194 protein-coding genes, 5 tRNA genes, 3 pseudogenes and 1 riboswitch (1 of these 203 cut by a window edge) are annotated in these 230686 nt (G+C 71.4%); of the genes and pseudogenes, 119 read left to right on the top strand and 83 right to left on the bottom strand.

Features of this window, described 5'->3' with window-relative positions:
• The 3 genes from ACFZDI_RS25490 to ACFZDI_RS25480 form a co-directional block, all read left to right on the top strand.
• Positions 1-1082: the 3' end of an AAA family ATPase gene (locus tag ACFZDI_RS25490; RefSeq protein ID WP_391253476.1), read on the top strand. The gene continues 1384 nt to the left of window position 1, outside the view; the window shows 1082 of its 2466 coding nt (coding positions 1385-2466); its start codon lies beyond the left edge, outside the window; its stop codon occupies positions 1080-1082.
• A complete protein-coding gene (locus tag ACFZDI_RS25485) occupies positions 1082-1450 on the top strand; it encodes a hypothetical protein (protein WP_391253474.1) in 369 nt (122 codons plus the stop codon). Before ACFZDI_RS25490 ends, ACFZDI_RS25485 begins: the two co-directional genes overlap by 1 nt.
• A 100-nt stretch (positions 1451-1550) precedes the next feature.
• Positions 1551-4922 (top strand): AAA family ATPase, encoded by a 3372-nt coding sequence (locus tag ACFZDI_RS25480; RefSeq protein ID WP_391253472.1) that lies wholly within the window; start codon positions 1551-1553, stop codon positions 4920-4922.
• 247 nt (positions 4923-5169) lie between these two features.
• Here the strand turns inward: ACFZDI_RS25480 and ACFZDI_RS25475 are convergent.
• Positions 5170-5244 (bottom strand) — tRNA-Arg (locus tag ACFZDI_RS25475).
• 310 nt (positions 5245-5554) lie between these two features.
• On the bottom strand, positions 5555-7399 hold the full coding sequence (locus ACFZDI_RS25470; RefSeq protein ID WP_391253470.1) for a tetratricopeptide repeat protein: 1845 nt from the start codon (positions 7397-7399) through the stop codon (positions 5555-5557).
• A gap of 79 nt (positions 7400-7478) precedes the next feature.
• Between ACFZDI_RS25470 and ACFZDI_RS25465 the strand changes: the two genes are divergently transcribed.
• The 4 genes from ACFZDI_RS25465 to ACFZDI_RS25450 all read left to right on the top strand — a co-directional run bounded on the left by ACFZDI_RS25465 (position 7479) and on the right by ACFZDI_RS25450 (position 10381).
• On the top strand, positions 7479-7742 hold the full coding sequence (locus ACFZDI_RS25465) for a hypothetical protein (RefSeq protein ID WP_391253468.1): 264 nt from the start codon (positions 7479-7481) through the stop codon (positions 7740-7742).
• Positions 7743-8382: 640 nt separating this feature from the next.
• The gene (locus ACFZDI_RS25460) at positions 8383-8577 is read left to right on the top strand and encodes a hypothetical protein (RefSeq protein ID WP_391253466.1); all 195 of its coding nucleotides are present in this window, start codon (positions 8383-8385) and stop codon (positions 8575-8577) included.
• 434 nt (positions 8578-9011) lie between these two features.
• The gene (locus tag ACFZDI_RS25455) at positions 9012-9719 is read left to right on the top strand and encodes a tyrosine-type recombinase/integrase (protein WP_391253465.1); all 708 of its coding nucleotides are present in this window, start codon (positions 9012-9014) and stop codon (positions 9717-9719) included.
• A 92-nt stretch (positions 9720-9811) separates the two neighbouring features.
• On the top strand, positions 9812-10381 hold the full coding sequence (locus tag ACFZDI_RS25450; protein ID WP_391253463.1) for a hypothetical protein: 570 nt from the start codon (positions 9812-9814) through the stop codon (positions 10379-10381).
• A gap of 107 nt (positions 10382-10488) precedes the next feature.
• Here ACFZDI_RS25450 and ACFZDI_RS25445 read toward each other — a convergent pair.
• The 3 genes from ACFZDI_RS25445 to ACFZDI_RS25435 all read right to left on the bottom strand — a co-directional run bounded on the left by ACFZDI_RS25445 (position 10489) and on the right by ACFZDI_RS25435 (position 14043).
• A tRNA-Arg gene (locus ACFZDI_RS25445) sits at positions 10489-10561 on the bottom strand.
• A gap of 183 nt (positions 10562-10744) precedes the next feature.
• Positions 10745-12646 (bottom strand): IclR family transcriptional regulator C-terminal domain-containing protein, encoded by a 1902-nt coding sequence (locus ACFZDI_RS25440; protein WP_391253462.1) that lies wholly within the window; start codon positions 12644-12646, stop codon positions 10745-10747.
• Positions 12647-12771: 125 nt separating this feature from the next.
• Positions 12772-14043 (bottom strand): M6 family metalloprotease domain-containing protein, encoded by a 1272-nt coding sequence (locus tag ACFZDI_RS25435; RefSeq protein ID WP_391253888.1) that lies wholly within the window; start codon positions 14041-14043, stop codon positions 12772-12774.
• 382 nt (positions 14044-14425) lie between these two features.
• On the opposite strand from ACFZDI_RS25435, the gene ACFZDI_RS25430 reads away from it, so the two are divergent.
• Both ACFZDI_RS25430 and ACFZDI_RS25425 read left to right on the top strand, forming a co-directional pair.
• Positions 14426-15070, top strand: a complete 645-nt coding sequence (locus ACFZDI_RS25430) for a TetR/AcrR family transcriptional regulator (protein ID WP_234850295.1) — start codon at positions 14426-14428, stop codon at positions 15068-15070.
• 208 nt (positions 15071-15278) lie between these two features.
• Positions 15279-16820, top strand: a complete 1542-nt coding sequence (locus ACFZDI_RS25425; RefSeq protein ID WP_234850296.1) for an MFS transporter — start codon at positions 15279-15281, stop codon at positions 16818-16820.
• Positions 16821-16906: 86 nt separating this feature from the next.
• Here ACFZDI_RS25425 and ACFZDI_RS25420 read toward each other — a convergent pair whose 3' ends face one another.
• The gene (locus ACFZDI_RS25420; RefSeq protein WP_234850297.1) at positions 16907-17440 is read right to left on the bottom strand and encodes a MarR family winged helix-turn-helix transcriptional regulator; all 534 of its coding nucleotides are present in this window, start codon (positions 17438-17440) and stop codon (positions 16907-16909) included.
• A 90-nt stretch (positions 17441-17530) separates the two neighbouring features.
• Here ACFZDI_RS25420 and ACFZDI_RS25415 point away from each other — a divergent pair, with 90 nt between their 5' ends.
• Complete coding sequence (locus tag ACFZDI_RS25415; protein WP_391253459.1) at positions 17531-18316, top strand: dioxygenase; 786 nt, start codon at positions 17531-17533, stop codon at positions 18314-18316.
• 25 nt (positions 18317-18341) lie between these two features.
• Here the strand turns inward: ACFZDI_RS25415 and ACFZDI_RS25410 are convergent, their stop codons facing one another.
• Complete coding sequence (locus tag ACFZDI_RS25410; protein ID WP_391253457.1) at positions 18342-18860, bottom strand: GNAT family N-acetyltransferase; 519 nt, start codon at positions 18858-18860, stop codon at positions 18342-18344.
• Positions 18861-19054: 194 nt separating this feature from the next.
• Here ACFZDI_RS25410 and ACFZDI_RS25405 point away from each other — a divergent pair, with 194 nt between their 5' ends.
• Both ACFZDI_RS25405 and ACFZDI_RS25400 read left to right on the top strand, forming a co-directional pair.
• Positions 19055-20053: an RNA polymerase sigma factor RpoD/SigA gene (locus ACFZDI_RS25405; RefSeq protein ID WP_234850300.1), complete on the top strand. Its 999-nt coding sequence runs from the start codon at positions 19055-19057 to the stop codon at positions 20051-20053.
• A gap of 428 nt (positions 20054-20481) precedes the next feature.
• Positions 20482-21234 carry a TetR family transcriptional regulator gene (locus tag ACFZDI_RS25400; protein ID WP_391253455.1) on the top strand — a complete coding sequence of 251 codons (753 nt, stop codon included), beginning with the start codon at positions 20482-20484 and terminating at the stop codon, positions 21232-21234.
• Positions 21235-21338: 104 nt separating this feature from the next.
• Here the strand turns inward: ACFZDI_RS25400 and ACFZDI_RS25395 are convergent, their stop codons facing one another.
• Positions 21339-22322 carry a YafY family protein gene (locus ACFZDI_RS25395; protein ID WP_234850302.1) on the bottom strand — a complete coding sequence of 328 codons (984 nt, stop codon included), beginning with the start codon at positions 22320-22322 and terminating at the stop codon, positions 21339-21341.
• 62 nt (positions 22323-22384) lie between these two features.
• Here ACFZDI_RS25395 and ACFZDI_RS25390 point away from each other — a divergent pair, with 62 nt between their 5' ends.
• The 5 genes from ACFZDI_RS25390 (at position 22385) to ACFZDI_RS25370 (ending at position 28304) form a co-directional block, all read left to right on the top strand.
• Entirely contained in the window at positions 22385-23890 is a 1506-nt protein-coding gene (locus tag ACFZDI_RS25390) for an MFS transporter (RefSeq protein ID WP_234850303.1), read from the top strand.
• 220 nt (positions 23891-24110) lie between these two features.
• Entirely contained in the window at positions 24111-24872 is a 762-nt protein-coding gene (locus ACFZDI_RS25385) for a DeoR/GlpR family DNA-binding transcription regulator (protein ID WP_234850304.1), read from the top strand.
• Positions 24869-25816 (top strand): 1-phosphofructokinase, encoded by a 948-nt coding sequence (gene pfkB / locus ACFZDI_RS25380; RefSeq protein ID WP_391253452.1) that lies wholly within the window; start codon positions 24869-24871, stop codon positions 25814-25816. Before ACFZDI_RS25385 ends, pfkB begins: the two co-directional genes overlap by 4 nt.
• Before the next feature lie 151 nt (positions 25817-25967).
• The gene (locus ACFZDI_RS25375; RefSeq protein ID WP_234850536.1) at positions 25968-28028 is read left to right on the top strand and encodes a fructose-specific PTS transporter subunit EIIC; all 2061 of its coding nucleotides are present in this window, start codon (positions 25968-25970) and stop codon (positions 28026-28028) included.
• A 117-nt stretch (positions 28029-28145) separates the two neighbouring features.
• The gene (locus tag ACFZDI_RS25370; protein ID WP_391253450.1) at positions 28146-28304 is read left to right on the top strand and encodes a hypothetical protein; all 159 of its coding nucleotides are present in this window, start codon (positions 28146-28148) and stop codon (positions 28302-28304) included.
• Between the two features lie 34 nt (positions 28305-28338).
• Here ACFZDI_RS25370 and ACFZDI_RS25365 read toward each other — a convergent pair whose 3' ends face one another.
• From ACFZDI_RS25365 to ACFZDI_RS25350, 4 genes are all read right to left on the bottom strand, one after another.
• Positions 28339-29085, bottom strand: a complete 747-nt coding sequence (locus ACFZDI_RS25365) for a DUF6227 family protein (protein WP_391253448.1) — start codon at positions 29083-29085, stop codon at positions 28339-28341.
• Between the two features lie 191 nt (positions 29086-29276).
• The gene (locus tag ACFZDI_RS25360; RefSeq protein WP_391253446.1) at positions 29277-30494 is read right to left on the bottom strand and encodes an Ig-like domain-containing protein; all 1218 of its coding nucleotides are present in this window, start codon (positions 30492-30494) and stop codon (positions 29277-29279) included.
• 166 nt (positions 30495-30660) lie between these two features.
• Positions 30661-31689 (bottom strand): P1 family peptidase, encoded by a 1029-nt coding sequence (locus ACFZDI_RS25355; protein ID WP_391253444.1) that lies wholly within the window; start codon positions 31687-31689, stop codon positions 30661-30663.
• Positions 31690-31764: 75 nt separating this feature from the next.
• Positions 31765-32997, bottom strand: a complete 1233-nt coding sequence (locus ACFZDI_RS25350; protein WP_234850532.1) for a low temperature requirement protein A — start codon at positions 32995-32997, stop codon at positions 31765-31767.
• A 56-nt stretch (positions 32998-33053) separates the two neighbouring features.
• Between ACFZDI_RS25350 and ACFZDI_RS25345 the strand changes: the two genes are divergently transcribed.
• On the top strand, positions 33054-33233 hold the full coding sequence (locus ACFZDI_RS25345; protein WP_234850531.1) for a hypothetical protein: 180 nt from the start codon (positions 33054-33056) through the stop codon (positions 33231-33233).
• A gap of 127 nt (positions 33234-33360) precedes the next feature.
• On the opposite strand, the gene mscL is transcribed toward ACFZDI_RS25345, so the two are convergent.
• The 6 genes from mscL to ACFZDI_RS25315 all read right to left on the bottom strand — a co-directional run bounded on the left by mscL (position 33361) and on the right by ACFZDI_RS25315 (position 39340).
• On the bottom strand, positions 33361-33819 hold the full coding sequence (mscL, locus tag ACFZDI_RS25340) for a large conductance mechanosensitive channel protein MscL (protein ID WP_234850530.1): 459 nt from the start codon (positions 33817-33819) through the stop codon (positions 33361-33363).
• A gap of 96 nt (positions 33820-33915) precedes the next feature.
• Complete coding sequence (locus ACFZDI_RS25335; protein ID WP_391253442.1) at positions 33916-34413, bottom strand: hypothetical protein; 498 nt, start codon at positions 34411-34413, stop codon at positions 33916-33918.
• Between the two features lie 347 nt (positions 34414-34760).
• Complete coding sequence (locus ACFZDI_RS25330; protein ID WP_391253440.1) at positions 34761-35621, bottom strand: S-methyl-5'-thioadenosine phosphorylase; 861 nt, start codon at positions 35619-35621, stop codon at positions 34761-34763.
• A gap of 76 nt (positions 35622-35697) precedes the next feature.
• The gene (locus ACFZDI_RS25325) at positions 35698-36015 is read right to left on the bottom strand and encodes an FmdB family zinc ribbon protein (protein ID WP_391253438.1); all 318 of its coding nucleotides are present in this window, start codon (positions 36013-36015) and stop codon (positions 35698-35700) included.
• Positions 36016-36082: 67 nt separating this feature from the next.
• Positions 36083-37375, bottom strand: coding sequence for an MFS transporter (locus tag ACFZDI_RS25320; protein WP_234850526.1), 1293 nt, complete (start codon positions 37373-37375; stop codon positions 36083-36085).
• Between the two features lie 435 nt (positions 37376-37810).
• A complete protein-coding gene (locus ACFZDI_RS25315) occupies positions 37811-39340 on the bottom strand; it encodes a potassium/proton antiporter (protein ID WP_344367913.1) in 1530 nt (509 codons plus the stop codon).
• A 238-nt stretch (positions 39341-39578) separates the two neighbouring features.
• Between ACFZDI_RS25315 and ACFZDI_RS25310 the strand changes: the two genes are divergently transcribed.
• Positions 39579-42416 carry a penicillin acylase family protein gene (locus ACFZDI_RS25310; protein WP_234850489.1) on the top strand — a complete coding sequence of 946 codons (2838 nt, stop codon included), beginning with the start codon at positions 39579-39581 and terminating at the stop codon, positions 42414-42416.
• Between the two features lie 96 nt (positions 42417-42512).
• On the opposite strand, the gene ACFZDI_RS25305 is transcribed toward ACFZDI_RS25310, so the two are convergent.
• Positions 42513-43061, bottom strand: a complete 549-nt coding sequence (locus ACFZDI_RS25305; protein ID WP_391253435.1) for a 5-formyltetrahydrofolate cyclo-ligase — start codon at positions 43059-43061, stop codon at positions 42513-42515.
• Positions 43062-43229: 168 nt separating this feature from the next.
• On the opposite strand from ACFZDI_RS25305, the gene galU reads away from it, so the two are divergent.
• The 7 genes from galU to ACFZDI_RS25270 all read left to right on the top strand — a co-directional run bounded on the left by galU (position 43230) and on the right by ACFZDI_RS25270 (position 48757).
• Positions 43230-44129 carry a UTP--glucose-1-phosphate uridylyltransferase GalU gene (gene galU, locus ACFZDI_RS25300; protein WP_391253433.1) on the top strand — a complete coding sequence of 300 codons (900 nt, stop codon included), beginning with the start codon at positions 43230-43232 and terminating at the stop codon, positions 44127-44129.
• A gap of 4 nt (positions 44130-44133) precedes the next feature.
• On the top strand, positions 44134-45474 hold the full coding sequence (gene glp / locus ACFZDI_RS25295; protein WP_391253431.1) for a gephyrin-like molybdotransferase Glp: 1341 nt from the start codon (positions 44134-44136) through the stop codon (positions 45472-45474).
• An 82-nt stretch (positions 45475-45556) separates the two neighbouring features.
• Positions 45557-46066: a cyclic pyranopterin monophosphate synthase MoaC gene (gene moaC, locus ACFZDI_RS25290; RefSeq protein ID WP_234850485.1), complete on the top strand. Its 510-nt coding sequence runs from the start codon at positions 45557-45559 to the stop codon at positions 46064-46066.
• Positions 46063-46563, top strand: a complete 501-nt coding sequence (locus ACFZDI_RS25285) for a molybdenum cofactor biosynthesis protein B (protein WP_234850484.1) — start codon at positions 46063-46065, stop codon at positions 46561-46563. Before moaC ends, ACFZDI_RS25285 begins: the two co-directional genes overlap by 4 nt.
• A 23-nt stretch (positions 46564-46586) precedes the next feature.
• Positions 46587-47207, top strand: coding sequence for a GNAT family N-acetyltransferase (locus tag ACFZDI_RS25280; RefSeq protein ID WP_234850491.1), 621 nt, complete (start codon positions 46587-46589; stop codon positions 47205-47207).
• Between the two features lie 172 nt (positions 47208-47379).
• Positions 47380-48600, top strand: coding sequence for a gephyrin-like molybdotransferase receptor GlpR (gene glpR, locus ACFZDI_RS25275; protein ID WP_391253428.1), 1221 nt, complete (start codon positions 47380-47382; stop codon positions 48598-48600).
• 83 nt (positions 48601-48683) lie between these two features.
• Positions 48684-48757: transfer RNA gene (locus ACFZDI_RS25270), tRNA-Ala, on the top strand.
• 130 nt (positions 48758-48887) lie between these two features.
• On the opposite strand, the gene ACFZDI_RS25265 is transcribed toward ACFZDI_RS25270, so the two are convergent.
• Positions 48888-49376 carry a GNAT family N-acetyltransferase gene (locus ACFZDI_RS25265; protein WP_234850482.1) on the bottom strand — a complete coding sequence of 163 codons (489 nt, stop codon included), beginning with the start codon at positions 49374-49376 and terminating at the stop codon, positions 48888-48890.
• A 60-nt stretch (positions 49377-49436) separates the two neighbouring features.
• Between ACFZDI_RS25265 and ACFZDI_RS25260 the strand changes: the two genes are divergently transcribed.
• The gene (locus ACFZDI_RS25260; protein ID WP_391253426.1) at positions 49437-50240 is read left to right on the top strand and encodes an exodeoxyribonuclease III; all 804 of its coding nucleotides are present in this window, start codon (positions 49437-49439) and stop codon (positions 50238-50240) included.
• Positions 50241-50250: 10 nt separating this feature from the next.
• Here ACFZDI_RS25260 and ACFZDI_RS25255 read toward each other — a convergent pair whose 3' ends face one another.
• Positions 50251-50892, bottom strand: a complete 642-nt coding sequence (locus ACFZDI_RS25255; protein ID WP_344367919.1) for a MerR family transcriptional regulator — start codon at positions 50890-50892, stop codon at positions 50251-50253.
• Between the two features lie 130 nt (positions 50893-51022).
• Here ACFZDI_RS25255 and ACFZDI_RS25250 point away from each other — a divergent pair, with 130 nt between their 5' ends.
• From ACFZDI_RS25250 to ACFZDI_RS25235, 4 genes are all read left to right on the top strand, one after another.
• A complete protein-coding gene (locus ACFZDI_RS25250; RefSeq protein WP_234847904.1) occupies positions 51023-52543 on the top strand; it encodes an NAD(P)/FAD-dependent oxidoreductase in 1521 nt (506 codons plus the stop codon).
• Positions 52540-53463, top strand: a complete 924-nt coding sequence (locus ACFZDI_RS25245; RefSeq protein WP_234847903.1) for an alpha/beta fold hydrolase — start codon at positions 52540-52542, stop codon at positions 53461-53463. The genes ACFZDI_RS25250 and ACFZDI_RS25245 overlap by 4 nt, the downstream gene beginning before the upstream one ends.
• Entirely contained in the window at positions 53460-54344 is an 885-nt protein-coding gene (locus tag ACFZDI_RS25240) for an SDR family oxidoreductase (protein WP_234847902.1), read from the top strand. Before ACFZDI_RS25245 ends, ACFZDI_RS25240 begins: the two co-directional genes overlap by 4 nt.
• 76 nt (positions 54345-54420) lie before the next feature.
• Positions 54421-54636 carry a hypothetical protein gene (locus tag ACFZDI_RS25235; protein WP_234847901.1) on the top strand — a complete coding sequence of 72 codons (216 nt, stop codon included), beginning with the start codon at positions 54421-54423 and terminating at the stop codon, positions 54634-54636.
• A 68-nt stretch (positions 54637-54704) separates the two neighbouring features.
• On the opposite strand, the gene ACFZDI_RS25230 is transcribed toward ACFZDI_RS25235, so the two are convergent.
• Positions 54705-57947, bottom strand: coding sequence for a S41 family peptidase (locus ACFZDI_RS25230; RefSeq protein ID WP_391253421.1), 3243 nt, complete (start codon positions 57945-57947; stop codon positions 54705-54707).
• Between the two features lie 155 nt (positions 57948-58102).
• On the opposite strand from ACFZDI_RS25230, the gene ACFZDI_RS25225 reads away from it, so the two are divergent.
• The 5 genes from ACFZDI_RS25225 (at position 58103) to ACFZDI_RS25205 (ending at position 62843) form a co-directional block, all read left to right on the top strand.
• Positions 58103-58705 (top strand): TetR/AcrR family transcriptional regulator C-terminal ligand-binding domain-containing protein, encoded by a 603-nt coding sequence (locus ACFZDI_RS25225; RefSeq protein WP_391253419.1) that lies wholly within the window; start codon positions 58103-58105, stop codon positions 58703-58705.
• A 95-nt stretch (positions 58706-58800) separates the two neighbouring features.
• On the top strand, positions 58801-61011 hold the full coding sequence (locus ACFZDI_RS25220) for an MMPL family transporter (protein WP_391253417.1): 2211 nt from the start codon (positions 58801-58803) through the stop codon (positions 61009-61011).
• 126 nt (positions 61012-61137) lie between these two features.
• The gene (locus tag ACFZDI_RS25215; protein WP_391253416.1) at positions 61138-61653 is read left to right on the top strand and encodes a YbaK/EbsC family protein; all 516 of its coding nucleotides are present in this window, start codon (positions 61138-61140) and stop codon (positions 61651-61653) included.
• Positions 61650-62495: a DMT family transporter gene (locus ACFZDI_RS25210; RefSeq protein WP_234847896.1), complete on the top strand. Its 846-nt coding sequence runs from the start codon at positions 61650-61652 to the stop codon at positions 62493-62495. The genes ACFZDI_RS25215 and ACFZDI_RS25210 overlap by 4 nt, the downstream gene beginning before the upstream one ends.
• A gap of 72 nt (positions 62496-62567) precedes the next feature.
• Positions 62568-62843 (top strand): dsRBD fold-containing protein, encoded by a 276-nt coding sequence (locus tag ACFZDI_RS25205; protein ID WP_391253414.1) that lies wholly within the window; start codon positions 62568-62570, stop codon positions 62841-62843.
• On the opposite strand, the gene ACFZDI_RS25200 is transcribed toward ACFZDI_RS25205, so the two are convergent.
• The 6 genes from ACFZDI_RS25200 to ACFZDI_RS25175 all read right to left on the bottom strand — a co-directional run bounded on the left by ACFZDI_RS25200 (position 62840) and on the right by ACFZDI_RS25175 (position 67677).
• On the bottom strand, positions 62840-64030 hold the full coding sequence (locus ACFZDI_RS25200; protein WP_391253412.1) for a serine hydrolase: 1191 nt from the start codon (positions 64028-64030) through the stop codon (positions 62840-62842). The genes ACFZDI_RS25205 and ACFZDI_RS25200 overlap by 4 nt on opposite strands.
• A 43-nt stretch (positions 64031-64073) precedes the next feature.
• Positions 64074-64520 carry an organic hydroperoxide resistance protein gene (locus tag ACFZDI_RS25195; protein WP_234847893.1) on the bottom strand — a complete coding sequence of 149 codons (447 nt, stop codon included), beginning with the start codon at positions 64518-64520 and terminating at the stop codon, positions 64074-64076.
• A 102-nt stretch (positions 64521-64622) separates the two neighbouring features.
• Positions 64623-65084: a MarR family winged helix-turn-helix transcriptional regulator gene (locus tag ACFZDI_RS25190; RefSeq protein ID WP_234847892.1), complete on the bottom strand. Its 462-nt coding sequence runs from the start codon at positions 65082-65084 to the stop codon at positions 64623-64625.
• Between the two features lie 10 nt (positions 65085-65094).
• A complete protein-coding gene (locus ACFZDI_RS25185; RefSeq protein WP_391253409.1) occupies positions 65095-65862 on the bottom strand; it encodes an ATP-binding cassette domain-containing protein in 768 nt (255 codons plus the stop codon).
• Positions 65850-66611: a cobalt ECF transporter T component CbiQ gene (gene cbiQ, locus ACFZDI_RS25180; RefSeq protein ID WP_234847890.1), complete on the bottom strand. Its 762-nt coding sequence runs from the start codon at positions 66609-66611 to the stop codon at positions 65850-65852. The genes ACFZDI_RS25185 and cbiQ overlap by 13 nt, the downstream gene beginning before the upstream one ends.
• Position 66612: 1 nt before the next feature.
• Entirely contained in the window at positions 66613-67677 is a 1065-nt protein-coding gene (locus tag ACFZDI_RS25175) for an energy-coupling factor ABC transporter permease (protein ID WP_234847889.1), read from the bottom strand.
• Positions 67678-67844: 167 nt separating this feature from the next.
• Here ACFZDI_RS25175 and ACFZDI_RS25170 point away from each other — a divergent pair, with 167 nt between their 5' ends.
• Complete coding sequence (locus ACFZDI_RS25170) at positions 67845-68210, top strand: SsgA family sporulation/cell division regulator (RefSeq protein WP_234847888.1); 366 nt, start codon at positions 67845-67847, stop codon at positions 68208-68210.
• Between the two features lie 40 nt (positions 68211-68250).
• Here ACFZDI_RS25170 and ACFZDI_RS25165 read toward each other — a convergent pair whose 3' ends face one another.
• From ACFZDI_RS25165 to ACFZDI_RS25155, 3 genes are all read right to left on the bottom strand, one after another.
• Positions 68251-69918: a penicillin-binding transpeptidase domain-containing protein gene (locus ACFZDI_RS25165; RefSeq protein ID WP_234847887.1), complete on the bottom strand. Its 1668-nt coding sequence runs from the start codon at positions 69916-69918 to the stop codon at positions 68251-68253.
• A gap of 96 nt (positions 69919-70014) precedes the next feature.
• On the bottom strand, positions 70015-71649 hold the full coding sequence (locus ACFZDI_RS25160; RefSeq protein WP_391253406.1) for a penicillin-binding transpeptidase domain-containing protein: 1635 nt from the start codon (positions 71647-71649) through the stop codon (positions 70015-70017).
• A 124-nt stretch (positions 71650-71773) separates the two neighbouring features.
• Complete coding sequence (locus ACFZDI_RS25155; RefSeq protein WP_391253404.1) at positions 71774-73522, bottom strand: phospholipid carrier-dependent glycosyltransferase; 1749 nt, start codon at positions 73520-73522, stop codon at positions 71774-71776.
• 110 nt (positions 73523-73632) lie between these two features.
• Between ACFZDI_RS25155 and rsmI the strand changes: the two genes are divergently transcribed.
• The 11 genes from rsmI to ACFZDI_RS25100 all read left to right on the top strand — a co-directional run bounded on the left by rsmI (position 73633) and on the right by ACFZDI_RS25100 (position 88081).
• Positions 73633-74481, top strand: coding sequence for a 16S rRNA (cytidine(1402)-2'-O)-methyltransferase (gene rsmI / locus ACFZDI_RS25150; protein WP_361117661.1), 849 nt, complete (start codon positions 73633-73635; stop codon positions 74479-74481).
• Positions 74482-74853: 372 nt separating this feature from the next.
• A complete protein-coding gene (locus ACFZDI_RS25145; protein WP_391253402.1) occupies positions 74854-75282 on the top strand; it encodes a hypothetical protein in 429 nt (142 codons plus the stop codon).
• A 79-nt stretch (positions 75283-75361) separates the two neighbouring features.
• The gene (locus tag ACFZDI_RS25140) at positions 75362-76252 is read left to right on the top strand and encodes a TatD family hydrolase (protein WP_391253400.1); all 891 of its coding nucleotides are present in this window, start codon (positions 75362-75364) and stop codon (positions 76250-76252) included.
• Between the two features lie 142 nt (positions 76253-76394).
• Positions 76395-77849 carry a ubiquitin-like domain-containing protein gene (locus ACFZDI_RS25135; protein ID WP_391253398.1) on the top strand — a complete coding sequence of 485 codons (1455 nt, stop codon included), beginning with the start codon at positions 76395-76397 and terminating at the stop codon, positions 77847-77849.
• Positions 77850-77887: 38 nt separating this feature from the next.
• The gene (rsmA, locus tag ACFZDI_RS25130; RefSeq protein WP_234850626.1) at positions 77888-78778 is read left to right on the top strand and encodes a 16S rRNA (adenine(1518)-N(6)/adenine(1519)-N(6))-dimethyltransferase RsmA; all 891 of its coding nucleotides are present in this window, start codon (positions 77888-77890) and stop codon (positions 78776-78778) included.
• Positions 78775-79695, top strand: coding sequence for a 4-(cytidine 5'-diphospho)-2-C-methyl-D-erythritol kinase (locus ACFZDI_RS25125; protein WP_234850625.1), 921 nt, complete (start codon positions 78775-78777; stop codon positions 79693-79695). The genes rsmA and ACFZDI_RS25125 overlap by 4 nt, the downstream gene beginning before the upstream one ends.
• A 422-nt stretch (positions 79696-80117) precedes the next feature.
• Positions 80118-81332 (top strand): HEAT repeat domain-containing protein, encoded by a 1215-nt coding sequence (locus ACFZDI_RS25120; RefSeq protein ID WP_391253394.1) that lies wholly within the window; start codon positions 80118-80120, stop codon positions 81330-81332.
• Positions 81333-81403: 71 nt separating this feature from the next.
• On the top strand, positions 81404-83215 hold the full coding sequence (locus ACFZDI_RS25115; protein ID WP_391253392.1) for an ATP-binding cassette domain-containing protein: 1812 nt from the start codon (positions 81404-81406) through the stop codon (positions 83213-83215).
• 192 nt (positions 83216-83407) lie between these two features.
• Positions 83408-85168: a PQQ-binding-like beta-propeller repeat protein gene (locus tag ACFZDI_RS25110; RefSeq protein WP_391253390.1), complete on the top strand. Its 1761-nt coding sequence runs from the start codon at positions 83408-83410 to the stop codon at positions 85166-85168.
• A gap of 64 nt (positions 85169-85232) precedes the next feature.
• Positions 85233-87131, top strand: a complete 1899-nt coding sequence (locus ACFZDI_RS25105) for a PQQ-binding-like beta-propeller repeat protein (protein WP_391253388.1) — start codon at positions 85233-85235, stop codon at positions 87129-87131.
• A gap of 269 nt (positions 87132-87400) precedes the next feature.
• Positions 87401-88081, top strand: coding sequence for a LuxR C-terminal-related transcriptional regulator (locus ACFZDI_RS25100; RefSeq protein ID WP_234850744.1), 681 nt, complete (start codon positions 87401-87403; stop codon positions 88079-88081).
• Between the two features lie 334 nt (positions 88082-88415).
• Here the strand turns inward: ACFZDI_RS25100 and ACFZDI_RS25095 are convergent, their stop codons facing one another.
• Both ACFZDI_RS25095 and ACFZDI_RS25090 read right to left on the bottom strand, forming a co-directional pair.
• Positions 88416-88733: a hypothetical protein gene (locus tag ACFZDI_RS25095; protein ID WP_234850745.1), complete on the bottom strand. Its 318-nt coding sequence runs from the start codon at positions 88731-88733 to the stop codon at positions 88416-88418.
• A gap of 30 nt (positions 88734-88763) precedes the next feature.
• Positions 88764-90403 (bottom strand): annotated as a pseudogene (locus ACFZDI_RS25090) (sodium:solute symporter family protein).
• A gap of 164 nt (positions 90404-90567) precedes the next feature.
• On the opposite strand from ACFZDI_RS25090, the gene galT reads away from it, so the two are divergent.
• Genes galT through galK form a run of 3 tightly spaced genes read left to right on the top strand, consistent with a single transcriptional unit; the run spans position 90568 to position 93748 of the window.
• Positions 90568-91629: a galactose-1-phosphate uridylyltransferase gene (gene galT, locus ACFZDI_RS25085; RefSeq protein ID WP_391253385.1), complete on the top strand. Its 1062-nt coding sequence runs from the start codon at positions 90568-90570 to the stop codon at positions 91627-91629.
• Positions 91626-92594, top strand: a complete 969-nt coding sequence (gene galE / locus ACFZDI_RS25080) for a UDP-glucose 4-epimerase GalE (protein WP_391253384.1) — start codon at positions 91626-91628, stop codon at positions 92592-92594. Before galT ends, galE begins: the two co-directional genes overlap by 4 nt.
• Positions 92594-93748 (top strand): galactokinase, encoded by a 1155-nt coding sequence (gene galK / locus ACFZDI_RS25075; protein WP_391253382.1) that lies wholly within the window; start codon positions 92594-92596, stop codon positions 93746-93748. Before galE ends, galK begins: the two co-directional genes overlap by 1 nt.
• A gap of 60 nt (positions 93749-93808) precedes the next feature.
• Here the strand turns inward: galK and ACFZDI_RS25070 are convergent, their stop codons facing one another.
• The 3 genes from ACFZDI_RS25070 to ACFZDI_RS25060 all read right to left on the bottom strand — a co-directional run bounded on the left by ACFZDI_RS25070 (position 93809) and on the right by ACFZDI_RS25060 (position 96060).
• Complete coding sequence (locus tag ACFZDI_RS25070; RefSeq protein WP_391253380.1) at positions 93809-94834, bottom strand: hypothetical protein; 1026 nt, start codon at positions 94832-94834, stop codon at positions 93809-93811.
• Complete coding sequence (locus ACFZDI_RS25065) at positions 94822-95481, bottom strand: hypothetical protein (protein ID WP_391253378.1); 660 nt, start codon at positions 95479-95481, stop codon at positions 94822-94824. Before ACFZDI_RS25065 ends, ACFZDI_RS25070 begins: the two co-directional genes overlap by 13 nt.
• A 120-nt stretch (positions 95482-95601) precedes the next feature.
• Positions 95602-96060 carry a GNAT family N-acetyltransferase gene (locus ACFZDI_RS25060; protein ID WP_391253376.1) on the bottom strand — a complete coding sequence of 153 codons (459 nt, stop codon included), beginning with the start codon at positions 96058-96060 and terminating at the stop codon, positions 95602-95604.
• Positions 96061-96368: 308 nt separating this feature from the next.
• On the opposite strand from ACFZDI_RS25060, the gene ACFZDI_RS25055 reads away from it, so the two are divergent.
• Positions 96369-97136, top strand: coding sequence for a response regulator transcription factor (locus tag ACFZDI_RS25055; RefSeq protein WP_234850246.1), 768 nt, complete (start codon positions 96369-96371; stop codon positions 97134-97136).
• On the opposite strand, the gene tamR is transcribed toward ACFZDI_RS25055, so the two are convergent.
• Entirely contained in the window at positions 97095-97592 is a 498-nt protein-coding gene (tamR, locus tag ACFZDI_RS25050) for a MarR family transcriptional regulator TamR (RefSeq protein WP_234850245.1), read from the bottom strand. The genes ACFZDI_RS25055 and tamR overlap by 42 nt on opposite strands.
• 137 nt (positions 97593-97729) lie before the next feature.
• Here tamR and ACFZDI_RS25045 point away from each other — a divergent pair, with 137 nt between their 5' ends.
• A complete protein-coding gene (locus ACFZDI_RS25045; protein ID WP_234850244.1) occupies positions 97730-98563 on the top strand; it encodes a trans-aconitate 2-methyltransferase in 834 nt (277 codons plus the stop codon).
• Between the two features lie 63 nt (positions 98564-98626).
• Here the strand turns inward: ACFZDI_RS25045 and ACFZDI_RS25040 are convergent, their stop codons facing one another.
• Both ACFZDI_RS25040 and ACFZDI_RS25035 read right to left on the bottom strand, forming a co-directional pair.
• Positions 98627-99304 (bottom strand): TetR/AcrR family transcriptional regulator, encoded by a 678-nt coding sequence (locus tag ACFZDI_RS25040; protein ID WP_234850243.1) that lies wholly within the window; start codon positions 99302-99304, stop codon positions 98627-98629.
• Positions 99301-100314, bottom strand: coding sequence for a fatty acid desaturase (locus tag ACFZDI_RS25035; RefSeq protein ID WP_234850242.1), 1014 nt, complete (start codon positions 100312-100314; stop codon positions 99301-99303). Before ACFZDI_RS25035 ends, ACFZDI_RS25040 begins: the two co-directional genes overlap by 4 nt.
• A 294-nt stretch (positions 100315-100608) precedes the next feature.
• Here ACFZDI_RS25035 and ppc point away from each other — a divergent pair, with 294 nt between their 5' ends.
• Positions 100609-103341: a phosphoenolpyruvate carboxylase gene (ppc, locus tag ACFZDI_RS25030; RefSeq protein WP_234850241.1), complete on the top strand. Its 2733-nt coding sequence runs from the start codon at positions 100609-100611 to the stop codon at positions 103339-103341.
• Between the two features lie 64 nt (positions 103342-103405).
• On the opposite strand, the gene ACFZDI_RS25025 is transcribed toward ppc, so the two are convergent.
• From ACFZDI_RS25025 to ACFZDI_RS24990, 8 genes are all read right to left on the bottom strand, one after another.
• Entirely contained in the window at positions 103406-104095 is a 690-nt protein-coding gene (locus ACFZDI_RS25025; protein WP_234850240.1) for an LPXTG cell wall anchor domain-containing protein, read from the bottom strand.
• Between the two features lie 138 nt (positions 104096-104233).
• A complete protein-coding gene (locus ACFZDI_RS25020; protein WP_391253373.1) occupies positions 104234-104737 on the bottom strand; it encodes a hypothetical protein in 504 nt (167 codons plus the stop codon).
• 42 nt (positions 104738-104779) lie between these two features.
• Positions 104780-105382, bottom strand: coding sequence for an aminoacyl-tRNA hydrolase (pth, locus tag ACFZDI_RS25015; RefSeq protein WP_234850238.1), 603 nt, complete (start codon positions 105380-105382; stop codon positions 104780-104782).
• Between the two features lie 69 nt (positions 105383-105451).
• Positions 105452-106048 (bottom strand): 50S ribosomal protein L25/general stress protein Ctc, encoded by a 597-nt coding sequence (locus ACFZDI_RS25010; RefSeq protein ID WP_234850237.1) that lies wholly within the window; start codon positions 106046-106048, stop codon positions 105452-105454.
• A gap of 169 nt (positions 106049-106217) precedes the next feature.
• Entirely contained in the window at positions 106218-107198 is a 981-nt protein-coding gene (locus ACFZDI_RS25005) for a ribose-phosphate diphosphokinase (protein WP_234850236.1), read from the bottom strand.
• A gap of 135 nt (positions 107199-107333) precedes the next feature.
• Complete coding sequence (glmU, locus tag ACFZDI_RS25000; protein ID WP_391253370.1) at positions 107334-108782, bottom strand: bifunctional UDP-N-acetylglucosamine diphosphorylase/glucosamine-1-phosphate N-acetyltransferase GlmU; 1449 nt, start codon at positions 108780-108782, stop codon at positions 107334-107336.
• A gap of 122 nt (positions 108783-108904) precedes the next feature.
• A tRNA-Gln gene (locus ACFZDI_RS24995) sits at positions 108905-108976 on the bottom strand.
• 12 nt (positions 108977-108988) lie between these two features.
• Positions 108989-109864, bottom strand: coding sequence for a hypothetical protein (locus ACFZDI_RS24990; protein WP_391253368.1), 876 nt, complete (start codon positions 109862-109864; stop codon positions 108989-108991).
• Positions 109865-110032: 168 nt separating this feature from the next.
• Here ACFZDI_RS24990 and ACFZDI_RS24985 point away from each other — a divergent pair, with 168 nt between their 5' ends.
• Positions 110033-111364, top strand: a complete 1332-nt coding sequence (locus ACFZDI_RS24985) for a histidine kinase (RefSeq protein WP_391253366.1) — start codon at positions 110033-110035, stop codon at positions 111362-111364.
• A 79-nt stretch (positions 111365-111443) separates the two neighbouring features.
• On the opposite strand, the gene ACFZDI_RS24980 is transcribed toward ACFZDI_RS24985, so the two are convergent.
• Complete coding sequence (locus ACFZDI_RS24980) at positions 111444-111938, bottom strand: SUKH-3 domain-containing protein (RefSeq protein WP_234851000.1); 495 nt, start codon at positions 111936-111938, stop codon at positions 111444-111446.
• 93 nt (positions 111939-112031) lie between these two features.
• Positions 112032-112664, bottom strand: a complete 633-nt coding sequence (locus ACFZDI_RS24975; RefSeq protein ID WP_344367954.1) for a YwqJ-related putative deaminase — start codon at positions 112662-112664, stop codon at positions 112032-112034.
• Positions 112665-113038: 374 nt separating this feature from the next.
• Here ACFZDI_RS24975 and ACFZDI_RS24970 point away from each other — a divergent pair, with 374 nt between their 5' ends.
• The 4 genes and pseudogenes from ACFZDI_RS24970 to ACFZDI_RS24955 all read left to right on the top strand — a co-directional run bounded on the left by ACFZDI_RS24970 (position 113039) and on the right by ACFZDI_RS24955 (position 118318).
• Positions 113039-114043, top strand: a complete 1005-nt coding sequence (locus ACFZDI_RS24970) for an SMI1/KNR4 family protein (protein ID WP_234850943.1) — start codon at positions 113039-113041, stop codon at positions 114041-114043.
• An 8-nt stretch (positions 114044-114051) separates the two neighbouring features.
• A complete protein-coding gene (locus tag ACFZDI_RS24965) occupies positions 114052-116970 on the top strand; it encodes an SUKH-4 family immunity protein (protein ID WP_391253364.1) in 2919 nt (972 codons plus the stop codon).
• A 191-nt stretch (positions 116971-117161) separates the two neighbouring features.
• Positions 117162-117308: pseudogene (locus ACFZDI_RS24960) on the top strand (carboxymuconolactone decarboxylase family protein); the annotation flags it as partial.
• Between the two features lie 122 nt (positions 117309-117430).
• Positions 117431-118318 (top strand): cellulose-binding protein, encoded by an 888-nt coding sequence (locus ACFZDI_RS24955; RefSeq protein ID WP_391253362.1) that lies wholly within the window; start codon positions 117431-117433, stop codon positions 118316-118318.
• Between the two features lie 390 nt (positions 118319-118708).
• Here ACFZDI_RS24955 and ACFZDI_RS24950 read toward each other — a convergent pair whose 3' ends face one another.
• From ACFZDI_RS24950 to ACFZDI_RS24935, 4 genes are all read right to left on the bottom strand, one after another.
• Entirely contained in the window at positions 118709-120322 is a 1614-nt protein-coding gene (locus ACFZDI_RS24950; RefSeq protein ID WP_234850122.1) for a cation acetate symporter, read from the bottom strand.
• A complete protein-coding gene (locus ACFZDI_RS24945) occupies positions 120319-120768 on the bottom strand; it encodes a DUF485 domain-containing protein (RefSeq protein ID WP_234850121.1) in 450 nt (149 codons plus the stop codon). Before ACFZDI_RS24945 ends, ACFZDI_RS24950 begins: the two co-directional genes overlap by 4 nt.
• A 319-nt stretch (positions 120769-121087) precedes the next feature.
• Positions 121088-121597 carry a GNAT family N-acetyltransferase gene (locus tag ACFZDI_RS24940; RefSeq protein WP_391253360.1) on the bottom strand — a complete coding sequence of 170 codons (510 nt, stop codon included), beginning with the start codon at positions 121595-121597 and terminating at the stop codon, positions 121088-121090.
• 20 nt (positions 121598-121617) lie between these two features.
• Positions 121618-123111, bottom strand: coding sequence for an MFS transporter (locus ACFZDI_RS24935; RefSeq protein WP_234850119.1), 1494 nt, complete (start codon positions 123109-123111; stop codon positions 121618-121620).
• 471 nt (positions 123112-123582) lie between these two features.
• Between ACFZDI_RS24935 and ACFZDI_RS24930 the strand changes: the two genes are divergently transcribed.
• The 3 genes from ACFZDI_RS24930 to mfd all read left to right on the top strand — a co-directional run bounded on the left by ACFZDI_RS24930 (position 123583) and on the right by mfd (position 130754).
• On the top strand, positions 123583-124371 hold the full coding sequence (locus ACFZDI_RS24930) for an ABC transporter ATP-binding protein (RefSeq protein WP_234850118.1): 789 nt from the start codon (positions 123583-123585) through the stop codon (positions 124369-124371).
• Entirely contained in the window at positions 124368-126947 is a 2580-nt protein-coding gene (locus ACFZDI_RS24925) for an FtsX-like permease family protein (protein ID WP_391253357.1), read from the top strand. The genes ACFZDI_RS24930 and ACFZDI_RS24925 overlap by 4 nt, the downstream gene beginning before the upstream one ends.
• A 249-nt stretch (positions 126948-127196) precedes the next feature.
• The gene (mfd, locus tag ACFZDI_RS24920) at positions 127197-130754 is read left to right on the top strand and encodes a transcription-repair coupling factor (RefSeq protein ID WP_391253355.1); all 3558 of its coding nucleotides are present in this window, start codon (positions 127197-127199) and stop codon (positions 130752-130754) included.
• A 96-nt stretch (positions 130755-130850) separates the two neighbouring features.
• Here mfd and ACFZDI_RS24915 read toward each other — a convergent pair whose 3' ends face one another.
• Complete coding sequence (locus tag ACFZDI_RS24915) at positions 130851-131285, bottom strand: MerR family transcriptional regulator (RefSeq protein WP_391253887.1); 435 nt, start codon at positions 131283-131285, stop codon at positions 130851-130853.
• A gap of 270 nt (positions 131286-131555) precedes the next feature.
• Between ACFZDI_RS24915 and ACFZDI_RS24910 the strand changes: the two genes are divergently transcribed.
• The 15 genes from ACFZDI_RS24910 to ACFZDI_RS24840 all read left to right on the top strand — a co-directional run bounded on the left by ACFZDI_RS24910 (position 131556) and on the right by ACFZDI_RS24840 (position 148389).
• On the top strand, positions 131556-132293 hold the full coding sequence (locus ACFZDI_RS24910) for a DUF1524 domain-containing protein (RefSeq protein ID WP_391253886.1): 738 nt from the start codon (positions 131556-131558) through the stop codon (positions 132291-132293).
• A gap of 131 nt (positions 132294-132424) precedes the next feature.
• The gene (locus ACFZDI_RS24905) at positions 132425-133171 is read left to right on the top strand and encodes an N-acetyltransferase (protein WP_391253353.1); all 747 of its coding nucleotides are present in this window, start codon (positions 132425-132427) and stop codon (positions 133169-133171) included.
• 185 nt (positions 133172-133356) lie between these two features.
• Positions 133357-134049, top strand: a complete 693-nt coding sequence (locus tag ACFZDI_RS24900; protein ID WP_391253351.1) for a hypothetical protein — start codon at positions 133357-133359, stop codon at positions 134047-134049.
• Positions 134050-134087: 38 nt separating this feature from the next.
• Positions 134088-135584, top strand: coding sequence for a protein kinase (locus ACFZDI_RS24895; protein WP_344367635.1), 1497 nt, complete (start codon positions 134088-134090; stop codon positions 135582-135584).
• A 142-nt stretch (positions 135585-135726) separates the two neighbouring features.
• Positions 135727-136374 (top strand): SurA N-terminal domain-containing protein, encoded by a 648-nt coding sequence (locus tag ACFZDI_RS24890; protein WP_391253349.1) that lies wholly within the window; start codon positions 135727-135729, stop codon positions 136372-136374.
• A gap of 170 nt (positions 136375-136544) precedes the next feature.
• Positions 136545-137564, top strand: a complete 1020-nt coding sequence (locus tag ACFZDI_RS24885) for a nucleoside triphosphate pyrophosphohydrolase (protein WP_391253347.1) — start codon at positions 136545-136547, stop codon at positions 137562-137564.
• 212 nt (positions 137565-137776) lie between these two features.
• A complete protein-coding gene (locus tag ACFZDI_RS24880) occupies positions 137777-139066 on the top strand; it encodes a cytochrome P450 (protein WP_234846882.1) in 1290 nt (429 codons plus the stop codon).
• Positions 139067-139206: 140 nt separating this feature from the next.
• A complete protein-coding gene (locus tag ACFZDI_RS24875; protein WP_234846883.1) occupies positions 139207-140178 on the top strand; it encodes a transglycosylase family protein in 972 nt (323 codons plus the stop codon).
• Positions 140179-140406: 228 nt separating this feature from the next.
• Positions 140407-140573: riboswitch (cyclic di-AMP (ydaO/yuaA leader) on the top strand.
• A 4-nt stretch (positions 140574-140577) separates the two neighbouring features.
• Positions 140578-141270, top strand: a complete 693-nt coding sequence (locus tag ACFZDI_RS24870) for a transglycosylase family protein (RefSeq protein ID WP_391253344.1) — start codon at positions 140578-140580, stop codon at positions 141268-141270.
• Positions 141271-141558: 288 nt separating this feature from the next.
• On the top strand, positions 141559-142848 hold the full coding sequence (gene eno, locus ACFZDI_RS24865) for a phosphopyruvate hydratase (RefSeq protein WP_234846885.1): 1290 nt from the start codon (positions 141559-141561) through the stop codon (positions 142846-142848).
• 125 nt (positions 142849-142973) lie between these two features.
• Positions 142974-143450, top strand: coding sequence for a septum formation initiator family protein (locus ACFZDI_RS24860; RefSeq protein ID WP_234846886.1), 477 nt, complete (start codon positions 142974-142976; stop codon positions 143448-143450).
• A gap of 53 nt (positions 143451-143503) precedes the next feature.
• Positions 143504-144034, top strand: coding sequence for a DUF501 domain-containing protein (locus tag ACFZDI_RS24855; RefSeq protein WP_234846887.1), 531 nt, complete (start codon positions 143504-143506; stop codon positions 144032-144034).
• Positions 144031-144972 carry a Ppx/GppA phosphatase family protein gene (locus ACFZDI_RS24850; RefSeq protein ID WP_234846888.1) on the top strand — a complete coding sequence of 314 codons (942 nt, stop codon included), beginning with the start codon at positions 144031-144033 and terminating at the stop codon, positions 144970-144972. The genes ACFZDI_RS24855 and ACFZDI_RS24850 overlap by 4 nt, the downstream gene beginning before the upstream one ends.
• Before the next feature lie 420 nt (positions 144973-145392).
• Complete coding sequence (locus tag ACFZDI_RS24845; protein WP_234846889.1) at positions 145393-146781, top strand: NAD(P)/FAD-dependent oxidoreductase; 1389 nt, start codon at positions 145393-145395, stop codon at positions 146779-146781.
• Positions 146782-147081: 300 nt separating this feature from the next.
• A complete protein-coding gene (locus ACFZDI_RS24840; RefSeq protein WP_391253341.1) occupies positions 147082-148389 on the top strand; it encodes a class I SAM-dependent methyltransferase in 1308 nt (435 codons plus the stop codon).
• 75 nt (positions 148390-148464) lie between these two features.
• On the opposite strand, the gene ACFZDI_RS24835 is transcribed toward ACFZDI_RS24840, so the two are convergent.
• Positions 148465-150999: an FtsX-like permease family protein gene (locus tag ACFZDI_RS24835; RefSeq protein WP_391253339.1), complete on the bottom strand. Its 2535-nt coding sequence runs from the start codon at positions 150997-150999 to the stop codon at positions 148465-148467.
• Positions 151000-151037: 38 nt separating this feature from the next.
• Positions 151038-151808, bottom strand: coding sequence for an ATP-binding cassette domain-containing protein (locus ACFZDI_RS24830; protein ID WP_391253337.1), 771 nt, complete (start codon positions 151806-151808; stop codon positions 151038-151040).
• Positions 151809-152223: 415 nt separating this feature from the next.
• Between ACFZDI_RS24830 and ACFZDI_RS24825 the strand changes: the two genes are divergently transcribed.
• From ACFZDI_RS24825 to ACFZDI_RS24815, 3 genes are all read left to right on the top strand, one after another.
• Positions 152224-152310 (top strand) — tRNA-Leu (locus tag ACFZDI_RS24825).
• Between the two features lie 176 nt (positions 152311-152486).
• A complete protein-coding gene (locus tag ACFZDI_RS24820) occupies positions 152487-153713 on the top strand; it encodes a 4-hydroxybenzoate 3-monooxygenase (protein ID WP_391253335.1) in 1227 nt (408 codons plus the stop codon).
• 157 nt (positions 153714-153870) lie between these two features.
• Positions 153871-154782 (top strand): Bax inhibitor-1/YccA family protein, encoded by a 912-nt coding sequence (locus ACFZDI_RS24815; RefSeq protein ID WP_361117796.1) that lies wholly within the window; start codon positions 153871-153873, stop codon positions 154780-154782.
• Between the two features lie 71 nt (positions 154783-154853).
• On the opposite strand, the gene ACFZDI_RS24810 is transcribed toward ACFZDI_RS24815, so the two are convergent.
• A complete protein-coding gene (locus ACFZDI_RS24810; protein ID WP_234846895.1) occupies positions 154854-155084 on the bottom strand; it encodes a DUF4287 domain-containing protein in 231 nt (76 codons plus the stop codon).
• Positions 155085-155185: 101 nt separating this feature from the next.
• Here ACFZDI_RS24810 and ACFZDI_RS24805 point away from each other — a divergent pair, with 101 nt between their 5' ends.
• Positions 155186-155497: a hypothetical protein gene (locus ACFZDI_RS24805; protein WP_234846896.1), complete on the top strand. Its 312-nt coding sequence runs from the start codon at positions 155186-155188 to the stop codon at positions 155495-155497.
• A 95-nt stretch (positions 155498-155592) separates the two neighbouring features.
• Here ACFZDI_RS24805 and ACFZDI_RS24800 read toward each other — a convergent pair whose 3' ends face one another.
• From ACFZDI_RS24800 to ACFZDI_RS24790, 3 genes are all read right to left on the bottom strand, one after another.
• Positions 155593-156375: a hypothetical protein gene (locus tag ACFZDI_RS24800; protein WP_391253332.1), complete on the bottom strand. Its 783-nt coding sequence runs from the start codon at positions 156373-156375 to the stop codon at positions 155593-155595.
• A gap of 273 nt (positions 156376-156648) precedes the next feature.
• Positions 156649-157869 (bottom strand): acetyl-CoA C-acetyltransferase, encoded by a 1221-nt coding sequence (locus ACFZDI_RS24795; protein ID WP_234846898.1) that lies wholly within the window; start codon positions 157867-157869, stop codon positions 156649-156651.
• 173 nt (positions 157870-158042) lie between these two features.
• Entirely contained in the window at positions 158043-159068 is a 1026-nt protein-coding gene (locus ACFZDI_RS24790) for a GDSL-type esterase/lipase family protein (protein WP_391253329.1), read from the bottom strand.
• 158 nt (positions 159069-159226) lie between these two features.
• Here ACFZDI_RS24790 and ACFZDI_RS24785 point away from each other — a divergent pair, with 158 nt between their 5' ends.
• Positions 159227-160615 (top strand): cystathionine beta-synthase, encoded by a 1389-nt coding sequence (locus ACFZDI_RS24785; RefSeq protein ID WP_234846900.1) that lies wholly within the window; start codon positions 159227-159229, stop codon positions 160613-160615.
• Between the two features lie 340 nt (positions 160616-160955).
• Here ACFZDI_RS24785 and ACFZDI_RS24780 read toward each other — a convergent pair whose 3' ends face one another.
• Positions 160956-161807 (bottom strand): helix-turn-helix domain-containing protein, encoded by an 852-nt coding sequence (locus ACFZDI_RS24780; protein ID WP_391253327.1) that lies wholly within the window; start codon positions 161805-161807, stop codon positions 160956-160958.
• Positions 161808-161953: 146 nt separating this feature from the next.
• On the opposite strand from ACFZDI_RS24780, the gene ACFZDI_RS24775 reads away from it, so the two are divergent.
• Positions 161954-162715: an SDR family NAD(P)-dependent oxidoreductase gene (locus tag ACFZDI_RS24775; protein ID WP_391253325.1), complete on the top strand. Its 762-nt coding sequence runs from the start codon at positions 161954-161956 to the stop codon at positions 162713-162715.
• Between the two features lie 19 nt (positions 162716-162734).
• Here the strand turns inward: ACFZDI_RS24775 and ACFZDI_RS24770 are convergent, their stop codons facing one another.
• Positions 162735-163160 (bottom strand): hypothetical protein, encoded by a 426-nt coding sequence (locus ACFZDI_RS24770; RefSeq protein ID WP_234846930.1) that lies wholly within the window; start codon positions 163158-163160, stop codon positions 162735-162737.
• Between the two features lie 174 nt (positions 163161-163334).
• Between ACFZDI_RS24770 and ACFZDI_RS24765 the strand changes: the two genes are divergently transcribed.
• Together ACFZDI_RS24765 and ACFZDI_RS24760 are read left to right on the top strand one after the other, a co-directional pair.
• Positions 163335-164177, top strand: coding sequence for a MurR/RpiR family transcriptional regulator (locus ACFZDI_RS24765; RefSeq protein ID WP_234846903.1), 843 nt, complete (start codon positions 163335-163337; stop codon positions 164175-164177).
• 90 nt (positions 164178-164267) lie between these two features.
• The gene (locus tag ACFZDI_RS24760; protein WP_391253323.1) at positions 164268-164852 is read left to right on the top strand and encodes a hypothetical protein; all 585 of its coding nucleotides are present in this window, start codon (positions 164268-164270) and stop codon (positions 164850-164852) included.
• Between the two features lie 174 nt (positions 164853-165026).
• On the opposite strand, the gene ACFZDI_RS24755 is transcribed toward ACFZDI_RS24760, so the two are convergent.
• Complete coding sequence (locus ACFZDI_RS24755; RefSeq protein WP_391253321.1) at positions 165027-166400, bottom strand: diaminopimelate decarboxylase; 1374 nt, start codon at positions 166398-166400, stop codon at positions 165027-165029.
• Between the two features lie 128 nt (positions 166401-166528).
• Here ACFZDI_RS24755 and hutU point away from each other — a divergent pair, with 128 nt between their 5' ends.
• Genes hutU through hutI form a run of 4 tightly spaced genes read left to right on the top strand, consistent with a single transcriptional unit; the run spans position 166529 to position 172060 of the window.
• Positions 166529-168193: a urocanate hydratase gene (gene hutU / locus ACFZDI_RS24750; protein WP_234846906.1), complete on the top strand. Its 1665-nt coding sequence runs from the start codon at positions 166529-166531 to the stop codon at positions 168191-168193.
• A gap of 29 nt (positions 168194-168222) precedes the next feature.
• A complete protein-coding gene (locus ACFZDI_RS24745; RefSeq protein ID WP_391253885.1) occupies positions 168223-169425 on the top strand; it encodes an allantoate amidohydrolase in 1203 nt (400 codons plus the stop codon).
• Complete coding sequence (locus tag ACFZDI_RS24740; protein ID WP_391253319.1) at positions 169416-170768, top strand: formimidoylglutamate deiminase; 1353 nt, start codon at positions 169416-169418, stop codon at positions 170766-170768. Before ACFZDI_RS24745 ends, ACFZDI_RS24740 begins: the two co-directional genes overlap by 10 nt.
• Positions 170765-172060, top strand: a complete 1296-nt coding sequence (gene hutI, locus ACFZDI_RS24735) for an imidazolonepropionase (RefSeq protein WP_391253317.1) — start codon at positions 170765-170767, stop codon at positions 172058-172060. The genes ACFZDI_RS24740 and hutI overlap by 4 nt, the downstream gene beginning before the upstream one ends.
• A 293-nt stretch (positions 172061-172353) precedes the next feature.
• Here hutI and ACFZDI_RS24730 read toward each other — a convergent pair whose 3' ends face one another.
• Positions 172354-173268 (bottom strand): RNA polymerase sigma factor SigF, encoded by a 915-nt coding sequence (locus ACFZDI_RS24730; protein ID WP_234846909.1) that lies wholly within the window; start codon positions 173266-173268, stop codon positions 172354-172356.
• A gap of 250 nt (positions 173269-173518) precedes the next feature.
• Here ACFZDI_RS24730 and ACFZDI_RS24725 point away from each other — a divergent pair, with 250 nt between their 5' ends.
• From ACFZDI_RS24725 to ACFZDI_RS24710, 4 genes are all read left to right on the top strand, one after another.
• A complete protein-coding gene (locus ACFZDI_RS24725; protein WP_234846910.1) occupies positions 173519-173896 on the top strand; it encodes an STAS domain-containing protein in 378 nt (125 codons plus the stop codon).
• A gap of 243 nt (positions 173897-174139) precedes the next feature.
• Positions 174140-174694 carry an ATP-binding protein gene (locus ACFZDI_RS24720; protein WP_234846911.1) on the top strand — a complete coding sequence of 185 codons (555 nt, stop codon included), beginning with the start codon at positions 174140-174142 and terminating at the stop codon, positions 174692-174694.
• 426 nt (positions 174695-175120) lie between these two features.
• The gene (locus tag ACFZDI_RS24715) at positions 175121-175831 is read left to right on the top strand and encodes an LPXTG cell wall anchor domain-containing protein (RefSeq protein WP_391253314.1); all 711 of its coding nucleotides are present in this window, start codon (positions 175121-175123) and stop codon (positions 175829-175831) included.
• A gap of 116 nt (positions 175832-175947) precedes the next feature.
• Positions 175948-176958 (top strand): hypothetical protein, encoded by a 1011-nt coding sequence (locus ACFZDI_RS24710; protein WP_391253312.1) that lies wholly within the window; start codon positions 175948-175950, stop codon positions 176956-176958.
• Between the two features lie 57 nt (positions 176959-177015).
• Here the strand turns inward: ACFZDI_RS24710 and ACFZDI_RS24705 are convergent, their stop codons facing one another.
• Complete coding sequence (locus ACFZDI_RS24705; protein WP_234846914.1) at positions 177016-178521, bottom strand: peptide MFS transporter; 1506 nt, start codon at positions 178519-178521, stop codon at positions 177016-177018.
• Positions 178522-179036: 515 nt separating this feature from the next.
• Between ACFZDI_RS24705 and ACFZDI_RS24700 the strand changes: the two genes are divergently transcribed.
• Together ACFZDI_RS24700 and ACFZDI_RS24695 are read left to right on the top strand one after the other, a co-directional pair.
• Complete coding sequence (locus tag ACFZDI_RS24700; RefSeq protein ID WP_030844734.1) at positions 179037-179714, top strand: response regulator transcription factor; 678 nt, start codon at positions 179037-179039, stop codon at positions 179712-179714.
• A 28-nt stretch (positions 179715-179742) separates the two neighbouring features.
• Positions 179743-181020, top strand: coding sequence for an ATP-binding protein (locus tag ACFZDI_RS24695; protein WP_234846915.1), 1278 nt, complete (start codon positions 179743-179745; stop codon positions 181018-181020).
• Positions 181021-181059: 39 nt separating this feature from the next.
• Here ACFZDI_RS24695 and ACFZDI_RS24690 read toward each other — a convergent pair whose 3' ends face one another.
• Positions 181060-181560, bottom strand: coding sequence for a GtrA family protein (locus ACFZDI_RS24690; RefSeq protein WP_361117847.1), 501 nt, complete (start codon positions 181558-181560; stop codon positions 181060-181062).
• A gap of 163 nt (positions 181561-181723) precedes the next feature.
• On the opposite strand from ACFZDI_RS24690, the gene ACFZDI_RS24685 reads away from it, so the two are divergent.
• The 4 genes from ACFZDI_RS24685 (at position 181724) to ACFZDI_RS24670 (ending at position 185859) form a co-directional block, all read left to right on the top strand.
• Positions 181724-182863, top strand: coding sequence for a 5-(carboxyamino)imidazole ribonucleotide synthase (locus ACFZDI_RS24685; RefSeq protein ID WP_234846917.1), 1140 nt, complete (start codon positions 181724-181726; stop codon positions 182861-182863).
• Positions 182860-183387, top strand: a complete 528-nt coding sequence (purE, locus tag ACFZDI_RS24680) for a 5-(carboxyamino)imidazole ribonucleotide mutase (RefSeq protein ID WP_234846918.1) — start codon at positions 182860-182862, stop codon at positions 183385-183387. The genes ACFZDI_RS24685 and purE overlap by 4 nt, the downstream gene beginning before the upstream one ends.
• Before the next feature lie 5 nt (positions 183388-183392).
• Positions 183393-184580, top strand: coding sequence for a membrane dipeptidase (locus tag ACFZDI_RS24675; protein ID WP_391253307.1), 1188 nt, complete (start codon positions 183393-183395; stop codon positions 184578-184580).
• 142 nt (positions 184581-184722) lie between these two features.
• The gene (locus tag ACFZDI_RS24670; RefSeq protein WP_391253305.1) at positions 184723-185859 is read left to right on the top strand and encodes a membrane dipeptidase; all 1137 of its coding nucleotides are present in this window, start codon (positions 184723-184725) and stop codon (positions 185857-185859) included.
• Positions 185860-185899: 40 nt separating this feature from the next.
• On the opposite strand, the gene ACFZDI_RS24665 is transcribed toward ACFZDI_RS24670, so the two are convergent.
• Together ACFZDI_RS24665 and ACFZDI_RS24660 are read right to left on the bottom strand one after the other, a co-directional pair.
• On the bottom strand, positions 185900-186292 hold the full coding sequence (locus ACFZDI_RS24665; RefSeq protein ID WP_391253302.1) for a VOC family protein: 393 nt from the start codon (positions 186290-186292) through the stop codon (positions 185900-185902).
• A gap of 14 nt (positions 186293-186306) precedes the next feature.
• On the bottom strand, positions 186307-186678 hold the full coding sequence (locus tag ACFZDI_RS24660) for a VOC family protein (RefSeq protein ID WP_391253300.1): 372 nt from the start codon (positions 186676-186678) through the stop codon (positions 186307-186309).
• Positions 186679-186794: 116 nt separating this feature from the next.
• Between ACFZDI_RS24660 and ACFZDI_RS24655 the strand changes: the two genes are divergently transcribed.
• Positions 186795-187301, top strand: coding sequence for a CGNR zinc finger domain-containing protein (locus ACFZDI_RS24655; RefSeq protein ID WP_234846923.1), 507 nt, complete (start codon positions 186795-186797; stop codon positions 187299-187301).
• 174 nt (positions 187302-187475) lie between these two features.
• Here the strand turns inward: ACFZDI_RS24655 and ACFZDI_RS24650 are convergent, their stop codons facing one another.
• Positions 187476-188819 carry a nucleotide sugar dehydrogenase gene (locus ACFZDI_RS24650; RefSeq protein WP_391253298.1) on the bottom strand — a complete coding sequence of 448 codons (1344 nt, stop codon included), beginning with the start codon at positions 188817-188819 and terminating at the stop codon, positions 187476-187478.
• Positions 188820-189008: 189 nt separating this feature from the next.
• On the opposite strand from ACFZDI_RS24650, the gene ACFZDI_RS24645 reads away from it, so the two are divergent.
• Positions 189009-190166, top strand: coding sequence for an acyl-CoA dehydrogenase (locus tag ACFZDI_RS24645; protein ID WP_234846925.1), 1158 nt, complete (start codon positions 189009-189011; stop codon positions 190164-190166).
• A gap of 42 nt (positions 190167-190208) precedes the next feature.
• Here ACFZDI_RS24645 and ACFZDI_RS24640 read toward each other — a convergent pair whose 3' ends face one another.
• On the bottom strand, positions 190209-191432 hold the full coding sequence (locus tag ACFZDI_RS24640; protein WP_234846926.1) for a phosphatidylserine/phosphatidylglycerophosphate/cardiolipin synthase family protein: 1224 nt from the start codon (positions 191430-191432) through the stop codon (positions 190209-190211).
• A gap of 242 nt (positions 191433-191674) precedes the next feature.
• Between ACFZDI_RS24640 and ACFZDI_RS24635 the strand changes: the two genes are divergently transcribed.
• On the top strand, positions 191675-192040 hold the full coding sequence (locus tag ACFZDI_RS24635) for a four-helix bundle copper-binding protein (protein WP_234846927.1): 366 nt from the start codon (positions 191675-191677) through the stop codon (positions 192038-192040).
• Positions 192041-192100: 60 nt separating this feature from the next.
• Here ACFZDI_RS24635 and ACFZDI_RS24630 read toward each other — a convergent pair whose 3' ends face one another.
• Positions 192101-193402: an LCP family protein gene (locus ACFZDI_RS24630; protein WP_391253294.1), complete on the bottom strand. Its 1302-nt coding sequence runs from the start codon at positions 193400-193402 to the stop codon at positions 192101-192103.
• A 119-nt stretch (positions 193403-193521) separates the two neighbouring features.
• On the opposite strand from ACFZDI_RS24630, the gene ACFZDI_RS24625 reads away from it, so the two are divergent.
• Entirely contained in the window at positions 193522-194079 is a 558-nt protein-coding gene (locus ACFZDI_RS24625; protein WP_391253292.1) for a hotdog domain-containing protein, read from the top strand.
• Positions 194080-194447: 368 nt separating this feature from the next.
• On the opposite strand, the gene ACFZDI_RS24620 is transcribed toward ACFZDI_RS24625, so the two are convergent.
• Positions 194448-195809: an LCP family protein gene (locus ACFZDI_RS24620; RefSeq protein ID WP_234850990.1), complete on the bottom strand. Its 1362-nt coding sequence runs from the start codon at positions 195807-195809 to the stop codon at positions 194448-194450.
• Between the two features lie 259 nt (positions 195810-196068).
• Between ACFZDI_RS24620 and ACFZDI_RS24615 the strand changes: the two genes are divergently transcribed.
• Positions 196069-197106 (top strand): glycosyltransferase family 2 protein, encoded by a 1038-nt coding sequence (locus ACFZDI_RS24615; protein ID WP_234850896.1) that lies wholly within the window; start codon positions 196069-196071, stop codon positions 197104-197106.
• An 85-nt stretch (positions 197107-197191) separates the two neighbouring features.
• On the opposite strand, the gene ACFZDI_RS24610 is transcribed toward ACFZDI_RS24615, so the two are convergent.
• From ACFZDI_RS24610 to ACFZDI_RS24590, 5 genes are all read right to left on the bottom strand, one after another.
• Positions 197192-198859, bottom strand: coding sequence for an LCP family protein (locus tag ACFZDI_RS24610; RefSeq protein WP_391253290.1), 1668 nt, complete (start codon positions 198857-198859; stop codon positions 197192-197194).
• Positions 198860-199085: 226 nt separating this feature from the next.
• A complete protein-coding gene (locus tag ACFZDI_RS24605) occupies positions 199086-200855 on the bottom strand; it encodes an LCP family protein (RefSeq protein ID WP_391253288.1) in 1770 nt (589 codons plus the stop codon).
• Positions 200856-201087: 232 nt separating this feature from the next.
• On the bottom strand, positions 201088-202851 hold the full coding sequence (locus ACFZDI_RS24600; protein WP_391253286.1) for an LCP family protein: 1764 nt from the start codon (positions 202849-202851) through the stop codon (positions 201088-201090).
• A 241-nt stretch (positions 202852-203092) separates the two neighbouring features.
• Positions 203093-204307, bottom strand: a complete 1215-nt coding sequence (locus ACFZDI_RS24595) for an LCP family protein (protein ID WP_391253284.1) — start codon at positions 204305-204307, stop codon at positions 203093-203095.
• A 117-nt stretch (positions 204308-204424) separates the two neighbouring features.
• On the bottom strand, positions 204425-205195 hold the full coding sequence (locus tag ACFZDI_RS24590) for a TIGR03089 family protein (protein WP_234850996.1): 771 nt from the start codon (positions 205193-205195) through the stop codon (positions 204425-204427).
• A gap of 150 nt (positions 205196-205345) precedes the next feature.
• On the opposite strand from ACFZDI_RS24590, the gene ACFZDI_RS24585 reads away from it, so the two are divergent.
• Together ACFZDI_RS24585 and ACFZDI_RS24580 are read left to right on the top strand one after the other, a co-directional pair.
• Complete coding sequence (locus tag ACFZDI_RS24585; protein WP_391253282.1) at positions 205346-206812, top strand: N-acetylmuramoyl-L-alanine amidase; 1467 nt, start codon at positions 205346-205348, stop codon at positions 206810-206812.
• A gap of 134 nt (positions 206813-206946) precedes the next feature.
• On the top strand, positions 206947-208029 hold the full coding sequence (locus ACFZDI_RS24580; RefSeq protein WP_234849962.1) for an NDP-sugar synthase: 1083 nt from the start codon (positions 206947-206949) through the stop codon (positions 208027-208029).
• Positions 208030-208231: 202 nt separating this feature from the next.
• Here the strand turns inward: ACFZDI_RS24580 and ACFZDI_RS24575 are convergent, their stop codons facing one another.
• The 4 genes from ACFZDI_RS24575 to ACFZDI_RS24560 all read right to left on the bottom strand — a co-directional run bounded on the left by ACFZDI_RS24575 (position 208232) and on the right by ACFZDI_RS24560 (position 212181).
• Entirely contained in the window at positions 208232-209233 is a 1002-nt protein-coding gene (locus ACFZDI_RS24575; protein WP_234849963.1) for a DNA-3-methyladenine glycosylase, read from the bottom strand.
• Between the two features lie 62 nt (positions 209234-209295).
• Positions 209296-210627: a coenzyme F420-0:L-glutamate ligase gene (locus ACFZDI_RS24570; RefSeq protein ID WP_391253279.1), complete on the bottom strand. Its 1332-nt coding sequence runs from the start codon at positions 210625-210627 to the stop codon at positions 209296-209298.
• Positions 210624-211583: a 2-phospho-L-lactate transferase gene (cofD, locus tag ACFZDI_RS24565; protein WP_234849965.1), complete on the bottom strand. Its 960-nt coding sequence runs from the start codon at positions 211581-211583 to the stop codon at positions 210624-210626. Before cofD ends, ACFZDI_RS24570 begins: the two co-directional genes overlap by 4 nt.
• A 91-nt stretch (positions 211584-211674) precedes the next feature.
• Positions 211675-212181, bottom strand: coding sequence for a cupin domain-containing protein (locus ACFZDI_RS24560; protein ID WP_391253277.1), 507 nt, complete (start codon positions 212179-212181; stop codon positions 211675-211677).
• Positions 212182-212841: 660 nt separating this feature from the next.
• Between ACFZDI_RS24560 and ACFZDI_RS24555 the strand changes: the two genes are divergently transcribed.
• From ACFZDI_RS24555 to ACFZDI_RS24545, 3 genes are all read left to right on the top strand, one after another.
• Positions 212842-213105: a WhiB family transcriptional regulator gene (locus ACFZDI_RS24555; RefSeq protein WP_010034659.1), complete on the top strand. Its 264-nt coding sequence runs from the start codon at positions 212842-212844 to the stop codon at positions 213103-213105.
• Between the two features lie 163 nt (positions 213106-213268).
• Entirely contained in the window at positions 213269-216934 is a 3666-nt protein-coding gene (locus ACFZDI_RS24550) for a glycosyltransferase (RefSeq protein ID WP_391253275.1), read from the top strand.
• The gene (locus ACFZDI_RS24545; protein ID WP_391253273.1) at positions 216931-218472 is read left to right on the top strand and encodes a DUF5719 family protein; all 1542 of its coding nucleotides are present in this window, start codon (positions 216931-216933) and stop codon (positions 218470-218472) included. Before ACFZDI_RS24550 ends, ACFZDI_RS24545 begins: the two co-directional genes overlap by 4 nt.
• A 75-nt stretch (positions 218473-218547) precedes the next feature.
• Here ACFZDI_RS24545 and ACFZDI_RS24540 read toward each other — a convergent pair whose 3' ends face one another.
• Complete coding sequence (locus tag ACFZDI_RS24540; RefSeq protein WP_391253271.1) at positions 218548-219003, bottom strand: metallopeptidase family protein; 456 nt, start codon at positions 219001-219003, stop codon at positions 218548-218550.
• Between the two features lie 295 nt (positions 219004-219298).
• On the opposite strand from ACFZDI_RS24540, the gene ACFZDI_RS24535 reads away from it, so the two are divergent.
• The 9 genes and pseudogenes from ACFZDI_RS24535 (at position 219299) to ACFZDI_RS24495 (ending at position 228189) form a co-directional block, all read left to right on the top strand.
• Entirely contained in the window at positions 219299-219721 is a 423-nt protein-coding gene (locus tag ACFZDI_RS24535) for a DUF3499 family protein (protein WP_391253269.1), read from the top strand.
• 119 nt (positions 219722-219840) lie between these two features.
• Positions 219841-220231, top strand: a pseudogene (locus tag ACFZDI_RS24530) (L-lactate permease); the annotation flags it as partial.
• Between the two features lie 97 nt (positions 220232-220328).
• The gene (locus ACFZDI_RS24525; RefSeq protein ID WP_234849971.1) at positions 220329-221696 is read left to right on the top strand and encodes a phosphomannomutase/phosphoglucomutase; all 1368 of its coding nucleotides are present in this window, start codon (positions 220329-220331) and stop codon (positions 221694-221696) included.
• 69 nt (positions 221697-221765) lie between these two features.
• Complete coding sequence (locus tag ACFZDI_RS24520) at positions 221766-221936, top strand: Trm112 family protein (protein ID WP_361117914.1); 171 nt, start codon at positions 221766-221768, stop codon at positions 221934-221936.
• A 172-nt stretch (positions 221937-222108) separates the two neighbouring features.
• A complete protein-coding gene (locus ACFZDI_RS24515; protein ID WP_361117917.1) occupies positions 222109-223236 on the top strand; it encodes an SIS domain-containing protein in 1128 nt (375 codons plus the stop codon).
• 53 nt (positions 223237-223289) lie between these two features.
• A complete protein-coding gene (gene manA / locus ACFZDI_RS24510) occupies positions 223290-224441 on the top strand; it encodes a mannose-6-phosphate isomerase, class I (RefSeq protein WP_391253267.1) in 1152 nt (383 codons plus the stop codon).
• Positions 224442-224591: 150 nt separating this feature from the next.
• Positions 224592-225575, top strand: coding sequence for a cation diffusion facilitator family transporter (locus tag ACFZDI_RS24505; RefSeq protein WP_344369434.1), 984 nt, complete (start codon positions 224592-224594; stop codon positions 225573-225575).
• Between the two features lie 348 nt (positions 225576-225923).
• Positions 225924-227381 carry an adenosylhomocysteinase gene (gene ahcY / locus ACFZDI_RS24500; protein WP_391253264.1) on the top strand — a complete coding sequence of 486 codons (1458 nt, stop codon included), beginning with the start codon at positions 225924-225926 and terminating at the stop codon, positions 227379-227381.
• A gap of 193 nt (positions 227382-227574) precedes the next feature.
• Positions 227575-228189, top strand: a complete 615-nt coding sequence (locus tag ACFZDI_RS24495) for a hypothetical protein (RefSeq protein WP_391253262.1) — start codon at positions 227575-227577, stop codon at positions 228187-228189.
• Positions 228190-228212: 23 nt separating this feature from the next.
• Here the strand turns inward: ACFZDI_RS24495 and ACFZDI_RS24490 are convergent, their stop codons facing one another.
• Entirely contained in the window at positions 228213-229127 is a 915-nt protein-coding gene (locus ACFZDI_RS24490) for an RDD family protein (protein WP_391253261.1), read from the bottom strand.
• A 128-nt stretch (positions 229128-229255) separates the two neighbouring features.
• Between ACFZDI_RS24490 and ACFZDI_RS24485 the strand changes: the two genes are divergently transcribed.
• Entirely contained in the window at positions 229256-230263 is a 1008-nt protein-coding gene (locus ACFZDI_RS24485; RefSeq protein WP_391253259.1) for a stage II sporulation protein M, read from the top strand.
• The last annotated feature ends 423 nt before the right edge of the window (positions 230264-230686 follow it).

Genomic DNA, 230686 nt, shown 5'->3' with positions numbered 1-230686 from the left:
TGGCCGATGCCTGCGCCGCGGTCAAGGAGAACGCCGTCAGGGAGCTGGAGAAGCGGGACGAACGCTGGCGCGGGCTCGTCACCCGCCTGGCGGGCTGGGCGGAGACGGCCCGTGCCGTGGAGGCGAACAAGCCCCGGCTGAGGGACATCAGGAAGGCGAGCACCTGGATCAAGGCGCTGGCCGCCGAGTTGAGGGAACAGCGGATGGAAGGCTTCGCCGACCAGTCGCAGCGCATCTGGGAGCGGCTCCGCCAGGAGAGCAACATCGACCTCAAGGCCGTGAGCCTGAAGGGCAGCGAGAAGGCGAACGTCCGCAAGCTCGTCATGGATGTCACCGTCGACGGCCATGAGGCCTCGGCTCTCAGCGTCATGAGCCAGGGCGAGCAGCACTCCCTCGCGCTGTCCCTGTTCCTGCCCCGGGCCGCCACCGCCGACAGCCCGTTCGGCTTCATCGTCATCGACGACCCCGTGCAGTCCATGGACCCCGCCAAGGTCAACGGACTCGCCCAGGTCCTGCACGAGCTCGGCGAGCACCGGCAGGTCGTAGTGTTCACCCACGACACCCGGCTCCAGCGGGCGTTCACCAGTCAGGGTCTGCCCGTGACGGTGTTCGAGGTCGAGCGGGCCAAGTCGTCCAAGGTGAAGGTGAAGCCGGTGACCGACCCGGTACTGCAGGCACTCCACGACGCGCGGGCCCTCGCCAGTACCAGTGACCTGCCGTCGGCGGCACGGACCCACGTGCTGCCCAGCCTGTGCCGTATCGCCCTGGAGAATGCCTTCCTCGAAGCCGCCTGGATCCGGCATCACCGCTCCGGCGCGCCCGAGGACGAGCTGCAGGCCGCCGTCGGCAGCGCCGACAAGCTCATGAAGGTCGCGGCACTGGCCCTGTTCGGCGACGCCGGCCGGACCGGTGACGTCTACCGTGAACTGCGCGCTCTTTGCGGACCCCGTGCGGTAGAACTCCTCAAGGAGTGCCAGAACGGCGCCCACGCCACAGGAGCGCAGATCACCGACCCCCACCGCTTCGTGGACGACATCGAGATCATGGCGCAGAAGGTGCGCAAGCCGGGGGTGACTGCGTGATGAGCACTCCCACCACCTCGGTCGATGAGCTCCTGCTGACGGCGGATCAGCTGCTTGCCGCACGCACGGCCGCCACGGCCGCCGGCCGGCACCGTGGAGCCTCCCTCGCTCTGCGGACCGCCCTGGAGCTCTCCATCGACCGTGTACTCGACGCCGCGGTGCCAGGGCTCGCCGACACCACGATGCGGGCCAAGATGCTGTGCCTCCACTACTACACCGCGGCGGAGACCGCTCGCCGCGCCAACGCTGTCTGGTCGCACCTCTGCCTGGGATGCCACTACCACCAGTACGAGATCGGCCCCACGCACGACCAGGTTCGCGCCTGGCGGACGGAGGTCGGCGAACTGGTCGGGACGTTGACCATCTGACTGTTTGTTACCACCAGGTTTCTGATAGTTATTTCGGCGGGGCCGGGCGTATGCCCGTCGCAGCGTCCTCCGGGGTGCTGCAAGGGGAGGGGATATGTACATGGGCACCACCACCCGCAACGAGATCATCGCCATCGAGCAGAAGGCGGTGGACCGCGCCTACGACTGCTATGCCGCGCGGCTGGCCGAAATGACCGGGAGCTCGGTCGCCATGGCCTCCGCCAGCGGCAAGGACAGCGTCGCCAACCGGATCGTGGCCGAGGAGCGGGCCGCGGCATACGACGGGCTCGGCAACGAGTCGCTGGTCATCGGCCGCGTCGACGCACCGGACGAGGACGAGCCGGGCAGGGGGCCCAAGACCTGGTACGTCGGCCGGCGTGCCGTTTCCGACGTCCGTACCCGCGACACCGTCGTCGTACTGTGGACCAGTCGGCTGGCCAAGAAGTGGTATGAGGCGCTGCCCGATGCCCCGGGCGAGGTGCTCCTGCGGCGGCGACTGCGCTGTGTACAGCGTGTCGTCGAGGACTACTTCGACGAGATCACTGCCGCCGCTCCCGTCCCGCAGCCACGGCAGCGGGAGGCCCAGCCCGCGGAGCCGGCCACCGTCACGCAGAAGGAGGGAGCACCCAGCCCGCCCGTCCCAACGCCCGCCGACATCACCCGCCTCCAGCGCCAGAAGCCGCTGCAGCCCGACGACTTCCTCCTCCGCGAGCTTCAGCGCTCTCGCCGCGGCAGCATGCGGGACATCGTCGAGACCATCCGCCGCGACCAGATGGCCCTGGTCACCGGCTCGCCCTCCGACATCCTCGTAATCCAGGGCGGCCCGGGTACCGGCAAGTCGGCGGTCGGCCTGCACCGCGTGACCTGGCTCGTCAACAACGGCCACTTCAAAGCCCAGGACGTCCTCGTCGTCGGCCCCCATCAGCGGTTCCTGGACTACGTGAGCCAGGTGCTGCCCACGCTCGGCACCCGGAACGTCAACGCCGTGCAGGTGACCCGTCTGTGGGACGGCGAGGTCCTCGGCACCGACACCCCCATGGCGCGGATGGTGAAGTCCGATGAACGCATGGCGGCCGTCCTGCGGCGGCGCGTCGAGATCGAGTGCCGTCCCGAGGCCGTCGACGAGTTCACCACCACTGCCTCTTACGAGGGGGCCAAGCCTGAGCTCACCGTCACCGTCGGCAGCACGACCCTGCGCGTCCCGCGCTCCGAAATGCTTTCCCTCCTCGAAGACGTGCGCCAGGGCGACGGCTCCTACCGTGAGCGCCGCGACCGCTTCCGCGGGCTGCTCGTCGACCGCCTGCTGCGGGAACTCGTCGCCGTCGCCCCTCGCCGCAGCCGCGACGACACGATCCGCCGCGACCTGGAACGCAACCGTCAGGTGGAGCGCCTCATCGAACGTGTCTGGCCTTCGCCCGGCGCCAGGGAAGCCCTCCGCACCCTCTACGAGTCCGAAGACCTCCTGCGCACCTGCGCCGAGGGCATTCTCGACGCCTCGGAGCAGGCCGCTCTGCGCCGTCCTCGAGCCGACACGGCCGACGCCGATCCCTGGACGCTCGACGACCGGGTCTGCCTCGAAGAACTGCGGTATCTCATCACCGGGGAGACCCCGCAGCGGTACGGGCACATCGTGGTCGACGAGGCACAGGACCTGACACCCATGCAGGCCCGCTCCCTGCGCCGGCGGTCCGCCGCGCAGGGCTCCATGACCATCCTCGGCGATCTCGCCCAGGCCACCGGCCCTCACACCCACACCGACTGGGACCGCCTCGGCACCCTCCTGTCCGACCATGGCGACTGGCGCGTGGCCGAGCTGAACACCAGCTACCGCGTGCCCGCCGAAATCATGGAGTTCGTCGCCCCCCTGGCCCGTACCGTCGCCCCCACACTGCCGTACCCGCAGGCCGTGCGTGCGGCGGGTGAGGACGCCGTACGGACGGTCGCGACCGAGCCGTGGAAACTCCTCGGCGACACCGTGGCCCAAGCCACCCGCCTCATCGGCACCAGCGACGGACACACCCTGCGCTCCGTGGCGGTCATCGTCCCCGACGACTCCGGCTGGCTCGACGAGATCAGCCGCCAGCTGGACCTGGCCGAGGGCATCACCCAGCAGGGACGCGAGGCGGTGTCCGTGCTGGCCGCCGCCCAGGCCAAGGGCATGGAGTACGACCACGTCCTCGTCGTCGAACCCGCCACCATCGCCGACCGGGGCCCGGCCGGCCTGCGCCAGCTGTACGTCGCGCTCACCCGCAGCACCCAGAGCCTGACCGTCCTGCACACGTCCCCGCTTCCGGAGGCCCTCACGAACACCGACGGCAGCAGTACCGAAGCAGCACCCACCGAAGGCGAACCAGGCATGGCAGACGCTGACGCCCCCGACATCGGTACGGACGTCCGAGTCCGCGTGACCGGCCGGGCACCCGGTGGCCGGTACAGGGTCAAGGCCCTGTCGCCCGCGATCGACGTCCCTCTGGTCCTGACCGTCCGCCATGGCTCGGTGCCCCCGCGTCCCGGCGCGGTACTGGACTGCTGGGTGTTCGCTCACGAGACGAACCACTGCCTGCTCACCGCGGACCAGCGTGGCCGCCAGCCCATCTCGCCGAGAATGGCGGAACGCTACCTGGCGGCGCTCAGCGTTCTCGACGAACTGACCAGCGGTGACGGAACCGTTCCGGAGAACGCCCGTGATCGTCTGTCCGAGCTCAAGGGCATGGCCAACCGCGTCCTCCGCCGCGACCAGGCGGACTGGGTGGACGTCCGTCGCGTGCTCGGATCCCCTGACAAGCACCGCCTCAGCCTCCTGCGTGACCTCGCGGCGCACACCAACCGCATGCTCAAGGACGGCGACCTGGACCTGAACCGCCTCCAGACGGACCTGGCACGCGCCGGCTGGGCCCAGGCCCTGCACGAAGCCCGGGAGGCCCTCCAGCGCCGGGTCGCCACGGGCGAACCCGAAACCGACGACGCACCCTCCACCGCTGAACAGCAGTCCGAGCAGAAGGAAACCGAGCCCGTGACCCCCGCCGAAGATCTGCCCGCCACGCCCGCGCCAGCGCAGGGGCTTCTGCACTCGCTGGAGAGCGCGGCGACCGCCGACCGCACGTGCAGAAAGCACGAGGCGGTACGGCATGCTCTCAAGGCCGCCCTGCTCTGGGAGGACCTGCAGCCGACCGACTCCCCGGTCGTCGACGTCAGCCGGATCGCGGACGACGGCCACTTCCTCTACGAGGTCCTCGGTGCCGGCCGCTCCACCTACGCCGACCTCCGCGCGGGAGCCACCCGCCTCCTGGAGATCAACCACACCCTGCCCACTCCTGCCGACCGCCTCTACCTGGTGCTCTCCGAACCGCCCGCCGAGGACTGGTCGGCCGACACCGTGTTCGGTGTCTTCGGGGTTCAGGTCCTGTGGCGCACCCCCGACAGTTGGGGCGGCCACGACGCGGAAACCGCCCTGGGCTCCGGAGAGGCGTAACCACTTTCGGCAGAAACGCGATTCTTCCCTGCTCGCTCGTGCGCTCCTTGGGTGCCTGAAGCGGAGCCAGAGCCCGATGGCCCGGAGAAGACCGGGCCGGAGTCCGTGCCGGATGATGCTTATCCGCTGGAGAGATTTCGGGGATCAACTCTCCGTCCGCTCACGCAAACGGCCCCGGACGAGGAGTCCGAGGCCGAGTAGGAGCCTTTCTAGGGGAGAAGTCTCAGGTCGGAGCGGTAATGCGTTGTGCCCCCGGCAGGATTCGAACCTGCGACACCCGCTTTAGGAGAGAGGCTGGGGGGTTGTGCCGGTGACCTGGGGCTTCGATGACTGGTGAGATACCCAGCAACTCGACCGCCAAACGCCTTCGTTGACCGTAGCTGACCGCTGCATCTGGCACGACAGTGGCACGGAGCTCAGCCGACGACAGCCAGCCACGGTGGCGGGTGCGCCGGCCGACCAGACGCGCGTGTGCCTCGCTGCACCCCCACCAGCCTCAGCCACGCTGCCGCTGCCGTCGACCAGAGCAAGCCGCGACGGCCGTCCCGTCACGACAGTGCCTGAGCCCTCAGTTTGGGAGGTTGAGATGGTGCGGGGTTACGGACATGGGCTGCGGTTCTTGCCGACCGTTTCTATTTCTCTTGCAGAAGCGCAGCGAGATGACGCCGAGCCTTTAGGAGATTAGATCGCAGTGATGCGACACTTACTCCCAACTCAGCCGAGATCTCATCAGGTGTATACCCGTCAAGAGTCCACGCTAGGATCTGGCGTTGTCGTGGAGGAAGCTGAGACAACAGTTCAAGCACCTTGTAACCTTCTTCCCATTCGGGGGTATTTGATCTGCCCGGTAGGGGATTCATGTTTGGGGCGCGTCCTGCTGGAATCTCCTCAATGCTTGCAATGTGCCGAACAAGTGCACGAGATGCCGTACGCCTCACCCAAGTTCGTGGGTGTTCAATAGTTGCCCAACTCCGATATAGGCTAGCCATGGTATCTTGAGAAATGTCAGCCGCCACCTCCAGTGATGCCCCTTGCCACATAAGAAAGCCAACCAAGCCTTGAATGGATTGCCTATAGAAGTCACTGAACTCTTGATCGATTGTCATTCGGTTGCGTGACTCTGGCGCTACGAATTTAATAGAATTTCTAGCATCGCCTACTCGTTCAGCCGATTCCCCTCTTTTATCGTTCGTCGCGTCGATCGCGGGGCCGTACGTATCAGTAAGACGCCTCCTGATAGCCGCACCTGTCAGGCTGCTTCGAATTGAAAGTGTGCGTGGATGGCGTTCCCCCAGTACGCGCATACTGGCTGCCAGTGTTTTCTCGTATAGAGGGATTGCGCGATCTGAATCTCCTGCGGACTCGTAAGCTTCTGCCAAGTTTCCGCGAATGGAGAAGGTATGCGGATGATCCTCTCCTAGAACTTGCATGCTGTAGTCTAGAGCCTGCCTGTACAGGTCGATCGCCTTTTCGGTATCACCCAGTGCCATAAAGGCTCCGGCATGGTTGGACAATGAGGCGACAAAATCTGACTCGTGGCCAGCCAGATTTCGCGTTTCCAATCGACGGTAAACGCTCAGGGCCTCCTGGATCACACTCAATGCTTCATTGTGGCGACCCGCAGCCAGAAGCCGATTCCCGAGGTTATTGAGTGACATTGCCAGGTCTGCCTCGTAGGCATCAGGGTTTGTCGCGGCCAAGCGTTGCCGGATGGCTACGGCCTGGCTTGCTGCTTCGAGTGCTTCTTCTCGGCGCCCGACATCCGCAAGCATTGTGCCGAGGTTATTGAGTGACATTGCCAGGTCTGCCTCGTAGGCATCAGGGTTTGTCGCGGCCAAGCGTTGCCGGATGGCTACGGCCTGGCTTGCTGCTTCGAGTGCTTCTTCTCGGCGCCCGACATCCGCAAGCATTGTGCCGAGGTTATTGAGTGACATTGCCAGGTCTGCCTCGTAGGCATCAGGGTTTGTCGCGGCCAAGCGTTGCCGGATGGCTACGGCCTGGCTTGCTGCTTCGAGTGCTTCTTCTCGGCGCCCGACATCCGCAAGCATTGTGCCGAGGTTATTGAGTGACATTGCCAGGTCTGCCTCGTAGGCATCAGGGTTTGTTGCGGCCAAGCGTTGCCGGATGGCTACGGCCTGGCTTGCTGCTTCGAGTGCTTCTTCTCGGCGCCCGACATCCGCAAGCATTGTGCCGAGGTTATTGAGTGACATTGCCAGGTCTGCCTCGTAGGCATCAGGGTTTGTTGCGGCCAAGCGTTGCCGGATGGCTACGGCCTGGCTTGCTGCTTCGAGTGCTTCTTCTCGGCGCCCGACATCCGCAAGCATCGTCCCCAAGTTGTTCAACAGTGCAGGGCGCCGAGGGTCGTCTGCACTACTTGAATCAAGCGCTTCCTGCATGATTTCGATGGCTTCTTCAAGGTCCGTGACAGTGCCGGAGATCCCGAAGCGTTCTCGAAGCATGCTTCCGAGATTATTCAAGAGTGCGACGCGACTTCGGCTTGCAGAAGACGTAAAGTCCAGAGCTTCTCGTGTGGCGGCAATCGCCTCGCTCAGAGCTGTGGGCGAGCCGGTCGCCCTGTATTTATTCCAGGCCGAGAGGGCCTCAGCAGAGCTATTCATCGACCCCTCCCACCTCTTTGAAAATCTCGACAGCTACTTGCCTATCGAATACGTCCAAGGTTCTTCGGCGAGGATTCCATCGCATGACAGGCGCAAGGGCTGGCGGGTCGGCGGCTTCTTTCTCTTCGCCTTCCTCGTTGATTACCGAGTCTTCGTCGACTGCGCTGAGGCTAAAGCCTGGGGTGGACTCGGGAGCCTGTGAATGGTTATTTGCGGAGGTATACCCGCCATCCGCCAGGCGCCAGAGCGTGTGGATCTTGACGACAACCGTTGTGACGCTTTGCTGGCCTACGCGTTGGTGCTCAACTAGAACGCGGACCAAGGACTCGAGATTCCTCCACCGTGGCACCGCGACGCCGCGCAGCACTGCGCTGACGCCTTCGTGACTCAGCGTTCCTGGAAGGTCATCACGCTCACGTATGTGTGTGCTAATCGTACGAGCCGCAGGCTTGCCAGCCATTTCATAGATGTCATGCAGGGCGATGACGAGATTCCGGTGCGGGCCCGGCGGTAGCCGCTGCTCGTCCGGTAACCGGATGCCCGCCACGAAGCTCCCCGTCAGTTCTTGTCAGGTTGGGTCAGGGGACCAGTCTGCCAGTCAGGGGTCAACGATGTCTCGGCGTCCTGGGAACAAGTCGGCCCGGCATAGGAACAGGGGCTGCTCGTGTGCTCCCCCTGGGGCTTCACGCTGGTGTGAGGCCGGCCCACAACCTCTGCTGGGTGAAAGGAGACTCGGTGATCACCGATCAGAATCAAACAGGGAACGGAAAGTCGCACGCGTATCCCGCGACACCGTTCAACAGCATCGAGTGTGCACAGGCGCTGGCGGGTGGGCGATGACTGTGTCCTTCACGATCCGATGCCTGCTCGTTGGAGTCGCCTTCCTGCTGTCAGTGTTGATTGGCGTCGGCGGTGCGCTTCTGCATCGCCACGACGGGGCGTCAATCCCTGCTGCGATCTTCCAGGGAGGAAAGACCTTCACCGGTTCGATGACCGTGTCTGTGAGCGTCTTGATTGCCCTCGGCCTGCTCCTCTAGGCGGTGAGGGGTTTGCAAGTGAGCGCGCTGTAGCCCATAGTTCGCGCTCCTGGCCGGGGAACCGTGCGGCTGATCGCTGTGTGCGCGGCACGGGTGCCGGCCGGGCTGGAGCGGGACGGAGGCAGGAGCGCAGGCCCGGCCGGGGGCCGGGCCGCGTGCGGGGAGCGGAGCGAGCCGCCTTGAACCAGTAGAGAAAGTTGTAACTCACTTGGCGCGCAGGGTCTGTCCGGTCCCGGTAGATGCTTGACACTTCGGTCCCAGCTGACGGTTGACAGTGGCCGTGTTCACCTGGGATTAGACGGACGGCTGAGGCTTGAAGTTCTGTGCACAGGGCGGTAGTTCGATGCTGGCGCGGCAAGCTCCTCGCGGCTGGCCTCGGTGAACCGACGGTGGTCAATGCGTACCAGCTGCTGCGTGCCCTGATGAACACAGCTGTGGACGACGAGCTGATTCGGCGCAACCCGTGCCGGATCAAGGGCGCGGACCGCTACGACGTGCCCGAGCAGCCTGTCCTCACGGTGGCCGAGGTCTTCGCCGTGGCCGACTCGATGGCGCCGCGCTATCGGCTGCTCGTGCTCCTGGCGGCCTTCACCACACTGCGGTTCGGGGAGCTGGCGGCCCTGCGGCGCCGGGACATCGACTTGGAGGCACTGACTGTCACCGTGCGCCGTGCTCAGGCCGAGTTGCAGGACGGTCGGCTCTTCGACAAGGCACCGAAGTCCGCGGCCGGGGTGCGCTCCGTTTCCTTCCCGGCCGAACTCCTGGATGCGGTCACGCACCACCTGGAGCACTTCGCCGCTCCCGGTCGTGAGGGGCACGTTTTTGTCGGACCTCAGGGCGGGCAGTTGCGTCGCAGCAACTTCCGCGACGACTGGGTCACGGCCCGGAAGGCAGCTGGCGTCACGGCCGAGCTGCACTTTCACGACCTGCGGCACACGGGCAACACGCTGGCCTCCACGGCCGGAGCCAGCACGTGGGAGCTGATGACGCGGATGGGGCACAGTAGCTCGCGCGCCGCGCTGATCTATCAGCACATGACCAGCGACCGTGACCGGGCCATCGCCGATCGGCTCGGTGCCATGATCCGAAACGGTAGGGAACCGGGCCCGGACTCAGTTGGAGAGGGTACCGACTGGATGTAGCGGTACTCGTGCGCACGAGGGCCCGAACGACGTGACGACTTGATGGGCAGAAACCGGTCCCTGCAACGACGTGCTCGCCATATGGTCAGCGGATGGTTCTGGGATCGATTAATTGGGGCGATGCTCCTACCTGGTTCGGAAGCGTCGCCGGTGCGGCAGCGCTCGGCTTCACAGCTTTCACTGTGCGTCAACAGACCAAGCAGTTGAGGGCCCAACAGGAGCTCAACGAGGAACAGCTTAAGAACTTGCGGCTGGAGCAGAAGGCCCTTGCTGCTGAAGTCCGAGACCGGCACACCGCCCAGGCGCGGAGGGTGAAGTTCAGCGTTCAGATAACACCAGGTCAGGACTTTCCTGATGGGCCGGAGAGCTGCTGGTATTCCGCCGAAGTCACGAACCAGTCGGACGAAGCCGTAACCGATGTAACCGTTGATTACGACGGCTGGGAGGAGCCACAGGCGGCACGACTGCGCCCTGATCACATCCTGATGGATCAGCCATGTGTCGTGGGTCCGGGGCATGTGGTCGCCTTCGCTTCCCAGTCGACTCACATCGACCGCCTGGAGGAGATCTATCCGACGTGCAAGTTCAAGGACGCCGCCGGCGTCAGGTGGATCTTGGACACGGACGGTCGGCTGACTGAAGAAGCGAGCACCGCGCCCTAATCCTGCTCAGGGGCCGAGCGGATGTAGTGGCACGCCTGTGGCACGACCCCCGGAACGACGAAGGGCCAGCCTGGAAGGAAACCCCTCCTGAGCTGGCCCTTTTCCTGTGCCCCCGGCAGGATTCGAACCTGCGACACCCGCTTTAGGAGAGCGGTGCTCTATCCCCTGAGCTACGAAGGCAGTGGCAGTGACGCAAGCAGCGACGTGCCCGTGGTCTGGGAGGACCACAGGCGTCAGCGTACCGGATGTGGGTCGGGCGGGTGTGGGGGTCAGGTCAGGGACGCGGGGTGGGTGCGTGTGTGCTGCGGGCGGGGGTGCGGTGCGTCCCGGTGGGTGTCGGAGGACCGGACGGGGTCGGGTGGGTCAGGTCGGGGGGACTCGGGTGTAGCGGGACGCTGTGTGGAGGTCCGTTTGGATGCGGGTGGCCGTCCCCGTCAGTTCCGGGAGGAGGTCCGTCACGCACTCCCTCGGCGTGCGGCGGCTCGCGTGCATCGCCGTGTTCAGGGCCGCCACCACCCGGCCCGACCGGTCGCGGATCGGGACCGCCAGGCTGCGGAGGCCCTCCTCCAACTCCTCGTCCACCAGGGCGTAGCCCTGCGAGCGGACCACGGCCAGGGTCTGCTCCAGTGTCTGCTTGTCCTTGATCGTGTGGGGGGTGAGAGCAGGCAGGTTCGCAGGCCCCGGCAGGGGCCCGGGCGCGTCCGCCAGCAGGACCCTGCCCAGTGCCGTCGCGTACGCCGGCAGGCGCGTGCCCACCGTGATGTTCACGCTCATCACCCGGGCCGTCGCCACCCGGGCCGTGTACTGGATCTCCTCGCCCGACTCCGACAGCACCGCCAGTGACGTCGACTCGTGGATGCGGGACGTCAGGTCGGCCAGGTGGGGCTGGGCAATCTCCGGGAGGGACGTACGGGACAGCGGCGGGAAGCCGAGGGACAGGATCCGGGGGGTCAGGGTGAACGTGCGGCCCGTCCACGCCACCAGGCCCAGGTGCTCGTAGGTGATCAGCGCGCGCCTGGCCGTCGCCCTGGCCAGGCCCGTCGCCCGGGCCACCTCCGTGAGGGTCAGCTCCGGCCTGTCCTCGCCGAACGCCGTGACGACCGTCAGGCCACGCGCCAGCGACTCCACGAACTCGCGGCCCAGTTGCTGCTTGGACGTGCCCGTCCAGCGCGCCAGGTCCGACGGGGGCGGGCCGGGCTCGGGGGGCGGGGTGGCCCGGAGTTCACGTTCCATCGCCCGCACCGCCGACCGCAGCCTCGGGAGCAGCGCCGTGCGCAGGCGCTGCGCGCTGTGGCGGCTCGTGTGGCTGACCACGCTCGCCACACATGCGATCTTGCTGTTTGTTCCAGGTGCCGCGACCCTGCCGTCCCTGGCGGGTGTTCCGTCCGTGCCAGGTGCTCGGACCGGGACCGAGATCGCCACCAGGCCCGGCTCGATCAGCTGGTCGTCCAGGGACCAGCCGTTCGCCGACGCCTCCTGTGTGCGGCGGACGAAGGTCTCGGCATCCCGCTCGTCCGCCCCGTACGTGCGCGGCGGTACGGCCGTGAAGGACAGGTCTCTCGGGTCCGCCGCCCTGCGCTGCCGCCAGCGCTGCCAGTCCGTGTCCGTCCACTCCGTCGCGAACAGCGGTCCGGGCGCGGTGCGTTCGGCGGGAAGCAGGTCGCCGATCCGGAAGCTGAGGGACATCGCGCGGCGGCGCGTCGCCTGGTGGATGAAGCGGATGCCGTCGAGGTCGGCGACCGCGAGCGAGACCGACTCGTCCAGTTCGTCGGCGAGCGCGTCCGCGTGCGGGGCGAGCAGCGCGGGCAGACGCAGGGCGGACAGGTAGGCGTTGCCCAGTTCCATCAGGCGGGGGGACAGGTGGACGTCCCGGCCGTCGAAGCGGACGTAGCCCATGCGGGCGAGCGTGGCGGTGATGCGGTCGACGGTGGAGCGGGCGAGGCCGGTGGCCCGTTCCAGGCCGCTCAGGCTCAGCGTGCCGTTCGCCTCCGTCAGTTCCCGCAGCACCGCGATACCGCGGATGAGCGGGGTGACCGCCTCCGCGGGGACGTCCTTCGGGGCGTGCCTCGGGGTGTCCTTCGGGGCGTGCCTCGGCGTGCCCTCCCGGGCGGGCCCTGGGGAGTCCTCCCGGGCGTGCCTCGGGCTGTCCTCCGGGACGCGCCTCGGGGCGTCCTCCGGGACGTGCCCCGGGGCGTCCCTCCGCCCCGCCTCGTCGGCCGGCGAGGCGGCGCCCTCCTGGGGCTCGGACGTGGGCTTCGCTGGCATCGGCTCTCCGGTACGGCGCTCGCGACGGTCGCGGCAGGCCCACCGTAATCCGAGTCGTCCCATCCGACATCGGTGCCAGGTGGATGAGGGACCGCTGCATACGCCTCACCCCTACGCCGCGCCCCCTACCGCCTCGTGACCCGCACCCGATACTCCCCGCCCCCCTCCACCCCCGCCCCCGCCACTCCGACCCCCGCCCCCACCACCTCGATCGTGATCCCCCGGCCCGCGTCCCGGAACGTCTCCCCGGGGATGTACGGCGCGTCGGACAGATCCGCGTGGACGTTCGGGGCGCGGGTGCAGCCGTCGCTGTCCCGGCGGGAGTCAGTGACGGTGACCGGGCCCATGCCCGTGTCCACCTCCGCGTCGACCCTGTAGATCAGGACGCCCGGGCGGCACACCGCCTCGTCGTTGCCGGCGCGGGTGCGCAGTTCGACGGCGTAGCCGGTCCTGCCGTCCAGGGGGACGAAGACGAGTTTGGAACCACCGGCCTTCGCCAGGGGCGTCAGGGTGTACTCCGTGGTGCCGGGGGACGACGCGCAGTGGACCTGGGCGGCGTCGAGCCAGCCCAGTTTCCACTTGTGCCAGCCGAGGAAGTCGTTGTTGGCGCCCCAGTCCTCGCTCATGATGTCCCAGTGGCCGACCGCGCCCCCGCCCTCCGCGGTGTACAGGTCGGGCAGGCCGAAGACGTGGCCGTTCTCGTGGGGGAGGACGCGGTAGCCGGTGCGGTCGTAGGAGCCGGAGCCGTCGTCCTGGCGGGAGTAGACGAACGAGGCGTTGGCCACGGGGACGCCGTCGGCGACCGGGGCGTCCGGGTTGCCGGCGAAGGTGACGGACAGGACCGTGTCCAGGGCGGACGGGCCGGCGTTGGGGCTCACCAGGACGTTCAGCAGGTCGTACGCGCGGAAGTCCACCTCCGGGTCGGCCTCGGCGATGAGGTCCTGGACGAGGGTGCGGTAGCCGGGTTCGAACGGAGCCCCGCGCTCTATGCCGTACTCCCGGAAGGACTTCGGCATCCGCAGCCAGCCGGGAATGGGGGTTTCGGGGCGGTAGTCGAGGCGGCCGTAGGAGCTGGTGCGGAACCACTCGCGGGTCTGCGGGAAGAACTCGCGGAAGCGGTCCTGGGCGTCGCCCTCGCCGGGGGCGTCCGAGAAGTCGATCATCAGGGTGAGGGCGCGGACGGTGCCGGTGGAGCGGGCGTAGCCGGTGGAGGTCGGGATGCCCTCGGACATCTGGATCTCGCGGGCGCCGCGGATCATGCAGGGGCCGTGCGCGGGGGTGTGGGACAGGACGATCGGGCCCGCTCCCGCGGTACTGGTGCCCGGGGTGAGCCCGCCCGTTCCGGCCGAGGTGCTGACCGTGAAGGTCAGGGCGGTCACGCAGACCAGCGCGGCCAGGCGCCGCCCGGGTATTCGGTGACGGGGCGGCCCCGTGCCGTCCGGGCGGGGGTGCCGGGGCTGCGGCCGTATGCAAGGGACCTGCAAGGGACCTCCCGCGCCACGGCAGCCTCCCGTCTCCGGCTGCACCCTTCCGATCACCCTGCGTCGCCGGGTGGGGCCACGCGCGCTGGAGGAGACCGATCGTGGGTTTCTCGTCAGTAGCCGTCAGCGGCGGGCCGGGGTTCGGGGCGCGAGCGGCTTGTGGGACAGGTCACAAAGAATTTTCGCGGGAGCGGGAAATACCGGGGACCTACTCCCCGTTTAGCCATGTGTCCGACCGAAACGGGGACCCGCTCCCCGGATCGAAGCACCAGCCGCTTTCCACCACCAGGAGTACGCCGTGCAGACCGCCAGCCCCGAAGCGCGCAAGGTGCCCCGGCCTCGCGCCGACGCCCTGCGCAACCGGGAGCGGATCGTCACCGCCGCCCGGGAGATGTTCGTCGAGCACGGCCCCGAGGTGCCGCTCGACGAGATCGCCCGCCGGGCCGGCGTCGGCAACGCCACGGTGTACCGCAACTTCCCGGACCGCGACGCACTCGTCCGCGAGGTCGTCTGCTCGGTCATGGACCGCACGGCCGCGGCCGCCGAGGCCGCCCTCACGGAGACCGGCGACGCGTTCGAGGCGCTGGAGCGCTTCGTGCACGCCGCCGCCGACGAGCGGATCAGCGCGCTGTGCCCGATGGTCTCCAGCACGTTCGACCAGCACCACCCGGATCTGGAGGCCGCTCGCGAACGGGTCGAGCGGCTGATCGCGGAGGTCATGGACCGCGCCAGGTCGGCCGGACAGCTCCGGTCCGACGTGGACGTGGGGGACGTCATGATCGCCGTGGCCCAGCTCAGCCGGCCCCCGGCCGGCACGGATTGCTTCCGGGCCGACCGTTTCGTCCACCGCCATCTTCAGCTGTTCCTGGACGGACTGCGGGCTCCCGCCCGCTCCGTCCTGCCGGGTGCGGCCGTGACTCTGGAGGATCTGCGTCGGCCCTGACGACCCGCCCCGACCCACCTGCCCTGACCGACCCGCCCGGACCTCTCGAAGACGTCCGGTCGCCTCAGCCCGATGAGTTCAGGCCGCCCCACCCGTCTGAACCCTGAACGGCGGTTCCTGCACCACAGTCCCTGCGGCCGTCCGGCGTGGACGGGCCGTCACCTTTCGACAGCTTCTTCCGTCACGAAGTCCCGAAGTGGGTATCCCCATGTCTGAAACAGCCTCGAAGACCCTCGGCACACCGGTCAGAGAACCGGACGCCAACCGCTGGAAAGCGCTCGTCTTCATCGCCCTGGCCCAGCTGATGGTCGTCCTGGACGCCACCATCGTGAACATCGCCCTGCCCTCCGCGCAGCAGGACCTCGGCATCTCCGACGGCAACCGGCAGTGGGTCGTCACCGCCTATGCCCTCGCCTTCGGCGGTCTGCTCCTGTTCGGCGGCCGGATAGCCGACCTGTGGGGCCGCAAGCGGGCGTTCGTCCTCGGGCTCGGCGGTTTCGCCGCGGCCTCCGCGCTCGGCGGGGCGGCCACCAACGAGGCGATGATGTTCGGCGCCCGTGCGCTCCAGGGCGCCTTCGGAGCGCTGCTCGCGCCCGCCGCGCTCTCCCTGCTCGCGGTGATGTTCACCGACGCCAAGGAGCGCGCCAAGGCGTTCGGCATCTACGGCGCGATCGCCGGCGGTGGCGGCGCGGTCGGTCTGATCCTGGGCGGCTTCCTCACCGAGTACCTGGACTGGCGCTGGACGTTCTTCGTGAACATCCCGTTCGCCATCGTCGCCGCGGCCGGCGCGTACTTCGTCATCCGTGAGCCGGAGGGCGGCCGCAACCGCTCCCCGCTCGACATCCCCGGCGTGATCCTGTCCACCCTCGGCCTGGTCGCCCTCGTCTACGGCTTCACGCGCGCCGAGTCGAACGGCTGGGACGACTCCGTCACCATCGGCATGTTCGTCGCCTCGGCCGTGCTGCTGGCGTCCTTCGTGCTCGTCGAGTCGAAGGTCAAGGCCCCGCTGCTGCCGCTGCGCGTGGTCACCGAGCGCAACCGCGGCGGGATCTACCTCTCCCTCGGTCTCGCGATCATCGCGATGTTCGGCCTGTTCCTCTTCCTGACCTACTACCTGCAGATCGTGAAGGGCTACTCGCCGGTCAAGACCGGGTTCGCCTTCCTGCCGATGATCGCGGGCATGATCACGGGCTCCACGCAGATCGGCACCCGCCTGATGACCCGGGTCGCGCCGCGCCTGCTGATGGGCCCCGGCTTCCTGGTCGCCGCGCTCGGCATGCTGCTGCTGACCCAGCTGGAGATCGGCTCCTCGTACGCCGCCCTGCTGCTGCCCGCGATGCTGCTGCTGGGGCTCGGCATGGGTACGGCGTTCATGCCGGCCATGTCGATGGCCACCCAGGGCGTCGAGGCGCGGGACGCCGGTGTCGCCTCCGCGATGGTCAACACCTCGCAGCAGGTGGGCGGCGCGATCGGCACGGCCCTGCTGAACACCATCGCCGCCTCCGCGACCACGGCGTACGTCGCCGATCACATCGCCGGGGCGACCAGCCGGTCCCAGCAGCAGCTGGTCCAGCTGGAGGCCATGGTGCAGGGCTACACCAGCGCCATCTGGTTCGCCGTCGGCATCCTCGTGGTGGCCGCCGCGATCGCCCTGACGTTCGTCAACGCCGGGCGCCCGGGCGGTACGACGGTGGCGTCCTCCGGCGAGGACGCGGCGGACGAGGTGCAGATCCCGGTCGTCGCTCACTGACGCCCGCGCACCGCACCCCTTCGGGCCACCCGTAGGCACGAGGAAGGGGACGCCTCGGGCCTACGGAATCCAGGACCTGCCCCGGCTCAGCGGAGCCAGGGCAGGTCCGCACCCGCTTCGGCCGGCTGAAGTCCCTCGGCGATGATCCGCATGATCTCGCCGAGGGACTTCTGCTGTTCCGCCGACAGGCGGTCGAAGACGGCCTGCCGTACCGCCTCCACGTGCCCGGGCGCCGTCTGCCGCAGCACGTGCAGGCCCTCGTCCGTGAGGACGGCGAACTGGCCCCGCTTGTCGTCGGGGCAGTCCTCCCGGCGCACCCAGCCGCTCTTCTCCAGGCGCGCGATCGCGTGCGAGAGCCGGGAGCGGGTGATCTTCGCCAGCATCGCCAGCTCGGTCATGCGCAGCCTGCGCCGCGGCGCCTCGGCGAGCTTGACCAGAAGGCCGTAATAGACGTGCGGCATGCCCGCGTCACGCTGCAGCTGACGGTCGAGATGGTCGTCGAGGAGGGTGGCGCCCTCCATGAACCAGCGCCAGACGCGCTGCTCCTCGTCGGTGAGCCAGCGCGGCTCCTGGGGGCTGGCGGGCGAGCCGGTCGTCGGTGCGGATGCGGGTGCCTTCATGTGTTCCACTCTACGCGGGCTCTCCTTGAACTTTAAACAAATGGCCCGTACAGTTTTGTCAGGGAACCACGTTTCGGAAGGAGCCGCAGCATGTCCGCCGCCACCCAGGAGCGCATGCCCGCTCTGTACCTCAGTCACGGAGCGCCGCCCCTGGCCGACGACCCGGTCTGGCCCGGTGAACTGGCCGCTTGGTCCGCCGGTCTGCCGCGCCCCAAGGCCGTCCTGATCGTCTCCGCCCACTGGGAGGAGGCCCCGCTCGCCCTCGGCGCGACCGAGACCGTCCCGCTCGTCTACGACTTCTGGGGCTTCCCCGAGCACTACTACCGGGTGAAGTACGACGCCCCCGGCGCACCGGAGCTCGCGGAGTCCGTGCGTAAACTGCTGCGCGCTCCCGGCATCCCCGTCCAGGACGTCCCCGACCGCGGCCTCGACCACGGCGCTTACGTCCCGCTGGTCGAGATGTACCCGGAAGCCGACCTCCCGGTCCTCCAGGTGTCCATGCCGACGCTCGACCCGGTCCGGCTCATGGAGATCGGCCGCAAGCTCGCCCCCCTGCGGGACGAGGGCGTGCTCATCGTCGGCTCCGGCTTCTTCACCCACAACCTGGCCGCGCTCCGGCAGGGCGGCATCCCCGCCTGGTCGGCCGAGTTCGACGACTGGGGCCGGCGGGCGCTGGAGGCCCGTGACGTGGACGCGCTGCTGGACTTCATCCGCAAGTCGCCCGCGGGGCAGCTCGCCCACCCGCGCACCGAGCACTTCGCCCCGCTCTTCGTGACCATGGGCGCGGCCGACGCCACCGGTGAGCTGGACGCGCAGAAGTCCGTGATCGACGGGTTCTGGATGGGGCTGGCGAAGCGGTCGGTCCAGTTCGGCTGAGGCGGGCGGGCCCGTGGACGGGCGCCTACAGCGGCTTCTCGTACCAGGCCACGTCCCAGTACCGGCCGAACTTGCGGCCGACCTCCCGGAACGTGCCGGCGTGCCGGAATCCGAAGCGCTCGTGCAGCCGCGCCGACGCCTCGTTCGGCAGTGCGATGCCCGCGTAGGCGCGGTGCAGATCCTCGCCGGCCAGGGCCTCGAAGAGGGCCGTGTAGAGGAGCGAGCCGACGCCGCGTCCGCCGGCGCCCGGGGCGACGTACACGGTCGTTTCCACGGAGGTCGCATAAGCGGGCTTCATGCGGAAAGGGCTGGAAGTGGAGTAGCCCAGGAGGTGCTGTGTCTCCGGCTCCGTGGCAACCATCAGGCGGTGCGGCCCGTCTTCAGGGTGGGAGAGCAGCCAAGGGCGGCGCTCCTCCGGAGTGAAGATCGCGGTATCGAATGTGATCGCCGTCTCACGTACATAGTGGTTGTAGAGGGCCGTGAGGGCCTCGAGGTCATCCTCGGCTCCCGGCCTGACCTGCACCTCTGTGGACTGCGACGGCATCGGGCCTCCTCATGTGGCCGGGCAGGATACTGCATGATCAGAAAAATCGGGGGCCCGGTTGGGAATTCTGTCCTGATTCCAGTCGTTGTTTCCATCGGATGCAGGGCACCCGAGGAGAGTCCGGAGAGTCCCGGAAGACGGAGTCCAGCGTCCGAAGGACCACCCGCTGACCTCACCATCGCAAGGGAGCTCGCATGGCAACCCGTGCCGTCGCCCGTCGTCAGTCCGCCACCGGCGAGACGGCCGACGCGGCAAGCAGTGTTCGCGCCCATGGCGGCGAGATCGCCGACCGCGACCTGGTCGGCATGTACCTCGACGAGATCGCGCGTACGCCGCTGCTCGACGCCGCCAAGGAGGTCGAGCTGTCGCAAATCATCGAAGCGGGTGTGTTCGCCCAGCAGATCCTCGACGGCCTGGAGGAGAACAAGGCCGGGGCCTCGCCCGAGGAACTGCAGGCCCTGGTCGACGAGAGCGAGCGCGCGAAGGACATCTTCATCCGCTCCAATCTGCGTCTGGTCGTCGCCGTCGCCCGCCGCTACCCCCGCAGCGGCCTGCCGCTGCTGGACCTGATCCAGGAGGGCAACGCCGGCCTGGTGCGCGCGGTCGAGAAGTTCGACTACCGCAAGGGTTTCAAGTTCTCCACGTACGCCACGTGGTGGATCCGGCAGGCCATCACCCGGTCCATAGCCGACCAGTCCCGCACGATCCGCCTGCCCGTCCACCTCGTGGAGGAGCTCGGCCGGATCCGCCGGGTGCAGCGCGAGTTCAACCGCGAGCACGGCCGGGAACCGGAGCCCGCGGAGATCGCCGCCGAGCTCGGCTCGACGCCCGAGCGCGTGACCGACGTGCTCGACTGGGCGCGTGACCCGGTCTCGCTGAACATGTCGGTGGATGACGAGGGCGAGACCCAGTTCGGAGACCTCCTGGAGGACACGTCGGCGGTGTCGCCCGAGCAGTCGGTGCTCACGCTGCTGCGCAGCGAGGAGCTGGACGACCTGATCGGCCGGCTCGACCAGCGCACGGCGTCGATCATCAAGATGCGCTACGGCATCGAGGACGGCCGGGAGCGCACGCTGACCGAGGTCGGCAAGGAGCACGGCCTGACCCGCGAGCGCATCCGGCAGATCGAGAAGCACGCGCTGCTGGAGCTGAAGAAGCTGGCCCGCAGCACCGGCTTCGACGCGGCGGCGTAACCCTTCGGGTCCCCTGGGCCCGGCGGCGGACACCGGTGCCATCCGGTGAGCGTCCGGGCGTACGACGCGTCCCACACCCAGTGGGTGACGGACCGTGTGCGCCCGGGGGGCACCGCGTACGCCGGGTGGCGAAAGACCGCGCAAACATGGCGATGTAACGCCGCTTCAATCCGCGGACTCAGGGAACAAGACTTCTGGGTCCACCAGTTCGGACCCGGGGCCACACCCCCTGGGCCCCCCGACAAGCCACGTCCCGTCGCACTCCCCCCGGCGGCCGGGACTTTCCCCGAGGCCGGGCTTCGGCGTCCTTCCCCCCGGACGCCGGGGCCCGGCTCTCGTTCCGTCTGGAAAGCGGGCCACCCCGTACCTGAACCACGGGGTGGCCCGCCAGATGGCAGATTGTGTCACATGGGCATAGCCTGCCGGGCGTGAGCAGCACCACCCCGCCCCCGCCTCCGACCTCGCTGACCGAGCGGCGGAAGGCAGAAACACGTAGGGAGATCGCCCGGGCGGCAGCCGGTCTCTTCGTACGGCACGGTCTGCGCGCCACCCGCGCGGAGGACATCGCCCAGGCCGCCGGTATCGCCCCGCGCACCTTCTACCGGTACTTCGCCACCAAGGAGGAGGCCGTCGCCCCGCTCTACGCGACCGGCGCCGAGCGCTGGGTGGAGGCGGTGCGGGCCGCTCCCTCCGACGCCGGTGTGCTGCGGGCACTGGAGGAAGGGGTGCGGCACACCCTCACCCCGGGATTCTCCGTCTCGGCGTCCTCCTGGGAGTGGGTGCGCACGCTCCTGCGCCTGGCCGAGGCGACCCCGTCCCTGTGCCGGGTGTGGGCGGAGGTGTGCCGGGCGTCCGAGCGGCGTCTGGGGGAGGTGCTGGCGGAACGGGTGACACGTGCGGGAGCGCCGGCGGTGACCACGGCGGTGTTCGAGGCAGACGGTGGGGCAGTAGGCGGGGCAGTGGTCGTGGCTCCGGGCAGTGACGACAACGTTGCCGTGGCCGGGGAGCCGCCCGCGCTCACCCCCGAGCTGCGCTTCGCCGCCGCCGTGGCCAGCGCCGCCGTACGGGCCGCCCTGGAGGCCTGGGCCGCGGGGGACGGGCCCGTCGACGGGCCGGACGGCCCGGCGGAACTCGCCCTGCGCAATCTCGCGGCCCTGCGGGACTTCCCCTGGGGGCGGTGACGCGAGGGCCCTGGGGGGACGATGGTGCGACGGTCCCTGGGGCGATGGCGTGACGGCCGCGGCGGACGGTGCGCGGCGGCCCCGAGGGAAGGTGACGCGACGGCTCACACCCCGTCCGCATCCGGTGCCCCGGCCGCCCTGCTCAACCGGGCCCCCAATTCCCGGACCGCCGTCACGAGTTCTTCCGGCCGGTGCACCACGAAGTCGCACTCCAGCATCGCGAGCCGGAACGCCACCCACTGCACGGCGTCCCCGGCGGACCCCCGCAGCCGGCAACGGCCCTCGTCCAACGGCTCGGGTGTGCCCAGCCAGCCGGGCACCCGGGCGGCGATGAAGTCGGCCGGTGCGGCGAACGTGACCTCGAACTCGTAGGACTGGTGCTGACGTTGCATCGAACGCCGCAGGAACTCCGCCGCGTTCCCCGTCGGCAGTTCGCGCGGTACGAACCTCGCCCCGGTCGCGAACGGCTCGCTGACCCGGTCGACGCGGAACGTGCGCCAGTCGTCCCGGTCGATGTCGTACGCCACCAGGTACCAGCGGCGGCCCGTGGACACCAGCCGGTAGGGCTCCGTCAGACGCCGTGACCCGGTGCCGTCGGCGGCCCGGTAGGCGAACCGCAGCCGCTCGTGACCGGCCACCGTCGAGGCCATGACGGTCAGGGTCTCGGGCGCGATGCTCGGACCGTCACCACTGGTCAGCGGCGTGGTCGCGGCCTGGAGGGTGGTCACGCGGTGGCGCAGCCGGCCCGGCAGGACCTGCTCCAGCTTGGCCAGCGCCCGCACCGAGGCCTCGTCCAGGCCCTCCACCGCGTGCCCCGCCCCGGCGCGCAGCCCCACCGCGATGGCAACGGCCTCCTCGTCGTCGAGCACCAGCGGCGGCATGGCCTTGCCCGCGACCAGCCGGTAGCCGCCGTCGGCGCCCTTGGTCGCCTGCACGGGGTAGCCGAGCTCGCGCAGCCGGTCGATGTCCCGCCGCACCGTGCGACGGGACACCCCGAGCCGCTCGGAGAGCTCGCCGCCGGGCCATTCGCGGGGCGTCTGGAGGAGGGAGAGGAGCGTCAGCAGCCGGGCCGGAGTATCCGTCGTCATACCGACGAGGATGCCGCACCACTAGGACACGATCTGACCTAGTGGGGGTCTAACTTCGACGCATGAACTCCACCGACACCACCCTCGGCACGGCGGGCGGCGGGACCGACCGCCGGCGCTGGTTCGCCCTCGCGATCGTGATGACCGCGGCCTTCATGGACCTCGTCGACGTGACCATCGTCAACATCGCCATCCCGTCGATCCAGCGCGAGGCGGGCGCGTCCTTCAGCCAGATCCAGTGGATCACCGCCGGATACGCCCTCGCCTTCGCCGCCGGTCTCATCACCGGCGGGCGGCTCGGCGACATCCACGGGCGCAAGCGGATCTTCCTCGTCGGCATCGGCGGGTTCACGGTCGCCTCCGCGCTGTGCGGGCTCGCGGTGAACCCGGAGATGCTGGTCGCCTCGCGGTTCCTCCAGGGCGGCATGGCGGCGCTGATGGTGCCGCAGGTGCTGTCGATCGTGCACGCGACCTTCCCGGCGCACGAGCGGGGCAAGGTGTTCGGGCTGTTCGGCGCGGTCGTCGGCCTCGGGGCCGTGTCCGGTCCGCTGCTCGGCGCGCTGCTGACCGAGTGGAACCTGTTCGGCTGGGAGTGGCGGTCGATCTTCCTGATCAACCTGCCCGTCGGTGTCGCCGGTCTGATCCTCGGCAGCCGCTTCATCACCGAGTCCAAGGCGCCGCGCGCCCTGAAGCTGGACCTGGTGGGCGTCGCGCTGGTGACGCTGGGTCTGCTGATGCTGATCTATCCGCTGACCCGCGGCCGTGAGCTGGGCTGGCCGGTGTGGGGCTACGTCTCGATGGCCGGCTCGCTCGTCGTCCTCGCGGCGCTGGTGGCCTACGAGAGGCGCAAGACCGCGCGGGACGGCTCCCCGCTCGTCGAGCTGTCCCTGTTCAGGGTCAAGAGCTTCGCGGCCGGGATCGCCGTGCAGACCGTCTTCGGTGTCGCACTCGGTGTGTTCTTCCTGGTGTGGACGCTGTACATGCAGATCGGGCTGGGCTGGAGCCCGCTGAAGGCGGGGCTGACCGGGGTGCCGTTCTCGATCGCCGTGTCGGTGGCGGCCGGGATGTCGGTGCAGAAGCTGGTCCCGCGCTTCGGACGCAAGGTGCTCCAGGCGGGTGCGCTGGTGATGGCGGCCGGGGTGCTGCTCTACATCTGGGAGTCCGGGCACTACGGCCTGGACATAGCTCCCTGGCAGATGGCGCTCCCGCTCGTCGTCATGGGCGTGGGCATGGGTCTGATCGTCGCGCCGCTGACCGACGCGATCCTCTCGGAGGTGCCGCGTGAGCACGCCGGTTCGGCGTCGGGCCTGATCAACACGGTGCAGCAGATGGGCAACGCGCTGGGCCTCGGGCTGGTGTCGGTGGTGTTCTTCGGTTCGATCTCCGACCACCTGCGGCCCGAGCAGATCGGTCCGGCCTTCGCGGACGCCTTCCAGAACGCGCTCGGCTGGGTCGCCGCGGTGATGGGCACCATCTTCCTGCTGATGTTCGCGCTGCCGAAGCGGCCCGCGCAGCATGTGGAAGGCGGACAGGAGCCGGTGGGGGAGAAGGAACCGGCGCTGGTCTGAGCGCACAGGACGGGCCCGGCACCTCGGTGCCGGGCTCGTTCGCGTTTCCGCGCTCAGGGCGTTGCGCGTGTTCCGCGCTCAGGGCGTCCCGCTCCCCACACCCTCCGCTTGCGCTTTCCGCTCATGCCCGATTGGGTCCGAACCTGTTTACTTTGCGGAAATCTCGGCGTAGCCTCCCGCTGAAACCACACGTTCGGGCATGAGGCGGAGGCGAACGGACATGTACGCACCGGAGCGGCAGCAGGAGATCCTCCGGCTCGCCCGTGATGGCGGCCGAGTGGATGTCGTGTCGCTGGCCGAGGAGTTCCAGGTGACGGCGGAGACGATCCGCCGGGATCTGAAGGCCCTCGACCGCGCAGGTCTGGTCCGCCGGGTGCACGGCGGGGCCATCCCGGCGGGGCGCCTCGACTTCGAGCCGGACCTCGCCGAGCGCGAGACGACCGCCGCCGACGAGAAGGACGGCATCGCCAAGGCGGCCCTCGCGGAACTGCCGACCGAGGGCACGGTGATCCTCGACGCCGGGACGACGGTCGCCCGGATGGCCGCCGCCCTCCCCCTGGAGGCCTCCCTCACCGTCGTCACGCACAGCCTGCCCATCGCGGCCCGCCTCGCCGACCACCCCGGCATCCAGCTCCACCTCATCGGGGGGCGCGTACGGCACCGCACGCGCGCCGCCGTGGACGCCTGGGCGCTGCGGGCGTACGGCGAGATCCGCGCCGACGTGGTGTTCGTGGCCGCCAACGGCTTCTCCGCGGAACACGGCCTGACCACCCCCGACCTCGCCGAGGCCGCCGTGAAGCGGGCGGCCGTGGCCGCCGCCCGCCGGGTGGTGCTGCTCGCCGACTCCTCCAAGCACGGCCAGGAGCACTTCGCCCGCTTCGGCGACCTGAGCGATGTGGACCTGCTGATCACCGACAGCGGGCTGAGCCCCGAAGACGCCGTCGCGATCGAGCGCGGCGGCACGGAAGTAGTGCGCGCATGATCCTCACCGTCACCCCCAACCCGTCCCTGGACCGCACCTACGAGGTGCCGTCCCTCGACCGCGGCGAGGTCATCCGCGCCACCGGCGAGCGGATGGACCCGGGCGGCAAGGGCGTGAACGTCTCGCGCGCCGTCGCCGCGGCCGGACAGCGCACGGTGGCGGTCCTGCCCCTGGGTGGCGCCCCCGGCGCACTCGTCGCCGATCTGCTCGACCAGCAGGGCATCGAGGTCGCGCCCGTCCCGGTCGCCGGGGCCACCCGCTCCAACATCGCCCTGGCCGAGGCGGACGGCGTCCTGACGAAGATCAACGCACCCGGCCCCGAACTGTCCGGCGCCGAGCGCGAACTGCTGCTGGAGACCGTGCGGCAGCAGTCCCGCGACGCCGCCTGGATCGCCTGCTGCGGCAGCCTCCCGCGCGGACTCGCCCCCTCCTGGTACGCCGAGCTGGTCGCCCGCGCGCACGCCGCCGGGGCAAGGATCGCCCTGGACACCTCCGGGCCCGCGCTGCTCGCGGCCCTGCGCGAGCGGCCCGACGTGGTCAAGCCCAACGCCGAGGAGCTCTCCGAGGCCGTGGGCCGTCCCCTCGCCACCGTCGGTGACGCCGTGAAGGCCGCCGAGGAACTGCGCGAGATGGGCGCCCGGGCCGTCCTCGCCAGCCTCGGCGCCGACGGGCAGCTGTTCGTCTCCCACGAGGGCGCCTGGTTCGGCAGCGCGCGGGTGGCCGCGGTCCGCAGCAACGTGGGCGCCGGTGACTCCTCCCTCGCCGGTTTCCTGATCGCCGGCGGCAACGGCCCCGAGGCCCTGGCCTCCGCGGTCGCGCACGGCGCGGCGGCCGTCCAGCTGCCCGGCAGTGTGATGCCGACGCCGGGCGACCTGGACCCGGCAGCGGTCACCGTCACGGCCGAGGTGCCGGCGGACCGTGTGCTGAAGGAGCCGGTGTCATGACGTTCGAGGAGCAGCGCGCACCCACGCGCGGGCGGGCCCCCTCCCCGTTACTCACGGGCCTTGCCGCCACCCCCGTCACCCCCCACCGCACCCCCGTCCCCCTCCCCGCCCACCCCTCCCCCCGGGCGATACGCGTGCTAAGGAGCCCGCGATGAGCGACATGATCACGGCGGACCTGGTCGACCTCGGCCTGTCCGCCGACACCAAGGAAGCGGCGGCCCGTGCGCTCGCCGAGCGCATGGTGGCCCTGGGCCGGGTGACCGACCTGGAGGGCTTCCTCGCCGATGTGGCGGCCCGCGAGGCCCAGATGCCGACCGGCCTCGACGGCGGCATCGGCATCCCGCACTGCCGCAGCGAGCACGTCACCGAACCGACGCTCGCCTTCGGCCGCAGCGCCGAGGGCATCGACTTCGGCGCCCCGGACGGCCCCGCCGACCTGATCTTCCTGATCGCCGCGCCGGCCGGTGCGGACGACGCCCATCTGACGATCCTGTCCTCGCTGGCCCGGCAGCTGATGAACAGCGAGTTCACCGACGCCCTGCGCGCGGTGGGCGACGCGTCGGCCGCGGCAGCCCTGATCCGCGGCGACGAGCCGGACACCCCCGCACCCGCGGGTTCCGAAGACCCCGTGGCGTCGGCGGGAGCGGCCTCTCCCGCCGCCGCCACGGTCACCGCCGAAGCCGGCGGCACCACGGAAGGCGGGGACGAGGGGCGGCCGTTCCGGATCGTCGCCGTCACCTCCTGTCCCACCGGCATCGCCCACACCTACATGGCGGCCGAGTCACTGGAGAACGCCGGCCGCGAGGCGGGCGTCGAACTCACTGTCGAGCCCCAGGGATCGGCCGGTTTCACCCGCCTCGACCCGCAGGTCATCGCCGCGGCGGACGCCGTGATCTTCGCCCATGACGTGCCCGTACGGGAGAAGGAGCGGTTCGCCGGCAAGCCCACCGTCGACGTCGGGGTGAAGGCGGGCATCAACCGCGCCGCCGAACTCATCACCGAGGTCCGCGAGAAGGCCGCACGCGGCGAAGTCACCTCCGGGTCCGCACCGGCCACTCCCGTGGAGCGCGCGGGGGAGTCCGGCGAGGGCTACGGCACCAAGCTGCGCAAGTGGCTGATGTCCGGCGTGAGTTACATGGTGCCGTTCGTCGCAGCCGGCGGTCTCCTCATCGCCCTCGGCTTCGCGATCGGCGGCTACAAGATCAACAAGGCCCCGTCGGTGATGGACCACTTCCTGTGGACGCAGGCCGACAGCTGGGCGGCCCTGCTCTTCCAGATCGGCGGCGTCGCCTTCGGCTTCCTCGTCCCGGTCCTGGCCGGTTACATCGCCTACGGCATGGCCGACCGGCCCGGCATCGTGCCCGGCTTCGTCGGCGGCATGATCGCGTTCAACATCAACGCCGGCTTCCTCGGCGGCCTGGCGGCCGGTCTGATCGCCGGTGGCGTCGTGATGGCGATCCAGAAGGTGAACGTCCCGGTAGCGCTGCGCGGCATCATGCCCGTGGTGGTGATCCCGCTGATCTCCTCGGCGATCGTCGGGTTCCTGATGTTCGTCGTCATCGGCAAGCCCATCGCCGAGGCCCAGAAGGGCATGACCGACTGGCTCAACGGCCTGTCCGGCAGCAACGCCGTCCTGCTCGGCACCCTCCTCGGCCTGATGATGTGCTTCGACCTCGGCGGCCCCGTCAACAAGGTCGCCTACACCTTCGCCACGGCCGGTATCGCCGTGGCCAGCCCCAGTGACTCGGCGATGAAGATCATGGCCTCGGTGATGGCGGCCGGCATGGTCCCGCCCCTGGCCATGGCCCTGGCCACGACCGTGCGCGGCAAGCTCTTCACCCAGACCGAGCGCGAGAACGGCAAGGCCGCCTGGGTGCTCGGCGCCTCCTTCATCTCCGAGGGCGCGATCCCCTTCGCCGCGGCCGACCCGCTGCGCGTCATCCCGGCCTCCATGGCGGGCGGCGCGGTCACCGGCGCCCTGTCGATGGCCTTCGGCGCCACCCTGCGCGCCCCGCACGGCGGCATCTTCGTGGTCCCGCTGATCGGCAACCCGTTGCTCTACCTGGTCGCCATCGCAGCCGGTGTCTGCGTCACGACGGCCCTGGTCGTCGTCCTGAAGGGCATGCGCAAGCCGGCCCCGGGCGCCGCGGCGGCCTCCGGCGCGGACGGCGAGGTCCGCACGGCCGAGACGAAGCAGCCCGTCGCGGCCTGAAGGGCCCTGCGGTTCGCCCCATTCGGGGTGTGTGAACCGTTCATGCCACCTGCGAGATAGATCACGAAAATCACGGCCCGGGGCCATGGCCCCGGGCCGTGGTGTCTACTGGGGCGCATGCCCGAGCACGTCTCCCGATGGCCCGAAGGCCACCCTCTTCCCGCCCTCCCGCAGCAGCGGCAGACGGGCTCCCGGTCGGAATCCGTGGAGCTGACCGCCGAGGAGAGAGACGCGTTCGCCGCGCTGGCGCGTCGGTTCGGCGACGGACGCGCCTGAGACCTGCCCTTCGGGGCGGGCCGAGGGGCGGCGCTCAGGACAGCTGCGCCGCCCGCCGCTCCATCGCCTCGCGCGCCGCGTCCTCGCTCGTGTACACCTCACACATGTGCCGCCCGTCCGGCGTCGCCGTGTGCTCGACCTCCCAGAGGGAGATCTCGTCGCCGTCGCGCAGCAGGAACGCGTGCTCGTAGAGCGAGAAGCCCAGTTGCGCCCGGCCCGCACGGCACGGCCGGCCGAAAGCCTGCGTGATCTGATATCCGGACGCCGTGGCGAGCAGAGCCGCCGTCTCCGCGCCCGGCCGGTCCGCGTTCTCCGCCCGGCGCAGTAACCTGCGCGCGTGGTCCGCCGAATCCTCCGCGGCGTACGCGTGCCGGGGCGCCGGGATCGGTGACAGCTGCACCGTCACCGGCAGTTCGAAGTCGGGCGTGTCCGGCGGCAGCGGCAGCCGCGCGGTGGCGGCACGCAACTCCTCCTCGTCGGCGTACACCTCGTGATGCGGTTCGCTGCCAGGCGCGGTGTTGTGGACGAGCTCCCACAGGGTGAGCGCCGAACCGTCGGCGAGCAGCCACGTGTGTCGGTAGGTCTCCCGGTGCAGGCCCGCGCTGTGGTGCGCGGAGTGCAGCGAACCGTCGTGCGCCAGCGCGCAGTCCAGGCGCCTGATCGCCTCGTCCGGTAGCTCGAAGGAGTTCAGGGCGCGGCCGAGGAGTCGCGCGAGGTGCTCCTCCGGAGTCTCGGGCGAGTCGTGGGGTTCGTACGGTGCCGTCTCGTACGGAACGCTCAAGGTTTCTCCCGGCGTTGCTGCATGTCACCTTGTGGGTGCATACCGTAGCCCCTCGGTCGGACATCATGCCCGGGGAACCGAGAAAACGCACGTCGGGGAAACGCCCGGGCCGCGCGAGAAGTTCCCGCGCGGCCCGGTCGGTCCGTCAAAAACCCCAGTTGGGGCGGTCGTTCAGATGGGCGTCGCGCCGGTCAGGAAGCGCTGTCCGCGGTCCACTGGCTCCACGCCATGTTCCAGCCGTTGAGGCCGTTGTCCGGCGTCACCGTCTTGTCGGGGGAGTTCTTCACGATCACCACGTCCCCGATGAGGGAGTTGTCGTAGAACCACTTGGCGGACGTGCTGCCCCCCGCGCCCTGGACGTCGGCGAGACCCACACAGCCGTGGCTGGTGCCCTCACGACCGAAGGGCGGGTTGCCCTTGTTGTACCAGTAGTTGCCGTGGATGAACGTGCCCGACGTCGTCAGGCGCATCGCGTGCGGCACGTCCGGGATGTCGTACTCGCCGCCCAGCCCGACCGTCCGGCTGTTCATCCGGGTCTGGACGAACTTCTCGGAGATCACCATCTGCCCGTTGTATGTGGTGTGCTCCGGGCTGCCCGCCGAGATCGGGACCGACTTGACGGTCTTGCCGTCCCGAACCACCGTCATCGTCTGGGTGTTGACGTCGACCGTGGAGACCTGCGAACGGCCCACCGTGAAGGTGACCGTCTTCTTCTGCACGCCGTAGACGCCGTCCGCGCCCTCGACCCCGTCCAGGTCGATGTTCATCGTGACCTTGGAGCCGGCCTTCCAGTACTCCTCCGGCCGGAAGTCCAGCCGCTGCCCGTTGAACCAGTGCCCCACGACCTGCTGTCCGCTGCTGGACGTCACCTTGATGTGCGACTGCACGGCCTTGCGGGCGGTGATGGCCTTGTCGAAGGTGAACGACACCGGCATGCCCACACCGACGGTCGTGCCGTTGTCCGGCGTGTACGTCCCGATGAAGCTGTTCGACGACGACACCGTGGTGAAGATCGAGTTGGCCGCGGCCGTCCGGCCGTCCTCGTCCTGGGCGGTCGCCGATATCTGGTACTTGGTCCCGCGCTCCAGCTGCTCCTTCGGCTTCCACGCCTTGCCGTCACCGGAAATCGAGCCCTCGACGGCCTGGCCGCTGCCCGCCACCGTCATCTTCACGTCGGTCAGCTTCCCGTCGCTGACCTTCACGCCCGTCTTGTTGATGGACGCGCCGGTCGAGCCGTCCTTCGCCGAGATGGCGATCTTCGCGACGGACGTCTTGCCACCGCCCTTGCCGCCCTTCGCGTCGTCCTTGGCGTTGGCGCTGCCACCGCAGGCGGTGAGCGTCAGGGCGCCGACCATCAGGGCGGCACAGGCCCCCAGAGTGCGCCGCGCTGAAATGTTCGGCGTTGTCACGGGCTGCTCCCAGTTCGTGTGATGTCGCGTGATCCGCTCCGGTACGTGGGAGAAGAGGGAGCGGGGAACCGGTCGGGTTCCGTCCGTTCCCCATGAAGGCCGTCACGTGACAGAACCGCGACAAATTCCGGGACCGCTGTGCATCCGCTGTGCGCCGCGGGCCTGTTCAACGGCCCGGGTACAGCTCCCCGTACGACGGCCACGCCCCGCCCGGCCCGTCGACCGGCTCGGCGGCCCGCACGGCCCGCACGATCGCGCGCGTCACCACGTCCGCGCCCGCCGCCAGGACCTCGTTCAGGGCGAGCGGGTCCGCGGCGTCCAGGGCGCGGTCGCCGGTCGCCAGTGTGAACACCGTGTCCCCGTCGTTGAGGAGATGCACCGGACGCACCGCACGGGCGATGCCGTCGTGCGCCGTGCCGGCCAGCTTCTGCGCCTGCGCCTTGGACAGATCCGCGTCCGTGGCGACCACCGCGAGCGTGGTGTTCAGCGGCGGCGTCGCGCTCCTCGCGGCCGTCTCGGCGAGACGCCGCCGCGCCGCCGCGTGGACCTCCGCGTCCGGATACCGCACCCGCCCCTGGAACAACTCCCCGTACAACACCCCCGTCTCCGGATCCACCGTCGATCCCGCCGCGTTGGCCACCACCAGCGCGGCCACCGTGATGCCCGAACCGAGCACCGTGCTCGCGCTGCCGACACCGCCCTTCACCACCCCGACCACGGCTCCCGTGCCCGCGCCCACGCACCCCTGGGGCACCTGGGCGCCGGCTTCGCTCGCCGCGGCCGCCTCCACCGCGGCCCGGCCGGTGGCGGCATCGGGCCGGGCCCGGAAGTCACCGCCCCGCCCCAGGTCGAAGACACACGCGGCGGGCACCACCGGCACCACGTGCGCCGGATCCGTCCCGACCCGGATCCCGCGCCGCCGCTCCTCCAGCCAGGCCATCACCCCCGACGCGGCGTCGAGCCCGTAGGCACTGCCACCGGTCAGCACGACCGCCTCGACCTTGCGCACCACGTTGCGCGGATCCAGCGCGTCCGTCTCCTTGGTGCCGGGCCCGCCGCCCCGCACGTCCACGGCGGCCACCGCCCCGCCCTCCGGGGCGAGGACGACCGTGGTGCCGGTGAGCCAACCGTCGCCGGTGCGTGTCGCGTGCCCGACCCGCAGGCCGGCGACATCCGTCAGAGCGTCAACTGTCATGAGTCCCAGTGTCGTCCAGCGGTCGGACCCGCAGGACGCACCGAGGCCGTCGGCGGGGCCGGATCGCCGTCGTACTCACCCGGTGCGGGTCACCGGCCTGCTCTCCCTGGCGGCCGGCCGCGCCGCGAGGGTCTCTCCGGCCACCACCGACAGCGCGCAGACCAGGCCCGCCGCGAACACCGCCCAGTCGCCCAGGAACGTGCAGCAGATCACCAGCAGGGCCGTCGTCGGCAGCACCAGCTGCTGGGTGATGCCCCGCTTGAAGTGGCGCGAGTGCAGGACCCACACCGTGAGCAGGTACAGAGCCGTCGGCAGGGTCACGGCCGCCGACGCTGACAGCGTGGAGATGTGCGCCTTGCCGACCGTCTGCTCCACCGCCACCTCCAGTCCGGCCCCGATCGCCGCCGCGGAGGCGAACACCAGGTAGTGGCCGTAGCCCCACAGGAACGCCTGGCGGTTGGACCGCAGATGGCCGTGGATGGGCACCACGAAGTAGATCCACCAGGCGGCGAAGATGATCAGCAGGCCGCCCGCCGCGATGGGGAGGAGCTCGCCCAGCGCGTCGTTCTCGTCGATGCCGGACTTCACCGCGACCGTGGCCGCCGCGATCGTCTCGCCGAGCACGATGATGGTGAACAGTCCGTACCGCTCCGCGATGTGACGGGGATGCCAGGAAGTGGAATGGCCCCTCTCCGCGAGGGGCGGCACGCACATCTCCAGCAGTGCCATCACCAGGAACCACCAGGGCCGGGCCCCCTCGGGCAGGAACAGCAGCCCCAGCCAGCCGACCTGGCACGCCAGGATGCCGCCGGCGTAGCGCAGGGCCGTCGTGCGCTCCGGGCCCCGACCGGCGCGGGCCGCCCGCAGCCACTGCGACGCCATGGCCACCCGCATGATCGCGTAGCCCAGCCAGACGACGAGGTACTCGTGCTCCTCGAACGCCCGCGAGACCCCCGCCGCGAGGACCAGCACACCCGCGATCTGCACCAGGGTGACGACCCGGTACAGCACGTCGTCGTTGTCGTACGCCGAGGCGAACCAGGTGAAGTTCATCCACGCCCACCACAGGGCGAAGAACACCATCGCGTAGTCGAGGATCCCCTGGCCCGCGTGCCCCTCGGCGACGGAGTGCACCAGCTCGATGCCCGCCTGGGCGACGGCCACGACAAAGCACAGGTCGAAGAAGAGCTCCAGTGGCGAGGCCGTGCGATGCGCCTCGTCGCGGCCACGGGCCCGGAGCGTGCGCAGTGGCCCCCGGCCGCCGGGCGCGCCGGAGGGGACGGGCGGGGGAGCGGGGCTGGACGTCATGCGTCCCAGCACAGCAGAAGGCACGGGGAATTTCTCCGCGAACGTACCCTGGTTGCATGAGTACCGTCCCCGGCCCCGAGCCGCGTGAGCCGAAGCCCGCGCTGGTCTTCGACGACCCGCTCGACCAGCAGTCCTCCGACGACACCGACCGCGGCTGGGGCGAGCGCACCGACTCCGGCGGCGGCGCGGCGGACCTCAAGCGCTTCCTGGACGAAAAGCCGCCCCACCACATCTGAGACGAGAAGCCGCCCCACCACATCTGAGACGAGAAGCCGCCCCACCACCTCCGAAACGGCCGGGCGGCCTCCCGGAACGGCTTCCGAGCTGTCCGGGCCCGGTTGCGGGCTGCCGCCCCAAGCGCCGCTACTGCCGGTCGTGGCCCGAGCCGCGCTGGGCGACCAGGGCGTCCCGGATCTCCTTCAGGACCTCCAGCTCGGTCACCTCGATGATCTCCTGCGTGCCCTCCTTCGCCTTCCGGCGCGCCTCCTGCCGGGCCAGGTACTTCGCCATGGGCAGGACCATCAGGAAGTAGACGACCGCAGCCGTGATGACGAAGCTCAGCGCGGCGCCCAGCACGGAACCCCAGAGGATCTGGATGCCCTTCTCGCCCTCGCAGCTCGAGCTCAGGCACGAGCTGTAGTGGTCGAGGTTCTTGGTCCCGATGGCTCCGACGACCGGGTTGATGATCCCCTTCACCACGGCGTTGACGATGTTGGTGAAGGCGGCACCGATCACCACCGCCACCGCCAGATCGACGACGTTCCCGCGCATCAGGAAGGCCTTGAAACCCTGCAGGACGCTCGGTTCCTTCTTCTCGCTCACCTCGGAGCGTCTCCTCACACGAGCAGCTTGTGGAATAAAACGCTCCGCAACCTACGTCAACGACGGGCCGGACCGGGAACCTGGGTCCCTCCTGCTTCACCACAATGTCACCGCCAACCGCCCGGTGGCCCCGGCACCGGCCAGCCGCGCGGCGGTGGCCCGCGGCACCGACAGCACCACCAGCGCCCCGCTCCCGCCCGCGTCGTCCACGGGCTCCGGCACCTTCGTCACCCGGGCCCCGCGCGCCACCACCTCGGCATCGCCACCCGGCACCGCCCCCTCGGCGGCGATGACGTCGACCCGGTCCCCGGGCCGCAGCAGCCGCACGGTGGCGGCGTCGGAGATCCGGACCGGGGCCGTCACCGACCCCGCGGCAGGGCGCGTCCGCGCGGGGCGCTGACCGGGCAGCGACGTCGTGTGTGCGGGCGGCCGGGCCCGGGGATGACCACGGGCCCCCTCGCTGTCGCGTGGACCCGCCGCCACGAGTGCGGTCGCGGTGACCGCGAGGCCGACGGCGATGGCCCGCCGCCGCTGCCGGACGAGCCGGCCGGAGCGGTGACCGCCGCGCACCCGCACCGGGTCGAACCACGGCACCTCACGGGTCGCGGGGACCTCCGCCCCCGGCGGACCCGAGGCGAGCGACCAGGAGGGAGGCGAAGGAGAAGAAGGAGCACATGCAGAAGAAGACGGGGAAGAAGGGGAAGAAAGGGAAGAAGACAGGGCCGAGGAACGAGCGAACGGCACGGGGACCACCACCTGCGACGAGGGACCGGCTTGCGCTCCCCACGATGAGGCTTCGCGCCACCGCCCGCTCCGGCCTGTGGACCCACCGCCGACCTGTGGACAACTCCCTCACCCGAACGAGACGCTCCACCAGCCCCGACGGACCCGCCACCCCCCTCCCCCCTCCCCGTTCCCCACGGCGCCCCCGCCCCCAGGGCTTACGGCAGCACGAACCCCGGATCCATCCCACCCAGCGCATTCACACACAGACAGTCCCGCTCGCCCTCCCCGGGCAACCCGGCCACCGCATCGAAGAGCACCCCCCGCAGCCGCTCCACATTCGCCGCGAACACCCGCAGCACCTCGTCGTGCGAGACCCCCTCACCCGTCTCCGCACCCGCGTCGAGGTCGGTGACCAGGGTCAGGGACGTGTAGCAGAGCTCCAGCTCACGGGCGAGCGCCGCCTCGGGATGGCCGGTCATGCCCACCACCGACCAGCCCTGCGCCTGGTGCCACAAGGATTCCGCCCGGGTCGAGAACCGCGGCCCCTCGACGACGACGAGCGTGCCGCCGTCCACCGGCTCCCAGTCCCGGCCGCGCGCCGCCTTCAGCGCGACGGCCCGCCCGGTGGGGCAGTAGGGGTCGGCCAGCGACACGTGCACCACGTTCGGCACCGAGCCGTCCGGCAGCGGCAGCCCGTCGAAGTAGGTGCCCACGCGGGACTTCGTGCGGTCGACCAGCTGGTCCGGAACGAGCAGCGTGCCCGGTCCGTACTCCGGGCGCAGGCCGCCCACGGCGCACGGGGCGAGGACCTGGCGCACGCCGACCGAGCGCAGCGCCCACAGGTTGGAGCGGTAGTTGATCCGGTGCGGCGGCAGGTGGTGGCCCCGTCCGTGCCGCGGCAGGAAGGCGACCCGGCGGCCGGCGACGTCGCCGAGGAAGAGGGAGTCGCTGGGCGGCCCGTACGGGGTGTCGACCTGGATCTCGGTCACGTCGTCGAGGAAGGAGTAGAACCCCGAGCCGCCGATGACGCCGATCGCGGCGCCTGCCTGCTCCGTCACGTTCGCCTTGTTCGCCATGCCCGCACCCTAACCGCACGCGGAAACGGCGAGGACCCCGTCGCCCCAGGGCGACAGGGTCCCGTAAGAAAAGGCCTTACGCGGCGGTGGTGCTGCTGGAGGAGGAGCTGCCGGTGCTCGACGACGAGCTCGACGAGCCGGAGTCGGAGGACGACGAGCTCGAGGACGAGGACGAGGCGCTCGACGACTTCGCCGCCGGGGAGCTGCTCGACGAGGAGCCGCGGCTGTCGTTCCGGTAGAAGCCGGAGCCCTTGAAGACAATGCCGACCGCCGAGAACACCTTCTTCAGGCGGCCCTGGCAGTTGGGGCACTCGGTCAGGGCGTCGTCGGTGAACTTCTGCACCGCCTCGAGGCCCTCGCCGCACTCGGTGCACTGGTACTGGTAGGTGGGCACTGTCTTCCTCCTGGCACTCTCACTCGATGAGTGCTAACGACGATCCATAGTGACGTATTCCGGCCGCTCAGTCCACTGCCACCGGCACGCGGTGACCCACGCCACGTGCGACGGTCCGGCCGTTGCCCCGCGCCACCAGCCGGGAACGCAGGGCCAGGAGGGTCACCAGGGCCAGCACCGTGCCGCCCATCGGCACCAGGAAACCGGCACCCGACCAGAAGCGGTCCTCCAGCTGTCCGGCGACCGTGACGGCGGCGGCCTGGCCCAGCGCGACCGCTCCGGTCAGCCAGGTGAAGGCCTCCGTGCGGGCTCCGGCCGGGACCAGACCCTCGACCAGGGTGTATCCGGTGATCAGCGCGGGCGCGATGCACATGCCGACCAGCAGGCCGAGGCCGGCGAGGACCAGCACCGAGTGGGCGGCCCACAGGCCCGAGGCGGTGAGGGCGAGCGCCGTGTAGCCGATGACCAGGCGTCGCTGCGGGGCCGCCTTCCAGGCGACCGCGCCGCAGACCACGCCGGAGAGCATGTTGCCCGCGGCGAAGACGCCGTAGAGGACGCCGTTCAGGCCCGGTTCGCCGATCGACTCGGTGAACGCCGCCAGGGAGACCTGCATGCCGCCGAAGACGGTGCCGATGCCCAGGAAGGTCACGATCAGCACGCGCACCCCGGGGACGCGCAGGGCCGAAGCGTGCTCCACGCGCGCGTGCCCGCTGCCGGCGACGGAGGGCTGGGTGCTCTTCTGCGCGGCGAACAACAGGCCGCCGATCAGGGTCAGCGAGGCCTCGGTGACGAGTCCGGCGGCCGGGTCGACGGCCGTGCACAGGGCGGTGGCCAGCAGGGGGCCGACCACGAAGGTCAGTTCGTCCGTGACGGACTCGAAGGCGGCCGCGGTGGTCATCAGCGGAGAGTCCTTGAGCTTGACGCCCCAGCGGGCCCGCACCATGGGGCCGACCTGCGGCACCGAGGCGCCGGTCGGCACGGCCGCCGCGAACACCGCCCACAGGGGCGCGTCCAGCAGGGCGAGCGCCGTGAGCGTCAGCCCGGCGACCGCGTGCAGCAGCACTCCCGGGATCAGTACGGCGCGCTGCCCGTAGCGGTCGGCGAGGCGGCCGCTGTAGGGGGCGAACAGGGCCATGGAGACACCGGTGACGGCCGCGGCGGCGCCCGCCGCTCCGTAGGAGCCGGTGGTGTGCTGCACCAGCAGCACGATGGAGATCGTCAGCATCGCGAACGGCTGGCGCGCCGCGAAGCCGGGGAGCAGGAACGTCCAGGCGCCGCGGGTGCGCAGCAGCCGGCCGTATCCCGGGCGGGCGGAAGCCGTCGGGTTCTCCGACGCCTTCGAGGTGACCGTGGACTCCACGGCCCGTGCCTTTCTGCCGCCTGGTAGCGCGGCCCCGTAGCGGGCGGCGCCGAGAGCTGTCCTCTTGCGCGGAACTGCGGTAGATGCCGGGGCCCGGTGAGGAGGGGTGTCCCGACCGCCATACGGTCGCGCCAGCTCTGCGTCAGGCAGAGTTGGTTCGATCTGGGTAACACCTTCATCGTACAGGGATCAAGGGGGGGGGTACGCCTGTGAAAGTGAGCACCATGGAGCTGCCGCCCTGCGAATCACAAAAGGTGCAAAACGCCCCGGTGGGTCTCCACCACGCCCGTGCCCCGCGCCCGAACGTGCCCCACGCGGCGAGCGCGCCCCACGCGGCGAGCGCGCCCCACGCCCCGGCACCCCCCGGCGCCGTCCCGCCTCACGCCCAAGCGCCCCCGGCGTCAGCGCGCCACGCGGCCCCGCACCCGGTCCCCCTCAGGCGTTCGCCCCGCCCGTCCCCAGCCAGCCGGCCAGCTTGCCGCCGTGGCCCACGGCCCGGAGCCGGCTCTCGGTGGCGTCCCGGACGGGGTCCGTGGCGACCACGAGCAGCTCGTCGCCCCGCTGCAGAATCGTCGTCGGCAGCGGAACGAAGGACTCGCCGCCGCGCACGATGAGCGTCACGGCGGCGCCGTGCGGCAGCCGCAGCTCGGCCACCTCCACACCGTGCATCTTCGATTCGCCGGGGATCGCCACGGACAGCAGATGCCCGCGCAACCGCTCAAGCGGCGCCGACTCGATGCCGAGGTCGGCCGCCTCCGAACCGTCCCCGAGGCGCAGCTTGCGGGCGAGCCAGGGCAGCGTCGGACCCTGGACCAGGGTGTAGACGACGACCAGCACGAAGACGATGTTGAAGATCCGGCGGCTGGCCTCGACGCCCTGCACCATCGGGATGGTCGCCAGGATGATGGGCACGGCTCCGCGCAGCCCCGCCCAGGACATCAGGACCTGTTCCTGCCACGACACCCGGAACGGCGACAGGCACAGCACCACGCTCAGCGGCCGCGCCACCATGGTCAGGACGAGCCCGATGACCAGCGCGGGCACGATGTCGTCGCCCAGCTCGTGCGGGGTGACCAGCAGGCCGAGCAGGACGAACATGCCGATCTGGGCCAGCCAGCCGAGCCCGTCGGCGAACCCGCGCGTGGCCGGCCAGTGCGGCAGCCGCGCGTTGCCCATCACCATCGCGGCGAGGTACACCGCGAGGAAGCCGCTGCCGTGCGCCAGAGCGCCGGCCGCGTACGCCACCACGGCGATCGCCATGACCGCGATCGGATAGAGGCCGGACGCGGGCAGCGCCACGTGCCGCAGGCCCCAGGAGCCCAGCCACCCCACCGCGAGCCCGATGGCCGCGCCGATGGCCAGCTCCAGCATGATCACGCCCAGCAGCGTGTACCAGTGCTCGACGGGACCCGCCGTGGACAGGGACACCACGAGGATGACCACCGGAGCGTCGTTGAAGCCGGACTCCGCCTCCAGCGTGCCCGTCACGCGCGCGGGCAGGGGGATCTTGCGCAGCACCGAGAACACGGCCGCCGCGTCCGTCGAGGAGACGACCGCCCCGATGATGAGTGCCTGCCGCCACTCCAGCCCGATCAGATAGTGCGCGGCCGACGCCGTCACCCCGACACTCACCGCGACACCGGCCAGCGCCAGTGCCGTGGCGGCCGGCAGGGCCGGCTTGATCTCCTTCCACTTCGTGCCCAGACCACCCTCGGCGAGGATCACGACCAGGGCCGCGTATCCGATGACCTGGGTCAGCTCGGCGTTGTCGAAGTGGATGTCGCCCACGCCGTCCTGGCCCATGGCGACGCCTATCCCCAGATACACGAGCAGGCTGGGGAGCCCGCTGCGCGAGGAGATCCGTACCGCTGCGACGGCGACGAGCAGGACGAGCGAGCAGACGAGCAGGAGCTGGTTGAGGTGGTGAACAGTCAGCGGCCGAATCCTTCCCTGGCCCGCACGCACGCGCGCGTGGGCTCACGTACATCGGACATGAAGCTGTGGCGCAGCGCGCCAACTACTTCGTTACCTTACCTAACTCTTGACGATTTCTTGACGCTTCCGGGAGCAGGATCGAACGTCAGTCCGTGCCGGTTCCCGACTCCGCGTCAAGGGGCGCAGGGCCCTGCGCCTATCGTTGCTCCAGCGCTCAGTTAAAAGCACAGCCGAACCTGCCGCTCGCGTTAGGACAGCAAGGACAGCGATGCCCACCGACACCACCGCCTCCACGGGTCAGCAGCCCGGCAAGTCCGGCAGGAGAAAGGGGCGCAAAGCCCGACTTATCGTGCTCGTCCTGGTGCTGGCCCTCATCGGGGGCGCGGCGTACGGGTCGTACTGGTCCATCAGTACCGTCCGGGCCTCCTTCCCGCAGACCGAGGGCACCCTCACGCTGAAGGGCCTGACCGGCCCCGTCGAGGTCAAGCGCGACACCTACGGCATCCCGCAGATCTACGCCTCCTCCGACGCGGACCTGTTCATGGCGCAGGGCTACGTCCAGGCGCAGGACCGCTTCTACGAGATGGACGTCCGCCGCCACATGGCCTCCGGCCGGCTCTCGGAGATGTTCGGCAAGAGCCAGGTCGACAACGACGAGTTCCTGCGCACCCTCGGCTGGGACCGGGTCGCCGAGCGGGAGTACGACACCAAGCTGTCGGCCACCACCAAGAAGTACCTCCAGGCGTACGCCCAGGGCGTCAACTCCTACCTCCAGGGCAAGGACAGCGAGGACATCTCGCTGGAGTACGCCGCCTTGGGCTTCACCAACGACTACAAGCCGCAGTCGTGGACCCCGGTCGACTCGATCTCCTGGCTGAAGGCGATGGCCTGGGATCTGCGCGGCAACATGCAGGACGAGATGGACCGCGCCCTGCTGACCAGCCGCCTGGGCCCGAAGCAGATCGCCGACCTGTACCCGCGGTACCCGTACAGCCGGAACAAGGCGATCGTCCAGGAGGGTCAGTACAACGAACTGACCGAGGCGTTCGAGCAGGGCGGCGCGTCCGGCGCCGGCGGCACCGCCGGGGCGAACGGAACCGGCGGCACCTCCACCGGCACGGCGTCCGGCGCCGGCGGCACCGGCACCGGAACCGGTACGGGTGGCGCCGGAACCGGCTCGGGCGGCGCCGCCTCGGGCACCGCAGGCCTGGACAGTCAGCTCGGCGGCCTGACCCGGGTCCTCGACGACCTCCCGCCGGCCGTCGGCGTCAACGGCGACGGCATCGGCTCCAACTCCTGGGTCGTCGGAGGGAAGTACACCATCACGGGCAAGCCGCTGCTGGCCAACGACCCGCACCTGTCGCCCTCCCTGCCGTCCGTCTGGTACCAGATGGGCCTGCACTGCCGCAGCGTCTCCAGCGCGTGCCAGTACGACGTCAGCGGCTACACCTTCGCCGGTATGCCGGGCGTGATCATCGGTCACAACCAGGACATCGCCTGGGGCATGACCAACTCCGGCGTGGACGTCACGGACCTCTACCTGGAGAAGATCACGGGCGACGGCTACCTCTACGACGGCAAGATCAAGCCATTCACGACGCGTGAGGAGACCATCAAGGTCGCCGGGGGTTCCCCCAAGAAGATCGTCGTCCGTGAGACCAACAACGGCCCCCTGTTGTCCGACCGCGACGAGGAGCTCGTGAAGGTCGGCAGGAAGGCCGCCGTCGACACCGCCGCGCCCGACCGGGGCGACGGCTACGGTGTCGCGCTGCGCTGGACCGCGCTGCAGCCCGGCACCACCATGGACGCCGTCTTCGCCATGGACAAGGCGAAGAACTGGACCGACTTCCGCAAGGCGGCCGCGCAGTTCGAGGTGCCCTCGCAGAACCTCGTCTACGCCGACAACGAGAACCACATCGGTTACACGCTGCCCGGGAAGATTCCCACGCGCGCGAAGAAGGACGACGGCTCGGTCCCGGCGCCCGGCTGGGACCCGGCGTACCGCTGGACCGGCTACGTCCCGCAGGACGCGCTGCCCTACGAGTACGACCCGGAGCGCGGCTACATCGTCACCGCCAACCAGGCCGTGATCGATCCGGACACGTACCCGTACACGCTCACCGCGGACTGGGGCTACGGCGCGCGCAGCCAGCGGATCGCCGACCTGATCCAGTCGAAGATCAAGGACGGCGGCAAGATCTCCACGGACGACATGCGCCAGATGCAGCTGGACAACAGCAGCGAGGTCGCCCGGCTGCTGGTGCCCACGCTGCTGAAGGTCGACCCGGAGAACAAGGACGTCCGCGAGGCGCAGAAGCTCCTGGAGGGCTGGGACTACACCCAGGACGCCGACTCGGCTGCGGCGGCCTACTTCAACGCCGTCTGGCGCAACGTCCTCAAGCTGGCCTTCGGCAACAAGCTGCCCAAGGAGCTGCGGCCCAAGGGGCAGTGCCTGTGGGTCGAGCCGGTCAACACCACGGGCCCGGCCGACGAGGCCGAGAAGGTCCGCGAGTGCGGCCAGCGCGACCCCGACCAGGCGCAGCCGGACGGCGGTGACCGCTGGTTCGAGGTGGTCCGGGGGCTCATGGACCAGCCGGACAGCGACTGGTGGAAGACGCCCAAGGTGAGCAGCGGCCGCCCCGGCGCCGTCAACCGCGACGAGCTGTTCAAGCGGGCCATGATCGACGCCCGCTGGGAGCTGACCGCCAAGCTCGGCAAGGACATCGACTCCTGGAGCTGGGGCCGGCTGCACCGCCTGTTCCTGAAGAACCAGACCCTCGGCACCGCGGGCCCCGGTTTCATCCAGTACGCCCTCAACCGCGGCCCGTGGGAACTGGGCGGCGGCGAGGCCACGGTCAACGCAGCCGGCTGGAACGCGGCCGGCGGCTACGGGGTGGTGTGGGTGCCGTCCATGCGGATGGTGGTGAACCTCGGCGACCTCGACAAGTCGAAGTGGATCAACCTCACCGGCGCCTCGGGGCACGCCTACAGCGCGCACTACGTCGACCAGACCGACAAGTGGGCCGACGGTGAACTGCTGCCGTGGGCCTTCTCGGACCAGGCGGTCGAGAAGAACACGGCCGACAAGCTGGTGCTCAAACCCTGAGCCGACGACGCCCGCAGGACGAACGGCCCTCCACGCACGCGTGGAGGGCCGCTTCTGTTCCGGAGCCCAGGGGCCCGCGGCACCAGGGCCCCGGCGTCAGGGCGCGGGGCGGAACCGCCGTACGCCGGACGGGGTCACCACCGCGTGCACCGGCCGGTCGTGCGGCTCCTCCGGGACGTGCTCGACGACCTCGGAGTCGTACAGCAGCACCACCAGGGCGGGATGAGCGCCCGCCCGCTCCAGCCGCGCCAGGACCCGGTCGTACGAGCCGCCGCCCCGGCCGAGCCGCATCCCGCGCGCGTCCACCGCGAGCCCCGGCAGCAGCACGGCGTCGGCGGTGGTCACGGCGTCCGGCCCGAGGCGTTCGCCGACGGGCTCGAAGAGGGCCATCCTGCCGCCGTGCCGGATCCGGGCGAGCGACTCCTGCCCCTCGTACGCGCCCCAGTCGAGGTCGTTGTCGGGCAGCAGAGCCGGAAGCAGCACGCGCACGCCCCGAGCGCGCAGAGCGTCCAGGAGCGCGAGGGTGCCGGGTTCACTCCCCACGGAGACATACGCCGCGACCGTGTCGGCTTCTGCCAACTCGGGTAGCCCCAGCGCCTGCCTGGCCAGAGCGGCCGACGTTTCCCGCAGGTCATCCGCCGTCAACCTGTTCCTCACCGCGAGGAACTCGCGTCGCAAACTCCGCTTGTCAGGCTCGCCCGGACGTGCGATAGGCCTCAAAGGTTGCTCCCGTAGTATGGCAATACGCTCATATGAGCGTCTATGAACCGGAGTCGCAGATTCCATGCAAAGGCACCGGATAGGGTGGCGCACATGACTCAGCACCCTCGGATCAGCAAGGCTGTCATTCCCGCAGCAGGCCTCGGCACCCGGTTCCTGCCGGCCACCAAAGCCACCCCCAAGGAAATGCTGCCGGTCGTCGACAAGCCCGCGATCCAGTACGTGGTCGAGGAGGCCGTCGCGGCGGGTCTCGACGACGTCCTCATGGTGACGGGCCGCAACAAGCGCCCCCTCGAGGACCACTTCGACCGCAACTACGAGCTGGAGTCGGCTCTGCAGAAGAAGGGCGACGCCGGCCGTCTCGCCAAGGTGCAGGAGTCCAGCGACCTCGCGACCATGCACTACGTCCGCCAGGGCGACCCCAAGGGCCTCGGCCACGCCGTCCTGTGCGCCGCCCCGCACGTGGGCGAAGAGCCCTTCGCGGTCCTCCTCGGCGACGACCTCATCGACCCCCGCGACCCGCTGCTGCAGCGCATGGTCGAGGTCCAGGAGCAGCGCGGCGGCAGCGTCATCGCGCTCATGGAGGTCGCCCCGGAGCAGATCCACCTCTACGGCTGCGCGGCCGTGGAGACCACCGAGGACAGCGACGTCGTCCGGGTCAGCGGCCTCGTCGAGAAGCCCGACCCGGCCGACGCCCCGTCCAACTACGCCATCATCGGCCGCTATGTCCTCGACCCGCACATCTTCGAGATACTGCGCCGGACCGAGCCGGGCCGCGGCGGCGAGATCCAGCTCACCGACGCCCTCCAGCAGCTCGCCGAGGACGAGAAGATCGGCGGCCCGGTGCACGGCGTCGTCTTCAAGGGCCGCCGCTATGACACCGGCGACCGCGGCGACTACCTGCGTGCCATTGTCCGACTCGCATGCGAACGTGAAGACCTGGGCCCGGACTTCCGGACCTGGCTTCGCAGTTACGTAGCCGAGGAGATGTAGCACGTTGAGCAGCGCCGCGCCCCACGTCACCGGCCAGGACCACAGCGGCCCCGACCACCTCTGGTCGGTGGACGAGCACCTGGAGGACATCCTCGCCACCGTCCGGCCCCTGGAGCCCATCGAGCTGCACCTGCTCGACGCCCAGGGCTGCGTCCTCGTCGAGGACATCACGGTGCCGGTGTCCCTGCCGCCCTTCGACAACAGCTCGATGGACGGCTACGCGGTACGGGTCGCGGACGTCGCGGGCGCGAGCGAGGAGTTCCCGGCGGCCCTGGAGGTCGTCGGGGACGTCGCCGCGGGCCAGGCCGACCTGCTGCACGTGGGCCCCGGCCAGGCCGCCCGCATCATGACCGGCGCCCCGCTGCCGGCCGGCGCCGAGACGGTCGTGCCCGTCGAGTGGACCGACGGCGGTCTCGGCGAGGGCCCGGTCCACGGCATGCGCGCCCGCAGCCTCGCCCCCGAGGGCGCCACCGGGCACGTCCTGGTGTACCGCCCGGCCGAGGCCCGCGCACACGTGCGCGCCAAGGGCAGCGACGTGAAGGCCGGCGACCGCGCCCTGGCGGCCGGCACCGTCCTCGGCCCGCCCCAGATCTCCCTGCTCGCTGCCATCGGCCGCGGCACGGTCCGCGTGCGCCCGCGCCCGCGGGTGGTGGTGCTCTCCACCGGCAGCGAACTCGTCCAGCCCGACACCGAACTGGGCACGGGTCAGATCTACGACTCCAACAGCTTCGCCCTCACCGCCGCCGCCCGCGACGCCGGGGCCATCGCCTACCGCGTGGGGGCCGTCGCCGACGACGCCGAGATCCTGCGCTCCACCATCGAGGACCAACTGGTCCGCGCGGACCTGATGGTCACCACCGGCGGCGTGAGCGTCGGTGCGTACGACGTGGTCAAGGAGGCCCTGTCCCACGTCGCGGACGAGGACGAGGCGGGCAGCGGCATCGAGTTCCGCAAGCTCGCCATGCAGCCCGGCAAGCCCCAGGGCTTCGGCTCCATCGGCCCCGACCACACCCCGCTGCTGGCCCTGCCCGGCAACCCGGTGTCGTCGTACGTCTCCTTCGAGCTGTTCGTCCGCCCCGCGATCCGCACCCTCATGGGGCTCAAGGACGTCCACCGTCCGACGACCCGGGCGACGCTGTCCGCCGACAAGGCGCTGACCAGCCCGAAGGGCCGTCGGCAGTTCCTGCGCGGCACCTACGCCGACGGCAAGGTCACGCCGGTCGGCGGCGCCGGGTCCCATCTGGTCGCGGCCCTCGCCCACGCGGACGCCCTGATCGCCGTCCCCGAGGACACCGTCTCCGTCGAACCCGGCACCGACGTCGAGGTGGTCCTGCTCGGCCGATAGCCCCTGGTTGGGGGTACCGTGTCGCGCACAACAGGCCCATGCGCCGCACCGCGACGGGCCCGGACCGGGAGCGCCACACAGCATGAGCACGCAGGACCCATCCCCGCACGACGGCCGTACGCCGGAACGGCTGACGCACATCGACGAGGCGGGCGCCGCCCGCATGGTCGACGTGTCGGAGAAGGACGTGACCGCGCGCACCGCACGGGCCAGCGGGCGCGTCCTCGTCTCGCCCCGTGTGATCGAGCTGCTGCGCGGCGAGGGCGTACCCAAGGGCGACGCCCTCGCGACCGCGCGCATCGCCGGGATCATGGGCGCCAAACGCACCCCCGACCTGATCCCGCTCTGTCACCCGTTGTCGGTGTCCGGTGTGAAACTGGACCTGTCGGTCGCGGACGACGCCGTGGAGATCCTGGCCACCGTGAAGACGACGGACCGCACGGGCGTCGAGATGGAGGCCCTCACCGCGGTCTCCGTCGCCGCGCTCACCGTGATCGACATGGTCAAGGCGGTCGACAAGGGAGCGGTCATCACGGACGTACGGGTGGAGCAGAAGACGGGCGGCAAGTCGGGCGACTGGAGCCGGTCATGACGTACCGCGCTCTCGTCGTCACGGCCTCGAACCGGGCCGCCGCAGGGATCTACGAGGACAAGGGCGGCCCGCTGGTCTCCGACGGCCTGAAGGGCTTCGGCTTCGAGGTCGACGGCCCGCAGGTCGTCCCCGACGGGGACCCGGTGGAGGCCGCTCTGCGCGCCGGGGTCGACGCCGGCTACGACGTCATCGTCACCACCGGGGGCACGGGCATCTCGCCCACCGACCGCACCCCCGAGGCGACCCGTCGCGTGATCGGCCACGAAGTGCCGGGCATCGCCGAGGCCATCCGGGCGTACGGCCGCCAGAAGGTGCCGACCGCGGCGCTCTCCCGGGGCCTGGCCGGAGTGGCGGGCGGCACGCTGATCGTGAATCTGCCCGGCTCCAGCGGCGGGGTGAAGGACGGCCTCGCCGTCCTGGAACCGCTGCTGGTCCACGCAGTCGAACAGCTCCGGGGCGGCGACCACCCCAGACCCGGCAGTGGGGGTGCGAGCTGAACAGCCCATCCTGGCCCGTGGAGCTGGTGGACGGCGACATCGTCCTCAGGCCGATAAAGCTGCGCGACCAGCGGGCCTGGCGCGAGGTCAACCGGCGCAACCGCGACTGGTTGCGCCCCTGGGAGGCCACGATCCCGCCGCCCACACCGGGCGGTCCGATGACGCACCGCCCGACCTTCCGCCAGATGGTCCGCCATCTGAGGTCGGAGGCGAACGCGGGCCGGATGCTGCCCTTCGTCATCGAGTACGAGGGGCGGCTGGTCGGGCAGTTGACCGTCGCCGGGATCACCTGGGGCTCGATGTGCTCGGGCCACGTCGGGTACTGGGTGGACGAGTCGGTGGCCGGCCGCGGGGTGATGCCGACGGCGGTGGCGCTCGTCGTGGACCACTGTTTCCGCACCGTCGGACTGCACCGCATCGAGGTCTGCATTCGCCCGGAGAACGGGCCCAGCCGCCGGGTCGTGGAGAAACTCGGATTCCGCGAGGAGGGGCTGCGGCCGCGCTATCTCCACATCGACGGAGCATGGCGCGATCATCTCGTCTTCGCCCTCACCGCCGAGGAAGTCCCGGACGGGCTGCTGAGGCGCTGGCACCGGTCGCGGTCGCGGAGTAATCCGGGAATGCGACCACACCCCGGGAATTGAATGTATGTTCGAAATTGATCGAGCAGTGACTGTCTCGGGGCAATGAATTCCCGGCTCGGGTGGCCTGCTGATCGCATCGGTCACAAAAAAAGTTCGAAATATCAGCCAGATCGTGCGACACACCGGCTCAATTGGCAGATGGCCTCACACAAACCCCTCTACGGTGTGAGACGTGAGCAGCAGCGGCCTCATCTACGCAGTCATTGTCGGGGCCTGGGCCGCCTACTTGGTGCCGATGTGGCTCCGTAGGCAGGACGAGCTGAACGAGGCCCGTCCGACGGAACGCTTCAGCACCGCCATCCGGCTGCTGTCCGGACGGGCGGGAATGGAGCGCCGGTACGCCAAGGACCTGCGGGCGCGCTCCACCGACGAGGGGGAGCAGGACGCCGACGACCCGGATGCCGTCACCGACTCGGTGGACGTCCGGGCCTTCGCCGTGTCCAAGACCCGTCCGCAGACCCAGGCACCCGTACCGTCGCCCGCCCCGGAGCAGCCGGCCCGCCCGGCGAGCCCCGAACCTCAGGCCCGGCAGTCGCCCGCACCCGACGCGGCGCGCTCCGGGCGCCCCCGGGAACGGGTCCCCGCCGCCCGCCGCAACGCCTCCGCGCAGGCGAACCAGGCGGCCGCGGCACGAGCCCGGCGCTCGAAGGTGCTCGCGCGCCGCCGACGCACCACCATCATGCTGTTCCTCGCCTTCACCCTCGGCGCGATCGTCGCCGCGGTCGGAGGGCTCGCCTTCCTGTGGGCCCCCGGCGTGCCCGCGATCATGCTCAGCGTCTACATCGCCTATCTGCGCTCCCAGGAGCGCCGCCGCTTCGCCTATCAGATGGACCGCCGGATGGCCGAGGCGGCGGCCCAGCGCCTGCGCGAGCGGCAGCGCCAGCCCCGTCGGCGTGCCCTGGCCGACGAGGGGAGCGACGAGCCGGAGGAGGCACCCGAGCCGGTGACCGACCCCGGCCTGTCGGCCCTCGCCGCCGACCGGCGCGCCCTCGTCGAGCAGACCGACCACGCGGAGTGGGTCGACCAGCAGCGCGAGCGCCGGCGGCCGCCCGGGCAGGGCGGCGACAGCTGGGATCCGGTGCCGGTGCCGCTGCCGACGTATGTGACGGCCCCGGTCGCCCCGCGCGCCACCAGCGACGTGGACCTCGGCGCCCCCGACACCTGGAGCGCTGCCCGGTCGAGCACGGTGACCCCGGACGCCGAGTGCGACTCCACCGGCGCCGACCGCCCGGACGAGCCGCACCCCTCCGTCCAGGAGACCGGTGAGGGCGAGGGTGACGGCCGCACCGACGCCCGTCGCGCGGCCTCCGCCCGGCGGGCCCGGGAGCGCGGCCGCACCCCGCTGTTCGACCAGTACGAGGACGGGGAGCGCCCCCGGGCGGCCAACGAGTAGCGCCGCGAAGCCGCAGGTGACCGCCCCTGGGGAACGGATTTCCAAGCAGGCCGATCGGGGTGCTAGAGTTTCACTCGTTGCAAGGGCCTGTGGCGCAGTCCGGTAGCGCACCTCGTTCGCATCGAGGGGGCCAGGGGTTCAAATCCCCTCAGGTCCACGCAGCTCAGAGCCCGGTCGGGAAACCGACCGGGCTCTGACGTATGTTCAGGCCCGGGCGGTGCGCGACGGGCGGTTGTGGCCCGCGCCTCGTGACGCGGGCCACAACCGGAGCCGTCGCTGAGTGCCCGTCAGCCGGTCGGCCGCAGATCCTTGGAGAAGCAGCGGCTCGCCTCGTGGAAGCGGTAGTAGCCGAACTTCGCGCACGGCGCGTAGCCGCTGGACGTGTACAGGGCGATGGCCTCGGGCTGCTTGGTGCCGGTCTCCAGGACCATGCGGAGGCGGCCGGCCGAGCGGGCGTCCTCCTCCAGGGCGGCCAGGATGCGGCGGGCCAGGCCCCGGCCGCGCATGCCGTCGACCACGAACATGCGCTTGAGCTCGGCGTCGCCGTCGAGGTTGCCCTCGCCGTTGGTGTCCTGGGCGCGCCAGCCGCCCGAGGCGACGGGGGTGCCGTGCTCGTCGTACGCGATCAGGTAGACGCCGTTCGGCGGGTCGAAGTCCGCGGCGGCCATGGGCGTGGCGTCGCCGTCGTCGCCGTAGCGGACCGCGTACTCGGCCTGGACCTGGTCGTTCAGCTTCATGGCGTCGGGGTGGTCGAAGGAGACCCGGCGTATGTGCATGGCCGCTACCGTATTCGATCCGGAACTGGACCTCGTCCAGTGTGCCGGTATCGTGCCGGGGTGCTCACTGTGACCTCTGTGAATGTGAACGGGCTGCGTGCCGCCGCGAAGAAGGGCTTCGCGGAGTGGCTCGCCGGGACGGAAGCCGACGTGCTGTGCCTCCAGGAGGTGCGGGCCGAGCCGGAGCAGCTGCCGGAGCACGTCCGCACGCCCGAGGGGTGGCACGTGGTGCACGCGCCGGCCGCCGCCAAGGGGCGGGCGGGGGTGTCCCTGTACAGCCGCCGCGAGCCCGACCGGGTGCGGATCGGGTTCGGGTCGGAAGAGTTCGACGGCAGCGGCCGGTACGTGGAGACCGACCTGCCGGGAGTCACCGTCGCTTCCCTCTACCTGCCCTCCGGCGAGGTCGGCACGGAGCGGCAGGACGAGAAGGAACGCTTCATGGGCGAGTTTCTCCCCTATCTCAAGGGGCTGCGGGAGCGGGCCGCCGCCGAGGGCCGCGAGGTGCTCGTCTGCGGCGACTGGAACATCGCCCACCAGCGGGCCGACCTGAAGAACTGGCGCGGCAACCAGAAGAGCTCCGGCTTCCTGCCCGAGGAGCGGGAGTGGCTGACCCGCGTCTTCGACCCGGCCGACGGCGGATACGTCGACGTCGTCCGCGCCCTGCACCCGGACACCGAGGGCCCGTACTCGTGGTGGTCGTACCGGGGGCGGGCCTTCGACAACGACACCGGGTGGAGGATCGACTACCACGGGGCCACCCCGGGGCTCGCCGAGCGTGCGGTGAAGGGGTTCGTGGAGCGGGCCGCCACGCACGCCGAGCGGTGGTCCGACCATGCGCCCGTGACCGTCGTCTACGACCGCTAGAAACAACCCCCTAAGGTCTGCGCATCCTCCGGTCCAGCGCCAGGGACAGTTCCGCCTCCACCACGCTGCGGGCCAGGGGGCGTAGGCGGGGGAGGTCCTCGGGGGTGGTGTGGCGGGTGACCAGGTCGGTGAAGAGGTCTGCCAGGGCGTCGGCGTGGGTGCGGACCTGGGCGGCGGCGCGGAGGACCTCCGCGAGGGGGATGCCCTCGTGGACGAGGGCCGAGGAGACGTCGAGCAGGCGGCGGCTGATGTGGACGATCTCCTCGCCGTCGGTGCCGAGGTAGCCGAGTTCCATGGCGGCGGCGAGGTTCTCCGGTGTGGCCTCACCCGCGAAGTGGTCGGCGAGTTCCTCGGGGGTGAGGTGGACCGGCTCCTCCTCGGTGGGGCCGCCGACGCCGAGCAGGTCGCCGACGTCCCGGCCGTGGTCGAACGCCTCGGCCAGTTCCGCGATGCCGTTGAGGGTGTGGCCGCGTTCCAGCAGGGCGGTGATCGTGCGCAGCCGGGCCAGGTGGTGGTCGTCGTACCAGGCGATGCGGCCTTCGCGGCGGGGCGGTGGGATCAGTTTGCGCTCGCGGTAGAAGCGCAGGGTGCGCACCGTGATCCCGGCGAGGCGGGCCAGCTCTTCCATGCGGTATTCACGCTTCTCGGCCACCTGGGCACCTTAAGGCGTACTGCGGGTAACTTCCTTGTCCCGCCCCCTACCCATCAGTACGCCGCTGCCCTACGCTCCCACTGCGCCAGTGTTCACTGGCACGGTTCTCGTGGTGTGTGGAGGTGTCGGCGTGGGCGAGCGTGAACACGAGCATGTGCGGGTCGCGGTGGTCGGGTCCGGTTTCGGCGGGCTGGGGGCGGCCGTGCGGCTGCGCCGCGAGGGTGTCACCGACTTCGTCGTCCTGGAGCGGGCGAGCAGTGTCGGCGGCACCTGGCGGGACAACAGCTACCCGGGATGCCGGTGCGACGTGCCGTCGCACCTCTACTCCTTCTCCTTCGCGCCCCACCCCGACTGGCCGCGCACCTTCTCGGGGCAGGAGCACATCCGCGCCTATCTGGAGCACGTGACGGACGTGTTCCGGCTGCGGCCGCACCTCCGCTTCGACTCGGAGGTGAAGCGGATGACCTGGAACGGCGAGCGGCTGTGCTGGGACATCGAGACCAGCAGCGGGAACCTGTCGGCGGACCTGGTCGTGTCGGCCACGGGCCCGCTGTCCGACCCGAAGGTGCCCGCCATCCCCGGGCTGGAGTCCTTCCCGGGCAAGGTGTTCCACTCGGCCCGCTGGGACCACGACTACGACCTGCGCGGCAAGCGCGTGGCGATGGTCGGCACCGGCGCCTCGGCCGCGCAGATCGTGCCGGCGATCCAGCCCGACGTCTCGCGGCTCACCCTGTTCCAGCGCACCCCGCCCTGGGTCATGCCCCGCATCGACCGGAACATCAGCGGCGCCGAGCGGTGGCTGCACCGGCAGCTGCCCTTCACCTCGCAGCTCAGGCGCGGACTGCTGTGGGGCATCCGCGAGTTGCAGGTCCAGGCGTTCACCAAGCATCCCAAGCAGCTCGGGTTCATCGAGGACCTGGCCCGGCGCAACATGGCCCGCGCCATCAAGGACCCGGCCCTGCGGGCGAAGCTCACCCCGGACTACCGCATCGGCTGCAAGCGGATCCTGCTGTCCAGCGACTACTACCCGGCGCTCGCGCAGCCGAATGTGGACGTCGTCGCGAGCGGGCTGACCGAGGTCCGCGGCTCGACCCTCGTCGCCGCCGACGGCAGTGAGGCCGAGGTGGACGCGATCGTCTTCGGCACCGGCTTCCACGTCACCGACATGCCCATCGCCGAGCGGGTGGTGGGCGCCGACGGGCGGACCCTCGCCGAGACGTGGAAGGGCGGCATGGAGGCCCTGCGCGGCGCCTCCGCGGCCGGCTTCCCCAACTGGATGACGATCATCGGACCCAACACCGGCCTCGGGAACTCCTCGATGATCCTGATGATCGAGTCCCAGCTGAACTACCTCGCCGACTACGTCCGTCAGCTCGACGTGCTCGGCGGCCGGGTCGCCCTGGACGCCCGCCCGGACGCCGTGCGCACTTGGAACGAGAAGGTGCAGGAACGCATGAGGCGCACCGTGTGGAACACCGGTGGCTGCACCAGCTGGTACCTCGACGCGAGCGGCCGCAACACCACCATCTGGCCCGGCACCACCGGTGAGTTCCGGCGGGCGACGCGACGGGTGGACCTCGCGGAGTACGAGGTCCTGCGCGCCCCCGTGCCGGAGCAGCGCGCCGTGCGGAAGGCCGAGGTGGACGCGTGAGCCGCCTCCTGCACGTCGACTCCGGTCCGTACGCCCCGCCCGCCCCCGCGCGTGAACTGACCGCGGTCTCCGCCGACGGCGCCCGCCTGCACGTCGAGGTCCACGGGCCGGAGGGCGCGCCCGCGGTCGTCCTGGCCCACGGCTGGACGTGTTCCACCGCCTTCTGGGCGGCCCAGCTGCGCGACCTTTCCGCCGACCACCGGGTCATCGCCTACGACCAGCGCGGCCACGGACGCAGCCCCGCGAGCCCCGCGTGCAGTGCCGACGCGCTCGCCGACGACCTGGAAGCCGTCCTCACGGCCACCCTCGCGCCCGGTGAACAGGCCGTGATCGCGGGGCACTCCATGGGCGGCATGACGGTGATGGCGGCCTCCGCGAGAGCCACGTTCCGGGCGCACGCGGCCGCCGTCCTGCTGTGCAGCACGGGCAGTTCGCAGCTGGTCGCGGCCTCCACCGTCGTGCCGATGCGGGCCGGGCGGGCGCGCACCTGGCTGACCCGGCGGATCCTCGGCTCCCGCGCCCCGCTCGGGCCGGTCACGCCGCTGGCCCGCCGGATCCTCAAGTACGGCACGATGGGCCCCGGTTCGGGCCCGCACATGATCGAGGCGTGCGCCCGGATCGTGCACGCCTGCCCCCGCACGGTCCGCCACTCCTGGTCGCAGGTGCTGGACCTGCTGGACCTCGACCACGGCGTGCGGGAGTTGGACGTGCCCACCGCCGTGATCGTCGGTACGGCGGACCGGCTGACGCCGCCGGTGCAGGCCCGGGCCCTGGCCGCCGCGCTGCCGCGGTGCACCGGGATCACCGAGCTGCCCGGCATCGGCCACATGACGCCCGTCGAGGCGCCCGACCTGGTCAGCGGCACCATCAGGGAACTCGTCCACGCACACATCCAGGTCGTAACCGAGGAGAGCGCATGAGCAAGGTGAACCTCGAGGGCAAGGTCGCCGTCGTGACCGGGGCGGCGCGCGGCGTCGGGGAGTTGCTGGCCCGCAAGCTCTCCGCGCGCGGGGTGAAGGTGGCGCTGGTCGGTCTGGAGCCGGACGCGCTCAAGCAGGTCTCCGCGCGGCTGCACAGCGAGAGCGACCACTGGCACGCCGACGTCACCGACCACGAGGCGATGGTCCGCGTGGCGGGTGAGGTCGAGGAGCGCTTCGGCCGGGTCGACATCGTCGTCGCCAACGCCGGTGTCGCCACCGGCGGTCCGTTCGCGGACTCCGACCCGGAGTCGTGGCGGCGGGTCATCGAGGTCAACCTGATCGGTTCGGCGGTCACCGCCCGCGCCTTCCTGCCGCTGCTGACGCGCAGCCGGGGCTATCTGCTGCAGATCGCGTCCCTCGCCGCGATCACCCCGGCGCCGATGATGACCGCGTACTGCGCGTCCAAGTCGGGCGTGGAGGCGTACGCGCACAGCCTGCGGGCCGAAGTCGGGCACCGGGGCGTGAAGGTGGGCGTCGGCTACCTGTCGTGGACCGACACCGACATGGTGCGCGGGGCCGATCAGGACGACGTGATGCGGGAGTTGAGGCAGCGGCTGCCCTGGCCGTCCAACAAGACGTATCCGCTGGGGCCGGCCGTGGACCGGCTCGTGGAGGGGATCGAGCGCCGGTCGAGCCATGTGTACGGGCAGTGGTGGCTGCGCGGGATGCAGGGGGTGCGCGGCTATCTGCCCGCGGTCATCGGGACGGTGGGCCAGCGCGAGATGCGGAGGTTCGCGGACCGGCTGACGGGCATGCGCACGGGCCTGGTCGGGGCCGGTGGAGCCGCCGACGAACAGCAGCGCACTACGCTCCGTAAGTGATCGACATGCGCAGGGTCACGGCCCGTGTGAATCTGATCGAGCCAGATCCCCTCACCCCCAACGGGAGTGAACCCACATGGGTATGAAGGACCAGTTCCAGGAGAAGTCCGAGCAGTGGCAGAACCAGGCTCGCCAGAAGGCGGACCAGGCTCGCGAGCAGATGCAGGGCCGCGGTCGCCGGCGCGACGAGGACATGGACCCCTCGCAGCCGCAGCGCGACCGTGAGCGCTCGGAGCCGCAGCGCGACCGTGAGCGTGACGAGGACCGCTTCGACCAGGACTACGACGCCTGACGTTGCGAGCCGCAGGAAAGGGGTGTCCCCGAGCGGGGCGCCCCTTTCCCCTTGTACCGCCCGGGCGTTCACGTCCTGGGTGGCAGCTTCGGGCGGGAGCGGTCCGGTACGTCGCTGTAGGTCGGCGGTGTCGCCGGCGGGTCGGTCTCCAGCAGCCCGAGCGCCAGCTCCACCGCGTCGGTCAGCTGGGCGTGGCGTCCCTCGGCCCAGTCCAGCGGGGTGCGGAGGACGTCGATGTCCGGGTCGACGCCCTTGTTCTCCACCGACCAGCCGTAGGCGTCGAACCAGGCGGCGTTCATCGGCACGGTGATCACCGTGCCGTCGCCCAGTTCGTGGCGGCCGGTCATGCCGACCACGCCGCCCCAGGTGCGCTGCCCGACGACCGGGCCGAGCTTCAGCAGCTTGAACGCGGCGGTGATCATGTCGCCGTCGGAGGAGGTCGCCTCGTCCGCCAGCGCCACGAGCGGGCCGCGCGGCGCGTTCGAGGGGTAGGACACCGGCTGGGCGTCGCGGGTCAGGTCCCAGCCCAGGATCGTCCGGCTCAGCGTCTCGACGACCAGCTCGCTGATGTGGCCGCCCGCGTTGCCGCGCACGTCCACGATCAGCGCCGGGCGGGACACCTCCATGCGCAGGTCGCGGTTGAACTGCGCCCAGCCCGAACCGCCCATGTCCGGGATGTGCAGGTAGCCGCAGCGCCCGCCGCTCAACTCGCGCACCACGGCTCGGCGTTTGGCCACCCAGTCCTGGTAGCGCAGCGGCCGCTCGTCGACGAGCGGTACGACGGCGACCCGGCGCGGCGGCCCCTGGCCCTGCGCCGAGTCCTCGGCCGGGGTGAAGGTCAGCTCCACCGTCGTGCCGCCCGCGCCGGCCAGCAGCGGATACGGGCCCGCGTCCGGGTCCACCGGGCGGCCGTCGACATGGGTGAGGACCGCGCCCTCCCGGATGCCCGTGCCGGCCAGCGGGGAGCGGGCCTTGGAGTCGGAGGAGTCGCCGGGCAGGATCCGCTTGACCGTCCAGCCGGCGTCCCGGCGTACGAAGTTGGCGCCCAGCAGGCCCTGCCGGCGCTGGTAGTGCGGGGGGCCCTCGTTGCGCCGGGCGGCGGTGACGTAGGCGTGGGAGGTGCCCAGTTCGCCGAGGACCTCGCGCAGCAGGTCCGCGAACTCGTCGGGGGAGGCGACCCGTTCGACCAGCGGACGGTACTGGTCCAGCACCCCGTCCCAGTCGATGCCGCACATGCCCGGCTCCCAGAAGTAGGCCCGGGTCAGCCGCCCCGCCTCCTCGTAGGCCTGCCGCCACTCCGCGGCCGGGTCCACCGTGTGCAGGATGCGGCGGGCGTCGATCCACACCGTGGAGTCGCTGTCGCCCGGCTCGTTGGCCGGCACCGCCCGCAGCTCGCCCTCGTCGACGATCACCAGCCGGCTGCCGTCGCCGCTGACCGCGAACCAGTCGAGGTGCTGGGCGAGTTCGGACTTCCTGGCCTTGGTGATGGAGAAGTGCTCCAGGGTGGGGCGGCCGCTGGTGTCGTCCGGGTTGGCGAAGGTCTCGCCGAGGGCGCCGGAGATCGGCCAGCGCAGCCACACCAGCCCGCCGCCGGCGACCGGGTGCAGCGCCGAGTACTTGGAGGCGGCCACCGGGAACGGCGTGACGCGGCTCTCCAGCCCCTCCACCTCGACGGTCACGGCCCCGTGGTCCCCGTTGTCGTCGTCCTCGACCGGGTCCAGGCCCCCGGCGGCCGGGCGGCCCTCGGGGTTCAGCGCGAACGGGGAGGGCGTCGCGGAGGACAGCGGCACGAGGTAGGGGCGGCAGCCCAGCGGGAAGGACAGGTCGCCGGTGTGCACGTCGTAGACGGGGTCGAAGCCGCGCCAGGACAGGAAGGCGAGGTAGCGGCCGTCGCGGGTGAAGACCGGGTTCTCGTCCTCGAAGCGGCCGTTGGTCACGTCGACGACGACCCGGTCGGCGAGCCGGGCCATCTTGATCTGCCGCAGGGTCCGCCCGATGCCCGGGTGCGACCAGGTGAGCCACGCCCCGTCCGGGGAGAAGGCGAGGTCGCGCACGGGCCCGTTGATCGACCGGATCAGCTCGGTGACCTCGCCGCCGGAGTCCTCGGTGACGTCGACGAGGAGGAGCCGGCCGTCGTGCGAGGCGACCGCGAGCCGCTCGCCGTCGGGGTCCGAGACCAGCTCGCGCACCCGGCCCAGCTCACCCGGGGCCAGCCGCCGGGGCGCGCGGTCGCCGCTCGCCCTGGGCAGGAAGGCGATCTCGACGGCGTCGTCGCCCTCGGCGTCCGTCACGTACGCCACCCGCCCGCTCCCGCCGAGCATCTCCGGCATCCGGACCCGGACGCCCGGGGTGTCGGTGAGGGTGCGGGCCGGGCCGTCGCGGTGGGTCAGCCAGTACAGGCTGCCCCGCACGACGACGGCGCTGGCCCGCCCCGTCTCGTCGACCGAGAGCCCGTCGACGTGCCGGGACGCGGCCACCTGGTAGGGGCGCCGCCCCGCCCGCGGCCCGCTCAGCCGTACGTCCAGCCGACGCGGCTCGGAGTCCGGGGACAGGTCGTCGACGATCCACAGGTCCCCCGCGCACTGGTACACCACCCGGGTGCCGTCGCTGGCGGCGTGCCGGGCGTAGAAGGCGTCGTGGTCGGTGTGCCGGCGCAGATCGGAGCCGTCGTGGGCGCAGGAGTAGAGGTTGCCGACGCCCTCGTGGTCGGAGAGGAAGGCGATGCGGCCGCCGACGAACAGGGGGGAGTGCAGATGACCGCCGATGCCCTCCAGCAGCCGTTCGCCGTGCAGCCAGAGCCTGCCCCTGGCGCCGCCGCGGTAGCGCTTCCAGGAGGCGGGTTCGTGCGGCGGGGTGCCGGTGAGGAGGAGGGATTTGCGCTCCCCGTCGACGTCGGCGACCTGGATGTCGGAGACCGGCCCCCAGGGCAGTTTGCGGCCCGGGTCGCCGCCGGGCGTGACCTTGTAGGCCCAGGTGAAGTAGGAGAACGGCTCGCCGTGTGAGGCCACGGCCAGGATCTCGCCGTCCGGGGTCCAGCCGCAGACCCGCGTGTCGGCGCTGCCCCAGTGGCTCACCTGGCGGCTCGGGCCGCCGTCCACCGGGACGACGTGGACCTCGGGCACCAGGCTGCGCCAGCTCGTGTACGCGAGCTGGCGGCCGTCGGGCGAGAAGCGGGGGTGGCCCAGCTTGGTGCGGTCGACGGTGAGCCGCCAGGCGCGGCCGGGGGCGTCGAGCGGGGCGAGCCAGAGGTCGTCCTCGGCCACGAAGCACAGCAGGCCGTCATGGAGGTGCGGCAGACGCAGATAGGTCACGTCCTCATGCTTTGCCGGGGGACGTACCCGGGCAACTCAGGACGGAAGTCCGGCCGTGACCCAGGACACGTACGAAACGGTTTCGTTTTCTTAGGGGGTGCGCTACCTTCGTGACGTACGGAACCGTGTCGTTCGGAAGCAGGAGGGTGAGAGGGATGAGCGAGGTCGCCGCCGCGCGTCGCAGCCGGATCACCCCCGAGCGTGAGGCCGAGCTCTACGCGGCCGTGCTCGACCTGCTCCGCGAAGTCGGCTACGACGCCCTCACCATGGACGCCGTGGCCGCCCGCACCCGGTCCAGCAAGGCCACGCTCTACCGCCAGTGGGGCGGCAAGCCGGAGCTGGTGGCGAAGGCGATCCGGCACAACAAGCCGGGCAACATCGCCGACATCGACACCGGGTCCCTGCGGGGCGACCTGCACGCCCTCACCTCCCGTGAGGACGACTGCACCATGCAGCAGAACGCCGCGCTGATGCGGGGCCTGTTCATGGCGGTGCACGCCAACCCGGACCTCCTCCAGGCGTTCAAGGAACTCCTCGTGGAGCCGGAGATGGCGGAGTTCCACCGGGTGGTGCAGCGGGCCGTCGACAGAGGCGAGGTCCGTGCCGACTGCCCGGCGCTGGAATACGTCGTCCACATGCTCATCGGCGCGTTCGCGACGCGCACGCTGATCGACGACCGGCCTCCGACGCAGCGGTTCCTCATCTCGTACATCGACGCCGTGGTCCTCCCCGCCCTCGGCGTACCCACCACCGACTAGTCCCCTCGGCCAGCACCTACCTGACGTCTCCGCTCATGTCGTCGGGCTGATCACCCCTGCCCTGAAGACCCACGACTGACCGGGAGTACGCCCTCGTGGCCACTTTCCTCTACAGACTCGGCCGGCTCTCGTTCCGGCGGCGGCACGTCGTCGCCCTGATCTGGGTCGCGCTGCTGACCCTCGCCGGTGTCGGCGCCGCCAGTGCCCCCACCGCGGGCAACAGCTCGTTCTCCATACCCGGCACCGAGGCCCAGAAAGCCTTCGACCTGCTGGAACAGCGCTTCCCCGGCACCAGCGCCGACGGCGCCACCGCCCGCGTCGTCTTCAAGGCGCCCGACGGCCAGAAGATGACCGACCCCGGCAACAAGGCGACGGTCCAGGACACCGTGAAGGACCTCTCCGACGGTTCCGAGGTCGTCCGCGTCACCGACCCCTACCGGGCGAAGGCCGTCAGCAAGGACGGCACCATCGCCTACGCGCAGGTGTCGTACAAGGTCTCCGGCATGGAACTGGACGACGCCGCCAAGGACGCCCTGGAGGACAGCGCCCGGGACGCGCGCGAGGCCGGGCTGACCGTCGAGATCGGCGGTGACGCGCTCCAGGCCGTCCCGCACACCGGCTCCAGCGAGGTCATCGGCATCGCGGTCGCCGCGGTCGTCCTCGTCATCACCTTCGGCTCGCTGGTCGCGGCCGGGCTGCCGCTGCTGACGGCGCTCATCGGCGTCGGCATCGGAGTCTCCGCGATCACGGGCCTGGCCAGTGCGCTGGACCTGGGCACCACCACCTCCACCCTGGCGATGATGATCGGCCTGGCCGTCGGCATCGACTACGCGCTGTTCATCGTCTCCCGCTACCGCGCCGAGCTGGCCGAGGGCCGCGAGCGCGAGGAGGCGGCCGGCCGGGCCGTCGGCACCGCGGGCTCCGCGGTGGTCTTCGCTGGTCTGACCGTGGTGATCGCGCTGGTGGGCCTGTCCGTGGTCAACATCCCGATGCTGACGAAGATGGGCATCGCCGCGGCGGGCACCGTGGCCATCGCGGTGCTGATCGCCCTGACGATGGTCCCCGCCCTGCTCGGACACGCGGGCCGCAAGGTGAAGCCGATGGGGGAGAAGGGCAAGCTCCTCGGCCGCGCGAAGAAGGAGCAGGACCGGCCGGCCAAGCCGAACCTGGGCACCCGCTGGGCGAGCTTCGTCGTCCGCCGCCCGGTCGCGGTCCTGCTGCTCGGCGTCATCGGCCTCGGCGCGGCTGCCGTCCCGGCGACCTCCCTCGAACTGGGTCTGCCCGACGACGGCTCCCAGCCCACCTCCACCACCCAACGCCGTGCCTACGACCTGCTGTCCGAGGGCTTCGGGCCGGGCTTCAACGGCCCGCTGATGGTCGTCGTCGACGCGAAGGACAGCGACGACCCGAAGGCGGTCTTCGCCAAGACCGGCGACGAGATCAAGGGCCTGAAGGACGTCGTCACGGTCACGCCGGCGCAGCCCAACAAGGCCGGCGACACCGCCACCATCACCGTCATCCCCGGCTCCAAGCCCTCCTCCGTCACCACGGAGAACCTGGTGCACGGCATCCGGGACGCGGGCACGGACATCAAGGCCGACACCGACGCGGGCGTCCTGGTCACCGGCAGCACGGCGATGAACATCGACGTCAGCGAGAAGCTCAACGACGCGCTGGTGCCGTACCTGGTGCTCGTGGTCGGCCTGGCCTTCCTGCTGCTGATCGTGGTCTTCCGCTCGATCCTGGTCCCGCTGAAGGCGGCCCTCGGCTTCCTGCTGTCGGTGATGGCCGCCCTCGGCGCGGTCGTCGCGGTCTTCCAGTGGGGCTGGCTGTCGGACCTCATGGGGGTCGAGCAGACCGGGCCGGTCATGTCGATGATGCCGATCTTCATGGTCGGTGTGGTCTTCGGCCTGGCGATGGACTACGAGGTGTTCCTCGTGACCCGGATGCGGGAGGCCTACGTCCACGGTGAGAAGCCGGCCCAGGCCGTCGTCACCGGGTTCCGGCACGGCGCCCGGGTCGTCACCGCCGCCGCCGTCATCATGATGGCCGTCTTCGCGGGCTTCATCGGCTCCTCCGAGTCCATGGTCAAGATGATCGGCTTCGGCCTCGCGATCGCGGTGTTCTTCGACGCGTTCATCGTCCGCATGGCCATCGTCCCGGCCGTCCTGGCCCTCCTCGGCCGCAAGGCCTGGTGGCTGCCCAGGTGGCTCGACCGCGCGCTGCCCAACGTCGACGTGGAGGGCGAGGGCCTGCGCACCCGCACCGACCGCGACGACGAGAACCGGGAGCTGGTCCGCGCCTGACGGGGGCGCCGTGAGAACCGGCCGGTGAGGGCTCCGTGGGGACGGGGACCCTCACCGGCCTCCCCGCTCCCCGCGCTGGCCGGAACCCACTCGCGTGGCCGATACACGCACCGTTACGGTGCCTTCATGACGACGACAGCCGCCACTGACGCCGAGGGCTCCGGAGCCCACCCCCGGTTCGCCGAGGCCCTGCGCGAGCTCGGGCTCGGACACCTCGTACCGCAGGTCCGCCGCTTCCCCGACGCCACCCGTACCGCCACCGAGGCCGCTGCCGCGGTCGGGTGCGAGCTCAGCCAGATCTGCAAGTCGCTGGTCTTCGCGGCGGACAGCGTTCCGGTGCTCGTCCTGATGGACGGGGCCTCGCGGGTCGACCTCGAACTCGTCCGCGAGGAGCTCGGCGCCGACAAGGTCACCCGGGCAAAGGTGGACGTCGTACGGGAGACCACCGGGTACGCCATCGGCGGCGTGCCGCCCTTCGGGCACAGGACCAGGACCCGGGTGCTCGCCGACCGCTCCCTGCTGCGGCACGACGTCGTCTGGGCCGCCGCCGGCACGCCGTACACCGTGTTCCCCCTGGCTCCCCGGGACCTCGTCGCCCACGCCGACGCCACGCTGGTGGACGTGCGCGAGCGCACCTCGTGACCCCGCTGGTCACCGCCGCCGTCCTGCTCGCCGCCGTCACCCACGCCAGCTGGAACGCCATCGCCCACAAGATCACCGACAAGACGGCCGGCTTCGCGCTGATCTCGGGCGGCGGCCTGGTCATCGGGCTGGCCATGGCGCCCTTCGTGGCGTTCCCGGCCAGCGGGGCGTGGCCCTACCTGCTCGGCTCCGCCGCCGTCCACATCGCCTACTACGCCCTGCTGATGACGTCCTTCCGGCTGGGTGACTTCGGACAGGCCTACCCCATCGCCCGGGGCACCGCGCCGCTCGTCGTGACCCTGCTCGCCGCCCTCTTCGCACACGAGGTGCCCGACGGGTGGGCCGCCGCCGGGATCGCCGTGTCCTGCGCGGGGCTCACCGGCGTCGCCCTGTGGGGGCTGCGCGGGCGGCGGCCCGACTGGGCGGCGATCGGAGCGGCCCTGGCGACCGGGCTGACCATCGCGGTCTACACGGTCGTCGACGGACTGGGCGTGCGGGCCTCCGGCTCCTCCTTCGGGTACATCGCCTGGCTGATGGCGGTGCAGGGGGTGGTGATCCCGGCGTACGTCGTCTGGCGCCGGCGCGGGGAGACCGTCGCGCTCCTGCGGCCCTTCGCCGGGATCGGGCTGATCGGCGCCGCGCTGTCCGTCGCCGCCTACGCCCTCGTCCTGTGGGCCCAGACCAGGGCCGAACTGGCTCCCATCGCGGCGCTGCGCGAGTCGTCGATCATCGTGGGCGCGGCGATCGGGGCCGTGTTCTTCAAGGAGCGGTTCGGGGCGCCGAGGATCGCGGCGGCGGGTCTGCTGGTCGTCGGGATCGGACTGATGCTGCACACCGGATAGGGCCCTGCCAGGCGGGTGCGTCCGGCCGGTGGGAGGAGCACCCTGGAACTAAGCGTTCCGGAGGTGATCGTCATGATGCACACCACCGTGGGGTGGCACGTCGAGATGGAGTTCACGGAGGACGACCAGCACACGCGCGCGGCCGCGATGGTCCGCCTTCCCGACGGCAGCGAGGTACGGGCGCACGGGCACGCCAGCCGGCACCGGACCGACGCGAATCAGCCGCGGGTCGGGGAGGAGATCGCCGGCGCGAGGGCGCTGAACGAACTCGCCATGCAGCTGCTGACCAAGGCCCACGACGAGATCGACCAGGCCTCCGGGCGGACCTCCCACCCGATCCACGTCTAGCGGTTGCCGGAGGCCACCGCGGACCGCAGCCCCAGCACTCCCCGCACCGCCCGCACCAGTCCCTGCGCCCTCGGGTCGGCCGTCACCGTCTTGCGGAAGCCGTTGGTGACGTAGCCGAAGGCGATCCCGGTCTCCGGGTCGGCGAACCCGAGGGCGCCCCCGCGGCCGGGGTGGCCGAAGGAACCCGGGGTGAGGAACGGCGAGGCGCTGCCGTGCAGCATGTAGCCGAGGCCGAAGCGGGTGCCGACCACCAGGACCCGGTCCGGGCCCGCCGACTCCTCGGCCCGGGCCAGTTCCACCGTCTCCGGTGTGAAGAGGCGCGTGGCGGCGGTCGTGTCGCCGATCAGCGCCGCGTAGAAGCGGGCCAGTCCCTCCGCCGTCGCCATGGCGTTCGTCGCGGGGAGGGCGGCGGCCCGGTAGGCGGGGTCGTTCTGGTCCGGGAACGGGGAGATCGCGGCGAACGCCCGGCGCGTGAGGGAGGCCGGGTCCTCGTAGGCCTCGGTGACCGAGCGCTTCGGGCGGGCCCGCAGTCCGCCGGTCGGCTCGGCTCCCTCGACGCGGCCCACACGTCCGACCCGGCCGGCCTCCGACTCCGGCAGGCCGAGCCACAGGTCCAGCCCGAGCGGGCCGGTGACCTGCGAGGCGAGCCATTGGCCGGTGCTCTGCCCGGTCACGCGCCGCACCAGTTCGTCGACCAGCCAGCCATAGGTGAGCGCGTGGTAGCCGTGGTCGGTGCCGGGCTCCCACGTCGGGGCCTGCGCGGCGACCGCCTCCGGGCCCCGCAGCGGGTCGAGCGCCTCCTGCGGGGTGAGCGGCCGGTCGAGCACCGGCAGCCCGGCGCGGTGGTTCAGCACGTGCCGGACCAGCACCCGCTCCTTGCCCTGCGCCTTGAACTCCGGCCAGTAGTGCCCCACCGGCGCGTCCAGGTCCAGCTGCCCGCGCTGGTGCAGCAGCAGGAGGACGGCCGCGGCGACACCCTTCGTCGCCGAGCGCACGACCTGGGCGGTGCCGCGTTCCCACGGAGCCGTGCCGTCGACGTCCCTGGTGCCGCCCCACAGGTCGACGACCTTCTGCCCGTCCCGGTAGACGGCGACCGCCGCGCCCCGGTCCCCGAGCGTCGCGAAGTTCCGTACGAACGCGTCCCTCACCGGCTCGAAGCCCTCGGCCACTGTGCCGTGCACGTCCACGCCCGTACTCCTCGTCTCGCCGCTGTGCTCGTGGTGCTCCCCTCTAGCCAAGCAGGATGGTCACGTCGATGTTCCCGCGGGTCGCGTTCGAGTACGGGCACACCTCGTGGGCCGCGTCCACCAGCCGGGTCGCCAGCTCCGCGTCGACGACCGGCAGCGAGACGCTGAGGGCGACCGCGAGGCCGTAGCCGCGCTGCCGGTTCGGGCCGATGCCGACCTTCGCGGCGACCGTGGAGCCGGTCAGGTCGTAGCCCTCGCGGTTGCCGACGAGGATCAGGGCGTTGTGGAAGCAGGCGCTGTAGCCGGCCGCGAAGAGCTGTTCCGGGTTGGTGCCGTTGCCGTCGCCGCCGAGCTGCGGGGGCATGGCGACCTTGAGGTCGAGCTGACCGTCCTGGCTGGTCACATAGCCCTCACGGCCGCCGTGGGCGGTGGCCTCCGCCACGAACATGATCTTCGTCGGGCGGGTGTCGACGTCGGGGCCGTCGGTCATGCTGTCCTCCCCCGGAACCAAGTGCGCACAAACACATCGTGCACAAGGTACTGGCCGGTAACCGACCTGTCATACTAGGGGGTATGCAACCGGGGGTAACCCTCAGCGGGCCCGGGCCGCCGCCGACTCCGCCCGCTCGGCCAGCCGCCACAGCTCCGCCCTCAGCCGCCCGGCCTCCGTGCCGTCGAAGCCGGTCGCCGTGAGCAGCGCGCCGGGCACCCGCGCCGCCCGCTCCCGGAGTTCCTCCCCGCGTCCGGTCACGGCCACCAGCACCGACCGCTCGTCCCGCGCCGACCGCTCACGCCGGATCAGACCGGCCGCCTCCAGCCGCTTCAGCAGCGGCGAGACCGTGCCGTAGTCCAGATGCAGGGCCGCCGCCAGGTCCTTGACCGTGGTCTCGCCGCGCTCCCACAGGACCAGCAGGACCAGGTACTGGGGGTAGGTGAGGCCCAGCTCGTCGAGGAGCGGGCGGTAGGCCGCCGTCACCGCGCGCTGCGCGGCGTACAGCGCGAAGCACAGCTGCTCGTCCAGCAGCAGCGATCCGTCGCTCTCCTCGTTCGTCACGAGCCCATTGTCACGGACGGGCCGCGGCCGCCGGGACGGAACGCGGATCGAAACCGAACGGCAGCTCCAGACGGTGGGCCCGCATCAGCTCCTCGTCCGAGAGCAGCTCGCCGGTCGGCCCGTCGGCCGCGATCACCCCGTCGCTGAGGACCAGGGAACGCGGGCACAGCTCCAGGGCGTACGGCAGGTCGTGCGTGACCATCAGCACGGTCACGTCCAGGGACCGCAGGATGTCCGCCAGTTCGCGGCGGGAGGCCGGGTCGAGGTTGGACGACGGCTCGTCCAGGACGAGGATCTCCGGCTCCATCGCCAGTACGGTCGCGACGGCCACCCGGCGGCGCTGCCCGAAGGACAGGTGGTGCGGCGGGCGGTCCTTGAACTCCGCCATGCCGACCCGCTCCAGCGCCCGGTCCACCCGCTCCTCCAGCTCGGGCCCCTTCAGCCCGGCCGCCGCCGGCCCGAACGCCACGTCCTCGCGGACCGTCGGCATGAAGAGCTGGTCGTCCGGGTCCTGGAAGACGATGCCGACCCGGCGCCTGACCTCGGCCATGTTCCGCTTGTCCACGGGCAGCCCGGCCACCGTCACCGTGCCGGCGCCTCCGGTCAGGATGCCGTTGAGGTGCAGCACCAGCGTCGTCTTGCCCGCACCGTTCGGCCCGAGCAGCGCGACCCGCTCGCCGCGCCCGACCGAGAAGTCGACGCCGAAGAGGGCCTGGTGTCCGTCGGGGTAGGCGAAGGCGAGGCCGGAGACCTCCAGGGAAGCAGTCACAGGGTCCATCCCAGCAGACAGACGAGCAGCGCGGCGCAGGGGAGGGCGAGGGCGTACGACCACTGCGCCCGGGACGCGGTCACCTCGTCGATGACGGGCATCGTGCCGGCGTAGCCGCGGCTGACCATGGCCAGGTGCACGCGCTCGCCGCGCTCGTAGGAGCGGATGAACAGCGCGCCCGCCGACTGGGCGAGCACGCCCCAGTGCTTGACGCCCTTCGCCTCGAAGCCGCGCGACTCCCGGGCGATCCGCATCCGCCGCATCTCGTCGGTGATGACGTCGCCGTAGCGGATCATGAAGGACGCGATCTGCACGAGGAGCGGCGGGAGCTTCAGGCGCTGCAGACCGAGGAGCAGTTCGCGCAGCTCGGTCGTGGCGGCCAGCAGCACCGAGGCCGCGACGCCGAGGGTGCCCTTGGCGAGCACGTTCCAGGCGCCCCACAGGCCGTTCACGCTCAGGGACAGGCCGAGGACCTCGACCCGCTCGCCCTCCGCCACGAACGGCATGAGCACCGCGAACGCGACGAACGGCACCTCGATCAGCAGCCGCCTGAGCAGGAAGCCGGCGGGCACGCGCGCGGCGTACGCGACGGCCCCGAGCAGCACGGCGTACAGCCCGAACGCCCACATCGCCTCGCGCGGCGTCGACACCACGACCACCACGAAGGCGAACACGGCCGCGAGCTTGGTGTGCGGTGGCAGGCCGTGCACGGGCGAGTGCCCGTGCCGGTACAGCTTGTGCGCGTGCCCGGCTCCCACGTCACACGCTCGTCATGCTCGTGGTGCCCGACGGGGAGGCGTCGTCCGTGCGGCGACGGCGCACCGCCCAGAACACACCGGTGCCCGCGACGACCGTGACCCCCACGCCGATGACACCCGCCAGCCCCCCGGACAGACGGGCGTCGTCGACGTCCTTGACGCCGTAGTCGGCGAGCGGGGAGTCGGCCGTGGCGTGCTCCTCGGCCTTCTTGTCGATGCCGTGGTCGCCGGCGACCTTCTCCAGGCCGTCGGGGCTCGCCGAGGCGTAGAAGCTGACGAAACCGGCCAGCACGAGGGAGGTGACCAGACCCGCCGCCCACACCGTGCGCTGCGAGGTCCGGGCGGCCGCGGGGGCGGGCTCGGGCCGTACGCCGGGCGCGTCGACCAGCTCGCCGTTCACCCGCAGCTTGAGCTTCTGTGTCAGACCGCGCGCCCCGTACACCAGGTCCGGGCGCACGGCGATGACCGCGCCGACGGTCAGCGCGGTGATCACGGCCTCGCCGATGCCGATCAGGACGTGCACGCCGACCATGGCGGTGGCGACCTTGCCGATCGAGACGTCGGTGGTGCCGCCGATCGCGTACATCAGGGTGAAGGTCAGCGCGGCGGCCGGGACGGAGACCACGGCGGCGACGAAGGAGGCCACGGTGACCGACCGGCGGGTGCGCGGCAGCACCTTCACCAGGCCCCGGAAGAGGGCGTAGGCGACGACCGTCGTGACGATCGCCATGTTGGTGATGTTGACGCCGAGCGCGGTCAGCCCGCCGTCCGCGAAGAGGATGCCCTGCATCAGCAGGACGACGGAGACGCACAGGACGCCCGTACAGGGGCCGACGAGTATCGCCGCCAGCGCCCCGCCGAGCAGATGGCCGCTGGTGCCCGCCGCGACGGGGAAGTTCAGCATCTGCACGGCGAAGATGAACGCCGCGACCAGTCCGGCCAGCGGCGCCGTGCGCTCGTCGAGTTCGCGGCGCGCCCCGCGCAGGCTCACGGCGACGGCGCCCGCGGCGATCACGCCGGTGGCGGCGGAGGTGGGCGCGTTGATGAATCCGTCAGGTACATGCACCGTTCGATGATGTGGCTTGATGCGAACGATTTGCAAGAGCGGGCAGCTCGTTTTATCTCACGCGTGATATATGCGCCTCCACGGGCGCAATCCGGAAAATATGCGACATTGGAGAGGAGTGGACGCACGGTTTCCACTCGGATTGCGCACGGTGAAGGGGCTGTCCGATGTCCGTAGTCGAGCAGTACGCGAGAGCCCACATCGTCTCGGACGCGGCCGTCCAGCTCGTCGACGAGCTGGAGGCGGTTCCGGTCAGACTGCGCTACGACCCCGACCACGACCCCCGGAAAATGCGCATGGCGCTGCCCGGCGCCGGCGCAGGCGAGTGGACCTTCGGCCGCGAGCTGCTGGAGGAGGGCTTGCGGGCTCCCACCGGGAGCGGCGAGGTGCGGGTGTGGCCGTGCGGCCGGGTGCAGGTCGTGGTGGAGTTCCACTCCGCGCAGGGCGTGTCGGTGGTGCAGTTCGAGCGGCAGGCGCTGCTGCGGTTCCTGCGGCGGACGTACATGGCCGCCGCGGAACCCGTGACGCACTGACCCCTGCCTGCGGCCCTGGGCGCCCTGCCGACCCGGGTGCTCAGCCGCCCGTCTTGAGCAGCGCCGCCACGATCGGGCCCGCCGTCGAGCCGCCGTGCCCGCCCTGCTGGACCACGCCCGCGGCGGCCAGGTCGCCCCGGTAGGCCGTGAACCAGCCGTTCGGCTTCTTCTGCCCGTCGACCTCCGCGGACCCGGTCTTCGCGCCGACGTCACCGCCGACCCCGGCCATCGCCTCGGCGGCCGTGCCGTACGCAGCCGTATACGACATCAGCTCCCGCAGCTGCGAGAGGGTGCCCGCCGGCAGGGTGCGCGAGGCCTTCGCCAGCTTGCGTCCGTCCACGTCCGGCGAGACCAGGTAGGGCTGGCGGAAGGTGCCGGACTTGACCGTCGCCGACACCGACGCCATGTTCAGCGGGTTCATACGGACCCCGCCCTGCCCGATCAGCGAGGCGCCCATCTGGGCCGCCGACTGCACCGGCACCGCGCCGTCGAAGGACGGCACACCGATCGCCCAGTTGTTCAGCCCCAGGCCGAACACCTGCTGGGCCTCCTTGGTCAGGTCGTCGTCCTTCAGCTTCGGGGCCTGGCTGATGAAGGCCGTGTTGCAGGACCGGGCGAAGCTCGCCTTGAAGGTGCCGTTCTTGATCTCGAACTTGTCGTCGTTCTGGAACTTCCAGTGGCCGTACGTGAAGTACTTCGGGCACGGGTGCTTCTTGTCCGCCGAGGCCAGGCCCTTCTCCAGCAGCAGCGAGGAGGTGATGACCTTCATCGTGGAGCCGGGGGCCAGGGAGCCCTGGAAGGCGGTGTTGAAGCCGGGGGAGGCGTTGGCCGCGGCCAGGATCTCGCCGGTCGACACCCGCAGCAGGACCACCGACGACCGGGCCTTCTTCGCGACCTGCTGCTCGGCCGCCTTCTGCAGAGCGGGGTCCAGCGTCGTCTTCACCGTGCCGGGCGTGCCCTCGCTCAGCTCCACCAGGGTCTTGTCGGACAGGTCCTTCGCCTTGGCGGCCTTGCCGCGCACGACCCGCAGCTCGATACCGGCCTTGCCGCCGGCCTCCTTGCCGTACTTCTCGCGCAGCCCGTCCAGGACCGGGCCGAGGGAGGGGAACTTCTTGGTGGTCAGTTCGCCGCCGTCCCGGTCGAGGGCCTTGACCGGGGGTGTGCCCGACGCGCCGGTGACCAGCGTGTCGCCGTCCTTCAGATCCGGGTGGACGACGGCGGAGTGCCAGTCGATCAGCGGCTTTCCGTCGCTCGGACGGCGCACCATGGTCAGGGAACTGCTGTACGCCAGCGGCTTCTCGGTGTCCTCGTACGACACCTTGGCGCTGGCGTGGAACGGGATCTTGTCGCCCTCGGGCATGCCGGCGGTGAGGGCGAGGTCCTTGATGCGGGCGTCCTTGGTGTAGCCGGTGAGCAGGGACGTCGCCGCCGCCGGGTCGTCGGTGACCGCGGCGGCCCGGGCGACCTTGCCCGACTGCCAGGCGGTGAGGAAGGCCTGCGCGGTCTCGGTGACCTCGGTCGCCGACAACGGGCCGGTCTTGACCTTGGGCTTGTGGTCCGCGGCCCGCGTCCCGTCGTCGGCGGCGGCACCGCCGCCGAACAGCGCGTAGGCACCGGCGCCGCCGCCCGCGACGACCACGGCGATCATCCCGCCGATCACGGCGGGTCTCGTCTTCCGTCGCTCGGCGACGCGCCTTCTGTTGCCCACTGCTGTTCTTTCCTCCGCTAATCCCCAGGGTCCCCGTTGCCCTCAGACGTCCCAACGACGGCCACCACCCTAGAGTCCCGTCCCGGGAAGGTGAGATCAGCCACCTGTTCGTAGCACGGCTGCGACAATCGGCCCGGCCGCGTCGCCGCCGTGGCCGCCCTCCTCGGTCATGGCCGCCGCCGCGACGTCGCCCCGGAAGCCGGTGAACCAGCTGTTGGACTTGGCGTTGCCGTCCACCTCGGCGGAACCGGTCTTGGCGCCGATGTCCCCGCCGATTCCGCGCATGGCCTCCATGGCGGTGCCCTGCGTGGCCGTGAGCCGCATCATCTGCTTGAGCTGGGCGGCGGTGCCCGACCGCAGGCCCTCGGCCTGCGCCAGCTCCCGGCCGTCCAGCTTCGGCGAGACGAGGTAGGGCTGGCGGAAGGCGCCGGTGATGGCGGTCGCGGTGACCGAGGCCATGTTCAGCGGGCTCATCTGGACCTGCCCCTGCCCGATGGCGCCCGCCGCCCGGTCCGGGCCGTCGACCGCGGGCACGCTGCCGTCGAAGGAGACGATGCCCGTCTTCCAGTCGTCCCGCCCCAGCCCGAAGCGGTCCTCGGCCTCCCGGGCCAGCGAGGCGTCCGTGAGCGGCTTCTCGTCGATCAGCTTGATGAAGGCGGTGTTGCAGGACCGCATGAAGCTGTCGGCCAGGGTGGCGTTCTCGTTGGGCTTCAGGCCCGTCAGGTTCTTGAACGTCTGGCTCTGCCACACGGCGGTGTCGGGGCAGGGCGCCGGGCCGTTCATCGTGGTCACGCCGTTGTCGATGAGCATCGCGGCGGTGATGATCTTCATCGTGGAGCCGGGGGCGGCCTGGCCCTCGAAGGCCGCGTTGAAGCCGTCCGTGCGGTGGTTGGCCACGGCCAGGACCTCGCCGGTGCTGGGCTTGACGGCCACCACCGACGACTGGGCGAACCGCTTGACCGCCTTCTCGGCCGCCGCCTGCGCGCTCGGGCTGATCGTGGTGGTGAGCTTGCCCGGCTTGCCCTTGGCGAGGGTCAGCAGCGGGGTGTCGGGAGCGCCGTCGCCTTCGTGCCGGACGACCAGCTCGATCCCGGGGGTGCCGCCGGCCTCCTCGCCGTACTTGTCGCGCAGGGCGTCCAGGACCGGGCCGAGCGAGGGGTACTTCTCCTTCGTCAGCTCGGAGCCGTCGCGGCCGACCGCCTCGATGGGCGGGGTGGCCGACTGCTCGGTGACGAGGGTGTCGTCCTTCCGCAGCTCGGGATGCACGACGGACGGTCGCCAGTCGACCAGCGCCCGTCCGGTGGTCAGTCCGCGTACGACCTTCAGCTCGCTCCGATAGCTCAGCGGCTCGGACTTCCCGTCGTAGACCACCTTCGCCTTCACGGCGTACGGCACGGTCGTGCCCTTCGCCGGGCCCGGCGTGATCTTCACATCGGTGATGTGCGCGTCGTCGGCGAAGGCGGAGAGCAGCCGCTCGGCGGCCGCGTCGTTGTCGGTGTACGACGCGGCCTTCGCGGACGCGCCCGTCTGCCAGGCCTTGAAGAAAGCGGTAGTGGTCTCCTTGACCTCGTCCTTGCCGGGCGGTCCCGTCCGCTTCCCCGCGGCGACCCCGTCCGTGCCGCCCCCGTCACCGCCCAGCGCGCTCACGATGTTGAAGGCGCCGTACCCGGCCCCGCCCACCATCACCGCGAACACGCCGCCTATGACGGCGGCCTTGATCCCCTTGCCCATCGGGCCCTCCCCGTTGAGCCTTCCGCGCTCCTTTGAACGCGTTCAGAAAGCTCGATCCCGGGAGCACTTTATGCGCAAGCGGTTACCGACCGGCCAGGCATTTCGATTTTTGACCGAACACCGATCAGACCCACGTGTCCAGCCACATCCGCGACCGCCAGTCGTCGATCGGGATGGCCTGGCCGGTGTACAGCGGCCAGAAATAGATGAAGTTCCAGGTGATCAGCAGGACCAGGACGCCCGCGGCCGTGGCGCCCGCGACGCGGCGGGTGTCGGTGGAGCGGGGCGGGCCGATGATCGCGCCGAGCAGCATCGCCACCGCCAGACACAGGAACGGCAGGAAGACGACGGCGTAGAAGAAGAAGATCGTGCGCTCCTGGTACATGAACCAGGGCAGGTAGCCGGCCGCGATGCCGCAGGCGATGGCACCGGCGCGCCAGTCGCGGCGGAAGAACCAGCGCCACAGCACGTAGAGGACCGCGAAACAGGCGACCCACCACAGCAGCGGCGTGCCGAGCGCGAGGACCTCACGGGCGCACTTCTCGCCCGCGTCGGCGGGGCAGCCGTCCTTGCCGGGGGCCGGGGACTCGTAGAAGTACGACACCGGGCGGCCCAGGACGAGCCAGCTCCACGGGTTGGACTGGTACGTGTGCGGCGACGACAGGCCGACGTGGAACTCGTACACCTGGTGCTCGTAGTGCCACAGGCTGCGCAGCCAGTCGGGCAGGAACGTCCAGCTGCCGCCCTTGCCGCTGGTCGCGGCCCAGTTGCGGTAGTAGCCGCCGGAGCCGTTCGTCGCGGAGAGGATCCAGCCGGTCCAGGACAGCAGGTAGGTGACCAGGGCGACCGGGACCGTGGCGAGGAACGCCAGGCCCGTGTCCCGCCTGAGGACCGCCGAGTACGGGTGCCGCGCACCGGCGACCCGCCGCGAACCGACGTCCCACACCACCGCCATCAGGCAGAACGCGGCCAGGATGTAGAGGCCGTTCCACTTCGTGCCGATGGCCAGGCCCAGCATCAGGCCCGCCGCCCAGCGCCAGGGGCGCCGGCCCAGCCGGGCCGTCTCCGCCGTGTGCCGGTCGGGCCGGGCCCGGCCGTCCTCGTCCAGCGGCAGCGCGGCGGCGAGCCTCGCCCGGGCCCGGTCCCGGTCGACCAGCAGACAGCCGAACGCGGCCAGCACGAAGAACATCAGCACGCCGTCGAGCAGCGCCGTGCGGCTCATCACGAAGTGCAGCCCGTCCACCGCCATCAGCGCGCCCGCGAGGCACCCGAGGAAGGTGGAGCGGAACAGCCGGCGGCCGATCCGGCACAGCAACAGCACGGACAGCGTCCCGAGCAGCGCGGTCATGAACCGCCAGCCGAAGGGGTCGAGCCCGAACATCAGCTCGCCGAGCCCGATGACGTACTTGCCCACCGGCGGGTGCACCACGTACGCCGCGTCCGACGGCAGCGTGACGTGGCCGCCCGACGACAGGATCAGGTCGTTGGCGTTCTTGTCCCAGTTGAGCTCGAACCCGCGGTGGACCAGCGCCCACGCGTCCTTGGCGTAGTACGTCTCGTCGAATATCACCGCCCTGGGGCTGCCCAGGTTCCAGAACCGCAGCACCCCCGCGAGCAGGGTCACGAGCAGCGGGCCGATCCAGCCCGACCAGCGCACCAGCCGGACCGCGAGCGGGTGCGGGACGCCGAGCGCCGCCCACAGGCGCGGGGAGGGCTCGGTGTACGGCGGCACCAGGCGGTCACGGACGTCGCGGGCGTCGCTACCGGGCTGCCCCTGGTAGCCGAAGCGGCGCAGCCGCTGCTGCCAGGACGGCCGCTGGTCGAGCGGCGTCCGGCCCTGGCGGGTGTCCGTGGAGGATGCGGTACTGGTCACCGCGCCATCGTAGGGAACCGTTCTGTGTGAGTCCCGTGCATGGCCGTTTGCGTCCGCATCGTCCGCCCCTGGGAGGAGTCCGCACCCGCCGCCCCTGGGAGGATGGGGGCGTGATCGGAACCCTCGTACTCGCAGGCACCCCCATCGGCGACATCGCGGACGCCCCGCCCCGGCTCGCCGAGGAACTGGCCGGAGCCGACGTCGTCGCAGCCGAGGACACGCGGCGGCTGCGCCGGCTGACCCAGGCGCTCGGCGTCACGCCGAAGGGCCGGGTGGTGTCGTACTTCGAGGGCAACGAGTCCGCCCGGACACCGGAACTGGTGGAGGAGCTGGTGGGCGGCGCCCGTGTGCTGCTCGTCACGGACGCGGGCATGCCCTCGGTGTCCGACCCGGGGTACCGGCTGGTCGCCGCTGCGGTCGAGCGGGACGTGCGGGTCACCGCCGTGCCCGGGCCGTCCGCGGTCCTCACCGCGCTCGCGCTGTCCGGGCTCCCCGTCGACCGGTTCTGCTTCGAGGGGTTCCTGCCGCGCAAGGCGGGGGAGCGGCTGGGGCGGCTGCGGGAGGTCGCCGAGGAGCGGCGGACGCTCGTCTACTTCGAGGCTCCCCACCGGCTCGACGACACGCTGTCGGCCATGGCGGAGGTGTTCGGGGCCGAGCGGCGGGCGGCGGTGTGCCGGGAGCTGACCAAGACGTACGAGGAGGTCCGGCGGGGCGGGCTCGGGGAGCTGGCCGCGTGGGCCGCGGAGGGCGTCCGCGGGGAGATCACCGTCGTGGTCGAGGGCGCGCCGGAGAAGGGGCCCGAGGAGATCGGTCCGGAGGAACTCGTGCGGCGGGTCCGGGTGCGGGAGGAGGCGGGGGAGCGGCGCAAGGAGGCGATCGCCGCGGTGGCGGTGGAGGCCGGGGTGCCGAAGCGGGTGGTGTTCGATGCCGTGGTCGCTGCGAAGAACGCGGCGGGGTGACCGGGTTCGGGATGGGGCTCCGGTTGCCTTGCGGGGTGCGGGGTGCGGGGTGCGGGGTGCGGGGTGCGGGGTGCGGGGTGCGGGGTGCGGGTTGATGGGGGTTGATCGCGCCCGCGGCGGAGCCGCACATGGATGCGGACCCGCGCCCCTGACAGGCGCTTCCCGCGAGGGCGCTGAACACCCTCTGAGCAGGGCGCTTTTCGTTTGAGCGGGCGCCCCATGCGGGGGCAAAGCGCAAGGGGCGCAGGGGCAAGGGACGCCCAAATCGGGGCCAATAGTCGACAGGTCGGCTGCCATCGGTCCGCCCGAGGAGTCCACTGGGTTGCGGGGACGGCATCGTCCTCACGCCACAGCGGACCAACAGGAGCTGGCATGAGTGAGATCGCAGGGCAGACCGGGCTCCGCGCCGGTGCGACCGCAGTCGTCAACGAGTCCTACTCCTTCGCCTGCATGCGATGCGGGCACGGCTGGGAGCAGTCGTACGAGATAGAGCACCACACGGACGCCGCGGGGCACGAGTTCGTCCTCTACGTCGCGGACGGCAAGGTGGTCCCCTCCCCACTGAGCAAGCCCGAGTGCCACAACTGCGACAGCCACGTCGTGCGGATCATGCGGCCCGGGCGGGTCGCCTCGGCGCGCGACGCGGCCCATCGGCCCCGGCCCGTGCCACCGCCCGCCGGGCCCGTGGAGGCGCCCACCGCCGATGCCGAGGCCGCGGCGACGGCCGACCAGGAGCAGCGCGAACCCCACCACTGGCACCTGTCCGATCTGCTGCACCCCTTCCAGCGCAAGGCGATCTGACCCGTCCGGCTCCCCTTGTCGACGCCCTCCCCGGTCCTCCCCCACCGGGAGGGCGTCGCCCCTTTCGTAGGATCGGGGCATGCCTTCGAACGCCTCCGGCCGCCAGGACAAGAACGCGGCCCCGCCCCTTCCGGAGCCCCTGCGGGTGCCGGTCGCCGACTCCCACACCCACCTGGACATGCAGTCCGGCACGGTCGAGGAGGCACTGGCGAAGGCGGCGTCGGTCGGGGTGACGACGGTCGTGCAGGTCGGCTGCGACCTCAAGGGCTCGCGGTGGGCCGCGGAGACGGCGGCCGCGTACGACGCCGTCCACGCCACGGTCGCCCTGCACCCGAACGAGGCACCCCGCATCGTGCACGGCGACCCCGACGGGTGGTCGCGGCAGGGCGCCCGCGCACCCGGCGGGCAGGCAGCCCTGGACGACGCGCTCGCCGAGATCGACCGGCTCGCCGCGTTGCCCCAGGTCAAGGGCGTCGGCGAGACGGGCCTCGACTACTTCCGCACCGGGCCCGAGGGCAAGGAGGCGCAGGAGCGGTCGTTCCGCGCCCACATCGAGATCGCCAAGCGGCACGGCAAGGCCCTGATCATCCACGACCGCGAGGCCCACGCGGACGTCCTGCGCGTGCTGAAGGAGGAGGGCGCCCCCGAGCGGACCGTCTTCCACTGCTACTCCGGCGACGCCGAGATGGCCGAGATCTGCGCGAGCGCGGGTTACTTCATGTCCTTCGCCGGCAACGTCACCTTCAAGAACGCCCAGAACCTGCGGGACGCGGTGGCGGTGGCCCCGCCGGAGCTCCTCCTCGTGGAGACGGACGCGCCCTTCCTCACCCCCGCCCCCTACCGCGGGCGGCCCAACGCCCCCTACCTCGTGCCGATCACGGTGCGGGCCATGGCCGAGGTGCGCGGCGTCGACGAGGACACGCTGTCCACGGCCCTCGGCGCCAACACGGCGCGCGCGTTCGGCTACTGACCCGCCCGCGCACCCGCCGCCCACCGGCACCGTACGACTGTACGTAGTCGCGTCGCTTTGGAGAGTGACGACCGCTCCGCTAGGTTCTGGGGGCCCGATCCGGACCCCTCTGGACCCCCTCCGGCCCCTGGAGCGCGTCGGCGTGAGCAACTCCCGGTACGAGACGTACGAGACGTACAAGACGTACGAGCCCTACGGAACGTACGAGGCATGCGAGACCTATGCGACGGCGTACGAGGCGTATGAGGCGTACGGCCCCGCCTACGCCGCCGGCCCGGTGTACGGCGGGGTCGACCTGTCGCCGGCCGATCTGCACAGCGCCGAGACCCTCGCCTACGGGACGCCCGCGCCGCACGGCGCCTACGGGGACACCTACCGGCCCGCCTACGAGGCGCCGACCCCGCCCGCACTGCCCCGGCAGGGCGCCCCGTACGGCGGGTCCGCCCGCACCGGCTCGCACCGCAGGTCCGCGCGCCGGCGCAGGGCGCGCTACGCCGAGCGCCCGGACAGCCCCATGCGACGGCTGCTCCCGCAGGCCCTCGTCGTCGCCTTCCTGGCCGGCGGCACCACGGCGTTCGTCGCCGAGGACAAGGCGATCGAGCTCAACGTCGACGGCAAGGCCCGCACCCTGCACACCTTCGCCGACGACGTCACCGAGCTGCTCGTCGAGGAGGGCGTCGAGATCGGCCCCCACGACGTGGTCGCGCCCGGCCCCGAAACGCGGATCAGCAGCGGCGACGAGATCGCCGTGCGCTACGCCCGCCCCGTGCGGCTGACCCTCGACGGACACCGCCGCGAGGTCTGGACGACCGCCCGCACGGTGGCGGGAGCGCTGCGACAGCTCGGCGTACGGCAAGAGGGCGCGTACATGTCCACCTCAGGATCGCGGCGCATCGGACGTGAGGGGCTCGCGCTGGACGTGCGCACCGAGCGCACGGTCACGCTCATGGCGGACGGCCGCGCCCGCACCGTCCGCACCAACGCGGCGACCGTCCGGGAGGCCGTCGAGGAGGCCGGGATCACCCTGCGCGGCCAGGACACCACCTCGGTCCCGCAGGGCAGCTTCCCGCGCGACGGGCAGACCGTGACGGTGCTGCGCATCACCGGCGGCAAGGAGGTCCGCGAGGAGCAGATCCCGTTCCCGGTGCGGCGGACGGACGACCCGGCCCTGTTCCGCGGCACCGAGGTGGTGGAGCGGGCCGGCGAGCCCGGCCTGCGCCGGATCACGTTCTCCCTGCGCACGGTCAACGGCGTCCGGCAGAAGCCGCGCCGGATCGGGTCCGAGGTGGTGCGCGAGCCGCGCCCGCAGATCGTGAAGGTCGGCACCAAGCCGCGCCCGGCGTCCGTGCGGGGCGCCGACCACCTCGACTGGCAGGGCCTCGCGGCCTGCGAGTCCGGCGGACGGCCCGACGCGGTCGACTCCTCGGGCACCCATGGCGGCCTCTACCAGTTCGACACCCGCACCTGGCACGCCCTCGGCGGCCGGGGCCGCCCCCAGGACGCCCCGGCGGCCGAGCAGACGTACCGGGCGAAGAAGCTCTACGTGCGCCGCGGCGCCGACCCGTGGCCGCACTGCGGGGAACGGCTGCGCGGGTAGCGGAACCCGGCCCGGAAACCCCCCGTACCCTTGTCCCCGTGACCAGCAGCCCCACCCCCGACGCCCTCCTGGGCCCCGCCGACGTCCGCGAACTCGCGGCAGCCCTCGGCGTACGCCCGACCAAGCAACGCGGACAGAACTTCGTGATCGACGCGAACACCGTGCGCCGCATCGTCCGCACCGCACAGGTCCGCCCCGACGACGTGGTCGTCGAGGTCGGCCCGGGGCTCGGGTCGCTCACCCTCGCGCTGCTGGAGGCCGCGGACCGGGTCACGGCGGTGGAGATCGACGATGTGCTCGCCGGCGCGCTGCCCGCGACCGTCACGGCCCGCATGCCCGAGCGCGCCGACCGGTTCGCCCTGGTCCACTCGGACGCCCTGCACGTCACCGAGCTGCCGGGGCCCGCCCCGACCGCGCTGGTCGCCAACCTCCCCTACAACGTGGCCGTCCCGGTGCTGCTGCACATGCTCGACACCTTCCCGACCATCGAACGCACCCTCGTCATGGTCCAGGCGGAGGTCGCCGACCGGCTCGCCGCCCCGCCCGGCTCGAAGGTCTACGGCGTCCCCTCGGTCAAGGCCAACTGGTACGCCGAGGTCAAGCGCGCCGGTGCCATCGGGCGGAACGTGTTCTGGCCCGCGCCCAACGTCGACAGCGGCCTGGTCTCCCTGGTCCGCCGGAGCGAGCCGCTGAAGACGGCGGCCTCGAAGCGGGAGGTGTTCGCCGTCGTCGACGCGGCCTTCGCCCAGCGCCGCAAGACGCTGCGGGCCGCGCTCTCCGGCTGGGCCGGATCGGCCGCCGCCGCGGAGGAGGCCCTGGTCGCCGCCGGGGTCTCGCCGCAGGCCCGGGGCGAGTCGCTGACCGTGGAGGAGTTCGCGCGGATCGCCGAGCACAAGGCGAACCGGCACCAGGAGAAGGAGACCGCGTGAGCGTCACGGTCCGCGTCCCGGCCAAGGTCAACGTCCAGCTGGGGGTCGGCGCCGCCCGTCCCGACGGCTACCACGACCTCGCCAACGTCTTCCTCGCGGTCGGCCTCCACGACGAGATCACCGTCACCCCGGCCGACGAACTGCGCGTCACCTGCGACGGCCCTGACTGCGACCAGGTCCCCCTGGACCGTACGAACCTGGCGGCGCGGGCCGCCGAGGCGCTGGCCGCACGGTACGGCCGCAGCCCCGGCGTCCACATCCACATCGCCAAGGACATCCCCGTCGCCGGCGGCATGGCCGGCGGCAGCGCGGACGGCGCCGGCGCCCTGGTGGCCTGCGACGCCCTGTGGGGGACCGGCGCCTCCCGGGACGAACTGCTCGACATCTGCGCGGAGCTGGGCAGCGACGTGCCGTTCAGCCTGGTCGGCGGGGCCGCCCTCGGCATCGGGCGGGGCGAGCAGCTGACGCCCCTGGAGGTCGGCGGCACCTTCCACTGGGTGTTCGCGATGGCCGGGCGGGGTCTGTCCACCCCGGCGGTGTTCCGGGAATTCGACCGGCTCGGCGAGGGCACGGACATCCCCGCTCCCGTCGCCTCCGGTGAACTCCTCGCCGCGCTCGCCAAGGGCGACCCGGACGCGCTCGCCGCGGCCGTCTCCAACGACCTCCAGCCCGCGGCCCTCTCCCTCTTCCCGGAACTGGCCGACACCCTGGCCACGGGCCGGGCCGCCGGTGCCCTCACCGCACTCGTCTCGGGCTCCGGCCCGACCACCGCCTTCCTGGTCCGGGGCCCGGAGTCGGCGGCCGCGGTGGCCCAGGCCCTGCTCACGTCGGGAACGTGCCGAACGGTCCGCACGGCGTCGGGCCCGGCGCCCGGGGCGACGGTCGTCGACGCCGCGGAGACGATCCCCGGGCGCTGACCACGCGCCTCGGCGCGGCTCCCGGACACCGCTCACCGGGCCCGGCTGACCACGCGCCTGGGCAACGACCTCGGGCATCGCTCACCGGCCAGGCTGACTCCGCCTGGGCAACGACCTCGGGCATCGCTCAGCGGCCCGGCTGACTCCGCGCCTGGGCAACGACCTCGGGCATCGCTCACCGGCCCGGCTGACTCCGCGCCTGGGCAACGACCTCGGGCATCGCTCACCGGCCCGGCTGACTCCGCGCCTGGGCAACGAGACCCCGGGCATCGCTCACCGGCCCGGCAGACCGCGCGCCTGGGCAACGAGACCTCGGGCATCGCTCACCGGCCCTGGCGACGGTCCCCGCGCGTTAATCACGTGCCCTGCGACGGCCGGCCGCCTAGGCTCCCCCAGTTGTTCGGACAAGGGGGAGCGCAGGCATGGAGGAACTGGTCGCGGCCGTGCGGTGCGGGGACGCTGACGTGGTCACGTCGCTGTTGGACGACGGGGCCGACCCCGACACCCTCGCGGAGGGCCTCCCGGTCCTCTGCCTGGCCGTGGCCGCGTTCGACACCGACGTGGCCGACGCGCTGCTGCAAGCCGGCGCCGACCCCCTGCGCCCGCTGCCCGACGGCAGCACCCCGCTGACGCGGGCGGTGGACGGCGGGTCGCACCTGATGACCCACGCGCTCGCCACCAGCCGGATCCCGCTCCCCGCACCGGCACGCGCGGACATGCTGGCCCGGGCCCGGCGGTGGGCCGATGCGGGCGCGGAGACCGAGCTGCGCCGCCTCACCGGCCTCACCGGGCCCATCGAGCGGACCCGGGTCGAGGACGACGAGATCGGCTGGTGGTGCGAGCAGCTCACGCTCGGCCCCGTGACCGTGCGCGACGAGCACCGGGCCGTCCTGACGTCCATGGAGGCCCTGTACGGCATCCGCACGCCCTTCGACGAACTGGTCGACCGGGCCCTCGCCCACCCCGACCGGGACCACGTCGTGTGGTGCGACGTCGTGTTCACGCTCGGCCGGCGGACCGACGAGGAGACCTGGCTGTGGAGCCGGGACCTGCTCAACCACCCCGACCGGCTGCACCGCCTGCTCGCCGCCGACCTCCTGCTGTCGCTGATCCTCGGAGACGTCGTCAAGGGCGGCCAGCCGTTCTGGGACCGAGGGCGGGAGCTGGTGCCCTGGGCGGAACAGGAGGAGGACCCGCAGGTGCTGGCGGTCCTCCTGCACGCGATGACCCACGACTGCGCCCCCGAGATCGAGGCCGTGGGGCTGTCGCACCTCACCCACCCGGATCCGAGGGTGCGCGCGCTGGTGCCGGAGACCGTGCACCGGCCCGAGAGCCTCACCACCGTGCTCACTCTGGCCCATGACGAGGACCCGGGCGTGCGCGAGGCCGTGTGCCGGTGGCTCGGGCACCACCGGGGGACCGAGCCCGAGGTGGGGGACGCCCTGGTCGCCCTCACCCATGACGAGCGTCAGGAGATCCGCATCTGCGCCGTGTCCGGGCTGGCCGGTCGCGACGATCCGCGCTGCGTGGAGGCCGAGCAGCGGATCGGCCCCGTCGACCCGCAGCAGCCCTTCGACGAGAGGCTGATGGACGTGTGGCGCTACCAGCGCCGCCGGGAGGCGGCGGAGGGCGGCTGACCGCCCCGGCCGGAGCACCCCCGCGCGCGACTACCCTGGAGGGTCGATCCATCCCCCTTGGCAGGAGAGTAATGGCCGTCAACCTGGTCAATGTCGAGAACGTCAGCAAGGTGTACGGCACCCGCGCCCTGCTCGACGGCGTCTCCCTCGGCGTCTCCGAAGGGGACCGCGTCGGTGTCGTGGGCCGCAACGGCGACGGCAAGACCACGCTCATCCGCATGCTCGCCAAGCAGGAGGACGCCGACAGCGGCCGGGTCACCCACTCCGGCGGGCTGCGTCTCGGCGTGCTCACCCAGCACGACTCCCTCGACCCCGAGGCCACCGTCCGCCACGAGGTCATCGGCGACATGGCCGACCACGAGTGGGCCGGCGACGCCAAGGTCAGGGACGTGCTCACCGGCCTGTTCGGCGGGCTCGACCTGCCGGGCTTCCCCAAGGGCCTGGACACCGTCATCGGCCCGCTCTCCGGCGGTGAGCGACGCCGCATCGCGCTGGCCAAGCTGCTCATCGAGGAGCAGGACCTGCTCGTCCTGGACGAGCCCACCAACCACCTCGACGTCGAGGGCATCGCCTGGCTGGCCCGCCATCTGCAGAAGCGCCGCTCGGCCCTCGTCTGCGTGACCCACGACCGGTGGTTCCTCGACCAGGTGTGCACACGCATGTGGGACGTCCAGCGCGGCGCGGTCTACGAGTACGAGGGCGGCTACTCCGACTACGTCTTCGCCCGGGCCGAGCGCGAGCGCATCGCCGCCACCGAGGAGGCCAAGCGGCAGAACCTCGTCCGCAAGGAGCTGGCCTGGCTGCGCCGCGGGGCACCCGCCCGCACGTCCAAGCCGCGCTTCCGCGTCGAGGCCGCCAACGAGCTCATCGCGGACGTACCGCCGCCCCGGGACAGCAGCGAGCTGATGAAGTTCGCCTCCACCCGGCTGGGCAAGACGGTGTTCGATCTGGAGGACGTCACCGTTCAGGCCGGCCCCAAGGTCCTGCTCAAGCACGTCACCTGGCAGCTCGGGCCCGGCGACCGGATCGGCCTGGTCGGCGTCAACGGCGCGGGGAAGACGTCGCTGCTGCGGGCCATGGCGCAGGCGGCCCGGACCGACGGCGAGGCCCAGCCGGCGGGCGGGAGCGTCCGCGTCGGCAAGACCGTCAAGCTCGCCTACCTCTCCCAGGAGGTCGCCGAACTCGACCCGAACACGCGCGTGCTGGAGGCCGTGCAGCAGGTGCGCGAGCGCGTCGACCTCGGCAAGGGGCGCGAGATGACCGCCGGGCAGCTGTGCGAGACGTTCGGCTTCGGCAAGGAGAAGCAGTGGACGCCCGTCGGCGACCTGTCCGGCGGTGAGCGCCGCAGGCTCCAGCTGCTGCGCCTGCTCATGGACGAGCCCAACGTCCTCTTCCTCGACGAGCCCACCAACGACCTCGACATCGAGACGCTGACGCAGCTGGAGGACGTCCTCGACGGCTGGCCCGGCTCGATGATCGTCATCTCCCACGACCGGTTCTTCATCGAGCGCACCACCGACCGCGTCTTCGCGCTGCTCGGCGACGGCGCGCTGCGCATGCTGCCGCGCGGTATCGAGGAGTACCTGGAGCGACGGCAGCGCATGGAGGAGGCCGCGGCCGCCTCGGCCCCCGCCGCCGCGCAACAGCAGTCCGCCGCCCCGGAGAAGAGCGCCGCCGACCAGCGCGCCGCCAAGAAGGAACTGCAGAAGATCGAGCGGCAGCTCGACAAGGTCTCCGAGAAAGAGACCAAGCTCCACAGCCAAATCGCCGAAAACGCCACGGACTTCGCGAAGGTGGCCGAACTGGATGCGGAGCTGCGGGAGTTGGCCGGCCAGCGCGAGGAGCTGGAGATGCGCTGGCTGGAACTCGCCGAAGACGCGTGAAGGGCGCGTGAAGACGCGTAACGGCGACATCACGGGCCGGTTCTCCCTTGGGAACAGGGGATGAGACGGCCCGCTCCGCTGTCGGAACGGAGTGATAGAAAGAGCCGTCTTAGAACTTTATGAAGCATCTCTGAGCCCCATGGGTAATTCAGGGTGTGGCTAAAAATCAGTGATCGAACGGGGGAGCCGCTGATGACTCAGCCGCCCAGTCAGCCACCGCACGGTGGCTTCGGAGCACCGCACAACCAGCCGCCGCAGGGCGGTGGTTACGGGGCACCGCAGACTCCGCCGGCGCCCCAGGGCCCGCCCCAGACGCCGCCGCCCCCGCAGGGCCCGCCGCAGCCCGGCTACGGCTACCCGCACCAGCCCGGTCCGTACGGGCAGCCGCAGCAGCCGGGCCCGTACAACCCCGGCCCCTACGGCCAGCCGCAGCAGCCGGGCCCGTACGGCCAGCCCGGGTACGGCTACCCGCAGCAGCCGCAGTACCCCGGCGCGCCGGGCACCCCGCCCGGGGGCGGCTCGAACAACCCCTTCAAGGGCAAGCCCGCGATGATCATCGCTGCCGCGGTCGCCGCGCTGCTCGTGGTCGGCGGCACCGTGTGGGCCGTCACCGGCGGTGACGACGGCAAGGGCAAGAAGAAGCCGGTCGCCCAGAAGACCGACGACCCCAAGCCCGGCTCCTCCGCACCGGTCAACCCCGGTGACGGCAGCGGCGACGGCGGCGAGGACCCGGAGGACCTCAACGCGGGCCGCCAGGCCGGCGAGGCCAAGGTCCTCTGGTACAAGGAGGCACCCGACGCGCCCGGTTCCGGCGCCGACGCCGACGGCATGTGGATCACCGGCAAGACCGCCGTGAAGGCCGCCTACAAGCAGCTCTTCGCCTACAACGTCGGTGACGGCAAGCCCACCTGGGACGCGATCACCTTCCCGCAGAAGATCTGCGCGACGACTCCGCAGAAGACCTCCGACGACAAGATCGTCGTCGCGTACATGAGCGGCGCGAGCGACCGCGCCAAGTGCAACCAGCTGCAGGAGATCGACCTCGCCACCGGCGAGAAGGGCTGGAAGGAGAAGGTCGCCGACGGCGCCCTGTTCGACTCCACGCTCTCCGTCGAACTGTCCATCACCGGCAAGACCCTGATGGTGGGCCGCTCCCAGTCGGGCACGGCGTACGACGTCACCAACGGCGACAAGCTCTTCGACAAGAAGAAGTACGGCAACGCCTGCTTCCCCGCCGCGTTCGCCGGCGGCGAGAAGCTGATCGCCGTCTCCTCCTGCGGGGCCGGCAGCGACAAGGAGCACGACGAGGTCCAGGAGCTCGACCCGAAGACCGGCAAGGCCAGGTGGACCCAGCCGTTCGACAAGGGCTGGCGGGTCGCGCGCACCTACTCGGTCAGCCCCCTGGTCGTGTACAGCACCAACGAGGACAAGAAGGCCTGGAACATCTCCACCTTCACCTCCGGCGGCAAGTTCCGCTCGCAGGTCGGCTTCGACGAGGACTTCGCCCCCGAGTGCGGCTGGGCCATCCTGGAGCGCGACCTCACGGGCTGCGAAGGCGTGGCGGTCGACGACAGCACGCTGTACCTGCCGACCGAGGCCACCTCCGGCGCCAACGAGATCGTCGCGGTCGATCTCGCCAACGGCAAGGAGAAGTGGCGTGTGAAGTCGCCCTCCGACGAATCGATGCTGCCGGTGAAGACCGAGGGCGGCAAGCTCATCGCCTACGTGGAGCCGTCGTACGACGCGGGCGGGCAGATCGTGTCCATCCCGATCGGCGGCGGCAGTCACAAGCCGTCCAGGCTGCTGCAGAACCCCGAGGGTGCCGCGGACGTCGAGGACAGCTTCTTCTCCAAGGACGTCGACTGGGTCGGCGGGCGCTTCTACATCTCGACGACCCGGCTGAGCGGGAACGACGACACGAAGGAGAAGTTGATGCTCGCCTACGGCAAGTGACTCCTCCTCCTTCTCCCTCCGCACCCTGTTCGTCGTCCGTCCCCTTCCCCGAGGTACCCACGTCATGACCCAGCCGCCGCCCCCGCCGCCCCAGCAGCCCCCGCAGGGGGGCGGCTTCGGCCCGCCCCCGGAGCAGCCGCCCGAGGACCAGCCGCCGCAGACCCCGCCGCCCGCGGCCGGGCCGAACCTCGGCAAGGCCCCGGAGCCGGGGTACGGCTACCCCCAGGCTCCGTCCACACCGCAGACGCCCCCGCAGACGCCTGCGCCCTCCGCTCCGCAGAACCTGCCCCAGCCCCCACAGGGTTACGGGTATCCGCAGGGTGCTCCGGCGCCCCAGCCTCCGCAGGCCCCGTCCGGTTACGGCTACCCCGGCCAGCAGCCGGGGCCCTACGGGCAGCCGCAGCAGGCGCCGTACGGGCAGCCGCAGGCGCCTTACGGCCAGCCCGGCTACGGGCAGCAGCCCGGCTACGGCTACCCGCAGCAGACCATGCCGCACCAGCCGCAGGCCGGACAGCCCGGTGGCAAGAAGCTCAACACGCAGCTGCTGATCATCGTCGCCGCGGTCGTGGCGATCGCCCTGATCATCGGCGGCGGCGTCTGGTACGCCTCGTCCGGCAAGGACGAGGGCAGGGAGAACGACACCGCCGGCCAGACCGGCGGCACCGGCGGCACGGACGACGACAACGGCGGCACCACCTCCGGCAAGGAGAAGGCACCGTCCGACCCCAGCGCCAAGGTCCTCTTCCAGGTCCCGGCGCCCGAGGTGAAGAACGACAGTACGGTCGTCGTCTCCGGCTCGTGGCTCACCGACAAGGCGTACGTCAAGAGCGGCATCGCCCAGATCGTCGGCTACGACCGCGACAAGGGCAGCGCGTTGTGGAAGCTGCCGCTGGCCGGCCCGGTCTGCCAGGCCAGCCGTCACGTCACCGACGACAACCTCACGGCCGTCCTGTACCAGCCGGCGATGCCCACCAAGGCCGACCCCTCGCACGGGTGCAGCCAGATCGCCCTCATCGACCTGGACGCCGGCAAGAGGCTGTGGACCAAGACGGTCAAGAGCGGCGACCAGCTGGTCAACTTCGACAACATCACGCTCAGCGGGAAGACCATCGCCGTTGGCAGCACCAGCGGCGGCGCCGCCTTCGACGTCTCCGGCAAGCAACTGTGGAGCCCGAAGCCGACCGACTCCTGCTACGACGCCGGCTACGGCGGCGGCGACAAGCTCGTCGCGGTGCGCAAGTGCGGCCCGTACGACCAGCGGCAGCTGCACATCCAGACCATCGACCCGAAGTCCGGGAAGGTGATCTCGGAGTACAAGATGACCGAGGGCATCGAGTACGCGAGCATCGTGTCGACCAACCCGCTGGTCGTGGCCGCCGACGTCGGCGACTCCGCGGGCGACGGCAGCGGCATCTCCGACTTCTTCTCCATCGACAGCAAGACCGGCAAGCTGCGCACGCGCATCTCCGCGCCGGGCGAGCAGTTCGCGGCCCGCTGCGAGGGCATCACCCGCGTCGAGGCGTGCAACCTGCTGGCCGTCGGCAACGACCGGCTGTACCTGCCCACCGAGGAGCACGACGGCACCGGCAAGTACAGCCAGACCAACGAGATCGTCGCCTTCGACCTCGCCACCGGCAAGCAGACCGGGCAGCGGGCCGACGCGGGCGACGGCTACACGATCTCGCCGCTGCGCATGGACGGCGGCAACCTGATCGCGTACAAGCGTCCCCCCTACGACAAGGGCGGACAGGTCGTGAGCATCGCCGGGGGCAGCTTCAAGGAGACGACGCTGCTGCAGAACCCCGCGACGGACTCGGTCCGCGACGTGGAGACCAGCATGTCGCCGGAGTACTCCGAGTTCCTGTACGCCGACGGGCACCTTTACATGTCCAAGGTGTACGCGAGCAAGCGGTCGACGGTTCGGGACAAGGAGTACCTCGCGGTCGGCTTCGGCACGGGCTGATCGTTCCGACCGGGCTCGGACCGCGCTCTGACCGGGTACTGACCGGTTCTTGATCGACTGGTGGCTGATGTGGCCCCGTCCCTGTTCAGGGGCGGGGCCACAGCTGTTGAGCGCGGTCAATCAGGACGGAGAGGAATTTCCGCGATCCGGGGCGATTCTCGCCGGTAGGGGGAGCGCAACGTCGAACAAGCGTGTAGCTTCCGGGGGCATGAAGGCGGGGGAGCCGGGGGGCTTCCGTGGGGGGGCTGGGGTGACTGGGGGGTTGCTCGATGGGAGTGCGGCTCATGGTGGTCGACGACCACCGTTTGCTGGCCGAGGCACTGGCTTCGGCGCTGAAGCTGCGGGGGCACCGGGTGCTGGCCGCGGCGGCGCCGGCCGCGGGCGCGGCGGAGCTGGTGATCACGCGGGCGCCGGAGGTGTGCCTGCTGGGGACGGCGGCGCCGGCCGAGCCGGGGGTCTTCGACCCGGTGGTGCGGATCAAGCGGGAGCGGCCGCAGGTGGCGGTGCTGGTGCTGGGGCCGGTGCCGAGCCCTCGGGGCATCGCTGCGGCGTTCGCGGCGGGGGCGTCCGGCTATGTGCGGCACGACGAGCGCATAGAGGGCGTCGAGCGGGCGATCATGAAGGCGCGGGCGGGAGAGGCGGCGGTGGCGCCGCAGCTGCTGCAGGGTGCGTTCGGTGAGTTGCTGAACCCGGCGGCCCAACCGGACGACGAGGGCCAGCGGTTGCTGCAGATGCTCACACCCCGCGAGGTGGAGGTCCTGGTCCGGGTCGCCGACGGCGAGGACACCCGCCTGATCGCGGCGGGCATGGGCATCGCCCCGTCCACGGCGCGTACGCATGTCCAGCGGGTGCTGATGAAACTGGGCGTGGGGTCGCGTCTGGAGGCGGCGGCGCTGGCGGCGCGGACGGGGTTGCTGGACAGGGCGGGGCCGGTACAGCGGGAACCGTGAGGGGGGCTTCGCCTGTTCGCCGGGTGTGGGTCGGGGCCGCGCCGGGGGGAGTGTCCGTCCTCGGAACGGCGCGACGGACCCCGTCACCGACTGACCGGCGTTGACGCGCCAACCGCTGCCGGCGACACCCCCCGACACTCCCCTTGCGTCCGACGGCGGTTGCGGGTGCGTCTCCGCTCAGCTGCGGGCAGTCGTGCCGCTGGGGCGGCACGGGTGGGCGATGGGGGTCCCCCGTGCTCGAGCGAAGCCGAGAGCTAGGGGGAGGCACCTCGTCGCGCCGAGTTGCGCACCCACCCGGCCCCAGCCCCGACGCCGCGCACCGGACACCCCTGGGTCACTCCACCCGCTCGTCGTCCTCCGGCTCAACCCCGGGCGGCGGCGGCGCCGCAGGCCTCAGCTTCAGCCACACCAGGAAGAACACGCCCAGCAGCAGCATCCCCAACCCGGTCCACAGATTGATGTTCACTCCCTCGGCCTTGTCGATGTCCGCGTCGGACGCAGTGAACCCCGCGATCGTGACGATCACGCCGTAGACCACGAACAGCCCGCCGATGATCCGCCGGATGTCGAACAGCCGCGCAGCGGTCGCCGACTTGCCCTGCAGTTCGGTGACTTCCCGCTGCAAATCCTTCTCGGAGTAGAACTCGGACATGTGCGATCACGCTCCTCGGTCGGGGGTCGGTCAGAACGAGAACGGGATGTAGCAGGCCGCGGCCAGGACGATCGCGCCCCAGCCCAGCAGTGCCGGCTTGCGGTACCAGGCCTCGTCCCCGGGCGCGGGCGGCTCGGCCATGCCGGGCGAACGCGTGCCGTAGACCAGCCCCTGCAACTCCTCGGCCGGCTTGGGCGCCGTGAACAGCGACACCGCCACCATCACCACCGCGCCGGCGACGAAGCCCGCGATCGCCGAGACGAAGTTGGCCCCCTGGTCGGAGGGGATGTCGACGATGTCCTGCTTGTAGAGGACGAAGTAGTTGACCATCGCCGCGGTGGTGCCCGCGATCAGCCCCCAGAAGCCCGACTTCATCGACGCCCGCTTCCAGAACATGCCGATGATGAAGACGACGAACATCGGCACGTTGAAAACGAGCGGGCGAGGAACGCCGTGCCGATGGAGGCCAGGACGCCGATCGCGGTGATGAGGCGGCCGAAGCGGACGTAGTACTCGTCCTCGCGGCCCCGCACGACGTACTTCGCCCAGATGTCCGTGGTGAACACGGTGTTGAACGACGACACGTTGGCCGCCATGCCCGCCATGAACGCCGCGAGCAGACCGGTGACGGCGATGCCCAGTACACCGTTGGGCAGCAGCTGCTCCATCAGGTAGGGGATCGCGTCGTTGTACTGGAGGTCGGAGCCGGACGTGCCGATCTTCGGCACCAGCACGGCGGCGACCAGGCCCGGGATCATCACCAGGAACACGATGAAGATCTTCGGGAACGCGGCGATCAGGGGGGTGCGCTGCGCCGCCGAGAGGTTCTTCGCGGACAGCGCGCGCTGCACCTCGGCGAAGTTCGTCGTCCAGTAGCCGAAGGAGAGGACGAAGCCGAGGCCCAGGACGATCGTGAGCCAGTTCGCGCCGAGCGGGTTGTCGCTGCCGATGCCCGTGCCGCCCCAAGAGGTCATGAAGTCGGCGCCGTGGCTCTTCGTCAGGGAGTCGGACAGGCCGTCCCAGCCGCCGACCTTCTTCAGCCCGAGGAAGGTGATGGGGATGAGCGCCGCCAGGATCACGAAGAACTGCAGGACCTCGTTGTAGATCGCGGAGGACAGACCGCCGAGGGTGATGTACGCCAGCACGAAGAAACCGGCGACGACGATGGCCACCCACTCCGGCCAGCCCAGCAGTGCCTCGACGACGATGGCCAGGGCGTAGAGGTTGACGCCGGCGATGAGGATCGCGGCGAAGGCGAAGAGGACCGAGCTGAGCAGGTGCGCCGCCCGGTCGAAGCGCATCAGCAGGAACTCGGGGACCGAGCGCACCTTGGAGCCGTAGTAGAAGGGCATCATCACCAGGCCGAGGAAGACCATGGCCGGGATGGCGCCGATCCAGTACCAGTGCGTGGTGTAGACGCCGTACTGGGCGCTGTTGGCGGCCATGCCCAGGATCTCCGTGGCGCCCAGGTTGGCCGCGATGAACGCGAGACCGGTGACCCAGGCGGGCAGGGAACGGCCGGAGAGGAAGAAGTCGAGACTGGTCTTCACCGAGCGCCGGGCGGCGAATCCGATGCCCAGGACGACGAGGAAGTAGATGCCGAGGATCGTGTAGTCGAGCCAGTTGGTGGGGAGTCGTAGCTCGGCCGACAGATAGGTGGGGGTGTGCATGAGCCCTCGCTTCGTTGCGCGAACCGATACCTCGCGGGATCTTCTTCTCCGCGTTCAGCAATTGAACCCGTTTGGTGATGCACTTTGTTTGATTGTGATGTTGTGGTCTGGGGTGGCTTGTGTTTTTATATGTTGGGTTCTGTTTGAAGGACAAGGAGTCCGGCGTGAAGAAGACCTCGACCCGGCTGGCCGACGGTCGCGAGCTCATCTATTACGACCTGCGCGACGACACCGTGCGGGACGCGACCGACCGCCGACCGCTGGACCGCACGGTCACCACGTCCGAGATCCGCCGTGACCCTCTCCTCGGTGACTCCGTCGCCATCGCCTCCCACCGCCAGGGCCGCACCTACCACCCGCCGGCCGACGAGTGCCCCCTGTGCCCCTCCGAGGGTGAGCGGCTGAGCGAGATCCCCGACTCGTCCTACGACGTCGTCGTGTTCGAGAACCGCTTCCCCTCACTCGCCGGCGACTCCGGCCGCTGCGAGGTCGTCTGCTTCACCTCCGACCACAACGCCTCCTTCGCCGACCTCACCGAGGAGCAGGCCGGCCTGGTGCTGGAGGCGTGGACGGATCGCACCTCGGAGCTGTCCCACCTCCCGTCCGTCGAGCAGGTGTTCTGCTTCGAGAACCGGGGCGCCGAGATCGGCGTGACCCTCGGGCATCCGCACGGCCAGATCTACGCCTACCCCTTCACCACCCCCCGCACCGCGCTGATGCTCCGCTCGGCCGCGGCCCACAAGGAGATGACCGGCGGGGAGAACCTCTTCGACGCGGTCCTCGATCGGGAACGCACGGGCGACCGCTTCGTCCTGGAGGGCGAGCACTGGGCGGCCTTCGTGCCCTACGCGGCGCACTGGCCCTACGAGGTCCACCTGTACCCCAAGCGCCGCGTGCCCGACCTGCTCGGCCTCGACGAGGACGCGCGCACAGAATTCCCCAAGGTCTATCTGGAACTCTTGAGGCGCTTCGACCGGATCTTCGGGGAGAGTGAACCTCCCACGCCCTACATCGCGGCCTGGCACCAGGCCCCGTTCGGCTCCCTGGAGGAGTTCGACGGCGTCGTGCGCGAGGACTTCGCACTGCACCTCGAGCTTTTCACCATCCGCCGCACTTCCGGCAAGCTGAAGTTCCTCGCGGGTTCCGAATCCGGCATGAACGTGTTCATCAACGACGTGCCGCCGGAGCGCGCGGCCGAGCGACTGAGAGAGGTAGCGAGTTCATGAGCGGGAAGTACCTGGTGACGGGCGGCGCGGGATACGTCGGCAGCGTGGTCGCCCAGCACCTGCTGGAAGCCGGTCACGAGGTCGTCGTCCTCGACAACCTCTCCACGGGTTTCCGCGAGGGCGTCCCCGCGGGCGCGTCGTTCGTCGAGGGCGACATCCGCGACGCCGCCAAATGGCTGGACCCCTCCTTCGACGGCGTGCTGCACTTCGCCGCGTTCTCGCAGGTCGGCGAGTCGGTCGCGAAGCCCGAGAAGTACTGGGACAACAACGTCGGCGGCACCATGGCGCTGCTGGCCGCGATGCGCGAGGCGGGCGTGCGCAGGCTGGTGTTCTCCTCGACGGCGGCGACGTACGGCGAGCCCGAGCAGGTCCCGATCGTCGAGTCGGCTCCCACGTCCCCGACCAACCCCTACGGCGCCTCGAAGCTCGCGGTCGACCACATGATCACGGGCGAGGCCGCGGCGCACGGCCTGGGCGCGGTCTCCCTGCGCTACTTCAACGTGGCGGGCGCGTACGGCGCGTACGGCGAACGCCACGACCCCGAGTCCCATCTGATCCCGCTGGTCCTCCAGGTGGCGCAGGGCAGGCGCGAGGCGATCTCGGTCTTCGGCGACGACTACCCGACACCGGACGGCACCTGTGTGCGCGACTACATCCACGTCGCGGACCTGGCCGAGGCCCATCTGCTGGCCCTGACGGCCGCCGCCCCCGGCGAGCACCTGATCTGCAACCTCGGCAACGGCAACGGCTTCTCGGTCCGCGAGGTCATCGAGACGGTCCGCCGCGTCACCGGCCACCCCATCCCCGAGGTCGTGGCCCCCCGCCGGGGTGGTGACCCGGCGGTCCTGGTGGCCTCGGCCGACACCGCCCGCGAGAAGCTGGGCTGGAAGCCGTCCCGCGCGGATCTGGCGGGCATCGTCGCGGACGCGTGGGACTTCGCGCAGAACATCACAAGGGAGCAGTAGTGGGCGCACAGCAGGTGCGGGACGGTTTCGAGGAGCTCTACGGAGCCGCCCCCGAGGGCGTCTGGGCGGCCCCGGGCCGCGTCAACCTCATCGGTGAGCACACCGACTACAACGACGGCTTCGTGATGCCCTTCGCGCTGCCGCACACCGCCGTGGCGGCAGTCTCCCGGCGCACGGACGGCGTGCTGCGCCTGCACTCGGCGGACGTGGAGGGCGGGGTCGTCGAGCTGCGCGTCGACGAGCTGGCGCCGGGGTCGGACCGGAGCTGGACGGCGTACCCGTCGGGTGTGGTGTGGGCGCTGCGCGAGGCCGGTCACCCGGTCATCGGCGCCGACATCCACCTCGCCTCGACGGTCCCCTCCGGCGCGGGCCTGTCGTCGTCGGCGGCGCTGGAGGTCGTGGTCGCGCTGGCCCTCGACGACCTCTTCTCCCTCGGCCTGCGCGGCTGGCAACTGGCCCGCCTGTGCCAGCGCGCGGAGAACGTCTACGTCGGTGCCCCCGTCGGCATCATGGACCAGACGGCGTCGGCGTGCTGCGAGACCGGCCACGCCCTGTTCCTCGACACGCGCGACCTCTCCCAGAAGCAGATCCCCTTCGACCTGGCGGCCGAGGGCATGCGCCTGCTGGTCGTCGACACGCAGGTCAAGCACTCCCACAGCGAGGGCGAGTACGGCAAGCGCCGGGCCGGCTGCGAGAAGGGTGCGGCCCTGCTGGGCGTCGACGCGCTGCGGGACGTGCCCTACGCGGAGCTGGACGCGGCGCTGGCCCGCCTCGGCGACGAGGAGGAGGTCCGCCGCCTGGTCCGCCACATCGTCACGGAGAACGAACGCGTCGAACGGGTCGTCGCCCTCCTCGAGTCGGGCGAGACCCGCGCGATCGGCCCGGTCCTCGTCGAGGGCCACGCCTCCCTCCGCGACGACTTCCGCATCTCCTGCCCCGAACTGGACCTGGTCGTCGACACGGCCCTGGCCAACGGCGCGCTGGGCGCCCGCATGACGGGCGGCGGCTTCGGCGGCTCGGCGATCGTCCTCGCGGAGGAGGCGGACGTGGACACCATCACCAAGGCGGTGACAGAGGCTTTCGCCTCGGCGGACTTCACAACCCCCCGCGTCTTCGAAGCGGTCCCGTCCCCGGGCGCCCACCGCCTCCCCTGACCAGCCACTTGAAAGCGGCGCCCTGGTACCCCCGAAGGCGCCGCTCTTCACCAGCCGCTGTCAGCGGTTGACGGACTGGATCTCCTGGACCGGCACCTCGGTGGTGGTGGCGAACGTGCCGTTGGGCAGGTCACCGCCCGTGCCGCCCGCGCCCTCCCAGGTGATCTCCCAGGTGAGGGTCGCCTGGAGGCCGTAGGTGCCGTCCCCCGAGGAGCGCAGGTACCGCACCCCGCACGGTGGCGTCAGCTCCGCCTTGCCCCGGGCGTACGGCTCTCCGATGGAGCCGTCGTCGTCGATCAGGCACTCACCCGACGCCGGGAGGGTCTCCGCGTCCGCTGTTCCCGGAGCGAGGTGCAGGATCACCGGCTTGGCCGTGGTGGTCGCCCACAGCCCCGCGCCGGGCAGACTCGCCGTGACGGAGACCGGCTTGAAGGCGCCCTTGTCCAGCCAGACCCACGTGGGCGCGTTCACCGTCGACCTGGCCTCCGGAGCGAGGGAGATCTTCGTCGGCGGCACGACGGTCCGCTGGTGCGCGAGCCCGGCGAGGGTCTCGGTGTCGATGGCTTGAGGAACACCGGGGTTCTCACCGTTGTCGACCCAGAAGGGGTCACGCCTACAGTTTCCGGCGGCGGGGTCGTCCTCCATCTTCGGGTTCGTGACGGCGACCCACCACATGCCCTCGTCGTTCTTGTCGACGTTGAAATTCTTGTACGGGTGGCCTCCCTTGTAGCGCGCCTTGTCGTCCGCGACGCCTGCGGGCGCACCACCGACCGAGTCGTAGATCGACCAGTTGGCCTCGGTGTAGGTCTTGAAGTCCTTGGCCTTCCAGTAGGGCTCGTACCAGCAGGCCGGGGGCTCCCAGTCCACGGCGGTGGACGTGATCGGGCCACTGTCTTGCGAGGGGGCGCTGCCCTTCACGTGGAAGCTGACACGCGACTCCAGTACAGGTCCTGAGGAGTCACCGGACGTTTCTTCGGCCTGGTCTCCGTTGCTTCCGATGCCTCCGGCGACAGCTGTGTCCACACCGAGGAGGAGCATCGTGGCGGTCAGAGTCCCGAGCACGACGCGCCGTGTCACGGCTGGCACCTCTGGGAACCGCGGTCCTCGTGCAGGTTCCAGATCTGCCAGACGCCTTGCTTGTCCTTCTTCACGCTGGCGTTGTAGTACACGTAGCTGTCAGGCGAGGTCGCGACCACCTTCACCTTCTTCGTCTTCAGGTCCTTGACGTTGGCCTTGCTCTCGTCCACGCAGTACGTCAGGGCCCCTGACGTCTTGTCGAACACCGTCACCCGGCGATCGAAGTAGCGCAGGGTGCCGGCCCAGCTGGTCTGATGGGCGTTGTTGTCCTTGGCGTAGGCGTAAACGCCCCTCAGCGCGGAGTCGGTGTAGTAGAAGCCCATCCCCGACTTCTTCAGATCGCCTGAGGCCACGGCCTGCCACACGGTGCTCACTGCCCGTTCGTTGTCCGCCAGAATCGCGTCCTTGACGGAGTCGCCGGTCTGCCGGCCCTCGAACACGAGCTTCATGTCCCCGGGCAGCTTGATCTCCGGCCGATCGATCCCGTCCGCCGACGCGGAAGCCGAAGGGGAAGCCGAGGCCTTGTCGCCCGAACCCGCACCGGGGATCTGGTCGGACGATGACGAACCGTCACCTCCCCCCGAGCCACAGGCGGTCAGCAGCAGGGCCGCGGATGCGGTGAGCGCGGCCGTCACGAGCCGAGCGGGGCGGTTCACTGGGTCTCCCGTTGATCATGTGGGGGGATTACTCAAGCGAACCAACGCTATCGGTGAGTGACACCCGTCTGTCACCGAGGGGTTCGCCCCCGCAACGCGCCCCCGGTTCGCCCCCCACCCCTACCCCAGCCTCTTCACCAGCGAATACTCCGTGATCCCCGGCGGATAGTCCGGCACCACGCACACCACTTCGTACCCCTGCTTCTCGTAGAACCGCGGGGCCTGGAAGTCCCAGGTTTCCAGGCGGGACGAGCGGCAGCCGCGGGACGTGGTCGCGATGTGTTCCGCCTCCGCGAGGAGCCGCGCGCCCAGGCCCCTGCCGCGGTGGCGTTCGTCGACCCAGAGGTAGGTGACGTGGAGCCAGGTCGCCCAGGTGTGGCCGACCAGGCCGCCGGCGAGGTCGTCGGTTCCGTCGTTCACAGCCCACACATGCAAGGGCACGTCCCTTTCGTCCGGAGTCCCGCGCAGGGCGCGCAGGATCGGAGAGGCGGCGGTGTTCGTGTCCCGCAGGCGTGTGCGGAGCAGATCACGTCGGTCCTTGTCGACTTCTGTCTCAAGACGGAACATGCGGCACACCATAAACGCGTCGGACAGTCAGTTCTGCAAATAACCTTCCGCTCCGGGCCCCCGTCCGTACCCTGATGAACAGCACCGGTGGGGGCCGGTGCCGATCAGGGGGCGAGACAGCCGGGTACGACGCCCGGGGTGGGGGTGGCGGTACTGCACGGCGGCGGCCGTGCGGCTGCGGCGACCCGAACCGGCCGCTGCGGCAAGGACGGACGACGGAACGCAGCGGATCCGGACACTCCGGCGTCGTACCCGTGCGGTGTCAACCTCCGACGTTGGGGTATCCCCTGCTCTTCGGGAGCACTGGGGAAGGGGGTTACGTGGTTCGCATCCGAGTCCTGGTCGTCGACGACCATCGCATCTTCGCGGAGTCACTCGCGGCGGCCCTGGCGGCCGAGCCGGACGTCGACGTCTCCGCGGCCGGCAGCGGTCCGGCCGCGCTGCGCAGCCTGGAGCGGGCGGTCGCCGAGGGGCGGCGCTTCGACGTGCTGCTCGTGGACGCCGACCTGGGCGGCAAGGTACCGGGCACCCGCCCGGCCGTCCCCGTACAGGAGGGCAACGAGGACGGGCTCGTCGACGGGATCTCGCTCGTCACGGGTGTGCGCTCCGCGCAGCCGAACGTGCGGATCGTCGTGCTCGCCGAGAAGGACGACCCGCGGCGGGCGGCCCTCGCCCTGCAGGCCGGCGCCTCCGGCTGGGTCGCCAAGGACTGCTCGCTGTCCCGGCTGCTCACGGTCATCCGGGGCGTGCTGCGGGAGGAGACCCATCTGCCGCCCGCCCTGCTGACGGGTGTGCTGCGCGAGCTCACCGCCGCCCGCAAGCACCGCACCGAGAGTGAGCGGCTCGTCGAGTCCCTCACTCCGCGTGAGCGGGAAGTGCTGCGGTGCATGGTGGCGGGACTGGGGCGCAAGGCCGTCGCCGAGCGCCTGTTCCTGTCGCCGCACACCGTGCGGACCCACATGCAGAACGTCCTCGGCAAGCTCGGCGTGCATTCCACCCTCGCCGCCGTCGCCCTCGCACGGCGGGCCGGCGTCGGGCCGGTGGACCTAACCGGGGATGTTGTCGAACGGGGCGGTCAGCTGGCGTAGCAGCCCCGCCAGCTCGCCGCGCTGGGCTCGGGAGAGCTCCGCGAGGATCGCGCGTTCCTGGTCCAGCAGACCCGCCAGGGCCTGGTCCGCGCGGTCCCGGCCCTCGACCGTCAGCCGCACCAGGACGCCCCGCCGGTCACTGGGGTCGGGGAGGCGCTCCACCAGGCCCTTCTTCGCCAGACGGTCGATGCGGTTCGTCATCGTGCCCGAGGTGACCAGGGTCTGGGTGAGGAGCTGTCCCGGCGAGAGCTGGTACGGCGTGCCCGCCCTGCGCAGGGCCGTCAGGACGTCGAACTCCCACGGCTCCAGGTTGTGCTCCGAGAACGCCAGCCGCCGCGCCCGGTCCAGGTGCCGGGCCAGCCTGCTCACGCGGCTGAGCACCTCGAGTGGTTCCACGTCGAGGTCCGGGCGCTCCCGGCGCCACGCCGCGACCAGCCGATCGACCTCGTCCTCCATGACGATCAGTGTAGTGGTTGTGTCGACGTAGAGTCTCTTGACATCCAGTTTCTTGACATCGAGATATATGAGGGATCACGCTGGGTGTGCGCCCCCGCACGGTCACCACCAGGCACACCAGGACACCAGGAGGAACCATGCCCGCAGCCACCCCCACCTGGGACCCCGGCCAGTACCTCCGTCACGCCGACCACCGCGCCCGCCCCTTCACCGACCTCCTCGCCCGCGTCCCCGACCTGCCCGCCCGGCCGCCCGCGGACCGCCCCCGCATCGCCGACCTCGGCTGCGGCCCCGGCAACGTCACCACGCTGCTCGCCACCCGCTGGCCCACCGCACTGATCACCGGCTACGACAACTCGCCCGAGATGCTCGACAAGGCCCACGTCGACCACCAGGGGCCCACCCCGGGCGGCGGGCGTCTCGACTTCGCGCACGCCGACGTAAGGACCTGGACGCCCGACGAGCCGTACGACCTGATCGTCAGCAACGCCACGCTGCAATGGGTGCCCGGACACGTCGAACGGTTCGCCGACTGGGTGGCCGGACTGAAACCCGGCGGCACCCTCGCCTTCCAGGTGCCGGGCAACTTCGACGCCCCCAGCCACCGCCTCATGCGCGACCTCGCCGGTGCACCGCGCTGGCGCACCCGGCTCGCCGACACCCTGCGCCACGCCGACGCCGTCGGCACCCCCGGGTCCTACCTGGAACGGCTGACCTCCCTGGGCTGCACGGCCGACGTGTGGGAGACGACGTACATCCACCTGCTCCAAGGCGAGGACCCGGTGCTCGACTGGGTGCGGGGGACCGGACTGCGGCCCGTGCTGACCGCCCTCGCCGACGAGCCCGAGCAGAAGGACGCCTTCGTCGCCGAGTACCGGGCAGCCCTGCGCGAGGCCTACCCGGCCGGTGCGCACGGCACGCCGTTCCCGTTCCGCAGGGTGTTCGCGGTGGCCCGGAAGGAGAACCGGTGATCACGGCCGTCGACCACGTGGCAACCGCCTGAAGTTCCTCCAGCCCCTCCAGGACGGACCCGGTCAGGCCTTGCGGCGCCCTATCAGGTGCGGCTTGGCCTCTATGCCGTCCAGGCCGTGCCACGCCAGGTTCACCAGGTGCGCGGCCACCTCGGCCTTCTTCGGCCGGCGCACGTCCAGCCACCACTGGCCGGTCAGGGCGACCATGCCGACCAGGGCCTGTGCGTACAGCGGGGCCAGCTTCGGGTCGAAACCGCGGCTCTTGAACTCACGGCCCAGGATGTCCTCCACCTGGGTGGCGATGTCCGAGATCAGCGAGGCGAAGGAACCCGTCGACTGGGGGATGGGGGAGTCACGGACCAGGATGCGGAACCCGTCCGTGTACTCCTCGATGTAGTCCAGCAGCGCGAACGCGGCCTGTTCGCACAGTTCGCGCGGGTGACCGGCCGTGAGCGAGCTGGTCACCATGTCCAGCAGGCGCCGCATCTCACGGTCCACCACGACCGCGTACAGGCCTTCCTTGCCGCCGAAGTGCTCGTACACCACCGGCTTGGACACCCCGGCCTTCGCCGCGATCTCCTCCACCGACGTGCCCTCGAAGCCCTTCGCCGCGAAGAGCGTGCGACCGATCTCCAGCAGTTGCTGACGTCGCTCGGCACCGGTCATCCGGGTGCGGCGCGCTCGCCGCGGCTTCTCATTGCTGGGGGTGCTGCTCGAGTCGGTCGCCACAGCGACCATCATGCCGCCTCGACGGGCTCCTTCCCCCGCGGGGAGCCGCCTTCCCCGGTGTTACGGCGCGAATCGATACGCGAGCGTGACGGCCACCGCACGTCGTACGCCCAGCCCGCCCTCTCGAACCAGCGGATCAGCCGGGCGGACGAATCCAGCTGGCCGCGCATCACGCCGTGCCGGGCGGACGTCGGGTCGGCGTGGTGCAGGTTGTGCCACGACTCACCGCACGACAGGACCGCCAGCCACCACACGTTGCCCGAACGGTCACGAGACTTGAACGGGCGCTTGCCGACCGCGTGGCAGATCGAGTTGATCGACCACGTCACGTGGTGCAGCAGGGCCACCCGGACGAGCGAACCCCAGAAGAACCCGGTGAACGCGCCCCACCAGGACATCGTCACCAGACCGCCGATCAGCGGCGGCAGCGCCAGCGACACCACGGTCCACAGGACGAACTGGCGGGAGATGGCGCGCAGCGTCGGGTCCTTGATCAGGTCGGGCGCGTACTTCTCCTGCGACGTCTGCTCCTCGTCGAACATCCACCCGATGTGCGCCCACCACAGGCCCTTCATCAGGGCCGGGAGCGTCTCACCGAAACGCCACGGCGAGTGCGGGTCGCCCTCCGCGTCGGAGAACCTGTGGTGCTTGCGGTGGTCGGCCACCCAGCGCACCAGCGGACCCTCGACCGCCATGGAACCCGCGATCGCCAGCGCGATCTTCAGCGGTCGCTTCGCCTTGAAGGACCCATGGGTGAAGTGACGGTGGAAGCCGATCGTGATGCCGTGGCACCCCAGGTAGTAGAAGAAGACCAGCAGACCGAGGTCCAGCCAGCTCACCCCCCAGCCCCACGCCAGCGGCACCGCCGCCAGCAGCGCGAGGAACGGGACGGTGATGAAGAGGAGGAGGGCGAACTGCTCGATGGACCGCTTCTGCTCGCCGCCCAGCGTCGCCGGGGTGGCGTCGGTGGCCTGACCGGGCGCCTCGGAAGCGTCCTGGATCACGTCGGAACTACTGGTCATACGCGTCCCCTGGGGGGTATGTGGAGGGAGAAGGGGTAGCCGGGGCACGTGAACCGTGACGTGCTTCCTACGGTTCCGTAACCTACGGCATCGTAAGTATGGCAGTGCGTCGCCCGGCGGCAAGAGCCCGCGAGCCTGCGCGTCCCGGCCGACACCTATCCTTGAGTCGGTCGGACAGCGCGGTCCGCTCTGATTTCCTCCCGGATGTCCGATCCATGTGCGGCGCCCCGCCGCGCGAGACGCCGTCCGGGTTCCCCTCCCAGACGAGCTTCAACACTGCAAGGAGCCGCACCTGTGAGCAGTGCCGACGACCAGACCACGACGACGAGCAGCGAGCTGCGAGCCGACATCCGCCGGCTGGGCGACCTCCTCGGCGAGACCCTCGTCCGCCAAGAAGGCCCCGAACTGCTGGAACTCGTCGAAAAGGTCCGCCGCCTCACCCGCGAGGACGGCGAGGCCGCCGCAGAGCTGCTGCGCGGCACCGAACTCGACACCGCGGCCAAGCTGGTCCGCGCGTTCTCCACCTACTTCCACCTCGCCAATGTCACCGAGCAGGTCCACCGCGGCCGCGAGCTGCGCGCCCGCCGCGCCGCCGAGGGCGGACTCCTCACCCGTACGGCCGACCGGCTCAAGGACGCCGACCCCGAGCACCTGCGCGAGACGGTCCGCAACCTCAACGTCCGCCCCGTCTTCACGGCCCACCCCACCGAGGCCGCACGCCGCTCCGTGCTCAACAAGCTCCGGCGCATCGCCGCCCTGCTGGAGACCCCGGTCATCGAATCAGACCGGCGCCGCCTGGACATCCGACTGGCCGAGAACATCGACCTCGTCTGGCAGACCGACGAACTGCGCGTGGTGCGCCCCGAGCCCGCCGACGAGGCCCGCAACGCCATCTACTACCTCGACGAGCTGCACGCCAACGCCGTCGGCGACGTCCTGGAGGACCTCACCGCCGAGCTGGAGCGGGCCGGGGTGAAGCTCCCCGACGACACCCGCCCCCTCACCTTCGGCACCTGGATCGGCGGCGACCGCGACGGCAACCCCAACGTCACCCCCCAGGTCACCTGGGACGTCCTGATCCTCCAGCACGAGCACGGCATCAACGACGCCCTGGAGACCATCGACGAGCTCCGCGGCTTCCTCTCCAACTCCATCCGCTACGCCGGCGCCACAGAGGAACTCCTGACCTCCCTCCAGGCCGACCTGGAGAACCTCCCCGAGATCAGCCCCCGCTACAAGCGCCTCAACGCCGAGGAGCCCTACCGGCTCAAGGCCACCTGCATCCGGCAGAAGCTGGAGAACACCAAGAAGCGCCTCGCCAAGGGCACCGCCCACCGCGACGGCCGCGACTACCTCGGCACCAGCGAACTCCTCGACGACCTGCGGATCATCCAGCGCTCCCTGCGCGAACACCGCGGCGGACTCTTCGCCGACGGCCGCCTCGCCCGCACCATCCGCACCCTCGCCGCCTTCGGCCTCCAGCTCGCCACCATGGACGTCCGCGAACACGCCGACGCCCACCACCACGCCCTCGGCCAGCTCTTCGACCGGCTCGGCGAGGAATCCTGGCGCTACGCCGACATGCCCCGCGACTACCGCGCCAAGCTCCTCGCCAAGGAGCTCCGCTCCCGCAGGCCCCTCGCCCCCACCCCCGCACCCGTCGACGCCCCCGGCGAGAAGACCCTCGGCGTGTTCGGCACCATCAAGCGCGCCCTGGAAGTCTTCGGACCGGAAGTCATCGAGTCCTACATCATCTCCATGTGCCAGGGCGCCGACGACGTCTTCGCCGCCGCCGTCCTCGCCCGCGAAGCCGGCCTCATCGACCTGCACGCCGGCTGGGCCAAGATCGGCATCGTGCCGCTCCTCGAAACGACCGACGAGCTCAAGGCCGCCGACACCATCCTCGAGGACATGCTCTCCGACCCGTCCTACCGGCGCCTCGTCGCGCTGCGGGGCGACGTCCAGGAGGTCATGCTCGGCTACTCCGACTCCTCCAAGTTCGGCGGCATCACCACCAGCCAGTGGGAGATCCACCGCGCCCAGCGCCGTCTGCGCGACGTCGCCCACCGCTACGGCGTCCGCCTGCGCCTCTTCCACGGCCGCGGCGGCACCGTCGGCCGCGGCGGCGGCCCCACCCACGACGCGATCCTCGCCCAGCCCTGGGGCACCCTCGAAGGCGAGATCAAGGTGACCGAGCAGGGCGAGGTCATCTCCGACAAGTACCTCATCCCGTCCCTGGCCCGGGAAAACCTGGAGCTGACCGTCGCGGCCACCCTCCAGGCCTCCGCCCTGCACACCGCGCCCCGCCAGTCCGACGAGGCCCTCGCCCGCTGGGACGCCGCGATGGACGTCGTCTCCGACGCCGCCCACGCCGCCTACCGCCGTCTCGTCGAGGACCCCGACCTGCCGACGTACTTCCTCGCGTCGACACCGGTGGACCAGCTCGCCGACCTGCACCTGGGCTCCCGGCCCTCCCGCCGCCCCGGCTCCGGCGTCTCGCTCGACGGCCTGCGCGCCATCCCCTGGGTGTTCGGCTGGACCCAGTCCCGGCAGATCGTCCCCGGCTGGTTCGGCGTCGGCTCCGGCCTCAAGGCCCTGCGCGAAGCCGGCCTCGACACCGTCCTCGACGAGATGCACCAGCAGTGGCACTTCTTCCGCAACTTCATCTCCAACGTCGAGATGACCCTCGCCAAGACCGACCTGCGGATCGCCCAGCACTACGTCGACACCCTCGTGCCCGACGAGCTCAAGCACGTCTTCGACACCATCAAGGCCGAACACGAACTGACCGTGCGGGAAGTCCTGCGCGTCACCGGTGAAGAGGAACTCCTCGACGCCGCCCCCGTCCTGAAGCAGACCTTCGCCATCCGCGACGCCTACCTCGACCCGATCTCCTACCTCCAGGTCGCCCTCCTCAAGCGGCAGCGCGACGCCGTCGAGGCCGCCGAGCAGCCCGACCCGCTCCTCGCCCGCGCCCTCCTCCTCACCGTCAACGGCGTGGCAGCCGGCCTGCGCAACACCGGCTGAACCACCCCGGGCATGACCGTGCCCCCGAGCCCGTACGGGCTCGGGGGCACGGTCATGCCCTACGTCAGCCGCGGCCGGCCCGCCGACGCCGCAGCACCAGGTAACCGCCCGCCGCCATCAGCGCAGCCGCGGCCCCCGACAGCACACCCACCGGGGCGCCGTTGCCCGTCTCGGCGAGATCACCGTCCGCACCGCCCTGCGGAGACGGCGACGACGCAGGCACCGCCCCACCGGCCGACGAACTCGCCGACGCACTCGGCGCACCCGACGGCGCCTCGGACGCCCCGGGCGAGGACGTCGGCGAAGCCGAAGCCGAAGCCGACGGCGTCGCACCACCCGGCTCCTGCTCGTCCTCACAGTCCGACCAGAACACCTTGTGCTTGGCGGACCCCTTCTCGCCCTCGAACTTCCAGAACAGCTTGTAGTGCCCGTCGGGCAACGACAGATCCTCGGTCCGGCCGTGACCCTCGGCGTCCAGCGTCAGCGCACCGGACTCCACCGTCTCCCCCTTGTTCTCGCTCGGAGGGATCGCGTCGATGCGCCACTCGACCTCCTGACCCCCGTCGAAACCGAAGGCATCCAGGTAGAAGGCGCACACATGCGGCTCGTTGCGCCGCAGCTCCTCACCCGTCGAGGCGTCATGGATCTTCACCGTGCCGTTGTCGCCGGGGGGAGTGGCATGGGCGGCCGGAGCGAGCAGAAGGACCGCGGAAGCGGAGGCGCAGACAGCGCCGAGGCGAGAGAGGGTGCGCATGGGCAGGTCGTCCGTCTTCGAGAAGTGACCGGGAAGATGTGGAGGGGGCGGCTCAGCTTCCAGCCTGGCCCGAACGCCCGTCAATCACGAACAGACAACGCTCCGTTCCTCCACAGATGTGGAGGGCACCGCAACCCCTCAGACCGCCACGAAAGCCGCCGTCAACAACGCCACCCCCGACAACCCCATCACCCACGCGAGCCGCGTGCGCAGCAGACCACCCGCCACCACGACCGACGCCAGCAACAACGCACCACCGAGCGGAACCCACGCGTACAGCACCCCCGCAGGACCCGAACGCACCGCATCACCACCACCGGGCTTCACGACCACCGTGTACGTCCGGCCCCGCTCCACCGCGACCGACTTCTCCAGCACCACCCGCGCCCGCGGCTGCGAACCCGCCGACAACGGCGTGTACCGGCCCCAGCACACCTCGGGCCCACACCGCGTCACATCGACCGTGCCCTGCTCCCGGCCCTTCGTCAGCATCACGTGCTGCGCCGTACCCCACGACGCCCACACACCCGCGATCAGGATCAGCACCGCCACCGAACCCATCGCCGCGAACCGCCCGAACCGCAGCACGGCAGTCGAAGCCTGGGACGAAGAAGCAGCAGTGGCAGGCATGGCCGGGATCATTGGCCATGCCTGAACGGCCCGTCAACCTCGGCGGGGGACAAGTCAGGAGTTGTACGTGCTTTGCGCCCGCTCCAACCCCTCGATCACCAGACACTCCACCGCATCCGCCGCCCGGTCCACGAAGTAGTCCAGCTCCTTGCGCTCCGAGGACGAGAAATCCTTCAGCACGAAGTCCGCCACCGGCATCCGCCCCGGCGGCCGCCCGATCCCGAACCGCACCCGGTGATACTCCGCACCGAACGCCTTCGTCATCGACTTCAGCCCGTTGTGCCCGTTGTCGCCGCCCCCCAGCTTCAGCCGCAGCACCCCGTAGTCGATGTCCAACTCGTCATGCACGGCCACCACATGACCCACCGGGACCTTGTAGAAATCCCGCAGCGCGTTCACCGGACCGCCCGACAGGTTCATGTACGACATCGGCTTCGCCAGCACCACCCGCCGGTTCAACGGCCCCGGCGGCCCGATCCGGCCCTCCACGACCTGCGCCTGCGCCCGCCCGGCCCGCTTGAACCTCCCCCCGATCCGGTCCGCCAGCAGATCGGCCACCATGAAACCCACGTTGTGCCGGTTGCCCGCATACTCCGGCCCCGGATTGCCCAGCCCCACGATCAGCCACGGAGCGGCCGCATCGGTCGTCACGTCCATGTCTCCTTCATACGCGTCGGCCGCTGCCCCGCACGGGAACAGCGGCCGACGAAACGACGACGCAGAGGATCAGGCCTCGGCGGCCTCTTCCTCAGCGGCCTCCTCGCCCTCCGGGGCCTCCTCGGCCTGCGCGGCCAGGACCTGCAGGACGACAGCGTCCTCCTCGACGGCCAGCGTCGTGCCCTTGGGCAGCGTGATGTCCTTCGCCAGGATCGAGGCACCGGCCTCCAGACCCTCCACGGACACCGTCACCGACTCCGGGATGTGCGTCGCCTCGGCCTCGACGGGCAGCGCGTTCAGCACGTGCTCCAGCAGGTAGCCACCCGGGGCCAGCTCACCCTCGGTCTGCACCGGGACCTCGACCGTGACCTTCTCGCCGCGCTTCACCAGCAGCAGGTCCACGTGCTCCAGGAAACCCTTCAGCGGGTCACGCTGCACGGACTTCGGGATCGCCAGCTCGTTCGCCTTGCCGTCGATGTCCAGCGCGATCAGGACGTTCGGCGTACGCAGCGCCATCAGCAGCGCGTGGCCCGGAAGGGTCAGGTGCAGCGGGTCCGAACCGTGCCCGTACAGCACGCCGGGAACCTTGTCCTCACGACGGATACGGCGCGCGGCACCCTTGCCGAACTCGGTGCGCGTCTCGGCGGCGATCTTCACCTCGGACATGATCACTCCTCATAGTCAGTCATGGACGTGGTCACCCGGCCACGAACGGCCTGCTACGAAGAGCGCGTCGATAACGGACACCGCGTCCCGCAGAACAACGGGAACGGCCTCCCTCGCCGAGCAACTGCAGCAGTCTACTCGGCGAGGGAGGCCGCACCCAAAACGATCTCTACTGCTCGTCGAACAGGCTCGTCACCGAACCGTCCTCGAACACCTCACGCACCGCACTCGCGATCGTCGGCGCGATCGACAGCACCGAGATCTTGTCCAGATCACCGCTCAGCTCCGACGGCGTCGGCAACGTGTTCGTGAACACGAACTCACTCACCCGCGAGTTCTTCAGCCGGTCCGCGGCCGGACCCGACAGCACACCGTGCGTCGCCGTCACGATCACGTCCTCCGCACCGTGCGCGAACAGCGCGTCCGCCGCGGCACAGATCGTCCCACCGGTGTCGATCATGTCGTCCACCAGGACACACACGCGACCCTCCACCTCACCCACGACCTCGTGGACGGTGACCTGGTTCGCGACGTCCTTGTCACGCCGCTTGTGCACGATCGCCAGCGGCGCGCCCAGCCGGTCGCACCAGCGGTCCGCCACCCGCACACGGCCCGCGTCCGGAGACACCACCGTCAGCTTCTCCCGGTCCACCTTCCGGCCCACGTAGTCCGCCAGCAGCGGCAGCGCGAACAGGTGGTCCACCGGACCGTCGAAGAAGCCCTGGATCTGGTCCGTGTGCAGATCCACGGTCAGGATCCGGTCCGCACCCGCGGTCTTCATCATGTCCGCGATCAGACGCGCCGAGATCGGTTCACGTCCACGGTGCTTCTTGTCCTGCCGCGCGTAACCGTAGAACGGCACGATGACCGTGATGGAGCGGGCCGACGCACGCTTCAGCGCGTCGATCATGATCAACTGCTCCATGATCCACTTGTTGATCGGAGCCGTGTGGCTCTGGATCAGAAAGCAGTCGGCACCACGCGCCGACTCCTGATAACGCACATAGATCTCGCCGTTCGCGAAGTCGAAGGCCTTCGTCGGGACGACCCCGACACCCAACTGCTGGGCGACCTCCTCGGCAAGCTCGGGGTGGGCGCGGCCGGAGAAGAACATCAACTTCTTCTCGCCGGTCGTCTTGATCCCGGTCACAGCACTGTCTCCTCAGAGGTGTCGCAGCATGGGGTCGAGAAACCTCGCAGCCGGCTTGCCGGAGGCCGTCTCAGCTGGTGGGGGTGCGGGTGTGCACTTATCACCGTACGCCGTGTTTGAGGCATCGGTTTCCGGTCAGCCCTCACCGGCCGACTCCCGGGAAGCCGCCTCCGCCGCCTTCGCGGCCGCGCTCCCCGGACGCTTACGAGCCACCCAACCCTCGATATTCCGCTGCTGACCACGGGCCACGGCCAACGAACCCGCCGGCACATCCTTCGTGATCACGGACCCCGCGGCGGTGTACGCACCGTCCCCCACCGTGACAGGCGCCACAAACATGTTGTCCGAGCCCGTGCGGCAATGCGAACCGATGGTGGTGTGGTGCTTCTCCTGCCCGTCGTAGTTCACGAACACGCTCGCGGCACCGATGTTCGTCTGGTCACCGATCGTCGCGTCCCCCACGTACGACAGGTGAGGCACCTTCGTCCCCTCACCGATCGACGCGTTCTTCGTCTCCACGTACGTCCCGATCTTGCCCTTCGCACCCAGCCGCGTCCCCGGCCGCAGGTACGCGTACGGACCCACCGTCGCCTCCGCGCCCACCTCGGCACCCGACGCCACCGTGTTGTCCACCCGCGCACCCGCACCCACCCGGGTGTCCGTCAGCCGGCAGTTCGGCCCGACCTCGGCACCCTCCGCCAGATGCGTGCTGCCCTGCAGCTGCGTACCCGGATGGACCACGACGTCCTGCTCGAACGTCACGGTCACATCGATGAAGGTCGTCGCCGGATCGATCACGGTCACACCGGCCAGCATCGCCTCGGTCAGCAGCCGGTCGTTGAGGATCCGCCGCGCCTCCGACAGCTGCACACGGTTGTTGATCCCGGCGATCTCACGGTGGTCACCGGCCACCGACGCCCCCACCCGGTGCCCCGCCTCACGCAGGATCCCGAGCACGTCCGTCAGGTACTCCTCGCCCTGGCTGTTGTCCGTCCGCACCTTCTTCAGCGCGTCCGCCAGCAGCTGACCGTCGAACGCGAACACACCCGAGTTGATCTCACGGATCGACCGCTGGGCGTCGGTGGCGTCCTTGTGCTCGACGATGGCCCTGACGGCCCCCGTGGCGTCGTCACGGACGATCCGCCCGTACCCCGTCGCGTCCGGCACCTCGGCGGTCAGCACGGTGACCGCGTTGCCGTCGGCGGAGTGCGTCTCGGCGAGGGCCCGCAGGGTCGCCCCGGTCAGCAGGGGAGTGTCCCCGCACACGACCACGACGGTCCCGTCCACGGACCCGCCCAGCTCCTCCAGACCCATCCGCACGGCGTGCCCGGTGCCGTTCTGCTCCGCCTGTACGGCGGTACGGACGTCCGGGGCGATCTCACCGAGATGCGAGGTGACCTTCTCACGGGCGTGGCCGACCACGACGACCAGATGCTCGGGCTGCAGCTCGCCGGCGGAGGCGAGGACGTGGCCCACGAGACTGCGGCCGCAGAGCTCGTGCAGGACCTTGGGTGTGGCCGACTTCATACGGGTGCCCTCACCCGCTGCGAGAACGACGACGGCTGCCGGGCGGTTGGCGCTCACGGGATGCCCTTCGGCTGTGGATGGGGTGGGGTGACATCCGCAGGATACCGGGGGGTTTTGTGGGGGGCATGGGTGCGGGTCCCGACTGCAGTCATGCCAGTCAGGACCCGAACCGAGCTTTGCTCCGCCGCCAGGACTCGAACCCGGACTGAGGACACCAAAAGACCCAGTGCTGCCACTTACACCACGGCGGATAGCAAGCCCAGTCAGACAGCCGTTCGCGGAGTGCGCGACTGAGCCTCCCCTACTATGCCCCACCACCAGCCTTCGATGCGACGGTATAGGTCTGCTCCGCCTCGTACGTCTACACGGAGACAGCCGTGGTAGCTCTCCCCATTGTTCTTCCGGTTCGTGCTCGGATTGTGCTTCTCGAGCGTGGTCTTGAGGAGCGCGGCTCGGTCGATACCCACGTGGTCGGCCCAGAACTGCTCGACAGCCGCGACATCGGCGCTCTCGTGGACGTGCACGGCGAACCTCAGGCGCTCCGGCTCGACGCCCAATAGGTTGAGCCAGGCCAGGAAGACCGTGATCATGCCAGGGTCGCTGTTCACAAAGATCACGCGTTCTTGCCGACGGTACGGCTTGCTTTTCGCGCCCTCGGCCCAATATAGGCCCACGCCGACCAGGAACAGTTCGCGATCGGTGATGTGCTCGATCTCGCGCGTTGCCACTTCCCTGATTCGCCGGCGCTCCTCCTCGCGTAGCCGCAACTTGGCTTCCCAGCCCCGCTTCGCGATCGCCGAAGCTTCCTCCCGGGTCCGCTGCCGCCGCTCCGGCTTCGGCAGATCCCGCACCCACAGCGAGATCGAACTCTTCGAGCACCCCAGCTCCATCTGGATCCGGTCGTACGTCCAGCCCTGGAGGCGGAGCTCCCTCGCCTTCTCCCTCAGGTCGTCCTTCGCGTTCGGGCGCTTCGTCCAGGCCGGTGGCGGTTCGCCTTCCAGCAGTCGGTTGAGGATGTCGTTGTTGTCGACGTGCAGCCGGTCTCGGATCTGACGGCGGCTGAGGCCGGCGCGGCGCAGTGTCACCGCCTTCTCCCGCAGCCCCTCGAAGTCGGAGTACTTGCCCGGTGCATGTGTCATACGCATACCGTCCGGGCGGAATCGAGGGCTCCGGGGTCGAACGGTGCGCGATTCAGCAGTTCGAGGGATATCGGGTGGTATCGCGGCCGAACGGTCACGGAGTGTGGTGTAGGCCAGTCCGGGAAATGCGACGGAAAACCGATGGGGGCCGCCCGTAGGCTGGGAGGCATGACCGCGACGGGGGAAGACCATGTGACGGCCCGGGGAGGGCCGTGGTGGTGGGCCAGGCGGCGTAGTGCCGTGCTCGATGTGAGCCTGGCCGTGGTGTCCGCGCTGGAGTGCGCCCTGGAGGGGATCCCGTTCGCGCGGGATGCCGGGATCCCGGTGGCGGCGGGGGTCGTCTTCGGGTTGTTGGCCGGTTCCGTGCTGCTCGTGCGGCGCCGCTGGCCGATCGCCGTGGTGCTGGTGTCGATCGCCATCACGCCCGCCGAGATGGGCTTCCTGATGGGCGTCGTCGGCCTGTACACGCTGGCCGCTGCCGAGCTGCCCCGGCGGATCATCGGCTCGCTGGCGGGGATGTCCCTGGTGGGGACGTTGATCGTGACGTTCGTGAAGACGCAGCAGGACATGTCCCGGGGGGATCTGGAGATAGGGGACTGGTTCGTCCCCTTCGCCGCGATCACGATGTCGCTGGGCTTCACGGCGCCGCCGGTGCTGCTGGGGCTGTACGTGGGGGCGCGGCGGCGGTTGATGGAGAGTCTGCGGGAGCGGGCGGACAGTCTGGAGCGGGAGCTTCAGTTGCTGGCGGAGCGGGCGGAGGAGCGGGCCGAGTGGGCCCGGAACGAGGAGCGGACGCGGATCGCGCGGGAGATGCACGACGTGGTCGCGCATCGGGTGAGTCTGATGGTGGTGCATGCCGCCGCGTTGCAGGCGGTGGCCCGGAAGGATCCGGAGAAGGCCGTCAAGAACGCCGCGTTGGTGGGGGACATGGGGCGGCAGGCGCTGACGGAGCTGCGGGAGATGCTCGGGGTGCTGCGCAGTGGTGGGGACGGCCCGCCGCGTGAGCCGTCGGTGTCGACGTCGCCCGCTGTGCCGGCGTCGGCGTCGGTGCCGTTGGCGGCGGTGGGGGTGGCGGCTGCTGCGGCGGCTTCGCGGGTGGCGGATGACGAGGGGCCGTGTCTGGCGGAGATCGAGGAGCTGGTGGGGCAGTCGGCTGCGGCGGGGATGGTGGTGGCGTTGTCGGTGGAGGGGGACGTGCGGTCGTACGCGCCGTTGGTGGAGCAGACGGCGTACCGGGTGGTGCAGGAGGCGTTGACGAACGTCCACAAGCACGCGGCCGGGGCGAAGACGTATGTGCGGTTGGCGCACCGGGTGTCGGAGATCGCGATGCAGGTGGAGAACGAGCCGCCTGAGGAGGCGGCGTCGTCGGCGCGGTTGCCGTCCGGGGGGAACGGGCTGGTGGGGATGAGGGAGCGGGTGTCGGCGCTGGGCGGGGTGTTCGTGTCGGGGCCGACGGACGCCGGGGGTTTCCGGGTGTCGGCGGTGATTCCGGCGTCGTAGCCGGTTCGGAGCGGTGACCGGCCGGGGTGGGGCGGCGACCGGCCGGTGGTCGGGTGTGGTCGGGTGTGGTCGGGCGGGGTCAGCCGGCGGTGAGGCGGACGGGTTCGGTGCCGGCGATGAGGGTGGCGAGGGCCTGGTCGATGTCGTGGCCGAGGTACCAGTCGCCGGTGTGGTCGAGGGTGTAGACGCGGCCGTCGGTGTCGATGGCGAGGAGGGCCTGGCTGTCGGTCTCGGCGCCGAGGGAGCAGACGTCGGTGCCGAGGGCGCGGCCGAGGTCGCCGAGGGTGCGGGCCATGTGGAGGCCGTGGAGCGGGTCGAGGTGGAGGGTGGCGGGGGCGACCTGGCGGCCGGGGCCCGTGGGTGTGATGTGGAGTCCGCCGAATTCGGCCCAGGCTTCGACGGCTGCGGGGAAGACGGTGTGGCGGTGGCCCGCGGGGGAGGTGTGGTCGCGCAGGGCGTCGGCCCAGATCTCGGCTTGTTTGATGTCCCAGCGTCCGGGTTGCCAGCCGGCGGCGCGCAGGGCGGCGTCGACGGGTACGGCGAAGCGGGTGGTCGAGGTGCGGTCGGTGTGCATCTGCCCTTCGTCTCGTCGAGGTCATGGGGTGGCGGCGGGTGCGCGCGGGCGCACGCCGGGTGTCTGGTGGTGCGGTGTGGGGGTGGGGAGGCGTCAGGTGTTCTGGGACGCCGGATCGACTATGCGGACGCCGAAGTGGGCGCTGAGCGCGGTGCAGGCGCGGCAGGGGGTGGCGAAGCTGCCGTGGAGGGGGTCGCCGTCCTCGCGGATGCGTCGGGTGGTGAGTTTGGCCTGCTTGAGGGCTTTGCGCGCTTCGCCGTTGGTCATGGGTTTGCGCGCGGCGCGTTTGCTGCGTGCGGTGTCGGCGGCGGCGATGTGCCGGGAGATGAGGATCGTTTCGGCGCAGCGGCCGGTGTAGCGGTCGCGCTGGGCACTGGGGAGGGTGTCGAGGAAGTCCTGGACGAGGGGGTGCAGGGTGGGGGGTGTGTCGCCGCGGGCGGCGGTGCCGGTGAGGGTGGCGCCGCGGACGGAGAGGGCGGCGGCGATGGTGGGGAGGATGCCGTCGCGGCGGTGCAGGAGGGCGGGGGCGTGGGCGGCTTCGGTGGTGCTCCAGCCGATGCGGGGGTCACCGGTGCGGGGGTCGGCGTGGTGCGGGTTCCTGCTGCGGGGGTCGCCGATGCGCGGGTGGCCGGCTGCGGGGCCGGTGTCGTGGCTGCCGCCGGTGGGGTCGCCGTTTCGTGGGTCGGCGGACCTGCCGGTGTGTGGCCCCGTCTGCGTCGCGTTCATGATCGTCTTCCCCTCCGTGCATCCCCCCGGGGGTCACAGACTGCCAAATGCCGTGGCTTGTGCGGAAGCTGGGGCGCGGCGACACGCCCGTAGCGGGTTGTGTCGTCACGGTGGGGTGACGCCTGGTCACGGAAGCGGAGGGGGTGCCGACCGGTGCCGGTGACCGGTGTCGTCGCACCGCATAGGCTGTCGGCACCGCGGGCGATGCGGTGATCCGTTCGGAGATCGATGCCGTGAACCGGAGGGAGATCCTTCGGGTCGGCGCGTGCGGTGAAGTGCAGTGAAGTCGAAACAGACGTGACAGTCGATACGGTTCGTAGTGCGCCAAGGGTGGTCAATACGGGTCGTACAGAGTGCCGCAGGGGGCAACCGCCATGACGACAGGTCGGCTCGGGCAGCAAGCCGCGCCGCCGAACGCGGCCTACGCCGGGCAGGTCGTGCATTTCCCGGATCCGGTGCGGGCGGCCCGTCACCCGAGAGGGGTACGGGTCGACGAGCGTGGTTACCCCGACTTCTCGGCGTACGCCCGGGCGGCCGCGGAGATCGCGGAGCCGCCGGAGGGTTTCGGTGTCGACGAGTTGCGGCTGACGGACTACGTGTCGGCGAACACGGCGTTGTCGGCGTCCGGGCACGAGTTGTGGGACACGGTGCCGGCGGTGGCGACGCCGCACGGCTGGACGTGGCACCACGTGGTGGGCACGCGGCGGCTGGAGCTGGTCCCGGTCGAGGTGAAGGCGCTGCTGCGGCATCACGGGGGTGTGGCGACGTCGGGCGTGGACCATGCCAAGCGCGGCACGCGGCCGTTGCAGGAGACGCGTCCGGCGCACTTCGGGCTGCCGAAGTCGGGGGTCGCGGTGACCGAGTCGCAGGTGCAGGGTGTCGAGGAGGACCTCGGCTACCGGCTGCCGGGTGCGTACCGGTCGTTCCTGAAGGCGGCGGGCGGTTGTGCGCCGGTGGGGGCCGCGTTGGACGCGGAGTTGGGGCTGCTGGTCGATCAGCCGTTCTTCACGGTGCGGGACGAGGCGGCGGTCAACGACCTCGTCTACGTCAACAAGTGTCTGCGTGACCATCTGACCAAGGACTATCTGGGGATCGCGTTCGTCCAGGGCGGGTTGCTGGCCGTGAAGGTGAAGGGCGAGCGGATCGGCTCGGTGTGGTTCTGCGCGTACGACGACGCGCGGGACGCGGACCCCTCGGTGCCGCCGGCGGAGCGGGTGGAGCGGTTGCTGCTGCCGTGCGGTGACGACTTCGACGTCTTTCTGTCGCGGTTGGCGGGCAATCCGCCGGAGTTGGAGACGGTGGCGAACCTGATGGTGGACGGTGGGTTCGCGCGTGTGGTGCCGGTGGGTGCGGTGTCGTCCTCGGCAGTGGGGGAGTGAGGTCGGCGATGGTGACCTTCGCGCAGGCGCAGGAGCGCGCGGAAGAGTGGATCAACGGGGACGTGCCGTCGTACCAGCATCGTGAGGTGCGGGTGCGGGAGTTCGATCTCGGGTTCGTGGTGTGGGCCGAGGACCGGGCGGACGGGCCGCGGTCGGACGGTGGTGCGCAGCGGCTGGTGATCGCGCGGGACAGCGGCGAGGCGACGCTGTGGCCGGGGTTGCCGGTGGGTGAGGTGATCCGCCGGTACGAGGAGGAGTACGGCCGTCCGGACGCGGCGGACGAGCCGGCTCCGGCGGCGCCCGCCGCCCGGGTGGATCTGAATCAGACGTCGTTCCTGCTGACTCCGCCGGAGTGGTTGCAGGACGCGGCGGACAAGCTGGGGATTCCTGACCGGCGGGGTGCGGGCGCCGGGGCCGGGGCTCAGGAGGCTTCTGCTGCCGGCTCTTCGGGTCCTGCTGACGGGGCCGGTACTGGTTCCGGTGCGGCGGTCGGCGGGGTCTCGGCCGGTGGCGGGGACGCGCAGCGTGCGCCTGCGGCGTCGGGCAGTGGGACGTCGTGGCCGGCGGCCGGCGGCGACTCCGGGGCCGACGCGGGTGCTCCCGGGTCTCCGGGCGCGCCGGGTGTGCCGGAGGGGGCGACGCCCTGGGCCGGTACGGACACCACCGCGGACGCGGGCGAGGACCGTTCCGTGCCGCTGCCGGCGACGGTCTTCGCGCCGCCGCTGAGTGAGGACGACGGCGACGCTCCGCCGCGTTCCACGATGCCCGAGGCCAAGACGACGCTGATGTCGGGCGGCAGCGGGCTTCCGCCGACGGCGCTGTCGCCGGCGGTGGACGACCCGAACGCGCAGGGCTCGGGGGCGGCGCCCGCCCCTGGAGGCGCCGGTCACGGCGGGCCGGGGAGTCCGGCGGGCCCGGCGGGCGCTCCGCCCGTGCCGGGGACGCCGCCCGGGGGTGTGCCGCAGGGCAGTACCCCGCCGCCCGTGCCCGGTGGGCAGCCGTACGGGTATCCGCAGCCGCCGGGCAGCACGCCGCCGCCGGCCGCCGCGCCGCAGCCGCCGGCCGGGCCGGGGGCCGCTCGGAACGCCGGGGACATCGCCGACGCCGCGACCAGCAAGGCCGCTCCGCCGCCCGGGCGGCGGGGGACGGGCCCCTCCACTCCGCCTCCTCCGGGCGCCCCGGGGACGCCCGGTGCCCAGCGGGGCGGTACGCCCCCGCCGTCGGGGCCCGGGGCGCCGGGTACTCCCGCGGGCGGATACGTGCCCACGCAGATGGTGTCGGCGCTCGGGCCGGACGGTCCGGGCCCGGCCGGGGACTCCTCGGGAGCGGGCGCGCCGCTGCCGCCGCCGGGTGCTCCGGGGGCTCCGCAGGCAGGCCCGGGTGTTCCCGGCGGCCCCGGGGTGCCGCCGTCCGGTGCGCCGAACCAGCCCGGTCCTCCGGGCGCGCCGCAGCCTCCGGGTGCCCCGGGCGGTACGCCGCCCGGCGGTGTCCACCACGCCGCCACGATGCTCGCCGACCCCGGTCGCATGGGCCCGGGCGCCCCGCAGCCGCCGGGTCCTCCGGGTGCGCCCGGTGCGCCCCAGCCGCAGGGTGCGCCTGGCCCGGGCGCTCCCCACGCGCCAGGCGCGCCGGGGGGTCCGCGCCCTCCTGGTGCCCCGGGTGCTCCCGGCGGTCCCGGTCCCGTGCACCACGCGGAGACCGTGCTGGCCGCGCCCCCGGCGGGCGGCCCCGGCGTGCCCCCGCCGCCGCAGGCCCCCGGTGCACCCCCCGGCGCCCCTGGTACGCCCGGTGCGCAGCCGATGCCGCCCGGGATGGCGCCCGGGATGCCGGGAGCGGTGCCTCCCGGTGTGCCGCCGGGCGCGATGCCGCCGGGTGCCGTGCCCCCCGGTGCGGTGCCGCCGCCCGGTCCCGGGCAGCCTCCGGCGTACGGCTATCCGCAGCAGCCCACCGGGCAGCCGACCGTCGGCCCGGGCTACCAGGCCGTGCTGCGCTACCGCGCGCAGGACGGTTCCGAGCAGCAGCTGATCCGGCGTTCGGCGCCGGGCACGCCGCACCCGGAGTGGCAGATCTTCCATGAGCTGCGGGTCCTGAACGTGCCCCCGGACCAGGTGCTGGAGCTGCACACCGAGCTGGAGTCGTGCGAGCTGCCGGGTGCGTACTGCGCACGGATGATCCGGGAGCAGTGGCCGCAGGCGCGCATCACGAGTATCGCGCCGTACGGCACGGACCACGCGAGCCGGCAGCAGGGCATGCAGCAGCTGCTGGCCCACCAGGGCGAGTTGCACCAGGTCGCGGACGGCCCGGCGCGTCCGGCTCCGGTGCGTGCCCCGCTGCCGCCGGTGCAGGCGGCTCCGCCGATTCCGCCGGAGGCCATCGGGCAGGAGCTGGGCGCGGCGTTCGGGCCGGGCGTGTTCCGGTTCGAGCAGGCCGCCGTGTCGCGGCAGGGTGTGCCGCCGATCGTGGCGCACACGCTGGTGGCGGCCGGACTGCCGATGGACATGGGCCCGTTCTTCTGGGCGCAGGCCCAGCCGGGGCGGCCCGTTCCGACGCTGGCGGAGCTGGCGGCCGAGCGGGGTGTGCAGCCGGCCTCGGACGCGGGCTCCTACCTGGTGATGGGCAGCGACTTCGGCAAGGCGATCTGCGTGCAGTACGGCACGGCGAACATCGTGGCCGTGCCGGTGGAGGCCGGGCCGGGCGGGGCGCCGGTGCCGCCGCAGTTCGTGAACACCGGGCTGCCGGAATTCGCCCGCTGCCTCGCCCTGCTGGGGCGGATGTGGCGGCTGCGGTTCGGGCTGAACCAGGAGCAGGCGGGCCGCTGGACCGTCGACTTCCAGGCCCAGCTCGCCGCGCTCGACCCGGCGGCGCTGGGATCGCCGGAGAGCTGGTGGTCGGTCCTGCTGGAGCAGATGTGGGACGGGCTGCTGTGATGCGTCGCCGCTGAGGCGGTGCCGCCGACGTGCCTCGGGGAGCCGGGTCCGGTCGTTCGCGCGACCGGGCCCGGCTCTTTCGTGCCCGCGTGAGGAACCTGCGCGCCGGGCTGTCACATCTCCGCCCGCCGTTCCGTCAGTGCAGGGACAGCGAAGCACCGCGGACCCAGAAGGCAGATCTTGCAGGCAACGCGCCCTTCTTCTCGGACGCCGAGCGCGCCGCGCTGAAGCTGACCGAGGCGATGACGAGGCTGTCCGACCTCTCAGGGGAGCCGGTGCCGGACGCGCTGTGGGCCGAGGTGGCCGCCCACTTCGACGAGAGGGAACTCTCTGCTCTCCGGGCCCGTGACCCGCGTGCGGAGTGTCGCGTTATGCACACTTCCGTCTGATCCACCAAGATGTGCGCGAAACCATCCCATTTCTAGCGCGACTTCACGTTCTGTGGTGGAGAGGGGTCCGGATGAGCGGCGCGACGGTGTCCCCGCACGGTTTCACGGCCGTGCGGGGACGCGGCTACCGTCCCGAGCAGGTCGACCAGTACGCCGAGACCCTCTGCGCGGACCGGGACGCCGCCTGGGAGAGGGCGGCCCGGCTGACGGTGCTCGCCCGGCGGATGGATGAGGAACTGGGGCGGCTGCGCGAGGCCGTGGCCCGGCTGGCCCCGCAGACGTACGAGACCCTCGGGGAACGGGCGCAGCAGCTCTTCGCACTCGGCGAGGAGGAGGCCGCCGCCGTACGGGAGGGGGCGTGCCGGGAGGCGCGGCACCTCGTCGACGGGGCGCGGGCGTCCGCGGCCGAGGTGCGCGAGTCCGCCCGGGCGCAGGCCGATGCCGTGCGCGCCGACGCCGACGAGCGGGCCCGGCAGCGGCTGCTCGCCGCCCAGGCCGAGGCCGACGAGATCCGGGGCGCGGCCCGGCGCGAGGCGCAGGAGGAGCGGGGCGAGGCCCTGGCCGCGTTGCGGGAGATGCGGCAGCGCACCTCCGGGATGCTGGCCGAGCAGGACAAGGAGCGCGCCGAGCGGTGGGCGCGGACGGAGCGGGAGGAGACCGCCCGGGGGGCGGAGCTCGACGCGCGTGACGAGGTGGCGCTGTCGGGCGCCCAGGACGCGCTGTCCGAGGCGGAGCAGGCCCTCGCCGACGCGGGGGACTCTGCCCGCGAGGTGGAGGAGGAAGCCCGGGCCCGTGCGGCGGAACAGGTCGCCCGGGCCCACGAGCAGGTGGAAGCGGTCGAGAAGGAGACCGACCGCCTTCTCCGCGCACACACCGCACAACGCGACGAGACCCTCGCCCACATCGCCCACGTCCACGACAGCCTGACGGCGTGGGTGGGCCGGGTGGCGGCGGAGTGACACCGACGACCGCTTGAGGGGAAGGGGGGTGAGCGGGCGACCTCGCGGACAGCCGGCCGGCATGCCCCCCTGCCTCGGCCCGCCGCCCGAGGTGCCACCGGTCCGGGCCGCGCGCCTGGACCGAAGTCCGCGCCGCCCGGGGAGATGCCGCCGCCATCACCACCTCGGGCGGCGGGTGGCCGGACCGGTCGGAGGCGGACGTGCCGCCGCCGTCACCACCGCCGCCGTCACCACCGCGGGCGACAGGCGGCCGGGTCGGTCCAGGTGGGACGTGCCTCCGTCGTCACCGTCGGGAGCGGGGGCCAGGTAGGTCGAGCCGTTGGCCGGTTCAGGCCCGTCCGCCCCCGCTCGGCGGCACGGCGGATCGTGGCGGTCGCCGTGCCGTCCGGGTCAGTGGTCCCTGCGTGCCGCTCCCGCCAGGATCCAGCCCTCCACCGCCTCGTACTGGTGGCGTTGTTCCTCCGACTTCCGCCGGCCGGACGCGACCGTGCCCAGCCAGCCGCAGGCGAAGCCCAGAGGGATGGAGAGCAGGCCCGTGGTGGTGAACGGGAACCAGTTGAAGTCGGCCTCGGGGAAGGCCGAGACGGGTGAGCCGGAGACCAGGTTGGTGCCCGGCATCAGCAGCAGGACGGCAAGGGAGCCGCCGATGAGGGTGCTGAGCAGGCCCGTTCGCGTGTAGCGGCGCCAGAACAGGCTGTAGACCAGCGCGGGCGCGATGGCCGAGGCCCCCAGGCAGAAGGACAGCGTCACCAGCGGCTGCAGGCTGCGGTGCTGGACCTGGGTGGCCAGGAGGACCGCGGGGAGGCCCACGGCCAGGGCCGACAGCCGCGCCACCGTCATCTCGCGGCGCGGTGACATCTCCTGCACCCGGGCCGCGAACACGTCGTGCGCCAGGGAGTTGGCGCAGGCCAGGATCATTCCGGCGACGGAGGCGAGCAGCGTGAGGAAGACCGCCGTCGTGATGGTCGTGAACAGGAACGTCTCCGCCGACGACACGTCCGCGCCGAACGCCGCCTGCGAGCCCAGCAGGTACGCCGTGTTGCCCTGCGGGTCGACCTGCGCGATCAGTTCCCGCCCGACCAGCGCGGTCGCTCCGAACCCGACGACCGTGATGACGAGCACGAACAGGGCCACACCCGACACCGCCCAGGACATCGAGCGGCGCACCTGCCGGGCACTGGAGGCCGTGTACATGCGCATGGTGACGTGCGGCAGGACGCCGCCCCCGAGGACGACCGTCAGCTGTGCGGTGATCATGTCCAGTTCGGGGCTGGGGCCGCCGGCGAACTGCAGGCCCGAGGAGAGGAACGCCGAGCCCACGCCGCTGTTCCGGGCGGCGGCGCCGAACAGCGCTCCCGGGTCCCAGTCGAACCGGTTCAGGATCAGCACCGCGACGACCATGCCGGAGCCGAGCAGCATCACGATCTTCAGGATCTGGATGAGGGCGGTGCCCTTCATCCCGCCGATCGCCGCGTAGCTGATCATCAGCACGCCCACGCCGATGATGCAGCCGGTCTGCAGGGACTCGCCGGAGAAGCCGAGGATGAACGCCATCAGCTGCCCGGTCCCCGCCAACTGCACCAGCATCAGCGGCAGCAGCGCCGCCAGGGTCACCGCGCAGGCCGCGATGCGGACACCGCGTCCCGGCATCCGGCGGGTCAGCGCGTCGCCCATGGTGAACCGGCCCGCGTTGCGCAGTGGTTCGGCCAGCAGAAACATCATGAGCATCAGCGACAGTGCCGTGCTCAGCGCCAGCACGACACCGTCGTAGCCGAACAGCGCGATGACGCCGCCGGTGCCGAGGACGGTCGCGGCGGAGATGTAGTCGCCGGCGATCGCCAGGCCGTTGCGCATGGGCGACAGGGAGCTGTAGCCGGTGTAGAACTCGTCCAGGTCGTCCCGGTCCGGGCCCGTCATCACGCACAGCAGCAGCGTGACCGTGGCGACGGCGGAGAAGCCGACCAGGGACATCGTCTGGGCGTTACCGCTGAAATCGGTGGTCACCGGGTGCCCTCCCGCTTCGCGTCCAGCTCGGCATGCCGGCGTATGCGGTCCGCGATCGGGTCGACGCGGTGGCGGGCCGTCTGCTCGTACAGGGCGATCGCCAGCCAGGTCACGGGGACCTGGAGGAGCGCGAGCAGCAGTCCGGTGGGCAGGCCGTCGGTGACGCTGCTCGTCATGAACGACGGTGCGAACGCCGACAGGATCAGGAAGAGGACGAAGTAGCCGAGGGCGGTGAGCGTGGCCACGCGCCGCTGCCAGCGGTAGGCGCTGCGCAGGAGCCGCAGGTCGCTGTGCTGCCCCAGCGCGGCGTGCCGCTGGGGACGCCGGCCGGCCGCTTCGGGCTCCTCCTGCGGTGCCCAGGGGTAGGTGTGGTACGTGTACGGGTCGTAGGACGCGGGTGGATCGGGTGGTCGGTACGGGTGGGGCGGGGACGAGTCGTAGGACATCCCGGTGCTCCTTGCGAGGGTTGTTTCCGGTGCGGCGGACCGCAGGGAGGTGGGGGGCGGGAGCCACGCACGCTACTTCGGGGCAGGGGTCCGGCGCGAGGGTTTGGACAAACTGATCGGTCGGTATCCACTTACCTTTCCGACCTCGGGTGTTACTCGCGTTGACTCGTTCTTCTCGCAGCTCGTGGCGTTTCGGGCGAGGTGGGTCGGCGTCACGGACACCGGCACTTCGGTGCCGTCGTCGGGCGCCGCCCGGAAGGCCGGTCGCCGACCGGTCCGGTGCGGTTCCGAACGGCCCGCACGCACACCGAAGTTGATGTCAGGGGCCGTCGGGGGATGCGTCGAGGAGCCGGCGCTCGTAGCGGACCCCCGGTCGTCCATCCACCGTCGTGTTCTCCACCCGTGTGAAGCCGCTGCGGGTCAGGACCCTCAGGGACGCCGCGTTGTCCAGTGTCGTGACCGCGGTCAGGGACGTCAGGCCGTAGTCGGTGACGGCCAGTCGGCACACCTGCGCGACCGCTGCCGTCGCCACGCCCCGGCCGGCGGCCCGCTGCCCGACGCGGTAGCCGAGTTCGGCGCTGCCGTCCACCAGGTCCATCAGATTCACGCGGCCGATCAGATCGCCGTCCTCCGCCAGGACCACGTGGAAGCGGCACACGCGCGCGTGCTGCTCGTCGAGGAGTGCCCGAAGGCGCGCGGCGAACCCCGCCGCCGTGAAGAAGGCGTCCCCGCGGTCCGGCACCGTGCGGGCGAACCAGGCCCGGTTCTCCCGCTCGAAGGCCAGCAGTGCCTCCGCGTGCTCCGCCCCCAGGGGCTCCAAGGTAACCATGGGCGCGACGATACGGACGTTCAGTCGTTCAGCACGGGGAATTTCCGGGGTGCGAGGAACAGCAGCACCAGGAACGCCAGGGCCGCCGCGCACGCCGCTCCCAGGTAGACCGCGTGCACCGCGTCGGCGATGGCCCGCCGGGTCGCCTCCGGCGCGCCGCCCGAGTCGAGCGCCCGCGTCACCGAGTCCAGGTCGCCCGCACCGCCGAGCCGTGCGGCCAGCACCCCGTTGGCGACCGCACCGAACACCGCCGCGCCGACCGTCTGGCCGGTCTGGCGGCAGAACAGCACGGACGCCGTCGTGGTGCCGCGCTCCGCCCATCCCACCGTCGACTGCACCCCGACGATGAGCGGCAGCTGGAACAGGCCCAGTGCGGCGCCGAGCAGCAGCATCAGCAGCGTCGGCTGCCACGCCTGCCCGGGGTAGGGCAGGAAGGGGAACGCGAAGAGGATCAGGGCGGCCGTGCCGATGCCCAGCATCGCCGTGTTGCGGAAGCCGATCCTGCGGTACACATGCTGGCTCAGGGCCGCCGACACCGGCCAGCTCAACGTCCACACGGACAGCACGAATCCGGCGGCCACGGGCGCGAGACCCAGCACCGACTGGGCGTACGTGGGCAGGAAGACCGACGGGGCGACCATCAGCAGACCCAGCGCGCCCAGGGCCAGGTTGACCGCGGCGATCGTACGGCGCCGCCACACCCAGCCCGGGATGATCGGGTCCGCGGCCCGGCGCTCCACCAGCACCACGACCGCCACCAGGGCGAGCCCCGCGCCGAACAGCGCCAGGGAGGGCGCCGACAGCCACGGCCACGCCACTCCGCCCTGCACCAGCGCCGTGAGCAGCACCCCGCCGCTGGCGAACACCGCGAGTGCGCCCGCCCAGTCCACGCGCGCGTGCCCGGAGGCCTGCCGCTCCGGCTCGTGCAGGTGACGGACGATCAGCCACAACGCGACCGCGCCGATCGGCAGATTGATCAGGAAGATCCACCGCCAGTCCGCGTACGCGGCGAGCACTCCGCCCAGGCCCGGCCCGGCGACCGCGGACACGGCCCACACCGTGGACAGCTTCGACTGGATCCTGGGCCGCTCCTTCAGCGGATACAGGTCCGCGGCGAGGGTCTGCACGGTCCCCTGGAGCGCGCCGCCGCCCAGCCCCTGCACGACCCGGAACGCGATGAGCGCCCCCATGTTCCAGGCCAGCGCGCACAGCAGGGACCCGAGCAGGAACAGCACCGAGCCCGCTATGAGCACCGGTTTGCGGCCGAAGGTGTCGGAGAGCCTGCCGTACACCGGCAGGGTGACGGTCACGGCCAGCAGATAGCCGGAGAACAGCCAGGAGAAGACGGAGAAGCCGCCGAGGTCCCCGACGATCTGCGGAACGGCGGTCGAGACGATGGTCGCGTCGAGCGCCGCCAGCGCCATCGACAGCATCAGCGCCGCGACGACGGCTCCGCGCCGGCCGGCCGTGGCGGAACGTGCGGCCTCGCGTGCCGTGGAACGGGTACTGCCCACCCCGGTGCCCTCCCCTCGGCCCCGGCCGCGCCCGCGCCATGGGTCCCGTCGTATGTCTGCCCCTTGCACCTACCTGCCGCGGACAGCTTCCCACTTGACCTTGACGCGGCGGGAGGGTGGAGCCTGAGTGGGCCGACGAGTGGAGCGAACCCTGAGACGGCCTCCACCCATCGATGGAGTGCCCCTAGGGGTACCTCCGTACTACGACCTGGGGAGGGTTCGTACCGACGGAGGACGAGACGGCGAGGGCGCCTTCCTTAACCTGGCTTTACGCCGCCGGGGGGGCGGTACGGACACCGGCGGGGGTGGGGTTTTCCACAGCAAAAGACTGCGCTGCACACCAGGGCGCGGGACCCCTCCCCACCGAGAGACTGACCCACGTCGGACGGATTCCTGATCCGGCACCGCACACGACGGCTGCCGATGGGGCGACCGTCTTCACCATCTGCTGACCGATATAGGAGACATACCGTGACTTCGGCTGTGACCATTCCCAGGCACGGGGGTACTGGAGGGCGTACGGCCGTTGCCGCACGGGCGCGGCAGGTCGTGAAGGCGTACGGGTCCGGTGAGACCCGGGTCGTCGCCCTCGATCATGTCGACGTGGACATCGCACGCGGCCAGTTCACCGCGATCATGGGCCCCTCGGGGTCCGGCAAGTCCACCCTCATGCACTGCCTGGCCGGCCTCGACACCGTGACGGGCGGCCAGATCTACCTCGACGACACCGAGATCACCGGTCTGAAGGACAAGAAGCTCACGCAACTGCGCCGGGACCGGATCGGGTTCATCTTCCAGGCGTTCAACCTGCTGCCGACGCTGAACGCGATCGAGAACATCACGCTGCCCATGGACATCGCGGGCCGCAAGCCGGACAAGCAGTGGCTGGCGCGGGTCGTGGAGACGGTCGGGCTCGCCGAACGCCTCAAGCACCGGCCCACCCAGCTGTCCGGCGGCCAGCAGCAGCGCGTCGCCGTGGCCCGGGCCCTCGCCGCCCGGCCCGAGATCATCTTCGGGGACGAGCCGACCGGCAACCTCGACTCCCGCGCCGGCGCCGAGGTTCTCGGCTTCCTGCGCCGGTCCGTCGATGAGCTGGGCCAGACCATCGTGATGGTCACCCACGACCCGGTGGCGGCCAGTTACGCGGACCGGGTGCTGTACCTCGCCGACGGCCGCATCGTCGACGAGATGTTCAAGCCGACCGCGGACGCCGTGCTCGACCGCATGAAGGACTTCGACGCCCGGGGGCGCACGTCATGACCGTCATGAAGACCTCGATGCGCAACTTCGTCGCGCACAAGGGGCGGATGGCGCTCTCCGCGATCGCCGTCCTGCTGTCGGTCGCCTTCGTCTGCGGCACGCTCGTCTTCACGGACACCATGTCGACCACGTTCGACAAGCTCTTCGCGGCGACCTCCTCCGATGTGACGGTGAGCGCCAAGGGCGCCTCCGACACCGGGGAGACGACCTCCGACAACGGCAAGCCGCCGGTCATGCCGGCCTCCGTGCTGGGCGAGGTCCGCAAGGCGCAGGGCGTGAAGTCGGCCGAGGGCACGGTGTTCTCCACGTCCGTGACCGTCGTCGACGGCGACAAGGACAACCTGTCGCCCTCCAGCGGCGCCCCGACGATCGTGGGCAACTGGAACGACACCGACGCCCGCACCATGAAGATCACCTCCGGTGCGGCGCCCAAGGGCCCCGACCAGATCATGGTCGACGCCGACACCGCCGACAAGCACGAGCTGCAGCTCGGCGACGAGATCGGCGTGATCAGTGCGGTCGGCACGCACGAGGCGAAGATCTCCGGCATCGCCGACTTCACCGTCACCAACCCCGGCGCCGCGATCTTCTACCTCGACACCGAGACCGCCCAGCAGGCCCTGGTCGGCGAGAGCGACGTCTACACCAACGTGAACGTCACCGCGGCCGCCGGCGTCAGCGACGCACAGCTGAAGAAGAACGTCCGAGCCGAACTCGGCGCCGGATTCCAGGTGAAGACGGCCAAGGAGACCGCCGACGCCAACCAGAAGGGCGTCGCGAGCTTCATGAACGTCATGAAGTACGCGATGCTCGGCTTCGCCGGGATCGCCTTCCTCGTCGGCATCTTCCTGATCATCAACACCTTCTCCATGCTGGTCGCCCAGCGCACCCGTGAAATCGGCCTGATGCGGGCCATCGGCTCCTCCCGCAAGCAGGTCAACCGCTCCGTGCTGGCCGAGGCGCTGCTGCTCGGCGTCGTCGGATCGGTGCTCGGCGTCGCCGCGGGCGTCGGCCTCGCCGTCGGCCTGATGAAGGTCATGGGCACGGTGGGCATGGAACTGTCCACCGACGACCTGACCGTCGCCTGGACGACCCCCGTGGTCGGCCTCGTCCTCGGCGTGGTCGTCACCGTCCTGGCCGCCTACCTGCCCGCCCGGCGCGCCGGCAAGATCTCCCCGATGGCCGCCCTGCGCGACGCGGGAGCCCCCGCGGACGCCAAGGCCGGCTGGATCCGGGCCGCGATCGGCACCGTCCTCACCGGCACCGGCGGCTTCGCGCTGTACCTCGCGGCCGCTGCCGACAAGGCCAAGGACGGCTCGATGTGGCTCGGCCTCGGCGTGGTGCTGTCGCTGATCGGTTTCGTCGTCATCGGCCCGCTGCTCGCCGGCGCCGTGGTCCGCGTGCTGGGCGCCGTCCTGCTGCGCATGTTCGGCCCCGTCGGCCGCATGGCCGAGCGCAACGCCCTGCGCAACCCGCGCCGCACCGGCGCGACCGGCGCCGCCCTGATGATCGGCCTCGCCCTGGTGGCGTGCCTGTCCGTGGTCGGCTCCTCCATGGTGGCGTCCGCCACCGACCAGCTCGACAAAACCGTCGGCACGGACTTCATCATCCAGCACGACCGCGGCCAGCTGATCACCCCGCAGGCCGTCGAGGCCGCCAAGTCCGCACCGGACGTCGAGCGGGTCACCGAGTACAAGCAGGGCGAGGCCGACTTCACCACCCCCGACGGCAAGACGCTCAAGGACACGTCGATCACCGCGGCCGACCCGTCGTACGCGACCGACCTGCGCACCGAGACCGTCGCCGGCAAGCTCCCCGACGCCTACAAGCCCGACTCGATGTCGGTCCACGAGAAGTTCGCGAAGGACCACGGCATCACCCTCGGGTCCAAGATCAAGGTCGCCTTCAAGGACGGCTCCGCGGCCGACCTGACCGTACGGGCGATCACCAGCAGCGACGTCGTGATCGACGCCGGCGCGATGTACACCTCCATCTCGACGATGGCCAAGTACGTCCCGGCCGACAAGATGCCGCTGGACTCGCTGGTCTTCGCCAGCGCCAAGGAGGGGCAGCAGGACGCCGCCTACACGTCCCTGAAGTCGGCGCTGCACGACTACCCGCAGTACGTCGTGCGCGACCAGACCGACTACAAGGACGCCCTGAAGGACCAGATCGGCCAGCTGCTCAACATGATCTACGGCCTGCTGGCCCTGGCGATCATCGTCGCCGTCCTCGGTGTGGTGAACACCCTGGCCCTGTCGGTGGTGGAGCGCACCCGGGAGATCGGCCTGATGCGGGCGATCGGCCTCTCCCGCCGCCAGCTGCGCCGCATGATCCGCATGGAGTCCGTCGTCATCGCCCTCTTCGGTGCCCTGCTGGGCCTCGGTCTGGGCATGGGCTGGGGCGCCACCGCGCAGCAGCTGCTCGCCCTGGAGGGCATGGGCGTCCTGGACATCCCCTGGCCGACGATCATCGGCGTCTTCATCGGCTCGGCGTTCGTGGGCCTGTTCGCCGCCCTGGTCCCGGCGTTCCGGGCGGGCCGGATGAACGTCCTCAACGCCATCGCGACGGAGTAGCGGGCCGTCGCCGAGAACCACCGCACACGGGGGTTGCGGGGGACCCGGCGCCGGGAAGTCCGGTCCAGGACTTTCCGGCGCCGGGTGCTGTGCTGCCGCCTTCGCGGAGCGATGAAGGCATGTCACACCGGGGGCGTCATCCACAGCCCCGCCGCCCGGCCGTGCGTCGTCGTACGCTGGAGACCCCCCGGCCCGCGGCGCGCGTCGGGCCCGTGGTGTTGCCCACCCCCCTGGACGGAAAGCCCCCGAATGAGCCTGCACGGTCTGCTCGACGCCGTAGTCAAGGACGCCGCCCTCGCCGAAGCGATCAGGGCGGCCGCAGACGGCAACCGCATGCACGTCGACCTGGTCGGCCCCCCTGCCGCCCGCCCCTTCGCGGTCGCCGCCCTGGCCCGGGAGACCGGCCGCCCGGTGCTGGCGGTCACGGCGACGGGCCGTGAGGCGGAGGACCTGGCCGCGGCCCTGCGCTCCCTGCTGCCCCCCGAGGGGGTCGTGGAGTACCCGTCCTGGGAGACGCTCCCGCACGAGCGGCTCAGCCCCCGCAGCGACACCGTGGGCCGCCGCCTGGCCGTGCTGCGCCGACTGGCCCACCCGCGCCCCGACGACCCCGAGACCGGCCCCGTCTCGGTCGTCGTCGCACCCGTCAGATCCGTGCTCCAGCCGCAGGTCAAGGGCCTCGGAGACCTGGAGCCGGTCGCCCTGAGGACGGGCTGGAGCGCCGACCTGGAGCAGGTCGTCGACGCCCTCGCGGCCGCCGCCTACGCGCGCGTGGAGCTCGTCGAGAAGCGCGGCGAGTTCGCTGTGCGCGGCGGCATCCTCGACGTGTTCCCGCCCACCGAGGAACACCCCCTGCGTGTCGAGTTCTGGGGCGACGACGTCGAGGAGATCCGCTACTTCAAGGTCGCCGACCAGCGCTCCCTGGAGGTCGCCGAGCACGGCCTGTGGGCGCCGCCCTGCCGCGAGCTGCTGCTCACCGAGGACGTCCGCACCCGCGCGGCCGCCCTGGCCGAACAGCACCCCGAGCTCGGCGAACTGCTCGGCAAGATCGCCGAGGGCATCGCCGTCGAGGGCATGGAGTCCCTCGCGCCCGTCCTCGTCGACGACATGGAGCTGCTGCTCGACGTGCTGCCCAAGGGCGCCATGGCCGTCGTCTGCGACCCGGAGCGGGTGCGCACGCGCGCGTCGGACCTCGTGGCCACCTCGCAGGAGTTCCTCCAGGCCTCCTGGGCGGCCACCGCCGGCGGCGGCGAGGCGCCCATCGACGTCGGCGCGGCCTCCCTGTGGTCCATCGCGGACGTCCGGGACCGGGCCCGCGAGCTGGACATGATGTGGTGGTCGGTCTCGCCGTTCGCCGCGGACGAGGAGCTCACCGAGAGCTACGGCGCCGACGCCGCGGGGGACACCCTCAAGCTGGGCATGCACGCCCCGGAGACCTACCGCGGCGACACCGCCAAGGCCCTCGCCGACACCAAGGGCTGGCTCGCCGACGGCTGGCGCGCCGTGTTCGTCACCGAGGCCCACGGCCCGGCGGCCCGTACGGTCGAGGTGCTGGGCGGCGAGGGCATCGCGGCCCGCCTCGACTCCGACCTCGCCGAGATCTCCCCGTCCGTCGTGCACGTGGCGTGCGGCTCGATCGACCACGGCTTCGTCGACCCCGCCCTCCGACTCGCCGTCCTGACCGAGACGGACCTGTCGGGCCAGAAGGCGTCCGGCCGCGAGGGCGCCCGCATGCCCGCGCGCCGCCGCAAGACCATCGACCCGCTCACCCTGGAGCCGGGCGACTACATCGTCCACGAGCAGCACGGCGTGGGCCGCTACATCGAGATGGTGCAGCGCACCGTGCAGGGCGCCACCCGCGAGTACCTGGTCGTCGAGTACGCCCCCGCCAAGCGCGGCCAGCCCGGCGACCGCCTCTACATCCCCACCGACCAGCTGGAGCAGATCACCAAGTACGTCGGCGGCGAGGCCCCCACCCTGCACCGCCTCGGCGGCGCCGACTGGACGAAGACCAAGGCCCGCGCGAAGAAGGCCGTCAAGGAGATCGCCGCCGACCTCATCAAGCTGTACAGCGCGCGCATGGCCGCCCCCGGGCACGCCTTCGGGGCGGACACCCCCTGGCAGCGCGAACTGGAGGACGCCTTCCCCTACGCGGAGACGCCCGACCAGCTCACCACCATCGCCGAGGTCAAGGAAGACATGGAGAAGACGGTCCCCATGGACCGCCTGATCTGCGGCGACGTCGGCTACGGCAAGACCGAGATCGCGGTTCGCGCCGCCTTCAAGGCCGTCCAGGACGGCAAGCAGGTGGCCGTCCTGGTGCCCACGACGCTGCTGGTGCAGCAGCACTTCGGGACGTTCAGCGAGCGCTACGCGCAGTTCCCGGTCAACGTGAAGGCCCTGTCCCGCTTCCAGACCGACACCGAGGCGAAAGCGGTCCTGGAGGGCCTGCGCGAGGGCTCCGTCGACATCGTCATCGGCACGCACCGCCTGTTCTCGTCCGAGACGAAGTTCAAGGACCTGGGCCTGGTCATCGTCGACGAGGAGCAGCGTTTCGGCGTCGAGCACAAGGAGCAGCTGAAGAAGCTCCGCGCGAACGTGGACGTGCTGACGATGTCCGCGACCCCCATCCCCAGGACCCTGGAGATGGCGGTCACCGGCATCCGCGAGATGTCGACGATCACCACCCCGCCGGAGGAGCGCCACCCGGTGCTCACCTTCGTCGGCCCCTACGAGGAGAAGCAGATCGGCGCCGCGATCCGCCGTGAGCTGCTGCGCGAGGGCCAGGTCTTCTACATCCACAACCGCGTCGAGTCGATCGACCGCGCGGCGGCCCGGCTGCGCGAGATCGTCCCCGAGGCGCGCATCGCCACCGCCCACGGGCAGATGTCGGAACAGGCGCTGGAGCAGGTCGTCGTCGACTTCTGGGAGAAGAAGTTCGACGTGCTGGTGTCCACGACGATCGTGGAGTCCGGCATCGACATCTCCAACGCCAACACCCTGATCGTGGAGCGCGGCGACAACTTCGGGCTGAGCCAGCTCCACCAGCTGCGCGGCCGGGTGGGCCGCGGCCGCGAGCGCGGCTACGCCTACTTCCTCTACCCGCCGGAGAAGCCGCTGACCGAGACCGCGCACGAGCGGCTCGCGACCATCGCCCAGCACACGGAGATGGGCGCCGGCATGTACGTGGCGATGAAGGACCTGGAGATCCGCGGCGCGGGCAACCTGCTCGGCGGCGAGCAGTCCGGTCACATCGCGGGCGTCGGCTTCGACCTGTACGTGCGGATGGTCGGCGAGGCCGTGGCGGACTACCGGCGCCAGCTGGAGACCGGTGAGATCGAGGAGGAACCGCCGCTCGAGGTGAAGATCGAGCTGCCGGTCGACGCGCACGTCCCGCACGACTACGCGCCGGGTGAGCGCCTGCGCCTCCAGGCGTACCGGGCCATCGCCTCCGCCAACTCGGAGGAGGACATCAAGGCGGTCCGCGAGGAGCTCGTCGACCGCTACGGCAAGCTGCCCGAGCCGGTGGAGAACCTGCTGCTCGTCGCCGGTCTGCGGATGTTCGCGCGGGCGTGCGGGGTCGGCGAGATCGTGTTGCAGGGCACCAACATCCGCTTCGCCCCGGTGGAGTTGCGCGAGTCGCAGGAGCTGCGGCTCAAGCGGCTCTACCCGGGGGTGGTCATCAAGCCGGCGGTCCACCAGGTGCTGGTGCCGCGCCCGAAGACCGCGAAGGTGGGCGGCAAGCCGCTGGTCGGACGCGAACTGCTGGCGTGGGTCGGGGAGTTCCTGACGTCGGTGCTGGGGTCGTGAGGCACTGAGGGACGGGGGGCGGTGCCGCCCCCTCGGTGACCCGGCGGAGGGCGGGGGGCGTCACCGACGCCCCCCCGGGGCCTCGCTGAGCGGCCGTCAGGCCACCGGTCGGGCGGGTGTGCCGCGGTCGGGCCACCGGTCCTGTGGTGTGCCGCGGTCGGGCCACCGGTCGTGCGATGTGCCGCCGTCGGCCCGGCGCAAGGCCTCCGCGAGTCGGTCGCGGACCGTGACCTGCGCTGCCATACGGGCCTCCAGTACCGCCAGACGGTCTGCGGCCACCCGCAGCCCCTTCCCGGAGGCGGGTCCCGCCGTGACGTCGCCGTCCAGGCACGGCAGGAACACCCGTGCGTCGTCGAGCGTCAGCCCCACGTCGAGCAGTTGCCGGATGTTGCGGACGCGCACGGCCGCACCGGCGTCGTACAGGCGGTAGCCGTTCGCGGCCCGCTCGGAGGTGATGAGGCCCGCCTGCTCGTAGTGGCGCAGGGTGCGAGGTGACGTGCCGGTCGCCGCGGCGAGTTCACCGATCCGCAGACGAGCGGCCGGCCTGTGCGCACCAGATGTCGCCCCACGTGGGGACGCACGGCCGGGACGTGGGAAGCCGCCCACGGCAGATGCGTCGGAACCTCCGCGGACGGCGAAGTATGCGCCTTGAGGTCCGATGTGGTCCGAGCCTCTTCCTGGATACCGTGGAACGGGGAACGGGGAACCGGGTACCGGCAACCCGGGCCGGAGCGGAACAGGCAGACAGAGGAGGGGCGCAGGGTGACGCGTCTGAGGGGTGGGGCGGCACTGGCTGTCGCGATGGTGTTCACCGGTTCGGCCCTCGCCGGTTGCGAGGGTCTGGTCCCGCCCGCGGACGGCGGCGGACCCTCCGGCTCCGGTGCGGCGGCCGCCGGTGACGGACGGGCCGTGAACCCGCTGGACAACCCGGACGGCACCAAGCCGGGGCTGGCGGCCATCACGTCCGACGCGGACGAGGCGAGGGCGCGGGCCCTGATCGAGAAGGTGGCGACGAAGGGCCGCGGCCCCAGGACGGGCTACGAGCGCGACAAGTTCGGCTACGCCTGGATGGACTCTGCGCCGCGCGACGTCCCCTTCTCCCACAACGGCTGTGACTCGCGGAACGACCTGTTGAAACGGGACGGGGAGGACCTGCGGTTCCGGTCGGGATCGGACTGCGTCGTCACGTCCATGACGCTGCACGACCCCTACACCGGGAAGGTCATCGAGTGGACCAAGTCCCATGCGATCGAGGTGCAGATAGACCACGTCATGCCGCTCTCGTACGACTGGCAGATGGGCGCCTCCCGCTGGAGCAAGGACAAGCGGGAGTCCATCGCCAACGACCCGCTCAACCTCGTCCCGGTGGACGGCCCGACCAACGGCTCGAAGGGGGACTCCGGCCCGGCGTCCTGGCTGCCCCCGGACAAGCGGATCCGCTGCTCCTACGCGGTGCGCTTCGCCCAGGTGTCCCTGAAGTACGAACTGCCCGTGACGGCACCGGACAAGGAGATGATGCTGAAACAGTGCGGTGGGTGAGCGACCCCGCACAGCGGTCGCTCGGCCCACCCCGGCCGAGCCGCTGTCCGGCGGCCCGTCGGTGACGACCGGGCCCTGCCCGACGGGTAATTCGGTTCCGTGCGTTCGGCGCCCCCGCCTACCGTGATCACATGCAGCCGAAGATATCGAGCCTCGCCGACCGCCCGGACATGCTGGAGCGGGTCGTCGGGATGGCCGACAGCTGGCCGGAGTTCGTGATCCAGGACCTCGTGGGCGCCGCCCACTTTCCGCGGATCGCCGCCGAACTCCCGGAGTACGTCCTGTTCGCCGAGGACGAGCAGGGCGAGATCGTGGCGAACGCCTACAGCGTGCCCTTCGCCCTCGGCACCGAACACCGCGGCGGCCGGCTGCCGGCCAACGGCTGGGACGCGGTACTGGTCTGGGCGTTCTCCGACCTCCGGCGCGGTGTCGGGCCCGACACCGTCAGCGCGATCTCGGTCTCCGTCGCCCCGCACGCCCAGGGACGCGGCCTGTCCGGGGTGATGCTCTCGGCCCTGCGCGACAACGCCCGGACCCGCGGCTTCCGTGAGGTCGTCGCACCGGTCCGCCCCAACGGCAAGCACCTGGAACCGCACACGCCCATGGCGGAGTACGCCCACCGCGTCCGCCCCGACGGCCTGCCCCAGGACCCCTGGCTGCGGGTCCACGCCCGGGCCGGAGCCACCGTCGACTCGGTGGCGCCGGCGTCGATGACGGTGGCCGCCCCGCTCGCGGACTGGCGCCGCTGGACCGGCCTGCCCTTCGACACCGACGGCGACATCGAGGTGCCGGGCGCTCTGGTGCCGGTGCGCTGCGAGACGGAGCGCGGATACGCGGTGTACGTCGAGCCCAACGTGTGGATGCGGCACCCCCTGTAGGACGTGACGCGCGCCGCGGCCCACGACCGGGCCGGGGGCGGGCCGTTCGCACGAAGTGATCAGCATGACAACGGTTCGGTACAACCCGTGACCCCTTGTCCGTGTCGGGCTATACGCTCGGATCCTCAACAGGGTCTGTCACTCGCACACCCGTCCCCATCGGTCACACCGGTCCAGGAGCAGTCATGTACGGCCACGGCGCGGCGCCGCCTCCCCGCAGCGCGGCAACGGTCATCTCCCTGCGCGTGCTGTTCGCCGCCGCCGGTTTCCTCACGTGCGGCGTGCTGGCCTGCGTACCGCTGTTCCGCGTGGCCGTCCTGCGCGGCCGGGCCCTCGACTGGGTGCTGGCCTGGGTGAGCCTGCCGCTGTCCATCGTCTGCTTCGCCGTCATCGGCTCCCTGCCGGAGGACGACGTCCGCACCGACATCGCGCTGGCCGTCATCCTGCTGCTCGGGGCGGGCGCCGCCATCTACTTCCTCGTCGTGGACATCGGCCACCACGCCGAGCGGCAAAGGTTCACCGGATACGCCTCGCCCCACGCGGCGACCGTCACCCACACCCCGTACGGCTACCCGCACCCCGCGCCGCCCTACGCCCCGACGTCCACCCCCGTCCCCCGGCCCGCCGCACCCCACACACCTGCCGCGCCGCCCCACACACCCACCGCGCCCCACACACCCACCGCGCACGACACGCCGCCGTCCCCGGGTGCGATCCAGCCGCCCCCGGTCCCCCAGCGACCCGCCCCCGCCCGCATCGACCAGGTCCGCGCCGAACTCGACGAGCTCAGCGACTACCTGCGCCGGCACGAGGGCGACGGCCACAGAGACGGGCACAGGGACGGCCACCGGGACGGCGACCACGAGGACGGACGGTGACCGCGGCGGCAGGACGAGTCGTCGCCGGCCGCTACGAACTGTCCACCGTCCTCGGGCAGGGCGGCATGGGCCAGGTGTGGACGGCGTACGACCAGCGGCTCGACCGCCGTGTGGCGGTGAAGCTGCTGCGCCCCGACAAGGTGGCCGGCCAGGACGCGGAGGAACTGCGCCGCCGCTTCGTGCGCGAGTGCCGGGTGACCGCGCAGGTCGACCACCCCGGCCTGGTCACCGTGCACGACGCGGGCAGCGAGGGCGAGGAGCTGTTCCTCGTCATGCAGTACATCGACGGGGCCGACCTCGCCGGTCACCTCGCCGAGCACACTCCGTACCCCTGGCAGTGGGCGGTCGCGGTCGCCGCGCAGCTGTGCGCCGTGCTGAGCGCCGTGCACGCCGTGCCGATCGTCCACCGCGACCTCAAGCCGCGCAACGTGATGGTGAAGCAGGACGGCACCGTCACCGTGCTCGACCTCGGCGTCGCGTCCGTGATGGAGGCGGACACCACCCGGCTCACCCACACCGGCACCCCCATCGGCTCGCCGGCCTACATGGCCCCCGAGCAGGCGATGGGCGGCGCCGTCGGCCCGTACACCGACCTGTACGCGCTCGGTGTGGTCCTGCACGAACTGCTCAGCGGCGACGTGCCCTTCTCCGGCTCCACGGTCCTCGGCGTCCTGCACCGGCACCTGTACGAGCCGCCGCTGCCCGTACGCCGCATCCGCCCCGAGGTGCCCGAGGCCCTGGAGGCCCTCGTCCTGCGCCTGCTCGCCAAGGACCCACAGCACCGGCCCGCCTCCGCGCAGGAGGTCTACGAACACCTGGAGCTGCTCCTGCCGTCGCGCGGGACACCCACCGGCGCGGCCCTCGATCCCACCCGCCCCTTCCTGCGTCCGCACGCCCCCTGGCCGGATCGTGCGCGCACCCCGGCGCCCCGGCCCGCGCCCGCCACGCCCGTCACCGAGGCTCCGGGGCACACGGACATCGCCCGCGCCGTCGACGAGGTCAAACGGCTCCTCGGCGAGGGCCGCGTCACCCAGGCCGTCGACATCCTCGGCGGCATCCTGCCCGCCGCGGCGGAACAGCACGGCGCGCACTCCCCGGTCGTGCGCACCCTGCGCAAGCAGTACGCGGCGACCCTCCTGGACGACGGCCAGTACCGGCGCGCGCTGCCCGAACTGCGCCGCCTCGCCGACGAACGCGCCGCCGAGGCGGGCCAGGCCGACCCCCAGGCCCTGCGCTTCCGCTACGAGGCCGCCCAATGCCTCGAACAGCTGGGCGACCCGGCCGCGGCGCTCGCCGAGTACCGCGCGGTGCTGCCCTACTACGAGAACCAGTACGTCGCCGCCGGGGGCCCGGAGCTGGCGCACGACGTGCGCCGCAGGATCGGCCACCTCCTGCTCGCCCTCGGCGACCGCGGGGCGGCCCACGACACCCTGGCCCGGCTCCTCCACGACGTGGAGCGCACCCACGGCCCCGGGCACCCGCTCGGCGCGGAGATCCGCCGGACGCTGCACTGGCTGGGGCAGGTCCGCGGCTGACCAGCGCCCGGGCTGAGGCGCGGCGGTGCCCGAAGTCCCGGTGAATCGTTGGTCGAATGGGTTGGCCAGAGCCTGGTCACTGCCTACCATCGATCACCGCAAGACCTTGTGCACCGTCGCACAAACTCCTCAGGAGGTCTCCTTGCACCGCCGCCGTCGTACCGCGCTCGTCCTCACCGCCGCGATCGCCGCCGCGGCACCCCTGCTCACCGCCTGCGGGAACGACGCGCATCCCGGCGCGGCGGCCGTGGTGGGCGGCCAGCGCATCACCGTCTCCCAGCTGGACGAGCGGGTCGGCGAGGTACGCGCGGCCCAGCGGGCGGCCGTCCAGGACGAGGCCCAGTACCAGCAGGCCATCGCCCGGACCGGCACCCTCACCCGCGACACCCTGCACACCATGGTCCTGGACCGGGTGCTGCACCGCGCCGCCCAGGACGCCGGAGTGACCGTCTCCCGCAAGGAGGTCCAGGCGATGCGGTCCGGCCTGGAGCAGCAGGCCGGCGGCGCCAAGGGGCTGGAGACGACATGGCTCCAGCAGTACGGCATCCCGCCGCAGCGGCTCGACGAGAACCTCCGCTTCCAGCTGGAGGCCCAGAAGCTCGCCGAGAAGCTCGGCACGAGCACCGACCGTCCCGAGTTCTGGAAGGCCCTCTCCGACGCCTCCAAGGACCTGAACGTCGACCTCAACCCCCGCTACGGCACCTGGGACGTCCAGAAGAGCAGCCGCGCCGACGCGAAGACCCCGTGGGTCCGCGACGTCACGGTGGCCCGGACGCAGCAGGGGACGTAGACAGGCGGGGCCCGTTCCGAAGCACACGCCCCAGAAGTCCCCGTGTCCCCGGAACCCCGTAGCCCCGGAGTCCGGTCGCGGGGCACACCCCGGAGGACACTCCCGGGGCCCCCAACCGTCCCCTGTGGATAACTTCGGGTGCTGTCCGCGACGTGGGATAGCTTCGAACCGTGAACGCCAACAGCCCCGAAGCCACCCCGGGCCCCGAGCGGACCGCTCCCGACGCGGCCGCCCCGCCCGGCCGCGTCGTCCTGCTCACCACCAGCCACCGCGTCGCCCCCGGCCTGCTCTCCTGGCCGGCCTGGCAGGCCCTGCACGAGGCCGACCGGGTGCTCTGCGCGGACGGCGCGCATCCGCAGCTGCCGTATCTGCGCGAGGCCGGCATCGACGTCGTCGAGGCGTCCCCGACCGCGCAGGAGCTGGTCGACGCCTGCGCCGGCGGGCACACGGTGGTCGTGGTGGCGACGGGCGAGGGGGAACCGGCCCTGACCGACGGCCTGGCACGCCTCGCCGGCACCGGCCGCATCGCCATGCCCGAGCTGGAGCTGCTGCCGGCCTCCTACGACCTCCCCGGCGCCCGCCTCCTCGATCTCGTCCAGGTCATGGACCGCATCCGCGCCGAGTGCCCCTGGTCCTCGCAGCAGACCCACGAGGGCCTGGCCAAGTACGGCATCGAGGAGGCGTACGAGCTCGTCGAGGCGATCGAGGAGGGCGACCGCGACGAACTGCGCGAAGAGCTCGGTGACGTCCTCCTCCAGGTCGTCTTCCACGCCCGCATCGCCGAGGAGGGCCGCCCGGAGGATGGGGAGGACCCTTTCTCCATCGACGACGTGGCAGGCGGCATCGTCGCCAAGCTGATCCACCGCCACCCGCATGTCTTCGGCGACGCGACGGCGACCACCCCCGAGGAGGTCAAGGAGCACTGGCTTCGCACCAAGGCGGTCGAGAAGCAGCGCACCTCGATCACCGAGGGCATCCCCCTCGGCCAGCCCGGCCTCGCCCTCGCCGCCAAGCTGGCCTCCCGCGTCCGCACCGCCCGCCTGGACATACCGCTCCCGCCCGTCGAGGGCATCGGCTACGACCTGCTGGCCCTGGCCGCGCGCGCCGAGTCGGAGGGCGTCGACCCGGAGGCGGCCCTCAGAGCGGCGGCCCGCGCCTACCGCGACGCGATCCGCCAGGCCGAGGGCTAGGTCCTGTCGCTCGGACCGGACCGGGCGCCCCAGGTCCCGAGGGCTGGGACCCGGCGTTCGCATCAGGCCGACGCCCCCGGGCCCCGGGGCCTGTCGACCCGGCTGGGGCACGCCGGGGGCCGCTCGGACCGGGGCGGGGCAGTGCCGGAGGCCGCTCGGCCGAGCCCCGACGCCGAGCGGGGGCACTGCCGGGAGCCGGATACGGTCGACGCGTGACCGACCAGCACAGGCCCAGCCCGCCCCCGCCCGCTCCCGACCTCTTCACCTGGGAGTTCGCGAGCGACCCCTACCCCGCCTACGCCTGGCTCCGCGAGCACAGCCCCGTCCACAGGACGCGGCTCCCGAGCGGGGTGGAGGCATGGCTGGTCACGCGGTACGCCGACGCCAAGCAGACACTCGCCGACCCCCGGCTGTCCAAGAACCCCGCGCACCACGACGAACCGGCGCACGCCAAGGGCAAGACGGGAATCCCCGGCGAGCGCAAGGCCGAGCTGATGACGCACCTGCTCAACATCGACCCGCCGGACCACACCCGGCTGCGGCGGCTCGTGTCCAAGGCGTTCACGCCCCGCCGGGTCGCCGAGTTCGCGCCACGGGTGCAGGAGCTCACCGACACCCTCATCGACGGCTTCGCGGCGAAGGGCTCCGCCGACCTGATCCACGAGTTCGCCTTCCCGCTGCCCATCTACGCCATCTGCGACCTGCTCGGCGTCCCGCGCGAGGACCAGGACGACTTCCGTGACTGGGCGGGCATGATGATCCGTCACCAGGGCGGGCCCAGGGGCGGTGTGGCGCGGTCGGTGAAGAAGATGCGCGGCTACCTCGCCGACCTCATCCACCGCAAGCGCGAGGCGCTCCCGGCCGAGCCCTCCCCCGGCGAGGACCTCATCTCCGGTCTGATCCGCGCCTCCGACCACGGCGAGCACCTCACCGAGAACGAGGCGGCGGCCATGGCCTTCATCCTGCTGTTCGCCGGTTTCGAGACCACCGTCAACCTCATCGGGAACGGCACGTACGCGCTGCTCACGCACCCCGGGCAGCGCGCCCGGCTCCAGGCGTCCCTCGCCGCCGGGGAGAGCGCCCTCCTGGAGACCGGCGTCGAGGAACTCCTCCGCTACGACGGCCCCGTCGAGCTCGCCACCTGGCGCTTCGCCACGCAGTCCCTCACCCTCGGCGGGCAGCGCATCGAGGAGGGCGACCCCGTCCTCGTCGTCCTGGCCGCCGCAGACCGGGACCCGGAGCGGTTCGCCGATCCGGAGGTCCTGGACCTCTCCCGCCGTGACAACCAGCACCTCGGGTACGGCCACGGCATCCACTACTGCCTCGGCGCCCCGCTCGCCCGCCTGGAGGGCCAGACCGCGCTCGCCACGCTCCTCACCCGGCTCCCGGACCTCCGGCTCGCCGTGGATCCGTCCGATTTGAGGTGGCGCGGCGGCCTCATCATGCGGGGGCTGCGCACCCTGCCGGTGGAGTTCGTACCCGGCAGCACCGGCCGAAGGTGACGAAACATCAGACCTGTGATCTTCACGTGATCTACGCGGCATGAACTTGTGACAAGTGATCGACTGCCGATACGTTCACCCATCAACGCGGCGGGGAATCACGCCGCGTCGGTCACTGCTGTCGCGCGAAAGGTCTCCGTATGCTCTCCGGGAACGGTCGGCACCGTCGCCCCCGCCAGGCTCCGGCTCTCCTCGTGGCGGCCGGAGTGACCGGCTCCGCCATCGCCATCCCCCTCCTCGGGGCCTCCGGCGCCAGCGCGGCCGACGGCACGACCTGGGACCGGGTCGCGGACTGCGAGACCGGCGGCGCCTGGAGCCAGAACAGTGGCAACGGCTACTACGGCGGCCTGCAGTTGTCCCAGGAGGACTGGGAGAACCACGGCGGCCTCGACTACGCCGCGAGCGCCGACCTGGCCAGCCGCTCCCAGCAGATAGCCGTGGCCGAGAGAATCCTCGCCGACCAGGGGGTCGGCGCGTGGCGCACCTGTGGCCTGCTCTCCGGCCTGGAGCAGGGCAAGGGATCGGATTCATCCGAATCCTCGGGATCATCAGACTCGTCCGATGAAGAAGTGGATTCGTCCGGTTTGCTCGACTCGCTCGGTTCGTCCCCTTCGGAGAGCGCATCCCCTTCCCCCTCGGCGTCGCCTGACGGGTCGTCGACCTCGAAGGATAAAAACGCCGATCCGGACAAGTCGCCCGAATCCACCGGCTCGTCCCAGGGTCGGCCGTCCGACGACTCCTCGTCGACCCCCTCGAAGAGTGACAAGTCCGACAGCTCGCAGTCCGCGGACGGCTCCTCGGAGTCGGCCGACGCCGGCTCCGGCCGTCACCGCGGACCCAGCGCCGACGAGACGCAGGCGCCCGGGGACGGCCGTACGGGTGAATCCACGGGCCGTCACGCCTCGCGCGGTGACGACAGCTCCCGGGACGCCTCCGAGGGCGCCTACATCGTGGGCGTCGGCGACAGCCTCTGGTCCATCGCCGACTCCCTTGAGGTCAGCGGCGGATGGCACGCGCTCTACGAGGGCAACGAGAAGGCCGTCGGTTCCGACCCGGACCTCATCCTCCCCGGTGAGAAGCTCACGGTCGAGGGCGAAGCGGACGAGAAGTAGCGGTTCGGGCAGTGCGGAAACCGGGGTGGAAGTCGCCCCGAAACCGCGCGAGTTAGCGCCCCGATTCGCGGCTGATGTCCCGTTTGGGTCCCGTGAGAGATAGATCTCAGAAGCCCTGATCGTCTTTGAAATTCCGTCGATCGCGTGTCTACGGTCGTGACCGCTCGCCACCGCGAGCCCCGGCTGCCGCAACGCCGAATCCTGCCAGCGGCCGCACGGGAACAGTCGTCGCGTCAAGCGCCGTAGGCAGGAGCGGGGGACCCAAGGTAGGTGCCCGACCGGCAGTTTGTGCCGGAAGGGCTTGGGGTGAAGCCGTGTCCCGGGAGGGACACGGCCGGGCAACTCAACCGGCCCGAACCCGACAGCTCACCTCGCAGGCGTCGGTGAGGGGATCCATCCATGCTGTTTTCCGGCAAGGGCAAGCACCGTCGTCCGTCCAAGACCACCCGTGCCGCCGCGCTCGCCGGCGTCACCGGTGTCGCCATCGCCGCCCCGCTGATGGCGGCCGGCAACGCCTCCGCCGCCACCGCCTCCGAGTGGGACGCGGTCGCCCAGTGCGAGTCCGGCGGCAACTGGTCCATCAACACCGGCAACGGCTACTACGGCGGTCTGCAGTTCTCCGCCTCCACCTGGGCCGCGTACGGCGGCACCCAGTACGCCTCCACCGCCGACAAGGCCAGCAAGGACCAGCAGATCCAGGTCGCCGAGAAGGTCCTGGCGAGCCAGGGCAAGGGCGCCTGGCCGGTCTGCGGCAAGGGCCTGTCGAGCGCCGGCTACACCGGCGGCTCCTCGAGCGACTCCGGCAGCTCCACGCAGCAGAGCCAGCAGAGCACCGAGTCCCGCGAGACCCAGCAGCAGCCGGCCTCCCGCTCCGACGAGCGCCCGGCGGCCAAGAAGACCGTCACCACCCCGACCGGCAAGAAGGTCAAGAAGGGCGACGGCGAGTACAAGGTCGTCAAGGGTGACACCCTCAGCTCGATCGCCGCGGACAAGAAGGTCAAGGGCGGCTGGGAGAAGCTCTTCGAGCTGAACAAGGACATCGTCGAGGACGCCAACCTCATCTACCCGGGCCAGCAGCTGCACCTGAAGTAAGCAGCGGCCCCCCCGGACCCTCCGGGGTCCGGCCCCCCACCCGGATCTTCCGGGGTCCACGGGCTCCCCGCCCCGGTGCGTCACCCCCCGTACGCACCGGGGCGGGGTTTTTTCGGCAACGCGCTTTGTTCCGTTCGGAAACAATTTACGCTCGGTTCTGTCCATGAGGTGGGCGACCCGGTGGCCGATCGCCCCGGGCCGGTTAGGCTCATGTCGCGAGCCACCGGGCCCGCACCTCGCCGGGTCCGCGCGACCCGCGTACCGCGTCACATCAAGAAGGAGATGCTCGTGCCGTCCATCGACGTCGTCGTAGCCCGGGAAATCCTGGACTCCCGAGGCAACCCCACGGTCGAGGTCGAGGTCGGCCTCGACGACGGCAGCACCGGTCGTGCCGCCGTCCCGTCCGGCGCCTCCACGGGCGCCTTCGAGGCCATCGAGCTCCGCGACGGCGACTCGAACCGCTACCTCGGCAAGGGCGTGGAGAAGGCCGTCCTCGCCGTCATCGAGCAGATCGGCCCGGAGCTGGTCGGCTATGACGCCACGGAGCAGCGCCTGATCGACCAGGCGATGTTCGACCTGGACGCCACCGACAACAAGGGCTCCCTCGGCGCCAACGCCATCCTCGGCGTCTCGCTCGCCGTCGCCCACGCCGCCTCCGAGGCCAGCGACCTGCCGCTGTTCCGCTACCTGGGCGGCCCCAACGCGCACCTGCTGCCGGTGCCGATGATGAACATCCTGAACGGCGGCTCGCACGCCGACTCCAACGTGGACATCCAGGAGTTCATGATCGCCCCGATCGGCGCGGAGTCCTTCTCCGAGGCGCTGCGCTGGGGTGCCGAGGTCTACCACACGCTGAAGAAGGTCCTGAAGAGCAAGGGCCTGGCCACCGGCCTCGGCGACGAGGGCGGCTTCGCCCCGAACCTCGGCTCCAACCGCGAGGCCCTCGACCTCATCCTCGAGGCCATCAAGGAAGCCGGCTACACCCCGGGCGAGCAGATCGCCCTGGCCCTCGACGTCGCCGCCTCCGAGTTCTACAAGGACGGCTCCTACACCTTCGAGGGCAAGACCCGCTCGGCCGCCGAGATGACCGAGTACTACGCGGAGCTCGTCGACGCGTACCCGCTCGTCTCCATCGAGGACCCGCTGTTCGAGGACGACTGGGAGGGCTGGAAGACCATCACCGCCAAGCTCGGTGACAAGGTCCAGCTCGTCGGCGACGACCTGTTCGTCACCAACCCGGAGCGCCTCGCCCGCGGCATCGAGGAGGGCGCGGCCAACGCGCTGCTCGTGAAGGTGAACCAGATCGGTTCGCTCACCGAGACCCTGGACGCCGTCGAGCTGGCTCAGCGCAACGGCTTCAAGTGCATGATGTCCCACCGCTCCGGCGAGACCGAGGACGTCACCATCGCCGACCTGGCCGTCGCCACCAACTGCGGCCAGATCAAGACCGGCGCCCCGGCCCGCTCCGAGCGCGTCGCCAAGTACAACCAGCTGCTGCGCATCGAGGAGATCCTCGACGACGCCGCGGTCTACGCCGGCCGCAGCGCCTTCCCGCGGTTTCGCTCTGCGAACCATTAAGCACGGCAAGGGCTGAACGACCCACCGGGTCGGGCCTGAGCCAGTCGTACGTACGTCCCCGTACCCGGTCCCGTACCGTGTCCGGGGACGTACGCGCGTAGGACGGTGGAGCGGGAGGCGGACAGATGGCCGTGAAGGACCGGGACCGGTTCTCCACCGCGACCAGGATCCGGTTGCTCGGCGAGCAGACCGCGGCCCGGGTCTACCGTTCCCAGACCAGGCGCCAGGCCCGCCGCTCGCGGCTGACCGGCCGGGCCGCGCTGCTCGCCCTGGTGATGTGCTCGCTGATCGTGGCCCTGGCCTACCCGATGCGGGAGTACGTCTCGCAGCGGGCCGAGATCGACGACCTGCAGCGCGAACAGCGGCAGGCCCGCGAGCGCGTCGAGCGGCTGCGCGACCTGAAGGCGCGCTGGCAGGACGACGCGTACGCCGAGCAGCAGATCCGGCAGCGGTTGCACTACGTGATGCCGGGGGAGACGGGCTTCATCGTCGTCGACCCGCACGCGGCGAAGCAGTCGCGCACCGACCTGGGGGCGGCCGACCGCCCCTGGTACTCCAACGTCTGGGACGGGGTCGACAAGGCCGACGCCTCCGACCGGTGACCCGAGCCCCAGCCAGTGACCTGAACCCAGAGAAAGACAGCCTGAAGACAGTCATGGAAACGCCCCCGCCGACCACCCCGCGCACCGAGCCGACCGACGCCGACGTCGAGGCCTTCAAGCAGCAGCTCGGTCGGCCCCCGCGCGGTCTGCGCGCGATCGCGCACCGCTGCCCGTGCGGACAGCCCGACGTCGTCGAGACGGCCCCCCGCCTGCCAGACGGCACGCCCTTCCCCACGCTGTACTACCTGACGTGCCCGAAGGCGAACTCGGCCATCGGCACGCTGGAGGCCAACGGCGTGATGAAGGAGATGACCGAGCGGCTGGCGTCGGACCCGGAGCTGGCCGCCGCCTACCGTGCCGCGCACGAGGACTACATCCGGCGCCGTGACGAGATCGAGGAGCTGAAGAACTTCCCGAGCGCGGGCGGCATGCCGGACCGGGTGAAGTGCCTGCACGTCCTGGTGGCGCACTCGCTGGCCGCGGGGCCGGGGGTGAACCCGCTGGGCGACGAGGCGCTGGCGATGCTGCCGGAGTGGTGGCGCAAGGGCACCTGTGTGACGACCGCCGAGGAGGCCGCCCAGTGACCCGTGTCGCCGCCGTGGACTGCGGTACGAACTCCATCCGGCTGCTGGTCGCCGAGGCCGACCCGGAGACCGGGGAGCTGACCGATCTGGACCGCCGGATGATGGTCGTGCGGCTCGGGCAGGGTGTCGACCGCACCGGCCGGCTCGCTCCCGAGGCGCTCGAGCGGACCTTCGCGGCGTGCCGCGAGTACGCCGGGATCATCAAGGAGCACGGCGCCGAGCGGCTGCGGTTCGTGGCGACGTCCGCGTCCCGGGACGCCGAGAACCGGGACGAGTTCGTGCGCGGCGTGCTGGACATCCTGGGCGTGGAGCCCGAGGTGATCACCGGGGACCAGGAGGCCGAGTTCTCCTTCACCGGCGCCACCAAGGAGCTCGCCGGGGACGACCGCCTCCCCAAGCCCTACCTGGTCGTCGACATCGGCGGCGGCTCGACCGAGTTCGTCGTGGGTGACGACCACGTCCGGGCGGCCCGCTCGGTGGACGTCGGCTGCGTCCGCATGACCGAGCGGCACCTGGTCCGGGACGGCGTGGTGAGCGACCCGCCGTCCGAGGAGCGGATCGCGGCGATGCGGGCCGACATCGAGGCCGCGCTGGACCTCGCCGAGCAGACGGTTCCGCTGCGCGAGGCGCGCACCCTGGTCGGCCTGGCCGGCTCCGTGACGACGGTGTCGGCGATCGCGCAGGGGCTGCCGGGGTACGACTCGGAGGCCATCCACCACTCCCGCGTCTCCTACGACCGGGTCCGCGAGATCACCGAGTGGCTGCTGCGCTCCACGCACGCCGAGCGGGCGGCCGTGCCCTCCATGCATCCGGGCCGGGTCGACGTGATCGGGGCGGGCGCCCTCGTCCTGCTGGCGATCATGGAGCGGATCGGGGCGCAGGAGGTCGTGGTGAGCGAGCACGACATCCTCGACGGCATTGCATGGTCGGTGGCGTAGCCCGCTTCTGAGCAGGCATGGATCACGAATGAGCGTCGCCGGGGGTCCCGACGGGCCCCCCGGCGACAGCCCGTCGGAAAAGTTCGTGAAGTTCTTCACAAGGAATTCGGCCCTCCCGGGCGACGAGAAGGGCCTCGTTGACCCGTCCGGGGGCTGAACGGCCCTTTGAACATGTTCAGAAGCATGGTATGGAGGTGTCCGGGAGGGTGCTCCGGGCGGTGCCCGCGGAGCACCTCACGGAGGCTTCCGCGGCACAGAGAGGCAGCTCACGCGGCATTGACAACGCTCCGGGGTGCATAAAGAAGCCCGGTTGTCACCATGACGTGGATCACGCGGGCCGCGGAGGATAGCACACACCCCACCCAAGCTTGTGAAGGGGCGCACGAGCCACCCCCCTGAGGCGGGTGGATACTCGATGCCATGAGCACCACGGAGCGTCCCAGGATCCTCGTAGTAGGCGGTGGGTACGTAGGCCTGTACGCAGCTCGGCGCATCCAGAAGAAGATGCGCTACGGCGAGGCGACCGTCACGGTCGTCGACCCCCGGTCGTACATGACCTACCAGCCCTTCCTCCCCGAAGCCGCCGCCGGCAACATCTCCCCGCGCCACGTCGTCGTCCCGCTGCGACGCGTGCTGCCCAAGGCGGAGGTGCTGACCGGCCGGGTCACCACCATCGACCAGGACCGCAAGGTCGCCACGGTCTCCCCGCTGGTCGGCGAGGCCTACGAGCTGCCCTTCGACTACCTGGTGATCGCGCTCGGCGCGGTCTCCCGCACCTTCCCGATCCCCGGCCTCGCCGAGCAGGGCATCGGCATGAAGGGCGTCGAGGAGGCCATCGGCCTGCGCAACCACGTCCTCGAGCAGCTCGACAAGGCCGACTCCACCACCGACGAGGAGATCCGCCGCAAGGCGCTCACCTTCGTCTTCGTGGGCGGCGGGTTCGCCGGTGCCGAGACCATCGGCGAGGTCGAGGACATGGCCCGCGACGCGGCGCAGTACTACAAGAACGTGTCCCGTGAGGACATGCGCTTCATCCTGGTCGACGCCGCCGACAAGATCCTCCCCGAGGTCGGACCCAAGCTCGGCAAGTACGGCAAGGAGCACCTCGAGGGCCGCGGTGTCGAGGTCTACCTGTCCACCTCCATGGACTCCTGCGTCGACGGCCACGTGGTGCTGAAGAACGGCCTCGAGGTCGACTCCAACACCATCGTGTGGACCGCCGGCGTCAAGCCCAACCCGGCCCTGGCCCGCTACGGCCTGCCGCTGGGCCCCCGCGGTCACGTCGACTGCGAGCCGACCCTCCAGGTCAAGGGCACCGACTACATCTGGGCCGCCGGCGACAACGCCCAGGTCCCGGACCTCGTCGGCCGCAAGGCGGGCAACGAGAACGCCTGGTGCCCGCCGAACGCCCAGCACGCGCTGCGCCAGGCCAAGGTCCTCGGCGACAACGTGGTCTCCGGCATGCGGGGCTTCCCGCAGAAGGAGTACAGCCACGCCAACAAGGGCGCCGTGGCCGGCCTCGGCCTCCACAAGGGCGTCGCGATGATCGTCATGGGCAAGATGAAGATCAAGCTCAAGGGCCGTCTCGCCTGGTACATGCACCGTGGCTACCACGGTCTGGCGATGCCGACCTGGAACCGCAAGATCCGCGTCTTCGCCGACTGGACCCTCGGCATGTTCCTCAAGCGCGAGGTCGTCTCGCTCGGCGCCATCGAGACGCCGCGCGAGGAGTTCTACGAGGCCGCCAAGCCGGCCCCGGTCGCCGCCGCGCCGAAGGAGAAGACCGAGGAGAAGGCCAAGGCCTCCTGACCTCCCGTCGGTCATCCGTCTGACGAAGGGCCTCCCGCCATCCGTGGTGCGGGAGGCCCTTCGGCGTGCCCGGAACCCTTTCGGCGCCCCAAGGCCCTTCGACGTGCCGCCGGGCCCTTCGGTGTGCCGGGGTGTCCCCGGCTGTCCCCGCAGTCCTTCGGCGCGTCAGGGCGCCGCGTCCGGCCGGGCGAAGGGGCGTTTTTGCCCAGACATGACGCGTGCCGGGGACTGCGACTGAGCCCCGCAGGTGTTTACGTGGTGTCGGACATTCCGGGATTCCCCGTCACGGAGGTGTACACCATGGCAGACGCCGCGTCGCGGCTGCAGGGCCTGTTCACACAGTTGCTGGGAGCGCCGCTCCCGGTGCGCATCCGCGCCTGGGACGGTTCGCAGTCCGGCCCGCCGGGTGCGCCGACCCTGGTCGTACGCAACCGCCGCGCGCTGCGCCGCCTGCTGTGGAAGCCGGGCGAACTGGGCCTGGCCCGCGCCTGGGTGGCGGGAGACCTCGACATCGGGGGCGACCTCTACACGACCCTCGATCTGCTGGCCGGTCTCATCTGGGAGCGCGGCGAGGACGCCCGCACCCTCGTCCAGGCCCTGCGCGATCCCGAGGTCCGCGCCGCCGTCCGCGGACTCGTCAAGCTCGCCGGGCCCCCGCTGCCGCCCGCCCCGCCCCGCGAGGAGATCCGCAGCGCCCGCCGCCACCTGCACACCAAACGCACCGACCGACGCGCCATCAGCCACCACTACGACGTCGGCAACGACTTCTACGAGATCGTCCTCGGCCCGTCGATGGTGTACTCCTGCGCCTACTGGCCCAGCCCGGACAGCACCCTCGAACAGGCCCAGCGGGACAAGCTCGAACTCGTCTGCCGCAAGCTCGGCCTGAGACCCGGCGGGCGGCTGCTGGACGTCGGCTGCGGCTGGGGCTCCATGGCCGTCCACGCCGCCCGCGAGCACGGTGTGAGCGTCGTCGGCGTCACCCTCTCCCAGGAGCAGGCCGCCTACGCCCGCAAGCGCGTCGCCGACGAGGGCCTCACCGACAAGGTCGAGATCCGCGTCCAGGACTACCGCGACGTCCGGGACGGCCCCTATGACGCCATCTCCTCCATCGGCATGGCCGAACACGTCGGCGCCGAGCGGTACCTGGAGTACGCCGCCGACCTGTACGACCTCCTCAAGCCCGGCGGGCGGCTGCTGAACCACCAGATCGCCCGCCGCCCGCAGCGCGACGAGACGGCGTACAGCGTCGACGCCTTCATCGACTCCTACGTCTTCCCCGACGGCGAGCTCCAGCCGATCGGCGCCACCGTGGCCCAACTGGAGCGCGCCGGGTTCGAGGTGCGCGACGTCGAGGCGATCCGCGAGCACTACGCCCTCACGCTGCGCCGGTGGGTGTCCCGCCTGGAAGCCGACTGGGAGCGGGCCGTGCGGCTGACCTCCCCCGGCCGCGCCCGCGTCTGGCGCCTGTACATGGCGGCCTCCGCCCTGGCCTTCGAACGCAACCGCATCGGCGTCAACCAGGTCCTGGCCGTCCGCACCCCGGAACCGGGCATCTCCGGGATGCCGTTGCGGGCCCGCACCTGGGGCGCGCCCGACCAGGACTGACCCGGGCACGACCGGAAGGGCCGGGCTCCCCGTGACGGGGAACCCGGCCCTTCGGCGTACCGCGCGGCGGCGAGGTCACTCCGCCTTGATCGCGTTCAGCATGTTCAGCCGCGCGGCGTTGCGGGCCGGCCACATCGCGGCCAGGACGCCGACCAGACCGGCCAGCACCAGGAAGATCCCGATCCGGTCCCAGGGCAGGACCAGCGCGTACCCCGGGATCTGGTCGGCGAAGGTCTCGCCGATCGCCCAGCCGAGGAACGCCCCGAGACCGATGCCGACCACCGCGCCGAACACCGAGATGACGACGGCCTCCAGCCGGACCATCCGCTTCACCCGGCGCCGGTCCAGGCCGATGGCGCGCAGCATGCCGATCTCCTGCTGCCGCTCGAAGACCGACATGGCGAGGGTGTTGACCACGCCCAGCACCGCGATGATCAGGGCCATCGCCAGCAGGCCGTACATGACGTTCAGCAGGGTGTTGATGGCGCCGCCGAACTCGTTGCGGATGTCCTGCCGGTCCATCACGGTGATCGCGGGGTTGTCGCCCAGCGCGTCGACGAGGACCTTCTCGTTCGCCGCCGACTGGCCGCCGTCGACCTTCACGAAGATCTGCCGGATGGACGGCTTCGTCTCGTGCCGGTCCACGATCTTCCGGTCCACGAGGACGGGGGAGAGGAACTCGGTGTCCTTGTAGACGGCGCCGACCGTCAGTTCGGCCTTCTTCTCGTCGCCGAAGGTGACGCGGACGGTGTCGCCGGTCTTCCAGCCCCTGCTCTTCGCCGTCTTCTCGGCGACCGCGATCCGGCCCTCGGCGAGGGAGTCCGCGCTGCCGCTGACGACGTCGACGGTCAGGACCTTCCCGATGTCGCCGGGGGTGACGGCCGAGGCGGAGACGAAGTCGTCGCCGTCGACCTGCAAGTAGGCGTCCTGCTGCGGCGAGACCGCGGACACGCCCTTGGCCTTCTCCAGCGCGGTCAGGGCCGAGCCGTCGAGGTCACCGCCGTTGGCCATCGAGACCATGTAGTCGGCCTTGATGTTGTCGGTGGTCATCTTGTCGATGGCCGTGCCGACCGTGATGCCGAGCACCGACAGGCCGGTCACCAGCGTCAGTCCGATGGCCAGCGCCGAGGCGGTGGCGCCGGTACGGCGCGGGTTGCGGACCGCGTTCTGCCCGGCCAGCTTGCCGGCCACCCCGAAGGGGCCGACGAGCAGCGGACGGACGAGCGCGATCACGGGCCGGGACAGCAGCGGAATCAGGATGATCACGCCGATCAGCGCGAAGAAGGCGCCCGCCCCGATGTACATGCGGCCGTCGTCGCCGCCGGTCGAGGCGCCCGCCACGATCCCCATGGCACCGAGGGCGGTGACGACCGCGCCGATGGAGTTGCGCAGCACCAGCGACTTGGTGGTGGCCACCGCGTGGACGCTGTTCATGGCCGCCACCGGCGGGATCTTCGCGGCCCGGCGGCCGGGCAGCCAGGCGGCGAACGTCGTGATCAGCACGCCCACCGCGAGCGCCGCGATCACCGGCGTGGCGGACAGGATCAGCGGACCGTCCGGCATCTTCATGTCGAACGCGGCCATGCCGGAGCGCAGTCCGACGGCCAGGCCGATGCCGAGAACGAAACCGACGGCCGAGGCGGCCAACCCCACCAGCGCGGCCTCGGCGAGCACCGAGCGGGTGATCTGCTTGCGGGACGCGCCGACGGCGCGCATCAGGGCGATCTCCTTGGTGCGCTGGGCGACCAGCATCGTGAACGTGTTGGAGATCAGGAAGATCCCCACGAAGAGCGCGATGCCCGCGAAGCCGAGCAGGACCTGCTTGAGGTTGCCCATGCCCTGCTCGATCTGCTCGGCCTGCTCGTCGGCGAGCGCCTTGCCGGTCCGCGCCTCGGCGGCCTCCGGCAGCAGCGGCTTGACCGCCTCCAGGATCCTCGTGTCGTTCGCCCCGGGGGCGGCGGTGACGGTGACGCTCTCGAAGTAGCCCGGCTCGAGGTACTGCTTCTGGGCGACGGCGGTGTCGAAGAGGACGAGGCTGCCGCCGGCGTTGACGGCACCGTCCTCGGTGGTGAACACACCGCTGAGGGTGTACTCCTTCACCGGCCCGTTGGTCGCGACGCGCACCCGGTCGCCGACCTTGTACTCGCCCTTGGCGGCGGACTCCTCGTCCAGGGCGATCTGGTCGTCCTTCACCGGGCCGGAGCCGCCGGTGAACGTGTAGGCGGCGTCCTTGCCGTCCTTGCCGGGGGCGAAGTTGGAGCCCTTGTTGGACCAGCCGACGCCGATCAGCTTCCCGTCGGGGTCGGCGACACCGGCGAAGCCCTCGACACGGCCGTACACCCCTGCCACGCCGTCCACCGCGGAGATCCTGTCGAGGACCTTGCCGGGCAGGCCCGGCTCCTGCTCGGGGTCGTCCGGGTCGGCGTACGAGGAGACGGAGACGGCGACGTCGTCGTAGCTCTTCGCCGACTGGCTGCGGAAGGCGTTGGAGAGGGTGTCGGCGAAGACCAGGGTGCCGGAGACGAATGCGACGCCGAGCATTACGGCGAGCACGGTCATCAGGAGCCGGGCCTTGTGTGCGAGCACATTGCGCAAGGCGGTACGGAACATGGGTTCTTCTTCTCAGTCCTGTCGGTCCTGACGGGGGATCAGCTGGTGCGGCCCTTGGCGTCGAACGCCTTCATGCGGTCGAGCACGGAGTCGGCCGTCGGGCCGTGCATCTCGTCGACGACCCGGCCGTCCGCCAGGAAGATCACCCGGTCCGCGTAGGCCGCGGCGACCGGGTCGTGCGTCACCATGACCACCGTCTGGCCCAGCTCCCGCACGGAGTTGCGCAGGAAGCCCAGCACCTCGGCGCCCGAGCGCGAGTCGAGGTTTCCGGTGGGCTCGTCCCCGAAGATGATCTCGGGCCGGGACGCCAGCGCCCGGGCCACGGCGACGCGTTGCTGCTGACCGCCGGACAGCTGGGACGGCCGGTGGCCCAGCCGGTCCGCCAGGCCGATCATCTTGATGACGGAGTCCAGCCACTGCTTGTCCGGCTTGCGACCGGCGATGTCCATCGGAAGGGTGATGTTCTCCAGGGCCGTGAGGGTCGGCAGCAGGTTGAACGCCTGGAAGATGAAGCCGATCTTGTCCCGGCGCAGCTTGGTCAGCTGCTTGTCCTTCAGCGAGCCGAGCTCGGTGTCACCGATGCGCACCGACCCGGAGGAGAAGGTGTCGAGGCCGGCCACGCAGTGCATCAGGGTGGACTTGCCGGAGCCGGACGGGCCCATGATCGCGGTGAACTCGGCCTGCCGGAAGTCGACGGAGACGCGGTCCAGGGCGACCACCTGGGTCTCACCCTGCCCGTAGATCTTCGACAGATCCGTGGCGCGCGCGGCCGCTGCGGTGGCCCGGTCGGTGAGGGGGGCGGTGGTCACGGGATGGCTCTCCTGTCGGACGACGGTGAGGGGGAAGGACGTGTTCCATCGTCCGGGTCCCTCGCCGCCGTGTAGTCACCCGTTGTTCCGGTTCCGAAGGCCGACTCCAGTCTGACCGTACGGGGGCGTCTCATACCTGGGGATGACGAACACCCCTGAGGGGCCCCGGTGTCGGGAAGGGATGCGTCCGGGTGTCGAGAACAGGTGGAGTGCCCTTGTTCGGGCGGTGAAATTCCGTCATTCCGCATACGCGGCCGACCGCCGCACGCAAGGCTACTGGCAAGTGCGGATGGCGTGCTCCGTGTGCTGATGCACCCTCAGACGTCAATAAAATAAGACAACATCGGTCCACGCTTCCGCTGTTCGGGGGACCCGTCCGGATAGTCTCGGAACCTCGATGCGGAGCCCACGGCCTGCCCGGATGGTGGAATGCAGACACGGCGAGCTTAAACCTCGCTGCCCCTTCGCGGGCGTGCCGGTTCGAGTCCGGCTCCGGGCACCATCCGATCCCTGTGTGGTCCATTGAAGAGTTCACGACGCGCCCGTTGACAGCGGCACCGTGCCGTCGGAGACTCACACGCACCTGGTGAAAGAAATTTCACCTGACGAACGTACGGACATGGCGAACCTGCCGAGCATGACGGACACCGTCGAGCGTGGATGAGAAGAGGTCGTCCGATGCGCACCACCGTCGGCATCATCGGAGCGGGCCCCGCCGGCCTCCTCCTCGCCCGGCTGCTCCACAACGCCGGCATCGATTCGGTCGTCCTGGAGAGCCGCGACCGCTCCTACGTCGAACGGCGCCAGCGCGCCGGGATCCTGGAGCAGGGCACGGCGGACGTGCTGCGGACGGCCGGTGCCGGGGAGCGCATGGACCGCGAGGGACTGCGCCACGACGGCATCGAGCTCCGCTTCGACCGCAGGCGCCACCGCGTCGACTTCCCCGCCCTCACCGGCGGGCGGTCCGTGACGGTCTACGCCCAGACCGAGGTCTGCAAGGACCTCATCGCCCTCCAGTTGCGCCAGGGCGGACCCCTGCTCTTCGGGGCCGAGGCACTGGCCGTGGAGGACGCCGGCACCGACGCCCCGCGGGTCCGCTTCCGGCACGAGGGCCGCGAGGACGTCCTGGAGTGCTCCTACGTCGTCGGCTGCGACGGCTTCCGGGGCGTGGCCCGCAAGGCGATCCCCGCCGGGCTGAGCCGGGTCTTCGAGCGGACGTACCCCTTCGGATGGCTCGGCATCCTCGCCGACGTGCCGCCCTCCCACGACGAGCTCGTCTACGCCCGCCACGACCGCGGCTTCGCCCTGCTCTCCATGCGCCCACGCGTCACCCGCCGCCACCCTTCCGAGGAAGTCGCCGCGCTCCCCGTCGAATCCTTCGTCTCCCGCCTCTACCTCCAGGTGCCCGACGGCACCGACGCCGGGGCGTGGGCCGACGAGGAGATCTGGGACGAGCTGGAACGCCGGGTCGAAACCGCCGACGACTGGCGCCTGGAGCGCGGCCCGGTCACCCAGAAGTCGGTCACCCCCATGCGCTCCTACGTCCACGAGCCCATGCGTCACGGCCGTCTCTTCCTCGCCGGCGACGCGGCGCACATCGTCCCGCCGACCGGCGCCAAGGGCCTCAACCTCGCCGTCGGTGACGTCGTGACCTTCGCACGGGCCTTGACGCACCAGCAGGAGACCGGATCGGCGGAGCTGCTCGACGCCTACTCGGCGACCTGCCTGCGACGGGTCTGGCAGGCCGAGCGGTTCTCCTACGACATGACGACCCTGCTGCACCGCGCACCCGGCGCGACGCCCTTCGAGGACCGGCTCCAGCTCGCCCGGCTGGAGCGGATCGCGACCTCCCGCGCCGCCGGGACGGACCTGGCGGAGGCGTACACGGGCTTCCCGTTCGGCTGAACCCGCGACGCCCCCCTCCGGTGAGGGGAATCACCCCGCCACGTAGCGTGTTGCGCAGCATGACGAGGGAAAGATCCTCCCCAAGCAGTAGGGTCATTCCTTTGCCTACCTATTACTCTTGAGCCAAGGCCACGCCTGGTGGCCATGGAGGAGTGAAATGAGGAGCAGAAACCCGGTCTTCTCGCGACGGGGGTTCAGCCGCGACAACGGCTACGCGGGCTTCAACACCGCGCCGCAGGCCGGGGGTCCCGCTGTCGCCACCCAGGGCAACCCGTACGCCCAGCCGACGGGCAACCCGTACGCGCAGAACCCGTACGCGCAGAACCCTTACGCCCAGCAGCAGGACCTGCAGTACGGCGCGCCGCCGCAGGCCCCGGCCACCACCGGCCGGATGACCATCGACGACGTCGTCCTGCGCACGGCGAGCACGCTCGGTGTGCTCATCCTCACCGCAGCGCTCTCCTGGGCCCTGCTGCCGGTCGACGACGCCAACATCAGCCGTAGCTACGGCATCGGTATCGGCGCCGCCCTGATCGGCATGGTCCTGGCGTTCGTGCAGTCCTTCAAGCGCAAGGCCTCGCCGGCGCTGATCCTGACGTACGCCGCGTTCGAGGGTGTGTTCCTCGGCGTCGTCTCCAACATCGTCGACAGCCGCATCGCCGACGGTGCGGCCATGCAGGCCGTGATCGGCACCATGGCGGTCTTCGCCGGTGTGCTGATCGCGTACAAGGCCGGCTGGATCCGCGTCAACCGCCGCTTCTACGGCTTCGTGATGGCGGCCGCGCTCGGCTTCATCCTGCTGATGACCGTGAACCTGCTGTTCGCGGTGTTCGGCGGCGGTGACGGCCTCGGCTTCCGCAGTGGTGCCCTCGGCGTCGTCTTCGGCGTCATCGGCATCATCCTCGGCGCCTGCTTCCTCGCCCTGGACTTCAAGCAGGTCGAGGACGGCATCGCCTACGGTGCCCCGCGCGAGGAGGCCTGGCTCGCGGCCTTCGGCCTCACGCTGACGCTGGTGTGGATCTACCTGGAGTTCCTGAGGCTCCTTTCGATCCTCAACAGCAGCGACTAGTTTTCGACGGTCGTAGCGCGAAGGGCCCCGGCTTCGGCCGGGGCCCTTCGTCGTCGGGGGGAGGACGCGCGCTAGACGAGTTTGCGCGCGGCCCTCCTCAGGTCGTACTCGTGGACGATCGCCTTGGCGTGACCGTAAGCGAGGTTGTGTTCGTGCCGGAGCCAGCTGACCTTTTCCTCGAAGCGGAAGAGCGCCGGGCCTTCGTCGACGGTGCGCAACCAGTCGGAGATCTCACGACCGGTGCAGTGCGGGATGCGGGCGAGCATGTTGCGATGGGTCTCTTCGGAGAAGACTTGGGACATCGGCGCCTCCGGACGCTGGGATGTAAGCCGGTCCTTGAGGTCACGGTGCCTGAGTGTTCGCCCGTTGGCAACAGTCCCGGTGCGACGCGTACGCTCGCGGCGTGGTTGATACGACGCCTCTGAGCCGTGCGGTGGAGCACTTCGCCGATCGATTGAGGGCCGCCCCCCAGAGCCGGTTGCAGCGGGGTGCTGCCGCCGAGGCCCTGGAGCTGGCCCGGGAGTTGGCCCGGAGGGCGCAGGCTCTCGAGGAGCCGGGCGTGGAGCCTCGGGAGATGCCGGATGCGGGGATGTTTGCGGCCGCAGATCAGATCACCGTGGCGGGGCACGATCTGGAGGTTGTGCTGTCCGGTGATGCGGACGTCGCTGAAGCGGTGCAGTTGGTGGAAGAAGCGCAGAAGCGGGCGGGTGTCTGAGCTTCCTGCCCGGGTGCGGGCCGTCATCGGTTGCTCGCGCCCACGCGGCGGAGCCGCATGTCGACACAGCCCCGCGCCCCTGGCGGGGCGTTCCACTACAGGGACGCGATGACCCGGTCCGCCAGGATGTAGACGTTCTCCTCGCCGCATTCGAACGTGAGGGTGTACGCGCCCGAGATGCCGGAGCCGCCCAGGAGGACCGGCGTGGCGCCGGCGCGGAGGGCCGCCGCGAGGTGCTCCGCCGTCTCCCGGTGGCCCGGGGTCATGCACAGGGTCGTGCCGTCGGCGAAGACGTAGACGTCCAGGGTGCCCAGCGGGCCGGGACGGACGTCCGTCAGCTCCACGCGGGCGGAGGCCAGCTCCTCCAGGGTGGCGACCGTGCGCTCGTGGTCGTTCACGGCCGGCGACTGGGCCGGCACGAAGTCCGGGTGGGAGGGGTGGCGACGGCGGGCCGCGGCCAGCTCCGGGGACTCCCCGAGCGGCTCCTCGGTGTCCGCGCCGTGCTCGGACACCGGCTCCAGACCCGCGAAATCGGCCTGCCGGGGCAGGAACAGGTCGTGGTCGGGCAGGCCCAGCATCGGGGGCGCCTCGGAGGCGTCACGGGCCTCCTGGGCGGCCCAGAACGCCCGCGCCTCGGCGAGTTCGCGCTCCCGCTCCTCGGCGAGCGCCGCCGCCACGGCGGCACGTATCTCATCGGTGTCGGCAGTGGTGCGGGCGGCGGGCAGCAGCGCACGGGTGGTGGCGGCGCGGCTCTCGGCCAGCGCGGTGTGCAGGGCCGCCACCTGGCGGCGCAGCTGCAGGACGGTGCGCAGGACGGCGACGCCCACGGCTCCCGTGGCGGCCGTGGTGACCAGCAACGCGATCGGCATGGCGCTCACTGACGTACTCCCGGTTCAAAGTCGACCCCCGACTTCCTACATCAGCTTGAAGGGCGGACTAACCAGCTGTCAGTGCGTAACGTCACGAAACGGACAGGGCTTCGGTGTCGGGGGAGGCGGTGTGGCTACTGTGACCTGCTCTTCTTGCCTGGCGCAGGGAGATAGGTCACATCCTGGGGGAGATTGGATCACAAAGCAGCCCGGAACCCTGTTGTTTCCAGGGTTCCGGGCCGGGAGCTCACAGCGGGTGCTATGGCGGCTACGGCCTGCCGCTCAGCTGAGGCGCTCGATGACCATGGCCATGCCCTGGCCGCCGCCGACGCACATCGTCTCCAGACCGAACTGCTTGTCGTGGAACTGGAGGGAGTTGATGAGCGTGGTGGCGATGCGGGCGCCGGTCATGCCGAAGGGGTGGCCGACGGCGATGGCGCCGCCGTTGACGTTCAGCTTCTCCAGCGGGATGCCCAGGTCGCGGTAGGAGGGGATCACCTGCGCGGCGAAGGCCTCGTTGATCTCGACCAGGTCGATGTCGCCGATGGTCAGGCCGGCGCGCTTGAGGGCCTGGTTGCTCGCCTCGACCGGGCCGAGGCCCATGATCTCGGGGGAGAGGCCGGAGACTCCCGTCGACACGATGCGGGCGAGCGGGGTGAGGCCCAGCTCGCGGGCCTTGGTGTCGGACATGATCACGAGGGCGGCGGCGCCGTCGTTCAGCGGGCAGCAGTTGGCGGCCGTGACCATGCCGTCGGGGCGGAACACGGGCTTCAGGCCCTGCACGCCCTCCAGGGTGACGCCGGCGCGGGGGCCGTCGTCCTTGGTGACGACCGTGCCGTCGGGCAGGGTCACCGGGGTGATCTCGCGCTCCCAGAAGCCGTTCTTGATGGCTTCCTCGGCGAGGTTCTGCGAGCGGACGCCGAACTCGTCCATGTCCTGGCGGGTGACGCCCTTGAGGCGCGCCAGGTTCTCGGCGGTCTGGCCCATCGCGATGTACGGGTCGGGCAGCAGGCCGTCCTCGCGCGGGTCGTGCCAGGTCGAGCCCTCGGACTCGGCGACCGCGGCGGTACGGGCCTCGGCGTCCGCGAACAGCGGGTTGTGCGTGTCCGGGAGGCTGTCGGAGTTGCCCTTGACGTAACGGGAGACCGTCTCGACGCCGGCCGAGATGAAGACGTCGCCCTCACCGGCCTTGATGGCGTGCAGGGCCATCCGGGAGGTCTGGAGAGAGGAGGAGCAGTACCGGGTGACGGTGCAGCCCGGCAGGTGGTCCATGCCCATCTGCACGGCGACGACGCGGCCGAGGTTGTGGCCCTGCTCGCCGCCGGGCAGACCGCAGCCGAGCATCAGGTCGTCGATGTCCCTCGGGTCCAGCTCGGGGACCTTGGCCAGGGCGGCCTGGATGATCGTGGCGGTCAGGTCGTCCGGCCGCATGTCCTTCAGGGAGCCCTTGAAGGCGCGGCCGATGGGGGAGCGGGCGGCTGAGACGATCACGGCTTCGGGCATCACGGCTCCATTGACGTACCGGGTGGTCTGGCGGGCTCACTGGGAAGTTACCCGTACGTAGGGGCTGGGTCACGGGTGTCGCGGTGTGACCCTGACCGCAGTTTCCAAGCGCTTGCTTTTTCTCGCTGCCCGGCCGGCTGCCCGGCTCCCTCCTCAGCTCTTCTCGGCTCTCCTCAGCTCGACGGCGTCGCGGGGGCCGGCTCCTGCTCGGGTACCCGCCGGCGCCGCCGCCGCTTCAGCAGGGCCCAGGGGCCGCGCGGCCCGCTCGGCATCGCCGCCGCGACCTCCGTGCCCGCCTCCGAGGCGGCCTCCGCCGCCGCCCGTGCCACCGGCAGGAAGCCCTCGCGGCGCGAGGCGTCCGGGCGCTCCTCCTCGGCGGGCCACAGCCCCAGGGAGGCGCAGACGGTCGGCAGGACCGCCATCGCCGCCGTCGCGTAGCCCTCGGCCGACGGGTGGTAGCTGTCCGGGCCGAACAGCTCGCGCGGGTTCTCGGCGAACTCCGGGCCCAGCAGGTCGCCCAGCGACACGGTGCGGCCGCCCTGCTCGACGACTCCGATCGTCTGGGCGGCCGCCAGCTGGCGTGAGGCCCGCCGGGCCAGCCAGCGCAACGGCTGCCGCACCGGCTCGATCGTGCCCAGGTCGGGGCAGGTGCCGACCACGACCTCCGCGCCGGCCGTGCGCAGCCGCCGGACCGCCGAGGACAGACAGCGCACCGAGCGGGTCGCCGGCATGCGGTGGGTGACGTCGTTCGCCCCGACCATGATCACGCAGATGTCGGGCACGGGGCCGGGACCGGCCAGCACCAGGGCCACCTGCCGGTCCAGGTCGTCCGAGCATGCCCCTGGGGTCGCCACCGTGCGCAGCTCCACCGGGCGCTCCGCCAGCGCCGCGAGCCCCGACGCCAGCAGCGCCCCCGGTGTCTGCCCGCCCCGGTGCACGCCCTGGCCCGCGGCCGTGGAGTCACCCAGCATCGTCAGCCTCAGCGCGGTCCCGCCCGGACCGGTGTACGTACGGCCGTACAGCCCGTCCGCGTGCGGCACACGAGGGGACGTGCCGTTGCCCACCCGGCGCCGCGCCAGCTGCACCTCGGCCAGCACCAGCCCCAGTGCCGCCGCCCCGGCCAGACCGACCCCGCCGCCGCCATAAGCCGCGCCGGCCGCGATCCGCCGGGCCACCCTCGCCCTCGACATGCTCGTCATGCGTCGCCGCCACCTCCTCGAACCCGTACACCCAGTGCTTGCCCCGTACAGCCCGTCGTCCAATCGCAACCGGGAGTGAACGACCGTCACGGACCACGGGGAGGTCATAGGCTGGCGGCACCATCAGGATCACTTCTTTGCGGCATCCGGAGACAACGGTGCAATTCCACGACTCGATGATCAGCCTCGTCGGCAACACCCCGCTGGTGAAGCTCAACAGCGTGACCAAGGGCATCAGGGCGACCGTCCTGGCCAAGGTGGAGTACTTCAACCCCGGCGGTTCGGTGAAGGACCGCATCGCCCTGCGCATGATCGAGGCGGCGGAGGAGAGCGGCGCGCTCAAGCCCGGCGGCACGATCGTCGAGCCGACCAGCGGCAACACCGGCGTCGGGCTCGCCATCGTGGCGCAGCAGAAGGGGTACAAGTGCATCTTCGTGTGCCCCGACAAGGTGAGCACCGACAAGATCAACGTGCTGCGCGCCTACGGTGCCGAGGTCGTGGTCTGCCCGACGGCCGTCGACCCCGAGCACCCGGACTCGTACTACAACGTCTCCGACCGGCTGGTCCGTGAGACGCCGGGCGCCTGGAAGCCCGACCAGTACTCCAACCCCAACAACCCGCTCTCCCACTACCACTCGACCGGCCCGGAGCTGTGGGAGCAGACGGAGGGGAAGATCACCCACTTCGTGGCGGGCGTGGGCACCGGCGGCACCATCTCCGGGACCGGCCGCTACCTCAAGGAGATCAGCGACGGCTCCGTGAGGGTCGTCGGCGCGGACCCCGAGGGCTCCGTCTACTCCGGCGGCTCCGGCCGTCCGTACCTCGTCGAGGGCGTCGGTGAGGACTTCTGGCCGACCGCCTACGACCGCACCGTCGCGGACGAGATCGTCGCCGTGTCCGACAAGGACTCCTTCCAGATGACCCGCCGCCTCGCCAAGGAGGAGGGCCTGCTGGTCGGCGGCTCCTGCGGCATGGCGGTCGTCGCCGCGCTGGAGGTCGCCGAGCGGCTCGGCCCGGACGACGTCGTGGTGGTCCTGCTGCCGGACAGCGGCCGCGGCTACCTCAGCAAGATCTTCAACGACGAGTGGATGGCCGACTACGGCTTCCTGGAGGACACCGGACCGAGCGCCCGCGTCGCCGACGTCCTGAACGACAAGGAGGGCGACCGCATGCCCTCCCTCGTCCACATGCACCCGGAGGAGACGGTCGGTCAGGCCATCGACGTGCTGCGCGAGTACGGCGTCTCGCAGATGCCCGTCGTCAAGCCGGGCGCCGGCCACCCCGACGTGATGGCCGCCGAGGTCGTCGGCTCGGTCGTGGAACGCGAGCTGCTGGACGCGCTGTTCAGCAAGAACGCCTCGCTCGACGACCCGCTGGAGAAGCACATGTCCGCGCCGCTGCCCCAGGTCGGCTCCGGCGAGCCGGTCGCGGACCTGATGGCCGTGCTGGGCAAGGCGGACGCGGCGATCGTCCTCGTCGAGGGCAAGCCGACCGGTGTGGTCAGCCGGCAGGACCTGCTGTCCTTCCTCGCCCGCACGGGGAAGTGACGGCCGACCCCCGCTGAACCGCCCGTGAACCGGGCCGACTTGCGACGTCCGTGATCTTCGCGGACTTCGCGCAACCGGTACGCGGGTGTCACGTTCGCGCAGCACCCGCTTAACACGCGTCCTGCACATTGGTGGATGTCGGCAAGGGCGGGAGCGGCTCCCCGTCCGAACCGGCGCCGAACGGCGTCAAGGACCTCCGGAGCGGCTCCCGGACCTCCACGGACGCCATGGACGCGTACGCCCGGCCCTGACCGGGCCCGCGTCCTTCGCGGGGACCGCCGTCGTCCCGCCCCCCGTTCACGGGGGTGCGGCGGTCCCCGCGCACCTCACTCACACGGCGTCAGCCCGTCCCGCTCGTCGCCCAGCTCCCCAGCAGCGCCAGGCGCTCCGCCGTCTGCGAACCCGGCTCCGGCGTGTACGCCACGATCGTCTGGTCCGGGGCGGCCGGGATCGTCAGGGTCTCGTAGGGGAGGGTCAGCAGACCCGCGACCGGGTGCCGCAGGAGCTTCACGCCGTGGTCGCAGGGCTTGACCAGGTGGTCGGCCCACAGATGGCGGAACCGCTCGCTGGCCCGGGACAGTTGCGCGACGAGCTCCGCCGTGGCGGGGTCGCCCGGGTGGTGGCCCGCCTGCAGCCGCAGATGCGCGACCATCTGGGCGGTGACGTCGTCCCAGTCCGGGTAGAGCTCGCGCGCCTCCGGGTCGAGGAACAGACGCCGCGGCAGGCTGAGGTCGCCCGGGCCGCCGAAGCCGAGCACGGCGTCGGCGAGGGCGTTCCAGGCGAGCACCTCCATACGGTGGTCCAGGACGTAGGCCGGGCTGCGGTCCATGCCGTCCAGCAGCAGCCGCACACCCGGCCGCACCCGGGACGCGGCCGGCCCGGGCCCGTCCTGCCGCCGGGGCCGGGCCACCGCCCTCAGATACGCCTGCTCGGCCTCGTCCAGCCGCAGCACCCGCGCGATCGCGTCCAGCACGGCGTCCGACACGCCCCCGGACCTGGTCCGGGACGGGTCCCCGGGACCCCGGGACTGTTCGAGGCGGACGTAGTAGTCGACGCTGACCCCGGCCAGCTGCGCCACCTCCTCACGGCGCAGACCCGGGACGCGGCGGCGGCCGTACGACGGCAGCCCCACCTCCTCCGGCCGGATCCGGGCGCGGCGCGAGCGCAGGAAGTCTCCCAGTTCTCCGTCCATGGGCCCCGAGCCTAGGCCGTCCGGGCCCGGCGAACCTGGTACCGGCAGACCCAGGAAAAGCGCTGCCCTGGGTAGGGCGGCCGAAGCCGCCGAGGGTGGTGTCCGAGGCCGGGGAGACGCCCCGGCCGCCACCGAGGGGGTATCCCATGTCGTACGACAACCTGGCCGGCCGCACTGCCGTCGTCACCGGAGCCGCGAGCGGGATCGGCGAGGCCGTCGCCGTACTGCTGGCCGCTCGGGGAGCCCGGGTGGCGCTGGTGGCCCGGCGTGCGGAACGGCTGACGGCGATCGCCGGGAAGATCCGGGCCGACGGCGGACAGGCCCTGGCCGTCGCCGCCGACGTCACCGACGAGACGTCCGTCGCGGACGCCGCCGACCGCGTCCACGCCGAGTACGGGACCGTCGACCTCGTCGTGAACTGCGCCGGCGTGATGCTGCCGCACCCCGTCGACGCCCGGCGCGCCGACGAGTGGCAGCGGATGCTCGACACCAACGTCGCCGGGGTGCTGCGCATGATCGGCGCCTTCACCGGCGACCTGGTGGACGCCGCAGCGAGCGGCCGTGCGGCCGACATCGTCAACATCTCGTCCATCGCCGCGCACGTCAGCTTCCCGAACTACGCGGTGTACGGCGCGACCAAGGCGGCCGTCACCTATCTGTCGGAAGCCCTGCGCGGGGAGTTCGGGCCCCGGGACGTCCGGGTCACCAACATCGAACCCGGCTTCGTCGAGAGCGAGCTGCGCACCCACATCGCCGACGCGGAACTGTCCCGGCAGGTCGAGGGCATGCTCGACGCGGTGGGCGCGCTGTCCGCCGAGGAGCTGGCCGACCTGGTGGCCTACGTGACGAGCCGGCCCCGCCGGGTCAATCTGCGCCAGATCGTCGCGCTGCCCACCCGGCAGGTCTGAGACGGGCGGGGCGGGGCGCTCAGTCCTCCCACTCACCGCTCCGGGAGGACGCACGCCGGCGTCCGAAGAGGTCCGGGTTGCTGCGGGCCGCCTGGACGAGGTTGACGCCGACGATGCCCGCCCAGGCGACCAGCATGCCGGGCAGCCGGGCCACGCCGCCGCCGATCGCGGACAGCGGCACCGCGAGGACCAGGGAGACGATCCCGAACCCGAACCGCTCGCCCCAGGAGTCGGTGGCCCGCGGCGCCCGCGAGTCCCGGGCCGTCTGCATCTGCTGCTCGGCGAGCTGGCGCCGCACCCGGCGTTCCACCGCGCTGTCGATGCGCTGGTCGACCTTCTCCAGGAACGACTCGACCAGCGCCGACTCGTACTCCTCGCCGAGGTCCCTGCGGGCGTGCAGGGTGGCGTCGAGTTCCTTCTTCAGTTCGGTGTCCCGCGCGTCCATTCCCGTCATGCGCCCCACCGTAGAAAGCGCCGCCGCGGGCCGCACTGGGGTTAGCCCCCCTGTTCCCCCAGGGGTCTGCCGGTCCGGGCCCCCGCCGCCCACCGGTCCGGCTTGCCGCTCTGCATATGCTCATGCAGAATCCTCAGCTACTGAATAGGCGAGGGGGAGCACGTCATGAGCGTGACCGACAGCCCTGCCGCGCGGCTGCAGGCCCTGTTCGAGGGCCACCGGCTGACGCCGACCCAGCGGCGCATCGCGCACAGCATGGTGCGGCGCGCCGCCGACGTGCCGTTCCTGTCGAGCGTGGAGCTCGCCGAACTGGCCGGGGTCAGCCAGCCGTCCGTCACCCGCTTCGCCGTCGCCCTCGGCTTCGACGGCTACCCCGCCCTGCGTCGCCACCTGCGCGAGGTCGCCCCCGCCGAACCGGCCGAGGAGGCCGGGGTCCACAACGAGTACCAGCAGGCCGTCGAGGCCGAGATCGCGAACCTGCGGCACCTGGCGGAGGCACTGGCCGACCCCGCGCCCGTGCAGCGCGCGGGACGCCTCCTGGCGGCCTCCCGCCCGCTCCTCGTCCTGGGCCTGCGGGCCGCCGCCGCCCAGGCACACGGCTTCGCCTACTTCGCCGCCAAGGTCCACCCCGACGTACGGCTGCTCGGCGAGGGCGGCACCATGCTCCAGGACCGCATCGACGCCGCCGTCCGGGCCGGGGCGAGCGCACTGCTCTGTTTCGCCCTGCCCCGGCACCCCCGCGAGGTCGTCGACACCCTCGGCTACGCCCGGGAGGCCGGGCTGACCGTCGTCACGGTCGCCGACTCCGCGTTCGCACCCGTCGCCAAGGTCTCCGACCTGCTGCTGCCCGCCGCCGTCGGCACCGGCCTCGCCTTCGACACGGCCTGTGCGCCGATGCTGCTCGGCCGGGTCCTGCTGGAGGCGATGTGCGACGACCTGCCACAGGCGCAGTCCCGTCTGGAGGAGTTCGACGCGAAGGCGGCGGCGCGGGGCCTGTTCGTCGACTGACGGCACGCCGCGCGGCTTCTCAGATTCGTCTCACATTGCGTCGCTACCCTACGGCTCCCCAAGGCTTCGGAGACCGGACGGAGGCTGGACGTGACGCGTGGAGGACAGGGACTGGCCCGGGTGGCCGTCGTCGTACGGGCGGGGGCGGCCCCGCTGTGGTGGCTGGGCGTGCTCGCGACGGGCATCGGCCTGCTCGCACCGGGCCTGACGGGACGCCGGATCGGGGTCCTGGCCGGAGCGGCCCTCTTCGTCCTGGCGGTGGCCGTCGTGGGCGCCGTCCGCCGCAAGCGCTACGTGGCCCTGGCCGCCTCCGCGTCCCGGGCCGGGAAGCACGACGTTCTCCAGGACCGCGCGGTCACCGTGCGCAACTGGCGTCGCGAACACCGCTGGTGGCTCCTCCTCGCCTTCCTCGCCGCCCTGGGCAGCGCCTTCGCCACCCCTGCGGCCGGGGGGATGCTCCTGGCCGGCTGCGGCGTGGGCCTGTGGCTGAAGTCGGCCTGGCTGGGCCGCCGGGAGCGGGACGGCGACGCGCTGCTGTGGGTCCGCGTGGACTGGCTGCGCGGGGGAGCGGCCCACCCGGCCGGCAAGCAGGTGAAGGCGTACCGCAGCACGGGCATCGCGGCCGGCGACGCGGCACCGGGAGGCGCACGGAGGAAAACGCCGACGCTCGTGTGATCGAGCAGCGGCGCAATGCCCCAGAGGCGCGGAGAACCGCGCGACCGGCCGCGACGCACCGCGGCCGGCACCGTGGGCCAACCCTCTGCGCTGGTGTGAATCGGCAGTGGTGGGCCCGCCCCGAGGGGCGCGGGGAACTGCGCGACCGGCCGCGACGCACCCGAGGCCGGGAACCTACGGAACCTCCCACGGTGCTCGCGTCAGTGCATCGGCCTCCGCCCCACCCGACTCGGCTACGACCTCCTCCAATGTCTGCGCCCGCCGCACCACCGCGAACCTCCCGCCCGGCCCGAACCCGTACACCCCTGGCCGGACCAGCGAGTTGTACCCGTAGTGGTGTGCGAAGTAGTACGCCCCGGTGTCCAGCGCCGCCGCGTAGTCCCCCTGCTCCAGCAGCGGCATGGACCGCCCCTGCGCCAGCAGGTCCCCCGCGAAACAGGCCGGCCCCGCGACGTCCTGCACCACCACCGGCCCGTCCTTCGGCCGCCCCTTCGCGTCGTACGCGGAGATCCGCAACGGCCAGCTCTCCGGCGCGTACACCGTCCGCGCGGCCACCTGCACCCCGGCGTGCGTCACCGCCACCGCCCGCCCGCCGGAGGCCTTCGCGTACTCGACCCGCGCCACCACCGTCCCGTGCTTCGCCAGCAGTGACCGCCCGAACTCGGTGACCAGCCCGTACCTTCCGTCGAACAGCCCCGGCACCTGATCGGCCAGCAGCCGCGCGTACCGCGCGTACGTCGGGGTCGTCTCCTCGGACGCGAAGTTCACCGGCAGGCCGCCGCCGATGTCGAGCGTGTCGACCTGCTGCCGCCCGGCCCGCCGGTTGATCTCCTCCGCCAGGGCGTAGATCTCCGCCACGCCCCGTGCCATCAGGGCCGGCGGGACGCCCTGGGACCCGGTGTGCGCGTGCAGCCGGGTCAGCCACGGCCGGTCCAGATACGCCTGGACGACCCACTCCCGGGCGCCCTCGTCGCGCAGCGCCACCCCGAACTTCGAGGTGGCCGTCGCCGTGGACAACGCCTCGATGGAGCCGCCGCCCACCTGCGGATTCACCCGGATTCCCAGAGGCGAGCGGCTCGTCCCCGGCCCGATCAGGGCGTCGATGCGGTCCAGCTCCTGCGGATTGTCCGCGTTGACGGCGATGCCCAGGGCCAGCGCCTCGCGCAGTTCGGCCGGCGTCTTCGCGGGCGAGTCCAGCACCGTCATGGCCGAGGGCACCCCCGCGGCCCGCGCCAGCGCCAGCTCACCCGGGCTCGCGACCTCCGCGCCCACGCCCTCCTCGCGCAGCAGCCGCAGGACCGGCACCAGCGGGGTCGCCTTCACCGCGAAGGCGTGCAGCACGGGCGTGCCCGGCGCCACCACCGCCTCGAACGCCGCCCGCAGCTCCGCCGCCGACTCCCGGATGCCGGTGACGTCCAGCAGTCCGACGACGGGACTGTCCGGCCCGAGCAGCCCCTGCTCGACGGCGGCCCGCACCGCCTCGTCCCGCCGGGCCGCCCGCCCGGCCCCGGTGTCGCCCGCCGCTGCCGCCTCGATGTGTGCGCCCATGCATCCAGCCAAACATCCCCGGCACCGCCGCGCCGAAGCCCCGACGTATTGACTAGCTCTATTCATCAGTCCAGGATGTGAATAGAAGCAGCAACATTCCGCCGGGAGCACCCACCAGGAGGCAGACCATGTCAGGACCCCGCCCCGTCCGAGCGCCGCGCGGCACGGAACCGAGCGCCCTGGGATGGCAGCAGGAAGCCGCCCTGCGGATGCTGCAGAACAACCTCGACCCCGAGGTCGCCGAGCACCCCGACAAGCTCGTCGTCTACGGCGGCACCGGCAAGGCCGCCCGCGACTGGCGCTCCTTCGACGCCATGGTGCGCACCCTGAAGGGCCTCAAGCAGGACGAGACCATGCTGGTCCAGTCCGGCCGCCCGGTCGGGGTCATGCAGACCCACGAGTGGGCCCCGCGCGTCCTCATCGCCAACTCCAACCTCGTCGGCGACTGGGCCAACTGGGAGGAGTTCCGCCGCCTGGAACACCTCGGCCTGACCATGTACGGCCAGATGACGGCCGGCTCCTGGATCTACATCGGCACCCAGGGCATCCTCCAGGGCACCTACGAGACCTTCGCCGCCGTCGCCGCGAAGAAGTTCGGCGGGACCCTGGCCGGCACCATCACCCTGACCGCCGGTCTCGGCGGCATGGGCGGCGCCCAGCCGCTCGCCGTCACGATGAACGACGGTGTGGCGATCTGCATCGACTGCGACCCGCGCGCCATCGAGCGCCGCATCGAGCACCGCTACCTCGACGTGAAGGCCGACTCCCTCGACCACGCCCTCAAGCTGGCGACCGAGGCGCGCGACGCCCGCCGCCCCCTGTCCATCGGCGTCCTCGGCAACGCCGCCGAACTGGTCCCGCAGCTGCTCGCCATGGGCGCGCCCATCGACATCGTCACCGACCAGACCTCCGCCCACGACCCCCTGGCCTACCTGCCGCTGGGCACCGCCTTCGAGGACATGGCCGACGCCGCCGCCAAGGACCCGGCCGGCTTCACCACCCGGGCGCGCGAGTCCATGGCCCGGCACGTGGAGGCCATGGTCGGCTTCATGGACGCCGGCGCCGAGGTCTTCGACTACGGCAACTCCATCCGCGGTGAGGCCCAGCTCGCCGGGTACGACCGGGCCTTCGCCTTCCCCGGCTTCGTCCCCGCCTACATCCGCCCGCTGTTCTGCGAGGGCAAGGGGCCCTTCCGCTGGGCCGCCCTGTCCGGCGAGGCCTCCGACATCGCCAAGACCGACAAGGCGATCCTCGACCTCTTCCCGGAGAACGAGTCCCTGGCCCGCTGGATCAAGATGGCCGGCGAACGCGTCCACTTCCAGGGCCTGCCCGCCCGCATCTGCTGGCTCGGCTATGGCGAGCGCGACAAGGCCGGTGAGCGGTTCAACGACATGGTCGCGAGCGGGGAGCTGGCCGCGCCGGTCGTCATCGGCCGCGACCACCTCGACTGCGGTTCCGTCGCGTCCCCCTACCGGGAGACCGAGGCCATGCTCGACGGATCCGACGCGATCGCCGACTGGCCGCTGCTGAACGCCATGGTGAACGTCGCCTCCGGCGCGTCCTGGGTGTCGATCCACCACGGCGGCGGCGTCGGCATGGGCCGCTCCATCCACGCCGGGCAGGTCACGGTGGCCGACGGCACGGCACTCGCGGGCGAGAAGATCCGCCGGGTGCTCACCAACGACCCCGGCATGGGCGTCATCCGGCACGTCGACGCCGGGTACGACATCGCCGAGTCGGTGGCGGGGGAGCGGGGCGTCCGCGTCCCCATGCGCGAGGGTGACCCGGCGTGACCCAGGACACCGGCGGCTCCTTCCACCAGATGTGGCGCGAGCTGCTCCCCCTCGGCCGGCACCCCGACTCCGGCGGCTACCGCCGGTTCGCCTGGAGCGGCGTCGACGGCGACTGCCGGGCCTGGTTCGAGGACCAGGCCACCGCCCGCGGGCTGCGCTACGAGCTCGACCGGAACGGCAACCAGTGGGCCTGGCTCGGGGACCCCGTCGAGGGCGACGCCGTCGTCACCGGATCACACCTGGACTCCGTGCCCGACGGCGGCGCCTTCGACGGCCCCCTCGGCGTCGTGTCCGCCTTCGCCGCCCTGGACGAGCTGCGCGGCAGGGACGCCCGCTTCGAGCGGCCCCTCGCCATCGTGAACTTCGGTGACGAGGAGGGCGCCCGGTTCGGGCTCGCCTGCGTCGGGTCCCGGCTCACCGCCGGCCAGCTCACCCGCGAACAGGCGCACCGGCTCACCGACGGCGACGGCGTGACCCTGCCCCGGGCCATGGAGGCGGCCGGATACGACCCGGACGCCATCGGCCCGGACCCCGAACGGCTCGCCCGCATCGGTGCCTTCGTCGAACTGCACGTCGAGCAGGGCCGCGCCCTCGACCTGTCCGGCGACCGGGTCGGCATCGCCAGCGCCATCTGGCCGCACGGCCGCTGGCGGTTCGACTTCCGCGGCGAGGCCAACCACGCCGGCACCACCCGTCTCGCCGACCGCCACGACCCCATGCTGTCCTACGCCGAGACCGTCCTCGCCGCCCGCCGCGAGGCCGAACTCGCCGGGGCCGTCGCCACCTTCGGCAAGATCGCCGTCGAGCCCAACGGCGTCAACGCCATCCCCTCCCTGGTGCGCGGCTGGCTCGACTCCCGGGCCGAGGACCAGGCGAGCCTCGACACCGTCGTCGGCGGTATCGAGAAGGCGGCCCGCAGCTACGCGGACGCGCACGGCGTCGACCTCGACATCGTCCGTGAGTCCTTCACGCCCGTCGTCGAGTTCGACCATGCCCTGCGCGACGAACTGGCCCGCATCCTCGGCACGGACACCGGCCTCAGGGTCCCCGTCCTCGGCACCGGCGCCGGCCACGACGCCGGGATCCTGTCCGGGAGCATCCCGACCGCCATGCTGTTCGTGCGCAACCCCACCGGCGTCTCCCACTCACCGGCCGAGTCCGCGAGCGAGGACGACTGCGTGGCCGGGGTACTCGCACTCGCCGACGTACTGGAAGGACTGGCGTGCAGGTGACGACAGCAGCCCCGCGGACGTACTGGCTGGAGCACGCCTGGCTCGGTACCCAGGTGGAACCGGGAGTGGTGCTGGAGGTCGCCGACGGCCGCATCACCGCCGTCCGCACCGGCGTCCCCGCCCCGCCGCCCGGCGCCGAGGTCCTGCGCGGACTTACCCTGCCCGGCCTGGCCAACGCCCACAGCCACGCCTTCCACCGCGCCCTGCGCGGCACCGTCCAGGTCGGCTCCGGCACCTTCTGGACCTGGCGCGAGGTCATGTACGCCACGGCCGCCCGCCTCACCCCGGACCGCTACCACGCCCTCGCCCGCGCGGTGTACGCCGAGATGGCCCTGGCCGGCATCACGGCCGTCGGCGAGTTCCACTACGTCCACCACGCCCCCGGCGGCACCCCCTACGCCGACCCCAACGCCATGGGCGAGGCCCTCATCGCCGCCGCCGCCGAAGCCGGGATCCGCATCACCCTTCTCGACACCGCCTACCTCTCCTCCGGCTTCGGGCAACCGCCCACCACCCACCAGCTCCGCTTCTCCGACGGGGACGCCGAGGCCTGGGCCGCACGCTCTTCACTTCTCAAGGAACGGGATCACGCACGGATCGGCGCGGCGATCCACTCCGTACGGGCCGTGCCCGCCGACCAGTTGGCGACCGTCGCGCAGTGGGCCGAGGAGCGGCGGGCACCGCTCCATGTGCACCTGTCCGAACAGACCGCGGAGAACGAGGCCTGCCGGGAGATCCACGGCTGCACCCCGGCCCAGCTCCTCGCCCTGCACGGCGTCCTCGGACCGCGCACCACCGGTGTCCACAACACCCACCTCACCGCCGAGGACATCTCCCTCATCGGCGGCAGCGGCACCGGCACCTGCATGTGCCCGACCACCGAGCGGGACCTCGCGGACGGCATCGGTCCGGCCGTCGCCCTGCAGAACGAAGGCTCGCCGCTCAGCCTCGGCTCCGACAGCCACGCCGTGATCGACCTGCTCGAAGAGGCCCGGGCCATGGAGCTGAACGAGCGGCTGCGCACCCGTACCCGAGGTCACTGGACGGCGGCGGCCCTCCTGCGGGCGGCCTCGGAGGACGGCCACTCAGCCCTCGGCTGGGACGAGGCGGGCACCCTGGAGGCCGGCGCGCTCGCCGACTTCACCACCCTCGCCCTCGACTCGGTCAGGACGGCAGGGCCGCTTCCGCGGCTCGGGGCCGAGACGGCCGTATTCGCCGCGTCGGCAGCGGACGTGTCGCATACGGTCGTGGCAGGGCGGCACGTCGTACGGGACGGGGCCCACCGCCTCGTGCCGGACGTGCCGCGAGCCCTCGCGGACGCCGTCGAAGACCTGCGCGGATGACCGCGGGCCGCCCGCACGGGCGGCCCGCCTCCGCCCCCGAACCCGCCCACACCGCCGACCAGGCCACCAAGGACGCCATGAGCAACGCGACTACCGTCAGCCCCGCCCACTCCGCGAGCACCGCCAGCACGCTCATCACCAACATCGCCAGCCTGGTCACCAACGACCCCTCCCTCGGTGACGGTTCCCCCCTCGGACTGGTCCGGGACGCGGCCGTCGTCATCGAAGGCGACCGCGTCGTGTGGACCGGTGATCAAAGCAAAGCACCCGCCACTGACAATCGGGTCGACGCCGAAGGCCGGGCGGTCCTGCCCGGCTTCGTGGACTCCCACTCCCACCTCGTCTTCGCGGGCGACCGGACGCAGGAGTTCAACGCCCGCATGTCCGGGCGTCCCTACAGCGCGGGCGGCATCCGCACCACGGTCGCGGCGACGCGGGCGGCGAGCGACGCGGAACTCGAGGCCAACGTCACCCGTTACCTCGCCGAAGCCCTCCGCCAGGGCACCACGACCTTCGAGACCAAGTCCGGCTACGGCCTGACCGTCGAGGACGAGGCCCGCGCCCTGCGCATCGCCGCCGCCCACACCGACGAGGTCACCTACCTCGGCGCCCACATCGTCCCGCCGGACCACGCCGAGGACCCGGCCGGCTATGTCGCCCTCGTCACCGGCGAGATGCTCGACGCCTGCGCCCCGCACGCCCGCTGGATCGACGTCTTCTGCGAGAAGGGCGCCTTCGACGGCGACCAGGCCCGCGCGATCCTCACCGCGGGCAAGGCGAAGGGCCTGCACCCCCGCATCCACGCCAACCAGCTGTCCTACGGCCCCGGCGTGCAGCTCGCGGTCGAGCTCGACGCGGCCAGCGCCGACCACTGCACCCACCTCACCGACGCGGACGTGGACGCCCTGGCCGCCGGCCGCACGGTCGCCACCCTGCTGCCCGGCGCCGAGTTCTCCACGCGGGCCCAGTGGCCGGACGCGCGGCGGCTGCTGGACGCGGGCGTCACCGTCGCGCTGTCCACGGACTGCAACCCCGGCTCGTCCTTCACCTCGTCGGTCCCGTTCTGCGTCGCGCTGGCCGTACGGGACATGGGGATGACCCCGGACGAGGCCGTGTGGTCCGCCACGGCGGGCGGCGCGGCGGCCCTGCGGCGGGACGACGTCGGCCGCCTCACCCCGGGCGCGTACGCGGACCTGACGCTCCTCGACGCCCCGAGCCACGTCCACCTGGCCTACCGGCCCGGCGTCCCCCTGGTCAGCGGGGTGTGGCGACGCGGAGTACGCGTGGTGTGATCACCGTCCGGTGAGAACGGGGTGCCGCGCCGGCGGTCGACGGGCGTCACCGGAGGGCGGGGCGGATGTTGAGGCACTGGCCGGCACCACTCGTGGTGAACGTGCTTCTCGGAATACCGGGCGTGGTGCCGTTCCGGCTGCTGTGGCACCTCGTGGTCGGCTGGGCGGCGCCGATCCTCAACTCCTGAGCCGGTCCTCAACTTTGTGAAGGACCGCCGCCGGTCACGGTGGCACGCGCCCGGGGGCGGGCCGTGCGGCCCGCCCCCGAGGGACACGTTCACCCGGGGTGAGGATCACTCCTCGACGGTCAGCCCCTTGCGCAGCCGTACCAGCGTCCGCGACAGCAGACGCGAGACGTGCATCTGCGAGATGCCGAGCTCCTCGCCGATCTCCGACTGGGTCATGCCCGCGACGAACCGCAGGGACAGGATCTTCCGGTCGCGCGGCGGCAGTTCGGCGATCAGCGGCTTCAACGACTCGACGTACTCGATGCCTTCGAGCCCGTGGTCCTCGTAGCCGATGCGGTCCGCGAGCGCGCCCTCGGAGTCGTCCTCCTCCGGCTGGGCGTCCAGCGAGGAGGCGGTGTAGGCGTTCGACGCCGCCATGCCCTCGACGACCTCGTCGTTGGAGATGCCGAGGCGCTCGGCCAGCTCGGCCACCGTGGGGGCGCGGTCGAGCTTCTGGGCCAGCTCGTCACCGGCCTTGGCCAGGTCGAGCCGCAGCTCCTGGAGCCGCCGCGGAACGCGCACGGACCACGAGGTGTCGCGGAAGAAGCGCTTGATCTCGCCGACGATGGTCGGCATCGCGAACGTGGGGAATTCCACACCGCGGCTCAGCTCGAAGCGGTCGATCGCCTTGATCAGGCCGATGGTGCCGACCTGGATGATGTCCTCCATCGGCTCGCTGCGGGAGCGGAACCGGGAGGCGGCGAACTTGACCAGTGCGAGGTTCAGTTCGACGAGAGTGTTGCGGACGTACGAGTACTCGTGCGTGCCTTCCTCCAGCGTCTCCAGACGCTCGAAGAGGGTCCGGGACAGCGCCCGGGCGTCGACCGCGTCGACTTCCTCGTACGGGGGGATGTCCGGAAGTCCGGAGAGAAGGCCGTCCTGTGTGACGAGCATCTCGACCTGCTCGATGGGATCTAGATGTTCCGGAGGGGGTGTCGACGTCGCTTTGTGGGTACGCGATTCGTCGAGCCGGGGTGACATGATGTCCTCCATCGTTCTCGGCATAAGGCTGCCGGAGCCGTTAGGTGCACTGCGGTGTGCGGCGCCTCCAAAGCCGGCCGTGTCGGGTACGTGTCCTTACTAGGCCTACCCGCTTTCCGGAGCCCACCGCAAGTGCGTTCTGTGGTCATATGTCCGTTTGTGTGTAGTTGTTCGGGTGTCGGACCGTGTGGGGAAGGCGTAGTGTTCGAGTGCGTCAGCAACCACCTCGACGTCGGGAGAGAGAGACGGCATGGACCGCGGGACGGTCGGCAGCGCACAGTCTGGCCGGCTTCTGGTGGAGGTGCGGGAAGAGGGCTCTAGCGCCGTCGTGACCCCGGCGGGTGAGTTGGATCACCACACCGCCGATCTGTTGCGTGAGCCACTCGAGGACTGCCTCGCCAAGGGATTCAAGCGCCTGGTCATCGATTGCACGCGCCTGGAGTTCTGTGACTCCACGGGCCTCAACGTGCTCCTCGGGGCACGGCTGAAGGCGGAGGCCGCCGGTGGCGGCGTCGCCCTCGCCGGTATGCAGCCGGTGGTGGCGCGCGTGTTCGAGATCACGGGTGCGGATGCGGTCTTCAGCGTCCATGATTCGCTCGAGGCGGCCCTGGCCGACGAGTCGGGCTGACCGGCGGTGCGTCGGCGCGCGGTGCCTCGGCGGCCCCTCTGTGACCGGTGTCGCGGTTCCGTCACGTCTTTCGTGCGGAATGCATGGGTGTTCACCCGGTCCCCCAGGGCAGGAGACATCCTGAACCCGTCGGGCACCGCGGTGGCAGAGGTGCCGCGAAACCGACATGCCGCGCACTGCGTGACGGACGGTGTAGTGATTTCTTTGAATCGTGAACTGGTGAATCGGTGAGGTGAAGCGCTGATGAGCACCACCCGGCCCTACCCGCCGGGCGACCGCGGGCCGGAGCCCAGCGGCGCTTCCGGGGCGTCCGAGGGTGGCGTAGCGGCGGCCGGCGCGTCCGGTGAGGGCGCGGGAGCGTCGTCCGGGGCCGCGGCGCCGCCGGGGGGCCCGCAGGTGCGCCGGCTGAGCTTCGAGGACGAGAGCGGTGTCGTTCCGCTGGCCCGCGACTTCACCCGCCAGGCGCTGTACGCGTGGGGCTGGCTGCCCGCCGCCTCCGCCGATCAGCGGGCCGCCGCCGAGGACGTGCTCCTCGTCGTCTCCGAGCTGGTCACCAACGCCTGCCTGCATGCCGGGGGACCGGACCAGCTGCGGATCAGCTGCGACAACAAGGTCATCCGCGTGGAGGTCACCGACAAGGGCACCGGCCAGCCGGCACCCCGCAATCCGCACCGCGCGGGGCGTCCGGGCGGCCATGGCATGTTCATCGTCCAGCGGCTGTGTCTGGACTGGGGCGTCGTCCGCACGCCGGGACTCTCCGGCAAGACGGTGTGGGCGGAACTGGGCGCGCCTGCGTGATTCCGGGGGTCCGTGTGCGATCGGGGCGACCGGCCTGACCGCGGAGTACCCGGCCTGATCCGGGTGCACCCCGGGATCCGCGCGTACCGGTCTGATCTTGACGCGCCCCGGTCATCTCGGCGTGCTGATCTGACCTCGGCGTATCCGTCTTATTCTTGACGCCCCCCGGTGATCTCGGCGTACTGCTGATCTTGGCGCGCCCGGATGATCTCGGCGTACCCGGCTCTGTTCGGCCGGTCCGGGATGCGTCCGAACGGGTGACGCCCTCCCTCGGGCTCCGCCCCGCGTCTTCCTTCCATGCCTCACTCGCCGCACCGCGGCTCCGCACAGATCCGGCGTGCGCCGTCTCTTCCCTCCTCAAGGCCCCGGGCGTACCTTGACGGCCCTATCTGATACGCCGTCAGGAACAGGAAGGGGAGCGGCACCGTGTCGTACCGGAAACGAACCGCCGCGCTCGCGTCCGCCGCGGCCCTGGCCGGCTCGGCGGTGTGGATGGCCGCCCCCGTCGCCCGGGCCGAGGTCGTCGACGTGAACTACCAGTGCAAGACGCCGATCGGCGACAAGAGTGCCGTCTCCCCCATCGACATCAAGAGCACCAAGCGCGGCGACGGCTACCGGATCACCATGTCCTGGCAGAAGGGCGTCTCCTCCAGCCCGGTCGAACTGGGCAAGGGCGCGATGACCCCGAGCGCCACCGTCGCCCTGGGCGGCGCCGACAGCGGCACACTCTCGGTCACCGGCCCCGCCAACGACGCCGCGATCCCGGCCAACACGCCCATCAAGATCAGCGACCTGAGCGGCACCTACGTGCCGAAGAAGAGCGGCGAGGTCACCTTCACGGCCGGCGTGCTCACCATCAAGGCGCTCGGCACGACGACCACCTGCACCCCGACGAACGATCCGGGCCCGTCCCTCACCCTCGACGTCACGGCCGCGAGCGGCGGCGGCACCTCGGGATCCGCCCCGGGCGGCGGCAGCGGCGGTTCCGGCGCGGACACCGGCGGCGGCCTTCCGCAGACCGGCCCGGAGGACTCGGCCATCGCTCTCGGCACCCTCGGCGGCACGGTCCTGCTCGCCGGAGCGGCGGGCACTCTGTGGCTGACCCGGCGTCACCGGGCGACGCAGGCCGGCCGTTGACAGGAACGCGCGCCCCTCCTGGCAGGCACACAGCCGAGCGCGTGACCGCCAAAGCCGCCACGGAAGCGCCCCTTCCGGCACGCACACCGCCGAGCGCACGACCGCTGGAGCCGCCCATGCCGCTCGCCGTCCGCGTCCCGAATCCCTCTCTTCCCTCCGTCCGTCTCGCACTGCCGTTTCTGCTGGCGCTGCTGCTGGTCCTCGGGGGTTCCGGGCCCGCCGGGGCCGTGGACCGGCCCGTCGTCGAGCTGTCCAAGACCCAGGCGGGCACGGGCGGTTCGGTCACCGTCCGCGGCAGCGGCTGGCGGCCCCGGACCCTGCTGACCCTGCTCGTGTGCGGGCAGGCCGAGCCGAAGCGGGGGGTGACCGGCGGCACCAACACCTGCGCCAACGCCGACGGCCGGGCCGTCACCACCGGCGCCGACGGGCGTTTCCGCCGCGCACTGCCCGTCGTGGAGCCGCCCGTGCCGTGCCCCTGCGTGGTGCACGTGGCGACCGTGACGGGAGCCGCCGCCGAGGCCGACGCGGCCCTTCAGGTCGCCGGGCACGCGGTCGAGCCGCTCCCCGCGGAAGCGGCCGGCGGACGGCTGTCCCTGCTCGCCGACACGCGGCTGCGCGGCTCCGGCGGCCTGCTCACCTGGTTCGGCTCCCCGCCTGCCCGGACCCTCGTGGTCACCGTCGGCAACGTCGGCACGTCCCCGGTGAAGAACCCGGTCTTCCAGGTCGGCACCGCGCACGGTGTGTACGCCCCCGAGTGGCAGGACCAGCGCTGGCGCGGCACGATCCGGCCCGGCGGCACGGCCCGCATCGAGCTGCCCGTGGAACTCGGGGCCGGGGCGCACGGCGACTACACGGTGTCCCTGAAGTACGGCGGCAAGGTGCTCGCCGAGCACCCCTGGGGCGTGGGCCGCCCCTGGGGCGTGACCCTGTTCTGGGGCCTCGTCCTGCTGGTCGTACCGGCGGCGCTGTTCCGCGCGGGGCTGGCTGTGATCGACCACGTACGGCCCCGCCGTCCCGGCCACGCGGCCCGCCCGGCCCGCCGGGTGCGGATGCCGGTGGCCCGCCGGGCCTCCGCCGAGCCCTGGTTCGCCCCGGACGCCGACCCTCCGCGATCGTCCGGGACATGAGGAAGGGCCGCCGCACCGGGGTGCGACGGCCCTCCTCCAGGAGTCAGGCGGCGGTGATCAGCGGACGTCGCCCATCATGGCCTTGACCTTCTTGCGGTACATGTACACCGCGAAGCCGGCGACCACGGCGAGCGCCGCCTCCAGCGCCACGAAGCCCGTCTTGTCGAGGTTGACCCCGCCGACGGCCGGGTTCGACAGCAGTGCGGTGACGGAGTCGCCCGCGGTGACCGCGAGGAACCAGACGCCCATCATCTGCGAGGCGTACTTCGCCGGCGCCATCTTCGTCGTCACGGACAGACCCACCGGGGACAGCGTCAGCTCGCCGACGGTCTGCACGAAGTAGATCGCGACCAGCCACATCGCCGCGGCCTTGTGACCGCCCTCGGCGATCGACAGCGGGGCGAGGAAGAGGAAGAAGGACGCACCCACCAGCACCAGACCGGAGGCGAACTTCACGATGGTGCTCGGCTCCTTGCCGCGCCGGTTCAGCCACAGCCACAGCCAGGCGAACACGGGTGCCAGGGCCATGATCAGGACCGGGTTGACCGACTGGTACCAGGAGACCGGGAACTCCCAGCCGAAGACGGTGTTGTCGGCCTTGTCGCTGGCGAAGAGCGACAGGGTCGAGCCGCCCTGGTCGTAGATCATCCAGAACACGGCGGCGGCGACGAAGAACCAGATGTACGCCGACACCTTCGACCGCTCGCCGGAGTCCAGGTCCTTGTCGCGCATGATGCGCGAGATGACCAGGATCGGCACGATCAGGCCGAGGAGCGTGAGCGGGATCAGCGCCCAGTTGAGGGTGAAGTGGCCGGTGCCGCCGACGAGGCCGTAGAAGACCACGGCGATGGCCAGCCAGATCAGGCCCTTGCGCAGGGTGGACGCCTTCTCGGCGGGCGTCAGCGGGGTCGGGACCACGTTGCTCTTCGCGTCCAGGTGGCGGCTGCCGAGCAGGAACTGGACGAGGCCCAGTGCCATGCCGAGCGCGGCCAGGGCGAAGCCCAGGTGCCAGTTGACGTTCTCACCGACGGTGCCGATGACCAGCGGCGCGATGAAGGCGCCGAGGTTGATGCCGATGTAGAAGACCGTGAAGCCACCGTCGCGGCGCGGGTCCTCCGGGCCGTCGTAGAGGTGGCCGACCATCGTGGAGATGTTGGCCTTCAGCAGACCGGAGCCGACGGCGACCAGACCCAGGCCGACGTAGAAGCTCGCGGCGGCGGGCAGCGCCAGGCACAGGTGGCCGATCATGATGACCACGCCGGCGGCGGCGACCGTCTTGCGGGGGCCGAGCACACGGTCGGCGAACCAGCCGCCGGGCAGGGTGAGCAGGTACACCAGCGACACGTACACGGCGTAGATCGCCGTCGCCGTGCCCGCGGGCAGATGCAGGCCACCCGGGGCCACCAGGTACAGCGGGAGCAGGGCCCTCATGCCGTAGTAGGAGAAGCGCTCCCACATCTCGGTCATGAACAGAGTGGCCAGTCCGCGGGGGTGGCCGAAGAAGGTCTTCTCGGAACCGGGGGTTACCGGTCGGGCCGAGTCCTTCGTCAGGCTGGACGCCATGGTCGTTCCTTGCTGCTCGGGACGCGCCCCGCGAGCAGCGGTGGTGCGCCCGGTGGGGGCTGCCGGCACCGGCGGGTACGGCCGTCCGCCCGACGCCTACGGGGGTTCGCTCCGGGTCACGAAGCGGTGGGCGGTCGCCACCGGGATCCACGCCTCTACGCGCGTCACCACACGTATGAGGCCCGGCCACAGGTCGTTACACATCGGGGGCCGGCGGGAACCGGCCCGCACACAAAAGAGACCTCCAGGGCAAAAGCCTCCGAAGGTCGCCGTGGTGCTACAGGCGTTGATTCACCATACGGCAGGACACCGACCCATATGGAAGGACTTGAGACACGGATCACAGGCTCCAACGGAACCGCACGCCCGTTTCCAAGGTCCTTACCAGGATCCCACCCCGGAGGCAGAGGTCTGTATCCATACACGTGACACGTAAGAGCCGCCTCTGCCGACGGTAAGAATCAAGGACTCCGGTCACACCCCAGCTCAGGGCGTCGCCGGTCTACCATCACCTCATGACCCGTGTACTGCTCGCCGAGGACGATGCGTCCATCTCGGAGCCGCTGGCCCGTGCTCTGCGCCGGGAGGGCTACGAGGTCGAGGTCCGTGAGGACGGGCCCACCGCTCTCGACGCCGGACTGCAGGGTGGCGTGGACCTGGTCGTGCTCGACCTCGGGCTGCCCGGCATGGACGGTCTGGAGGTGGCCCGCCGCCTGCGGGGCGAGGGGCACGCCATCCCGATCCTCATCCTGACCGCGCGCGCAGACGAGGTGGACACCGTCGTCGGGCTCGACGCGGGCGCCGACGACTACGTCACCAAGCCGTTCCGGCTCGCCGAGCTGCTCGCCCGGGTGCGGGCGCTGCTCCGGCGCGGTGCCTCCGAGCCGCAGCAGCCGCCCGCCACGCACGGCGTGCGCATCGACGTCGAGTCGCACCGCGCCTGGATGGGCGAGGAGGAGCTCCAGCTCACCGCCAAGGAGTTCGACCTGCTGCGGGTGCTGGTGCGCGACGCGGGCCGGGTCGTCACCCGCGACCAGCTGATGCGCGAGGTCTGGGACACGACGTGGTGGTCGTCGACCAAGACCCTCGACATGCACATCTCCTGGCTGCGCAAGAAGCTCGGCGACGACGCGGCCAACCCCCGCTACATCGCCACCGTGCGCGGTGTGGGTTTCCGTTTCGAGAAGAGCTGAGCCGCGAGGCGGGCTCGGGTAACAGGACATGCGTCGCCGACTGATCCAGTCCACGCTCGCCGTGGTGCTCGTCGTGATCGCCGTCTTCGGCGTCTCCCTCGTCATCGTCGAGACCCGGACGATCAGCAACAGCGCCCAGGAGCGGGTCGAGTCCGAGGCGGTCCGGCTGGCCAGCATCGTCGACAGCCGGCTCTTCGGTGCCCAGCAGGTCGACGCGGAGGTGCTGCGCGAGCAGGTCACGCAGGACCGCTACTACGCGATGATCCGCATCCCCGGCGAGGCGCCCATCGAGGTCGGCGACAGGCCGGACGGTGACGTCATCAGCGCGACCGCGCCCGGCGAGGAGGGCGAGACGGTCACCGTCCAGGAACCGCGCTCCTCGGTCACCCGTGAGGTCGGCCGGACGCTGCTGATCATCGGGCTGGTCGCGCTGCTGGCGGTGGTGGCAGCGGTCCTGCTGGCCGTCCGCCAGGCGAACCGGCTGGCGTCCCCGCTGACCGACCTCGCGGAGACGGCCGAGCGGCTCGGCTCGGGCGACCCGCGGCCCCGGCACAAGCGGTACGGGGTGCCCGAGCTGGACCGGGTGGCGGACGTGCTGGACGGCTCCGCCGAGCGCATCGCCCGCATGCTGACCGCCGAACGCCGGCTGGCCGCGGACGCCTCCCACCAGCTGCGCACCCCGCTCACGGCGCTGTCGATGCGGCTGGAGGAGATCACCCTCACCGACGACCCGGACACGGTGAAGGAGGAGGCGACGATCGCGCTGACGCAGGTCGAGCGGCTCACGGACGTCGTGGAGCGGCTGCTGACGAACTCCCGCGATCCGCGCACCGGCTCCGCCGTCTCTTTCGACCTCGACGAGGTCATCCAGCAGCAGCTCGCCGAGTGGCGGCCGGCGTACCGCAGCGCGGGCCGGGCGATCGTCAGCTCCGGCAAGCGGCATCTGCGGGCGGTCGGCACACCCGGCGCGGTCGCGCAGGTCCTGGCCGCCCTGATCGAGAACTCCCTCATGCACGGCGGCGGCACGGTCGCCCTGCGCACCCGCGTCACCGGCAACCAGGCGGTCATCGAGGTCACCGACGAGGGGCCCGGCATCCCCGCCGACCTGGGCGCCCGCATCTTCGAAAGGGCGATCAGCGGCCGCAACTCCACCGGCATCGGCCTGGCGGTCGCCCGCGACCTCGCGGAGGCCGACGGCGGCCGTCTGGAGATGCTCCAGACCAAGCCCCCGGTCTTCGGCCTGTTCCTGTCCCGCACCCCGCTGCAGAAGCCCGCGGACGACGACGGGGAGCCGACGGTCCGCTAGGTCGTGTCCGCGACCTAGTTGTGCCACGCCGCGTGCGGGCTACGGCACCTGCTGCCTGGTCTTCGGGAGTGCGGCGGGCTCCGACCGCGGGGCCGGGTCCGGCGCGGGCTCGCGGGCGGGCAGCGCGCGGAAGACCCAGGAGCGGTAGGACCAGAAGCGGAACAGGGTCGCGATGCCGATGCCCAGGAACTTGAAGACGTTGTTCTGGAGCGGGGTGTTCCAGCCGAAGCCATACGTGGCCGCGTACAGGACGCCGTTCTCGATGACCAGGCCGATCGCGCTGAACAGCAGGAAGAGAGTCATCTCACGCGTACGGCGGCTCTTGTCGCGGTCGCGGTATGTGAAGTAGCGGAAGCCGACGTAGTTGAACACGATCGCGACGACGGTCGCGATGACGCTCGCCCGGACCACCTGGAGGTCGGTGGTGTGGCGTACGAGGTTGAAGACGGCGAGGTTGACCAGCACCCCGGCACCGCCCACCGCGCCGAACTTGGCGACTTCACGTACGACCCGTCGGAGCCGGGAGGCACCATGTCCCATGGTCGTGCAGGCCCCCGTCCGTTCGTCGGCGTCGATCCAGCCATGCTAACCACCCTCCCGTGCGATCTTCCTGCGGATACCGGTCGACGCCCGGAGATGCTCCGGGCGGGGCAGGTGGGGGACAGGAAACCGGCCACCCTGGCGCGGCCGATACCCTGGGGGCGTGACGTTCCCGGTAGTCGGCATGGTCGGCGGTGGCCAGCTCGCTCGTATGACACACGAGGCGGGCATCCCGCTGGGCATCAGGTTCAAGCTCCTCAGTGACACCCCGCAGGACTCCGCTGCGCAGGTCGTGAGCGATGTCGTCATCGGCGACTATCGCGACCTCGACACGCTGCGCGAGTTCGCCCGGGGGTGCGATGTGATCACCTTCGATCACGAACACGTACCCACCGAGCACCTCAGGGCCCTCGAAGCGGACGGCATCCCCGTCCGCCCCGGCCCGGACGCGCTCGTGCACGCCCAGGACAAGGGGGTGATGCGCGCGAAGCTCGACGCGATCGGCGTGCCGTGCCCCCGGCACCGGATCGTGAGCGACCCGCAGGACGTGGCCGCCTTCGCGGCCGAGGGCGAGGGATTCCCGGTCGTCCTCAAGACCGTCCGCGGCGGCTACGACGGCAAGGGCGTGTGGGTCGTCGACTCCGTCGAGGAGGCCGCCGACCCGTTCAAGGCCGGTGTCCCCGTGCTCGCCGAGGAGAAGGTCGACTACGTCCGTGAGCTGGCCGCCAACGTCGTCCGCTCGCCGCACGGCCAGGCCGTGGCCTACCCGGTGGTGGAGTCGCAGCAGGTGAACGGCGTCTGCGACACGGTCGTCGCCCCCGCGCCCGACCTCGACGAGGCCCTCGCCCTGGAGGCCTCCGAGATGGCGCTGAACATCGCCAAGGAGCTCGGCGTCGTCGGGCACCTCGCGGTCGAGCTGTTCCAGACCCGCGACGGCCGCATCCTCGTCAACGAACTGGCGATGCGCCCGCACAACTCCGGCCACTGGTCCATGGACGGTGCCGTCACCAGCCAGTTCGCCAACCATGTCCGCGCGGTCCTGGACCTGCCCCTGGGCGACCCGCGCCCGCGCGCGAAGTGGACCGTGATGGTCAACGTCCTCGGCGGCGACTTCCCGGACATGTACTCCGCGTACCTGCACTGCATGGCCCGCGACCCCCAGCTCAAGATCCACATGTACGGCAAGGACGTGAAGCCCGGCCGCAAGGTCGGACACGTCAACACCTACGGCGACGACCTGGACGACGTGCTGGAGCGCGCGCGTCACGCAGCCGGCTACCTGAGAGGCACCATCACCGAATGAGCCCTGTTGTTGGCATCGTCATGGGGTCGGACTCCGACTGGCCCGTCATGGAGGCCGCCGCCAAGGCCCTCGACGAGTTCGAGATCGCCTACGAGGTCGACGTCGTCTCCGCGCACCGCATGCCGCGCGAGATGGTCGCCTACGGCGAGCAGGCCGACGCCCGCGGGCTCAAGGTGATCATCGCCGGTGCGGGCGGCGCCGCCCACCTGCCCGGCATGCTTGCCTCCGTGACCCCCCTGCCGGTCATCGGCGTGCCGGTGCCGCTGAAGTACCTCGACGGCATGGACAGCCTCCTGTCGATCGTGCAGATGCCGGCCGGTGTCCCGGTCGCCACGGTCTCCGTCGCCGGCGCCCGCAACGCCGGGCTGCTCGCGGCCCGCATCCTCGCCGCGCACGACGAGGAACTGCGCGGCCGGATGCGCGACTTCCAGCAGGAGCTGAACGACCAGGCCACCGAGAAGGGCAAGCGGCTGCGCTCCAAGGTCGAGGGCGCGGGCGGCTTCGGCTTCGGCGCGAGGAAGTGACGGCGGTGACGTCCCAGGAGGCGGTCCGGGAGCTCCTGCGCGAGTTCCCGGTCGTCGACGGCCACAACGACCTGCCCTGGGCGCTGCGCGAACAGGTCCGCTACGACCTCGACGCCCGTGACATCGCCACCGACCAGAGCGCCCATCTGCATACCGACATCCCCCGGCTGCGCGCGGGCGGGGTCGGCGCCCAGTACTGGTCGGTGTACGTCCGCACGGACGCGCCCGACCCGGTGGCCGCCACCCTCGAACAGATCGACTGCGTACGGCAGTTGCTGACCCGCCACCCCGAGGACCTGCGCCCCGCGCTCACCGCCGCCGACATGGAGGCCGCGCGCGGGGAGGGACGTATCGCCTCGCTCATGGGGGCGGAGGGCGGCCACTCCATCGCCAACTCCCTGGGCACCCTGCGCGGCTTGTACGGCCTCGGCGTGCGGTACATGACCCTCACCCACAACGACAACGTCGACTGGGCGGACTCCGCGACCGATCAACCGAGGGCCGGCGGCCTGACCGCGTTCGGCCGCGAGGTCGTCCGGGAGATGAACCGGCTCGGCATGCTCGTCGACCTCTCCCACGTGGCGGCGACGACCATGCGGGACGCGCTCGACGCGAGCTCCGCTCCGGTGATCTTCTCCCACTCCTCCGCCCGGGCCGTCTGCGACCACCCGCGCAACGTCCCCGACGACGTCCTGGAGCGGCTGCCCGCCAACGGCGGCGTGGCGATGGTGACGTTCGTGCCGAAGTTCGTGCTCCAGGCGGCCGTCGACTGGACCGCGGCGGCCGACGAGAACATGCGCGTCCACGGCTTCCACCCCCTCGACACCACCGCGGAGGCCATGAAGGTGCACCGCGCCTTCGAGGAGCGGCACCCGCGCCCGGTCGCGACGGTGTCGACGGTCGCCGACCACCTGGACCACATGCGCGAGGCGGCCGGCATCGACCACCTCGGCATCGGCGGCGACTACGACGGCACGGCCTTCACCCCCGACGGCCTCGCCGACGTCTCCGGCTACCCGAACCTCCTCGCGGAGCTGCTCGACCGCGGCTGGTCGAAGGCCGACCTGGCCAAGCTGACCTGGAAGAACGCGGTCCGGGTGCTGGACGCGGCGGAGGACGTGGCCCGGGGTCTTCAGGCGACGCGCTCGCCGTCCAACGCCACGATCGGGTCCCTGGACACACCCGCCGGCTGAGCGTCGAGGGCGGGGTAGCCGGTGTAGCCGGTCGCCCCGCCGACGAGGCCCGCGTCGTACTCCGAACGCCCCGCCCACCAGGAACCACGTCCCGCTCCGTGCGACGGTGACCGTACCTCACGAACGACCGTACGGAGCCGCCATGGCAGACCTCCAGGACGACCTGCGTACCGACGCCGCGGCCGCCGGCGAGTTCGACGAGCGGACCGAGCCGTACCCCGACGAGGGCGTCGTCACGGCGGAGTCCTACGAGCCCGTCTCCGACCCGGACGACGCGCCCTTGACCCGGGCCCGCGCCATCCTCGCGGCACACCCCGTCGCCGACGGCTACAACGGGCTGCCCTGGGCACTCAAGCGCCTGCCCTGGTACGACCTGGAGGACGGCGAGAGCACCGTGGACACGGACGTGCCCCGGCTGCGCAGCGGTCATGTGGGCGCGCTCTTCTGGTCATTGCACCTGCCCGAGGGCCTCGACGGCGACCGGGCCGTGGGCGCCACCCTGGAGCAGCTCGACCTGGCGAAGAGCGTTGCCCGGGCCTGCGAGGAGGGCCTGCGGCCGGCCAGCACGGCCGGGCAGGTCGCGGACGCCCGCAACCGCGGCCGGGTCGCCGTGCTCCTCGGTCCCGCCGGAGCCCCGGCCCTGGGGGACTCGCTCGGCATCCTGCGCCAGCTGAACCTGCTCGGCCTGCGGGTGCTGACGCTGACCGGGGTGTCCTGGGCGAGCGAGGAGGGACTGACCCGGTTCGGCGAGGAGGTCGTGCGCGAGATGAACCGCCTCGGCGTCATCGCGGACCTCTCGGGTGCCTCCACGCAGACCCTGCGGCGGGTCCTGAGCCTCTCCCGGGCACCCGTGCTGTGCAGCCGCTCCGCGGCCCGGAGCCTGCGCCCCCACCCCGCCAACCTGCCCGACGACCTGCTGGCGGAGCTGGGCGCGGCCAAGGGGCTGTGCCTGGTGCCGCTGACCGCCGAGCAGACCGGCCCGACCGTGCGCGACGTCGCCGACCACCTCGACCACATCCGTGCCGTGGCCGGAGCCCACTGCGTCGGCCTGTCCGGCACGTACGACTCCGGGGCCGCCCACCCGCAGGAGCTCGGCGACACCTCCTGCTATCCGCGGCTGGTGGCCGAGCTGCTGCGGCGCGGCTGGGACGAGCCGGACGTGGCCCTGCTGACCTGGGGCAACGTCCAGCGCGTCCTGCGCGGCGCCGACTTCACGGCCCGGGCCGCCCAGCAGCGCCGGGAGCCGTCGACGGCGACGATCTCGGAGCTGGACGGGTAGCCGCGGGCCCGGCCGTGCCGGTCCGGCCGGGCCCTGAGGCTCAGCCGTGTTCGATCCGGCACAGGCAGAACGGGTGTCCGGCCGGGTCGGCGTAGACGCGGAAGTCCTTCTTCTCGTAGTCCTCCTTGTCCAGCACCCGGGCGCCCAGCGCCAGCACCCGCTCCTCGGCCGCGTCGATCTCGTCCCACGTCGAGCCGCCGTCGAAGTCCAGGTGGAACTGCTGGGCGTTGCGGTCGGCCCGCGGCCACTCCGGCGGGGTGTGGTCCGGGGAGCGCTGGAAGGCGAGCCGGGGACCGCCGGGGACGGGCAGCACCACCCAGTCGGGGTCGTCGTCCTCCGGAGTTCCTCCACCGACCTGCGCGTAGAAGCGGGCCAGCGCGCGGGGGTCGGGGCAGTCGACGACCACGGAACGGAAACGTGCCACGCCGGACATGGGGCCTCCAGAGATCAGCTGGCGCAGAGGCAGAACGGGTGCCCGGCCGGATCGGCGTAAACCCGGAACGTGCGCTCCCGGTCGTCGGCGTCCAGCGGCTTCGCGCCGAGCGCCAGCACGCCCTTCTCCGCCGTGTCCAGGTCGTCCACCACCAGGTCGAGGTGGAACTGCTGCGAGCCGTCGGCGGACGGCCACTGCGGCGCCACGTACCCGGGCGAGGCCTGGAAGGCCAGTGGGGTGCCGCCCGGCACGTTCAGGTCGACCCACTCGTCCTCCCCGTCGGTCTCCACCGTCGGTGTGCCGCCGAGCACCTCGGCGTAGAAACCGGCCAGTGCGCGCGGGTCGGGACAGTCCAGGACGACGACACCCAGCTTGGCGAGAGCCATGACTTCCTCCTCGAAGTCGGCGTTACCCGCAAAGGCGGGTAACCAGTAACCGTTACTGCATGCTCCCCCATGGGCGGTAACCTCGCAAGGGGATGCGCGAGAGGTACGGTCCAGCCATGACGGAGAGAGCGCCCGCGCCCGGCGGCCTGGCCCTGGTCGAGGCCCTGGTGAACACGCTGGACATCGAGTCCGGCGCCGACGCGCTGGACAGGCCCGAGGTCCGCGAGCGCCTCGGCATCACCGCGGACGAGGCCGACCGGGCCCGCACCCTGCGCGAGTCGCTGCGCGCGATCCTCCTGGCCCACGCCGGGCACCCGCCGCACCGCGCGGTCGTCCCGCTCGGCGAGCTCCTGGCCGAGGCCCCGCTCCTCGTCACCGTCGACGCGGCGGACGGCTCGGCCGCCCTCGCCCCTGCCCGCGACGGCTCCCTGCACGCACGCGTGGCCGCCGCCGTCGCCGAGGCCCTGGTCGCCGGCACCTGGATCCGCCTCAAGGCCTGCGAGGCCGCCGACTGCCACTGGGCCTACTACGACCGCAGCCCGGCCGGCCGTGGCCGCTGGTGCTCCATGCAGGTCTGCGGGGCGCGCGCGAAGATGCGCCGCTACCGGGCCAAGGAGGCGTAGCGGGCCTGTGGCGGCTCTCCGCGGCGTCGCGACGCCCGGCCCGCTCCGCCCAGAAGCCCGCTAGCCGCCCCGCCGCCCGTCCGGGTGGGGCAGAATGCACGAAGACGCCGGTTCGGCCGACTGAGCCTCGGCCGAACCGGCGTCACCTTCCTCGCGCGGTGAGGTCTCCCCCACTCAGGCCCTGGGCCGCCCCATCGCCCGGTACGTCCAGCCGGCCTTGCGCCAGCGCTCCGGGTCCAGGGCGTTGCGCCCGTCCAGGATGACCCGCGCCGCCGCGACCTCGCCGAGGGCCTCGGCGTCCAGCTCCCGGAACTCCCGCCACTCCGTCAGATGCAGCACGATGTCGGCACCGCGCACGGCCTCCAGCGCCGAGTCGGCGTAGCCGAGCGTCGGGAACACCCCGCGGGCGTTGTCCATGCCCTTCGGGTCGTAGACCGTCACCTGCCCGCCCTGGAGGTGGATCTGCCCGGCCACGTTCAGCGCGGGGGAGTCCCGGACGTCGTCCGAGTCGGGCTTGAAGGTCGCGCCCAGCACGGCCACCCGCTTGCCCAGGAACGGCCCGCCGCCCAGCGCCTGCCGGGCCAGCTCCACCATCTGCCCGCGCTGGCGCATGTTGATCGAGTCGATCTCCCGCAGGAACGTCAGCGCCTGGTCCGCGCCCAGCTCACCCGCGCGCGCCATGAACGCCCGGATGTCCTTCGGCAGGCACCCGCCGCCGAAACCGATCCCGGCCCGCAGGAACTTCTTGCCGATCCGGTCGTCGTAGCCGATGGCCTCCGCCAGCTTGGCGACGTCCCCGCCCGCGGCCTCGCAGACCTCCGCCATCGCGTTGATGAACGAGATCTTCGTGGCGAGGAAGGAGTTCGCGGAGGTCTTCACCAGCTCCGAGGTCGGGAAGTCCGTCGCCACGAACGGCGAGCCCTCGGCGATCGGCGTCGCGTAGACCTCCCGCAGCAGCTTCTCGGCCCGCTCGCTGCGCACGCCCACCACGAGACGGTCGGGGTGCAGCGTGTCGTCGACGGCGAAGCCCTCGCGCAGGAACTCCGGGTTCCACGCCAGCTCGGCGTCCTGACCGGCGGGCGCGTGCGCGGCCAGGTAGGCCGCGAGGCGGTCCGCGGAGCCGACCGGCACGGTCGACTTGCCGACCACCAACGCCGGGCCGTGCAGATGCGGCGCGAGCGAAGCGATCGCGGAGTCGACGTAACTCATGTCGCAGGCGTACTCGCCGTGCCGCTGCGGGGTGTTCACACAGACGAAGTGCACATCGCCGAACGCGCCGACCTCGGCCCAGTCCTGGGTGAAGCGCAGCCGGCCGCTGGAGCCCTCGATGCCGGCGACGTGCTTGCGCAGCAGCTCCTCGAGACCCGGCTCGTACATCGGGGCCTCGGCGCGCTCCAGCTTCTCGATCTTCTCGCGCACGACGTCGAGGGCGAGCACCTCGAAGCCCAGCTCGGCCATGGCCGCCGCGTGTGTCGCGCCGAGATAACCGGTGCCGATCACGGTGATCTTCAGGGCCATGGGGTGCTCCAGGGGTCTACGGCATGCGGTGCGCGCCCGAGCATAGCCGGGGCATGACTGCGCGCCTTCACGGGCAACTTCTCCGCTGTCGCCTAGCTCACGTATCACTCGGGTGGGCGACCCCATAAACTTTTGATTACTTAACGGTAGTTAGCGCCACCATCGCAGCGTTTTGGAGCGTGAGAGACCTTGGCCGGATCGGCTGACTTCGACCTGTACCGCCCGTCCGAGGAGCACGACATGCTCCGTGACGCCGTCCGCTCGCTGGCCGAGGCGAAGATCGCGCCGCACGCCGCCGCGGTGGACGAGGAGGCCCGCTTCCCCCGCGAGGCCCTCCAGGCGCTTGTCGCGAACGACCTGCACGCCGTGCACGTACCCGAGGAGTACGGCGGCTCCGGCGCGGACGCGCTCGCCACCGTCATAGTGATCGAGGAGGTCGCCCGCGTGTGCGCCTCCTCCTCCCTCATCCCCGCGGTGAACAAGCTGGGCTCGCTCCCGGTGATCCTCTCCGGCTCCGAGGACCTGAAGAAGAAGTACATGACCCCGCTGGCCAAGGGCGAGGGCATGTTCTCCTACTGCCTCTCCGAGCCGGACGCCGGCTCCGACGCCGCCGGCATGAAGACCAAGGCCGTCCGCGATGGCGACTACTGGGTCCTCAACGGCGTGAAGCGCTGGATCACCAACGCCGGCGAGTCCGAGTACTACACGGTGATGGCCGTCACCGACCCGGCCAAGCGCTCCAAGGGCATCTCGGCCTTCGTCGTCGAGAAGTCGGACGAGGGCGTCTCCTTCGGCGCCCCCGAGAAGAAGCTCGGCATCAAGGGCTCCCCGACCCGCGAGGTGTACCTCGACAACGTCCGCATCCCCGCCGACCGCATGATCGGCGAGGAGGGCACCGGCTTCGCCACGGCGATGAAGACCCTGGACCACACCCGCATCACCATCGCCGCGCAGGCGCTCGGCATCGCCCAGGGCGCCCTCGACTACGCCAAGGGCTACGTCCAGGAGCGCAAGCAGTTCGGCAAGCCGATCGCCGACTTCCAGGGCATCCAGTTCATGCTCGCCGACATGTCCATGAAGATCTCGGCCGCCCGCGCCCTGACCTACCAGGCCGCCGCCGCCTCCCAGCGCGTCGACGCCGACCTCACCTACCTGGGCGCCGCCGCCAAGTGCTTCGCCTCGGACGTGGCGATGGAGGTCACCACCGACGCCGTCCAGCTCCTCGGCGGCTACGGCTACACGCGCGACTACCCGGTGGAGCGCATGATGCGCGACGCCAAGATCACGCAGATTTATGAAGGCACGAATCAGGTCCAGCGCATCGTCATGGCGCGCAACCTGCCGTGACCCGTCCCCCGGGGGCCGGGCACCACCGGCCCCCGGATGCGCTCACAGGAACCGCCGGATCGGGGTGACCGCCGCCTCGGCCAGGCGCTCGGTGAAGGGGCGGCGCTTCCAGCGGGTGGCGTCGATGGGCTCACTGCGCTCGCGGTCGGCCTCGAAGTCGGCGTCGAGCCGGGCGGTGAAGTCCTCGTCGAGGACCGCCAGGACGACCTCCTCGTCGTGCTCCATGGAGCGGCGGTTGAAGTTCGTGGAGCCGATGAGGGAACAGACCCCGTCCACCGTCATGATCTTCGTGTGGAGCATCGTCGGCTGGTACTCCCGCACCTCCACACCCGCGTCGACGAGCGTCTGGTAGTGCTGCCGCCCGGCCAGCAGACAGGCCCGCTGGTCGGTGTGGGGTCCGGGCAGCAGGATCTCTACCGTCACCCCGCGCCGGGCCGCCGCCGCCAGCAGGTCGACGAAGTAGGCGTCCGGGGCGAAGTAGGCCGTGGCCAGCCGCAGGCGCTCCTGCGCCGAGGTGATCAGGACCCGCAGGATCGTCTGCATGTCCTGCCAGCCGAAGGAGGCCGAGCCCCGCACGACCTGGACCGTGGCCTGTCCCGGCTGCTCCTGGGCGGTGAAGCGGTCGTGCTCGTCGTAGAGGTCGTCGTGGCACTCGGCCCAGTTCTGGGCGAAGGCCGCGGCGATGCCGTCCACGGCGGGCCCGCGGACCTGTACGTGGGTGTCGCGCCACTCGTCCGGGTTCCGCGCGGAGCCGCACCACTCCTGCGCGATGCCCACGCCGCCGGTGAAGGCCGTGTGCTCGTCGGTGACCAGCACCTTGCGGTGGCAGCGGTGGTTCTGCCGCATCGGGGACTGGCGCGTGGGTCTGCGGAACCAGGCCACCTGGACGCCTGCCTCGTCCATGGCGTCCAGCAGGTCCTGCTCTATCTCCTTGGCGCCGAACCCGTCCAGCAGCAGCCGCACCCGGACACCCGCCCGGGCCCGCTCCGCCAGGGCGGCGGCGAACTCGTGGGCGACGTCACCGCGCCAGTACACGAACGTCATCATGTCGACGGTGTGCTCGGCGGCCCGGATGGCGGCCAGCATGGCGGGGAAGATCTCGTCGCCGTTGCGCAGCGGCACCAGTTCGTTGCCCTCGGTCGCGGCGATGCCGATCAGCCGCTCCAGCCGTCTGCGCAGCCGCAGCTTCTGTTCCTCCGGCCCTCTGGCCTTCGGCTCGCGCTCCGGCTCCTGCGCCCGCCGCTCGTCGTACGTCTGCTGTGTCATGTGTGGGTCTCCCCCCTGCACGGTTGCTCGCCGCCCCGCCCTCGCCGTGCCGGGCCCCGGCACGCCTGGAAACCCTTTTTGCCGCTGCCGGCGCTTTCACGCAGAGCCCGCTGAGTCGTGCCTCACAGGCGGAGCCGGTCACAGCCGGGAGGCCCCGCCCTGTGGTGCTCATGGGGCCGAAGGCGTAGGACGAGAGGTGCGGGCGTCGATCCGCGGCTCCCGCCACCCCCTGGGAGGACGTCATGACCCAGCAGCCCGCCACCACCACCCCGCTCAGCAAGGAGATGCAGGACTGCGTCCAGACCTGCATGACCTGCCACAGCGTGTGCGAGGAGACCATGAGCTCCTGCCTGCAGATGGGCGGCCAGGCCCAGATGCAGATCATGCGCGCGGTCATGGACTGTGCCGAGATGACGCGCATGTGCGCCGACATGATGATGCGTCGTTCGCCCCTGATGGCCGAGATGTGCGCGATGTGTGCCCGGGCCTGTGACATGTGCGCCGAGGCGTGTATGTCCATGCCGGAGGACGCGCAGATGATGCGCTGCGCCGAGGCCTGTCACCGCTGCGCCGAGTCGTGCCGCTCCATGGCGGGCGCCTCGATGTGAGAACCGCCGCACGGCGAAGGGGGCACCCGCCCGGGTGCCCCCTTCGCCTCGCCTGCCCGCTCAGTTGCCGGAGACGGTGACCTTCTCGTCGTTCTTCAGCTGGCTCACCAGCGTCTTCACCTTCGCGGAGTCCCACTGGAGGTTGCCGTTGGGGGTGTTGCCGGAGATCGGCATGTTCATCGACTTGCCCTCGCCGCCGCTGACGCCCTTCATCGCCCAGAACATGGACGCCAGGTCGAACAGGCTCATGTCCTTGTCGACCACGAGGGTGTCGAGGCCGGCGCTCATGGTCGGGTACAGCTTGAAGGGGTTCAGGACCGTGCCCGGGGTGGCGACCTGGTTGGCCAGGGCCGAGAGGAACTTCTGCTGGTTCTTCGTGCGGTCCAGGTCGGAGCCGGCGAGCGCGTAGCGGGTGCGGACGAAGGCGAGGGCCTGCTCGCCGTTGAGCGTCTGCTTGCCCTTCTTGAAGTCGGCGCCCGACTTGGTGTCCTTGATGTCCTGCGGGATGTCCATCTCCACGCCGCCGACCGCGTCCACGATGTTCGCGAAGCCGGCGAAGCCGATCTCCACGTAGTGGTCGATGTGCAGGCCCGTGTTGGCCTCCACGGTGCGGACCAGCAGCTCCGGGCCGTCCTCGGCGTAGGCCGCGTTCAGCTTCGTCTGGCGGCCCGTGGCCGGGTAGAGCTTGCCGGACTCGGAGCCCTTGTACGAGGGGATGGTGACGTTCGAGTCGCGGGGCAGCGAGATCAGTGTCGGGGCGCCGTCGCCGGTGTGCAGGATCATCATCGAGTCCGTGCGCTTGCCCTCGGCGGAGCCGGTGTGCAGCTTCTTCTTCTCCTCGGCCGACATGCCCTTGCGGCTGTCGGAGCCGACGATCAGGAAGTTCGTGCCCTCGCCCCCCTCCGGCCGGTCGATGACCTTCGACAGGTCGACGTCGCGGTTGAGTTTGGAGTCGGCCCAGAAGTACGTGCCGACGCTCGTGACCACCAGCAGGGTCACCAGCGTGATGGTCGTCACCTTGATGCGGCGGCGCCAGTCCGGCGCGGGACGCGGCTCGTACATGCCGTCGCCCGGGCCACCGGGGCCCCGGCCACCGGGGGAGCCGTACACCTGGCCGGTGTTGTAGCCGCTGTCGTATCCGTCACCGGGGCCGTGGCCGCCGCCGTCCACGTAGGACGGCTGCTGCGGCACGCCGCCGCCGTACGGCGGGGCGCCGCCGTATGCCGCCTGCCCGGGCGATGCCGCCGGGCCGCGGCGGACCTGCCGCATGACACGGGCGCTCTCGGGCTGTGCGCTCGAGCTGCCGCGTCCGTAGCGGTTGCCGCGGTTGTCGGCGGAGAATCCCTCGGGCCAGTCATTCATGCGCCCCAGTGTGCAGGTCCCGGTGGTGCGCCATACAAGAGTCGTCGGAAAATCAGAGCACGGCTGTGGCGAAGCTGACACAAAACCCCCACGCGCGGGCTCGGCATAAGGTGGGGGCCATGACAGACCAGGCCCCAGCTGCGGATTCCGGTAGTCCGGACATCCCGGGCAAGCCGACTTCGGCGTCCCGCACCACCCTCAGCCACATCATGACCCACAACGACACGAACCTTCTGGGGACCGTGCACGGTGGGGTGATCATGAAGCTGGTCGACGACGCGGCGGGGGCCGTGGCCGGGCGGCACTCCGGCGGTCCGGCGGTCACCGCGTCCATGGACGAGATGGCGTTCCTGGAGCCGGTGCGTGTCGGCGACCTGGTGCACGTGAAGGCGCAGGTCAACTGGACCGGCCGGACGTCCATGGAGGTCGGTGTCCGGGTCCTGGCCGAACGCTGGAACGAGTCCGCCCCGGCCACGCAGGTCGGCTCCGCGTGCCTCGTCTTCGCCGCGGTCGACGCCGACGGCAAGCCCCGCCGGGTCCCGCCGGTCCTGCCGGAGACGGAGCGGGACAAGCGCCGCTACCAGGAGGCCCAGATCCGCCGCACCCACCGCCTGGCCCGCCGCCGCGCGATCATGGACCTGCGCGAGAAGCGAGCGGCAGAGGGCTTCGAGGACTGACGGGCCCAGGCCGGGCGCCGAGCCTCACACCCCGCCCCGCCCCCCTCGCCGCGCCGGGACCGCCGGCGGCGTGGCACATGGCTCTCCGGCCCGACCCGCGCCGCCCAGGCTGTCAGCCGCGCGGCACATGGGGCCCGCCCGGCCCACGTCGCCCGGTCTGCCGGCCGCGGGCCACGTGGTCCCCGGCCCGACCTGCGTCGCGCGGTCTGCCGGCGGCGGGCCACGTGGTCCCCGGCCCGACCTGCGTCGCCCGGTCTGCCGGCCGCGGGCCACGTGGTCCCCGGCCCGACCTGCGTCGCGCGGTCTGCCGGCGGCGGGCCACGTGGTCTCCCGCCCGATCCGCAGTGCCCGGGCCTCCAGCCGCAGCTCTAGCCGCAGGACACCTCGTCGCCGCGTACCACGCCGAACTCGCCCCGGCCCGGGTCCTCGGCCCGTACCTTGCGGACGCGTTCGAAGTCCGCGCCCGCGATCACCTTCAGGGTCGCGCCCAGGCCCTTGACCGCGCGCAGTTCGCTGCCCGGCAGGGCGGTCGCCAGGGACTTGGCCGAGCGGTCCCAGCGGGGGTCGTAGGCGACGACCGTGCGCTTCACGTCACGGGTGGCGGAGTTCACAGGCGCGTGCGTCGTACGGAACCCCGTGGACGCGAGGGCCGCGTCCACCCTGCGGCCGAGGCCGGGCGTGCGGGTGCCGTTCTCCACCTGGACGCGGATCTGCTGCGGGGCGACCGAGACGACCCGGGCGGCGCCGCGCGACCGGTGCCCGGACAGCGGCTGGTCCTTGCGCAGGGCGTGGAAGAGGCGCTCCGACTTCACGGGGTCCCACTTCAGCGTGGAGCCGACGCCCTTCACGGCGTACCCCATCCGCCCGATGGGGACGGTCGTGAACTCGGAGGAGGAGGGGGAGAAGTTCCGCATGGCGCGGCCCAGGTCCAGCATCGCGTCGGTGCCGAAGCCCTTGTCGGCGCGTACCGAGCCCAGCACGGCCCGGGTCACGTCCCGGAACTTCATGGGGTTGAGCAGGATCCCGGAGGAGGTGAGGCGCTCCACCAGTGCCGCCAGGAAGCGCTGCTGCCGCTTCATGCGGCTCAGGTCGGAGGCCCCGTCGACATGGCGGGCACGCACGAACTGCAGCGCCTGCCCGCCCGCCAGTGTGTGCCGGCCGGCCGGGAGGTTCAGGCCGGTGTAGCTGTCCTTCATGGGGTCGGCCGTGCAGATCTGCACGCCCCCGACCACGTCCACCGTCTTCATGAAGCTGGTGAAGTCGACCTCCAGGTAGTGGTCGATCTTCACCTTCGTCATGTTCTCGACGGTGCGCACGGTCAGCTGTGGGCCGCCCTCGGCGTACGCGGCGTTCAGCTTGATGGGGTGTCCGCGGTGCCGCTTGCCCGACGTATGGTCGACATGCTCCGGGGTGACCGCGTACGAGTCGCGCGGCAGGCTCACCACACTGGCCCGCTCCCGGTCCTCGGAGATGTGCACGATCATCATCGTGTCGGTGCAGTGGCAGGGTGCGCCGCCCAGCCGGTACTTGCGGCGCTCCTCCGCGCTGATCTTCTCCCGGCCGTCGGTGCCGACGAGCAGGACGTTCATGCCATCGCCCGCCTGCGGGCGGTTCTTCATGTCCTTGAAGGGGTCGACCCGGGCGATGTCCGCGTCCAGGCTGGTCATCACCCCGTGCCCGATGCCCGCGGAGGCGAGGACCACCACGGACAGCGTGGTGACCGCGCGCATCACCCAGCGCGACGTGCGCGCGGCCTGCGCGGGCCTGCGCGGGGTTCGGCGGGGGGTTCGGCGGGGGGCGGGGGGCTGCGGGCGACGCTGGGGACCGGCGGTGGACCGGGGGGACCGCGGGGGCGTGGGCATGGGAACACCTCCGGACGACGGCCGTACGTGGGATCCGTGAAACCGTAGGCCGATACGATCTGCGGCCCGCGGCAGCGCCCCGGCGGCGCGCACCGGTGTCCCCCGTTCGCGGTAACGTGAGCCCCCTATGAACGCCAATCCCGACGTGCGGCACCCCGCCGTTTCCGTGATCATGCCCGTCCTCAACGAGGAGCGGCATCTGCGGGGAGCAGTCCAAGCGATCCTCGCGCAGGAGTACGCCGGCGAGATGGAGGTCGTGATCGCCCTCGGTCCGTCCACGGACCGCACGGACGAGATCGCCGCCGAGCTCGTGGCAGAAGACGCGCGTATCCACACCGTCCCCAACCCCACCGGCCGTACGCCCGCGGCGCTGAACGCGGCGATCAACGCCTCGCGGCACCCGATCGTCGTCCGTGTCGACGGGCACGGCATGCTCTCGCCGAACTACATCGCGACCGCGGTACGGCTCCTGGAGGAGACCGGCGCGCAGAACGTCGGCGGCATCATGCACGCCGAGGGCGAGAACGACTGGGAGCACGCCGTCGCCGCCGCGATGACCTCGAAGATCGGGGTCGGCAACGCCGCCTTCCACACCGGTGGCCAGGCCGGTCCGGCCGAGACCGTCTACCTCGGTGTGTTCCGGCGCGAGGCGCTGGAACAGCAGGGCGGCTACAACGTGGAGTTCATCCGCGCCCAGGACTGGGAGCTGAACTTCCGCATCCGTGAGGCGGGCGGCCTCGTCTGGTTCTCGCCCGAGCTGAAGGTGTCGTACCGGCCGCGGCCGAGCGTGAAGGCGCTCGCCAAGCAGTACAAGGACTACGGCCGTTGGCGGCACGTGGTCGCCCGTTTCCACGAGGGCTCGATCAACCTGCGCTACCTCGCCCCGCCGACCGCCGTGTGCGCGATCGGCGCCGGCGTCCTGGTGGGCGCGCTGCTGACGCCGTGGGGCTTCGTGGTGCCCGGCGGTTACCTCGCGGCGATCCTGCTCGGCTCGATACCGGCGGGCAAGGGCCTGCCGCTGAAGGCGCGGCTGCAGATCCCCGTGGCGCTGGCCACGATGCACATGTCGTGGGGCTGGGGCTTCCTGACCAGCCCGCGGGCGCTGGCGAAGAAGGTCATCGCCTCCCGGCGCCCCGCGGTGCGTGCGGACGCCACCGCGAGCTGACCCGACGCGGCCAGGGGCCCCTTCCCGGACGGGGAGGGGCCCCTGGCGTGTGTCCTATGGCGCGTGACCTACGGCGTGGTCCTGCTCACCACTGGTAGGGCTTGTACACGTCCATGCACTCCGTCTTGTCCGCGCTCAGCGCGTCCGCGGTCTCGGGCAGGTCGCCCGCCTCGGGAGCCTTCTGCTTCGGGTAGGTCGTGCCCTCCCGCCAGTCGCTGCCGATGGTCAGCGTGGTGGTCACGTCGTCCGTGGCCCGCACCTGGCTGCTCGGGACGCCGACCGCCTTCGCCACCGACAGGGCGTTGGCCCGGCCCTGCTCCCCGGTGCTCCTCGGGTACGTCACCTGGGTCCGGGCGTGCGGGTCCTGCTGCCCGGAGGCGACGGCCCGGGTGAAGCCCTCCTGCTGCAGCGCGGCCACGATCGCGGCGGCCCGCTGGGGAACGGCGGCCTGCTCGTCACTGGCCGTTCCGTTGACGACGGTGACCGACAGCCCCGCGGCCGGCGCGGCGGCGGGCCCGGTCGCCTTCACCGACGCCGGGGACGGACCCGAGGCCGACGCCGCACTCGCCTTGCCGCCCTTGCCTGCCTTGTCGAAGGAGACGTCGTCGCGGAGCATCGCCCACATCGTGTCGGCGTCTTCCGGCTTGGGCACCAGGTGGTTGCGGTTGAGGGGGTCCTCGATCCACGGCATCGTCGTCATCGTGATGCGGTTGGTCGGGACCGACTTCAGCTGCATGCCGACGTCGTACAGCTCCTTGACCGTGCCGATCTCCTCGGACACCGTCAGTGCCTTCGTGCCCGCCTCGGCCAGGCCCATCAGGCGGCCGGTGTCGGTGAAGACGTTCTGCTGCTTCAGCGTCCGGATCATCGAGTTCATGTACATGTGCTGCGCCTTGGCGCGCAGCGGGTCACTGCCCCAGGCGTGGCGGGTGCGCAGCCACTGCAGCGCCTGCTTGCCCTGCACCTTGTGCGTGCCGGACTTCATCTTCAGTCCGGAGCCGCCGCCCTGGCCGGGCAGCGGCCGGTCCCACACGTTCTGGTTGACGCAGACCGGGACGCCGCCGATGGCGTCCGCCATGTCCACCACTCCGGCGAAGTCGACCATCATCCAGTGGTCGATGTACACCCCGGTCAGGTTCTGCCAGGTGGCGAGCGTGCAACCCGGGCCGCCGCGCTGGAGAGACTCGTTGATGATGGTGTTCTTCGCCGGGTACTTCTCCCCGGTGTCGGGGTCGACGCACTTGGGGATGTCCACCCGGGTGTCCCGCGGGATGCTCACCACGGAGGCGCTCTCGCGGTCCGCCGAGACGTGCAGGAGCATCTGCACGTCCGCAAGGGGCTTGCTGCCGATGTTGTCCCGGCCGCCGCCGAGCTTGACGTTCTCCGCGGAGTTCCGGCTGTCGGAGCCGATCAGCAGGATGTTGAGCGGGGTCTGACCGGCCGCGTTGGGCCCGGTCCTCTTGACGTCGGACTCGCCGGCGTTGCGCTTGCCCTTGTCGATGTTGCCGTTGAGGTGGCGGTAGTAGAGGTATCCGGCGCCGGCCGTCCCGAGTATCAGCACCGCCAGCACGATCGCGGACCAGCGCAATATCCGGCGTCCGCCGCCGCGCCGCCGGCCGCGCCGACGGCCGTGGCCGCCTCCGCCCCCCTCGCCACCGCCCGTGGCGGGCGCCGCCGTCCCCGGACGCTCGTCCTGGGCCAGGCCCCCCGAATCGTGCCGCGTGCCGCTTCCGCGCACGTCACTCTGCGCCATACCCCTGCCTCCCCACCCACTGGCCGACCCCGGGGCACGCCCCGCGTCGTGTTCGGATCACGGGTGACCCGTGTCCGTCCGGACCACGGGTTCCCCCACTGCTCCGCCGGAGCACGGTCGTCCCCGCTTCTGGTTGGACCTCTGACATGCCCGGTCGGATGTACACCCGGCCGATTCGTCCGGGCTTGCTCCGTCCACCTGTTAGACGCAGGAAGGGACGGTCAGGTCACTTCGCGCACTCGACCTTGTCGGCCGTGGCCTTCTGGACGTCGTCCGGGATCTTCGCCGGAGTGGTGAGGGGCACGCCCGCCCCCTTGAAGTCCTTGCCCAGGGTCAGCGTCATCGCGGGCACCCCCTGGGAGTTGGTCACGCTCTTGCCCGGCTTCAGCGCGGCACCGGACAGGCCCATGATGGCGGCGAGCCGGCGGGCCTGGTCGGCCTGGTCGGGCGCGTACTCCAACGTGGTCCTGGCCAGCGGCCGTTCGGCGTTGCCGGCGTTCTCGGACCGGGTCACGCCCTCCTGGACCTGCAGCCAGCTGAGGGTCTCCTGGGCGCTGCCGGCGACGGCGCCGCCGTTGAGGACGCGCACCCGCACCTCGGAGGCCGGGGCCTTGGTGCCCTTCAGCCGGGCGGCCTCGGCGGCCTTCTCCTTCTTCTTCTCCTGCTTCACGGCGGTCAGCGACACGTCGTCCCTGACCATCGCGAACAGCTGCTGGGCCTGGGGCTCCTTCAGGACCACCGTGGCCTTGACCTTCTCGGCGGGGTTGTCGACGACGGGCACGGTGGCGAACGTGAGGTTCTTCGTGTCGAACTTGCCCAGCTCCGCCCCGAGATCGGCCAGCTTCTTGATCGTGCTGATCTGGGAGTCGACGGTCAGCGCCTTGGTGCCCGCCTCCGCCAGCTTGATCATCTTCGTGGGGCTGGTCAGGGTGTCGTTGGACTTCAGCTTGCGCATCATCGAGCCCAGGAACTGCTGTTGCAGCTCGATCCGGCTCAGGTCGCCGCCGAAGCCCACGGAGTGCCGCGTGCGGACGAAGGCGAGCGCCTCCTCGCCCTCGATCGTGTGCTCGCCCTTGGGCAGGTCGAGCTTGGAGTCCTTGTCCTTGATGTCCTTGGCCAGGCACACGTCGACGCCACCGACCGCGCTGGTCAGCGTCTTGACCGCGTTGAAGTCGGCCACCATGAAGTGGTCCATCTTCAGCCCGGTGAGCTCGGTGATCGTCCGCATGGTGCAGCTCGGCGTACGGTCCTCCTGCCCGAGGCTGTTGTTGAAGCGGGTGCGCTGCTGGCCCGGGATGACCTTCTCCGAGCCGTCCTCCTGCGTCGTCGGGCAGTCCGGGATGTCGGTGATCAGGTCACGCGGGATGCTCAGCACCGTCGCGTTCGTGCGGTCCTTGGAGACGTGCAGTACGAGCGTGGTGTCCGCGTGCCCGGCACTGTTCTTGTCGCCGTAGCCCTCGTTTCCCTTGCCGGTGCGCTTGTCGGTGCCGACCAGCAGGATGTTGATCGCGCGGTCCTTGCTGAACCCGCCGGTGCCGGCGCCGTCGTCGGAGACGGACGTGATGTTGTCGTTGAGGTGCTCGTAGTAGAGGTACGCGGCCGCGCTCGTCCCGACCAGCACGAAGGCCAGCGACCCGCCGGTCCACATCAGGACCTTCTTGCCCTTCCCCTTCTTCTGCGCCGGACGGCGTCCGCGCCGCCCCGCGGCCGTCTCGGCCGGGGCGGCGGTGCGTCTGCGGGGGGAGGGGGCCTCACCGTCGGGGGCGGCGGCCCCGGGACGCCGGGACGGTTCGGGACGGCGGGCACGGGCCGCACCGCCCGTTCCGCCCGGGCCGCGCCCACCGGCACCACGGCCACCGGCACCACGGGGACCGGGAACGGACGGCTGCGCTGCGGAAGGGGCCAGTCGCAGTTCGTATTCGCCGGTGTTCGGGTTGAGTACCCACTGGTCTGCGGGATCGACGTCGTCCGCCCGCCCACGGCCTTGCGCGTCCACGGTTGCCTGTTCCTCCGTATGGCCACGCGGCGCCCTCCCCCGGAAGGCGCACGGTGCTGGTCTAGCAGTGCACGCCCCCAGGACGGACCTTATGGGGGAGAGCACTGGATCGCACACACTATCCGCACACTTCGGCGTCAAGCGACGTGGGTGAGAAATTGCACCTGCTCACAACTGGGCAATCCCGCCCATTTGTTTGGAGGAACTTCGGCGAACGCGAAGGAATGTCATCTCACTTGGCGCACTCCACCTTGTCGGCGGTGGACTTCTGCACTCCCTCCGGTGCCTTTGTGGGGGTGGTGAGGGAGACCCCCGCCCCTTCGAAGTCCTTGCCGAGGGTCAGGGTCATGGCGGGCAGCCCCTGGGAGTTGGTCACGCTCTCGCCGGGCTTCATCGCGGATCCGGCCAGGCCCATGATGTCGGCGAGGCGGCGGGCCTGGTCGGCCTGGTCGGGGGAGTACTCGAGCGTGGTCTTCGCCAGGGAGGCGGGCGCGTTGCCCCCGTTCTCCGACCTGGTCACGCCCTCCTCGTTCTGCAGCCAGCTCAGCGTCTCCTGGGCGCTGCCGGCGACGGCGCCGCCGTTGAGGACGCGCACCCGCACCTCGGAGGCCGGGGCCTTGGTGCCCTTCAGCCGGGCGGCGACCGCGGCGGCCTCCTTTTTCTTCTTCTCCTTCACGGCGGTGAAAGAGACGTCGTTCCTGATCATGTCGAAGACCTGCGGGGCCGACGACTTGTTCAGCACGACGGTGGCCTTGACCTTCTCCGCCGGATTGTCGATCACCGGGGTGGTGGTGAACGTCAGGTTCTCGGTGTTGAGCTTGCCCAGCTCCAGACCGAGGTCCTTCAGCTTGCCTATGCTGTCCAGCTGCGAGTCGACGGTCAGCGCCTTCGTGCCCGCCTCGGCCAGGTCGAGCATCTTGGACGGGCTGGTGAGGGTGTCGTTGGACTTCAGCTTGCGCATCAGCGCGCTCAGGAACTGCTGCTGCAGCCCGATCCGGCTCAGGTCACCCCCGAAACCGACGGCGTGCCGGGTGCGCACGAACGCCAGCGCCTGCTCGCCCTCGATGGTGTGCATGCCCTTGGACAGCTTCAGGTGCGAGTCCGGGTCGTCAAGGTCCTTGCCCACGCAGACCTCGACCCCGCCCACCGCGCTGGTCAGCGTCTTGACCGCGTTGAAGTCGGCGACCATGAAGTTGTCGGGCTTGACCCCGGTGAGCTCGGTCACGGTCCGCATCGTGCAGCTGGGCGTGCGGCCGTCCTGGCCGAGGCTCGTGTTGAAACGGACCTGCCGCGTACCGGGGATGACCTTCTGCGTGCCGTCCTCCTGCGTCGTCGGGCAGTCCGGGACGTCGGTGATCAGGTCGCGCGGGATGCTCAACGCGGTCGCGTTCGACCGGTCCTTGGAGACGTGCAGCAGGATCGTGGTGTCGGCGTGCCCGACACTGCCCGCGTCGCCGTAGCTGCCGTTGCCCTTGCCGGTGCGCTTGTCGGTGCCGATCAGCAGGATGTTGATGGCCTTGTCCTTGCTGAAGCCACCGGTGCTCGCGCCGTCGTCGGAGACGGACGCGATGTTGTCGTTCAGGTGCTCGATGTAGAAGTACGCCGCACCCGCGCCCGCGACCAGCACGAACGCCATCGTGCCGCCGGTCCACAGCAGGACCTTCTTGCCCTTCGAGGCCTTCTTCGCCGGACGCCGGCCGCGCCGTCCCGGCAGCGGCTCCTCCGGCGCCCCGCGGCGCCTGCGCGGTGACGGCACCGCACGGCCGGGTATCTCGGGCCGCGACCGGCTCGGCGCCTCGGACCGCGACCGGCCGGGTGCCTCCGTACGGCTGCGCGCCGGGGCCGCCTCGGAGGAGCGTGGTCTGCGCGGCGAGGGGATGCCCGACTGCGGTGCGGAAGGCCCCAGTCGCAGTTCGTATTCACCGGTGCTCGGGTTGAGCACCCACTGGTCTGCGGGATCGACGTCCTCCGCCCGCCCACGGCCTTGCGCGTCCACAGTTGCCTGATTCCTCCGTCGGGGGACGCGGCGCCTTCCCCCTCCAAGGCGCCCGGGTCTCGGTCACACAGTGCGCGACCTCAGGACCGTCCCTCAGAGCCGGGCGCACCGGATCGCTCACACTAACCGTCCCTTTCGCCGACGGGCGACGACGGTGACCCATTCCACGCCCCTACACCTGGGCAATCCGCCCATTTCCCTGGTGGGGAGCCATTGCTTTGGAGTCGTCTTGGTGCCCGCTTTACTCGCAGGTGTCCTCGGCTGCCGTGTTCCCCCGAAACGTCGGTGGAGGAGAAACGGTGACGGCGCGCTCCCGGTAAGGGCCCGGATACGCATCCCCGTGCGACCCCTCACGCGTGCCGGTGAGCCTCGGCGGGGCCGCATTCCGCGGGCCGTTCCCCTCCACGACCAGCGGAGAGTCCGTGCGCAGCCGCTCGAACAACCGCTCCGCCGCGGGCTCCACGAGCTGGTCGCGATTGGCGTCGTACGCATACGACTCCCGGGGGACGGTCAGGAATTGCACTTGTTCCATGGGGATGTCGCGCAGACCGCGCACGAGTTCGTACAAACCACGCAAGCTGGCCAGTTCCGGGTCGGTGGTGAGCGACGACGTGGCGGCGTCCAGCACGGGATACAGCTTCGCCGGATTCAGCAGGACGTCATTGCTGCGCACCTTGTTGACGAGTGCCCCGAGAAATCGCTGCTGCCGCTCCATCCGCTCGGTGTCGCTGCCGTCGCCGAGGGTCTTGCGGGCGCGGACGTAGCCGAGGGCCTGCTCGCCGTTCAGCGTCACGCGCCCGGCGGGCAGCCGCAGCTTGGCGGCCCGGTCGTCGATCGGCGCCCGCAGGCACACCTGGACGCCGTCGACCGCGTCGACCATCTCCTTGAAGCCGTGGAAGTCGACGACGACGTGGTGGTCGACGCGGACGTCGGTCAGCTTCTCCACGGTCCGGATGGTGCAGGCCGAACCGCCGATCTGGAAGGCCTGGTTGAACATCGCGAACCGGGGCGCGCTGCGGGAGCCGTCCGGGCGCCGGCAGCCCGGCAGGTTCACCATGAGGTCCCGGGGGAGGGAGACGGCGGTCGCACTGCGCCGGCCCGCCGACAGGTGCAGCAGGATCGTGGTGTCCGACCGCTCGGTCCCGGAGTCCCGCCCGTAGCGGGCGTTGTCACGCCCCTCCCGTGAGTCCGACCCGATCAGCAGGATGTTCCGGGCGTCCTTGACCAGGGAGGTGGGCCGCTCCTTGTCGTAGCGCGCGAGCTCGGCCGCGGCCGCCTCGTCGGGGGTGATGTTTCCGCTGAGCTTCGCGTAGAGGGCCCAGCCGACCCCGCCGGCCGCCACGAGGAGACCCGTGACCCCGAACGCCGTGATGCGCACCCACCGCCGTCGGCGCCGCCGCACCAGCCCCCGCCCACTGGCGGACGCCCCCGCGCCCGGCCCGACCCTGTAGCCCACGGCGGCACCCCTCCCTCCTGACGTAGGAACGCCCCGCGCGCACTGCTCCTACGACCATGACGCGGAGGGAGGACCGGGGGCGGGTGGGGATGGGCCGAACGGGGGGGAGGGGATGGGTTACCGGCCCGCCGTGCCCCGGGCGATCACCGTGACGCGTTCGCTCTCCACCCGCTTGTCCAGCACCCCGTCCCCGGCCTGCTCCAGGTGCCGGCACAGCACCACGGAACCACCGGTGGCCAGGGGCCCGAACAGCCCGGCGTTCAGGCCGTCCCACGTGTCGTACGGCAGCCCCGACAGGATCCGCGACCCGGGCCCGATCAGGCCCAGTGCGGTCGCCTCGGCCCGGGCCCGCTCGACCACCTCGGCCCCGCTGAACTCCCGCCCGGCCACGACCAGCGCGGGCCCGTCCGGATCCACGGGCGCGTACGGCACGAACCGGTCGCCCTGCCCCGGCACCTCCACCGCGTAGTCGACGAACCCCTCGGGCACCTGCGGGAACCGCCCGCCGAGCGGCCGCAGCGCCATCGCGATCCGGGTCCCGGAGCAGGCCCGTGCCTCCTCCAGCCGGTCCGGCCCGCTCACCACGACGTCGGCCGCACGGGCGTCCCCGGACACGTCCGCGACGACTCCCACCGACGCGCACGCCAGCAGCCACACCGCCGTCTGCCAGTGCGCGGGCAGCAGCAGCGCCACCCGGTCCCCGGGCTCGACGGACAGTTCGTCCTGGAGGAGGTTCGCGGTCTTGGCCACCCAGTTGGCGAAGGTGGCCACGGACAGTTCGACGCGTTCGCCCGTGGCGTCGTCGTAGAAGGTCACCAGGGGACGTCCCGGATCCGCGGCGAGCGCGGAACCCAGCAGGTCGGCGGGGGTGCGATCGGTGGCGTTCATCGGCGCAAGCGTACGCGGCGCACGGGTCCCCGCCCAACGGCCCGCCCACCGCCGTACCCCGATTCCGCCACCGGTTCGGCCGAATCCCGGCCGACGGCCCGTCAAATCCCAAATGGACAGACTTATACGATTATGTCCAAGATCAGGGGCATGCGTGGATTCCTTGCTTCCTCGATCGGTGTCACCTGTGCGGCCGCTCTGGCCCTCCCCCTCACCCCTCCCGCCCTCGCGGCGACGGCGAGACCGGTGCCGGCCACGGACGCCGCGACGACGGCGAGACCCGCACCCCATGCGGGGGCCCGGGCCACGAGCCCGAGCGCCCGGAGCGCGGCCAAGCCGAGCGCGGCCGGCAGCACCCAGTCCCTGCCCCTCGAACCCCTCACCCGCACCCGCGCCACCCCCTCCGCCCCGGCCACCGAGCAGGGCCTGTCCCCCCGTGCCGTACGCCATTTCTCCCTCGTCGGTGTCGTCTGGGACGACCCGGACTCCGAACTGCACGGCCGGGTCCAGGTCCGCACGCGCGCCGCCGGCACCGGCGCCTGGTCCCACTGGCAGGACGTGGAGACCCACAACGCCGAACACGCCGCCGACCGGGACACCACCGAGCGCGCCTCGGGCCGCGTCCGCGGCGCGACCGCACCGCTGTGGGTGGGCGACTCCGACGGCGTGGAACTCCGCGTCAGCTCCGAGTCCGGCGGGTCGGAGGCCGGCTCCCCCGAGCCTTCCGGCTCCCGCGACCTGCCCGCCGCACCCCCGCTGCCCACCGGTCTCCGCCTCGAACTCGTCGACCCCGGCGAGGAGGACACCCTGCACGGAATGGAGGAGGTGCCGCGCGCCGTCGACGCCGTGAACGCCGAGTCGTCCGCGCTCGCCGAGGCCCTGGCGGCCAACGCCGACCTCGCCCCGTTCGGCGCCACCGAGATCGCGGCACTGAGCCGCGCCGAGAACGAGCAGGAGCACCCCGCCCTCGGGCCAAGGGCGCTGACGGAGCGGCAGCGGCAGGCCAAGCCGTACATCGGCCCGCGCCCGAGTATCGTCACGCGGCGCGGCTGGGGGGCGGACGAGGGGTTGCGGGAGAGCGGATTCCGGTACACGAAGAAGGTCAAGGCGGCCTTCGTGCACCACACGGCAAGCGGCAACAACTACGCCTGCTCGCAGGTCCCCTCACTCATCCGCAGTATCTACCGCTACCACGTCAAGAGCATGGGCTGGCGGGACATCGGCTACAACTTCCTCATCGACAAGTGCGGAAAGATCTACGAGGGCCGCGCCGGGGGCGTGGCGAAACCGGTCCTCGGCGCGCACACCCTTGGTTTCAACAGCAACAGCATGGGGATCGCCGTCCTCGGGACGTACGGCTCGAAGAAACCGTCGAAGGCCGCGGTCAATGCCATCGCCCGGCTCAGCGCCTGGAAGCTGGGGCTGTACGGGATGAACCCGAAGAAGAAGACCACGCTGAAGTCGGCCGGCAGCAACCTCTACAGCAAAGGTACGAACGTACGACTGAACGTGATCTCGGGGCACCGGGACGGCTTCAAGACGGAGTGCCCCGGCGGGAAGCTCTACGGGAAGCTCGGCTCCGCCCGCTCCAAGGCGGCCCAGTACCAGGGCCGCTGAGGACACGTTCACCGCCGTCGGGGGGCAGCGGGACGGAATGCCGCACGGCCAGCGAAGGCGCCACGGAACGGTCTGCATACACTGACCGGCCGAAAGAAAGTTCGGCCGGTCCCGGCAGGAAGCAGAGACGACACGTGACAGAAGCGATCCTCCTGGTCGGCGGCAAGGGCACCCGGCTGCGCCCGCTCACGGTGCACACGCCCAAGCCCATGGTCCCGGCGGCCGGGGTGCCCTTCCTCACGCACCAGCTGGCGAGAGCGAGAGCCGCCGGTGTCGAGCACATCGTCCTGGCCACCTCCTATCTGGCCGAGGTCTTCGAGCCGTACTTCGGGGACGGCTCCGCGCTGGGACTCCACCTCGAGTACGTCACGGAGGAGGAGCCGCTCGGCACGGGCGGTGCCATCCGCAACGTGGCCTCCCGGCTGCACTCCGGCCCCGACGACCCGGTCCTGATCTTCAACGGCGACATCCTGACGGGCCTGGACATCCGTGCCCTGGTCGACACCCACGAGACGACGGGCGCGGACGTCTCCCTGCACCTCACCAAGGTCACGGACCCGAGGGCCTACGGCCTGGTTCCCACCGACGACACGGGCAGGGTCCTGGCGTTCCTGGAGAAGCCGCAGACCCCCGAGGAGATCGTCACCGACCAGATCAACGCCGGGGCGTACGTCTTCCGCCGCTCGGTCATCGACTCGATCCCGCTGGGCAGGCCGGTGTCGGTGGAACGGGAGACCTTCCCCGGCCTGCTCGCGGCCGGCGCGCACCTCCAGGGCATGGTCGACTCCACGTACTGGCTGGACCTGGGCACGCCGGCGGCCTTCGTACGGGGCTCCGCGGACCTGGTCCTCGGCCGGGCCCCGTCGCCCGCGGTCCCCGGCCGCTGTGGCGACCGTCTGGTCCTGCCCACGGCCCAGGTCGCGTCCGACGCGAAGCTGGCGGGTGGCACGGTGGTGGGCGAGGGCGCGTTCGTCGCCGAGGGCGCGCGGATCTTCGGCAGCACGATCCTGCCGGGCGCGGTCATCGAGCCGGGCGCGGTCATCACCGACTCCCTGATCGGCACGAGGGCCCGCGTCGGCCAACGTTCGGTCCTCACGGGCACGGTCATAGGCGACGGCGCGGTGATCGGCCCCGACAACGAACTCCTGGAGGGCGCCCGCATATGGTGCGACGCCCGCATCCCGGCAGGAGCGGTCCGCTTCTCATCGGACCAGTAGAAGACACACAGGGGTCCAGCCGCGGGCATGCGTGCCGGCTGGACCCCACCCTCCCCCACCGCGGGCATGCGAGCCGCTGGAGCCCAGCCTCCCCCCGAGCTGTGCTCGAGCGAAGCCGAGAGCTTGGGGGAGGCACCCCGCTACGCCGGGCTGCGAAACCCCCCGCGCCCAGCACCAACGCCGAGCATCAGAAGCCCACAGCTCACAACTGCCCTATGTCCCACCGAGGCATCTTCGGCGCCCGCCGAGCCGGCACCCTCCCGCTCAGCAGAATCAACCGAGCCGCCCGATGCCGCTGCCCCGCATACGGCTCCAGCAGCTCCAGCATCGCCGCGTCATCCGCGTCCCGGTCCCCGGCCAGCGCCCACCCCACGATCCCGGGCAGATGCAGATCCCCCACCGTCACCTCGTCCGCCGCCCCATGACTGCGCTGCACCGTCTCCGTCGAGGTCCACGGCCCGACCCCGGGCACCAGCTCCAGCCGCGCCCGAGCCGCCCCGGGCTCCATCCCCACGGCCTGCTCCAGCCGCGCAGCGACCCGCACCGCACGCAGGATCGTCGACGCCCGCTTGTTGTCGACCCCGGCCCGGTGCCACTCCCACGACGGGATCAGCGCCCACGTCCGCGGGTCCGGCATCACGTACATCCGCGCGGGCGCGGGCCCCGGCGCCGGCTCCCCGAACTTCCGCACCAGCAGCCGCCACGCCCGGTACGCCTCGTCGGCCGTGACCTTCTGCTCCAGGATCGACGGGATCAGCGACTCCAGCACGAGCCCGCTGCGCGTCAGCCGCAGCCCAGGCCGCCGGTGCCGGGCCGACGCCAGCAGCCGGTGCCGCGGCACGAACGCCGACGGATCGTCCGCCGCCCCGAGCAGCTCCGGCAACCCCTCCAGCAGCCAGCCCGCCCCGGGCCCCCAGGCCTCGCCGCGCACCCCGCCGCCGTACGCGCACACCCGGAGCGTCCCCGGCCCGGCCGGGGTGAGACTGGTGCGCCACACGGACCCGTCCGGTGTCGCCCGGAACGTCGGGTCGCCGGGCCCGCGCCGCAACGGCCCGAGCACCAGGCCGAGGTCCAGCGGTCCGTCCGGCACCCACTCCCGCACCCGGCCCGGCCCCGTCGCCTGCCGCGGCACACCCGGGGGCACGGCGACATGCCCACCGCGCACTGTCGTACGAGTGGGCCGCTGAGCGAACCGTCCTGCCATGAATGACGTCCCTGGGATCCGTGAGGAGTGGCCCTACGAGCGTAGGCGCCGCCCGGCTCCTGTCACCGCACCTCGATGAACGCGCCCGCGTCCCGCTCGGGCCGCGGCCGCGGCTCCTCGGCCGCGTGGCCGACGGCCACCGCCCCCATCGGGTCCCAGTCCGCCGGCAGGTCCAGCACCTCGCGCACCACGTCCCGGCAGAACATCGTCGACGACACCCAGGCCGAACCCAGCCGCTCCCCGGCCAGCGCGACCAGGAAGTTCTGCACGCCGGCACCGGTGGCGACCACGAACATCTCCCGCTCGGCGGCGTCCCTGCGCGGGTCGCCGTACGTGTGCGAACCGTCCATGACCAGGCAGGGGACGACGAGGTACGGCGCGTTGCGCAGAACGTCCCCGCGCCGGATCCGCTTGGCGACGGACTCCTCGCTCTTGCCGTCCCGCCGCAGGTCGGCGATCCACGCCTCCCGCATGGCGTCGAGCAGCCGCGTCCGTGACTCCCGCGACTCCAGCAGCACGAACCGCCACGGCGTCGTGTGGTGCGGCGCCGGGGCGGTCACGGCCGCGGCCACGGCCCGCCGTACGGCACCGGCGTCGACGGGCTCGTCCGTGAAGGACCGGACCGTGCGCCGCTGGGTCACGGCCAGCCGGACCGCCTCCGAGGTGCCGAGGCGGAACATGTCGTCGCGGGCGCCGCGGACCATGGCCCGCGCTCCTTCGCCGTCGTCGCCCCGCGCGACCAGGTGCCCGAGCCCGCGCACCACGGCGACGGGCAGCCCCGCGGCCTTGCCCTTGACCAGGTCGGCCGCGGCGGCGAGTTCGTCGGCGGTGGCGACGACGGTGGCGCTGAGCGGATTGCCGTACGCGTCCGTTTCGCCGCGCAGGTCGTCGAGCACACGCACTCCGGCGGCGCCGATCGCGACGTCCGTGAGCCCGGAGCGCCAGGGCCGGCCGAACGTGTCGGTGACCAGGACCCCGACCTCGACGCCGAGGGCGTCGCGCAGCCCGTCCCGCACGGCGCGGGCGGAGGCGTCCGGGTCCTCGGGCAGCAACAGCACCGTCCCGGAGGGGGTGTTGGAGGCGTCGACCCCGGCCGCGGCCATCACCAGGCCCTGCCGGTTCTCCACGATCCGCAGGGCGCCGCGTCGGGCCACCACCCGGACCGTCTCCGCGTCGATCGCCGCTTCCCGGTCGGCGGCCCGGACGACCCGGCCCTCCGCCTTGGACACGATCTTCGAGGTGACGAGCAGCACGTCCCCGTCGGCCAGGCCGGGCTCGGCGGCGGCGATCAGCTTCGCCAGGTCGTCCCCGGCCGCGATCTCGGGCAGCCCGTCCACGGCCCACACCCGGTACCCGGCGGCACCCGGCTGCGCGCCGGTGACCTCGCCGCTCACGCGCCCCGCACCTCCTCGGCCAGCGCCAGCGCCTCCTGGGCCATCCGGGCGGTCGCGTCGGTGTCGCTCATCATCAGCGGCACGGCACGGCAGCGGATCCCGGCCGCCTCGACCCGTTCCACCGCGTCCGCGTCGACGGTGTCGACGAGCCAGCCGTCCAGCAGGCCCGAGCCGTAGTGCTCAGCCACCGCCGTGGCCGTCGACTCGACGCCCACCGCGGCGAGCACCTTGTCGGCCATGCCCCGCACGGGCGCGTCACCGACGATGGGGGAGAGGCCGATCACCGGCACCCCGGCGTCGGCGATCGCCTCCCGGATGCCGGGCACGGCGAGGATCGTGCCGATCGACACGACCGGGTTGGACGGCGGGAAGAGGATCACGTCCGCCTCGGCGATGGCCTCCAGGACACCGGGAGCGGGCTTCGCCTGGTCGGCGCCCACCGGCACCACGGCCCGGGCGGGCACCGAGGCGCGCAGCCGCACCCAGTACTCCTGGAAGTGGATCGCCTTGGTCTCGCCGTCCATCTCGACGGCCACATGCGTCTCGACGCGGTCGTCGGACATGGGGATCAGCCGCACGCCCGGCTTCCAGCGGTCGCACAGCGCCTCCGTCACCGCGCTCAGCGGGTATCCGGCGCCGATCATCTGCGTCCGCACGATGTGCGTGGCGAAGTCCCGGTCGCCCAGGCCGAACCATTCGGGCCCGACGCCGTACGCCGCGAGCTCCTCCTTGAGGTGGAAGGTCTCGTCGGTGCGGCCCCAGCCCTGCTCCTCGTTGATGCCGCCGCCGAGCGTGTACATCACCGTGTCGAGGTCCGGGCAGACCTTCAGCCCGAAGAGGTGGATGTCGTCCCCGGTGTTGCCGATGACGGTGATGTCCGCGTCCGGGACGGCCCGCTTCAGACCACGCAGGAACCGGGCACCGCCGATGCCTCCTGCCAGAACCACAATGCGCATTGGAACAGTGTGTCAGCCGTCAGGCTGACTCGTTGAGGGGTGGTGGTCGGGCGCCGGGTGGGACAGTCTTGCAGGCCCCTGCGACAACCGGTCAGGCAGTCACCACACCCGGTACGTCCCTGGCCTCGCAGTGCTGTGCGGTGTGCATCGGCATCTCGGTGAGGCCCGGGTAGTACACGTGCAGGCTCACCGCCGGCTCCAGCGCGTCGTTGACGACCTCGTGTACGTACCCCGGCGCGAAAACGCGCTGCGCGCCCGCCCGCAAGGCGCGTGTGCCCCGCTCCGTGCGCTCGGTCAGCGTGCCCTCGAGGACGGTCAGCACTCCGGAGGAGCGGCCGTGGCCGTGCAGCCCACTGCCCTGCCCGGGCACCCAGGACAGCAGCCACACCTCGTAGCCCGGTCCGGTGCGCAGCCGGTGGTACCAGCGGCTGGACGCGTCGTAGCGGACGAGGTGCTCCCACTGGGAGCGGTCCTCGGCGAGGGAGCGGGCCAGTCCGACGAACTCGGCGACGGTGGCCGGGTGCTCGCGCGGGGTCTGGAGGAGGTGGGTGACTTCGAGGATGTCGCCGGCGATCTGGAGGTCGCTGTCGCTGTTCATGGGGTGCGTGGTTCCTCAGTGAAAGAAGGTCAGAGGGAACGAGAGCCGAGAGACGGGTGGGGCTCGGCCTTCAGCTGGAGCGGGTGGGGCTCAACAGCTGGAACAACGACAGCGACAGCGAGCGCGGGCAGCACCGTGGGACCCGGCGGTGCGGGTCGAGGTGAATGCCAAGTTCGCGAGCATGCCCACAAGGACACCGGTTCACACCTTCACTGTCAACTCGACACCCGGTACGTGGGATGTGTTTCACCTCATCCGGTCGATCGCTCAGATGAAAGGTTTGTTCATGCCCCGGCCGGGACACATGGCGTCCAACCGGGCGCACAAACCCCGTTGCGTACTCGTGATCCGACTGTGATCCGTTTCGCTTCGACGTGCGTGTCGGAACGAGATCGAACCTCTGGGCGTCCTTGTCCGTACAGGTCTGCGCGGGGTCCGGCGGAAGGTGTGAGCCCTCGCGGGCTCCGTCTGTGTGTCAGGGTTTATGGTGATTTGAACACTTTCCGCATGGGCTTGGTTCCGCAGAGTGAATAAGGGGCTCAATAGCAGATCTCGGCTTGACTCGCCCGGAGCAGCACACTTGTAATTTCACTCGTGTCGTTCAGCCGGAATCGGTAACGGCTAGATCACGGGGACGCGAAAGACAGACGAGGGGCGCACATGACCGAGACGGTGCAGCAACTGCTGGTCGACGACGCGGACGAGGAACTCGGCTGGCAGGAGCGCGCGCTGTGCGCCCAGACCGACCCCGAGTCCTTCTTCCCCGAGAAGGGCGGCTCCACGAGGGAGGCCAAGAAGGTCTGCCTCGCCTGTGAGGTCCGCTCCGAGTGCCTCGAGTACGCCCTCGCCAACGACGAGCGATTCGGCATCTGGGGCGGCCTGTCCGAGCGGGAGCGCCGCCGGCTGAAGAAGGCGGCCGTCTGACCCCCACCCCTCCGTGCGTGAACGGCCCGTCGCCCGTGGGTCATCCACAGGCGGCGGGCCGTCCGCTGTGCAGCCGATAGTGTGGTCGCTCGTCCGAGACGCCCGCCGCCCCCACCGGGTGCGGGCGTCCACCGCAGTCCACCGAACCGGGGCCCGTACCTCGATGTCCGTGCACAGCCACCCGGCAGCCCACCACGACACCGCTGCCGCACCTGAGTTCCCGCGTCATGTGGTGACCGCGGTCCTCGTCTCGCACGACGGCGCCCGCTGGCTGCCCGACGCGCTCGCCGGACTGCTCGGCCAGGAGCGGCCCGTCCAGTACGCGATGGGCGCCGACACCGGCAGCTCGGACGCCTCCGCGCAGCTGGTCACCGACGCGCTCGGCGCCGACCGGGTGCTGCACCTCGCCCGCCGCACCGGCTTCGGCCAGGCCGTCGAGGAGTGCGGCCGCTCCGCCCCGGTCCTCACCCCCGACGAGCTGCCGTACCTGAAGCGCCCCAGCGGCTGGGACCCGGTCACCCGCTCGTGGCGCGACGACGCCTACGACCTGCCCGAACTCCCGCACGGCGAGCCGGTCCAGTGGCTGTGGCTGCTGCACGACGACTGCGCCCCCGACCCGGACGCCCTGGCCCAGCTGCTGCGGGTCGTGGACACCGAGTACGAGCTCGGCCGCGAGGACGTGGCCGTCGTGGGCCCCAAGCTCCGCGGCTGGTACGACCGGCGGCAGCTGCTGGAAGTCGGCGTCTCCATCGCCAACTCCGGCCGCCGCTGGACCGGCCTGGACCGCCGTGAGCAGGACCAGGGCCAGCACGACCACGTCCGGCCCGTGCTGTCGGTGTCCACCGCCGGCATGCTGGTGCGCCGCGACGTCTTCGAGCAGCTCGGCGGCTTCGACCGGCATCTGCCCCTCATGCGCGACGACGTCGACCTGTGCTGGCGGGCACACGCGGCCGGCTACCGCGTCCTGGTCGCCCCCGAGGCGGTCGTCCGGCACGCCGAGGCGTCCAGCCGCGAGCGCCGCACGGTCGACTGCGTGGGCCGCACGGCGGCCTCCCCGCACAAGGTCGACAAGGCCGGCGCCGTCTACACCCTGCTCGTCAACTCGCGTACCGCCGTGCTCCCCTGGGTGTTCGTGCGGATCGTGCTCGGCACCCTGCTGCGCACCGTCGCCTACCTCGTCGGCAAGGTCCCCGGACAGGCCGTCGACGAGATCCGCGGCCTGATGGGCACCCTGCTCCGGCCCGAGCGGATCCTCGCCGGGCGGCGCGGCAGAGGCGCACCCCGGATCGACAAGGCCGAGCTGCGGGCGCTGTTCCCGCCGCCCGGCGCGACCGTCCGCGTCACCGTCGAGCAGGTCGCGAGCAGCCTCGTCGGCCGCTCCGACCCGGAGGCCGCGGCCGGCGCCGGACGGCACGGCAGCGCCGTCGAGTCGGGCCCCGGCGGCGACGACGCCGACTTCCTGGAGATCGAGCAGTTCGCCCGGCTCAAGCGCATCGCGCGCAAGCCCGGCCCGGTGCTCTTCCTCGTCCTGCTCCTCGTCTCCCTGGTCGCCTGCCGCCAGCTCCTCGGCGGCGGCGCGCTCGCGGGCGGCGCCCTGCTGCCCGCCCCGGCCGACTCCGGCGAGCTGTGGTCGCGCTACCTCGACGCCTGGCACCCGGTCGGCGCCGGCGGTACCTCGTCCGCGCCGCCGTACGTCGCGCTCGTGGCGATGCTGGCGTCCCTGCTGTTCGGCTCGACCGGCCTCGCCGTCACCGTCCTGCTCGTCGGCTCGGTGCCGCTGGCCGGTGTCGCCGCCTACTTCGCCTCCCGCCCGCTCGTCGAGTCCCGGCTGCTGCGCGCCTGGGCGGCCGTCGTCTACGCCTTCCTGCCCGCCGCCACCGGCGCCCTCGCCGGCGGCCGCATCGGCACCGCCGTCCTCGCCGCGCTGCTGCCGCTCATCGCCCGCGCGGCCGTCGCCGCCGGCGGCCTGACGCGGACCGGCGGAGCGCGCGGCAGCTGGCGCGCCACCTGGGCGTACGCGTTGCTGCTGACCATCACCACCGCCTTCACGCCGATCGTGTGGCCCCTCGCGCTGCTCCTCGGCATCGGGCTGCTCGTGCTGCGCCGCGGCGACATCACGGCCTACGGGCTGCGGTTCCTCGCCCAGCTCGGCACCCCCCTGCTGCTCCTCGCGCCCTGGTCGCTGACGCTGCTCCCGTTCGGCTTCCTCAAGGAAGCGGGCCTCGCGTACGGCCCCTCGTCCGCCTCCGCCCTCGACCTGCTGGGCGCCAGCCCGGGCGGCCCGGGCACCGTCAGCGGTTTCATGCTCATCGGCATCGTGCTGGCCGCCCTCGCCGCGCTGGTCCGCTCGGAGCGCCGGTCGGGCATCTGGACCGCCTGGGCCGTCGCCCTGACCGGCTTCGTCTTCGCCGTCCTGTCCAACAGCTCCACCTGGGCCGGACCGGCGACCCTGGTCTACGGCATGGCCCTCCTGGCGGCCGCCGTGCTCGGCGCCGACGGGGCACGCGCGCGCGTGGCCGAGCAGAGCTTCGGCTGGCGCCAGCCGGTCGCCGTGCTGATCGCCTTCGCCTCGGCCGCAGGCCCGCTGCTCATCGCCGCCGGCTGGATGATCCGCGGCGCCGGCGACCCCCTGGAGCGACGCGACCCGACGCAGGTCCCCGCGTTCGTCGCCGAGGAGAGCAGCACCCGCGACCAGGCCCGCACCCTCGTCCTCGACAGCGAATCCGGCGCCCACGTCGGCTACATGCTCGTCCGCGGCTCCGGCGTCCGTCTCGGCGACGGCGAGATCGCCGGGGCCGACGGGGAGAACGGCCGGCTCGACAAGGTCGTCGCCCACCTGGTCGCCGGCTCCGGCGCCGACCAGGCCGACCAGCTCGGCGGCTTCGCCGTGCGCTACGTCCTGGTCCACCAGGGCGCGCCCCGCGAGGTCACCCGCGTCCTGGACGCCACGCCCGGCCTGACCCGGCTCAGCCAGCAGGCCGGCGGCGCCCTGTGGCGCGTCAACCGGGAGGTCGCGCGCGCCACGATCGTCCCCGCCTCCGGCACCCCGCAGCCCGTCGCCGCCGGGCCGGTCGACATCCACACCACGATCCCGGCCGGCTCCGGCGGACGCGTGCTGCGCCTGGCCGACTCCGCGGCCGACGGCTGGACGGCCACGCTCGACGGCAAGCCGCTGACCCGCACCACGGTCGACGGCTGGGCCCAGGGCTTCCGGCTCCCGGCGTCCGGCGGCACGCTGGACGTCACCTACGACGACCCGATCGGTCACACGGCCTGGCTGTGGGCCCAGGGCCTGCTCGCCGTCGTCCTCGTGGTGCTCGCCCTGCCCGGCCGGCGTCGCGACATCGACGACGACCTCCCCGACGAGCCGGCCGTCCCGGCCGAGGCCGTCGCGGGTGAGGGCCGCCGGGCCCGCCGCCTGCGCGCCCAGGCGGAGGCCGAGGCGGAAGAGGCCGCCGTCCCCGAGGAGTTCCCGCCCCCGCATCCCCAGCAGCCGCCGGCGGCGGTGCCCCGGCAGCAGAACTACGGCGAGTGGGACAACGCCGACTACCAGAGCGGCGCGTACGCCGGTTACGGCGACCAGTACCAGAACGCCCCGTACCCGGCGGACGCCTACGGACAGCAGTACCAGGCGGACCCGTACCAGGGCGGCCAGTACGACCCGTACGCCTACGGCGGCCAGGGCCAGAACCCGTCCTACGACCAGCAGGGTTACGACCAGTCCTACGGCCAGGGACAGGGCCAGGGCTACGGCACGCCGTACGACCCGGCGCAGCAGCACCACCCCCACGGCACGGGCAGTGAGCGTCCCGACGGGAGCCAGCAGTGAACCGCACCACCCTGTCCCTGATCGCCGGCACGACCGCGCTCGCCGCCGTCACCGGCTTCGCCGCGCTGTCCCAGCCGGACGCGCCGGGCACGGACACCACCAAGGCGGCCGCCCAACTGCCCGTGGAGCGCACCAGCCTGCTCTGCCCGGCGCCCAGCACGTCCGACCTCGCCGAGACGTCCTACACGTCCTTCACACCCGTCACGAAGGGCACCGGGAGCGGCGGCAAAGCCGAACTCCGGGAGGCCGTAGCGGAATCGGCCGGTGCCCCGGCCGCCGGCGAGGACAAAGGCAAGGGCGACGCCAAGGGCGAGGACGACGGTAAGTCCGGTGAGGACACGCCCGCGAAGCCCGTGCTGACTCCCAAGGAGCCCGGCAAGCCGGTCACCGGCGACAGCTCCGGCGGCGACGCACCCGCCCTCGTCGGAACGGCCGACGGCAGGTTCGCGCCCGGCTGGACCGTCCAGGAGACCACCGAGGTCGCCGCGGGCACCGGGCGCGGACTGCAGGGCGTCAACTGCACCGCCCCGGACACCGACTTCTGGTTCCCCGGCGCCAGTACGGACACCGACCGCACCGACTACGTCCACCTGACGAACCCGGACGACTCGGCCGCCGTGGTCGACCTTGAGCTCTACGGCAAGGACGGCGCCCTGAAGTCCGCGGTGGGGGAGGGCATCACCGTCCCGCCGCACTCCAGCGAGCCGGTCCTGCTGTCCACTCTCACCGACGAGCGGCAGACCGACCTCACCGTGCACGTCAACGTCCGCAGCGGACGCGTCGGCGCGGCCGTACAGGCCCTGGACGACAAGATCGGCGGCGACTGGCTGCCGGCGTCCACGGACCCGTCGGGCAGTCTGGTCCTGCCGGGCATCCCCAAGGACGCCACCTCCGTGCGCCTGGTCGCCTTCACCCCCGGCGACGCGGACGCCGACCTTAAGGTGCGCCTCGCCTCCCCCTCCGGGCCGATCACCCCGGCCGGGCACGAGACGGTCCACGTCAAGGGCGGCATGACGACCGCGGTCGACCTGGGCGACGTCACCCGCGGCGAGGCGGGCTCCCTGGTGCTGACCCCGACGGACCGGTCCGTGCCGGTCGTGGCGGCCCTGAAGGTCGTGCGCGGCAAGGGCGACAAGCAGGAGACGGCGTTCATCCCGGCCACCCGCCCCGTCGGCACGCGCGCGACGTCCGCCGGCAACAGCGGCAAGGGCGGCACCCTGTCCCTGACGGCCCCGGACGCCGCGGCCACGGTCAAGGTCACCGCCTCGGCCGGCAGTGAGGGCGGCACGCCGGTGTCGAAGACGTACACCATCAAGGCCGGCACGACCCAGGACATCGAGCCCCCGGTCCCCGGCGGCCTCAAGGGCACCTACGCGCTCACGGTCGAGCCGGTCTCCGGCGGTCCGGTCCACGGCGCCCGCACCCTGGCGGCGAACGAGGGCGGCGTCCCCGCCTTCACGGTCCAGACACTGCCCGACGACCGCGGGACGGTGGCGGTACCGGAGGCGGACGAGGACCTGTCGGTGCTCCAGAAGTAGGCCCGCGGGCGGGCGCTCGTCCGAGTCCGCGGGCGGGCGGCCGTCCGCATCAGCCGGCGGCCGGGGGCGTCCGTGTCAGCCCTGGTCCTCGCCGTACCTCGGGTCCACCGTCTCCGGCGTCAGTCCGAGGAGCTCGGCGACCTGCTCGACGACGACCTCGTGCACCAGCGCCGCCCGCTCGTCGCGCCCCTTGGTGCGGATCTCGACCGGCCGCCGGTAGACGACCACGCGGGCGGGGCGGCCCTCAAGCGCGCTGATCGTGCCGCCGAGCGGCACGGCCTCGTCGTTCCAGGCCTGGCCGGGCCCGTCCAGCCGCGGCACCTCGAGGACCAGGAAGTCGATGTCGGCGAGCTGGGGCCAGCGCCGCTCCAGTCGCTCCACCGAGTCCTGCACCAGATCGGCGAACACGTCCGCGCGACTCGCGGCCAGCGGCACCTGCGGCGGTGCGATCGGGCCGCGCATGCCCCGTCCGTGGCGATCACGACGGCGGGGGCCGGGGGCGGCGGCACGAGGCGTTACGGGCTTGTCCATCACTGGGGAAGGGTAGTCCCCGCCGTGCCCCCGTGCCCGGCACCGCACGGCGGCGGGGGCGGCTTCCGGCCGCCCCCGCGCGGCATGTCGTTACATGACCATTCAAGCCAAAGTCGGGCTCAAATCCGTATCCCGCCGAGACCGGTGACCTCACGGTATTTGAGGGTTTTATGATGACTCTTGATCGCTTGACGGGCTGTTCGACATCTCGGGCGTCGATGTCCTGGCAGGTCAGAAAGGTACGCCTGAAAGAGTGTGTGCGGCGTTACACAGCACGACACGGGGGAGTGACCTGGTGGAGAGTCGTCGCGGCCCGCTCAAGAGTGCGGTACCGTCCAACATCGTGAGCCCTGTACGTCGCTGTTCGCGCACCGCCTGCGGCCGTCCCGCCGTCGCGACGCTGACGTACGTCTACGCCGACTCGACCGCGGTCCTCGGCCCGCTCGCCACCTACGCCGAACCCCACTGCTACGACCTGTGCGCCGAGCACTCCGAGCGCCTCACCGCCCCGCGCGGGTGGGAGGTCGTCCGGCTCCTCGACGGTTCGGCCCCGGCCCGCCCCAGTGGCGACGACCTGGAAGCGCTTGCGAACGCCGTGCGTGAGGCGGCCCGTCCCCAGGGGCGGGCGGCCGAGGCCGGCGGCGGAGGCCGCGGTGCCGACCCGCGCGAGGTCGCGCGGCGCGGGCACCTGCGGGTCCTGCGGTCGCCCGACAACTGAGCCGGCCCCCCGACTTCCTTCACGCGCGCACCCAATGACGCGAGCTTGGCGCGGACGCATGACCATTTCGGTGAGGGGGCGAGAAATCGCTTTCGCATGACGGAACGTCATCGGCGTCCGCGCGCGTGGCGTTCAGGGAGCGCCTCGTCACCGTCCACGAACTGCGCTTCGCGATCCTCACCGTGACGTCCGTCCCGGCCCTCGCCTACGTCATGAACCTCTCCGGGCGGGCCGCGACCATCGGCGCTGCGTCGCGGCGGCCGGAGCCGGTCTCGCCTTCCCGCCACCCGTCCTCGGCTGGTTCGGGGTCGCCGTGTCCGGCCCCGGCGGCGCCCTCGGCAAGATGATCTCCCGCAGAACCTCACCATCGCCTGCGCGGCCGTCGTTCTGGCGGGCTGCGAGGGCGACCTGCTGCGCAAGGGGCTGCCCTGGAGCCTGGGCCTGCTGCTGGTGATGTGCCTGATCGTGGTCGGTCGGAGCATGCCGGTGCTGGGCTGGACACTGCCCTGACCAGAGGTGACGGCCGGCAGCCGTCTTGGCATCCGCCCGGCGCGCTGTCGGTGGGCGGGGGTAGTTTGTGCGGACCGACAGTACTTTTCCAGGAAGGTTGGCCGTGGCTGATCTGTCGCAGGTCGTGAAGGCGTACGACGTACGCGGAGTCGTCCCCGACCAGTGGGACGAGTCCCTGGCCGAGCTCTTCGGAGCGGCCTTCGTGCGGGTCACCGGCGCGAGCGCCATCACGACCGGGCACGACATGCGGCCCTCCTCACCGGGCCTGTCGCGTGCCTTCGCGCGCGGGGCGGCGGCCCAGGGCGCCGACGTGACGGAGATCGGCCTCTGCTCGACGGACCAGCTGTACTACGCCTCGGGCGCGCTGAACCTGCCGGGCGCCATGTTCACCGCCTCCCACAACCCGGCGCAGTACAACGGCATCAAGCTGTGCCGCTCCGGCGCCGCCCCGGTCGGTCAGGACACCGGCCTGGCGGACATCCGCGAACTCGTCGAGGACTGGAGCGAGTCGGGCGCCCCCGAGGCGGCCGCGACGACGGGCACCATCAGCGCCCGTGACACGTTGTCGGACTACGCGGCCCACCTGCGCTCCCTGGTCGACCTGACGTCCGTCCGCCCCCTGAAGGTCGTCGTCGACGCGGGCAACGGCATGGGCGGGCACACCGTCCCCTCGGTCTTCGCCGGCCTGCCCCTGACGCTGGTCCCGATGTACTTCGAGCTCGACGGCACCTTCCCCCATCACGAGGCCAACCCCCTCGACCCGGCCAACCTCGTCGACCTGCAGAAGCGGGTCCGCGAGGAAGGCGCCGACCTGGGCCTCGCCTTCGACGGCGACGCCGACCGCTGCTTCGTCGTCGACGAACGCGGCGAGCCGGTCTCCCCGTCGGCGATCACCGCCCTGGTCGCCTCCCGCGAACTGGCCCGGCACGGCGGCAAGGGCACCGTCATCCACAACCTGATCACGTCCTGGTCCGTGCCCGAGGTCGTCGAGGAGAACGGCGGCAGCCCGGTCCGCACGCGCGTGGGCCATTCCTTCATCAAGGCCGAGATGGCCCGCACCGGCGCGATCTTCGGCGGCGAGCACTCCGCGCACTACTACTTCCGCGACTTCTGGAACGCCGACACGGGCATGCTGGCCGCCCTGCACGTCCTCGCGGCCCTCGGCGGCCAGGACGGGACCCTGTCCTCCCTCGTCGCCCAGTACGACCGCTACGCCGGTTCCGGCGAGATCAACTCCACGGTCGCCGACCAGCAGGCCAGTCTCGCCGCCATCCGCTCCGCGTACGGCACCCGCGAGGGCGTCACCCTCGACGAGCTCGACGGCCTCACCGTCTCCGCCGCCGACTGGTGGTTCAACGTCCGCCCGTCCAACACGGAGCCGCTGCTGCGCCTGAACGCGGAGGCGAGGGACGCCGACACGATGGCCCGGGTGCGCGACGAAGTGCTGGGGATCATCAGAGGCTGAGGCCCGACCGCCACCGGCGGTAACCTGACCAGGCACGACCCCAAGCGCCCGCACTCCGGAGGAACCTCCATGCCCCTCGAATCCGGCCTCCTCGAGATCCTCGCCTGCCCGGCCTGCCACTCCGCGCTCACGGAGCAGGACACCGAGTTGGTCTGCACCGGCGCCGACTGCGGCCTGGCCTACCCCGTGCGCGACGGCATCCCCGTCCTGCTCGTCGACGAGGCCCGCCGCCCCGCGTGACCGGCAGGGGGCGCACCGGCCGCGCGACCCTCGACGCACATGGCCCCCACTGCCCGCGTGACCGGCAGGGGGCCATGCCGCCGTCGTGATCCTCGGCGCACATGGCCCCCGGCACAGCGGGCACGATCCAGGACACGTCACAACGGACCCCGGCGATGGGAAGCTGCCGCCCATGCTCGACGAATCGCTGCTCGACTCACCGGAGGGCCTCGCCGAGGCCGACCACCGCGGGCTGCTCCGCGGCGCCGCGGAAGCCGGCGCCCGCGTACGCACCGCCGCCCGCCATGCCGCCGAGGCGGGCGTCAACGACCTGAAGCCGGACGGCCGCCCCCGCGCGGTCCTCATCGCCGGCCCCGGTGCCGCCGCCACCCACGCCGCCGACCTCATCGGCACCCTCGCCGGTGCCGGCAGCCCGGTCACCCGCCTCGCCCCCACCGGCGTCGCCCCGGCCGCGGGTGCCCTGCGCTGGGAACTGCCCGGCTGGGTCGGCTCCGTGGACCTCCTGCTGATCACCACCCCCGACGGCACCGAACCCGGCCTGTCGCTGCTCGCCGAGCAGGCCTACCGCCGCGGCTGCACCGTCGTCGCCGTGGCCCCCGCCCGCACCCCGCTCGCCGAAGCCGTCGCGGGCGCGCACGGCCTGTTCGTCCCCGTGGCGACCGCCCCCTACGACCAGGACGAGCCGCTCGCCGCGTCCGCCCCCGGCGTCCTGTGGGCCCTGCTCACCCCGCTCCTCGCCCTCCTGGACCGCACCGGCGTGCTCGCCGCCCCGCCGGACGCCCTCGGCAAGGTCGCCGACCGGCTCGACCACGTCGCCGAACGCTGCGGCCCGGCCATCGCCACGTACAGCAACGCCGCCAAGACCCTCGCCGCCGAGCTCGCCGACGCCCTCCCGGTCGTCTGGACCGAGGGCACCTCGGCAGGCCCCGCCGGCCGCCGCTTCGCCGCCGCCCTCGCCGAGCTGTCCGGCACCCCCGCGGTCGTCGCCGAACTCCCCGAGGCCCTCGCCGCCCACGGCGCCCTGCTCGCCGGCCCGCTGGCCGCCAGCGCCGACCCCGACGACTTCTTCCGCGACCGCGTCGAGGAACCCCCCGCCCTGCACGCGCGCGTGGTCCTGCTGCGCGACCGCCCCATCGGCGGCCTCACCGCCGCCCCCGGCGCCCGCGACCTCGCCCTCAGCCACGACACCCCCATCAGCGAGCTCGAACCGGAGGCCGGCGGCGAACTGGAAACCCTCGCAGAACTGATCGCCATCACGGATTTCGCCGCCGTTTACCTGGCGCTCGCTTCGAGGGCCTGATCTTGCCCGGGACACCCTGACGCGCCCGCCCCGCCCCACGCAGAGAGAACCCCATGGACCGCCTCGACAACACCATCCGCCCCTACGCCTGGGGTTCCACGACCGCGATCCCGCAGCTGCTCGGCGTCGAACCGACCGGCGAACCGCAGGCGGAGATGTGGATGGGCGCCCACCCCGGCGCACCCTCGCGCACCGACCGGGGCACCCTCGTGGAGGTCGTCGACGCCGACCCCGAGAAGGAACTCGGGCCCGCCGCCGTCGCCAGGTTCGGCCCCCGGCTGCCCTTCCTCCTCAAGATCCTCGCCGCGGGCGGCCCGCTCTCCCTCCAGGTCCACCCCGACCTCGCCCAGGCACAGGAGGGCTATGCCGACGAGGAGCGGCGCGGCATCCCCGTGGACGCCCCGCACCGCAACTACAAGGACGCCAACCACAAGCCCGAACTGATCTGCGCCCTCACTGAATTCGACGGCCTGTGCGGCTTCCGCGACCCCCTGGAGGCCGCCGCCCTCCTCGACGACCTCGGAGTCGACTCCCTCAAGCCCTACGTCGACCTGCTGCACGCCCACCCCGAGGACGCCGCCCTCCGCGAGGTCCTCACCGCCATCCTCACCGCCGACCCCGACGAGATGTCCCGCACCGTCGCGGAAGCGGCCACCGCCTGCACCCGCCTCGGCGGCGCCTACGCCCCCTACGCCGACATCGCCCACCACTACCCGGGCGACCCCGGCGTCCTCGCCGCGATCCTGCTGAACCACGTCCGGCTCCAGCCCGGCGAGGCCCTCTACCTCGGCGCCGGCATCCCGCACGCCTACCTGAACGGCCTCGGCGTGGAGATCATGGCCAACTCCGACAACGTCCTGCGCTGCGGACTGACCCCCAAGCACGTCGACGTCCCCGAGCTCCTGCGCATCGTCCGCTTCCGCCCCAGCGACCCCGGAGTCCTGCGCCCCGAGGCCTCCCCGGACGGCGAGGAGGTCTACGAGACCCCCATCGACGAGTTCCGCCTCTCCCGCTACGTCCTGCCCGAGGCGGGCGCCGCCCACGACCTGACCCGCCCCACCCCGCAGATCCTGCTCTGCACGGCCGGCACGGTCCGGGCGGGCGAGCACGACCTGCCCCCGGGCCGGTCCGTGTTCGTCCCGGCCGGCGAAAAGGCCGAAGTGTCCGGTACGGGAACGCTTTTCCGCGCCACCGTCGTCGCCTGACCGTTTCGAGAACCCCGTGCTGGTGACCTGACTCACCTCTCCGACGGCGGGCTGCAACAATGGCCCACCGTAAAGCACGGGCAAAGCCACGGGCGCGCACCACGGCGAGCCCGGGCCCTGGAACGGCGTACGAAGGGACAACGCGAACATATGAGCGCGTCAGGCGGTACCAAGGCGATCGTGGCGGCACTGGGCGCCAACCTGGCGATCGCGGTGGCGAAGTTCGTGGCGTTCCTCTTCAGCGGCTCGTCGTCGATGCTCGCCGAGTCCGTGCACTCCGTCGCCGACTCCGGCAACCAGGCACTGCTCCTGGTCGGCGGCAAGAAGGCGAAGCGCGAAGCCACCCCCGAACACCCCTTCGGCTACGGCCGCGAGCGCTACATCTACGCCTTCCTCGTCTCCATCGTCCTCTTCTCGGTCGGCGGCATGTTCGCCCTGTACGAGGGCTACGAGAAGATCAAGCACCCGCACGAGCTGACGCACTGGTACTGGCCCGTCGGCGTCCTCGTCTTCGCGATCATCGCCGAGGGCTTCTCCTTCCGCACGGCCATCAAGGAGTCCAACACCCTGCGCGGCCAGCGCTCCTGGAAGGACTTCGTCCGCCACGCCAAGGCCCCCGAGCTCCCGGTCGTCCTCCTGGAGGACCTCGGCGCCCTCGTCGGTCTGGTCCTCGCGCTCGGCGGTGTCGGCCTCGCCCTCCTGACCGGCGAGAGCGTCTGGGACGGCATCGGCACCCTCTGCATCGGCGTCCTGCTCATCCTCATCGCCCTGGTCCTCGCCGCCGAGACCAAGTCGCTGCTGCTCGGCGAGTCCGCCGGCGCGGAGGAGACCCGGAAGATCGAGGCCGCGATCGTCGACGGCGACACCGTCACCCGCATCATCCACATGCGCACGCTCCACCTCGGCCCCGAAGAGCTCCTCGTCGCCGCCAAGATCGCGGTCCGGCACGACGACACGGCCACCGAGATCGCCACCGCCATCGACGCCGCCGAGGCCCGCATCCGTGACGCCGTCCCGATCGCCCGCGTCATCTACCTCGAGCCGGACATCTACAGCGAGAAGGAGGCGGCCAAGGGCCCTGACCCCGAGGCCTCCCCGGGCGGCCCCGCCCCCCACCCCGCCGACGAGCACTGACCTTCCCCCTTCGGCCCACGGGGCCCGCCGAAACCACTCGGCGGGCCCCGTCCCGCATTCCCTCCGGCCACCCGCACGTCCCCCGGTCCGTCACATGATCGGCTCGATGTGTTCGCCGACGGACTGGGGATCGCCCCCGCGCCCGGTGTAGCTTGGGACGGAGCCAGACGTCGCTGCTGATGGCGGTCGGGCGGTCCCCAGCGGACCGGCCGAGGGAGAGAGGGCCTCCGACGGACTGCGCTGCGCGTACGCGGGCATGCCTGTGTCCTCTTTCGGGCACCCCTGTGTCCGCCGCCGCGCAGACCAGCCGTACCCACCCTCGACCCACACTCCGAGGAGCAGCTCGCAATGACGACTGTCGAGAACCGACAGGACTTCAAGGTCGCCGACCTCTCCCTGGCCGCCTTCGGCCGCAAGGAGATCACCCTCGCCGAGCACGAGATGCCGGGCCTGATGGCGATCCGCAAGGAGTACGCCGAGGCGCAGCCCCTGGCCGGCGCCCGCGTCACCGGCTCCCTGCACATGACCGTGCAGACCGCCGTGCTCATCGAGACCCTCGTCGCCCTCGGCGCGCAGGTCCGCTGGGCCTCCTGCAACATCTTCTCCACCCAGGACCACGCGGCCGCCGCCATCGCCGTCGGCCCCGACGGCACGCCCGACAACCCGCAGGGCGTCCCCGTCTTCGCCTGGAAGGGCGAGACGCTGGAGGAGTACTGGTGGTGCACCGAGCAGGCCCTGACCTGGCCGGACAGCCCCACCGGCGGCCCCAACATGATCCTCGACGACGGCGGCGACGCCACCCTCCTCGTCCACAAGGGCGTCGAGTACGAGAAGGACGGCAAGGTCCCCTCGCCCGACACGGCCGAGTCCGACGAGCACCGCGTCATCCTGGAGCTGCTCACCCGCACCCTGGGTGAGAACCCCCAGAAGTGGACCCAGCTGTCCTCGGAGATCCGCGGCGTGACCGAGGAGACCACCACCGGTGTCCACCGCCTGTACGAGATGCAGCGCGACGGCACCCTGCTGTTCCCGGCGATCAACGTCAACGACGCCGTCACCAAGTCGAAGTTCGACAACAAGTACGGCTGCCGCCACTCCCTGATCGACGGCATCAACCGCGCCACGGACGTCCTCATCGGCGGCAAGACCGCCGTCGTCTTCGGCTACGGCGACGTCGGCAAGGGCTGCGCGGAGTCGCTGCGCGGCCAGGGCGCCCGAGTGATCGTCACCGAGATCGACCCGATCTGCGCGCTGCAGGCCGCGATGGACGGCTACCAGGTCGCGACCCTCGACGACGTGGTCGAGCAGGCCGACATCTTCATCACCACGACCGGCAACAAGGACATCATCATGGCCTCGGACATGGCCAAGATGAAGCACCAGGCTATCGTCGGCAACATCGGCCACTTCGACAACGAGATCGACATGGCCGGCCTCGCCAAGGTCCCCGGCATCGTCAAGGACGAGGTCAAGCCGCAGGTCCACACCTGGACCTTCCCCGACGGCAAGGTGATCATCGTCCTGTCCGAGGGCCGCCTGCTGAACCTGGGCAACGCCACCGGCCACCCGTCGTTCGTGATGTCCAACTCCTTCGCGGACCAGACCCTGGCCCAGATCGAGCTGTTCACCAAGCCCGACGAGTACCCGACCGGCGTCTACGTGCTGCCCAAGCACCTCGACGAGAAGGTCGCCCGCCTCCACCTCGACGCGCTCGGCGTGAAGCTGACCACGCTCCGCCCCGAGCAGGCCGAGTACATCGGCGTGAAGGTCGGGGGCCCGTTCAAGCCGGACCACTACCGCTACTGAGCCCCGGCAGCACCGCTGCCGCCCGGTTCACCACCGGTCGATCCGCACCGGTTGGTTCGCCACCGGTCGAGTCACCACCGGTTGATCCGCACCGGTCGAATCACCGAGGCAGGCCCCCGCACCCCCGTGCCGGGGGCCTGCCCCGTTCTCGACCGGCCGAGACCGGCCCAGCCCATCAGGACCCAGGACCCCCATGCCCCGCGGCCGCTATTCGCTCCACGATCCGCACGATCACACCCCCCTCGCGGACGAACACTTCCAGTGCGCCCCCGGTCCCTCCGGCTGGCGCTACGTCTCCCAGCTGACCACCCCCACCGGCGATCACCACGGCTCCGTCGACCTCACCCTCGACGAACTCGGCCGCCCCCTCCGCCTCGAACTCCACGCCGCCGCCTGGCAGGTCCGCGGCGCCGCGCTCGACGGCGTCACCTGGGTCCGTACCGACCCCACCGGGACCGAGGCCACCGAAGGGAATGTGCGCGCCCATGCCTTCACCGGCACGTCCCCGGCGTTCCTCGTCGCCACCGCCCGTCTCCTGCGCCTCACCCCCTCCACGGCAGCCACCCGCGTACGCCTGGTCGCCTTCACGGAACCGGTCCTCGCACCGCGCACCGTGGACCAGTCCTGGGCCTTGCTGAGTAGCGAAGCACACGCCACTGACAACGGCCCCTTGACCGTGGACGAATACCAGGTCACAGCCCTGGACACGGGCGAGCAGCACACCGTCCACATCGCCGGGGACGTCGTGCTCGCGGCCCCCGGCGTCGAGCTCGAAGACCTGGAATCACCGCCGTCGACGTTCCCCTGACACGTCGGGGGCTTCGCCCGCCACTACGCCGGTGGCACGAACCCGGTGCCGGGCCGCTCGCCCGCAGCAGCTCCCGGCCGCTCGGGACGCCGCTCGCTCACCGAATCCTCCGGCTGCCCGGGACGCCGCCCGCTCTCCGAGGGGCCGGCCGGCGCCGGAGCAGCGACGGACGTGGCCGCCCGGGCCGCATCGCCCGCGAAAGCCCGCCGGGTCTCCCGAACCTGCCGCTCCTGCACGACCGCCGCCAGATAGGCCGCAGGCGGCACCCCCGGCGGCACCGGAGCCCCCGTACGCTCCGCCAGATCCGTCGCCAGCCGCTCTGCCATCGACCGGCCCACCTGCGGATCCAGCTGCTGCATGCGCGTCAGGTACTGCCGGACGGCGAGCCACAATCCGTCGGGCACCGCCGACAGGTCCAGCTCGGAGAACCGCCCCGCCAGCCAGGGCGGAGGAGGCGGTACGAATCCGGTCCGGGTGACCGGAATCCGCTCCCGCACGACGAGCGTCCCCGCGAACACGTCTCCCAGCCGCCGCCCACGCGCCGACACGAACGAGGCGATGCAGGCCACGATCCCGAAGGTCATGAGGATCTCGATCACCCCGATCAAGCCCCGCACCAGCGCGTGCCGGAACCGGATGGGTCCCCCGTCGTCCCGCACCACCCGCAGACCGCACGCCAGCTTCCCGAGCGAGCGCCCATGACTGAGGGTCTCCACCGCGATCGGGCCGCCGACCAGCACGAGAACGAACGACGCGATCGACAGAGCCGTCTGCGCCGCCTCGTCCAGGGAGGCCGTGGACGTGACCAGCACGATGGTCACCGCGACGTAGACGGCCATGGCCGCCACCAGATCGAGCAGCACGGCCAGCGCCCTGCTGGGCAGCCTCGCGGGGCGCAGCTCCAACGCCACAGCCTCGCCCGTCACCAGCTCACTCACGCCTGCCGTCCTTCCCCTGCCCTGCCCACGACAGGCCCAGTCTGCCAAGCTGAGGGCGCATCGCACCGTAGTACGACAAGCTGATCCACGACGAGCCTCCGACGACCAGCCGAGGAGCAGGCACACCGATGGACCTCGACGTCTTCGTCTCCGCCCACCGAGCGGAGTGGGACCGCCTCGAAGCCCTCCTCCGCCGCCAGCGCCGCCTCGACGGCGCTGAGGCCGACGAACTCGTCACCCTCTACCAGCGCACCGCCACGCACCTCTCCCTGATTCAGACCAGTGCTCCCGACCCGCAGCTCACCGGTCGGCTGAGCCAACTCGTCGCACGCGCCCGCAGTGCCGTGACCGGCACCCGGCGCGCCTCCTGGCGCGACGTGACGCGCTTCCTCGCCCACGGCTTCCCGGCCGCCGTCTACAAGGCACGGCACTGGTGGGTGCCCACCGCACTCCTGTCCACGGCGGTCGCGGCCCTGCTGGGCTGGTGGATCGGCACCCACCCCGAGGTCCAGGCCTCGATCGCGGCACCCGGCGAACTCCGCGAGCTCACCCGCCCCGGCGGCCAGTACGAGACGTACTACTCCAGCCACCCGGCCGCCAGCTTCGCCGCCCAGGTGTGGACGAACAACGCCTGGGCTGCCGCCCTCTGCCTCATCCTGGGGGTCTTCCTCGGGCTCCCGGTCCTCTGGATCCTCTTCCAGAACATGCTCAACCTCGGTATCGGAGTAGGCCTGATGTCCTCGGCCGGCCGCCTCGACACGTTCCTCGGCCTGGTCCTCCCGCACGGCCTCCTGGAACTGACCGCCGTCTTCGTCGCAGCCGGCACCGGTCTGCGCCTGGGCTGGACCCTCATCGACCCCGGACCCCGGACGCGGCGCACGGCGCTCGCGGAGGAAGGCCGTGCCGCCATCGGCATGGCCATAGGCCTGGCCCTCGTCCTCTTCGTCTCGGGCGCCATCGAAGGTTTCGTCACCCCCTCCGGCCTCCCCACCTGGGCCCGCATCACCATCGGAATCGCCGCTGAAGTGGCCTTCCTGGCCTACGTCTACGTCGTGGGTGGCCGTGCCGCACGTGCGGGAGAGACCGGTGACGTCGAGGCGGCGGAGCGCAGCGCGACCGTCCCGACAGCCGCCTGATCGTCGCGCCGACCGGCGGATGTGCGACCACGTCCGTTCAACTGCTAGTCTCCTCTTCGCCCCACAGGAGCCGTTGACACGGCAAGTGCGGGGAGGTAGATTCGAACAGTTGCCTGGAGATGGGCTCTAGTCCCGGACCAGCCAGAGTGAACATCTATCTGCTTCTTGAAACGCTGATTTCAATGAAGCCACTCCCGATGAATCGGAAATGAGCGGCCGGTCAGTCCGGCCCGAAACTTCTGATAAAGTCGGGAGCGCCGGAAAGGGAAACGCGAAAGCGGGAACCTGGAAAGCACCGAGGAAATCGGATCGGAAAGATCTGATAGAATCGGAAACGCAAGACCGAAGGGAAGCGCCCGGAGGAAAGCCCGAGAGGGTGAGTACAAAGGAAGCGACCGTTCCTTGAGAACTCAACAGCGTGCC

Origin of the sequence: Streptomyces sp. NPDC007907 (assembly GCF_042959365.1) — a bacterium.
GTDB classification, from domain to species: domain Bacteria; phylum Actinomycetota; class Actinomycetes; order Streptomycetales; family Streptomycetaceae; genus Streptomyces; species Streptomyces indiaensis.
Note: the sequence above shows the minus strand (reverse complement) of the source record. Positions and strands in the feature narration are given on the sequence as shown.

Bases quoted from the DNA above. Each gene is read 5' to 3' on its own strand.
- ACFZDI_RS25485 (WP_391253474.1), top strand. From the start codon at position 1,082: ATGAGCACTCCCACCACCTCGGTCGATGAGCTCCTGCTGACGGCGGAT.
- ACFZDI_RS25480 (WP_391253472.1), top strand. From the start codon at position 1,551: ATGGGCACCACCACCCGCAACGAGATCATCGCCATCGAGCAGAAGGCG.
- ACFZDI_RS25450 (WP_391253463.1), top strand. From the start codon at position 9,812: ATGGTTCTGGGATCGATTAATTGGGGCGATGCTCCTACCTGGTTCGGA.
- ACFZDI_RS25440 (WP_391253462.1), bottom strand. From the start codon at position 12,646: ATGCCAGCGAAGCCCACGTCCGAGCCCCAGGAGGGCGCCGCCTCGCCG.
- ACFZDI_RS25425 (WP_234850296.1), top strand. From the start codon at position 15,279: ATGTCTGAAACAGCCTCGAAGACCCTCGGCACACCGGTCAGAGAACCG.
- ACFZDI_RS25420 (WP_234850297.1), bottom strand. From the start codon at position 17,440: ATGAAGGCACCCGCATCCGCACCGACGACCGGCTCGCCCGCCAGCCCC.
- ACFZDI_RS25415 (WP_391253459.1), top strand. From the start codon at position 17,531: ATGTCCGCCGCCACCCAGGAGCGCATGCCCGCTCTGTACCTCAGTCAC.
- ACFZDI_RS25410 (WP_391253457.1), bottom strand. From the start codon at position 18,860: ATGCCGTCGCAGTCCACAGAGGTGCAGGTCAGGCCGGGAGCCGAGGAT.
- ACFZDI_RS25405 (WP_234850300.1), top strand. From the start codon at position 19,055: ATGGCAACCCGTGCCGTCGCCCGTCGTCAGTCCGCCACCGGCGAGACG.
- ACFZDI_RS25395 (WP_234850302.1), bottom strand. From the start codon at position 22,322: ATGACGACGGATACTCCGGCCCGGCTGCTGACGCTCCTCTCCCTCCTC.
- ACFZDI_RS25390 (WP_234850303.1), top strand. From the start codon at position 22,385: ATGAACTCCACCGACACCACCCTCGGCACGGCGGGCGGCGGGACCGAC.
- ACFZDI_RS25385 (WP_234850304.1), top strand. From the start codon at position 24,111: ATGTACGCACCGGAGCGGCAGCAGGAGATCCTCCGGCTCGCCCGTGAT.
- pfkB (WP_391253452.1), top strand. From the start codon at position 24,869: ATGATCCTCACCGTCACCCCCAACCCGTCCCTGGACCGCACCTACGAG.
- ACFZDI_RS25375 (WP_234850536.1), top strand. From the start codon at position 25,968: ATGAGCGACATGATCACGGCGGACCTGGTCGACCTCGGCCTGTCCGCC.
- ACFZDI_RS25370 (WP_391253450.1), top strand. From the start codon at position 28,146: ATGCCCGAGCACGTCTCCCGATGGCCCGAAGGCCACCCTCTTCCCGCC.
- ACFZDI_RS25355 (WP_391253444.1), bottom strand. From the start codon at position 31,689: ATGACAGTTGACGCTCTGACGGATGTCGCCGGCCTGCGGGTCGGGCAC.
- ACFZDI_RS25350 (WP_234850532.1), bottom strand. From the start codon at position 32,997: ATGACGTCCAGCCCCGCTCCCCCGCCCGTCCCCTCCGGCGCGCCCGGC.
- ACFZDI_RS25345 (WP_234850531.1), top strand. From the start codon at position 33,054: ATGAGTACCGTCCCCGGCCCCGAGCCGCGTGAGCCGAAGCCCGCGCTG.
- ACFZDI_RS25330 (WP_391253440.1), bottom strand. From the start codon at position 35,621: ATGGCGAACAAGGCGAACGTGACGGAGCAGGCAGGCGCCGCGATCGGC.
- ACFZDI_RS25310 (WP_234850489.1), top strand. From the start codon at position 39,579: ATGCCCACCGACACCACCGCCTCCACGGGTCAGCAGCCCGGCAAGTCC.
- galU (WP_391253433.1), top strand. From the start codon at position 43,230: ATGACTCAGCACCCTCGGATCAGCAAGGCTGTCATTCCCGCAGCAGGC.
- moaC (WP_234850485.1), top strand. From the start codon at position 45,557: ATGAGCACGCAGGACCCATCCCCGCACGACGGCCGTACGCCGGAACGG.
- ACFZDI_RS25285 (WP_234850484.1), top strand. From the start codon at position 46,063: ATGACGTACCGCGCTCTCGTCGTCACGGCCTCGAACCGGGCCGCCGCA.
- ACFZDI_RS25265 (WP_234850482.1), bottom strand. From the start codon at position 49,376: ATGCACATACGCCGGGTCTCCTTCGACCACCCCGACGCCATGAAGCTG.
- ACFZDI_RS25240 (WP_234847902.1), top strand. From the start codon at position 53,460: ATGAGCAAGGTGAACCTCGAGGGCAAGGTCGCCGTCGTGACCGGGGCG.
- ACFZDI_RS25235 (WP_234847901.1), top strand. From the start codon at position 54,421: ATGGGTATGAAGGACCAGTTCCAGGAGAAGTCCGAGCAGTGGCAGAAC.
- ACFZDI_RS25225 (WP_391253419.1), top strand. From the start codon at position 58,103: ATGAGCGAGGTCGCCGCCGCGCGTCGCAGCCGGATCACCCCCGAGCGT.
- ACFZDI_RS25215 (WP_391253416.1), top strand. From the start codon at position 61,138: ATGACGACGACAGCCGCCACTGACGCCGAGGGCTCCGGAGCCCACCCC.
- ACFZDI_RS25205 (WP_391253414.1), top strand. From the start codon at position 62,568: ATGATGCACACCACCGTGGGGTGGCACGTCGAGATGGAGTTCACGGAG.
- ACFZDI_RS25195 (WP_234847893.1), bottom strand. From the start codon at position 64,520: ATGACCGACGGCCCCGACGTCGACACCCGCCCGACGAAGATCATGTTC.
- ACFZDI_RS25185 (WP_391253409.1), bottom strand. From the start codon at position 65,862: ATGGACCCTGTGACTGCTTCCCTGGAGGTCTCCGGCCTCGCCTTCGCC.
- ACFZDI_RS25170 (WP_234847888.1), top strand. From the start codon at position 67,845: ATGTCCGTAGTCGAGCAGTACGCGAGAGCCCACATCGTCTCGGACGCG.
- ACFZDI_RS25160 (WP_391253406.1), bottom strand. From the start codon at position 71,649: ATGGGCAAGGGGATCAAGGCCGCCGTCATAGGCGGCGTGTTCGCGGTG.
- ACFZDI_RS25145 (WP_391253402.1), top strand. From the start codon at position 74,854: ATGAGTGAGATCGCAGGGCAGACCGGGCTCCGCGCCGGTGCGACCGCA.
- ACFZDI_RS25140 (WP_391253400.1), top strand. From the start codon at position 75,362: ATGCCTTCGAACGCCTCCGGCCGCCAGGACAAGAACGCGGCCCCGCCC.
- ACFZDI_RS25120 (WP_391253394.1), top strand. From the start codon at position 80,118: ATGGAGGAACTGGTCGCGGCCGTGCGGTGCGGGGACGCTGACGTGGTC.
- ACFZDI_RS25115 (WP_391253392.1), top strand. From the start codon at position 81,404: ATGGCCGTCAACCTGGTCAATGTCGAGAACGTCAGCAAGGTGTACGGC.
- ACFZDI_RS25110 (WP_391253390.1), top strand. From the start codon at position 83,408: ATGACTCAGCCGCCCAGTCAGCCACCGCACGGTGGCTTCGGAGCACCG.
- ACFZDI_RS25105 (WP_391253388.1), top strand. From the start codon at position 85,233: ATGACCCAGCCGCCGCCCCCGCCGCCCCAGCAGCCCCCGCAGGGGGGC.
- ACFZDI_RS25100 (WP_234850744.1), top strand. From the start codon at position 87,401: ATGGGAGTGCGGCTCATGGTGGTCGACGACCACCGTTTGCTGGCCGAG.
- ACFZDI_RS25095 (WP_234850745.1), bottom strand. From the start codon at position 88,733: ATGTCCGAGTTCTACTCCGAGAAGGATTTGCAGCGGGAAGTCACCGAA.
- galE (WP_391253384.1), top strand. From the start codon at position 91,626: ATGAGCGGGAAGTACCTGGTGACGGGCGGCGCGGGATACGTCGGCAGC.
- ACFZDI_RS25060 (WP_391253376.1), bottom strand. From the start codon at position 96,060: ATGGTGTGCCGCATGTTCCGTCTTGAGACAGAAGTCGACAAGGACCGA.
- tamR (WP_234850245.1), bottom strand. From the start codon at position 97,592: ATGGAGGACGAGGTCGATCGGCTGGTCGCGGCGTGGCGCCGGGAGCGC.
- ACFZDI_RS25045 (WP_234850244.1), top strand. From the start codon at position 97,730: ATGCCCGCAGCCACCCCCACCTGGGACCCCGGCCAGTACCTCCGTCAC.
- ACFZDI_RS25040 (WP_234850243.1), bottom strand. From the start codon at position 99,304: ATGATGGTCGCTGTGGCGACCGACTCGAGCAGCACCCCCAGCAATGAG.
- ACFZDI_RS25035 (WP_234850242.1), bottom strand. From the start codon at position 100,314: ATGACCAGTAGTTCCGACGTGATCCAGGACGCTTCCGAGGCGCCCGGT.
- ACFZDI_RS25025 (WP_234850240.1), bottom strand. From the start codon at position 104,095: ATGCGCACCCTCTCTCGCCTCGGCGCTGTCTGCGCCTCCGCTTCCGCG.
- ACFZDI_RS25020 (WP_391253373.1), bottom strand. From the start codon at position 104,737: ATGATCCCGGCCATGCCTGCCACTGCTGCTTCTTCGTCCCAGGCTTCG.
- pth (WP_234850238.1), bottom strand. From the start codon at position 105,382: ATGGACGTGACGACCGATGCGGCCGCTCCGTGGCTGATCGTGGGGCTG.
- ACFZDI_RS25010 (WP_234850237.1), bottom strand. From the start codon at position 106,048: ATGTCCGAGGTGAAGATCGCCGCCGAGACGCGCACCGAGTTCGGCAAG.
- ACFZDI_RS24990 (WP_391253368.1), bottom strand. From the start codon at position 109,864: ATGACACATGCACCGGGCAAGTACTCCGACTTCGAGGGGCTGCGGGAG.
- ACFZDI_RS24985 (WP_391253366.1), top strand. From the start codon at position 110,033: ATGACCGCGACGGGGGAAGACCATGTGACGGCCCGGGGAGGGCCGTGG.
- ACFZDI_RS24980 (WP_234851000.1), bottom strand. From the start codon at position 111,938: ATGCACACCGACCGCACCTCGACCACCCGCTTCGCCGTACCCGTCGAC.
- ACFZDI_RS24975 (WP_344367954.1), bottom strand. From the start codon at position 112,664: ATGAACGCGACGCAGACGGGGCCACACACCGGCAGGTCCGCCGACCCA.
- ACFZDI_RS24970 (WP_234850943.1), top strand. From the start codon at position 113,039: ATGACGACAGGTCGGCTCGGGCAGCAAGCCGCGCCGCCGAACGCGGCC.
- ACFZDI_RS24965 (WP_391253364.1), top strand. From the start codon at position 114,052: ATGGTGACCTTCGCGCAGGCGCAGGAGCGCGCGGAAGAGTGGATCAAC.
- ACFZDI_RS24955 (WP_391253362.1), top strand. From the start codon at position 117,431: ATGAGCGGCGCGACGGTGTCCCCGCACGGTTTCACGGCCGTGCGGGGA.
- ACFZDI_RS24945 (WP_234850121.1), bottom strand. From the start codon at position 120,768: ATGTCCTACGACTCGTCCCCGCCCCACCCGTACCGACCACCCGATCCA.
- ACFZDI_RS24940 (WP_391253360.1), bottom strand. From the start codon at position 121,597: ATGGTTACCTTGGAGCCCCTGGGGGCGGAGCACGCGGAGGCACTGCTG.
- ACFZDI_RS24925 (WP_391253357.1), top strand. From the start codon at position 124,368: ATGACCGTCATGAAGACCTCGATGCGCAACTTCGTCGCGCACAAGGGG.
- mfd (WP_391253355.1), top strand. From the start codon at position 127,197: ATGAGCCTGCACGGTCTGCTCGACGCCGTAGTCAAGGACGCCGCCCTC.
- ACFZDI_RS24910 (WP_391253886.1), top strand. From the start codon at position 131,556: ATGGTGTTCACCGGTTCGGCCCTCGCCGGTTGCGAGGGTCTGGTCCCG.
- ACFZDI_RS24905 (WP_391253353.1), top strand. From the start codon at position 132,425: ATGCAGCCGAAGATATCGAGCCTCGCCGACCGCCCGGACATGCTGGAG.
- ACFZDI_RS24900 (WP_391253351.1), top strand. From the start codon at position 133,357: ATGTACGGCCACGGCGCGGCGCCGCCTCCCCGCAGCGCGGCAACGGTC.
- ACFZDI_RS24875 (WP_234846883.1), top strand. From the start codon at position 139,207: ATGCTCTCCGGGAACGGTCGGCACCGTCGCCCCCGCCAGGCTCCGGCT.
- ACFZDI_RS24870 (WP_391253344.1), top strand. From the start codon at position 140,578: ATGCTGTTTTCCGGCAAGGGCAAGCACCGTCGTCCGTCCAAGACCACC.
- ACFZDI_RS24860 (WP_234846886.1), top strand. From the start codon at position 142,974: ATGGCCGTGAAGGACCGGGACCGGTTCTCCACCGCGACCAGGATCCGG.
- ACFZDI_RS24855 (WP_234846887.1), top strand. From the start codon at position 143,504: ATGGAAACGCCCCCGCCGACCACCCCGCGCACCGAGCCGACCGACGCC.
- ACFZDI_RS24845 (WP_234846889.1), top strand. From the start codon at position 145,393: ATGAGCACCACGGAGCGTCCCAGGATCCTCGTAGTAGGCGGTGGGTAC.
- ACFZDI_RS24840 (WP_391253341.1), top strand. From the start codon at position 147,082: ATGGCAGACGCCGCGTCGCGGCTGCAGGGCCTGTTCACACAGTTGCTG.
- ACFZDI_RS24835 (WP_391253339.1), bottom strand. From the start codon at position 150,999: ATGTTCCGTACCGCCTTGCGCAATGTGCTCGCACACAAGGCCCGGCTC.
- ACFZDI_RS24820 (WP_391253335.1), top strand. From the start codon at position 152,487: ATGCGCACCACCGTCGGCATCATCGGAGCGGGCCCCGCCGGCCTCCTC.
- ACFZDI_RS24815 (WP_361117796.1), top strand. From the start codon at position 153,871: ATGAGGAGCAGAAACCCGGTCTTCTCGCGACGGGGGTTCAGCCGCGAC.
- ACFZDI_RS24810 (WP_234846895.1), bottom strand. From the start codon at position 155,084: ATGTCCCAAGTCTTCTCCGAAGAGACCCATCGCAACATGCTCGCCCGC.
- ACFZDI_RS24795 (WP_234846898.1), bottom strand. From the start codon at position 157,869: ATGCCCGAAGCCGTGATCGTCTCAGCCGCCCGCTCCCCCATCGGCCGC.
- ACFZDI_RS24790 (WP_391253329.1), bottom strand. From the start codon at position 159,068: ATGACGAGCATGTCGAGGGCGAGGGTGGCCCGGCGGATCGCGGCCGGC.
- ACFZDI_RS24780 (WP_391253327.1), bottom strand. From the start codon at position 161,807: ATGGACGGAGAACTGGGAGACTTCCTGCGCTCGCGCCGCGCCCGGATC.
- ACFZDI_RS24775 (WP_391253325.1), top strand. From the start codon at position 161,954: ATGTCGTACGACAACCTGGCCGGCCGCACTGCCGTCGTCACCGGAGCC.
- ACFZDI_RS24770 (WP_234846930.1), bottom strand. From the start codon at position 163,160: ATGGACGCGCGGGACACCGAACTGAAGAAGGAACTCGACGCCACCCTG.
- ACFZDI_RS24765 (WP_234846903.1), top strand. From the start codon at position 163,335: ATGAGCGTGACCGACAGCCCTGCCGCGCGGCTGCAGGCCCTGTTCGAG.
- ACFZDI_RS24755 (WP_391253321.1), bottom strand. From the start codon at position 166,400: ATGGGCGCACACATCGAGGCGGCAGCGGCGGGCGACACCGGGGCCGGG.
- hutU (WP_234846906.1), top strand. From the start codon at position 166,529: ATGTCAGGACCCCGCCCCGTCCGAGCGCCGCGCGGCACGGAACCGAGC.
- ACFZDI_RS24745 (WP_391253885.1), top strand. From the start codon at position 168,223: ATGTGGCGCGAGCTGCTCCCCCTCGGCCGGCACCCCGACTCCGGCGGC.
- hutI (WP_391253317.1), top strand. From the start codon at position 170,765: ATGACCGCGGGCCGCCCGCACGGGCGGCCCGCCTCCGCCCCCGAACCC.
- ACFZDI_RS24730 (WP_234846909.1), bottom strand. From the start codon at position 173,268: ATGTCACCCCGGCTCGACGAATCGCGTACCCACAAAGCGACGTCGACA.
- ACFZDI_RS24725 (WP_234846910.1), top strand. From the start codon at position 173,519: ATGGACCGCGGGACGGTCGGCAGCGCACAGTCTGGCCGGCTTCTGGTG.
- ACFZDI_RS24720 (WP_234846911.1), top strand. From the start codon at position 174,140: ATGAGCACCACCCGGCCCTACCCGCCGGGCGACCGCGGGCCGGAGCCC.
- ACFZDI_RS24710 (WP_391253312.1), top strand. From the start codon at position 175,948: ATGCCGCTCGCCGTCCGCGTCCCGAATCCCTCTCTTCCCTCCGTCCGT.
- ACFZDI_RS24705 (WP_234846914.1), bottom strand. From the start codon at position 178,521: ATGGCGTCCAGCCTGACGAAGGACTCGGCCCGACCGGTAACCCCCGGT.
- ACFZDI_RS24700 (WP_030844734.1), top strand. From the start codon at position 179,037: ATGACCCGTGTACTGCTCGCCGAGGACGATGCGTCCATCTCGGAGCCG.
- ACFZDI_RS24695 (WP_234846915.1), top strand. From the start codon at position 179,743: ATGCGTCGCCGACTGATCCAGTCCACGCTCGCCGTGGTGCTCGTCGTG.
- ACFZDI_RS24690 (WP_361117847.1), bottom strand. From the start codon at position 181,560: ATGGGACATGGTGCCTCCCGGCTCCGACGGGTCGTACGTGAAGTCGCC.
- purE (WP_234846918.1), top strand. From the start codon at position 182,860: ATGAGCCCTGTTGTTGGCATCGTCATGGGGTCGGACTCCGACTGGCCC.
- ACFZDI_RS24670 (WP_391253305.1), top strand. From the start codon at position 184,723: ATGGCAGACCTCCAGGACGACCTGCGTACCGACGCCGCGGCCGCCGGC.
- ACFZDI_RS24665 (WP_391253302.1), bottom strand. From the start codon at position 186,292: ATGTCCGGCGTGGCACGTTTCCGTTCCGTGGTCGTCGACTGCCCCGAC.
- ACFZDI_RS24660 (WP_391253300.1), bottom strand. From the start codon at position 186,678: ATGGCTCTCGCCAAGCTGGGTGTCGTCGTCCTGGACTGTCCCGACCCG.
- ACFZDI_RS24655 (WP_234846923.1), top strand. From the start codon at position 186,795: ATGACGGAGAGAGCGCCCGCGCCCGGCGGCCTGGCCCTGGTCGAGGCC.
- ACFZDI_RS24650 (WP_391253298.1), bottom strand. From the start codon at position 188,819: ATGGCCCTGAAGATCACCGTGATCGGCACCGGTTATCTCGGCGCGACA.
- ACFZDI_RS24640 (WP_234846926.1), bottom strand. From the start codon at position 191,432: ATGACACAGCAGACGTACGACGAGCGGCGGGCGCAGGAGCCGGAGCGC.
- ACFZDI_RS24635 (WP_234846927.1), top strand. From the start codon at position 191,675: ATGACCCAGCAGCCCGCCACCACCACCCCGCTCAGCAAGGAGATGCAG.
- ACFZDI_RS24630 (WP_391253294.1), bottom strand. From the start codon at position 193,402: ATGAATGACTGGCCCGAGGGATTCTCCGCCGACAACCGCGGCAACCGC.
- ACFZDI_RS24625 (WP_391253292.1), top strand. From the start codon at position 193,522: ATGACAGACCAGGCCCCAGCTGCGGATTCCGGTAGTCCGGACATCCCG.
- ACFZDI_RS24620 (WP_234850990.1), bottom strand. From the start codon at position 195,809: ATGCGCGCGGTCACCACGCTGTCCGTGGTGGTCCTCGCCTCCGCGGGC.
- ACFZDI_RS24615 (WP_234850896.1), top strand. From the start codon at position 196,069: ATGAACGCCAATCCCGACGTGCGGCACCCCGCCGTTTCCGTGATCATG.
- ACFZDI_RS24610 (WP_391253290.1), bottom strand. From the start codon at position 198,859: ATGGCGCAGAGTGACGTGCGCGGAAGCGGCACGCGGCACGATTCGGGG.
- ACFZDI_RS24590 (WP_234850996.1), bottom strand. From the start codon at position 205,195: ATGAACGCCACCGATCGCACCCCCGCCGACCTGCTGGGTTCCGCGCTC.
- ACFZDI_RS24585 (WP_391253282.1), top strand. From the start codon at position 205,346: ATGCGTGGATTCCTTGCTTCCTCGATCGGTGTCACCTGTGCGGCCGCT.
- ACFZDI_RS24575 (WP_234849963.1), bottom strand. From the start codon at position 209,233: ATGGCAGGACGGTTCGCTCAGCGGCCCACTCGTACGACAGTGCGCGGT.
- cofD (WP_234849965.1), bottom strand. From the start codon at position 211,583: ATGCGCATTGTGGTTCTGGCAGGAGGCATCGGCGGTGCCCGGTTCCTG.
- ACFZDI_RS24560 (WP_391253277.1), bottom strand. From the start codon at position 212,181: ATGAACAGCGACAGCGACCTCCAGATCGCCGGCGACATCCTCGAAGTC.
- ACFZDI_RS24555 (WP_010034659.1), top strand. From the start codon at position 212,842: ATGACCGAGACGGTGCAGCAACTGCTGGTCGACGACGCGGACGAGGAA.
- ACFZDI_RS24550 (WP_391253275.1), top strand. From the start codon at position 213,269: ATGTCCGTGCACAGCCACCCGGCAGCCCACCACGACACCGCTGCCGCA.
- ACFZDI_RS24540 (WP_391253271.1), bottom strand. From the start codon at position 219,003: ATGGACAAGCCCGTAACGCCTCGTGCCGCCGCCCCCGGCCCCCGCCGT.
- ACFZDI_RS24520 (WP_361117914.1), top strand. From the start codon at position 221,766: ATGCCCCTCGAATCCGGCCTCCTCGAGATCCTCGCCTGCCCGGCCTGC.
- ACFZDI_RS24515 (WP_361117917.1), top strand. From the start codon at position 222,109: ATGCTCGACGAATCGCTGCTCGACTCACCGGAGGGCCTCGCCGAGGCC.
- manA (WP_391253267.1), top strand. From the start codon at position 223,290: ATGGACCGCCTCGACAACACCATCCGCCCCTACGCCTGGGGTTCCACG.
- ACFZDI_RS24505 (WP_344369434.1), top strand. From the start codon at position 224,592: ATGAGCGCGTCAGGCGGTACCAAGGCGATCGTGGCGGCACTGGGCGCC.
- ahcY (WP_391253264.1), top strand. From the start codon at position 225,924: ATGACGACTGTCGAGAACCGACAGGACTTCAAGGTCGCCGACCTCTCC.
- ACFZDI_RS24495 (WP_391253262.1), top strand. From the start codon at position 227,575: ATGCCCCGCGGCCGCTATTCGCTCCACGATCCGCACGATCACACCCCC.
- ACFZDI_RS24485 (WP_391253259.1), top strand. From the start codon at position 229,256: ATGGACCTCGACGTCTTCGTCTCCGCCCACCGAGCGGAGTGGGACCGC.